Origin of the sequence: Nocardia sp. CS682 (assembly GCF_004634405.1) — a bacterium.
Classification (GTDB): domain Bacteria; phylum Actinomycetota; class Actinomycetes; order Mycobacteriales; family Mycobacteriaceae; genus Nocardia; species Nocardia ninae.
Genome location: NZ_CP029710.1, coordinates 5,206,474 through 5,436,411, shown reverse-complemented (window position 1 = coordinate 5,436,411; position 229,938 = coordinate 5,206,474). Strand labels below are relative to the sequence as shown.

At 67.9% G+C, this 229,938-nt stretch carries 216 protein-coding genes, 5 tRNA genes and 1 pseudogene (2 of these 222 cut by a window edge); 105 read left to right on the top strand and 117 right to left on the bottom strand.

Going from position 1 to position 229,938, the window contains the following annotated elements; all coding sequences use genetic code 11:
- Positions 1-175 carry the 5' portion of a sensor histidine kinase gene (locus tag DMB37_RS24600; RefSeq protein ID WP_167768925.1) on the bottom strand. 3,371 nt of this gene lie to the left of the window's left edge, so only the first 175 of its 3,546 coding nucleotides appear in the window; its start codon is at positions 173-175; the stop codon falls past the left edge of the window.
- A 316-nt stretch (positions 176-491) separates the two neighbouring features.
- Between DMB37_RS24600 and DMB37_RS24595 the strand changes: the two genes are divergently transcribed.
- The 5 genes from DMB37_RS24595 (at position 492) to DMB37_RS24575 (ending at position 6,581) form a co-directional block, all read left to right on the top strand.
- Complete coding sequence (locus DMB37_RS24595; protein ID WP_240771642.1) at positions 492-2,543, top strand: AMP-binding protein; 2,052 nt, start codon at positions 492-494, stop codon at positions 2,541-2,543.
- Between the two features lie 180 nt (positions 2,544-2,723).
- Entirely contained in the window at positions 2,724-3,110 is a 387-nt protein-coding gene (locus DMB37_RS24590; protein WP_107654059.1) for a hemophore-related protein, read from the top strand.
- Between the two features lie 161 nt (positions 3,111-3,271).
- The gene (locus DMB37_RS24585) at positions 3,272-3,982 is read left to right on the top strand and encodes a response regulator transcription factor (protein ID WP_107654058.1); all 711 of its coding nucleotides are present in this window, start codon (positions 3,272-3,274) and stop codon (positions 3,980-3,982) included.
- A complete protein-coding gene (locus tag DMB37_RS24580) occupies positions 3,979-5,355 on the top strand; it encodes a sensor histidine kinase KdpD (RefSeq protein WP_135234701.1) in 1,377 nt (458 codons plus the stop codon). The genes DMB37_RS24585 and DMB37_RS24580 overlap by 4 nt, the downstream gene beginning before the upstream one ends.
- A 56-nt stretch (positions 5,356-5,411) precedes the next feature.
- The gene (locus DMB37_RS24575) at positions 5,412-6,581 is read left to right on the top strand and encodes a hypothetical protein (RefSeq protein ID WP_135234700.1); all 1,170 of its coding nucleotides are present in this window, start codon (positions 5,412-5,414) and stop codon (positions 6,579-6,581) included.
- A gap of 57 nt (positions 6,582-6,638) precedes the next feature.
- Here DMB37_RS24575 and DMB37_RS24570 read toward each other — a convergent pair whose 3' ends face one another.
- The 4 genes from DMB37_RS24570 to pdxH form a co-directional block, all read right to left on the bottom strand.
- Positions 6,639-6,998, bottom strand: coding sequence for an FKBP-type peptidyl-prolyl cis-trans isomerase (locus DMB37_RS24570; protein WP_135234699.1), 360 nt, complete (start codon positions 6,996-6,998; stop codon positions 6,639-6,641).
- Positions 6,999-7,040: 42 nt separating this feature from the next.
- Positions 7,041-8,351 (bottom strand): citrate synthase, encoded by a 1,311-nt coding sequence (locus tag DMB37_RS24565; protein WP_135234698.1) that lies wholly within the window; start codon positions 8,349-8,351, stop codon positions 7,041-7,043.
- Positions 8,352-8,538: 187 nt separating this feature from the next.
- Positions 8,539-9,822 carry an MFS transporter gene (locus DMB37_RS24560; RefSeq protein ID WP_135234697.1) on the bottom strand — a complete coding sequence of 428 codons (1,284 nt, stop codon included), beginning with the start codon at positions 9,820-9,822 and terminating at the stop codon, positions 8,539-8,541.
- Between the two features lie 70 nt (positions 9,823-9,892).
- Positions 9,893-10,621 carry a pyridoxamine 5'-phosphate oxidase gene (pdxH, locus tag DMB37_RS24555; protein ID WP_135234696.1) on the bottom strand — a complete coding sequence of 243 codons (729 nt, stop codon included), beginning with the start codon at positions 10,619-10,621 and terminating at the stop codon, positions 9,893-9,895.
- 163 nt (positions 10,622-10,784) lie between these two features.
- On the opposite strand from pdxH, the gene DMB37_RS24550 reads away from it, so the two are divergent.
- Both DMB37_RS24550 and DMB37_RS24545 read left to right on the top strand, forming a co-directional pair.
- Positions 10,785-11,933, top strand: a complete 1,149-nt coding sequence (locus tag DMB37_RS24550; RefSeq protein ID WP_135234695.1) for a citrate synthase 2 — start codon at positions 10,785-10,787, stop codon at positions 11,931-11,933.
- A 98-nt stretch (positions 11,934-12,031) separates the two neighbouring features.
- The gene (locus DMB37_RS24545; RefSeq protein WP_240771641.1) at positions 12,032-12,904 is read left to right on the top strand and encodes a polysaccharide deacetylase family protein; all 873 of its coding nucleotides are present in this window, start codon (positions 12,032-12,034) and stop codon (positions 12,902-12,904) included.
- Positions 12,905-12,911: 7 nt separating this feature from the next.
- Here the strand turns inward: DMB37_RS24545 and DMB37_RS24540 are convergent, their stop codons facing one another.
- A complete protein-coding gene (locus DMB37_RS24540; protein WP_135234694.1) occupies positions 12,912-13,589 on the bottom strand; it encodes a hypothetical protein in 678 nt (225 codons plus the stop codon).
- Positions 13,590-13,757: 168 nt separating this feature from the next.
- On the opposite strand from DMB37_RS24540, the gene serC reads away from it, so the two are divergent.
- The 3 genes from serC to DMB37_RS24525 all read left to right on the top strand — a co-directional run bounded on the left by serC (position 13,758) and on the right by DMB37_RS24525 (position 17,181).
- The gene (serC, locus tag DMB37_RS24535; protein WP_135234693.1) at positions 13,758-14,882 is read left to right on the top strand and encodes a phosphoserine transaminase; all 1,125 of its coding nucleotides are present in this window, start codon (positions 13,758-13,760) and stop codon (positions 14,880-14,882) included.
- Between the two features lie 201 nt (positions 14,883-15,083).
- The gene (gene sepH / locus DMB37_RS24530; protein WP_135234692.1) at positions 15,084-16,154 is read left to right on the top strand and encodes a septation protein SepH; all 1,071 of its coding nucleotides are present in this window, start codon (positions 15,084-15,086) and stop codon (positions 16,152-16,154) included.
- A gap of 283 nt (positions 16,155-16,437) precedes the next feature.
- Positions 16,438-17,181 (top strand): hypothetical protein, encoded by a 744-nt coding sequence (locus DMB37_RS24525; RefSeq protein WP_135234691.1) that lies wholly within the window; start codon positions 16,438-16,440, stop codon positions 17,179-17,181.
- A 12-nt stretch (positions 17,182-17,193) separates the two neighbouring features.
- Here the strand turns inward: DMB37_RS24525 and DMB37_RS41420 are convergent, their stop codons facing one another.
- Positions 17,194-17,478: a DUF2537 domain-containing protein gene (locus tag DMB37_RS41420; protein ID WP_255508304.1), complete on the bottom strand. Its 285-nt coding sequence runs from the start codon at positions 17,476-17,478 to the stop codon at positions 17,194-17,196.
- A gap of 76 nt (positions 17,479-17,554) precedes the next feature.
- Positions 17,555-18,355 carry an RNA methyltransferase gene (locus DMB37_RS24515; protein ID WP_135234689.1) on the bottom strand — a complete coding sequence of 267 codons (801 nt, stop codon included), beginning with the start codon at positions 18,353-18,355 and terminating at the stop codon, positions 17,555-17,557.
- A 162-nt stretch (positions 18,356-18,517) separates the two neighbouring features.
- Between DMB37_RS24515 and DMB37_RS24510 the strand changes: the two genes are divergently transcribed.
- Both DMB37_RS24510 and DMB37_RS24505 read left to right on the top strand, forming a co-directional pair.
- A complete protein-coding gene (locus DMB37_RS24510) occupies positions 18,518-19,723 on the top strand; it encodes a GNAT family N-acetyltransferase (protein WP_135234688.1) in 1,206 nt (401 codons plus the stop codon).
- A gap of 73 nt (positions 19,724-19,796) precedes the next feature.
- A complete protein-coding gene (locus DMB37_RS24505) occupies positions 19,797-20,198 on the top strand; it encodes a YccF domain-containing protein (protein ID WP_135234687.1) in 402 nt (133 codons plus the stop codon).
- A 28-nt stretch (positions 20,199-20,226) separates the two neighbouring features.
- Here DMB37_RS24505 and DMB37_RS24500 read toward each other — a convergent pair whose 3' ends face one another.
- Positions 20,227-20,664 carry a MarR family winged helix-turn-helix transcriptional regulator gene (locus tag DMB37_RS24500; protein WP_107654044.1) on the bottom strand — a complete coding sequence of 146 codons (438 nt, stop codon included), beginning with the start codon at positions 20,662-20,664 and terminating at the stop codon, positions 20,227-20,229.
- A gap of 56 nt (positions 20,665-20,720) precedes the next feature.
- Here DMB37_RS24500 and DMB37_RS24495 point away from each other — a divergent pair, with 56 nt between their 5' ends.
- Complete coding sequence (locus DMB37_RS24495) at positions 20,721-20,966, top strand: DUF2530 domain-containing protein (RefSeq protein WP_107654043.1); 246 nt, start codon at positions 20,721-20,723, stop codon at positions 20,964-20,966.
- A gap of 6 nt (positions 20,967-20,972) precedes the next feature.
- Here the strand turns inward: DMB37_RS24495 and DMB37_RS24490 are convergent, their stop codons facing one another.
- Complete coding sequence (locus tag DMB37_RS24490; protein WP_135234686.1) at positions 20,973-23,030, bottom strand: neutral/alkaline ceramidase; 2,058 nt, start codon at positions 23,028-23,030, stop codon at positions 20,973-20,975.
- Between the two features lie 124 nt (positions 23,031-23,154).
- On the opposite strand from DMB37_RS24490, the gene DMB37_RS24485 reads away from it, so the two are divergent.
- Positions 23,155-23,769 carry a TetR/AcrR family transcriptional regulator gene (locus DMB37_RS24485; RefSeq protein WP_228540917.1) on the top strand — a complete coding sequence of 205 codons (615 nt, stop codon included), beginning with the start codon at positions 23,155-23,157 and terminating at the stop codon, positions 23,767-23,769.
- A gap of 37 nt (positions 23,770-23,806) precedes the next feature.
- Here the strand turns inward: DMB37_RS24485 and DMB37_RS24480 are convergent, their stop codons facing one another.
- Both DMB37_RS24480 and DMB37_RS41985 read right to left on the bottom strand, forming a co-directional pair.
- Positions 23,807-26,830, bottom strand: a complete 3,024-nt coding sequence (locus DMB37_RS24480; RefSeq protein WP_135234685.1) for a sacsin N-terminal ATP-binding-like domain-containing protein — start codon at positions 26,828-26,830, stop codon at positions 23,807-23,809.
- A gap of 44 nt (positions 26,831-26,874) precedes the next feature.
- Positions 26,875-28,452, bottom strand: coding sequence for a DUF3027 domain-containing protein (locus DMB37_RS41985; protein WP_135234684.1), 1,578 nt, complete (start codon positions 28,450-28,452; stop codon positions 26,875-26,877).
- Positions 28,453-28,469: 17 nt separating this feature from the next.
- Here DMB37_RS41985 and DMB37_RS24470 point away from each other — a divergent pair, with 17 nt between their 5' ends.
- The 3 genes from DMB37_RS24470 (at position 28,470) to DMB37_RS24460 (ending at position 31,842) form a co-directional block, all read left to right on the top strand.
- Positions 28,470-29,243, top strand: a complete 774-nt coding sequence (locus DMB37_RS24470; RefSeq protein ID WP_135234683.1) for a glutaminyl-peptide cyclotransferase — start codon at positions 28,470-28,472, stop codon at positions 29,241-29,243.
- A 150-nt stretch (positions 29,244-29,393) separates the two neighbouring features.
- Positions 29,394-31,271 carry an MFS transporter gene (locus DMB37_RS24465; RefSeq protein WP_206055012.1) on the top strand — a complete coding sequence of 626 codons (1,878 nt, stop codon included), beginning with the start codon at positions 29,394-29,396 and terminating at the stop codon, positions 31,269-31,271.
- Between the two features lie 64 nt (positions 31,272-31,335).
- Positions 31,336-31,842, top strand: a complete 507-nt coding sequence (locus tag DMB37_RS24460; RefSeq protein ID WP_135234682.1) for a DUF2771 domain-containing protein — start codon at positions 31,336-31,338, stop codon at positions 31,840-31,842.
- Between the two features lie 40 nt (positions 31,843-31,882).
- Here DMB37_RS24460 and DMB37_RS24455 read toward each other — a convergent pair whose 3' ends face one another.
- Positions 31,883-32,314, bottom strand: coding sequence for a cold-shock protein (locus DMB37_RS24455; protein ID WP_186818879.1), 432 nt, complete (start codon positions 32,312-32,314; stop codon positions 31,883-31,885).
- A gap of 202 nt (positions 32,315-32,516) precedes the next feature.
- On the opposite strand from DMB37_RS24455, the gene DMB37_RS24450 reads away from it, so the two are divergent.
- Both DMB37_RS24450 and DMB37_RS24445 read left to right on the top strand, forming a co-directional pair.
- Positions 32,517-32,783 carry a hypothetical protein gene (locus DMB37_RS24450; RefSeq protein ID WP_240771640.1) on the top strand — a complete coding sequence of 89 codons (267 nt, stop codon included), beginning with the start codon at positions 32,517-32,519 and terminating at the stop codon, positions 32,781-32,783.
- Between the two features lie 459 nt (positions 32,784-33,242).
- On the top strand, positions 33,243-33,881 hold the full coding sequence (locus tag DMB37_RS24445; RefSeq protein WP_135234681.1) for a resuscitation-promoting factor Rpf1 domain-containing protein: 639 nt from the start codon (positions 33,243-33,245) through the stop codon (positions 33,879-33,881).
- 72 nt (positions 33,882-33,953) lie between these two features.
- Here DMB37_RS24445 and DMB37_RS24440 read toward each other — a convergent pair whose 3' ends face one another.
- Entirely contained in the window at positions 33,954-34,142 is a 189-nt protein-coding gene (locus DMB37_RS24440; protein ID WP_040731009.1) for a hypothetical protein, read from the bottom strand.
- A 201-nt stretch (positions 34,143-34,343) separates the two neighbouring features.
- Between DMB37_RS24440 and DMB37_RS24435 the strand changes: the two genes are divergently transcribed.
- Positions 34,344-36,638, top strand: coding sequence for a helicase-associated domain-containing protein (locus tag DMB37_RS24435; RefSeq protein ID WP_135234680.1), 2,295 nt, complete (start codon positions 34,344-34,346; stop codon positions 36,636-36,638).
- On the opposite strand, the gene DMB37_RS24430 is transcribed toward DMB37_RS24435, so the two are convergent.
- A complete protein-coding gene (locus DMB37_RS24430) occupies positions 36,639-37,169 on the bottom strand; it encodes a hypothetical protein (protein WP_167768924.1) in 531 nt (176 codons plus the stop codon).
- Positions 37,170-37,470: 301 nt separating this feature from the next.
- Between DMB37_RS24430 and DMB37_RS24425 the strand changes: the two genes are divergently transcribed.
- A complete protein-coding gene (locus DMB37_RS24425; RefSeq protein ID WP_135234679.1) occupies positions 37,471-38,292 on the top strand; it encodes a hypothetical protein in 822 nt (273 codons plus the stop codon).
- A 41-nt stretch (positions 38,293-38,333) separates the two neighbouring features.
- On the opposite strand, the gene DMB37_RS24420 is transcribed toward DMB37_RS24425, so the two are convergent.
- The 5 genes from DMB37_RS24420 to DMB37_RS24400 form a co-directional block, all read right to left on the bottom strand.
- The gene (locus DMB37_RS24420) at positions 38,334-39,737 is read right to left on the bottom strand and encodes a M1 family metallopeptidase (protein WP_135234678.1); all 1,404 of its coding nucleotides are present in this window, start codon (positions 39,735-39,737) and stop codon (positions 38,334-38,336) included.
- Positions 39,738-39,807: 70 nt separating this feature from the next.
- Complete coding sequence (locus DMB37_RS24415; RefSeq protein ID WP_107654033.1) at positions 39,808-40,446, bottom strand: LysE family translocator; 639 nt, start codon at positions 40,444-40,446, stop codon at positions 39,808-39,810.
- Between the two features lie 53 nt (positions 40,447-40,499).
- Complete coding sequence (locus DMB37_RS24410; protein WP_135234677.1) at positions 40,500-41,168, bottom strand: DUF3239 domain-containing protein; 669 nt, start codon at positions 41,166-41,168, stop codon at positions 40,500-40,502.
- 41 nt (positions 41,169-41,209) lie between these two features.
- Complete coding sequence (locus DMB37_RS24405; protein WP_107654031.1) at positions 41,210-42,868, bottom strand: DNA repair helicase XPB; 1,659 nt, start codon at positions 42,866-42,868, stop codon at positions 41,210-41,212.
- 105 nt (positions 42,869-42,973) lie between these two features.
- Positions 42,974-43,576, bottom strand: a complete 603-nt coding sequence (locus DMB37_RS24400; RefSeq protein WP_135234676.1) for a GNAT family N-acetyltransferase — start codon at positions 43,574-43,576, stop codon at positions 42,974-42,976.
- Positions 43,577-43,683: 107 nt separating this feature from the next.
- On the opposite strand from DMB37_RS24400, the gene DMB37_RS24395 reads away from it, so the two are divergent.
- The 3 genes from DMB37_RS24395 (at position 43,684) to DMB37_RS24385 (ending at position 46,611) form a co-directional block, all read left to right on the top strand.
- Positions 43,684-44,589, top strand: a complete 906-nt coding sequence (locus DMB37_RS24395) for a sigma-70 family RNA polymerase sigma factor (protein WP_135234675.1) — start codon at positions 43,684-43,686, stop codon at positions 44,587-44,589.
- A gap of 235 nt (positions 44,590-44,824) precedes the next feature.
- The gene (locus DMB37_RS24390; RefSeq protein WP_135234674.1) at positions 44,825-45,994 is read left to right on the top strand and encodes a pyridoxal phosphate-dependent aminotransferase; all 1,170 of its coding nucleotides are present in this window, start codon (positions 44,825-44,827) and stop codon (positions 45,992-45,994) included.
- A 68-nt stretch (positions 45,995-46,062) separates the two neighbouring features.
- A complete protein-coding gene (locus DMB37_RS24385; protein WP_135234673.1) occupies positions 46,063-46,611 on the top strand; it encodes a dihydrofolate reductase family protein in 549 nt (182 codons plus the stop codon).
- A 30-nt stretch (positions 46,612-46,641) separates the two neighbouring features.
- Here the strand turns inward: DMB37_RS24385 and DMB37_RS24380 are convergent, their stop codons facing one another.
- The 4 genes from DMB37_RS24380 to DMB37_RS24365 all read right to left on the bottom strand — a co-directional run bounded on the left by DMB37_RS24380 (position 46,642) and on the right by DMB37_RS24365 (position 50,060).
- Complete coding sequence (locus DMB37_RS24380; protein ID WP_135234672.1) at positions 46,642-47,349, bottom strand: trimeric intracellular cation channel family protein; 708 nt, start codon at positions 47,347-47,349, stop codon at positions 46,642-46,644.
- Positions 47,350-47,416: 67 nt separating this feature from the next.
- Entirely contained in the window at positions 47,417-48,061 is a 645-nt protein-coding gene (locus DMB37_RS24375; protein WP_135234671.1) for a LysE family translocator, read from the bottom strand.
- Positions 48,062-48,197: 136 nt separating this feature from the next.
- Positions 48,198-49,289: a 3-deoxy-7-phosphoheptulonate synthase gene (locus DMB37_RS24370; RefSeq protein ID WP_135234670.1), complete on the bottom strand. Its 1,092-nt coding sequence runs from the start codon at positions 49,287-49,289 to the stop codon at positions 48,198-48,200.
- A 300-nt stretch (positions 49,290-49,589) separates the two neighbouring features.
- Positions 49,590-50,060 carry a carboxymuconolactone decarboxylase family protein gene (locus DMB37_RS24365; protein WP_135234669.1) on the bottom strand — a complete coding sequence of 157 codons (471 nt, stop codon included), beginning with the start codon at positions 50,058-50,060 and terminating at the stop codon, positions 49,590-49,592.
- Positions 50,061-50,234: 174 nt separating this feature from the next.
- On the opposite strand from DMB37_RS24365, the gene DMB37_RS40655 reads away from it, so the two are divergent.
- Positions 50,235-50,399: a DUF5993 family protein gene (locus tag DMB37_RS40655; RefSeq protein ID WP_167768923.1), complete on the top strand. Its 165-nt coding sequence runs from the start codon at positions 50,235-50,237 to the stop codon at positions 50,397-50,399.
- Positions 50,399-51,028: a disulfide bond formation protein B gene (locus DMB37_RS24360; RefSeq protein WP_135234668.1), complete on the top strand. Its 630-nt coding sequence runs from the start codon at positions 50,399-50,401 to the stop codon at positions 51,026-51,028. The genes DMB37_RS40655 and DMB37_RS24360 overlap by 1 nt, the downstream gene beginning before the upstream one ends.
- A gap of 12 nt (positions 51,029-51,040) precedes the next feature.
- Here DMB37_RS24360 and DMB37_RS24355 read toward each other — a convergent pair whose 3' ends face one another.
- Positions 51,041-51,919, bottom strand: coding sequence for an oxidoreductase (locus DMB37_RS24355; RefSeq protein ID WP_135234667.1), 879 nt, complete (start codon positions 51,917-51,919; stop codon positions 51,041-51,043).
- 27 nt (positions 51,920-51,946) lie between these two features.
- Entirely contained in the window at positions 51,947-55,597 is a 3,651-nt protein-coding gene (locus tag DMB37_RS24350; protein WP_240771639.1) for an amino acid adenylation domain-containing protein, read from the bottom strand.
- A gap of 194 nt (positions 55,598-55,791) precedes the next feature.
- Here DMB37_RS24350 and DMB37_RS24345 point away from each other — a divergent pair, with 194 nt between their 5' ends.
- Positions 55,792-57,405, top strand: coding sequence for a (2,3-dihydroxybenzoyl)adenylate synthase (locus DMB37_RS24345; RefSeq protein ID WP_135234665.1), 1,614 nt, complete (start codon positions 55,792-55,794; stop codon positions 57,403-57,405).
- Positions 57,406-57,515: 110 nt separating this feature from the next.
- Here DMB37_RS24345 and DMB37_RS24340 read toward each other — a convergent pair whose 3' ends face one another.
- Together DMB37_RS24340 and DMB37_RS24335 are read right to left on the bottom strand one after the other, a co-directional pair.
- Entirely contained in the window at positions 57,516-58,832 is a 1,317-nt protein-coding gene (locus DMB37_RS24340; RefSeq protein ID WP_135234664.1) for a salicylate synthase, read from the bottom strand.
- Positions 58,833-58,935: 103 nt separating this feature from the next.
- Positions 58,936-59,703 (bottom strand): DUF2127 domain-containing protein, encoded by a 768-nt coding sequence (locus tag DMB37_RS24335; protein WP_206055373.1) that lies wholly within the window; start codon positions 59,701-59,703, stop codon positions 58,936-58,938.
- 130 nt (positions 59,704-59,833) lie between these two features.
- On the opposite strand from DMB37_RS24335, the gene DMB37_RS24330 reads away from it, so the two are divergent.
- The 3 genes from DMB37_RS24330 to DMB37_RS24320 all read left to right on the top strand — a co-directional run bounded on the left by DMB37_RS24330 (position 59,834) and on the right by DMB37_RS24320 (position 64,304).
- A complete protein-coding gene (locus DMB37_RS24330; protein ID WP_135234662.1) occupies positions 59,834-62,296 on the top strand; it encodes a glycerol-3-phosphate 1-O-acyltransferase in 2,463 nt (820 codons plus the stop codon).
- Positions 62,293-63,708 carry an HAD-IB family hydrolase gene (locus tag DMB37_RS24325; RefSeq protein WP_206055011.1) on the top strand — a complete coding sequence of 472 codons (1,416 nt, stop codon included), beginning with the start codon at positions 62,293-62,295 and terminating at the stop codon, positions 63,706-63,708. The genes DMB37_RS24330 and DMB37_RS24325 overlap by 4 nt, the downstream gene beginning before the upstream one ends.
- Positions 63,709-63,869: 161 nt before the next feature.
- Complete coding sequence (locus DMB37_RS24320; protein ID WP_135234661.1) at positions 63,870-64,304, top strand: DUF6069 family protein; 435 nt, start codon at positions 63,870-63,872, stop codon at positions 64,302-64,304.
- Between the two features lie 73 nt (positions 64,305-64,377).
- Here DMB37_RS24320 and DMB37_RS24315 read toward each other — a convergent pair whose 3' ends face one another.
- The 4 genes from DMB37_RS24315 to DMB37_RS24305 all read right to left on the bottom strand — a co-directional run bounded on the left by DMB37_RS24315 (position 64,378) and on the right by DMB37_RS24305 (position 67,259).
- Positions 64,378-65,079: a polyprenol monophosphomannose synthase gene (locus tag DMB37_RS24315; protein WP_107654018.1), complete on the bottom strand. Its 702-nt coding sequence runs from the start codon at positions 65,077-65,079 to the stop codon at positions 64,378-64,380.
- Positions 65,080-65,356: 277 nt separating this feature from the next.
- The gene (locus DMB37_RS40650; protein WP_167768922.1) at positions 65,357-65,524 is read right to left on the bottom strand and encodes a hypothetical protein; all 168 of its coding nucleotides are present in this window, start codon (positions 65,522-65,524) and stop codon (positions 65,357-65,359) included.
- A gap of 113 nt (positions 65,525-65,637) precedes the next feature.
- Positions 65,638-66,318 carry a GAP family protein gene (locus tag DMB37_RS24310; RefSeq protein WP_135234660.1) on the bottom strand — a complete coding sequence of 227 codons (681 nt, stop codon included), beginning with the start codon at positions 66,316-66,318 and terminating at the stop codon, positions 65,638-65,640.
- 560 nt (positions 66,319-66,878) lie between these two features.
- A complete protein-coding gene (locus tag DMB37_RS24305; RefSeq protein WP_206055009.1) occupies positions 66,879-67,259 on the bottom strand; it encodes a site-specific integrase in 381 nt (126 codons plus the stop codon).
- Between the two features lie 297 nt (positions 67,260-67,556).
- Here DMB37_RS24305 and DMB37_RS24300 point away from each other — a divergent pair, with 297 nt between their 5' ends.
- Positions 67,557-67,886 (top strand): hypothetical protein, encoded by a 330-nt coding sequence (locus DMB37_RS24300; RefSeq protein WP_135234658.1) that lies wholly within the window; start codon positions 67,557-67,559, stop codon positions 67,884-67,886.
- Between the two features lie 379 nt (positions 67,887-68,265).
- On the opposite strand, the gene DMB37_RS24295 is transcribed toward DMB37_RS24300, so the two are convergent.
- From DMB37_RS24295 to DMB37_RS24280, 4 genes are all read right to left on the bottom strand, one after another.
- Positions 68,266-68,342 (bottom strand) — tRNA-Phe (locus DMB37_RS24295).
- A gap of 59 nt (positions 68,343-68,401) precedes the next feature.
- A tRNA-Asp gene (locus DMB37_RS24290) sits at positions 68,402-68,475 on the bottom strand.
- A gap of 28 nt (positions 68,476-68,503) precedes the next feature.
- Positions 68,504-68,576 (bottom strand) — tRNA-Glu (locus DMB37_RS24285).
- A gap of 95 nt (positions 68,577-68,671) precedes the next feature.
- Positions 68,672-69,337 carry a TetR/AcrR family transcriptional regulator gene (locus DMB37_RS24280; RefSeq protein ID WP_135234657.1) on the bottom strand — a complete coding sequence of 222 codons (666 nt, stop codon included), beginning with the start codon at positions 69,335-69,337 and terminating at the stop codon, positions 68,672-68,674.
- An 862-nt stretch (positions 69,338-70,199) separates the two neighbouring features.
- Here DMB37_RS24280 and DMB37_RS24275 point away from each other — a divergent pair.
- The 5 genes and pseudogenes from DMB37_RS24275 to DMB37_RS24255 all read left to right on the top strand — a co-directional run bounded on the left by DMB37_RS24275 (position 70,200) and on the right by DMB37_RS24255 (position 74,898).
- Positions 70,200-70,272 (top strand) — tRNA-Lys (locus DMB37_RS24275).
- Between the two features lie 162 nt (positions 70,273-70,434).
- Complete coding sequence (locus DMB37_RS24270; RefSeq protein ID WP_135234656.1) at positions 70,435-71,028, top strand: DUF937 domain-containing protein; 594 nt, start codon at positions 70,435-70,437, stop codon at positions 71,026-71,028.
- Between the two features lie 283 nt (positions 71,029-71,311).
- Positions 71,312-72,282 (top strand): annotated as a pseudogene (locus tag DMB37_RS24265) (acyl-ACP desaturase).
- 454 nt (positions 72,283-72,736) lie between these two features.
- Positions 72,737-73,882, top strand: a complete 1,146-nt coding sequence (locus DMB37_RS24260) for an acyl-CoA dehydrogenase family protein (protein WP_135234655.1) — start codon at positions 72,737-72,739, stop codon at positions 73,880-73,882.
- Positions 73,883-74,031: 149 nt separating this feature from the next.
- Positions 74,032-74,898, top strand: coding sequence for an SDR family oxidoreductase (locus DMB37_RS24255; RefSeq protein WP_135234654.1), 867 nt, complete (start codon positions 74,032-74,034; stop codon positions 74,896-74,898).
- Positions 74,899-75,015: 117 nt separating this feature from the next.
- Here the strand turns inward: DMB37_RS24255 and DMB37_RS24250 are convergent, their stop codons facing one another.
- The gene (locus DMB37_RS24250) at positions 75,016-76,059 is read right to left on the bottom strand and encodes an AraC family transcriptional regulator (protein WP_167768921.1); all 1,044 of its coding nucleotides are present in this window, start codon (positions 76,057-76,059) and stop codon (positions 75,016-75,018) included.
- A gap of 122 nt (positions 76,060-76,181) precedes the next feature.
- On the opposite strand from DMB37_RS24250, the gene DMB37_RS24245 reads away from it, so the two are divergent.
- The 10 genes from DMB37_RS24245 (at position 76,182) to DMB37_RS24200 (ending at position 86,797) form a co-directional block, all read left to right on the top strand.
- Positions 76,182-77,174 carry a MaoC/PaaZ C-terminal domain-containing protein gene (locus DMB37_RS24245; protein ID WP_240771638.1) on the top strand — a complete coding sequence of 331 codons (993 nt, stop codon included), beginning with the start codon at positions 76,182-76,184 and terminating at the stop codon, positions 77,172-77,174.
- Positions 77,171-78,370, top strand: a complete 1,200-nt coding sequence (locus tag DMB37_RS24240) for a lipid-transfer protein (RefSeq protein ID WP_135234652.1) — start codon at positions 77,171-77,173, stop codon at positions 78,368-78,370. The genes DMB37_RS24245 and DMB37_RS24240 overlap by 4 nt, the downstream gene beginning before the upstream one ends.
- A 45-nt stretch (positions 78,371-78,415) precedes the next feature.
- Positions 78,416-78,850 carry an SRPBCC family protein gene (locus DMB37_RS24235; RefSeq protein ID WP_135234651.1) on the top strand — a complete coding sequence of 145 codons (435 nt, stop codon included), beginning with the start codon at positions 78,416-78,418 and terminating at the stop codon, positions 78,848-78,850.
- 25 nt (positions 78,851-78,875) lie between these two features.
- On the top strand, positions 78,876-79,754 hold the full coding sequence (locus tag DMB37_RS24230) for an SDR family oxidoreductase (RefSeq protein WP_135234650.1): 879 nt from the start codon (positions 78,876-78,878) through the stop codon (positions 79,752-79,754).
- 101 nt (positions 79,755-79,855) lie between these two features.
- Positions 79,856-80,998 (top strand): tRNA dihydrouridine synthase DusB, encoded by a 1,143-nt coding sequence (gene dusB / locus DMB37_RS24225; protein ID WP_135237801.1) that lies wholly within the window; start codon positions 79,856-79,858, stop codon positions 80,996-80,998.
- 191 nt (positions 80,999-81,189) lie between these two features.
- Positions 81,190-83,523, top strand: a complete 2,334-nt coding sequence (locus DMB37_RS24220) for an LCP family protein (protein WP_135234649.1) — start codon at positions 81,190-81,192, stop codon at positions 83,521-83,523.
- A 101-nt stretch (positions 83,524-83,624) separates the two neighbouring features.
- On the top strand, positions 83,625-84,287 hold the full coding sequence (gene phoU, locus DMB37_RS24215; RefSeq protein ID WP_135234648.1) for a phosphate signaling complex protein PhoU: 663 nt from the start codon (positions 83,625-83,627) through the stop codon (positions 84,285-84,287).
- A 159-nt stretch (positions 84,288-84,446) separates the two neighbouring features.
- Complete coding sequence (locus DMB37_RS24210; protein ID WP_167768920.1) at positions 84,447-84,740, top strand: type VII secretion target; 294 nt, start codon at positions 84,447-84,449, stop codon at positions 84,738-84,740.
- On the top strand, positions 84,737-86,227 hold the full coding sequence (locus tag DMB37_RS40645; protein ID WP_167768919.1) for a hypothetical protein: 1,491 nt from the start codon (positions 84,737-84,739) through the stop codon (positions 86,225-86,227). Before DMB37_RS24210 ends, DMB37_RS40645 begins: the two co-directional genes overlap by 4 nt.
- Positions 86,228-86,371: 144 nt before the next feature.
- Positions 86,372-86,797 (top strand): hypothetical protein, encoded by a 426-nt coding sequence (locus DMB37_RS24200; RefSeq protein WP_135234646.1) that lies wholly within the window; start codon positions 86,372-86,374, stop codon positions 86,795-86,797.
- 72 nt (positions 86,798-86,869) lie between these two features.
- On the opposite strand, the gene pstB is transcribed toward DMB37_RS24200, so the two are convergent.
- The 6 genes from pstB to DMB37_RS24170 form a co-directional block, all read right to left on the bottom strand.
- Positions 86,870-87,646, bottom strand: a complete 777-nt coding sequence (gene pstB, locus DMB37_RS24195; RefSeq protein WP_107653999.1) for a phosphate ABC transporter ATP-binding protein PstB — start codon at positions 87,644-87,646, stop codon at positions 86,870-86,872.
- Between the two features lie 9 nt (positions 87,647-87,655).
- Positions 87,656-88,558, bottom strand: coding sequence for a phosphate ABC transporter permease PstA (pstA, locus tag DMB37_RS24190; RefSeq protein ID WP_135234645.1), 903 nt, complete (start codon positions 88,556-88,558; stop codon positions 87,656-87,658).
- Entirely contained in the window at positions 88,558-89,529 is a 972-nt protein-coding gene (gene pstC / locus DMB37_RS24185) for a phosphate ABC transporter permease subunit PstC (RefSeq protein ID WP_206055372.1), read from the bottom strand. The genes pstA and pstC overlap by 1 nt, the downstream gene beginning before the upstream one ends.
- 94 nt (positions 89,530-89,623) lie before the next feature.
- Positions 89,624-90,736 carry a phosphate ABC transporter substrate-binding protein PstS gene (gene pstS, locus DMB37_RS24180; RefSeq protein WP_135234644.1) on the bottom strand — a complete coding sequence of 371 codons (1,113 nt, stop codon included), beginning with the start codon at positions 90,734-90,736 and terminating at the stop codon, positions 89,624-89,626.
- A gap of 242 nt (positions 90,737-90,978) precedes the next feature.
- Positions 90,979-91,899, bottom strand: a complete 921-nt coding sequence (gene mshD / locus DMB37_RS24175) for a mycothiol synthase (RefSeq protein ID WP_135234643.1) — start codon at positions 91,897-91,899, stop codon at positions 90,979-90,981.
- Positions 91,900-92,095: 196 nt separating this feature from the next.
- Positions 92,096-92,860, bottom strand: coding sequence for a response regulator transcription factor (locus DMB37_RS24170; RefSeq protein WP_135234642.1), 765 nt, complete (start codon positions 92,858-92,860; stop codon positions 92,096-92,098).
- A 195-nt stretch (positions 92,861-93,055) separates the two neighbouring features.
- Here DMB37_RS24170 and DMB37_RS24165 point away from each other — a divergent pair, with 195 nt between their 5' ends.
- The 6 genes from DMB37_RS24165 to DMB37_RS24140 all read left to right on the top strand — a co-directional run bounded on the left by DMB37_RS24165 (position 93,056) and on the right by DMB37_RS24140 (position 97,149).
- The gene (locus DMB37_RS24165; protein WP_135234641.1) at positions 93,056-93,853 is read left to right on the top strand and encodes a DUF2993 domain-containing protein; all 798 of its coding nucleotides are present in this window, start codon (positions 93,056-93,058) and stop codon (positions 93,851-93,853) included.
- The gene (locus tag DMB37_RS24160) at positions 93,850-94,290 is read left to right on the top strand and encodes a thioredoxin family protein (protein ID WP_135234640.1); all 441 of its coding nucleotides are present in this window, start codon (positions 93,850-93,852) and stop codon (positions 94,288-94,290) included. The genes DMB37_RS24165 and DMB37_RS24160 overlap by 4 nt, the downstream gene beginning before the upstream one ends.
- Positions 94,291-94,578: 288 nt before the next feature.
- Positions 94,579-95,076 (top strand): DUF4395 domain-containing protein, encoded by a 498-nt coding sequence (locus tag DMB37_RS24155; protein ID WP_135234639.1) that lies wholly within the window; start codon positions 94,579-94,581, stop codon positions 95,074-95,076.
- A gap of 29 nt (positions 95,077-95,105) precedes the next feature.
- Entirely contained in the window at positions 95,106-95,939 is an 834-nt protein-coding gene (locus DMB37_RS24150) for a sulfurtransferase (RefSeq protein ID WP_107653991.1), read from the top strand.
- Positions 95,940-95,944: 5 nt separating this feature from the next.
- On the top strand, positions 95,945-96,250 hold the full coding sequence (locus tag DMB37_RS24145; RefSeq protein WP_040730884.1) for a DUF1416 domain-containing protein: 306 nt from the start codon (positions 95,945-95,947) through the stop codon (positions 96,248-96,250).
- 191 nt (positions 96,251-96,441) lie between these two features.
- On the top strand, positions 96,442-97,149 hold the full coding sequence (locus DMB37_RS24140) for an FABP family protein (RefSeq protein ID WP_135234638.1): 708 nt from the start codon (positions 96,442-96,444) through the stop codon (positions 97,147-97,149).
- A gap of 358 nt (positions 97,150-97,507) precedes the next feature.
- Here DMB37_RS24140 and DMB37_RS24135 read toward each other — a convergent pair whose 3' ends face one another.
- From DMB37_RS24135 to DMB37_RS24115, 5 genes are all read right to left on the bottom strand, one after another.
- Positions 97,508-99,160 (bottom strand): ATP-binding cassette domain-containing protein, encoded by a 1,653-nt coding sequence (locus tag DMB37_RS24135; RefSeq protein ID WP_135237799.1) that lies wholly within the window; start codon positions 99,158-99,160, stop codon positions 97,508-97,510.
- Between the two features lie 98 nt (positions 99,161-99,258).
- Positions 99,259-101,061, bottom strand: a complete 1,803-nt coding sequence (locus DMB37_RS24130; protein WP_135234637.1) for an ABC transporter ATP-binding protein/permease — start codon at positions 101,059-101,061, stop codon at positions 99,259-99,261.
- Positions 101,062-101,064: 3 nt separating this feature from the next.
- Positions 101,065-102,087 carry a cytochrome d ubiquinol oxidase subunit II gene (gene cydB, locus DMB37_RS24125; protein ID WP_135234636.1) on the bottom strand — a complete coding sequence of 341 codons (1,023 nt, stop codon included), beginning with the start codon at positions 102,085-102,087 and terminating at the stop codon, positions 101,065-101,067.
- Between the two features lie 9 nt (positions 102,088-102,096).
- Positions 102,097-103,593 (bottom strand): cytochrome ubiquinol oxidase subunit I, encoded by a 1,497-nt coding sequence (locus tag DMB37_RS24120; protein ID WP_135234635.1) that lies wholly within the window; start codon positions 103,591-103,593, stop codon positions 102,097-102,099.
- A gap of 291 nt (positions 103,594-103,884) precedes the next feature.
- Positions 103,885-104,805 carry an aminodeoxychorismate lyase gene (locus DMB37_RS24115; protein ID WP_135234634.1) on the bottom strand — a complete coding sequence of 307 codons (921 nt, stop codon included), beginning with the start codon at positions 104,803-104,805 and terminating at the stop codon, positions 103,885-103,887.
- 194 nt (positions 104,806-104,999) lie between these two features.
- On the opposite strand from DMB37_RS24115, the gene DMB37_RS24110 reads away from it, so the two are divergent.
- The 4 genes from DMB37_RS24110 (at position 105,000) to DMB37_RS24095 (ending at position 108,307) form a co-directional block, all read left to right on the top strand.
- Positions 105,000-106,112, top strand: a complete 1,113-nt coding sequence (locus DMB37_RS24110) for a folate-binding protein YgfZ (protein ID WP_240771636.1) — start codon at positions 105,000-105,002, stop codon at positions 106,110-106,112.
- A gap of 121 nt (positions 106,113-106,233) precedes the next feature.
- Positions 106,234-106,974 carry an MOSC domain-containing protein gene (locus tag DMB37_RS24105; protein ID WP_370465193.1) on the top strand — a complete coding sequence of 247 codons (741 nt, stop codon included), beginning with the start codon at positions 106,234-106,236 and terminating at the stop codon, positions 106,972-106,974.
- Positions 106,971-107,924, top strand: a complete 954-nt coding sequence (locus DMB37_RS24100) for an asparaginase (protein ID WP_135234632.1) — start codon at positions 106,971-106,973, stop codon at positions 107,922-107,924. Before DMB37_RS24105 ends, DMB37_RS24100 begins: the two co-directional genes overlap by 4 nt.
- A 176-nt stretch (positions 107,925-108,100) precedes the next feature.
- Positions 108,101-108,307 (top strand): DUF3073 domain-containing protein, encoded by a 207-nt coding sequence (locus tag DMB37_RS24095; protein WP_107653982.1) that lies wholly within the window; start codon positions 108,101-108,103, stop codon positions 108,305-108,307.
- Positions 108,308-108,455: 148 nt separating this feature from the next.
- On the opposite strand, the gene purM is transcribed toward DMB37_RS24095, so the two are convergent.
- The 6 genes from purM to purF form a co-directional block, all read right to left on the bottom strand.
- The gene (gene purM, locus DMB37_RS24090; protein WP_107653981.1) at positions 108,456-109,532 is read right to left on the bottom strand and encodes a phosphoribosylformylglycinamidine cyclo-ligase; all 1,077 of its coding nucleotides are present in this window, start codon (positions 109,530-109,532) and stop codon (positions 108,456-108,458) included.
- A gap of 222 nt (positions 109,533-109,754) precedes the next feature.
- On the bottom strand, positions 109,755-111,431 hold the full coding sequence (locus DMB37_RS24085) for an ABC transporter ATP-binding protein (protein ID WP_370465421.1): 1,677 nt from the start codon (positions 111,429-111,431) through the stop codon (positions 109,755-109,757).
- Between the two features lie 11 nt (positions 111,432-111,442).
- A complete protein-coding gene (locus DMB37_RS24080) occupies positions 111,443-112,453 on the bottom strand; it encodes an ABC transporter permease (protein ID WP_135237797.1) in 1,011 nt (336 codons plus the stop codon).
- Positions 112,454-112,545: 92 nt separating this feature from the next.
- Entirely contained in the window at positions 112,546-113,556 is a 1,011-nt protein-coding gene (locus tag DMB37_RS24075) for an ABC transporter permease (protein WP_255508400.1), read from the bottom strand.
- Positions 113,557-113,678: 122 nt separating this feature from the next.
- Positions 113,679-115,295 (bottom strand): ABC transporter substrate-binding protein, encoded by a 1,617-nt coding sequence (locus DMB37_RS24070; RefSeq protein WP_135234630.1) that lies wholly within the window; start codon positions 115,293-115,295, stop codon positions 113,679-113,681.
- Positions 115,296-115,975: 680 nt separating this feature from the next.
- Positions 115,976-117,556: an amidophosphoribosyltransferase gene (purF, locus tag DMB37_RS24065; protein WP_135234629.1), complete on the bottom strand. Its 1,581-nt coding sequence runs from the start codon at positions 117,554-117,556 to the stop codon at positions 115,976-115,978.
- A gap of 235 nt (positions 117,557-117,791) precedes the next feature.
- On the opposite strand from purF, the gene DMB37_RS24060 reads away from it, so the two are divergent.
- A complete protein-coding gene (locus DMB37_RS24060) occupies positions 117,792-119,060 on the top strand; it encodes a YhgE/Pip domain-containing protein (protein ID WP_135237795.1) in 1,269 nt (422 codons plus the stop codon).
- An 83-nt stretch (positions 119,061-119,143) separates the two neighbouring features.
- On the opposite strand, the gene DMB37_RS24055 is transcribed toward DMB37_RS24060, so the two are convergent.
- Together DMB37_RS24055 and DMB37_RS24050 are read right to left on the bottom strand one after the other, a co-directional pair.
- Positions 119,144-119,536, bottom strand: coding sequence for a sterol carrier family protein (locus tag DMB37_RS24055; RefSeq protein WP_135234628.1), 393 nt, complete (start codon positions 119,534-119,536; stop codon positions 119,144-119,146).
- Positions 119,537-119,546: 10 nt separating this feature from the next.
- Complete coding sequence (locus DMB37_RS24050; protein ID WP_135234627.1) at positions 119,547-120,317, bottom strand: phytanoyl-CoA dioxygenase family protein; 771 nt, start codon at positions 120,315-120,317, stop codon at positions 119,547-119,549.
- A gap of 194 nt (positions 120,318-120,511) precedes the next feature.
- On the opposite strand from DMB37_RS24050, the gene DMB37_RS24045 reads away from it, so the two are divergent.
- The 3 genes from DMB37_RS24045 to DMB37_RS24035 all read left to right on the top strand — a co-directional run bounded on the left by DMB37_RS24045 (position 120,512) and on the right by DMB37_RS24035 (position 122,984).
- Complete coding sequence (locus DMB37_RS24045; RefSeq protein WP_135234626.1) at positions 120,512-121,045, top strand: hypothetical protein; 534 nt, start codon at positions 120,512-120,514, stop codon at positions 121,043-121,045.
- A 131-nt stretch (positions 121,046-121,176) separates the two neighbouring features.
- Positions 121,177-121,827, top strand: coding sequence for a TetR/AcrR family transcriptional regulator (locus DMB37_RS24040; RefSeq protein WP_135234625.1), 651 nt, complete (start codon positions 121,177-121,179; stop codon positions 121,825-121,827).
- Positions 121,824-122,984 carry an FAD-dependent oxidoreductase gene (locus DMB37_RS24035; protein WP_135234624.1) on the top strand — a complete coding sequence of 387 codons (1,161 nt, stop codon included), beginning with the start codon at positions 121,824-121,826 and terminating at the stop codon, positions 122,982-122,984. Before DMB37_RS24040 ends, DMB37_RS24035 begins: the two co-directional genes overlap by 4 nt.
- Before the next feature lie 58 nt (positions 122,985-123,042).
- Here DMB37_RS24035 and DMB37_RS24030 read toward each other — a convergent pair whose 3' ends face one another.
- The 3 genes from DMB37_RS24030 to DMB37_RS24020 form a co-directional block, all read right to left on the bottom strand.
- The gene (locus tag DMB37_RS24030; RefSeq protein ID WP_135234623.1) at positions 123,043-124,503 is read right to left on the bottom strand and encodes a serine hydrolase; all 1,461 of its coding nucleotides are present in this window, start codon (positions 124,501-124,503) and stop codon (positions 123,043-123,045) included.
- A gap of 206 nt (positions 124,504-124,709) precedes the next feature.
- Positions 124,710-125,309, bottom strand: coding sequence for a CPBP family intramembrane glutamic endopeptidase (locus DMB37_RS24025; protein ID WP_240772569.1), 600 nt, complete (start codon positions 125,307-125,309; stop codon positions 124,710-124,712).
- A gap of 32 nt (positions 125,310-125,341) precedes the next feature.
- Entirely contained in the window at positions 125,342-127,057 is a 1,716-nt protein-coding gene (locus tag DMB37_RS24020; RefSeq protein ID WP_135237794.1) for an alpha/beta-hydrolase family protein, read from the bottom strand.
- 282 nt (positions 127,058-127,339) lie between these two features.
- Here DMB37_RS24020 and DMB37_RS24015 point away from each other — a divergent pair, with 282 nt between their 5' ends.
- Complete coding sequence (locus DMB37_RS24015) at positions 127,340-127,630, top strand: YiaA/YiaB family inner membrane protein (RefSeq protein WP_107653970.1); 291 nt, start codon at positions 127,340-127,342, stop codon at positions 127,628-127,630.
- A gap of 57 nt (positions 127,631-127,687) precedes the next feature.
- Here DMB37_RS24015 and DMB37_RS24010 read toward each other — a convergent pair whose 3' ends face one another.
- Both DMB37_RS24010 and purL read right to left on the bottom strand, forming a co-directional pair.
- Entirely contained in the window at positions 127,688-129,388 is a 1,701-nt protein-coding gene (locus DMB37_RS24010; RefSeq protein ID WP_135234621.1) for an alpha/beta-hydrolase family protein, read from the bottom strand.
- 110 nt (positions 129,389-129,498) lie between these two features.
- Entirely contained in the window at positions 129,499-131,793 is a 2,295-nt protein-coding gene (gene purL / locus DMB37_RS24005; RefSeq protein ID WP_135234620.1) for a phosphoribosylformylglycinamidine synthase subunit PurL, read from the bottom strand.
- A 274-nt stretch (positions 131,794-132,067) separates the two neighbouring features.
- Between purL and DMB37_RS24000 the strand changes: the two genes are divergently transcribed.
- Positions 132,068-133,393, top strand: coding sequence for a glycosyltransferase 87 family protein (locus tag DMB37_RS24000; RefSeq protein WP_135234619.1), 1,326 nt, complete (start codon positions 132,068-132,070; stop codon positions 133,391-133,393).
- On the opposite strand, the gene DMB37_RS23995 is transcribed toward DMB37_RS24000, so the two are convergent.
- The 5 genes from DMB37_RS23995 to DMB37_RS40640 all read right to left on the bottom strand — a co-directional run bounded on the left by DMB37_RS23995 (position 133,345) and on the right by DMB37_RS40640 (position 138,959).
- Complete coding sequence (locus DMB37_RS23995; protein WP_135234618.1) at positions 133,345-134,640, bottom strand: M18 family aminopeptidase; 1,296 nt, start codon at positions 134,638-134,640, stop codon at positions 133,345-133,347. The genes DMB37_RS24000 and DMB37_RS23995 overlap by 49 nt on opposite strands.
- A gap of 28 nt (positions 134,641-134,668) precedes the next feature.
- Positions 134,669-136,132 (bottom strand): S1 family peptidase, encoded by a 1,464-nt coding sequence (locus DMB37_RS23990; protein WP_135234617.1) that lies wholly within the window; start codon positions 136,130-136,132, stop codon positions 134,669-134,671.
- A gap of 105 nt (positions 136,133-136,237) precedes the next feature.
- A complete protein-coding gene (locus tag DMB37_RS23985; protein ID WP_135234616.1) occupies positions 136,238-137,458 on the bottom strand; it encodes an ABC transporter permease in 1,221 nt (406 codons plus the stop codon).
- Complete coding sequence (locus tag DMB37_RS23980; protein WP_206055371.1) at positions 137,455-138,306, bottom strand: ABC transporter ATP-binding protein; 852 nt, start codon at positions 138,304-138,306, stop codon at positions 137,455-137,457. Before DMB37_RS23980 ends, DMB37_RS23985 begins: the two co-directional genes overlap by 4 nt.
- A 476-nt stretch (positions 138,307-138,782) precedes the next feature.
- On the bottom strand, positions 138,783-138,959 hold the full coding sequence (locus DMB37_RS40640) for a hypothetical protein (RefSeq protein WP_167768916.1): 177 nt from the start codon (positions 138,957-138,959) through the stop codon (positions 138,783-138,785).
- Here DMB37_RS40640 and DMB37_RS40635 point away from each other — a divergent pair.
- Complete coding sequence (locus tag DMB37_RS40635; RefSeq protein WP_167768915.1) at positions 138,949-139,197, top strand: hypothetical protein; 249 nt, start codon at positions 138,949-138,951, stop codon at positions 139,195-139,197. The genes DMB37_RS40640 and DMB37_RS40635 overlap by 11 nt on opposite strands.
- Positions 139,198-140,234: 1,037 nt before the next feature.
- Here DMB37_RS40635 and DMB37_RS23970 read toward each other — a convergent pair.
- From DMB37_RS23970 to DMB37_RS23955, 4 genes are all read right to left on the bottom strand, one after another.
- A complete protein-coding gene (locus DMB37_RS23970; protein ID WP_135234613.1) occupies positions 140,235-141,083 on the bottom strand; it encodes an SAM-dependent methyltransferase in 849 nt (282 codons plus the stop codon).
- Positions 141,084-141,323: 240 nt separating this feature from the next.
- Positions 141,324-142,346: an alpha/beta hydrolase family protein gene (locus tag DMB37_RS23965; protein WP_135234612.1), complete on the bottom strand. Its 1,023-nt coding sequence runs from the start codon at positions 142,344-142,346 to the stop codon at positions 141,324-141,326.
- Positions 142,347-142,655: 309 nt separating this feature from the next.
- Positions 142,656-143,831 (bottom strand): alpha/beta fold hydrolase, encoded by a 1,176-nt coding sequence (locus DMB37_RS23960; protein WP_135234611.1) that lies wholly within the window; start codon positions 143,829-143,831, stop codon positions 142,656-142,658.
- A gap of 336 nt (positions 143,832-144,167) precedes the next feature.
- Positions 144,168-144,599 carry a MarR family winged helix-turn-helix transcriptional regulator gene (locus tag DMB37_RS23955; protein ID WP_107653959.1) on the bottom strand — a complete coding sequence of 144 codons (432 nt, stop codon included), beginning with the start codon at positions 144,597-144,599 and terminating at the stop codon, positions 144,168-144,170.
- A gap of 52 nt (positions 144,600-144,651) precedes the next feature.
- On the opposite strand from DMB37_RS23955, the gene DMB37_RS23950 reads away from it, so the two are divergent.
- Entirely contained in the window at positions 144,652-145,728 is a 1,077-nt protein-coding gene (locus DMB37_RS23950; RefSeq protein WP_107653958.1) for a substrate-binding domain-containing protein, read from the top strand.
- A gap of 69 nt (positions 145,729-145,797) precedes the next feature.
- On the opposite strand, the gene purQ is transcribed toward DMB37_RS23950, so the two are convergent.
- Both purQ and purS read right to left on the bottom strand, forming a co-directional pair.
- A complete protein-coding gene (purQ, locus tag DMB37_RS23945) occupies positions 145,798-146,475 on the bottom strand; it encodes a phosphoribosylformylglycinamidine synthase subunit PurQ (protein WP_135234610.1) in 678 nt (225 codons plus the stop codon).
- On the bottom strand, positions 146,472-146,708 hold the full coding sequence (purS, locus tag DMB37_RS23940) for a phosphoribosylformylglycinamidine synthase subunit PurS (protein ID WP_135234609.1): 237 nt from the start codon (positions 146,706-146,708) through the stop codon (positions 146,472-146,474). Before purS ends, purQ begins: the two co-directional genes overlap by 4 nt.
- 128 nt (positions 146,709-146,836) lie before the next feature.
- Here purS and DMB37_RS23935 point away from each other — a divergent pair, with 128 nt between their 5' ends.
- Complete coding sequence (locus DMB37_RS23935) at positions 146,837-147,481, top strand: MBL fold metallo-hydrolase (protein WP_135234608.1); 645 nt, start codon at positions 146,837-146,839, stop codon at positions 147,479-147,481.
- 60 nt (positions 147,482-147,541) lie between these two features.
- Here DMB37_RS23935 and DMB37_RS23930 read toward each other — a convergent pair whose 3' ends face one another.
- Complete coding sequence (locus tag DMB37_RS23930; protein ID WP_135234607.1) at positions 147,542-148,906, bottom strand: dipeptidase; 1,365 nt, start codon at positions 148,904-148,906, stop codon at positions 147,542-147,544.
- 247 nt (positions 148,907-149,153) lie between these two features.
- On the opposite strand from DMB37_RS23930, the gene DMB37_RS23925 reads away from it, so the two are divergent.
- Positions 149,154-150,551: a glutamate decarboxylase gene (locus DMB37_RS23925; RefSeq protein WP_135234606.1), complete on the top strand. Its 1,398-nt coding sequence runs from the start codon at positions 149,154-149,156 to the stop codon at positions 150,549-150,551.
- A 193-nt stretch (positions 150,552-150,744) separates the two neighbouring features.
- Here the strand turns inward: DMB37_RS23925 and DMB37_RS23920 are convergent, their stop codons facing one another.
- Both DMB37_RS23920 and DMB37_RS23915 read right to left on the bottom strand, forming a co-directional pair.
- A complete protein-coding gene (locus tag DMB37_RS23920; RefSeq protein ID WP_135234605.1) occupies positions 150,745-151,446 on the bottom strand; it encodes a DUF2334 domain-containing protein in 702 nt (233 codons plus the stop codon).
- A 90-nt stretch (positions 151,447-151,536) separates the two neighbouring features.
- The gene (locus tag DMB37_RS23915) at positions 151,537-153,711 is read right to left on the bottom strand and encodes a S9 family peptidase (RefSeq protein ID WP_135234604.1); all 2,175 of its coding nucleotides are present in this window, start codon (positions 153,709-153,711) and stop codon (positions 151,537-151,539) included.
- 147 nt (positions 153,712-153,858) lie between these two features.
- On the opposite strand from DMB37_RS23915, the gene DMB37_RS23910 reads away from it, so the two are divergent.
- A complete protein-coding gene (locus tag DMB37_RS23910; protein WP_167768914.1) occupies positions 153,859-154,728 on the top strand; it encodes an alpha/beta fold hydrolase in 870 nt (289 codons plus the stop codon).
- Between the two features lie 31 nt (positions 154,729-154,759).
- On the opposite strand, the gene DMB37_RS23905 is transcribed toward DMB37_RS23910, so the two are convergent.
- Positions 154,760-154,993 (bottom strand): hypothetical protein, encoded by a 234-nt coding sequence (locus tag DMB37_RS23905; RefSeq protein WP_135234603.1) that lies wholly within the window; start codon positions 154,991-154,993, stop codon positions 154,760-154,762.
- Between the two features lie 163 nt (positions 154,994-155,156).
- On the opposite strand from DMB37_RS23905, the gene DMB37_RS23900 reads away from it, so the two are divergent.
- Both DMB37_RS23900 and DMB37_RS23895 read left to right on the top strand, forming a co-directional pair.
- Positions 155,157-156,362 carry a sensor histidine kinase gene (locus DMB37_RS23900; protein ID WP_135234602.1) on the top strand — a complete coding sequence of 402 codons (1,206 nt, stop codon included), beginning with the start codon at positions 155,157-155,159 and terminating at the stop codon, positions 156,360-156,362.
- A complete protein-coding gene (locus DMB37_RS23895; RefSeq protein WP_135234601.1) occupies positions 156,359-157,027 on the top strand; it encodes a response regulator transcription factor in 669 nt (222 codons plus the stop codon). Before DMB37_RS23900 ends, DMB37_RS23895 begins: the two co-directional genes overlap by 4 nt.
- A 60-nt stretch (positions 157,028-157,087) precedes the next feature.
- Here DMB37_RS23895 and DMB37_RS23890 read toward each other — a convergent pair whose 3' ends face one another.
- The 6 genes from DMB37_RS23890 to DMB37_RS23865 all read right to left on the bottom strand — a co-directional run bounded on the left by DMB37_RS23890 (position 157,088) and on the right by DMB37_RS23865 (position 162,879).
- Positions 157,088-158,047, bottom strand: a complete 960-nt coding sequence (locus tag DMB37_RS23890) for an alpha/beta hydrolase family protein (RefSeq protein WP_135234600.1) — start codon at positions 158,045-158,047, stop codon at positions 157,088-157,090.
- A 139-nt stretch (positions 158,048-158,186) separates the two neighbouring features.
- Positions 158,187-158,609 carry an HIT family protein gene (locus DMB37_RS23885; RefSeq protein WP_135234599.1) on the bottom strand — a complete coding sequence of 141 codons (423 nt, stop codon included), beginning with the start codon at positions 158,607-158,609 and terminating at the stop codon, positions 158,187-158,189.
- A 272-nt stretch (positions 158,610-158,881) separates the two neighbouring features.
- Entirely contained in the window at positions 158,882-159,418 is a 537-nt protein-coding gene (locus DMB37_RS23880; protein WP_135234598.1) for a hypothetical protein, read from the bottom strand.
- A gap of 64 nt (positions 159,419-159,482) precedes the next feature.
- Positions 159,483-160,904 (bottom strand): adenylosuccinate lyase, encoded by a 1,422-nt coding sequence (gene purB / locus DMB37_RS23875; protein WP_135234597.1) that lies wholly within the window; start codon positions 160,902-160,904, stop codon positions 159,483-159,485.
- Between the two features lie 83 nt (positions 160,905-160,987).
- Positions 160,988-161,632: a TetR/AcrR family transcriptional regulator gene (locus DMB37_RS23870; protein WP_135234596.1), complete on the bottom strand. Its 645-nt coding sequence runs from the start codon at positions 161,630-161,632 to the stop codon at positions 160,988-160,990.
- A gap of 125 nt (positions 161,633-161,757) precedes the next feature.
- A complete protein-coding gene (locus tag DMB37_RS23865; protein WP_370465192.1) occupies positions 161,758-162,879 on the bottom strand; it encodes a pyridoxal phosphate-dependent aminotransferase in 1,122 nt (373 codons plus the stop codon).
- Positions 162,880-162,993: 114 nt separating this feature from the next.
- On the opposite strand from DMB37_RS23865, the gene DMB37_RS23860 reads away from it, so the two are divergent.
- Entirely contained in the window at positions 162,994-163,983 is a 990-nt protein-coding gene (locus DMB37_RS23860) for a M23 family metallopeptidase (RefSeq protein WP_135234594.1), read from the top strand.
- On the opposite strand, the gene purD is transcribed toward DMB37_RS23860, so the two are convergent.
- Positions 163,976-165,253: a phosphoribosylamine--glycine ligase gene (gene purD, locus DMB37_RS23855; RefSeq protein ID WP_135234593.1), complete on the bottom strand. Its 1,278-nt coding sequence runs from the start codon at positions 165,251-165,253 to the stop codon at positions 163,976-163,978. The two genes, DMB37_RS23860 and purD, sit on opposite strands and share 8 nt — an antisense overlap.
- Positions 165,254-165,413: 160 nt before the next feature.
- On the opposite strand from purD, the gene DMB37_RS23850 reads away from it, so the two are divergent.
- Entirely contained in the window at positions 165,414-165,791 is a 378-nt protein-coding gene (locus DMB37_RS23850) for a PH domain-containing protein (RefSeq protein ID WP_107659982.1), read from the top strand.
- Positions 165,792-165,836: 45 nt separating this feature from the next.
- Entirely contained in the window at positions 165,837-166,262 is a 426-nt protein-coding gene (locus DMB37_RS23845) for an HIT family protein (protein WP_135234592.1), read from the top strand.
- Positions 166,263-166,377: 115 nt separating this feature from the next.
- Here the strand turns inward: DMB37_RS23845 and DMB37_RS23840 are convergent.
- The 3 genes from DMB37_RS23840 to DMB37_RS23830 form a co-directional block, all read right to left on the bottom strand.
- Positions 166,378-166,449: transfer RNA gene (locus DMB37_RS23840), tRNA-Thr, on the bottom strand.
- A 112-nt stretch (positions 166,450-166,561) separates the two neighbouring features.
- On the bottom strand, positions 166,562-166,804 hold the full coding sequence (locus tag DMB37_RS23835; protein WP_011207082.1) for an MbtH family protein: 243 nt from the start codon (positions 166,802-166,804) through the stop codon (positions 166,562-166,564).
- Positions 166,805-166,975: 171 nt separating this feature from the next.
- Entirely contained in the window at positions 166,976-167,809 is an 834-nt protein-coding gene (locus DMB37_RS23830) for an alpha/beta fold hydrolase (protein ID WP_135234591.1), read from the bottom strand.
- Between the two features lie 165 nt (positions 167,810-167,974).
- Here DMB37_RS23830 and DMB37_RS40630 point away from each other — a divergent pair, with 165 nt between their 5' ends.
- The 4 genes from DMB37_RS40630 to DMB37_RS23815 all read left to right on the top strand — a co-directional run bounded on the left by DMB37_RS40630 (position 167,975) and on the right by DMB37_RS23815 (position 172,086).
- The gene (locus tag DMB37_RS40630) at positions 167,975-168,145 is read left to right on the top strand and encodes a hypothetical protein (protein WP_167768913.1); all 171 of its coding nucleotides are present in this window, start codon (positions 167,975-167,977) and stop codon (positions 168,143-168,145) included.
- A 91-nt stretch (positions 168,146-168,236) separates the two neighbouring features.
- Positions 168,237-169,793, top strand: coding sequence for a trehalose-6-phosphate synthase (locus tag DMB37_RS23825; RefSeq protein ID WP_135237792.1), 1,557 nt, complete (start codon positions 168,237-168,239; stop codon positions 169,791-169,793).
- Between the two features lie 66 nt (positions 169,794-169,859).
- Entirely contained in the window at positions 169,860-170,594 is a 735-nt protein-coding gene (locus tag DMB37_RS23820) for a response regulator transcription factor (protein WP_135234590.1), read from the top strand.
- A gap of 112 nt (positions 170,595-170,706) precedes the next feature.
- On the top strand, positions 170,707-172,086 hold the full coding sequence (locus DMB37_RS23815; protein WP_240772568.1) for a cell wall metabolism sensor histidine kinase WalK: 1,380 nt from the start codon (positions 170,707-170,709) through the stop codon (positions 172,084-172,086).
- Between the two features lie 13 nt (positions 172,087-172,099).
- On the opposite strand, the gene DMB37_RS23810 is transcribed toward DMB37_RS23815, so the two are convergent.
- The 12 genes from DMB37_RS23810 to DMB37_RS23755 form a co-directional block, all read right to left on the bottom strand.
- The gene (locus tag DMB37_RS23810; RefSeq protein ID WP_135234589.1) at positions 172,100-172,585 is read right to left on the bottom strand and encodes a h domain protein; all 486 of its coding nucleotides are present in this window, start codon (positions 172,583-172,585) and stop codon (positions 172,100-172,102) included.
- Positions 172,582-173,358 (bottom strand): hypothetical protein, encoded by a 777-nt coding sequence (locus DMB37_RS23805; protein ID WP_135234588.1) that lies wholly within the window; start codon positions 173,356-173,358, stop codon positions 172,582-172,584. Before DMB37_RS23805 ends, DMB37_RS23810 begins: the two co-directional genes overlap by 4 nt.
- Complete coding sequence (locus DMB37_RS23800; protein ID WP_135234587.1) at positions 173,355-174,782, bottom strand: MCE family protein; 1,428 nt, start codon at positions 174,780-174,782, stop codon at positions 173,355-173,357. Before DMB37_RS23800 ends, DMB37_RS23805 begins: the two co-directional genes overlap by 4 nt.
- Complete coding sequence (locus tag DMB37_RS23795; protein WP_240771635.1) at positions 174,779-176,059, bottom strand: MCE family protein; 1,281 nt, start codon at positions 176,057-176,059, stop codon at positions 174,779-174,781. The genes DMB37_RS23800 and DMB37_RS23795 overlap by 4 nt, the downstream gene beginning before the upstream one ends.
- Positions 176,056-177,312, bottom strand: a complete 1,257-nt coding sequence (locus tag DMB37_RS23790) for an MCE family protein (protein WP_135234586.1) — start codon at positions 177,310-177,312, stop codon at positions 176,056-176,058. The genes DMB37_RS23795 and DMB37_RS23790 overlap by 4 nt, the downstream gene beginning before the upstream one ends.
- On the bottom strand, positions 177,309-178,373 hold the full coding sequence (locus tag DMB37_RS23785; protein ID WP_135234585.1) for an MCE family protein: 1,065 nt from the start codon (positions 178,371-178,373) through the stop codon (positions 177,309-177,311). Before DMB37_RS23785 ends, DMB37_RS23790 begins: the two co-directional genes overlap by 4 nt.
- The gene (locus DMB37_RS23780) at positions 178,373-179,395 is read right to left on the bottom strand and encodes an MCE family protein (RefSeq protein ID WP_107653936.1); all 1,023 of its coding nucleotides are present in this window, start codon (positions 179,393-179,395) and stop codon (positions 178,373-178,375) included. Before DMB37_RS23780 ends, DMB37_RS23785 begins: the two co-directional genes overlap by 1 nt.
- Positions 179,392-180,588, bottom strand: coding sequence for an MCE family protein (locus DMB37_RS23775; protein ID WP_135234584.1), 1,197 nt, complete (start codon positions 180,586-180,588; stop codon positions 179,392-179,394). The genes DMB37_RS23780 and DMB37_RS23775 overlap by 4 nt, the downstream gene beginning before the upstream one ends.
- A 6-nt stretch (positions 180,589-180,594) precedes the next feature.
- On the bottom strand, positions 180,595-181,446 hold the full coding sequence (locus DMB37_RS23770; RefSeq protein ID WP_107653934.1) for an ABC transporter permease: 852 nt from the start codon (positions 181,444-181,446) through the stop codon (positions 180,595-180,597).
- 4 nt (positions 181,447-181,450) lie between these two features.
- A complete protein-coding gene (locus DMB37_RS23765) occupies positions 181,451-182,215 on the bottom strand; it encodes an ABC transporter permease (RefSeq protein WP_107653933.1) in 765 nt (254 codons plus the stop codon).
- A gap of 341 nt (positions 182,216-182,556) precedes the next feature.
- The gene (locus tag DMB37_RS23760; RefSeq protein WP_135234583.1) at positions 182,557-183,459 is read right to left on the bottom strand and encodes a 3-oxoacyl-ACP reductase; all 903 of its coding nucleotides are present in this window, start codon (positions 183,457-183,459) and stop codon (positions 182,557-182,559) included.
- A 45-nt stretch (positions 183,460-183,504) separates the two neighbouring features.
- A complete protein-coding gene (locus DMB37_RS23755) occupies positions 183,505-183,693 on the bottom strand; it encodes a ferredoxin (RefSeq protein ID WP_107659980.1) in 189 nt (62 codons plus the stop codon).
- A 156-nt stretch (positions 183,694-183,849) separates the two neighbouring features.
- On the opposite strand from DMB37_RS23755, the gene DMB37_RS23750 reads away from it, so the two are divergent.
- From DMB37_RS23750 to DMB37_RS23740, 3 genes are all read left to right on the top strand, one after another.
- Positions 183,850-185,043, top strand: a complete 1,194-nt coding sequence (locus DMB37_RS23750; protein ID WP_107653931.1) for an acyl-CoA dehydrogenase family protein — start codon at positions 183,850-183,852, stop codon at positions 185,041-185,043.
- A gap of 21 nt (positions 185,044-185,064) precedes the next feature.
- Positions 185,065-186,162 carry an acyl-CoA dehydrogenase family protein gene (locus DMB37_RS23745; protein ID WP_135234582.1) on the top strand — a complete coding sequence of 366 codons (1,098 nt, stop codon included), beginning with the start codon at positions 185,065-185,067 and terminating at the stop codon, positions 186,160-186,162.
- Positions 186,163-186,438: 276 nt separating this feature from the next.
- Complete coding sequence (locus DMB37_RS23740; protein WP_135234581.1) at positions 186,439-186,873, top strand: hypothetical protein; 435 nt, start codon at positions 186,439-186,441, stop codon at positions 186,871-186,873.
- An 84-nt stretch (positions 186,874-186,957) separates the two neighbouring features.
- On the opposite strand, the gene DMB37_RS23735 is transcribed toward DMB37_RS23740, so the two are convergent.
- Positions 186,958-187,545 (bottom strand): TetR/AcrR family transcriptional regulator, encoded by a 588-nt coding sequence (locus DMB37_RS23735; protein ID WP_135234580.1) that lies wholly within the window; start codon positions 187,543-187,545, stop codon positions 186,958-186,960.
- A gap of 100 nt (positions 187,546-187,645) precedes the next feature.
- Here DMB37_RS23735 and DMB37_RS23730 point away from each other — a divergent pair, with 100 nt between their 5' ends.
- From DMB37_RS23730 to DMB37_RS23720, 3 genes are all read left to right on the top strand, one after another.
- A complete protein-coding gene (locus DMB37_RS23730; protein ID WP_135234579.1) occupies positions 187,646-188,830 on the top strand; it encodes an FAD-dependent monooxygenase in 1,185 nt (394 codons plus the stop codon).
- Positions 188,831-188,892: 62 nt separating this feature from the next.
- Positions 188,893-189,357: a hypothetical protein gene (locus tag DMB37_RS23725; RefSeq protein WP_135234578.1), complete on the top strand. Its 465-nt coding sequence runs from the start codon at positions 188,893-188,895 to the stop codon at positions 189,355-189,357.
- Positions 189,354-189,707, top strand: a complete 354-nt coding sequence (locus tag DMB37_RS23720; protein ID WP_135234577.1) for a hypothetical protein — start codon at positions 189,354-189,356, stop codon at positions 189,705-189,707. The genes DMB37_RS23725 and DMB37_RS23720 overlap by 4 nt, the downstream gene beginning before the upstream one ends.
- A gap of 147 nt (positions 189,708-189,854) precedes the next feature.
- On the opposite strand, the gene DMB37_RS23715 is transcribed toward DMB37_RS23720, so the two are convergent.
- Both DMB37_RS23715 and DMB37_RS23710 read right to left on the bottom strand, forming a co-directional pair.
- On the bottom strand, positions 189,855-190,685 hold the full coding sequence (locus DMB37_RS23715) for a thioesterase family protein (RefSeq protein ID WP_370465191.1): 831 nt from the start codon (positions 190,683-190,685) through the stop codon (positions 189,855-189,857).
- Positions 190,686-190,710: 25 nt separating this feature from the next.
- A complete protein-coding gene (locus DMB37_RS23710; RefSeq protein ID WP_135234575.1) occupies positions 190,711-192,363 on the bottom strand; it encodes an acyl-CoA synthetase in 1,653 nt (550 codons plus the stop codon).
- Between the two features lie 60 nt (positions 192,364-192,423).
- Here DMB37_RS23710 and DMB37_RS23705 point away from each other — a divergent pair, with 60 nt between their 5' ends.
- Entirely contained in the window at positions 192,424-193,206 is a 783-nt protein-coding gene (locus DMB37_RS23705; RefSeq protein WP_107653924.1) for a crotonase/enoyl-CoA hydratase family protein, read from the top strand.
- A 50-nt stretch (positions 193,207-193,256) separates the two neighbouring features.
- On the opposite strand, the gene DMB37_RS23700 is transcribed toward DMB37_RS23705, so the two are convergent.
- Positions 193,257-193,673, bottom strand: a complete 417-nt coding sequence (locus DMB37_RS23700; protein ID WP_135234574.1) for a VOC family protein — start codon at positions 193,671-193,673, stop codon at positions 193,257-193,259.
- A gap of 190 nt (positions 193,674-193,863) precedes the next feature.
- Between DMB37_RS23700 and DMB37_RS23695 the strand changes: the two genes are divergently transcribed.
- Positions 193,864-194,862 (top strand): sigma-70 family RNA polymerase sigma factor, encoded by a 999-nt coding sequence (locus DMB37_RS23695; RefSeq protein ID WP_135234573.1) that lies wholly within the window; start codon positions 193,864-193,866, stop codon positions 194,860-194,862.
- Positions 194,863-194,921: 59 nt separating this feature from the next.
- Here DMB37_RS23695 and DMB37_RS23690 read toward each other — a convergent pair whose 3' ends face one another.
- Together DMB37_RS23690 and DMB37_RS23685 are read right to left on the bottom strand one after the other, a co-directional pair.
- The gene (locus tag DMB37_RS23690; RefSeq protein ID WP_135234572.1) at positions 194,922-196,478 is read right to left on the bottom strand and encodes an acyl-CoA synthetase; all 1,557 of its coding nucleotides are present in this window, start codon (positions 196,476-196,478) and stop codon (positions 194,922-194,924) included.
- A gap of 22 nt (positions 196,479-196,500) precedes the next feature.
- Positions 196,501-197,538 (bottom strand): LLM class F420-dependent oxidoreductase, encoded by a 1,038-nt coding sequence (locus DMB37_RS23685; RefSeq protein ID WP_135234571.1) that lies wholly within the window; start codon positions 197,536-197,538, stop codon positions 196,501-196,503.
- A gap of 145 nt (positions 197,539-197,683) precedes the next feature.
- Here DMB37_RS23685 and DMB37_RS23680 point away from each other — a divergent pair, with 145 nt between their 5' ends.
- From DMB37_RS23680 to DMB37_RS23660, 5 genes are read left to right on the top strand one after another with little or no spacing between them, the layout of a single operon-like run.
- On the top strand, positions 197,684-198,646 hold the full coding sequence (locus tag DMB37_RS23680; protein WP_167768911.1) for a Zn-ribbon domain-containing OB-fold protein: 963 nt from the start codon (positions 197,684-197,686) through the stop codon (positions 198,644-198,646).
- A gap of 12 nt (positions 198,647-198,658) precedes the next feature.
- Positions 198,659-199,714 (top strand): thiolase domain-containing protein, encoded by a 1,056-nt coding sequence (locus DMB37_RS23675; RefSeq protein WP_135234570.1) that lies wholly within the window; start codon positions 198,659-198,661, stop codon positions 199,712-199,714.
- The gene (locus DMB37_RS23670; RefSeq protein WP_135234569.1) at positions 199,711-200,877 is read left to right on the top strand and encodes a thiolase domain-containing protein; all 1,167 of its coding nucleotides are present in this window, start codon (positions 199,711-199,713) and stop codon (positions 200,875-200,877) included. The genes DMB37_RS23675 and DMB37_RS23670 overlap by 4 nt, the downstream gene beginning before the upstream one ends.
- 5 nt (positions 200,878-200,882) lie before the next feature.
- Positions 200,883-201,773 (top strand): TIGR03619 family F420-dependent LLM class oxidoreductase, encoded by an 891-nt coding sequence (locus tag DMB37_RS23665; protein ID WP_135237788.1) that lies wholly within the window; start codon positions 200,883-200,885, stop codon positions 201,771-201,773.
- A complete protein-coding gene (locus DMB37_RS23660; protein ID WP_135234568.1) occupies positions 201,770-202,210 on the top strand; it encodes a nuclear transport factor 2 family protein in 441 nt (146 codons plus the stop codon). The genes DMB37_RS23665 and DMB37_RS23660 overlap by 4 nt, the downstream gene beginning before the upstream one ends.
- 75 nt (positions 202,211-202,285) lie before the next feature.
- On the opposite strand, the gene DMB37_RS23655 is transcribed toward DMB37_RS23660, so the two are convergent.
- A complete protein-coding gene (locus tag DMB37_RS23655) occupies positions 202,286-203,587 on the bottom strand; it encodes a cytochrome P450 (protein WP_228541013.1) in 1,302 nt (433 codons plus the stop codon).
- 98 nt (positions 203,588-203,685) lie between these two features.
- On the opposite strand from DMB37_RS23655, the gene DMB37_RS23650 reads away from it, so the two are divergent.
- Positions 203,686-204,849 carry a steroid 3-ketoacyl-CoA thiolase gene (locus tag DMB37_RS23650; protein WP_135234566.1) on the top strand — a complete coding sequence of 388 codons (1,164 nt, stop codon included), beginning with the start codon at positions 203,686-203,688 and terminating at the stop codon, positions 204,847-204,849.
- A gap of 362 nt (positions 204,850-205,211) precedes the next feature.
- Positions 205,212-205,628, top strand: coding sequence for a helix-turn-helix domain-containing protein (locus DMB37_RS23645; protein WP_011207048.1), 417 nt, complete (start codon positions 205,212-205,214; stop codon positions 205,626-205,628).
- Between the two features lie 322 nt (positions 205,629-205,950).
- On the opposite strand, the gene DMB37_RS23640 is transcribed toward DMB37_RS23645, so the two are convergent.
- The 5 genes from DMB37_RS23640 to DMB37_RS23620 form a co-directional block, all read right to left on the bottom strand.
- Positions 205,951-206,961, bottom strand: coding sequence for a hypothetical protein (locus tag DMB37_RS23640; RefSeq protein WP_135234565.1), 1,011 nt, complete (start codon positions 206,959-206,961; stop codon positions 205,951-205,953).
- Positions 206,958-207,473, bottom strand: coding sequence for an ImmA/IrrE family metallo-endopeptidase (locus tag DMB37_RS23635; protein ID WP_107653913.1), 516 nt, complete (start codon positions 207,471-207,473; stop codon positions 206,958-206,960). Before DMB37_RS23635 ends, DMB37_RS23640 begins: the two co-directional genes overlap by 4 nt.
- Before the next feature lie 88 nt (positions 207,474-207,561).
- Positions 207,562-208,581: a hypothetical protein gene (locus tag DMB37_RS23630; protein ID WP_135234564.1), complete on the bottom strand. Its 1,020-nt coding sequence runs from the start codon at positions 208,579-208,581 to the stop codon at positions 207,562-207,564.
- A 176-nt stretch (positions 208,582-208,757) separates the two neighbouring features.
- Positions 208,758-209,669, bottom strand: a complete 912-nt coding sequence (locus tag DMB37_RS23625; protein WP_135234563.1) for an SDR family oxidoreductase — start codon at positions 209,667-209,669, stop codon at positions 208,758-208,760.
- 32 nt (positions 209,670-209,701) lie between these two features.
- Entirely contained in the window at positions 209,702-210,490 is a 789-nt protein-coding gene (locus tag DMB37_RS23620; RefSeq protein ID WP_135234562.1) for an SDR family oxidoreductase, read from the bottom strand.
- Between the two features lie 97 nt (positions 210,491-210,587).
- Between DMB37_RS23620 and DMB37_RS23615 the strand changes: the two genes are divergently transcribed.
- The 6 genes from DMB37_RS23615 (at position 210,588) to DMB37_RS23590 (ending at position 215,264) form a co-directional block, all read left to right on the top strand.
- Positions 210,588-211,352, top strand: coding sequence for an enoyl-CoA hydratase family protein (locus DMB37_RS23615; RefSeq protein ID WP_135234561.1), 765 nt, complete (start codon positions 210,588-210,590; stop codon positions 211,350-211,352).
- 14 nt (positions 211,353-211,366) lie between these two features.
- Positions 211,367-212,251 carry a CoA transferase subunit A gene (locus DMB37_RS23610; protein ID WP_206055007.1) on the top strand — a complete coding sequence of 295 codons (885 nt, stop codon included), beginning with the start codon at positions 211,367-211,369 and terminating at the stop codon, positions 212,249-212,251.
- A complete protein-coding gene (locus DMB37_RS23605) occupies positions 212,248-213,054 on the top strand; it encodes a CoA-transferase subunit beta (RefSeq protein WP_135234560.1) in 807 nt (268 codons plus the stop codon). The genes DMB37_RS23610 and DMB37_RS23605 overlap by 4 nt, the downstream gene beginning before the upstream one ends.
- Positions 213,051-214,112 (top strand): nitronate monooxygenase family protein, encoded by a 1,062-nt coding sequence (locus DMB37_RS23600; RefSeq protein WP_135234559.1) that lies wholly within the window; start codon positions 213,051-213,053, stop codon positions 214,110-214,112. The genes DMB37_RS23605 and DMB37_RS23600 overlap by 4 nt, the downstream gene beginning before the upstream one ends.
- 286 nt (positions 214,113-214,398) lie before the next feature.
- Positions 214,399-214,935 (top strand): LysR family transcriptional regulator, encoded by a 537-nt coding sequence (locus DMB37_RS23595; protein ID WP_167768910.1) that lies wholly within the window; start codon positions 214,399-214,401, stop codon positions 214,933-214,935.
- Positions 214,881-215,264, top strand: coding sequence for a hypothetical protein (locus tag DMB37_RS23590; RefSeq protein ID WP_135234557.1), 384 nt, complete (start codon positions 214,881-214,883; stop codon positions 215,262-215,264). The genes DMB37_RS23595 and DMB37_RS23590 overlap by 55 nt, the downstream gene beginning before the upstream one ends.
- 7 nt (positions 215,265-215,271) lie before the next feature.
- Here DMB37_RS23590 and DMB37_RS23585 read toward each other — a convergent pair whose 3' ends face one another.
- The 5 genes from DMB37_RS23585 to DMB37_RS23565 all read right to left on the bottom strand — a co-directional run bounded on the left by DMB37_RS23585 (position 215,272) and on the right by DMB37_RS23565 (position 220,271).
- Positions 215,272-216,465: an acetyl-CoA C-acetyltransferase gene (locus tag DMB37_RS23585; RefSeq protein ID WP_370465188.1), complete on the bottom strand. Its 1,194-nt coding sequence runs from the start codon at positions 216,463-216,465 to the stop codon at positions 215,272-215,274.
- 10 nt (positions 216,466-216,475) lie between these two features.
- Positions 216,476-217,096: a TetR/AcrR family transcriptional regulator gene (locus DMB37_RS23580; RefSeq protein WP_167768909.1), complete on the bottom strand. Its 621-nt coding sequence runs from the start codon at positions 217,094-217,096 to the stop codon at positions 216,476-216,478.
- Between the two features lie 80 nt (positions 217,097-217,176).
- Positions 217,177-217,905: a hypothetical protein gene (locus DMB37_RS23575; RefSeq protein WP_135234556.1), complete on the bottom strand. Its 729-nt coding sequence runs from the start codon at positions 217,903-217,905 to the stop codon at positions 217,177-217,179.
- Between the two features lie 328 nt (positions 217,906-218,233).
- Positions 218,234-219,028, bottom strand: a complete 795-nt coding sequence (locus tag DMB37_RS23570; RefSeq protein WP_135234555.1) for an SDR family oxidoreductase — start codon at positions 219,026-219,028, stop codon at positions 218,234-218,236.
- A 37-nt stretch (positions 219,029-219,065) separates the two neighbouring features.
- Positions 219,066-220,271 carry an acyl-CoA dehydrogenase family protein gene (locus tag DMB37_RS23565; RefSeq protein ID WP_370465420.1) on the bottom strand — a complete coding sequence of 402 codons (1,206 nt, stop codon included), beginning with the start codon at positions 220,269-220,271 and terminating at the stop codon, positions 219,066-219,068.
- Between the two features lie 85 nt (positions 220,272-220,356).
- Here DMB37_RS23565 and DMB37_RS23560 point away from each other — a divergent pair, with 85 nt between their 5' ends.
- The 8 genes from DMB37_RS23560 to DMB37_RS23525 all read left to right on the top strand — a co-directional run bounded on the left by DMB37_RS23560 (position 220,357) and on the right by DMB37_RS23525 (position 228,688).
- Positions 220,357-221,910 carry a FadD3 family acyl-CoA ligase gene (locus DMB37_RS23560; RefSeq protein WP_135234553.1) on the top strand — a complete coding sequence of 518 codons (1,554 nt, stop codon included), beginning with the start codon at positions 220,357-220,359 and terminating at the stop codon, positions 221,908-221,910.
- Positions 221,910-222,788: an enoyl-CoA hydratase gene (locus tag DMB37_RS23555; RefSeq protein WP_135234552.1), complete on the top strand. Its 879-nt coding sequence runs from the start codon at positions 221,910-221,912 to the stop codon at positions 222,786-222,788. The genes DMB37_RS23560 and DMB37_RS23555 overlap by 1 nt, the downstream gene beginning before the upstream one ends.
- Positions 222,788-223,930, top strand: a complete 1,143-nt coding sequence (locus tag DMB37_RS23550) for an acyl-CoA dehydrogenase family protein (protein WP_135234551.1) — start codon at positions 222,788-222,790, stop codon at positions 223,928-223,930. Before DMB37_RS23555 ends, DMB37_RS23550 begins: the two co-directional genes overlap by 1 nt.
- Entirely contained in the window at positions 223,927-224,949 is a 1,023-nt protein-coding gene (locus tag DMB37_RS23545) for an acyl-CoA dehydrogenase family protein (protein WP_135234550.1), read from the top strand. Before DMB37_RS23550 ends, DMB37_RS23545 begins: the two co-directional genes overlap by 4 nt.
- A complete protein-coding gene (locus DMB37_RS23540; protein WP_135234549.1) occupies positions 224,946-226,001 on the top strand; it encodes an acyl-CoA dehydrogenase family protein in 1,056 nt (351 codons plus the stop codon). The genes DMB37_RS23545 and DMB37_RS23540 overlap by 4 nt, the downstream gene beginning before the upstream one ends.
- 118 nt (positions 226,002-226,119) lie before the next feature.
- Positions 226,120-226,563: a MarR family winged helix-turn-helix transcriptional regulator gene (locus DMB37_RS23535; RefSeq protein WP_240771634.1), complete on the top strand. Its 444-nt coding sequence runs from the start codon at positions 226,120-226,122 to the stop codon at positions 226,561-226,563.
- Positions 226,564-226,574: 11 nt separating this feature from the next.
- Positions 226,575-227,822, top strand: coding sequence for an MFS transporter (locus DMB37_RS23530; RefSeq protein WP_135234547.1), 1,248 nt, complete (start codon positions 226,575-226,577; stop codon positions 227,820-227,822).
- A gap of 113 nt (positions 227,823-227,935) precedes the next feature.
- The gene (locus DMB37_RS23525; RefSeq protein ID WP_135234546.1) at positions 227,936-228,688 is read left to right on the top strand and encodes a DUF427 domain-containing protein; all 753 of its coding nucleotides are present in this window, start codon (positions 227,936-227,938) and stop codon (positions 228,686-228,688) included.
- Positions 228,689-228,693: 5 nt separating this feature from the next.
- On the opposite strand, the gene DMB37_RS23520 is transcribed toward DMB37_RS23525, so the two are convergent.
- Positions 228,694-229,590 carry a phosphotransferase family protein gene (locus DMB37_RS23520; RefSeq protein ID WP_135234545.1) on the bottom strand — a complete coding sequence of 299 codons (897 nt, stop codon included), beginning with the start codon at positions 229,588-229,590 and terminating at the stop codon, positions 228,694-228,696.
- A 134-nt stretch (positions 229,591-229,724) separates the two neighbouring features.
- On the bottom strand, positions 229,725-229,938 hold the 3' end of the coding sequence (locus DMB37_RS23515; protein WP_135234544.1) for an AraC family transcriptional regulator. 704 nt of this gene lie beyond the right edge of the window; the window shows 214 of its 918 coding nt (coding positions 705-918); its start codon lies beyond the right edge, outside the window — the gene reads right to left on this strand; its stop codon occupies positions 229,725-229,727.

The following is a 229,938-nucleotide window of genomic DNA, read 5'->3' as shown; positions in this document are numbered from 1 at the left end:
CGTTCTCGGCGACATCGGCGAGCCGACCCGAGTTGGTGAACTCCGATGAAATCCTGGACACGCCAAGGCCTACCGCGACCGCCAGCGGAACGGCCAGCACCGCCGTCACCTTCCAGCGCAGGTCCCAGTTGCCGAGCGCCCAGCGCCTTCTGCCGGACCTAGCGGCCTCACGCATCTCCCACTCACTTTCCAAACTGGCCCCAACCACGCGCCATCAGCGAACCTCCACACGCATACTGGCTCGACAGGCGGAGCTGGCCGAGAACTGCGGCTGGCCGAGAAATTGCGTCTACGACGGCCCAAATAAGTGACATCAGATTCTAACGGATCAATAACTTCTTGGGTGACTCCGAGTAAGCATGCGATCCTTGACCTGCCCGTTCCAGGCAAAACCAATGGTCACAACACCCACCCGGGCGTCGCGTGAAGTCTGCCACAATCAACCAGATCTATCGAGGCGGGCATCGAGGCGAGGCTAGGGAGTCACGGGTTTGAACGTGCGGCACGAGTACCGACCGGTCTATCAGACCAGCTTGGTCGACCCCGCCGAGTTCTGGGCCGGGGCGGCTGAAGCGATCGATTGGGAGGTACCGCCAACCCAGATCGTGGACCCGGCCGCTCGTCCGGTGGCCAGGTGGTTCACCGACGCTCGCCTCAACACCTCCTTCAACGCCCTCGACCGGCATGTGCACGGTGGCGCCGCGGCGGAGGGGGGCCTAGCGAATCAGCCCGCCTTAATATACGACTCCGCTATGACCGGCACCAGAGGCGTTTTCACCTACGCGGAGCTGCTGGAAAAGGTAGCCAGGTTCGCAGGCGCGATGAGCCGGCTCGGCGTCGTCGCGGGCGATCGCGTCGTCATCTACCTGCCGATGATCCCCGAAGCCGTCATCGCCATGCTGGCCTGCGCGCGGATCGGCGCGGTGCACTCGGTGGTGTTCGGCGGCTTCGCCGCGCCGGAGCTCGCCGCGCGCATCGACGACGCGAAGCCAGTGTTGATCATCACAGCATCCGGCGGCCTGGAACCGGGCAAACAGCTCGAATACCCCCCGATTGTGTTGCAGGCCTTGGATCTCGCCGAGACCACCGTGCCGCGCACCGTGATCGTCAAGCAGCGGCCGCAGTTCCCGACGATCCATTTCCCCGCGCCGCAGGCCGCGACCGAATCACTGCCGAGTTCGTCACAGACCATCGCGGCGCAATGGCTCGATTGGGACGACGCCGTCCGAGGAGCGCCACTGGCCGAGCCGGTCCCGGTCGCCGCAACCGATCCGCTCTACATCCTCTACACCTCGGGTACCACCGGGAAACCCAAAGGCGTGGTGCGGGACAACGGCGGACACGCGGTTGCCCTCGCCTGGTCCATGCGCAATATCTACGACGTAGGCCCCGGCCAGGTGATGTGGACGGCCTCCGACGTCGGCTGGGTCGTCGGGCACTCCTACATCGTCTACGCGCCGCTGCTGGTCGGCGCGACCACGCTGCTGTACGAAGGCAAACCGATCGGCACCCCTGATGCGGGCGCGTACTGGCGAGTGATCGCCGAACACAATGTTCGCGTGCTGTTCACGGCGCCGACCGCGCTGCGCGCCATCCGCAAGGCCGACCCGGACGCCGCGCTCGCGCACGGCCACGACCTCTCCTCGCTGCGCGCACTGTTCTGCGCGGGTGAGCGACTAGATCCGGCCACCTACGCCTGGGCCGACGAGATCCTGCTCGCCGATCGCACGGACTGCCCCGTCGTGGACCACTGGTGGCAGACCGAGACCGGCTGGCCGATCTGCGCGAATCCGCTCGGTCTGCAACAACTTCCGATCAAGGCGGGTTCGGCGTCGGTGCCGGTGCCCGGGTATCGCCTGCGAGTGCTCGACTCCGAGGGCAACCCGGTGCCGCCGAATACCGAGGGCAACATCGTGATCGGGCTGCCGCTGCCGCCCGGCACACTGACCGGGCTGTGGCACGACGACGAGCGCTACAAGCGTTCGTACCTGTCCGCCTACCCCGGCCACTACCTCACCGGCGACTCCGGGTACTTCGACGAGGACGGCTACCTCTACGTGCTCGGCCGCAGCGACGATGTGATCAATATGGCCGGGCACCGCTTGTCGGCGGGCAGCATCGAAGCGGCCATCGCCGGCCACGAGGCGGTCGCCGAGTGCGCGGTGATCGGGCTGCCCGACGAACTCAAGGGGCACCGGCCTCTGGCCTATGTGGTGCTCAAGTCGGGGGTCGAGGTCGACCCCGCGCAGTTGCGGGACGAGCTGATCGAGCGGGTGCGCAGCCAGATCGGCGCGATCGCCACACTGCACGACGCCGTCATCGTCACCGCGCTGCCGAAGACCAGGTCCGGCAAGATCCTGCGCAAGACGATCCGGCAGATCACCTCCGGCGATCCGTACGAGGTGCCGTCCACCATCGAGGATCCCGCGGTGCTCGAGGCGCTGGAGGAGCAGATCCATGCGGCACGCGATCTCCCGCCGCTGAGCGAATTCGGGCCGGATTCGGCGGCCACACCGGTGACCTCGGCGCCCGGCGGCGAGTAAGGCCAGCTCAGCCGGTACCCGTGTGCTGATGAGATCAGTTGTCCTGCTGGATATTCCGTGGTGGGTCCGGGCTCGGCAGCGTCGACTGCTCAGAGTTTCCTTAGGAAGCGTTCACACGCGTGCCAGTGCGGCGGCCTAGCGTCGAGGGCGCTAGTACCCCTCGATATTTGGAGTCACACCATGAAGCGTTCCGTTGGCCGTCCCGCTGTCGCCGCATTCGCCGCAGGCGGGCTGGCCACTGTCGCCATGTTCCTCAGCCCCGCCATCGCCTCCGCCGACCCGATGGAGCTCGCCGGTCCGCTGCTCACTTCCGACTGTTCGTTCGCCCAGGTCGACGCCGCCCTGCACGACAAGGCACCGCAGCTCGCCGCCATGCTCGACGCGAACCCGAAGCAGAAGGCCGAGCTGCAGCGCAAGTTCGATCAACCGGTCGAGCAGCGCCGCGCCGAACTCCAGCGGGCCATCGACCAGAACCCGGGCGCGGTCCAGGAAGCCCAGAACGACCCGCGCTACGCCCAACTGCGCGACACCATCCGCACGGTCGCCGATTCTTGCCACAACTACTGACGGGCGCCGTTTCCCGATGACGACAGGTCACCTGATCTCGTGAGGACATGGGTAACTCACCGGGTACCGGCTGACCTGCCCGCTATCTCACCGCCGGACGCCAACGCGACACTCGCGACACTCGCGACTGGCCTCGAGTCTCGGAGAGGCGGGGGAGCAGAATGAGTGATGTGACGCCCTCTACTCCGACCGTCCTCGTCGTCGATGACGACGAGGACGTGCTCGCCTCGGTCGAGCGGGGGCTGCGGCTGTCCGGGTTCCATGTGCTGGTCGCCAGGGACGGGGCGCAGGCGCTGCGCAGCGTGAACGAGCACGCGCCGGACGCGATCGTGCTCGATATGAACATGCCGGTGCTCGACGGTGCCGGGGTGGTCACTGCGTTGCGCGCAATGGGCAACGAGGTGCCGATCTGCGTGCTCAGTGCGCGCGCATCGGTGGACGACCGCATCTCCGGGCTGGAGTCCGGTGCCGACGATTACCTGGTCAAGCCGTTCGTGCTCGCCGAGTTGGTCGCCCGGATCCGGGCGCTGCTGCGCAGGCGGACCGACACCCAGTCCCCCGCGACGCCGGGCGCGATCACCGTCGGCCCGCTCGAAGTCGATGTCGCCGGGTATCGCGCGCTGCTGAACGGCGATGAAATCGAGCTCACCAAGCGGGAGTTCGAGCTGCTGTCCACGCTGGCGCGCAATGTCGGCGTGGTGCTCAGCCGGGAACGGTTGCTGGAACTGGTGTGGGGCTACGACTTCGCGGCCGACACCAATGTGGTGGACGTTTTCGTCGGCTACCTGCGGCGCAAGCTGGAGGTGGACGGCGCACCGCGGCTGCTGCACACGATCCGCGGCGTCGGGTTCGTGCTGCGGGCGCCCAAATGACGCAGGTCGCCGCGCCGAAATCCCGTCGGCGCCGGGCCTTTTCGCTGCGCACCAGGGTCGCGGGCGCGGCAGCGGCCGGTGCGATCGTGATCGTCTCGGTGATCAGCGTGATCAGTATTCACGCGATCGAGCGCAACAATGTGCAGCAATCCGATCAGCAGCTCGCGATCGCCGCGCGCATCGTGCTGATCGAACCGGTCATCGCGGTCCGGTTCGTCAGCTTGACGGGTCTGAACAACGACATGGCCGTCACGGTCCGCGACAACGGCACGGTTACCGCGAGCACGCCGACCCAATTGCCCGATCTGGCACCGGGTTCGCGCACCGTCCCGGTCGGTGGCACGCCCTATCGCATCCTGTCGACGACCGAGAACCAGCCTGCGGGACGGGTGGTTTCGATCGGCATCCCCGCCGCCTCGGCGGCCGCGGCCACCGCGGACCAGCAGCGCTGGGTACTCGGCGGCGCGTTGATCGCCATCGCCGCCGCAGCGGCGCTCGGCTGGCTGCTGGCCGGACGCGCGGTGCGCCCGATCGTGCGGCTCACCCGCCAGGTCGGCGCGCGCAGCGGCCTGCCCGATCCGCATAACCCGCAGACACCGGTCGACGGGTCGGGCGTACGGGAGGCGGAAAAGCTGGCGGACGCGGTGAATACGATGCTGCAACGGGTGGACCAGGCACAGTCCGCGACCGCGGCGGCCTTGGAGACCGCGCGCGATTTCGCCGCCGTCTCCGCGCACGAGTTGCGCACGCCGCTCACCGCCATGCGCACCGACCTCGAGGTATTGCGCACCCTGGACCTAGACGAGGCACAGCGCACCGAGATCCTCGCCGACCTGCAACGCAGTCAGGGCAGGGTGGAGACCACGCTGGCCGCGCTGGAGCGCCTCGCCACCGGCGATCTCACCAACGAACGCGACCACGTCGCCACCGATGTCGGCGACCTGTGTGATCAGGCCGCGCACGACGCCATGCGGCACTTCCCCGGTTTGAAGGTCCGCATCGACAGCGATACCGAGCTGGTCACCCGTGGGCTGCCCGCGGGTCTGCGGCTCGCGGTGGACAACGCGCTGGCCAACTCGGTCAAGCACGGGCGGGCCACCGAGGCGCTGGTGTCCGCGCACCGGGCGCCGAACGGGCACATCGTGATCAGTATCGATGACAACGGTCGCGGCATCCCGGTGCACGAGCGGCAGGCCGTGTTCGATCGGTTCTTCCGCGGTAGTCAGGCGAGTAAGGGCGGCTCCGGACTGGGCCTGGCCCTGGTCGCCCAGCAAGCCCAATTGCACGGTGGGCGCGCCTATTTCGATGACGGAACACTAGGCGGCATCCGCCTCGTGCTCGATCTGCCCGATCCGACCGCCGTGGGTCCTTAGCGAACTCTCATAGAAACGCCAGCGGTTGGGTCATGGGGCGGCTCTATCGTCTGGCTGTGATCGGAAAACGTGCCCGCTGGGCTCTTCTCGCCGTTGCTCTCGTCAGTGCTGGCGCGCTCGGTGCCGGCCTCACCGCGTGCAGCCGATCCGACGACCGCCCCACCGGTATCGCGCTGGTGAACGCCGATTCCGGGCCGACGGGCGCGCGGGTCGTCAAGGCGCTGACGGAAGCGGGTGGGTACGAATGGACCGCCGCAAAGCCAGGTGAGGCGAGCACCGACGACTACGCCGCGGTGATCACCCTGCCCGCCGACCTCACCGAATCCATGGGCACCCTGGCCGGTACCCAGCCGCGCCGGGCCAAGGTCACCGTCGCCACCCACCAGGGTGCCGACACCGACCTGGTGAACGGCGCGGTGTCCGAGGTGACGCACCGGGTCGGTGCGGCGGGAGTCGACGCCGCGCTCGCGGCCGTCGGGCAGGCCCGCAGTCAGATGTCGCAGGTGCAGTTCACTGCACAGTTGCTCAAAGCCGGGGTGAACACGGCTGCTTCGGGCACCGAGCAGTTCAGCGCAGGCGCCGACCAGCTGCTCGGCTTCCTGAGTTTCGCCAAAGCGGGCTCCGCACAGCTGACTTCGGCCATCGCACTGCTGAACTCGACCGTCGACGGCGCCGCCAAGCAGGCGAACGAGCTTGCCTCCGCGCTGGATTCGACCGGCATCACGATCGCTCAGGTCGAGCAGACAGCCGACACCGTGAACTCCGGCTTGGACCAAATCCTCCCGCTGCTGCGCGCCCTGCCCTTCGCCGATGATCCGGCGCTGGCCGACATCATCAAGAAACTCGAAGCGCTCCAGGGCATTTCGGGTCAAGCCGGCGCCCAGCTCACCGGCCTCGGCTCGCTGGTCGGCGGTGCGGTCGACCCGAACACCGACCTCGGCACGCTGCTTCGCACCGTGGTCGACCGATTGACCAGTGCCAGTGCGCAATTGAACGAGGGAGCGAAGCTGGCCGAGGGCCTGCCCAAGCTCGCCGACGAGGGCGGCGCCCAATTGGTCAGCGCCATCAGTCAACTCACCGGCGGCGTCACCCAACTGCAGACCATCGTCAACAACCTGAGCACCCAGACCGACAAAGCCGTAGACGCACTCCCCCAGCGCAGCTCGGCCCAGCAGTCCGCACTCGCCCTGGCCCTCACCGATCCGGTCGAGATCGTCCGCGAATAGCGCGACCGCGGCCCGTGCTCCACTCAGTGGAACACGGGCCGCGGTACGCGTCTCGGTTTAGTTGGCGTCCAGCAGGTCGATGACGAAGACCAGCGTCTTGCCTGCCAGCGGGTGTCCCGCACCGGCCGGGCCGTAGGCCAGCTCCGGCGGGATGGTGAGCTGGCGGCGGCCGCCGACCTTCATGCCGGGGATGCCGTCCTGCCAGCCCTGGATCAGGCCGCGCAGCGGGAAGTTGATGGATTCGCCGCGGTTCCAGGAGGAGTCGAATTCTTCGCCGGTGTCGAACTCAACGCCGACGTAGTGCACCTCGACGTTGCCGCCGGGCACGGCTTCTTTGCCTTCGCCCTCGATGATGTCCTTGATCACCAGCTCGGCGGGCGCGGGCCCACCCTGGAACTCGATCTCCGGCTTGGTCATTCGGCATATCCCCTTCGGTGGGTGATGGTGGTGATGGTGGAACTAACGGTTGGTGATCTCGCGGTAGTCGCGGGCGCCGTAGCCGGTGTAGATCTGCCGCGGGCGGCCGATCTTCAGTGGCTCGCTGTGCATTTCGCGCCAGTGCGCGATCCAGCCCGGCAGTCGGCCCATCGCGAACAGCACGGTGAACATGCGGGTGGGGAAGCCCATGGCCTTGTAGATGACGCCGGTGTAGAAGTCGACGTTCGGGTACAGGCGCCGCTCGACGAAGTAGTCGTCGGTGAGCGCGGCCTCTTCCAGCGCCTGGGCGATCTCGAACAGCTCGTCGTTGCCGAGCTTGTTGAGGATCGCGTCGGCGTGCTTCTTGGCGATGGCGGCGCGCGGGTCGTAATTGCGGTAGACGCGGTGCCCGAAGCCCATGAGCTTCACGCCGTCTTCCTTGTTCTTGACCTTACGGATGAATTCCTTGACGTCGCCGCCGTCGGACTTGATGCCGTCGAGCATCTCCAGCACCGCCTGGTTGGCGCCGCCGTGCAGCGGGCCCCAGAGGGCGTTGATGCCGCCGGACACCGAGGTGAACAGGTTGGCGTCGGAGGAGCCGACGAGCCGGACCGTCGAGGTGGAGCAGTTCTGCTCGTGGTCGGCGTGCAGGATGAGCAGCATGTCCAGCGCCGCGGCGACCTCGGGGTCGACCTCGTACGGCTCGGCCGGGAAGCCGAAGGTCATCCGCAGGAAGTTCTCCACCAGGCTCAGCGAGTTGTCCGGGTAGAGGAACGGCTGGCCGACCGACTTCTTGTAGGAGTAGGCCGCGATGGTGGGCAGCTTGGCCAGCAGCCGGATGGTGGACAGCTCGACCTGTTCGGGGTCGCGCGGGTCCAGCGAGTCCTGGTAGTAGGCCGACAGCGCGTTCACCGCGGAGGAGAGCACCGGCATGGGGTGCGCGTTGCGCGGGAAGCCGTCGAAGAAGCGCTTGAGATCCTCGTGCAGCAGCGTGTGCCTGCGGATCCGGTCGGTGAAGTCTTCCAGCTGGGCCTGCGAGGGGAGCTCGCCGTAGATCAGCAGGTAGCTGACCTCGATGAAGGTGGAAGAACCCGCGAGCTGGTCGATCGGGTACCCGCGGTAGCGCAGGATGCCTGCCTCACCGTCGATGTAGGTGATCGCCGACTTCGTCGGGGCGGTGTTCATGAAGCCCGGGTCGTAGGTGACGTAACCCGTGCTGGCCAGCAGCTTTCCCAGCTCGATTCCGTCGTTACCTTCGGCGGCCTTGGCGACCGTCATCGGGAACTCCCCGCCGGGGTAGGTAAGCACCGGCTTGGCGTCTTCGTCGACGTTGATGATGTTCTCAGCGGGCACGGAAGGATCCCTCTCAGGCTAGAACCGTAGGCATCGTCGCGGTCGGCGCACGATGCACTTGTCTCAACGCTAGACGTTCACCGACGCGGACAACCAGGAGGGTAGTCCTGTGCGACCTCACAAACATCTCGTGGCGGTGTGAGGTCCGAAGTACGCGCCGAACAGCGATTGCTGGATATTCGCAGGCTCATGGTGCCACTATTTCCGCATGTGCGCGCCCTACCCGGTATCGCACGAATGCCGGGAATGCGATAGCGGCGATCACCACGCCGATCACCACGAGAACACCGCCACCGGCCGCCGCGACGGCGGTACCCAGACTCGCCGCCGCAAAACCGTGGGCAACATCACCGATTCGCGGCCCACCTGCGACGACCACGATGAACACGCCCTGCAATCGTCCGCGCATCTCGTCGGTCGCGACCTGCTGCAGCATGGTGACCCGCAGCGCGGCCGAGACCATGTCCACCGCGCCGCCGAAGGCCGAGCAGAGCAGCGCGAGCGACAGCCCGAGGCCTACGCCGAGTCCGTGCCCGGTGAAGCCGACGGCCGCGCCGAAGCCGACCATGGCCAGGCCCCACAGCACGATGCAGACGAGTACGGCCAGGCCTTGGCGTTGAATGCGCGGTATCCAGCCGGAGAACACCCCGCCCAGCACCGCGCCCACCGACATGGACGCGAACAGCAGCCCGAGCGCGACCCCGCCGGTGGTCGGATCGCCGAAGGTCTCGTGCGCGATCTGCGGGAACAGCGCGCGCGGCATGCCGAACACCATGGCGATCACGTCCACCGCGAACGAGGCGAGCAAGATCCGCTGCGTGGCCAGGTAGCCGAAGCCGTCCAGCACCGTGCGGAATCCGGCCTTGCGCGCGGTTCCGGTCGGCGGCAGCGCGGGCAACTTCCACACCGCCCAGATCGTGGCGAGCAGGGCGATGGAGTCGATCAAGTACAGGGTGGACAGTCCGATCACCGGGATCAGCGCGCCCGCCAGCACTGGTCCGGCGATGGCGCCGAACTGCATCACCGTCATGCTGAGCGAATTCGCCGCGGCCAGTTGGTCTTCCGGCAGCAGGCGCGGGATGGCCGCGCTGCGCGTCGGCTGGTTCACCGCGTAGAACGCCTGCTGCACCGCGAACAGGCCGAGCACGACCCAGACGTTGTCGATGCCCGACGCGGCCTGCGCCCAGAACGCCACCGCGGTGAGCCCGGTGCCCGCGTTGGTGATGAGCATCAGCTTGCGCCGGTCCATCACATCCGCGAGCGCGCCGCCCCACAGCCCGAACACGATCAACGGCACCAGGCCGAACAGCCCGGCCAGGCCGACATACCCTGAGCTGCCGGTGATCTGGAAGATCTGCTGCGGCACCGCGACGATGGACAGCTGCGCGCCGATCATGGTGACGATGCCCGTGGTCCACAGACGCCGGAAGTCGGGATGTCGCAGCGGAGCGGTATCGGCCAGCAATCTCACCGGCGGGAGCGTAGCGAGTCGAACCCGACCGGCTCGATACGAGATTTCTCACCGGCCGGTCGGGAATAGTTCAGGGTTGTAGTCGCTCCACTTTCATGGCGCCGTTCTCGATGAGCACCCGAATCCGGTTGTGCAGCCTGCCCCGTCGGCCCTGCCAGAACTCCACCTCGTCCGGGCGCAGCAGAAAGCCGCCCCAGTGCGGCGGCACCGGAATCTCGTCGACATTCTCGAAGCGCGCGATCGTCTCGGCCATAGTGCGGTCCAACTCGGCCCGCGACCCGATCGGCTTCGACTGGCGCGAGGCCCACGCGCCCAGCTGCGAGTCGCGCGGCCGGGAGCGCCAGTAGACCTCGGTCGTCTCGGCGGGCACCCGCTCGATCGCGCCGCGCACATGCACCTGCCTGCCGAGTGCGGGCCAGACGAAGGTGGCGGCGGCGAACGGGACGGCCGCGAGCTGGCTGCCCTTGGCCGAGTCGTAGTTCGTGTAAAAAGTCACACCCTCGGGGGAGAGCCCTTTACACAGGACGGTTCTGGCGACCGGTCGCGGCGTGCCGTCGGCCAGCGAAACGGTGGCCAGCACCATGGCGTTCGGCTCCGCGACGCCGACCGCGGTCGCTTGCTCGATCCAGTGGCGCAGCAACGGCTCCCAGCCGCCGGCCAGCCATGTTTCGTCCAGATCGACGTCTTCGCCGCTGCCGAACGGGGGGCCACCGTACTCGGCGCGCATGCCCGCTAAATCGGTGCTCGGCAGGGTATCGGCCGTCTCCTGGCCGCCAGGTGAATTGTCCAGGTCACGCATGGGCCAGACGTTACTCCGGGGTAGCAAGGATCTAAGGTGTTGTTGATCGGCATGTGCTCGGCGAGCCTCGTTATATCCCGCATCGCCGAGGATCAGGCCTGTTCTAGCGAGCTGCGAGCAGTCGCTACGGAGCGCGTCCCGAAGTGCAAGGAGAAGTCCCGACATGACTACCAGCCCCGCGGTCCCCACCGGGCAGACCGCCGTACCCAGCGATTTCGTCAGCGGCCTCGAGGGTGTGGTGGCGTTCACCACCGACATCGCCGAGCCCGACAAGGACGGCGGCGCGCTGCGCTACCGCGGCGTCGACATCGAGAACCTGGTCGAGGGGCAGGTGACCTTCGGCGACGTGTGGGCCCTGCTGGTGGACGGCGAGTTCGGTCGCGGCCTGCCGCCCGCCGAACCCTTCCCGCTGCCGGTGCACACCGGTGACGTGCGCGTCGACGTGCAGGCCGGCCTGGCCATGCTCGCCCCGATCTGGGGCTACCAGCCGCTGCTGGACATCGATGACGAAACCGCGCGCGACAACCTGGCCCGCGCCTCGGTGATGGCGCTGTCCTACGTCGCGCAGTCCGCGCGCGGCATCTACCAGCCCGCGGTCCCGCAGAAGAAGATCGACGAGTGCAACACGGTCACCGAGCGGTTCATGACCCGCTGGAAGGGTGACCCGGACCCCAAGCACACCGAGGCGATCGACGCCTACTGGGTGTCGGCCGCCGAGCACGGCATGAACGCCTCCACCTTTACCGCACGCGTGATCGCCTCCACCGGCGCCGATGTCGCGGCCTCGCTGTCCGGCGCGATCGGCGCCATGTCGGGCCCACTGCACGGTGGCGCGCCCGCGCGCGTGCTGCCGATGATCGAAGAGGTCGAGAAGACCGGCGACGCACGGGCACTGGTCAAGGGCATCCTGGACCGCAAGGAAAAGCTGATGGGCTTCGGGCACCGGGTGTACCGGGCCGAGGACCCGCGCGCCCGCGTGCTGCGCGCCACCGCCAAGCGGCTCGCCGCGCCGCGCTACGAGGTGGCCGCCGCGCTGGAGCAGGCCGCGCTGGCCGAGCTGCGCGAGCGTCGCCCGGACCGGGCGATCGAGACCAACGTGGAGTTCTGGGCCGCGGTGATCCTCGACTTCGCCGAGGTGCCCGCGCACATGATGCCCGCCATGTTCACCTGTGGCCGGACCGCGGGCTGGTGTGCGCACATCCTCGAGCAGAAGCAGCTCGGCAAGCTGGTGCGCCCGGCGGCCATCTACACCGGACCGGCGCCGCGGCAGCCTGCCGACGTCGCGGGCTGGGCGAGCATCCAGCACGCCTAGCAATAGCCAGAGTGCATCACCGCGAGCCGAATGTCCTGCACCAACAGGACATTCGGCTCGCGTAGCATCCGGGTCCGGACGGATGGAGGAGGGCCGGGGTGCAGGAACGAGGAATGTCGCGGCGGATGTTCGGCGTCGCCGCCGCGCTGGCCGCCGGGTTCGCCGCCACTGGATGCGGGACCGCCCACAGCGATACCGCGGCCGCAGCACCGAGTTCGACCCGCGCCCGGACCTCGATCGGCGACGCCGCAGTGGCGTCCAAGACCGCGCCGCCACCGGACAACTCACCCGCCGCGGTGGCCGCCAGGCACGCCGCCGACCAGCCGCAACGGTGGGGCGTGCAAATGCAGGGCATCACAAGCACTTTCGCGGCCACCGGCAAGCAGCTGGCCCTGACCTTCGACGCGTGCGGCGGGCCTGGCAACAACGACATCGACGACTCGCTCATCAACTTCCTTGTCACCCAGCAGATTCCGGCCACGCTGTTCCTGAACAAACGCTGGATCGACGCGAACCCGGTGCGGGCCGGTCAGCTGGCGGTGAACCCGCTGTTCGAGCTGGCCAATCACGGTGTCGCGCACAAGCCGCTCTCGGTGAACGGCCGCGCCGCCTACGGCATCGCGGGCACCGGCTCGGCGCAGGAGGCGGCCGACGAGGTCTGGGCCAACCACGAGCGGCTGACCGGACTGGTCGGCAAGCCGCCCCGCTTCTTCCGCGCGGGCACCGCGCACTACGACGATGTCGCGGTCGCCATCGTGCACGAATTGGGCGAAACCCCGGTCGGTTTCAGCATCAACGCCGACTACGGCGCGACCGCGAGCGCCGCCAAGGTCCGCTCCGCGATGAATGCCGCTGCGCCGGGGGCGATTTCGCTCGCCCACATGCACCGACCGCAGTCCGGCACCGGCGCGGGCATGATCGCCGTCCTGCCCACCCTGCGCGAGCTGGGTTTCACCTTCGTCCACCTGTGAGGCCGGGTCAGTCCTCGCCGAGGGAGGCGGCCCAGTCGACGGCCACCGATTCGCCGTGGTCGACGGTGAAGAAGGCGACCTCCAGGTGCTGACCCAGATCGACCAGCCCGATCGCGGGCAGCGGAACCGGTTGGACGAGCCGGACCAGCCAGGGGGTCGGCTCGTCCCAGGCGCGCAGCTCCAGGTCGAGGCGCAGCACCGGATCATCGCGACCGACGTAGTCCGCGGCGACCGGGGCCGCGGCCAGCACCGTCGCGTCGGCGCGGCGGCCGTCGGCGAGAATCTTCGCGACGCTGACCCGGCCGGTCTCCGCGAACTCCGGCACGTACAGCACCAACCGTTCCCGGTCGCCCGGGTCGACCCGGCAGCACACGACATCGCCCGGCTGCATCCACTCCAGGTTCGCCGCGGACACCCGCTGCCGCACCCTGGCCTCGTACGGCGCCACCCCGTCGACCTCGACCCGCACCCAGAACACCTGGCACGGCGACGAGCCGTCCGCGTCGTGCTCGCCCGCGACCGCTTTGTTGCTCGGCCGCACGCCGAGAATTGTTGCCGAACCGAGGGTGCCGTGTAGCAGCAACTCACGGCGCGCGCTGTCGGACATCGCGCCGATGCGCAGCCCGAAGGTCCGTGGTCGTCGACCGAGCAATCGCCACCCCGAGTTAGCCGGCGCCATGTTCATGGGCGCAAAGGTTAGCTGGAGTGTGGTGCGCGACACAGTAATACCACCGCAACCGGAGTGGACCGTGACAATTCCGGCAGCGGGTGCCCGCGCGAGCGCCGGTGGCGGAGGGCACAGCTGCCGACCCGCACGAACCGAGCTGGTCCGACACGCTTTACCCTGTTCGGCATGACCACTGCGTTCCCGACGATTCCCGACGACCTCAAGCCCGCCGACGGACGGTTCGGCTGTGGCCCCTCCAAGGTGCGACCGGAGCAGTTGCAGTCTCTGGTGACGGTCGGCGCCTCGGTGTTCGGAACAAGTCACCGGCAGAAGCCGGTGAAAGATGTGGTCGCGCGGGTGCGCTCGGGCCTACGCGAACTGTTCGCCCTGCCCGACGGTTACGAGGTGGTGCTCGGTAACGGTGGCACGACGGCGTTCTGGGATGCCGCGGCCTTCGGCCTGATCCGCGAGCGTTCGCTGCACCTGACCAACGGTGAGTTCAGCTCCAAGTTCGCCGCCGTGGCCAAGGGCAACCCGTTCATCGGCGACCCGATCGTCATCTCGGCGGAGCCGGGCAGCGCGCCGGAGCCGGTGTCGGACCCCTCGGCCGACCTGATCGGCTGGGCACACAACGAAACCTCCACCGGTGTCGCCATTCCGGTGCAGCGCCCGGCGGGCTCGGAGAACGCGCTGATCGCCATCGACGCCACCTCGGGCGCGGGTGGTCTGCCGGTCAACATCGCCGACGCCGACGTCTACTACTTCGCGCCGCAGAAGTGCTTCGCCGCCGACGGTGGCCTGTGGGTCGCGCTGATGAGCCCGGCCGCGCTGGCCAGGGTCGACGAGATCAAGGCGAGCGGCCGGTGGACCCCGGAGTTCCTGTCGCTGCCGATCGCGATCGACAACAGCACCAAGGAGCAGACCTATAACACCCCGGCCCTGGCCACCCTGCTGCTGTTCGCCGACCAGATCGAGTGGCTCAACGGCAACGGCGGCCTGGACTGGGCGGTCAAGCGGACGCTGGATTCGTCGTCGCGCCTGTACAACTGGGCCGAGTCGAGCGAGTACGCCACGCCGTACGTCACCGATCCTGCGCACCGCTCGCAGGTGGTCGGCACCATCGACTTCGCCGACTCGGTCGACGCGGCCGCGGTGGCGAAGGTGCTGCGTGCCAATGGAATCGTGGACACCGAGCCGTACCGCAAGCTGGGCCGCAACCAGCTGCGCGTGGGCATGTTCCCGGCCATCGACCCGGAAGACATCAGCCAGTTGACCCGTAGCATCGACTGGGTCGTGCAGAATCTGGGCTGACAACAGCCGAATCCGAGCGCGACACGCCACAATCGACACGCCGCTTCCGGTGGTGCGCTAAGTCGAACAGAGCAGATTAGCGGGGTGCGGGAGTCTGCACAGAGATTTCCGCCCCGCGTGTCTCGCCCCACGGATCCCAGAAGTGCACTACTGTTTCGGAAAGTGGGCGGTGTCGCGAGTCGACGCGGTAAGGAGGTAACGGTGCGTGAACTTCGAGTGATCGGGGTGACGCCCGACTCCACGCACATCGTGTGTATCGACACCGAGTCCGGAGCGAAGTACCGGCTTCCCGCCGACGACAAGCTACGAGCCGCAGCACGCGGAGACCTTGCCCGATTCGGCCAGATAGAGATCGAAATGGAAGCAACTATGCGTCCTCGCGATATCCAGGCTCGAATCCGGGCCGGTGCCTCCGTCGACCAGGTCACCGAAGAATCCGGCATGCCGGCCAGCCGCGTCGAGCGGTTCGCCTACCCGGTGTTGCTGGAGCGTGCCCGCGCTGCCGAACTCGCGCAGAAGGCGCATCCCGTCCGCCCCGACGGCCCCGCCGTGGAAACCCTCATCGATGTCGTCACCGCCGCCTTCACCGAGCGCGGGCACAACATCGAAGGCGCCGAATGGGACGCCTGGAAAGACGAAAAAGGTTTCTGGGTCGCCCAATTGCAGTGGCAGAACGGGCGTTCCGAAATCGCCGCGCACTGGCGCTACCAGCCCGACGCGCACGGCGGCTCGGTCTCCCCGCTCGACGACCCCGCCTCGGACCTGATCGATCCCGACTTCGGCCGAGCGCTACGCGGTCTCGCGACGATCCTGCCCGCCGAGCCCGAGGTGGCCGCGCCCGCACCGCAGCCCGAGCCGGTGGTCGAGCCACGCCCCACCCCGGCGGCGCCGCCCGCGCGCCCCGCGGCCCGGCAGAGCCAGCCCACCCTGGACGAGTACTACGAGCAGCGTGCCGTCGCGGCCGGTGGCACCAGCACCCCCGCCATCACCGCGGGCGCGACCGCAACCCCCACTGCGGCAACTACGACGACGCCCGCTGCGGCGAGCCCGGCACCCGCGCCCACCGCGCCGGCACCGACTCCGCCTGCCGAGCCCCCCGCGGAAACCGCCCCGCCCGCGCCCGCCGCGTCGACGAAGCCCGCCGCCGAGGAACCGGCCAAGCCCGCCGCCAACGGCAAGACGGCAGCCAAGCCCGCACGCACCAAGCGCGGCAAGGCACCCATGCCGTCCTGGGAGGACGTCCTGCTCGGAGTGCGCAGCTCGGGCCACTGAGCGAGACCCCCAAAGCTGAACGACAAGAAGGCACGCCACCACGGTGGCGTGCCTTCGTCGGCTGCGCCACAGAATTGGGCGCGACCGGATAGCTGGGTTCCCCAGCGTGTTCAGAAGCTGAAGGTGCGCCTGGACGGGCTCGAGGCGAGTAGATTTTTTGGTGTGTTGTCGACTGCGCGCGACGGCGTCGGGTGGTTCACCGCAGCGGTGAATTGTTCGAAACCCCCGTGCGTTGCTCGAAGTTCGCGGAGCTGATTCGTGCAACCATCGGGAGGTGCCGGAAATGCTATCGAAAGCTTCGTCCCTCTGGTACGTCGACGCACCCGATCCGTTGACGGTACTGCGCGCCAACCATGATCCGGATCCCGATGCCGCACTGGCGCTTGCGAAACAGCTGCACAGCGACCGGGACGTGCTGCCGATCATGGTCGGTACTCTCGCGGGCTGCGCGGGTCCGGACCTCGACGAGGTGTACATCGGTTGCTACCCGGGCGTGACGGTGGTGTGTTCGGCGCAGGCCGCCCGCATCCACCCGACCGAGCTGCCGGAGTTGCTGGTTCGTCCTCTGGCCTCCGAGCACACCTATCTGGTGTCCTTCGACACCGCGCATGGCTGGGGTGCGTTCGCGCATTGGGAGCGAGGCGAATTCCGCAGGGCGTTCAGTTCCAGCCGGGTGAACATCCTGGAGGACGAGGGCCTGCCGCTGGTCTGGGAGCGCCCGTACTGGGCGGGCGAACATCCGGTGCGCTGGCAGGCGGGCGAGCTGCCCGACCCGCAGACGCTGCCGTTCGACCCACCCGACTTCGCCGACGCCGCCAACAACGAGTGGCTCGGCTTCCACTACCGCGCTCCGGCCGCCGAGGGCGCGCTGGTCCCCGGCGACGTCGCGGTGTGCGGGTTCACGCTGTACCCGAAAGGCCAAGCGCCCGACCCGGCCACCCTCGCCCCGCAACAGCACGAGCCGGCCACCGTGCGCCCCAGACGCGGTCTGTTCAGCTGGCTACGCGGGCACGATCGCGTGTCCTGACCGCGGTACGTCTCAGGCCGCCAGCCCGTTGATCAGCAACGCCACCCACCCCAGCAGCACGCCCGCCGCACCGCCGCCGACCACCCACCTCGTCACCGGCTCCCACCGCATCCGCCAGGCGGTCGGCGCGGCGCCGCCCGCCGCGACCAGGTTCACCGCCACCGCGAGCAGCGGATGCACCTCGGCGAGCGCGCGACCGAAGGAGAACACCGCGACCGCGGCCAGCAGCGCGACCATGATCGCGACGCCGACGCCGGCGCCCCACGGGGTCGGACCCTGATACGGCGGATAATTCACGACTCCGCCTCGCTGGCGCTCGGCTCCGTCGTGCGCTCCGGCACGCTGTATCTTCGGTTCGCTCGCTGACGCTCCCTCACGTTCGTACCCGCTCGTAGAAGGCCATCGCGGCCGCGGTGGCGACATTGAGCGAGTCGGTGCCGGGTGACATCGGGATGCGCGCGCGCACGTCGGTGGCTCGCATCGCGTCCTCGCTCAAACCCGGTCCTTCGGCACCGAGCAGCAGTGCCACCCGCTCCCCCGTCATCGCCGTGGCCAGATTCACCGCCGCCGGGTTCGGCGTGAGCGCGATGATCTGGAAGCCCTTGCGCCGCAGTATATCCAGACCGTGCGGCCAGTCGGGGACGGAAGCGAACGGAACGCGCAGCACGTGGCCCATGGACACCCGCACCGCGCGCCGGTACAGCGGGTCGGCGCACCGGTCGCCGAACAGGATGGCCGCCGCGCCGAGTCCGGCCGCGTTGCGGAACATCGAGCCGATGTTCTCGTGATCGTTGACGCCCTCCAGCACCGCGACCGTGCTCGCCTTGTCGAGCACCTCGTCCAGCTCCAGTTCCGCGGGCCTGCGCGCGACAGCGAGCACGCCGCGGTTGAGGTGGAAGCCGACCACCTCGGCCATCACCTCGGCCGAGGCGCGGTAGTACGGCACGTCGACGGCGACGAGATCGTCCGCGAGTTCTGCGCGACGCTTCTCCACGCCGAGCAGCGCAGTCGGCGCGAACCGGGAGTCCAGCATCCGCTGCACGACAACCACACCCTCCGCGATCACCAGGCCCTTCCGGCCGGGCAGATCGGGTCGGCGGTCGGCGGACTTCAGGTCGCGGAAGTCATCGACCCGCGGGTCGGCGGGGTCGTCGATATCGATCACTTCGGCCACGCGCTACATCCTGCCGGGTAATCCGGACAAACACCGGCACAGGTGTCATCTTCGCCGGTGGGGAGGCGCGTGGGGTCGCCTCCCCGGCGGTCGGCGACGATAGGTCGTAGGCCCGCCGAAATTGGAGTGCGGCGCGGTGTCGCGGCGTGGGAGGGTGCAACGATGACGCTGACGAACGGCATCACTATCCGATCCGCCACCCCTGATGACGCGACCGCGATCCGGACGCTGGTGGCCACCTCCTTCGGCGGTCGACCGGACGAGGCCGAGCTCGACCGCTACCGACAGCTGTTCCCACCGGAGGGCGCGATCGTGGCGGCGGACGGCGCGCGGATCGTCGGGCACGTGCAGTCCAGGACCATGACGGTGACCGTGCCGGGCGAACGGGCGGTCGACGCCTGCGGCATCGCGGCGGTCGGTGTGGCACCGACGCATCGGCGGCGCGGCATTCTGCGCGCGATGTACACCGAGCAGCATCGGCGCACCGAGGCGGCCGGGCTGCCGCTGACCATCTTCACCGCGAGCGAAGCCACCATCTACGGACGCTTCGGTTACGGACCGACGGTGCGCGAGAACGCGGTCACCATCGATCGCCGCTTCGCCGAATTCCGGCCGACCGCCCCGAATCCGGGCGGTGTCGACCTGGCGGCGCCGGACGAGGCCGCCGAGCACATCAAGGCCGTGTACGACCGGTGGCGCAGGCTCGTGCCCGGCGCGCAGGTGCGGCCGGACGCCTCCTGGGCCGGGCTGTTCGCCGACGCGGAACGTTCGCGGCGCGGCGGCACCAGCCTTTTCGTGTTCACCCACCCGGATGGCTATGCGCTGTACCGCTACCACTACCGCGAAACCGGCATGGACGTCGACGTGGTCGAGCTGCGCGCGGTGACCGCCGACGCCCATGCGGCGCTCTGGCGGGCGCTCCTGGGGCTCGATCTGGTCAAGCAGGTGTCGGTCACGCTCAGCGACAACGATCCGCTGCCCTATCTGCTGACCAACACCCGGCTGGTGCGGACCACCGGACGCTATGACGGACTGTGGTTGCGGCTCATGGACATTCCCGCGGCGCTCGCGGCACGCACCTATCAGCGGGACCTGGATCTCGTACTCGCGGTGACCGATCCGTTCCGCGACGCGGGCGGCACCTTCGCGCTCACCGTCCGCGACGGCCGCGCCGAGTGCGCGCCGACGACCCGGGCTGCCGATATCGAACTCGGCATCGACGTCCTTGGCAGCATGTACCTCGGTGCCTACCCCGCCCGGGTGTTCGCCGCCGCAAACCGCCTGCAGGCCAAGGACACCAACCACCTGCACGCCTTCGAAGAGGCCTTCGCCGCCGACCGGGACGCCGTACTTGGCTGGTTCTTCTGAGTCATGCCGTCGAGTGGCGACTGTGATCCAGGAGAAATGTCCGGATCCCCGCTCTGCTGGCATGCTGGTGGGCATGAAGCCGATTCAGCTCGTCCTCAACATCCTCTGGCTGGTGTTCGTCGGGTTGTGGATGGCACTGGGCTACATCCTGGCCGGGATCATCTGCTGCATTCTCATCATCACGATTCCGTGGGGCATCGCGTCGTTCCGGATCGCGGCGTACGCGCTGTGGCCGTTCGGCCGGACCACGGTGGAGAAGCCGGGCGCGGGCACGGGTTCGCTGATCGGCAACATCATCTGGGTCGTCGTCGCGGGCTGGTGGCTCGCGCTCGGCCACCTGCTCACCAGCATTCCGCTGTTCATCTCGATCATCGGAATCCCGTTCGGCTGGGCCAATTTGAAGCTGATCCCCCTGTCGCTGTTCCCGCTCGGACGCGACATCGTCGACAGCGATCAGCCGTTCGGCGCCCGGTAGCACCGGCGAAAGCACCGGCCGGGCAAGCTCACTCGGATTCGGCGACGATCTGCTTCATGATGGCGACGGCCTTGGTGAGCACGACGACCTGATCCTCGGTGAGGTTGGACAGCTGCTCGGTCATCCAGGCTTCGCGGGCGTGGGTCTCATCGGCGATGAGGGCACACCCCGCGTCGGACAGCGAGACGATGATCTGCCTGCCGTCGGTCGGATGCGGCTTGCGTTCGACCAAGCCGAGATCGGTGAGCGAGGCGATGACGCGCGTCATCGACGGCGGCTGGACGCGTTCTTTGGCGGCAAGCGCCCCGGGGGTCATCGCGCCGTCGCGAGACAGGGTCGCGAGAGCGGAGAGCTGCGTCAGCGAAATCTGCGAGTCGGCACGGCGGCCGCGCAGATGACGCGTCAGACGAACCACCGCCAGTGAGAGCTCACCAGCGAGGGCTCGAACATCGGATGGCGTTGTCACAGAGGTGAACGATACGGGACGGGTGCGCGTCCGACGTGTGTTCTCGCCGCTAGGCTATGACTGTGACGCAGAAAGTGCCCCAGATCCCGGCGCGGCTCACCGACCCGAGGCCGGTGCTCGCGGTCGGCAGCGCGCTGTGGTTGCTCGCCACCGTGGTGGTGTGGGCCACCGGCGACCGGTGGGCCTCGGTGCTGCCGGTCTGCCTGATGGGCATGGTGGTCGGCGTGCTCGCGCTGGGTATTTTCCTGATCCAGCGGCGCGGGGCACGCCGCGGCGACAAGGGTGCGCAGACGGGGCTGTGAGGCCGCTCAGCCGACCTGGAAGTCGTTGGTAGCTCCGGTGAACGGGTGCAGTGCGCCGTCGGGGCTCAGGCTGTCGGCGTAGTGCTGGAACCGATACCGCCCCGGCGCGGCGTCGGCGGGAATGTCCCAGGTGAACCGCGCCACGGATTCGGCCGTGCCGCGCTTGCTCCAGAAGAACTTCACCGCCCATTCGCCCTCGTTGGCCACCCGCACCCACTCCCCTGACGCCTGCTGGCGCTGCACTTCCAGGAAGGTGCCGTTGCGGCGGATGTTGTGTTTCGGGTGGGCGGAGACGAATTCGGCGGCGACCTGCGTGCCCGGGGGGTATGCCGGGGCGGGCTGGGTCAGCACGTCGCCGAAGGTGCGACCGGGCGGGACGGTGTCCGGTCCCGCGCCGGGCTGGAAGTTCGGCTGCAGGTTGGACACATCGCGCGGGGCCGGGCCGCGCGGCACCACCTGACGGGCGGCGAATGCCGTTGCCAGCCGGGCGAATTCCTGCTGGTACGCGCAGAGGGTGTAGCGGCCGAACAGGGTCGAGGCGCCCTCGTACTGCTGTGCGTCGTATTCCTCAGGGGTGGTGACGTATTCGTGGTAGGCGTTGGCGTAGCCCTGCAGGAGCACCTGCTCCAGCGGCACGCCGAGCGCGGCCGCGACGGCACGGCGCACGCGCAGGCCCGAGGCGATGGTGAACTCCCCGCCCGCGGCGGCCAGGTAGAGCTCGCCGACCCGAACGAGCTGGATCGGCAGCACATTCGGCACCCACGCGACCGGCGGCATCAGCCCGAACGGCACGGCAATCGCCTTGGGGGTTTGGGCATCCGCGAGCCACGCGGGCACGGGAGCATCCTGGCCACCGAGCGACTGGAGGAACGGATTGCGCACCCCCTCCGGGATGGGTGCGCCGGGGAGCCCCGGCCCGTCCTCGATGCTGCCCGCGATAAGCGAGACGCCTGCCGCCGCGGGGGCGGTGCGCCTGGGCTGTCCGTCCGGGGTGAACCGGCCGTCGACGGCGATGTCGGCCAGGTCGATGTAACAGAGCATCGAGTCGACCGGGCCGCTCATCGATCGCGCTTGGGCCAGTGCGGCTTTCGACGCGGCGTACTGGCGCTCGCCGATGATGCGAGTGTTCTCGAACTCGTCCTCGGTGGGGCCGGAGCCCGGGCGCAGATTCAGGTTCGGCGACATGTCGCCCGCGTTGGTCTGTGCGAAGGCGGCGACGAAATCCGGTGCGCCGTCGAGATAGCGCACGCCGTGCTCGATGTGCTCGTAGGCGAAGGACGCGTAACCCTTGTTGTCCGAGCTGATCAGGCGATTCTCGTTGGTCATCGAGGTGTTGTGGGTGGCGAACCAGGTGATGGCGCCGACCTGCCGACCGCCCTTGACAAGGGAGAGGGCGGTCACCGCCGGATCGATGGCTCCCGGGAAGTGTTCTTTGTCGGCAACCGGATTGAGCTCCCACGCCACCCGCGAACGGTTGACGCTCGCGTTGTGTAGCTCGCCGTGACCGAGGGCCAGCGAGCCGGGGCCGAGATCGGCGTCCGCGGCGGCGATGGCCGCCACGATGCCGTCGACCTCCGCGTCGTACACCTGCTGCTGAAAACCCAAGATGGACAGGTTGTATGCGTAATCGTTACTGGAGCCGCCGCAGGTCGCGTGCGAGTGCGTCGAGGTGAGCAGCACGTTCTGCTCGGTGTACCGATCGCCGAAGCGGCGGGCCAGCTCGGCGAGCACGCCGCGGTGCACGGACTGGAAGATCATGCCGTTCTCCGCGACGACGAACGCAATGCGCCGCCCGCCGTGGCCGATGATGAACGCCCGCGCCCGTGGGCGCAGGTGGATGCCCGCTGTCTGCTGCTCGAGCTGGGAATAACCCATCATTCCGCATTCCGCGGCCGGACCGGTGATGTCGGAAAGGCCGACACCGATCTCGTACCCGCCGGAGCCGGGAGCGGCCGCCGCCGTGGCGCCGAGCGGGCCGGACATGGCGGGCACCGCCGCCGCGGCGGCCAGCGTCGCCGAACCGACAACGCTTCGGGCAAGAACGGCTCTGCGCGACAGCGACATACGCGCCTCCTTCGATCTGATGGCACTGAACCACACAACTGGTCACTCGTCCAGTCGAGATTTTTCCACCGACGAATTGACTGCACGCTTCGCGAGCGCTTAACTCCCTGGGGTGTCCTCCCGATTGAGCGTCGAAGAAAGACGGGCCCACCTTATCGAGGCCGCGATCGGTCTTGCCGAAAAAAAGGGCGTTGCGGGCGTGACCACGCGCGATGTCGCCCAAGCGGCGGGCGTCTCGCTTGGTGTGGTCCATTACTGTTTCGAAAACAAGGACGCGCTGATGACCGAGCTGGTCAAGGCGCTGTCGATGGAATTACGCGATTCTGTCGACGCCAATGAAACGGTATGGCAGGACGTCGGAAGTGGAAAAGAAGCACTTCAAAAATTGATCCGCGCGGGACTGGAACTCATGTGGCTCAACATAGAAGCCACTCCGGAACGTCAACTGCTCACTTATGAAACGACGACTTACGCACTGCGCGAGGGTGAGCAAACTCCGGCGAAACTCGCGATTGCCCGCGAACAGTACAACTTCAACGACTCCACCGTCGCCGACATCCTGGAACACGCGCGCGACGCGACCGGGAATCAGTGGTCGGTCCCGCTCACCTCGCTCAGCCGATTCACCCTCAATGTGATCGACGGAGTGGTGCTGCGCTGGCTGGTGGACAACGACAGCGAGAGCGTGCGTGCGCAGCTCGATCTGCTCAGCCACATGATCTCCGAGTACGCGGCTTAGCCCGCTATCGCTGCGGCACAGCCGGATTCGCGGGGACTTACCGTGGCACCCGGAAGTGCACCGTGTCGCCCTCGCGCCACCAGGGCACCGAGGCGGTGACTTCGACCGCGCCGTGCAGACGTACAGTCAGGTCGTCGTGCAGCACCAGGTCGCCCGCCTGCGGCGGCAATGCGAAGAGTTGGCGCAGTACGACACCCAGCGGTTCGGCGGACCAGCTGGTACGGCGGCCCGCGCTCAGCACCTCGGCGGTGACGGACTCCGAAACCAGCGGCAGGTCGAGCAGCGTCGCCAGCGCGGGTGCGGTGTCGATGTCGCCGACTACCAGGCGATTCGGGGGCAGTGCGAGACCGAACCAGGGCTGGTCGAGGACGACGGCTTGCGCCGGATCGACGACAGCACCCGACAGTGCGCGCACCCGATCGGGCAGCTCGAGGTCGGCCAGATCGAGGTACTCCGCGGCGACAGCGGCGGCCAATCGCGCATGGGTTCGCGAAATGACCTCGGGGGTAGGCGTTTTCTCGGCATCCGCGAGAGCCTCTAGCAAGGCCGCGGCCAATTCCGGAGTGATCACCGAGGGGTCGGCGAGTACCGCGCGGACCGCGGCAGCGTCCTCCGTCAGGCCGGGCACGGCGAATGTCGGCAGTAGGCCGGCGAATTCGGTGTCCGTGGGGTGACGGAACAAACCCAGTGGGGTGCCATCGATGCGCGCGTTGGCGCGCAACCACCACGCCGTGTAGCCCTCGCGGTCGGTGAGCAGACGGCGGGTGCGCGGGGTGGAAGCCAACTGCCACAACGCTTCCGGCCACGCGGCCTCGTCCACCAGGTCCAGATCGCGGACGGCGGCCAGTTCCGGCGGATCCTCCGGCAGCGTCGACCACCAGGAATCCTCGTCATCGAGGTCGTGATCCGGGCCGGTGGGATCGGCCTCGACCACCACGCTGAAGTCCCAGCCGACGCCGATGGCCCGCAACGCTTGCGCGCCATAGCGTTCCACCATGGCTGGGTCGATCGAACTGAACGGTGAATCCTCGACCAGCAGCTCACGCAGTGGTGCGTCGGGCAGCAGCAGTTCGTCGGCGGGCCGCGATTCGCCCTCGGCATCGGGCAATTCCAGCAGCCCGAGCCAAGACGGGAGGGCGGCCGGATCGGCGTGCGCGGCCAGACGGAGCACGGCATCGGTGATGTCCGGGTCGTCCGGGTGATCTTCCAGCTCGGCGCGGAGATCCGGCTCGCTCAGCAGATCTTCGGCGGTCGCCGAACGCGCACCAAGCCGGGCCAGCAAAGGGTGCGCGGCCTCCGGGTGCACCAGCCTGGCCCAATGCACCGGGATCGCGACCTCGAGCTGGTCGTCGAGCACCGCCGTGCGCGGGCCGGTGACCAGGCGGCCGTCGGCCAGCGGAACAGCAAGCGCACCAAGCTCTTCGGCGGCCAGCGGATCCACCACGAACGGCTCCAGCGCCGCATACAGCGCGTACCACCAGTGCGGCGGGCGCTCCAGTCCGCTCGACAGCTCCGCCAAGCGCGCCAAACCGAGACGGTGCACATCCAGCACGCCGAGCGCCTCGGCCTGCCCGCGGCCGGACAACTCCGGGATCACCAGTGGGCCAACGACATCATCGAGCAGTCGCGCCAATTCCTCGGTCAAGCCGGTGAGCGCGCTTGCCCGGGTCGGCACGGCGACATCGATCTGCCTGTGCGGCGAATCGGTAAGCAGCCCACCGGTCGCATCGTTGAGCGGCCCGCCGAGCGAATCGTTCAGCGGCCCGCCGAGTGAATCGGTAAGCGGTGCGTCAACCGAATCAGCGGTCGGTACTTCGACGGATTCGGCGCTCGGTGCGTCGAACAAGGTGAAGCCGCCGGCTTCCGGGGTTCCGCCTGCGGGCGAACTCGATGCCGCCGTGCCGGCTGGGCTGAGTGTGCCGGGCGAACCGTGGTGCGGCGCGGGGTCGTACAGGCCGGTGGCTGCGTCGTCAGCGACTTCAGGGGCGGTGTGCCGGGTAGCGACGACCGGCAGCCAGGGATGGGTCTGGAGGTCGCGAACGAGAGCTTCGCGGAGCAAGCCGTCTGCCTCGCTGCGCGCGAAGGCGGGGGTGGGAACCAGCACGAGGCGATCGCGGGGCGGCAGGGCACGGGCGAAATCGGCGTAGCCGGTGGCCAATTCGGCGAGGCGAGCGCCGGGAAGCAGGCGGCGGCGGTCCGGCTGCATGGGGATGTCGGCGATCAGCAGGGCCGGGAGGGACAGTTCCTCGTCGGATCGGGTCGGGGCGCGCAGCACATCCGGGGCGGCGGGGATCGGCCTGCCGTTGCGGATGGGGAGCAGCCAGCGGGCGTGGGGCGCGCGATACTGCCACCAGACTCGATGGGTGTCACCAGGACCGGCGACGCGCACCTCCTGCAAGCCGTTCCCGAGATCCGCGGTCGTGCTGGTGAACTCCGCCGTATCGATCGTGATGCTCTGTAGCGCAGGCAGTTCCAGCAGCAGGTCGACCGCTTCGGCGTGCATACCCGCGAGCAGGGCGGCGGCGTCCACCGCCGGGCGCAGCCGCAACACGACCTCGGTATCGAAACCGGCCATCGGCGCGGCCTCGATCGGCCAGGTCATCCGCAGCACCGGTGGCGCGAAACCGTCGGCGTCCTCCGCTGAGCTCCCGGGGATGCGAATGCCGTGCTCTCGCAGGGCATCCCAGGTCAGCTCGCGCGAAAACCGCAGCGACCCGGTGGCAGAACGCAACTCGATCTCATCGCTGACCGACAGCACCGCGGTGAAACCGACACCGAACCGACCGACAGCGGCGACATCCGACTTGCCGGACGCCCGCAGCGCGGTCAGCGCGTGCACACCGGAGACATCCAGCGGCGCACCGGCATTGGCGACATGCAACGCGCCACCGTCCAGTCGCACCAGCAGCCGACCGGCGACACCCGCCTTGGCGGCCGCGTCCGCGGCGTTCTGCGCAAGCTCGGTCAGCAGCCGGTCCCGGTACCCGGCGCGCACCAGATCCGCCTCGGTCGCCGCGTCCTCGCGCAACCGGGTCGGCGAATCACGCCATGCGGCAAGCACACCCGCCCGCAACGCCGACGTGCCGAACGGATCGGCCGTCTCGGTCAGTTCTGCGGCGATGACTCGACCGCCCGGCCCTCAGCCACCTCGGCCGCACCATCGGCAGCCTGCTCGTCACCCGAAGACGCCTGCGCGACTTCGGCGTCGTCAGCCGGAGCCGCCGCGTCGGCAGCCGTCCCGCCCGAGTTATCCACGGCAGCCTCGGCATCCGCAGGGGCGACGCCACTTTCGTCGGCGGCCCGCGCAACCACAGCCTCGTCGGCAGCGCTACCGGCCGCACTCGGCTCCGCTGCGACGCTCGGCTCGCCTTCCGCCGCGGCATCGGCGGCCGCGGTGTCCGAGGCAGACTCGGTAACCACAGCGGCAGAGCCACCTTCGTCATCTGCTTGCACGCTGACACTGGGCGCGGAATCCGTAGCATCCGCGTCACCCGCAGCAGCACTGCCGGTCTCGGCGACCGCAGTCGGGGTCTCGGTGCCTGCGGCAACTGCCGCGTCGGCCTCCGCAACCGTGGTCTCAGCGTTCGGCACGGACTCGGCAGATCCGGACTCGGCACTGGGCGCTTCCCCAGTCGGTGTCGTCTCCGCGACAACAGCGACGTCCTCCGACACGGTCTCGACCTCCGACGCAACGGACGCGTCGGGCGTTTCCACCACCGGTGCGACCGCATCGGTGGCAGCCGCTTCGCCCTCGACCGCAGGCGTTTCCACCGCAGTGTCGGCGACCTGCGTCGCAGCCGCCGAATCCGCCTCGGCGGCAGGAGTTGCCGCCGGGTCGGTCACCGGCGTCGCAGCCGCATCGGCCGCGGCCGCAGCGGGGTCGGCCACCTCCGTGGCAGCCGCTTCGGCCGCAGGGGTTTCCTTGACCGGCGCGAGTTCCTCGGCGGGGATCAGCTCCACCGCGGCGTCGTCGAATGCCTCGTAGAGCGGCGAACCACCGCCGGTGGGGGCGACGGTGTCGGAGTGGGCGCCGCAGCCGTAGGCGGCGTGCACGACGTGGCCGTCGGCGCCCATGGCGTTGCCGCAGACACCGAAGGCGGCGCGCAGGGAACCGGCGAGCGGGAGGTAGAAGCCGCACAGGCCGCAGGTGGACGGTGCCGCCTTGGCCATCTCGGTGTCGGGGCCGAACTCGCCGTACCAGCGCTCGGCGGCCATTTCGCGGCCCTCGAGGCTCATCACCTGGGTGCGGCCGAGGCCGATCTCGGTGGCGACCTCGTCGACGGCCGGGTCGCCGTTGGCGACGTAACCGGGCACCAGGCGCGGGTCGTTCGGCGGCGGGGCGAGCAGGTCACCGGGCGCGAGATCGCCGGGCCTGATCCGCTGGTCCCACGGCACGAATTCGGGCGCGACCAGCGCGTCGGGGCCGGGCAGCAGCGCCGATTCGCTCACCGTCGCGTAGTCGGCCTCCGGTGGGGCCGCCACCACGACCGCCCACTGCCAGCCGCGATAGCCGGGCAGGGTGGCCTCGAAGCGGTGGGTCGCCGCGCTGTCGTCCTCGGCAGCCACGCCGAGATGCGCCCCGACTCCAGCTGGTTCCAACTCCAGGAGCGCACGGCGGGCCAGATCGACGGCGTCGGCCAAAATCGGCCTGACACCGGACTCAGAAACAGAAACTGCGCTCACGGCCTACATTTTGCCGTATGAAACGCAATCGGCGTTCGTTGGCCATAGGTGTGCTGGTCGGTCTGGTCATCTGGAGCGGGTGTGGCGCGGCCGAAGAACCGTCGCCCACGATGAATATCGAGGTCGTGGCCACCAGGTCGCACGATCCGCGCGCCTTCACGCAGGGCCTGGAGATCCACGGCGAGGTGCTCTACGAAGGCACCGGGCTGTCGGGCGCGTCGAGTGTGCGGGCGACGAACCTCGACACCGGAGTCGAGCTGGCCCGGGCCGACCTGCCCGCGCCCTTCTTCGGCGAGGGGATCACCATGGCCGGGACCATCCTGTGGCAGCTGACCTGGCAGAACCACATCGCTTTCGCCAGGGACCCGCACACCCTGGCCGAAGTCGGCCGCGCGTCCTACGAGGGCGAAGGCTGGGGACTGTGCACCAGGGCGGGGCGGCTGGTGATGAGCAACGGCACCGACACCCTCACCTTCCGCGATCCGGTCACCTTCGCGCCGACCGGCTCGATCCGGCTCACCAGCAACCACAACGCACGGCTCAACGAACTCGATTGCGCCGAGGACGGTTCGGTGTATGCCAACGACTGGCCCAGCGATCGCATCCTGCGCATCGATCCCGACTCCGGCCAGGTGCTCGCGGTCATCGACGCGGGCGCGCTGCTGCCGCATCGGACGCGGACGAGCGAGGACACGCTCAACGGAATCGCGCAGATCCCGGGCACCGACCGGTTCCTGCTCGCGGGCAAGAACTGGCCGACCACCTTCGAGGTCCGCTTCGTGCCCGCCTGAGCGCCGCGCCCGCGATTCGCTTGCGATTCGTGGCTGCGGGGAAGTCCTAGGGACATGCCCCGCCGTCCGCGACGCGACGAACGTCACCTTCCGCCGACACCTTCGAGAGCGAGTGAACGCCCAGTACCGAAGTACGACAGAATTGACGACGTGACTACTCCCCGCGAACCTTCCGGTCCCGACCGTGATCGGTGGGACGGCGAGGAGTACCCGCCGGTCGAGCGGCACCCCGGTTTCGACCGGTACCCGCCGCCCAACATGGCCACCGGCCGCAGGTCGCTGCCACCGCTGGACCCGGACCGACCGGACCCGCCGACCCGGCGCCACGATGTACCCGTCTCCCCGGATGCCGAGACCCGCAGGCACGCAGCACCCCGAGCAGATCCGCCGCCGTCGGCCCAGACGCCCCGGCGCGTCTTCCCCCATCGCCCGGAACCACCACGCCGCCCGGAGCACTCGGCCCCGCCGCCCACCGCACCGCTGCCCGAGCAACCGGACGCCGCAGCGGCCACCGAAGCCCCCACACCGCCCGGCGCGGCGCGCGTGCCACGCAAGCTCACGGTTACCCGCGTCGCCGCCATGCGCGGCCGCCAGTTGACCGAAAAAGGCATCGCCACTTTCCAGCGCGCGGCCAAGGCCGACGGCGCGGACAAGTCCGGCCTCACCGCGCTCACCTACGCGACGATGGCGAACTTCGCCCTCGACGCCGCGGTCGCCGTCTCGCTGGCCAACACGCTGTTCTTCGCCAGCGCCACCGCGGAGAGCAAGACGAAAGTCGCGCTGTACCTGCTGATCACGATCGCCCCCTTCGCGGTGATCGCCCCGCTGATCGGCCCCATGCTCGACCGGCTGCAGCACGGGCGCCGGGTGGCGCTGGCCACCTCGTTCGCGTTGCGCGCGGTGGTCGCGGTGGTGTTGATCCTCGAATTCGACAGCTGGGCACTGTATCCGCTCGCGCTGTGCATGCTGATCGGCAGTAAATCGTTCTCGGTGCTCAAGAGCGCGGTGACCCCACGCGTGCTGCCACCGGATATCGACTTGGTACGCACCAACTCTCGGCTCACCGTATTCGGTTTGGTCGGCGGCACCATCGGCGCGGGCGCGATCGCCGCACTCGCCGCGGCGATCGCCGACTCCAAGGGCGCGCTGATCTTCGCGATCGTGATCGCCTGCGCAGGCACCTATCTCAGCTTGCGGATCCCGTCCTGGGTCGAGGTCACCGAGGGTGAGGTGCCCGCGACACTGAGCTATCACGCGCCCACCGAGGTCCTCACCCCGGAGAAGGAGGCCACGACTCCGCCGCGCAAACGCAGGCAGCCACTGGGCCGTTCGGTGGTGACCGCGCTGTGGGGCAACAGCGCCATCCGGGTGCTGACCGGGTTCCTGACCTTCTACGTCGCGTTCGTCGCCAAGGCCACCGAGCACCGCCCGGCCCAGCAGGCCGCCATGCTCGGCGTGGTCGGCGCGGCGGCGGCGCTGGGCAACTTCACCGGCAATGCCACCGGCGCCCGGCTCAAGCTCGGCAAGCCGACGCTGATCGTGCTCGCCTGCACCGCCGCCTGTGCGCTGGTCGCGCTCTTCGCGACGTTCACCAACAATCTGCTGGGTGCGGCGATCGCCACCGTGGTCGCCTCGGGCACCAGCGCGCTGGCGAAGGTGTCGCTGGACGCCGCGATCCAGGACGATCTGCCGCCCGAGTCGATCGCCTCCGGTTTCGGCCGTTCGGAGACCGTGTTGCAGCTCAGCTGGGTGGTCGGCGGCTCGGCGGGCGTGCTGCTGCCGACCGACTACTGGAAGGGTTTCGCGGTGATCACCGCGGTCCTGGTGATCGGCCTCGTCCAGACCTTCGTCAGCTACCGCGGCCATTCGCTGCTGCCCGGCCTCGGCGGAAATCGTCCGCAACACGCGGAGCAGGAAGTACCCCCGACCCGGCCGATGCCACACACTGCGAACGCATACCGTAGGCCGGCGTCCAGTGGCGGCGAGACGACCCGTATCCAACCAGGAATAGGAGACCCCAGCCAGTGAGCGAGCGAATCTTCGACACAGCAGCTGTGCTCACGGCGCGGCCGTGGGTCAACGAGGTGGTGGCGTGAAGAACCCCCGCACCATCCTCGCGCTGGTCGTTGCCGCCCTACTCGTGTTCACGGTCGCCTTCGTCGGTGTCCTGGTCGTCCTGGTGCGCAACGCCGACGAGCACGACCCGGTGATCACCGCCTACGCCCACGGCAAAACCGTCGAGGTCGAGCCGTACGTCTACTGCTCGGTCAAAATGGAAGACTGCCGCTACGGCCGGACCGTCCAGCTCGACGTCCCCCCGGACTACCCCTTGCAGCTGTCGCTCCCGAAGCAGATCGCCGACGCCCCCTGGCTCGCCCAGCTCGTCTACGCCCTCCCCAACGGCGAGCGAATCGACCGGGTGATCAACCACACCAACTTCCCCGAGGGTGCCCTGGCCGTCACCATCGACTCCCACCCCGAACCCGACCTGCGCCTCGTCGGCCTGGAACTCCAGCTCCCGATCCTCGCCATGGACAAGGACACCGGCAAAGAGTTCTACCTCCCCCACGCAGCCTGGTCGATCAGCACCGCGTCGTAACACTCGCGCACAGCGCGAGTGTTACGACGGCACCAACAACTCAGTGGTCGAGTTCGCGCGCTACCGCGCGGACGACCTCTGAGATGCGTTGTGCGGTCTTACGATCGGGATAGCGGCCTTTGCGCAGGTCCGGCTGCACCGTCGCTTCGAGCAGGGTGATCATGTCTTCGACCATCCCGTGCAGTTCGTCCGGTGTGTGCCTGCGGGCGACGGGCTCCTTGCGGGCGCGCTCGCGTTCCTGGCGTTCTTGGCCCTGGCGGACCGACGGCGGCGCCTCGAGCAGTTTGAGGCTCAGCGCCTGCGGTCCGCGGCGGCCCGCGGCCATCCCGAATTCGACGCGCTGCCCCGGCTTGAGTCCTTCGACTCCGTCGGGCAGCGCGGACGAGCGGACATAGACGTCCTCACCCTCGTCTTGGGAAAGGAAGCCGAAGCCCTTTTCGACGTCGTACCACTTCACCCTGCCGGTCGGCACTGCGCTCACCCGTTCATCATCGAAAACTCGGACCCCACCGGCCCGAGCACATCTGTCCACGGAACCTGCTGCGGCACAACGCCACGAACAGGTCCTTCTTCTGTTTGCGAAAAGAACGCGCCCAGCAGTGATGCGGGACGCGCGTGCCTAAGAGTCTACCCCGGTGCCCATAACGCAAGCACATCAGTTTTACGGTCATGCGGTGACGAACCCTCCCGCTCCGCCACCGTCCAGCGACGCCGATCCCGCATCGAGCGGGGGCGGTGGGCGCAGGCCGGGTGATTGGTTGCTGCAAGTCGCGCTGGGGCTGTTCGCGCTGGGATTGCTGGCGATCATCGCCATCTTTCTGATCCCGGTGCTGTCGGACGGCACACCGGGGCTGTGGCTCTATTTCGCCGCGATGCTCGCCCCGCTCGGGTTTCTCGTCGCGATCGTGTTCACGCTGCGTTCGGGTCGGCGCTCGCGCTGATCGACCCGACTGTCGAGCGGTCGCGGCGACTCCGACCTGGGCGCCGTGCCGATCTGACAGAACGGCCACCAGCGGGCTGCGAACGGGTTACCCGGGTCTGTCGTTACCAAATCCCGACTGTGATCCTAGTCACATAACAGAGAGGTCACGGACCGGTGACGGCCCGGCACTGGTCTGAGCGCACCGCTTCTAGCTGCAAAGAAGGGTCTACGTCGGGGCCGAGACCGCACCGAGACCCGCTCGTACACGCCGGTTATCAAATGGTGATTTTTCTCGGCGATCGTCGTACCGTTCTTAGCGAGCCGGGACAACCGGCAACCACCGGCCCGCCGCACCGAACCTCGCCCCGCGGGACCCGGAAACCCGACGGAAACGTAGGGGCGAGGGCGGGCATGACGACCTCTCAGTCCAGCCCGACCGATGACCTCGCAGGTGCGTCGAGAGGAAGACGAACCCGATATGAGTGGACGCCATCGCAAGCCAAGCTCCACCGGGCGCACGGTTGCCAAGGTTGCCGTGACCGGCGCGATCATGGGCACCGCAGGTGTGGCCCTGGCAGGCAACGCCAGCGCGGCACCCGACTCCGACTGGGATCGCCTCGCACAGTGTGAGGCCGGCGGTAACTGGGGCATCAACACCGGCAACGGCTACCAGGGCGGGCTGCAGTTCTCGCCGAGCACCTGGAAGGCCCACGGCGGCGGCGAGTATGCCGCCACCGCCAACCAGGCCACCCGCGAACAGCAGATCGCCGTCGCCGAGAAGGTACTCGCCTCCCAGGGTTGGGGCGCCTGGCCGAGCTGCTCCTCCAACCTCGGTCTGAGCAGCGCACCCACCCCGCGTTCGGCTCCCGCCACCAACGAAACCCCCCGCTGGAACCCCGCGCCCGCGCCGCAGGCCCAAGCCCCGCAGGCCGCGCCGGACAGCACCCAGCAGGTCTTCTCGGCCGTCGACCGCGCTCTCGAGGTCGTGCAGAGCCAGGGCGTTCAGGTGCCCAAGGAAGCCTTCGACTTCTTCAACGCCGCCAAGGCGAGCAACACCAAGCTCGATCCCGCCATCGTGAACTTCTACGAGGCGAACAAGGGACTTCTCCCCTCCTGATCGACCACGAATAAGGCCCCGCATCCGAGGATGCGGGGCCTTATTCGTATCTACGGACTTTCCGTCCGGAAATCAGCGGTTGATCACCGTGTTCGGGTGCATGTAAGGCAGCTGATCCGCCGGGACCGGAAACTCGGTGTCCTCACCGTACGGCGAGAGCCCACCGGAACGGGTCGACGAGAGTTCGGTGACCGCGTGGTCACCTTCGGCGACCTTCGGCCAGCCGTTGTCGACATAAGGTTTCTTCGATTTGTTCACCACAAGCCTCATGCTAATGCCGCCGCCGCAAGTCTTCAGGCCGGACCCTGGTGTGGCGCTCGGCACGTCGACGACCAGCGGTAGGGACGCACTGGAGTCAGCCGAAATCCAATGAGTTACCCGCGTGCTACCGAAATCGGACGTGACGTGGGTATCCGATGTGCGCCCCGGCAGGCCACGGCCCGAGACCGTAGGCTGGATCGGATGACCGCGACCTCCCTTGCTGGGTGGCTCGGTGCGCGTACTGATGCTCAATTGGTAACGCTGCTCGAGCTCCGGCCCGATCTGGCTGTGCCGCTGCCCTCGTCGATGGCCGTGCTGGCCGCGCGGGCCGAGCAGCGCGCCTCGGTGCTGCGCGCCACCGATGACCTGGACACTCTCGATTTCGCGATCCTGGAAACCCTTGCCGTACACGGGGTGACGCGGACCGACAGCAATGGCGCTCCGCTGACGCGCGCCGAGTTGCACGTGCAGCTGAGCGATCGCGTGCCCGCCGCCGCGATCGACGCGGCCATCGAGCGATTGACCGCCCGCGCCCTGGTCTGGACCAGCGAGGACGAGCTGCATCTGATCACCGCGGCCGTCGAGGCGCTGCCCTGGCCGATCGGCAGCACCACCGAGATCCCCGATTCGCTGACCGAACCCGAAGTGCGCGAGGCGCTGCCGGAGCTCACCTCGGCGGCGCGGGCATTGCTGGACAAGCTGGCCAGCACCGGCCCGCGCGGGCGTACCAGGGACGCCGCGCCGGGCACGCCGGCCGACCGCCCGGTCCAGCAGCTACTGGCCCGCAGGCTGTTGAACCGGATCGATGACGAGACGGTGGAGTTGCCCGTCACGGTCGGGCAGGTGCTGCGCGACGAGCCGGTCACGCACCCGCACGCGCTGACGCCACCGGCCCCGAAACCGAAGAAACAGGCCGCCGCCGACGTGAACGCCGTCGCGGCAGGCGAAGTGGGCGAACTGCTGCGGCACTGCACCGCCGTCCTCGACATCCTCGGCCAAGCACCCGCCCCCGCGCTGCGCGCGGGCGGACTGGGCGTGCGGGAGCTACGTCGCATTGCCAAGCAAGCCGGCATCGACGAGCCGCGGGCGGGTTTGCTGGTCGAACTGCTGGCCGCCGCGCGACTGATCGAAAAGGGTTTGCCGGACCCGCCGCCGGAGGTCGATTCGGCCGACGATTTCTGGGCGCCGACACCCGCGGTCGACGCCTGGCTGGAGGCCCCGCTGGCCCGCCGCTGGGTCGCGCTGGCCATGGCCTGGCTCGAATTGGACCGGATGCCATGGATGATCGGCATGCGCGACGCCAACGACAAGCCCCTCGCGGCCCTCTCGCTGGAGCTGCGCAACCCGCACGCGCCGCGTGACCGGCACGCCATGCTCGGCCTGCTCGCCGAGTATCCGTCCGGCAGCGCCCTCACCCCCGCCGATATCGGCCGCGTGCTCGCCTGGCGGCAACCGCGCTGGCGCAGGCATTTTCGGCGGGAGTCGGTGGAGCAGACGCTCGCCGAGGCCGCCGCGCTCGGCTTCGTCGGCCGCGGCGCGCTCGGCTCGCCGGCCCGCGCGCTGCTGCACGGCGCGCCGACCAGCGCCGCCGATGCCGAGGCGGCGATGGAGGCGGCGCTGCCCGCGCCGGTCGATCATGTGCTGGTTCAGGCGGACCTGACGGTGATCGCGCCCGGCCCGCTCACCGCCGAACTACAGCATCGGGTCGAGCTGGTCGCCGACGTCGAATCCGCCGGGGCGGCAACGGTTTACCGCATCAGCGAAACGTCGGTCCGGCGCGCGCTCGATGCCGGGCTCACCGCGGCCGAACTGCATGCGCTGTTCACGAAGCATTCGCGGACCCCGATTCCGCAGGCGCTGACCTACCTGATCGACGACGTCGCCCGGCGGCACGGGCAGCTGCGCGCGGGCATGGCTCAGTCGTTCCTGCGCAGCGACGACCCGGCACTGCTGGCCCAGGTGCTGGCCGCGCCGGTGGCCGGGGCGCTGGCGCTGCGGGCCATCGCACCGACGGTGGCGATCGCCCAGGCGCCGCTCGGCGAGGTGCTCGAGCAGCTGCGCGCGGCCGGTTTCGCGCCGGCGGGCGAGGATTCCTCGGGCATCATCGTGGATCTGCGCCAGCGGGGCGCCCGGATCTCGGCGCGGCCCAATGCCAGGCCACCGTGGCGGCCGACGCCGCCGAGCACCGAACAGCTGGAACTGCTCGTCACCGAGCTGCGCGCGGCCGACCGCGCCACCAGCGCCCGCTCCGGACAGTCGGTGCGGATGGACGGCACCCGCACCAATACCGCGGCAACCCTGGCGCTGCTGCAATTGGCGGCGCGGGTGCGGCGGTCGGTGAACATCGGCTACGTCGACGCCTCCGGCGTGGCGACGCAGCGCGTGGTGGAACCGCTCAAGGTCGGCAACGGCCAGCTCGACGCGCTCGACCCGGTGACCGGCGCGGTCCGGCACTTCACGCTGCACCGGATCGCGTCGGTCGCCCTGCTCGAGTGATCAGGCCTTGGGCTTGGCCAGGCAGAAGGTGATCTTCGGGGTCTCCGAGATCAGGCGGAAGCTGTCCGCGTCGGCCCCGCACAGCAGCTCGTCGGCTTCGCCGTCGATCCGCTTCACCACCTTGAAGCTCGCCTCGGGGGTCGTGCAGTCCACGTGCTTGTAACCGGTGGCCGGGCTCTCGTTGTAGCAGCTGCCCTGCTTGAAGTTGGGCGCCAGGCACAGGAACGCGGTGGTGCCGCCCGCGAGGGTCTCCTCATACGAGGTGTAGTCCGTCGGGCACTCGGTCTTCTTGTCGAAGGTCTGCGCGATCTTGTAGACCGCCTTCTCCGACGAGCAGTCGACCGGCTCGGTCTTGGCGTCGGTCGACGAACTCTTGGTGACATTGATGCAGTCACCGACGTTGGCCTTGGCCGTGTCGGACTTGCTGGCATCCTTGGCCGCCGAACAACCGACCACCGTGACGACCACCGCCGCCACCGCTACGAGGGCAAGCACCACGCGTGCCAGCAGCCTCGCTCCTGGAAACTTCACCTGAAAACCTCTCTCACCGAACACATTCACGCCGCTCGCGAACGCGGTGAGGATACCCGGACGCCGAGTACGGCCGCATCAGCTCCTGGGGTGATATCGGCGGACGGGATGCGACGGGCCTAAAACATGTAGGACATGCCGAGCAACGCGTACCCGAGGATCCTCGGGAGCAGACTGCCGAGCACTTGCAATCCAAAGAAGTTCACTAGCAACGCCTTTCGCGTATCACCCATAACGTGGACGTTCGTCCAATACGTGGGTTCTTTCGCTTCGACGGACCGAGTCGTTACGCTTGGCCAGTATGACGCTGGACGACGTTGCCCGCGACTTGTACGGACTCGCTCCGAGTGAGTTCGTCGCTGCCCGCACGGCCCAGGTCAAACAGGCCAAGGAGGCCGGCGACAAGGAGCTCGCGACCGCCATCGGCAAACTACGCAAACCCACGGTCACCGCATGGACGGTGAACCTGCTGGCCCGCGAGGCGCCCACGGACGTGGAGGCACTGCTACAGCTGGGCGCGGCACTGCGCTCGGCGCAGCGGAAACTCTCCGGCGACGAGCTGCGCAGCCTCACCGGGCAGCGGCAGCAGGCGGTCAACGCGCTGGCGAAGAAGGCGGGAGCACTGGCCGAGCAACACGGGCACCCGGTGAACGAGGGCGTGCTGCGCGAGATCGGCCAGACCTTGACCGCGGCGCTGGCCGACCCGGACGTCGCCGAACAGGTGCACTCGGGAACATTGGCCACCGCGGCGACCTACGAGGGATTCGGCCCCGCCGGTCCCGGCTTGGTCGCGGTCGACGACGAAGCACCCGCGCCCGCCGCCGAGGAACCGGCCGAGGACAATCCCCGCCAGGAACTGGACGACGCGCTGGAGGCCCTCGAATCCGCCCAGGCGGCAAGGGATTCAGCGCACGAGGAGGTCGAGCAGGCAGCCGATCGACTGGGTGACATCGACGCCCGGATCACCGAGTTGAAGGAAGAGCTCGCCCGGGCGGAGCAGGAGCGGCAGTTCTGCCGCACGACCGAACGCACGGCCCAGGACCAGTTACGTTCGGCACAGCGACAGCTCGATCGAGTGGAGCGGTGGGTCGAGCGGGCGCGCGAGCGCGTCGACGGCGAGTAGCGAAATCCACTGGCCTACCGAGGATTCACGTTAAGGCCGGCTCAGCCGCGCAGGCCGCCCGGGAAGAGGTACTCCTCCGGTGGCGGCGCCGTCTGGTTCAGCCAGGCGTCGAAGAACCCGGTCAGGTCCGTAGGCGACTTCGACTGGACGAACGTGCGGAACTCCGGCATGGACGTGTTCCCGTATACGTGGCGCGCGTTGAACTCTCGCACCGCCGCGAAGAACACGTCGTCACCGAGCTGGTTGCGCAACGCGTGCAGGAACAGCGGACCGCGGTAGTAGACGGAGGTGAATTCCGTTCCGGCACCGGGGTTTCCCAGCGGTATCTGCCAGAACTCACTGTTGCCCAGGAACTTCTGAATGGTCTCGCGGTACTGCTGGTCGACGTTCTTGCCTTCCTTGTGCTCCGGCCACAGGTAGTCGGCGGTGTAACTGGCGAAGCATTCGTTCAGGCAGATATCGGACCACTGGCGCACCGATACCGAATCGCCCCACCACTGGTGCGCGACCTCGTGCACCACGGTCGGCAGGTCCGTCCACGGCGCGTAGATCGGGCGGGTCTGGGTCTCCAGCGAGAACATGATGTCGGCGTCGACGTAGATGCCGCCCGACGAGTCGAACGGGTAAGGGCCGTAGAGGCTTTCGATGAAGTCGAGGATCTCCGGCAGGCGCTGCTCGGTCTCCCGGTTGTGTTCGGCCCCCGGGGCGAAGGCGCTGATCAGCGGGGTGCCGTTGGCGCGCTGCTGATCCAGGAAACTGAACTTGTCGATCGCCACGGTGGTCAGGTAGCCGAGCACCGGCTGGCGCGCCTCCCAGCTGACGGTCCGCCGCTCGCCCTGCACCACGTCCTGGGTGCGCAGGCCATTGGAGACGACCTCCCATTCCGCGGGAACGGTCGCGTGCAGCGCGAAAGTGGCCTTGTCCAGCGGGGTGTCGTTGAGCGGGTACCAGGTGGCGGCCGAATGCGGCTCGCCCGCCGCGAAGGCGCCGCCGCTCGGCGCGAACGTCCAGCCCTCGCCCTCGGTGTTCACGGCGGGACCGGCGTAGTCCACGGTCACGGTGAAGGGCAGGCCGGGCAGCAGCGGCAGCATGGGCGTGACGGTGAGTTCGTGCGCGCCGTTGCGGTGGAACGCGGCGGGCAGGTTGTTCACCGACACCACCCGCACGTCCGGCCCGGCGAAGTCGAGGTTGAACGCGCGCAGCGCCTGGGTCGACACGGCGTCGATGCGGGTCGACCCGATGAGCTGGTGGCTCGGCGGGTCGTAGTCGATGGTGACGTCGTAGTGGCGGACGTCGTAGCCGCCGTTACCGTCCTCGGGGTAGTACGGGTCGCCGAGCCCGGACGACCCGGTGATCGGATCGGGCGGCGGTTCGGCGGCAGCGGGGACCGCGGCGGTGACCAGTGCGCCCACGACGGCGGCGCTTATCCAGCCGGACAACCTCATTCGACAACCACCCCTTTTCCGCCCCCCACTTTCGGTACGGCCGTACCGACCCCGATGGATGGTAGCCGGTTCAGTCCGTGCTGCCGCTGAGCGCCACCGACGCGCCGAGGCCGACGATCATCATCCCGCCTGCGCCGCCGACCGCTTCGAGCCTGCGCGGCGAGCGGGCGAACCAGGTCCGGGCCGACGCCGCGAGCAGGGCCCAGGCACTGTCGGAGACCACGGCCACCGCCAGGAAAACCGAGCCGAGGATCAGGAATTGCAGCGGCAGCGAGCCGGCGGCGGGCTCGGCGAAATGCGGCAGGATCGCCGCGAAGAAGACGATCGCCTTGGGGTTGGTCAACCCGACGATGATGCTCTGCCGCAGCACCTTCGCGTCCGGCACCGACTCGATCGTGGTGCCCAGCGCGGCACGCAGCGACTTGCGCTCACGAAACGCCTGGACGCCCAGGTACATCAGGTACAGCGCGCCCGCGAATTTGATTACGGTGAGCGCCAGCGACGATGCCATGAGCAAGGTGCCCAGCCCCACCGCGACCAGCAGCAGCACGAAGAAGACACCGATGCAGTGCCCGGCCACCGAGAGCAGCGCGGCGCGCCTGCCGAGCGTGAGTGCTCGCCCGATGGTGAACAGCACCCCGGGTCCGGGGACGATGATGAGAATGGTCGCCGCCGCGAGAAACGCCAGCAGGTTGGACATCGGAACCATTTACGGAGTCTAAGCGGGCGCGCAACCCGAAAAAGGGGAGATCGCCGGCGGGCTCAGGAGCCGAGATCGCCCGGCAACTGATCCGGATCGAGCAGCAGCCGCTTGGCAGGCGCGCGCCGCACCTTGTCGGTGAGCGCGAGATTGTCGGTGAGCAAACGCCATTCGATGTCACTGATCGCGGCGCGAGCGCGTTCGATGACCTCCGGGTCGGTGGTGCCCCAGGCGATCGGCATGGCGCTGACCGACTGCCAGCGCTCACCCACCTGCCGCGGCGCCCGGTCGGTGCGCACCGCGACCGCGGGCACCCGCTCCCCCGCCTCCGCCGCATGGCCGGGCAGCGCGCGGACCCGGCGGATCACCAGCGCGTAGCGAGACGCGGCGGCGCCCGGCTTGGCCACGTCGACCAGGGCGAGCAGCACCACGCTCGACGGGTAGGTCTCCGAGACCACCGCGGGCACGAGCTCACCGTCGGTGTACAGCTTGTCGATGCTGGCGTGCCGCGCGGTCCAGAAGGCCACCCACAGCGCCACCACCGCGCCGAGCACGAAGGCAACGGCCAGCAGATAGGCCCACGGGTGGTCCAGCCAGATCAGATACGCGGCGCACGCCGTCGCGACGACCGCGGCGGCCAGCGCCATGATCCGCAGGCGCCGCTGGTCGGCGAAGACTTCGTTGACCGCATGGGCATGCTTGCGGTCCACCGGAAATTCGAAGCGTCGCACGTCCCTATTCCTAGCACAGTTTGCGGAGGAAAAGCCTCCGCTTATCCGATGGCCGGACCGAGCAGGTCGTCGGCGTCCATGATGCGGTAGGCATACCCCTGTTCGGCCAGAAAACGCTGTCGGTGCGCGGCATATTCGGCATCGAGGGTGTCCCGGGCCACCACCGAGTAGAAATGGGCTTGGCCGCCATCGTGTTTCGGCCGCAGCAGCCTGCCGAGGCGCTGGGCCTCCTCCTGCCGGGAGCCGAAGGTGCCCGAAACCTGCACCGCGACCGACGCTTCCGGCAGATCGATGGAGAAGTTGGCCACCTTGCTCACCACCAGCACCGGGATCTCGCCCTGCCGGAACGCCTCGAAGAGCTCTTCGCGCTCTTTGGTTTTCGTCGAGCCCTGGATCACCGGCGCGTTGAGCGCCGCGCCGAGCTCGTCCAGCTGATCGAGGTAGGCGCCGATCACCAGGGTCGGCGCGTCCGTGTGCTTGGCCAGGATGGACTGCACCACGGGGATTTTCGTGCGCGCGGTGGAGCACAGCTTGTAGCGCTCCTCCGGCTCGGCGGTCGCGTAGGACATCCGCTCGGCGTCGGTGAGCGTCACCCGCACCTCGATGCACTCGGCGGGCGCGATCCAGCCCTGTGCCTCGATGTCCTTCCACGGCGCGTCGTAGCGCTTCGGGCCGATCAGCGAGAACACGTCGCCCTCGCGGCCGTCCTCGCGGACCAGCGTCGCGGTCAGACCGAGGCGGCGGCGCGACTGCAGGTCGGCGGTCATCCGGAAGACCGGCGCGGGCAGCAGATGCACCTCGTCGTAGATGACCAGGCCCCAGTCGCGGCTGTCGAACAGCTCGAGATGCTTGTACTCGCCCTTGGTGCGGCGGGTGATCACCTGGTAGGTCGCGATGGTGACCGGGCGGATCTCCTTGCGCTCGCCGGAGTATTCGCCGATCTCCTCCTCGGTCAGCGAGGTACGCGCCAGCAGCTCGCGGCGCCACTGCCTGCCCGCGACGGTGTTGGTGACCAGGATGAGCGTGGTCGCCTTCGCCTTGGCCATCGCCGCGGCGCCGACCATCGTCTTGCCCGCGCCACACGGCAGCACCACCACACCGGACCCGCCCGCCCAGAACGAGTCGGCGGCCATTTCCTGGTAGTCGCGCAGGTGCCACTTGTCGTCGGAGTAGTCCAGTTCGATCGGGTGCGCCTCGCCGTCGACGTACCCGGCCAGGTCCTCGGCGGGCCAGCCGATCTTCAGCAGCATCTGCTTGATCCGGCCGCGCTCGGAGCCGTGCACGATCACCGTGTCGTCGTCGAGGCGGGCTCCGAACATCGGCGCCAGCTTCTTGTGCCGCAGCACCTCCTCCAGCACCGCCCGGTCCAGGCTGACCAGCACCAGCCCGTGCGCCGGATGCTTGACCAGCTGCAATCGCCCGTAGCGCGCCATCGTGTCCACGATGTCCACGAGCAACGGCTGCGGCACCGCGTACCGGGAGAAACTGACCAGCGCGTCCACCACCTGCTCGGCGTCGTGCCCCGCCGCCCTGGCGTTCCACAGCGCCAACGGGGTCACCCGGTAGGTGTGCACATGCTCGGGCGCCCGCTCCAACTCGGCGAACGGCGCGATGGCCTGCCGCGCCGCGTCGGCCAACTCGTGATCGACCTCCAACAGCAGCGTCTTGTCGCTCTGCACAATCAGCGGACCGTCCGTCACAGCCCCTCCTCGCATCGATTCGCCGACCATTCTCCCTGAGACCTCCGACAGCCCGGCACAGCCGGTCCCCTGACCACGACAATCGCGGCGTCGGGACGGGGCGGCTCAGTGCGGTCGAGGGGCCTGTTCGAGGGTGCGGTGGAACTCCGCGGGCCAGTCGAGGGCGGGGCCCGGCGGGTCGGTGGGCAGGCGGGCGGCCAGCCAGTGGTCGCGGCGGCGGCCACGCTGCAGGCTGCCCTGGCGAGATAGGCCCTCGTAGTGGAAGCCGGCCCGCCGGGCGACCGCGGCGGAGGCGTAGTTGCCGACGAAGGCGCGCCAGCTGATGCGCTGCAAGGCCAGGCCTGCGGGGCGGAAGCCGTAGTCGCAGACCAGGTTCACGGCCTGGGTCATCAGGCCGCGCGACCGGGCGCCCGGGGCCAGCCAGTAGCCGATCTCGGCGGACGACTCGTCGCGTTCGCCGAGGCCGATCATGCCGACGACGGGTCCGCTCTCGTACAGGCGCAGCGCCCAGGTGGGGCTGTGGCCCGCCCAGCCGGGGCGGACGATGTCATCGATGAAGGTCTGGGCATTGTCGCGGGTATAGGGCACCGGGATGGTCACCCACTCGCCGATGGACGGGTCCTGACAGCACTCGGTGATGACGTCGATGTCCGCCTCGGTGGGGGTGGAGAGCCAGACGGTTCCGTTCGACAGCGCTTGTGCGTCCATCGAGTCATGTTGTCACGAATCGCCCGGTGGGATCATCGGGTTTACCGCGTGTTCGGTCGGCGGCGCCGCGGTAAATCGCACCGCTGGGAGCTCGTAGAATCCCCCTGATGGTTGCCGCTCTGCTTGCTGGACTGTTCGAATCACATCGAGCGCATCTGCTCTCGGTCGCGTATCGGCTGACGGGCAGCGTCGGCGACGCCGAAGACGCGGTGCAGGAAAGCTGGCTGCGCCTGGCCGGCGCCCGGCAATCCGAGATCGACGACCCGCGCGCCTGGCTCACAACGGTGGTGAGCCGCATCTGCCTGGACCGGCTGCGCAGCGCCGCGGTGCGCCGGGAAAGCTATGTGGGGCAATGGTTGCCGGAGCCGGTGGTGACCGGTCGCACGCCGTCGAGCACGCCGGACCCGTTGGAGACGGTGGTGCGCAAGCAGGAATACCGCCTCGCGGCCATGGTGGTGCTGGACAGCCTGACCCCGCCGCAGCGGGTGGCTTTCGTGCTGCACGACGGGCTTTCGGTGCCGTTCGACGAAATCGCCGAGATCCTCGAGGTATCCCCCGACGCGGCGAGGCAGCTCGCGGTGCGGGCGCGCAAGGCCGTGGCGCAGACACCGCCGCCGGTGCCCGATGCCGAGCACGAGGTCGCGGTGCAGCGGTTCCTGACGGCGCTGCGGTCCGGTGATGTCGGCGCGGTAACCGCTGCGCTGCACCCGGATTCGGTGGCGATCGGCGACGCCGACGGGACCACGTCGACCGCGGTGAACATCCTGCGCGGCGCGGATCGGATCGCGCGGTTCTACCTGGGGCTGGTGCGCAAGTACGGACTGGACGGCACCGACGTGGAGCCGGCGTACGACTACGAATTCGCTTCGGTCAATGGACAACTGGGATTGGTGGTCGCCGCGGGGAACGGGCATCCCGCTCGGGTCATGGGCTTCACGGTGTGCGACGGACTGGTTTGGGGCACTTACGATCTCGCGAACCCAGCCAAGCTCACCGGCATTCGACTGGGTTGAGCCCACCGGGCCGCAGCGCCTGGCCCGGCGGCACGCCATCACGGTGTCGGCCGGGTCGGGAGCAGTCTCCGAACCAGCACCAGAGCCGCCCAGGCCGGCAACCGGCGGCGATCCATGGCCTGAGATCGGCCGCGCGACCAGCTCGGGACCGACCTGCCGTAGCAGACCGGGTACGGATCCGTCGACCCCCGATGTGGCCGGATTCACACCACGAATGCTGAGCTAGTCTCCGAACATGCCTTCGCAACCCGCCACCGTTGCTCGACTGCGCCCGTTCGCCGCCACCATCTTCGCCGAGATGACAGAGCTCGCCGTCCGGTACGACGCGGTCAACCTGGGCCAGGGTTTTCCCGACACCGACGGGCCCGCCGGCATGCTCGAGGTCGCCAGGCAGGCCATTGCCGACGGTCTCAACCAGTACCCGCCGGGGCGCGGGATGCCGGTGCTGCGGCGGGCGATCGCCGACGACCGGGCCCGCCGCTACGGCACCCATTACGATCCCGACACCCAGGTGCTGGTGACCGTCGGGGCGACCGAGGCGATCAGCGCCGCCGTGCTGGGCCTGGTGGAACCCGGATCGGAGGTGGTGTTGATCGAGCCGTACTACGACTCCTACGCCGCCGCAGTCGCTTTGGCGGGCGCGCGACGACGCACCGCGCGGCTGGTCGCCGACGGCGATCGGTTCGTGCTCGACCTGGACAGCCTGCGCGCCGCGATTACCCCGGCGACCAGGATGCTGATCGTCAACTCCCCGCACAACCCGACCGGCACCGTGCTCGGCCGCGCCGATTTGCAAGCGATCGCCGAAATCGCCTGCGAGCACGACATCCTGGTGCTCACCGACGAGGTCTACGAACATCTCGTCTATGACGGCGTCGAGCACATCAGCCTGGCCACCTTGCCCGGCATGGCCGAGCGCACCATCGTGGTATCCAGTGCGGCAAAGACTTTCAACGTCACCGGCTGGAAGACCGGGTGGGCGTGTGGCCCGGCGGGGCTGATCGACGGTGTGCTCGCCGCCAAGCAGTTCATGACCTTCGTCGCGGGCGGGCCGTTCCAGCCCGCGGTCGCGCACGCGCTGAACCATGAGCTCGAGTGGGTCGCCGGACTGCGGGACACCCTGTCCGACCGGCGACTTCGCCTTTCCGCGGCGCTCGCCGACACCGGGTTCGGGGTGAAGTCCAGTGCGGGTGGTTATTTCGTGTGCGGCGACATCACGGCCCTCGGTGCGTCCGACGGTCTCGCCTTCTGCCGCGAGCTGCCCAAGCGGCTCGGCGTCGCCGCCGTCCCGGTCAGCGTCTTCGCCGACGATGCCGCGGCCTGGAGCCAGCTGGTGCGCTTCACCTTCTGCAAACGCGACGAGACGCTCGATGAGGGCGTGCGCCGCCTCCGTGCGGCCGGCTGAACCGCGCGCGGAGATCCGCCAGGAAAACCTGCCATACCCTGTCAAGGTTCGCTGACAGGGTATGGCGCATGGCAACTCAATACTTCACCGCGACCAGTCTCGACGGCTACATCGCCGACGAGCACAACTCGCTCGACTGGCTGTTCGAGATCGACGACGCCGACGGCTCCGCAGACCACAACATCACCGAGTTTTTCGGCCATGTCGGTGCGATGTGCATGGGCGCGACCACCTACGAGTGGATCGTGGCCAACGACCCGCCGGAGAACTGGGCGAAGACCTACGGCGACATCCCGTGCTGGGTCTTCACCCATCGCACACTGCCTGCCATCCCGGGCGCCAACCTGCGTTTCGTGTCCGGCACGGTCGAGTCGGTGCACAAGGAAATGGCGGAAGCCGCAGGCGAGCAGAATATCTGGGTCCTCGGCGGTGGCGACCTGGCCGGTCAGTTCGCCGACGCCGGGCTGCTCGACGAGATCATCGCGGGCATCGCACCGGTGACCTTGGGCGCGGGTGCGCCACTGCTGCCGCGTCGAATCCTGTCCGCGCGAATGAAACTCGTCGAGGTTACGCACATCGGGCAGTGGGCGGAACTGCGCTACCGCTTGGCGGGCTAACCGTGGTGCGGCACCCGTCCTGCATTCCGATCAGGACGGGTGCGGCAGCGTCGGATCGGCCGGTGGTCGGGTGCGCGGATACCGACGGGCTTGCGGCGCATGCCAGCCGAAGCGCAGCGCGAGCAAACGGAAGGCGATGGCGCCGAGCGCGGCCAGCGCCCCGGTCCACGCCTGATAGACGCCGAAGTGCAGCAGTGTCGCGGTGGTGGCGGCGCCGATCAGGGCGGGCACCGCGTAGATCTGGTCCGGCCGAAGCACATTCGGCGTCTGCCCGCCGAGCAGATCCCGGATCACGCCGCCGCCGATCGCGGTGACTAGGCCGAGCAGCGCCGCCGAGGGCGCACCGAGGCCGCGTGAGTAGGCGATGACCGTCCCGGTCACGCAGAACAAGCCGAGCCCGAAGGCGTCGGCGACCTCCAGCGGACCGCGGGTGAGCCGCCGCGACGGATGCCAGAAGAAGATCACCGCCGCGGCCAGTATCGCCGTGTACAGATAGCTGAGGTCGACGAACGCGGCTGGCGGTGTGCGGCCGATCAGCAGATCCCGGATGATGCCGCCGCCGAGCGCGGTCGCGCACGCGAGCACCAGGATGCCGAAGATGTCGAAATCGCGCCGGACGGCCAGCAGCGCACCCGAACTCGCGAACGCGAACACCCCGAACAACTCGCCGATGTGCTGCACCGCGTCGACCGACAGCCCGAAGTGAGCGGCCGACACCCCCGCACCGAAATCCACCATGCCGCTCACCGTGTCATATCCCGCCACACATACCGCACCGACAGGCGCGGATAAGACGGGTCGCGGCTCAGGCCGGAACGGGACGGGCGCGATCGGTGGCGACGAGGACCGCGATGGTGCCGAGCATGGTGCCCATGACGTACCGCTGGGTGCGGAGCCAGAGCGGTCGGCCGGTGAGGAAGGTCGAGATGCCGCCCGCGCCGAGCACGATCAGCGCGTTCACGGTCAACGCCACCGCGATCTGCACCAGTCCGAGGCACAGGCTCTGCAACCAGACCTGTCCCTGATCGGGCGACACGAACTGCGGGATCAGCGCCATGTACATGATCGCGATCTTCGGATTCAGCAGGTTCGTGACGAACCCCATCGTGAACAACCGCCGCGCCGGATCCGGAGCCAACGCCGAAGGCGCGAATACCGAAGTCCCGCCCGGCCGCAACGCCTGCCAGGCCAACCACAGCAGATAAGCCGCACCGGCCAGTTTCACCGCGAGATACAACCCGGGCACCACCGCGAACACGGCAGTGATCCCCACCGCGGCCGCGACCAGATACACCCCGAACCCCGCCGCGACACCGCCCAGCGACACCAACCCGGCGCGCCGCCCCTGCGACACCGTCCGAGAAACCAGATACATCATGTTCGGCCCCGGCGTCAGCACCAACCCCAACGCCACCACCGCTACCCCGAACACCGCCGCCATTTCGATCACACAGTCGATCGTCGCCCACCTGTGCCGACGCGTCTCGGTCCACTTCGAGGTTGCTGGCCCGGTGATCGACGGTGCGCTCCGGCTGTCAGCTTCCCGCCGGGGTGCCCGAGCGGGAAGCTGAAAACACCCGCGGCGGTCAGAGGTTACGGCGCTGCTGGATCGCGTCCGCGAGCCGGTCGAGCTGGCGGGCGGTGGTGTCCCAATCGAGGCAGGCGTCGGTGATCGACTGGCCGTAGGTGAGCTCGTCGGCGTGGCCGAGGGTCAGGTCCTGCCGACCTGCGACGAGGAAGCTCTCCAGCATCACGCCGACCACGCCGGGTTCGCCGGCGGCCAGTCGGGCCGCGATATCGGTGACCACGTCGACCTGCTTGTTGTGGTCCTTGTTGCTGTTGCCGTGGCTGGCGTCGACCACCAGTCGCTGCGGCAGCCCGGCCTTCTCCAGCAACATGCACGCCTCGGCGACGGACGCCGCGTCGTAGTTCGTGCCGGAGGTGCCGCCGCGCAGGATGACGTGGCAGTCGGGGTTGCCGGTGGTGCGGATGAGCGCGGCACGCCCGTCCAGGTCGGTGCCGGGGAACACGTGGCTGGCCGCGGCGGCGCGGACACCGTCGACCGCCACCTGCACATCGCCGTCGGTGCCGTTCTTGATGCCGACCGGCATGGACAGCGCGCTGCTCAGCTGGCGGTGCACCTGGCTGGCCGCGGTGCGGGCGCCGATCGCGCCGTAGGAGACCAGGTCCGCGATGTACTGCGGGGTGATCGGATCGAGGAACTCACAGGCCACCGGCAGGCCGAGCGCACTGATGTCGGCGAGCAGCTTGCGGCCGAAGCCGAGACCGGTGTTGACGTCGAAGGAGCCGTCCAGGTGCGGATCGTTGATCAGCCCCTTCCAGCCCAGGGTGGTGCGCGGCTTCTCGAAGTACACCCGCATCACCACATGCAGCCGGTCGTCCAGCTGGGCGGCCTTGGCGGCCAGGCGGCGCGCGTAGTCGAGGGCGGCGGCCGGGTCGTGCACCGAGCACGGTCCGACGATCACCATCAGGCGGTCGTCCACACCGTTGAGCACATCCACGGTGGCCGCGCGGCCGCGGCGGACCGTGTTCGCGAGTCCGTCGGTGATCGGGTGCACACTGCGTACCTCGGCGGGCGAGCGCAGCGGGCTCACGCTCAGGGTGCGTTGGTCGTCGAGATCAGAATGCCGCGCATCGATGTCGGCAGCGGTAGTCATGGTCGTGGGTTCCTTTTCTTCGGCCGACCCCACGGACGTGAAACCCCGTCGAGCCGGTCCATAATCCGGCTCGGGGTGGAATGTTGTCAGCGCAGCTGGTAGCCGCAGACCTGCCCACCCAGGGCCGGCTTGCTAAACCAGAAATACGCGCGCTGCACGTCAGGGACTGTACCAGGCAGGTACCGAGGGGAGCGGGGACCGTGCCGTATCGCACAGTGCGCGCCGGTCGCGCATATCGCGGTGCGCACCGAACGCCGGCCTGACGTTCGGTGCGCGGCGGCAGCGGAGCGCGGGACAAGCTCAGCCCCACTGACCGGGCACGTAGTCGCCGGCCGGGGTGCGGGCGATGACGTTCATCCGATTCCAGGCGTTGATCATAGCGATGGCGGCGATCAATGCGGCGATCTGGTCGTCGTCGTAGTGCTTGCGCACCTCCTGCCACACCGCGTCGCTGACCGCGCGGCCGTCGCCGATCCGGGTGGCTTCCTCGGTGAGCGCGAGCGCGGCCCGCTCGGCCTCGGTGAAAACGGTCGACTCGTGCCAGGCGGCAATTAGATTGAGCCGCAACGAGGTTTCACCGGCGTGCGCGGCGTCCTTGGTGTGCATGTCGGTGCAGTAGCCACAGCCGTTGATCTGGCTGGCGCGGATCTTCACCAGCTCGTAGGTGGCGGCGGGCAGGGTGGAGTCGTTGATGACCTTGGACGCCATGGTGAGTCGCTTGGTGAAGCTGGCGGCGACGGGGTTGGCGTAGAGGTTGATGCGGGGTTCCATGGGGTGCCTTCCTTCGTTGTTCTGCGTCTGCACAGAGAGGACGACGCGGGTCGGCGGAGTGTGACTCGGCGGCGCACGTGACTTGGGCCACTCCCGATTTCGATCGATCGTCGCAGCTCAGAGCGCGGCGTGTCCACGAGCGACCTCCCCAGACCCGAGTAATGTTCCATAGCTATGGATACGCTCATCTTCGGCGGCCTACTCGCGGTCCTGGTGATCCTGTGCGGGCAGCGCTCCCGGCGGATGGTGCTCGGCGCCTGGTGGGTGCTGCTGGTCGCCACGCTGCTGCTGATGGCGCATCACATCACCGGCGGACTCGGCCTCGGGTTGAACTACTGATGGCCACCGAGACCGTGCCCGCCCGGGCCACGGAAACCGTTGCAGGACAGCTCCAATACTGGCTGGCCGTGATCTTCGTGGTGGGCTGGACCGGTGTGATCTGCGGCGGGCTTGGCGTGCAGTTCGGCAGCTGGGACTATCCGTGCCCGCTGTGCATGGTGCAGCGCATGTTCATGGCGTTGGCCGCGCTTGGCGCCGCGGTCATCGTCCGCAAGGGCATGACCGGGGCAATTGCCGCCCGCGACTACGCGATGGGCTGGGGTCTGGCCATAGTCGGCTGTGTCGCAGGCGGATTCCCGTCCTGGCGGCAGACCATGCTGCACATCTTGCCCGGCGACCCCGGCTACGGTGCGCCGGTGCTGGGTCTGCACCTCTACGTCTGGGCCCTGATCCTTTTCGTCGCCGCGATCGCGACCGTCGGTGCGCTGCTGTCGTTTTCACACGGCACCGCGGCGCGGACCATCCCGGCGACCCCGCACCGTCTGATCGGACTGATCGCGCTGTGGTTCCTCGGCGTCGTGCTGGCGATCAACCTTGTTGTGGTCTTTGCTCTGGAAGGGTTCCACTGGTTCCTGCCCGACGATCCGAGTCGCTACCAGCTGTTCTACGACCTGCACATTCTCAGCTGACGCGGCGGGCGTTCACTTCGCGAAGTCGTAGGCGACGCCGGTCAGCTTCTCCGACAGTTCCCACAGTCCGCGGGCGACATCGGTGTCCCGCGACGCCTTCGACGAACCGGAGACACCGGGGTAGCCACGCAGACCGCGCAGGCCGGTCGGACCGTAGTAGCCGCCCGGTTCGACCTCCGCCGAGGCGGCGTACAGCGTTGGCAGCGCGCCCATTTCGGCACTCTGCGCGAGCACCAGGTTGCCGAGCCACATCACCGCGTCCAGGATCGACTCGGTGTGCGACTGCAACTCGGTCGAGGCGTACCCGGGATGGGCGGCGACGGAGATCTTCGACGAACCCGCCGCGGTCAGCTTGCGTTGCAGCTCATAGGCGAACATCAGGTTGGCCAGCTTCGCCTGCCCGTACGCGGCCCAGCGCTGGTATTTGCGGCGCTCCCAGTTGAGGTCGTCCAGATCGATCTTGCCGATGGTGTGCGCGCCGCTGGCGACGGTGACGATCCGCTCCGAGATCTTGTCCAACAGCAGCCCGGTCAACGCGAAGTGCCCGAGATGGTTGGTGCCGACCTGCATCTCGAAGCCGTCGGCGGTCCGCAGCTGGGGCAGCGCCATCACGCCGGCGTTGTTGATCAGCACATCGGCCGGCTCCGCCGCCGCGGCGAACTCCCGCACCGACGCCAGATCCGCGAGGTCCAGCTTGCGCACCACCGCGCGGTCGCCGAACGGCGCGGCCACCTGCTCCCCCTTGGCCACGTTCCGGCAGGCGAGCACCACCTGTGCACCGGCCCCGGCCAGCGCGCGCACCGTGGCCGCCCCCAGCCCGCTGTTCGCGCCGGTCACGATGAACCTGCGACCGGTCTGATCGGGCATCGACGAGGTATCCCACCTGCTCATACCGGCGAGTCTAAACCGGCTACCGGGTCAGGCCCGAGCAAGCACCTCGTCGTCGCTCATCGCCGCGACCTCCAGGTAAAGCGCGGCGACGCCGTGCAATCGGCCGGGGGTGCCGAGGGCGGTTTCCCTGGCGGTGAGCCGCTGGGCGAGGTCGGCGACGGTGCGGCCGATCAGCAGGTCGGCCACCAGCGCGTGGTCCACATCGAGCCATTCGCGCACGCGAGCGATGGCCGTGGTCGCCAGCACCGAATCGCCGCCCGCGGCGAAGAAGTCGTCGTGCACACCGATCCGGTCCAGGCCGAGTACTTCCGCGACGATCGCGGCCAGCGCCGCTTCCAGCGGACCGCTCGGCGCGGCGTCCCGCGCTTCGGCGCCTGCCGGTTCGAGAAGGGCGAGCACGGCGCGGCGATCCAGTTTTCCGTTGTCGGTCAACGGCATTCGGTCGAGGAGCTCGATCCTGGACGGGATCATGTAGCCGGGCAACAGGTCCGAGACCGCCGCGATGATCTCGGCGACGGTACCGGTCGCGCCTGCGACGGCGGCGACGAGTTTCGGTGCCGCGCCGCCCACCACGGCGGCCACCGCGTGCCGGACACCGGGTGCGCTGCGCAGTCCGCTCTCCACCTCACCGAGTTCCACGCGGTAGCCGCGGATCTGCACCTGATGGTCGGCGCGGCCGAGGAATTCGATGGTGCCGTCCGGCCAGTACCGCGCCAGGTCGCCGGTTCGGTACCAGCGGATGTCGTTGTGCAGGACGAAACGTTCGGCGGTCCGCTCCGGGTCGTTGCGGTAGCCCGCCGCGACATTCGCACCGCCGACCCAGAATTCGCCGGGCACCCAGTCGGGGCAGTCACGACCCGCCGCGTTGACGACCCGGCAGCGCACATTGCGCAGCGGCACCCCGAAGGGCACCGTCGCCCAGTGCTCGGGCGGGTCGGTCACCTCGCAAATGGTGTTGTGGATGGCGGTTTCGGTGGCACCGCCGAGGCCAGCGAAGCGGCAGCCGGGCACCTGGCGGGCGAGCCTGCGGGCCAGGTCGGCGCCGACCCAGTCGCCGCCGAGGGTTACCGCACGCAGCGAATCGCCGAGCTGGTCGCCGCCGACGTCCAGGATCATGTCCAGCATGCTTGGCACACAGTTGAGGATCGAAACCCGATGATGCCGAAGCAGTTCCACCCAGGTGGTGGCCTCCGCGCGCTGCTCGGCGTCCAGTGCGACCACGGCGCCGCCCACCGAGAACATGCCGAACATGTCGTAGACCGAGGCATCGAATTCCAGCGCGGAGAGTCCGAGTACCCGGTCGTGCGCGCCGACCTCGAACCAGCTGTTCACCGCGTCGATGGTGTTCATCGCGGCGCTGTGCGGCACGTCGACACCCTTCGGCACGCCGGTGGAGCCGGAGGTGAACAGCACGTAGGCGATCGCGTCCGTCTCGGGTATCACCGGTTCGGGCAGTGGGTTCGGATGATTGCGTGCCGTGGACAGTGGCAAACAGGTGATCTCGGTGCGGCCGACATCCGCGCCGTCGACAGTGAGTGCCGCGACCACGTCACCGGTGCGCAGGATCTCCGCGCGGCGCCCGACCGGCTGGTCGAACCCGATCGGGAGGTAGCAGGCGCCGGCGGCCAGCACGCCGAGCACGGCCAGAATTTGGTCGGGCCCCTTGGGCAGCTGTACCGCGACTGTCTGCCCCGGCCGAACTCCGTTGTCTCGCAACGCTCCTGCGACGGAGAGTGCCTGGGCGGCCAGTTCGCGATAGGTCCAGCCGCCGTCGACACCCCACAGCACCGCCGGAGAATCGGGGGCGGCAACGGCGTGCTGGAAGAAGCCCTCGTGCAGCGCGCGCCCGCTCACCGGTCCGTCCGTCGCGTTCACCGCGGCGCGCACCGAAGCCTGCGAGACCGGCAGTCGCACAGCGGCTTCGGCATCCCAGCCGGCGGCGCCAGCGAGCCTGCCGATGGCGTCGGTGTAGCTGGCGAACATCGCGTCGATCATTCCCCCGGGGAAGGCCGATTCCCGCACATCCCAGTTGAGCAGGAGTCCGCCACGCACCTCGGTGACCTGGGCGTCCAGCAAGACCTGCGGGCCCTGCGAGATGATCCAGACCGGTTCACCGAAGGTGTCGGTCACCGACTCGGCGAACAACTCGCCCAGGTTCAGCGCGCTGGTGTAGACGATGGGCGCGAGCACCGGCTCGCCGCGCTGACGCCCCAGATCGCGCAGCACCTCCAGGCCCGAATACGCGGTGTGCGCGCCACTTTCGTGCATGGCGCGCTGTAAAGCCTTGGCCCGCTCCGTGACCGTCACGTCCGCGCTGACGTCCACCTCGAGCATGATCGACGAGGTGAAATCGCCGATGACGCGATCCACGTCCGGATGCACCGGTTCCCGATGGAACAGCGGCACATTCAACAGGAACCGGCTCTGCGCCGACCAGCCGCCGATGGTCTCGGCGAACACCGCGGCCAACGCCATTGCCGGGGTGACGCCGCGGGCATGGGCGGCGGCGAGCAGGCGCTGCTTCGCCTCCGGTGCGAGCCAATGATCGTAGCGGACGGTGCGGTGCGGGTCGGTGCGTTCGCTGACCGGGATCGTCGGCAGCTCGGGTGCGCCGGGCAGCTCGGGTAGCCGCCGCTGCCACCACTGCCGATCCCGCTGCCACGCGGCGGTGTCGGTGGTGCGCTCGGTGCGGTAGCGCCGATAGCTGTAGCCCTGCGGCGGCAACGTCGCGCCGTGGTACAGCTCGGCGAGGTCGGCGATCAGCACCCGGTAGCTCATCGCGTCACCGGCCAGCATGTCGACATCGAGGTGCAGCCGGGTCCGGTCGTCGGCGAGCAGGCTCAGCGTCACATCCAGCACCTGGCCGTCCTCGATCGCCAGCCGCTGATGTGTTTTGGTGTCGCGCAGGCGAGCCAGTTCCGCCTCGGCCGCGCCGCCGGGGAGAGCGCGCAGATCGACCACGGAGAAGACCGGGCGCTCGGCCGCTGCCATCGTCTGCTGCGTGCCGTCCGGCAGAAACCTGGTGCGCAGCATCGGGTGTGCGGCAACGAGGTCACCGACCGCGCGCTCGAGCCGCACGGGATCAACTGCGGTGCCGTCGAATTCGACGTACAGATGGGCGGCGACACCCCCGAGATCCTGCTCGTCCGAGCGGCCGATCCAGTAGGCATGCTGCATCGTCGCCAGCGGGAAGGGGGCGAATTCATCCTCGGATGCCACCGAGAGAGTCGGCGCGGTGGCGCCGGCAGCGGTGGCCGCGGCGGCGGTGGCAGCGGCGACCTCGGCGGCGGCAGTGCTGGTGGCTGCAACTTCAGCGGCAGCAACGCCGACCACCTCCGCAGCGGCGGCGGCAGTGGCGGCGGCAACTTCAGCGGCAGCAACGCCAGCGACCTCAGCACCGGCAGCCTCGGATGGCGCAGCGGCGGCTTGGACCGCGATCTCGGTGGCGGCAATCTTGTCGCCGGCCCCGAGCAGGTGCGCCCATTGCGCGACCGTCGGCGCGGCGGCGAGCTGGGCGAAGTTGATCTCGGCGCCGCGCTTGCGCCAACCACCGGCCAGCTTCATGGTGCGGATGGAGTCCAGGCCGAGCTGGATGAGGTCGGCGTTGTCGTCGATCGCGTCGGCGGGCACGCCGAGGTGCTCGGCGAGGGCGGCGCGGATGTCGGCGCGTGCGATCACCGGTCCCCTGGCTGCGCTTTCCTTATGTTCCGCCCCGCCCCCCGGTCGCTGTGCTGGCTCCATCTGGCGCTGTCACTCCTTGGTCGCCGCCGTGTCCGGCGGATCGAGACTGCTCGATCGAGCGTATCGCATTGAGATAGGGTTGCCTTACCTACATTCGCCGGGAGCGGCGTGAGCTACCTGTGAGGCAGACCGTGACTTCGACATCCACCCCGCATCGCGATGGTTATGTGCCCTTCCCCACCGCGGCGGGCGAGGCGTATCGGGCGGCCGGGTACTGGCGCGGTCGCGCGCTGGGCGACCTGTTGCGGGAGACGGCACGGCGGCATCCGCACCGGCCCGCGCTGCTCGATGCCGAGGCCACGCGCAGTTATGCCTGGCTGGACGCCGAGGCCGACCGGATGGCGCACGGACTGCTGGCGCTGGGCATCGCGCCTGGGGACCGGGTGGTGGTGCAGCTGCCGAACATGCCGGAGTTCCTGACTGTGCTGTTCGGCTTACTGCGCGCCGGGATCATTCCCGTACTGACCCTGCCCGCGCACCGGCGGGCCGAAATCGAACATCTGGCAGCCCTTTCCGATGCCGTCGCGTACATCGTCATCGATCGGCTCGGCGACTTCGACTACCGCGAGCTGGCCGCCGCCGTGCGCGAGTCGGTGCCCTCGCTGCGGCACGTGCTGGTGCTCGGCGAGCCAGGGTTCGGCGTCGGTCTGAATGCGATACCGCGCGCGGGTGGTTCGCTGCCGGAGATCGACCCGGGCGATATCGCGTTGATGCTGGTTTCCGGCGGCACCACGGGTCTGCCGAAGCTGATCGCGCGCACGCACGACGACTACGCCTACAACGCCACGGCAAGCGCCGAGGTCTGCGCGCTCACCGAGAACGATGTCTATCTCGCGACTCTGCCCGCGGCGCACAACTTCCCGCTGGCCTGCCCGGGCATCCTCGGCACGGTGAGCGTCGGCGGCGCGGTCGCCTTCGTCACCGATCCCAGCCCGGAGAGCGCCTTCGCGACCATCGAACGGCACGGCGTCACGGTGACCGCCGTAGTGCCGCCGCTGGCTCAGCTGTGGTGTGCCGCAACCGAATGGGAGGCGGCCGACCTCAGCTCGCTGCGACTGCTCCAGGTCGGCGGTGCCAGGCTCGCCGAGGTCAATGCTCGTGCGGTCGGACCCGCGCTCGGTGCCACCCTGCAGCAGGTGTTCGGCATGGCCGAGGGACTACTCAACTTCACAAGGCTCGACGACCCCGACGAGCTGGTGCACACCACCCAGGGGCGGCCACTGTCCCCCGCCGACGAGATCCGGATCGTCGACGCGGCAGGCGACGATGTGGCACCTGGCGCGGAGGGTGAACTGCTCACCAAGGGTCCGTACACCATTCGCGGCTACTACCGCGCACCCGAGCACAACGCCCGCGCCTTCACCCCCGACGGTTACTACCGCAGCGGCGACCTGGTGCGCCGGTTGCCCAGCGGGCACCTGGTGGTCTCCGGCCGGATCAAGGACGTCATCAACCGCGGCGGCGAGAACATCTCGTGCGACGAGCTCGAGGAGCACCTGCTCACCCACCCGGCCGTCCGGCATGCCGCCGCCGTCGGGCTGCCCGATCCGGCCGTCGGTGAAAAGGTCTGCGCCGTACTGGTGGTCGACGGCGAGATGCCGACACTGGCCGAGATCAAGAACTTCCTCGCCGCGCGCGGCTTGGCGACGTACAAGCTGCCCGATGTGTTGCGCCGCTCGGCCCAGCTGCCGATCACGGCCGTCGGCAAGATCGACAAGAAAGCACTGCGCGGTGTCGAGAGCTGATGGGGCTGTCGAAACAGCGGCTCGCCGCTACGGGTGGCATTCCAGGGAACACAATGGGCAGCGCACCTTTCGATGCGCTGCCCGACGGCGGTACTACCCGGAGGAGTTCGCTACTGCGCCCGCACCACGTAGGGCGCGATGCTGCCGAGCTTCTCGCAGGTCTCCTCGAATTCCCGCTCCGGCTTGGACTGCGCGACGATGCCCGCCCCCGCGCGCAACCAGGCACCTTCGGTGGTCTGATAGATCGCCCGCAGCACCAGGGTCGCCTCCAGTGCGCCGTTCGGCGAAACCGTCACCACCGCACCGGAATACAACCCGCGCGGATCGTGATCGAGTCGGAACACCGAATCGATGCCCGCGTGCTTGGGGATCCCGGAGGCGGTGACCGAGGGGAACAGCACCTCGAGCGCTTCCCAACTGGACCGGTCGGCGGCCAGCCTGCCGCACACCGTGGAGGACAGGTGCTGCACGCTGCCGCGCTCGCGCACCGCCATGAAGTCGGAGACGGCGGTGCTACCCGGATCGGACACCGACGCCATCTCCGCGAACGAAGTCTGCACCGAAATCGCGTGCTCCACGATCTCTTTGGGATCAGTGAGCAGGTCGGCCCGCGCCGCCATATCGATCTCCGTGCCACGCCCGAAGGCACGGGTGCCCGCGACCGGTTCGGTGGTCACCAGACGATTCTCGTCGACGGATGCGACGAGCTCCGGGCTGAACCCGGCCGCTTCGAGCCCACCGAGCCGCAGCAGGAACGAACGCGCGGGCGTGTTGTGCGCGCGACCGAGCCGATAGGTCGCGGGGATGTCCACCACGAACGGCAGATCGACCTTCCGCGACAGGATGACCTTCTGATAGCGGTTCGCCTCGATCTCGCCGACCGCCTTGGCCACCCGGTCGGCATAAGCCGTCGGGTCCAGCCGGACATCCGTCGGATGCGGTTGCGGCAGTTCGGTTTCCTGTGATTCGGTGATCAGGTCGTGGATGTCGCCGGTCTCCGCCGGGGTGGCACCGGAGACCCGGATGCCGAACTCGCCGATCCGGACCTCGATGCGCGGAATCATCAACTGCACCAGCGTGGTCCGCGGGTCCAGATACTGCGTCGCGTCGAATGCCCATGCGCAGAACTCGAATCCGATCCAGCCGTAGGCATTGCGTCCGTCGAGCGGCAGCAAGCCGAGTGCCCGATCGACGACGCCGGCCGGGCGGCCCTCCCACGGGGTCACGGTGGTCTGCCCCGCCCAGGTGACCCGCAGTTCCTCGACATCCAGCTCGATACCGCCGATCGGATCGGCCGCGAACACCCACTCGCCCGGTCGCTCGTACATCACGTACTCGCCGAACCGATCCGCCCCCGCCAGCCGGGACATCGCTGCCGCCGGATCGGTCACATACTCAACCCGCAAGCGTTCGTCCGTGGTCGACAACGATCCTCCAAAGCTCTAGCTGGCCCATCTTTAGAGGTAAGGTTAGCATTACCTGATTACGCTCGTACTGTGCTAGCGAACACAACGACCGAGTGCGGCCCGGTCATTTCGGGGGCACAGCCAGCGCGGAGCGCTCGACGCTCAGCAAACTCTCCGCACTGTGTTCCGCGTGGTACGCGGCCGCGCCACCGCGCAGCCCGAACAGCCGCTTGGAGGACAGCAGCCACACCACCGCGGCGATATTGACCAGAAGCGCGCCGACCCGCAGCGCGGTGACCTTCTCGGTCAGTTCATAGATCTCCAGCGGCAGAAACAGACTCGTCGCGACGACGGCGAAGTACTCACCCCAGCGTTTCACCAGCCACAGCCCGAGCGCCTCGATGCCCTGCAACGTCGCGTAGACGAAGATGCCGACCGCCACCCACAACAGCGTCGTATTCGACAAGGAGAACGCCTCATCGATCAGATGCACGATCTTGGACCGATCGATATCCCAGCCGATCTGATCGGCGAACGGCCGCAGCAGCGGCAGATCCTGATCGAACGCGGCCCGCATGGTCTCCCGCGATGACCGGAACTTCAACACGCCCAGTGCGGCGACCACGAGCAGCAGCCCGCGCAGCAACCGCTCGATCGCCAAGGCCCGCATCAGCCAGCGATCCCGCAGCAGCCGCCCGCGCGGCACCTCGGGCGCGTGATCGGCAGGCCCCGACCCCACCGGCGCACCCGGCACGAAGGTCCCGCACCGCAGACAGCGCCACGCCACCCCGGCCACGGTGTCGACCCGTAGCCGTTCGGCCAGCTCCGCCTCGTCCGGCGCATAGGTGTAGTGACCGTGCCAACCGCACGCGCGTAAGGCCCAATCCATCAGCGCAGCGTAATTCGCCGCGCCGACGGAACGCGGGATCCTGGCCGCGCGTTCAACTTGCGCGCCCGAGTGCCTGCGCGAAACAGACCTCGGGGGATTCAATAGGGAGATCTTCAGTCGGAGGGAACCAGGCATGATCGAGCACCGTGGCGGAGCGCCCGCGGACATCGGGCGAGCGACGGCACCGGGGTCGGTGGTGGCGCTGGTGGACGCGGCATCCGGGGTGGAGCGCGAACTCATCGGCAGCTGGTTGGCCGAGGGCGGTATCGCCAAGGAATTCGGCACCGATGCCCCGATCACCCAGTTGGATCTGGACGCGGGGGCCATCGCTACCCGGCTGGTCGGCAGGCACGATGATCCGCTGGTGGTGCCGGTGCGCGTGCTCTGGCTGCCGCCGGAACGCGACGGCGTCCGCCGGATCACCTTCGCGGACATGGCGCTGCTGACCAACCCGCGCAAGCCGAACCGGCTGGCGCAGCGCAAGCTGGTCGGCCAACCGAACCGGCACGTGGTGCTGACCGGACAGCCCGCGCTGCTCAGCGAACTGCGCACGAACAACCCGGAAGCCGCCGCGCTGGTCACCAAGGGCACGGGCGAGCCGTTCGCCCGCGCCATCGTGCGCGCCGCGGTGGTGGCGCTGGAGCGCGCCGAACGCACCATCATCGGCGACCGGTACAAGGTGCCCCGGCTGGTGGCCGAGGAGATCATGGACTCCCCCGATTTCGTGCGCAGGCTCGAGCTCATCGCCGACCAGATCGGCGCGGCCCCGCACGAGGTGTATCGCCGCGCGGAGAAGGCGTTGAACGAACTCGTCGCCGCGCAAAGCAGATTGGTCTCCGACCTGTTCACCCAGGCGATGCGGCCGATCCACGCGTCGACCTGGAAGGTGGACTCCGACGATTCGGGGCTGGCCGCGCTGCGCGACCTCAACCGCCGCTACCCGCTGGTGTTCCTGCCCTCACATCGCTCCTACGTCGACGCGTTCGTGCTCGGTGATGTGCTGGCCCGCAACGACTTCCCGCCAAACCATGTGATCGGCGGAGCCAACCTCAGCTTCTGGCCGATGGGGCCGATCGCCCGGCGCACCGGAACCGTGTTCATCCGGCGCAGTTTCGGCGACGACGAGGTGTACAAGGCGGTCGTCGAGGAGTACTTCGCCTTCCTGCTGGCCAAGCGATTCAACCTGGAGTGGTACTTCGAAGGCGGCCGCACCCGCACCGGCAAGCTGCGCCCACCGCGCTACGGACTGCTGAATTACCTTGCGGCGGCGGTGCGTGCCGATCGGGTCGAGGACGTCATGCTGGTTCCGGTGTCGATCACCTACGAGCGGCTCAACGAACTCGGAGCCATCGCCACCGAACAGGTCGGCGGCCGGAAGAAGCCCGAGGGTCTCGCCTGGCTCGCGCGTTACATCCGGAGCCAACAGCATTCGGCTGGGCACGTGTATGTGCGGTTCGGCGAACCGCTTTCGGCCCGCGACCGACTCGCGGCACATGGTGACCCGCTCGTCACACCACCGTTGACCATCCCGCTGCACCGCACCGAGCCCGCGCCGGCCGGACTCACCGAGACCGGGCAGGGCGAGCCGGACACACCCGAGGTCGCCGAGCTGGAGCGTAAGGCCGTGCAGCGGTTGGCCTTCGAGATCGCCGTCGGGATCAACGCGGTCACGCCGGTGACGGTGAACGCGCTGGTTACGCTCGCGCTGCTCGGTGTGCACGAGCGCGCGCTCACCCTCGGCGAGGTGCGCACGGTGCTGGCTCCGGTGCTCGGCTACATCCGCAAGCGCGAGCTGCCGCACGGCGAGCTGGACACCTTGCAGGACGATCAGGGTCTGGCCGTTGTGCTGGAACAGCTTTCGCTGGCGAAGGTGGTGACGGTCTACCGCGGCGGGTTGGAGCCGGTGTACTCGATCGAGGCGGGCGCGCACCTCGAGGCCGCGTTCTACCGCAACAGCGCGGTGCACTGGTTCGTGCACCGCGCCATTCTCGAACTGTCCATCCTGGCCGCGCTCGACAGCGACGGCGCCGACCAGCTGAGCACCGGCTGGGACGAGGCGTTCCGGCTGCGCGACCTGTTGAAGTTCGAGTTCTTCTTCCCCGAGCGGGCCGAGTTCGCCGAGCAGATCACGGCGGAGATGCTGCTGCTGGATCCGCAGTGGCGCAGCCACACCCGCGACAACACCCTCGGCTCCGAGGTGATGGCCAAGCTCACCGACTCCGGCTTCATGATGGCGCACCGCGTGCTCCGCTCGTTCTTCGACGCGCAGCTGGTGGTGGCCGAACGACTGGCCGACCGCGACCCCGAGATCGAGCTCGATCGCAAGCAGTTCATCGCCGAATGCGTCGCGGTCGGCAAGCAGATGATGCTGCAACAGCGGCTGCACAGCCCAGAATCGGTCTCTACCGAATTGTTCACCAGCGCACTGAAACTCGCCGACAACTACGGCCTGCTCGAACCGGTGGCGAACGACTCGGCCAAGCGCAGAGCGGAATTGACCGAGCGCCGAGTGGAATTCGCGGATCGGCTGCGCACCATCGGCGCGCGCATCTCGCAGGCGGCCGCGCTCGATCCGTCCAACCGGGAGACTCGGTGAACAGTGAGCTGCACGCCGCGACCGAGGCGATCCGGTCCGGTCCGCAAGGCCCCGAGGTGGCCGCGATCTTCGACTTCGGCGGGACCGTCGTCAGCGGGTTCGCCCGCCCCAGGCTGTTTCACCGGCGTAGCGTCGAGGCCGTCCTGCTCAGCGGGATCCGCACCGGCACCACCGACGGTGAATACGGGCGTTACCTGCACCAGCTCACCGAGGCGCTGGCGGGCAAGCCGGAGGACGAACTGGCCGCGCTGGGCGAGCGGCTGTTCCGGCGCACCGTTTACGGCCACCTGTATCACGAAGCATGGCAACTGATTCGGACCCATCAGGCGGCCGGGCACACCGTGGTGCTGGCCAGCTCGCTGACCCGCTTCCAGGTCGCACCCACGGCGGCCGCGCTGGGCATCGAGCAGGTGCTGTACACCCCGATGGCGACCCAGGACGGCATACTCACCGGTTACGTCGACGGCAAGACGTTGTGGCGCAACGGCAAGGCCGAAGCCGTCCGCGAGTTCGCCGCCGACAACATAGATCTCGCGCGCAGCTACGCCTACACCGCCAACGCCGCCGATCTGCCGCTGCTGTCGCTGGTCGGCCATCCGACGGCGGTGAACCCCGACGAGCAGCTGACTGCTCTTGCCGCGAAGCACGATTGGCCGGCGCTGCACTTCCGGCCTCGGCGAGGCCCCCGCCCCACCGACTACGTGCGCACCACAGCGGGCTTCGCCGGACTGCTCGGCGGCGCGTTCTACGGTGTCGCGGCCAAGTCGCCCACCAGGGACCGTCGGCAGATGGCCGACGCGCTGCTCGAGCACGCTGCGGGAAACACCCTGAGCATCGCGGGCGTGCACCTGCGGGTGACCGGCGCCGCCAACGCCCGCGCGCGCCGGCCCGCAGTGTTCCTGTTCAACCACCAGAGCCAGTTCGACATCATCATCGTTCCCGAGGTGCTGTGCGGCGGCGTCACCGGAATCGGCAAGAAGGAGCTGACCCGCAACCCGGTCTTCGGCCCGCTGATGCGCTTCGTCGGCGTCACCTTCATCGATCGCTCCAGCACCGACAAGGCCAAGGCCGCCCTCGCGCCCGTCGTCGATACCTTGCGTAGCGGACTGTCGATCGCCGTCGCTCCCGAGGGAACCCGTTCGTACACACCGGATGTCGGGCCGTTCAAGAAAGGCGCGTTCCACATCGCCATCCAGGCCGGGGTGCCGATCATCCCGATCGTCATCCGCAATGCGGGCGAAATCTGCTGGCGCAACTCGATGGTCGCGCGCCCCGGCACGGTGGACGTCGCGATCCTCGACCCCATCGACGTCAGCGGCTGGGATCCGAACGACATGGACGACAAGGTCGCGGCGGTCCGGCAGCTGTACCTGGACACATTGCTGAACTGGCCGGAGCCCGACGCGGGCTGACCGGCGCTCGCGCGAACCCCGTTGCGCCACCCCGCATTCCACTGCCGCGGCGCCGCCCAGTGTGATTCACGCCACTCGACGTCCGGCTTGACCTAAATAATTGTTCAGGTTTCACCATTGTTCTCAGTACCAAGCACACAGCTTCGGATGAGGAGAACATCATGACCACCACGCAAACCATCGCCCCCACCCTGCGTATCCCGGCGGTCAACCGTCCGGTCGCCGTCCTCGGCAGCGTCGTCGTCGCGGTCGCCGTCAACCTGATCGTCTGGCTGATCGGCGAGGCGGCGGGCGGCTCGTTCGAGGTGGTCGACAAGGGCGTCACCACCTACGTCGGCGGCAGCGGGGTGGTCGTGTCGTCCGGGGTGCCGCTGCTCATCGGCATGACCCTGGCCGCGCTGCTGTCCTACCGCTGGGTCGGCGTGCTGCGGGTGGCTCAGATCGTCGGCAGCGTGCTCGCCGTGGCGACCATCGGCCTGACCGTCGCCGCCACGTTCGACACCGTCAGCACCATCGCGCTGTCGGTCATGCACCTGGTGCTGGCACCGGTCATCATCGTCGGACTGGAGGCGCTGCGTCGCGGACTCACCGCTTGATCCGCCACGAACCACTAAGGGCCCCATCTCCATAGCGGAGATGGGGCCCTGCTGGTTGTTTCGGTGGGTGCGCTCAGACCGACTTGCCGAAGAGCAGCTTCCACGGCATCAGCGCCGACTCCAGCTGCACCTTCAGGCTCATCTTGGAGGCGCCCAGGGTGCGCTCCTCGAAGCGGATCGGCACCTCGGCGATCTCGATGCCCCGCTTGACCGTCCGGTAGTTCATCTCGACCTGGAACGAATACCCGTTGCTGCGGATCGACGCGACGTCGATGGCGCGCAACGTGTCCGCCTTCCACGCCTTGAACCCGGCGGTGGCGTCCTTCACATGCAGCCGCAGGATCAGGTTCACGTAGAAGTTGGCCCACGCCGACAGCGCCTTGCGATGCCACTTCCATTCTTCGGCGGTGGAGCCGCCCGGCACGTAGCGCGAGCCGAGCACCACGCCGGCATCGGTGGTCGTCAGCCGCTCCAGCATGGCCGGAATCACCTCGGCCGGGTGCGACAGGTCGGCGTCCATCTGGATCACCACGTCGGCGCCTTCGTCCAGCGCCCGGGTGATCCCGGCGATGTAGGCCCGGCCCAGACCGTCCTTCTCGGTGCGGTGCAGCACGCCGACCACGTTCGGCAGCTCCGCGGCCAGCTTGTCGGCGACCTCACCGGTGCCGTCCGGTGAACTGTCGTCGACCACGAGTACGTGCAGGTCGGGCACCGGCAGCGCGGTGAGCCGCGCCACCGCAACCGGCAGATTTTCCCGCTCGTTGTAGGTCGGCACAACAACGGTAACCCTCAAGGGTCGCCCTCCCTGCTGATCCTGGTCCAGCCCGCAGCCCACGTCAGGACCACCGAGCATTCGTCTGAGTTCTGAGAAACCGTACTTGATAGACCTGAACAGGGCTCCCTCGCCTCTCCGGGCCTCAGGCCCGGCTCAGCATGCGACGGAGCGGCATCGGCGACGCGCGATAGTCAGCCGGTACCCGCCGAGTTACTCCTGTTCGGACGAAATCGGTTGCCACTCAGCACATGCGAGAAAGCGCCCGGTCACCGTCGCGTCAATCGGAGTCCGCGGCATCAGCCTGCGCATTGCGCGCCTTGACGATCTCCAATGCCCGCTCCGCGGTCGCCTGGTCCGGATACGGCCCCATCCGATCCTGGAACCAGCACTGCCGACCTTTCTCGGCGCGCTTGTGCTTCAAGCAGTAATACCAGCGCTCAGCCATGCCTCCAGCATTCCACCGTCAGCCGCCCCCACACTGCTTTTCCAAGATCACGATTGTCGTGCGTGGCACACCATCGAGTGAACTACTCGCGTTTTGCCGCAGCCATGTGCCACTCACGCGAGCTGACGGAAGTTGACGAGCGCGTCGATGAGCAGAATTGCGCCGAACGTCACGAACAGGACCCGTAATGCGGACGGGGCGTACCGAGTGAGCACACGCACGATCGTGCGGTACACCCGCCTGGCTCTAGTTGTTCGCCGGAGCGAAAGCAACAACACCAGCAACGGCGGCAACAAAGCAAGCGCACAGTAGGCGACCACGATCAACGGCCAGAACGCAGGCAACGGATCCTGCGCCGAGATCATCGCCAGCCCCGCCAGATACGGCACCGCCGTCGGCGCCTGCACCAGACCAATTGCCATCCCGACGAATCCGAACAACCACGGCCGCCGCCGCAACACCCCCGCCCACCCCGGCGTCCCCCGCTGCCGAACCACCGGCACCGCACTGACCGCGATCAACACCACCCCCAACACCAACTCCCCCCAATACCGCACCCCAGGCGTCAACTCGAACGCCACCAACTCGCTCAAAAAGTTCAGCCCCAGCACCGTACAGAGCCCAAACCCCGTGGTAACCGCGAAAACCCCCGCAATAAAACTCACCCCACCCGGCAACGGCGACCGCCGCCCCAGCCGACTGTCCGCCACCACCGCCGTAGTAACCCCCACCAACAACACATCCAAGGAATCCAGCACCGCAAACCCCGCGAGCGCCAGTAAGAGAGCCACCATGTCCCGCCCAGCCTACGGACGACTCCCCGCCGGGACATCACGCAGGCGCTACGCGCACTTCGCCGCCCGCAAGTCCCACTCGCGAACACCGACTGGCGCCGCCGGGCCATGATGGCGGACATCATCAGCCGCAGCACAAGCGCCAGGATGCAGAGCGACACCCAGGCGACCCGCGGGCCTGGGCCCGGCCGGATAGCTCGCCGCGGCGGCGGTCGGACCCGATCTGGCTCATGGTCGAGGCGGCGAAGGCCTTCCTCCGACAATGATGCCGACGACGAACCCACCCGGCACGTTCCAGTCAATTCCGCACCTGCCCACCAACGCAACCACGGTCCGGGGGTTCGGGGGGCGAAGCCCCGCCGAGCGGGGCGTGGGGGTTGCACCCCCACAAGACACGAACGAAACGAGCCCCGCACGCGCTGTCCGCGTGCAGGGCTCGCCTACGAGTGAAGTGGCCAGGGCCGGGATCGAACCGGCGACCTTCCGCTTTTCAGTCAGGCACAAAACCGCTGATCAGAGACCATTTGCGTACTGATGACTCCCCCGTGCCCTACCTGCTGTTAGTGCTGCACGAGGATGGTTCGGGGCAGTCCGGCCGCGTCACCTCGGGCTGCGAGCTTGCTCAGCTCGGCCGCGACCTCTTTGTCCCGCCCGTCGACGGCGTGCATGTAGCGCATCGCGGCCGCGCTGGAAGAATGGCCCAGTCTCTTTTTCAGGTCGGCAAGGGTCGCACCCGTGCTTGCGGCGAGGGTCTGGCCTGTATGCCGGAGGTCGTGAAAGGTCACCGCGACGCCGACACGATCCCGTGCCCGTACGAATGCTTGGTAGATCGCGTTTCCGCGCATCCGCTCGCCGTCGCGACCGACGAACAGCCAGGTCTTGCCCGACCACTTCTCCTGGTGTTCGACCAGGTACGGCCGGAGGTGCGGCGGGATCGACACGGGTCGTTTGCCTGCATCGGTCTTGGGGTCTGGTCCTTGTCGAACGCGTCGTGCTGAGCACGACATGAGCCGTACCCGACCTACCTCCGCAGCAGATCACGAATCCTCCGGCGCCGTACGAGGCGACTGGCTGTGGTCACGACAAGTCGACCACATCTCAGAGTGTCCGATCCGCACTGCAAGTCGCATCGAATACCAGGCGATACCGTGACCTGTTCAGCAGGTTTACCTCCACCGAAGGGAACTACTGTGCGCATCCACCGTCCACGAGCCGCGGTGCTATTGACAGCGTGCGTGATGTCAGCCAGCAGCTGGCTGATCGCCGCCCCCGCAGCCCACGCTGAAACAGAAACCACCTATGAATGCACCTTGCTGTTCAGAGCCCTCAACGACCCCAACGAGAGGGCGCAGGGCGGCCCTACATACGGCCACAACTGCAAATCTGTCAGCGGACCGGCGCACGACATGCTCAAGGGTGTCGTGAACCTGACCGGCAGTATCGACGGGCACAAGTTCAAGTGCTACACCGGCGCTGTCGATCTGCCGGACCTCTGGGCCTACCAATGCAAAGACGTGAGCGGAAGTTCTGAAAGCGTCGACGAAGGCGGCGAGTCGGGCGGCGAGTAGGGCGGCGAGTAGGGCGGCGAGTAGGGCGGCGAAGGCTAGAACTTGACCACAGGGGAGCGGGCCTGAACTGGTCTGATCCCCTGTGAGCATGACTGAGGGTCTACGGATCGCGGAAGCCCATTGAAGCCTGCTCCTCATGGCCCCAATTGTCTGACCTCACTCGGCCGAGTCAAGGGAAAGAGCGCCCTTGACACGACCTCCCTCCGCTCAGGGATGGCCAGTATGAGGAAGCAGGGGAAGGGAAGTCACCGGGAAGCCCGTGCACTCCGCGTGCATCAAGCCCCGGTTTTCTACGGTCAACCAGGGTAACGAATGTCACAGTGCCCCAACGGGGTATCGACGCGAAAATCCCCCGACCAGGTGATATGTCGAGGGGATTTGGTGGCCAGGGCCGGGATCGAACCGGCGACCTTCCGCTTTTCAGGCGGACGCTCGTACCAACTGAGCTACCTGGCCGCAGGCACCCGAGTTGAATGCCATACGCGAAACGCCGGATTGCTCCGGCGCCTCTTCTGCGACCCTGACGGGACTCGAACCCGCGACCTCCGCCGTGACAGGGCGGCGCGCTAACCAACTGCGCCACAGGGCCTTGCGTACTACCAACGGTCCGAAGACCGTACCCCCTACGGGATTCGAACCCGCGCTACCGCCTTGAAAGGGCGGCGTCCTAGGCCGCTAGACGAAGGGGGCTCGTCTCCGGATTTCTCCGGAACCGGCTTCAACGGCTGTCCGTTGGGAGCCCGGTTAGCTTATGACAGACCGGACTCGTTTCCCAAACCGGCTGGTCAAAGGCCCAAACTGAGCTCTTCGAGCCGTGCACGGGTGCGCCAGCCGTCGTTGCGGAACTTCTCGGTCCATTCCGGGGTGGCCATGGACTCGACGACGACCTCGAGTGCTTCCTCGAAGCGAGCGCGCAGGTCGATGCCGGAGCCTTGCGCGTCGACCAGGTAGCGCTGGCCGGCCAGGGCGGCGGTCAGCGTGCGGGTGAACCGGTCGGCGTCCGCGTCGGCGCGCAGCTGTCCCTGATCGATGGCGCGGACGGTGAGCGCACGGGTGGCGCGCCCGAGGATCCGTCCGCCACCGCTTTGCACGTCTCGATAGAAGTCCGGTTCGATGATCAACCGGTATTCGGCTTGCACGATGATGTCGTGTTCGAGCCGTAGTGCCATCTCGTCGACCATGCCGTGCATGATGTCCAGTGGTCCGAGATCCGTTCGGCCGAGCCAACGCTCGGCCGATGCGCGATAGCGTTCGACCGCCGTCTCCAGTACGGCGCGCGCGAGATCTTCCTTGGAATCGAAATGGAAGTACATGGCGCCCTTGGTGGCACGCGACCCTTCCAATATGCGGTTGAGCGATGCAGCGGCATAGCCGCTCTTCCCGAACTCAACGGCGGCGGACCTGATAATCGCCGCACGTGTCCGGCGGGCCCGCTCTTGCTGCCGTGCCATGCTCGAAACGCCTCCGAAGCCTACTCGCCGCCAAACAGCCACCCCCAAAGGAACGGGCCCTTGGCGCGAAGTTATGAGTTTTATCAATACTTCAAACCGGGTTTTCGCCCAGTTTCAAACTTTCGGTACGAAAACTTGCGAAAAACCTGAAACACACCAGCTGGTATAGTTTTCCTGCCCGGGTGCACCGCAGGGGGTGCGCACCCGGGTATTCCTTTGTCTCGGATCTGCCTCCCGCGGCGTTGTGTTCAGGGAAGCCGCGATCGGCCGGACCGGTCGCGACAAGTTCGGGCACATCAACGATAAGCCGAATTCCGAATCACCGGACCAGTCGGCGATTCTTTCGGAATTCATCAAGTCGTCACCGTACCCGGAAACCCCATCCGACACGCGGCAAACCGACGAGTCAGGTAACTGACCGGCTCGGTTTACTGTTACAGCAAACATCTCGCAACCAAACTTCGGCGCATACCAGTTCCCCCAATTCGACAGCGTCGCAGCAACGTTCACCCGAGCAGACCGGACCACCGGCCCGCCGATCCTCGGTCGGGCGCCTGCCCGCTCACCCCACCGGTGCACGCACCCGAGCTCAGACCCCTCGCCCCCCGCAAATCCAAAGACATTGCTAGCCAACATGATTGGATGGTAGCCAATTCTCGGCGCGATGAACAAAGTTGGGTACCAAATGTTTACCGACAAGATCGCGCGCCAGACGTCCCGCGTTACCAGGCGCCACAACAAGTCTCGGCGCCGGATTGCCGTCACTCGCCGGCGCCCGCGCACAGCGGCAGCGGCGAACCCGCGACGCGCCCGCTCCCCCATTTGGGCCATCGCGGCAGCGCCTACTACACTGGCCCACCGCGCCCCTATAGCTCAGTTGGTAGAGCTACGGACTTTTAATCCGCAGGTCGTAGGTTCGAGCCCTACTGGGGGCACTCGTCGGGCGCCCGGTTCCACCGGGCGCCCGCTCTCGTTTCCCAGCGGCCGTCATCGCGCCCCCGGCGCGCGGGATCGGAAAGCCCGCACTCGCTCCGAGCATTCCCCTACTGTGAGCGCGACAGGGGCAATCCTGGTCTTCCCTCGACAAGGCGGAGCTGATGACTTCCTTCGATGATTTGCTCGCTCAGGTACCCATCGCCCAGATCGCCGCGAAGCTCGGCGTAGACGAGAACACCGCGACCACCGCGGTCCAGGCGGCGCTGCCCACGCTGCTCGGCGGACTGCAGGCGAACGCGACCCAGCCCGAAGGCGCGGCCTCGCTGGTCGGCGCGCTGGACAACCACGGTGGCCTGGTCGAGGGCGCAGGCCAGGTGGACATCGACCAGGTCGACGTCGCCGACGGCTCGAAGATCGTCGAGAACGTTTTCGGCGACGAGAAGAACACGGTGATCAGCGCGCTCGGCGCGACCGAGGGCACCGGCGGCAACGACCTGATCGCCAAGCTGATGCCCATCCTCGCGCCGATCGTGCTCGCCTACCTGGCCAAGCAGCTGACCGGCGGCGGCGGAGACGCCGCGCCGCAGACCCAGCCGCAGGCAGGCAACGGCGGGATCGGCGACGTGCTCGGCGGTTTGCTCGGCGGCAGTAGCAAAAGCGGGGGCATCGGCGGCGCGATCGGCGAGGCGCTGGCCAAGAACGCCGGTGGCGCACTCGGAAACGTACTCGGCGGTCTGTTCGGCGGGAAACGCTGACCGGGGCGGACTATACGATTCACCCGCGCGTGTGGAGTACAGCACGCCGCGCTAACACTCCTCGGCCCGTGGCGATAATCCCCTCGCTGCGGGCCGAAGCCATACACTCGACAGTGGTCGCCGAACGCCAACGAGGGCGTATGACGTGTATCACGGGGCATCAACAGGCATTCGGATGCGTTTCGCATCACACCTACGGTGCCGTAAGGTATGGCCGCACGGCATCGGTCTACCTTGGGGGGATGACCTGCACGACCGGACGCACAGACTGAAGGGTTCATACATGGCAAGGGATCTGACTCAACTCGAGCTTCTTACGGAGTTGGAGCCGGTTGCCGCAGAAAACGTCAACCGGCACTTCTCCTTGGCAAAGGAATGGCATCCGCACGACTACGTCCCGTGGGATGAAGGCCGCAATTTCGCCGCACTCGGGGCATCGACTGGGATCCCGAGCAGTCCCGACTGGGCGAGGTCGCGAAAGCCGCCATGATCACCAACCTGCTCACCGAGGACAACCTCCCCTCCTACCACCGCGAGATCGCCGAGAACTTCTCACAGGACGGCGCGTGGGGTACCTGGGTCGGCCGTTGGACCGCCGAGGAAAACCGGCACGGCATCGTGATGCGGGACTACCTGGTGGTCACCCGCGGCGTCGACCCGGTCGCCCTCGAAGAGGCGCGGATGATCCACATGACCAACGGTTTCGCGTCGCCGACCGAGGCCGACGCGGGCTTCCTGCACTCCGTCGCATACGTGACGTTCCAGGAGCTGGCCACCCGAGTGAGCCACCGCAACACCGGCAAGGTCTGTGACGACCCGATCGCCGACCGCATGCTCCAGCGCGTCGCCGCGGACGAGAACCTGCACATGATCTTCTACCGCAACATGTGCGGCGCCGCGCTCGACCTGGCCCCGGACCAGACGATCGAGGCCATCACGCTGATCCTGGAGAACTTCCAGATGCCCGGCGCCGGTATGCCCAACTTCCGCCGCAACGGCGTACTGATGGCCAAGCACGGCATCTACGACCTGCGCCAGCACATGGAAGAGGTGGTGCAGCCGGTGCTCAAGAAGTGGAACATCTTCGACCGCACCGACTTCACCGGTCGCGGCGAGGCCTGCCGCGAGCGGCTCGCCGCGTACCTCGACAAGCTCGGCAAGGACGTGGTGAAGTTCGAGGAGCAGCGCGACCGCATGCTCGCCCGCGAGGCCGCCAAAGCCGAACGCCAGATGGCGAGCAGCACCGCGAGCTGAGCTCGCTTCCGATATACCTCGAGCCGCCGCCCGGACTTTCCGGGCGGCGGCTCGCGTATGTTCGGCTACCTCATCCTCAGCAATTACCAAGTTTTGAGGTTTATTGCGTCGAAGATCCCTTCGACGCAATAAACCTTCAAACATCGCGGCCGTCGCTGTTTACCGCGCAGGGCACGTCGTCGATTCCACCGGCATCGGCCATCTTCCAGGTGGAACCAGAAAATTTCGAACTCGGTCGCGTCGTTCGTCGACCGCCGGTTGTATTCGATTCGAACCCATTCGTCACACCATTGATGGGCCGCTAGTCGGAGCGCCGAATCGGTGATTATCCCGGCGCCCGTACGAGAGCGCTGCGGTCATGGGATTCGGGCGGCTCGGTCCTACCCGTACGCTCCGGCGGTTTCTACCGTGAGGACACGACGACGGCGTCGGATGCGCGAAGGGACGGGCGAACATGGCAAGGCACCGCTCACGGTGGATGGATGCGGAGATGGACGCGCTGGCCGAACTGTCGCGCGATTTCTTCGGCAAGGAGTGCGCGCCGCACGAGGAGCGGTGGGCCCAGCAGCAACATATCGATCGCGAGGTGTGGTTGCGCGCGGGCGAGCTCGGCCTGCTGTGCCCCAGCATCCCGGAGGAGTACGGCGGCGGGGGCGGCGACTTCCGCCACGACGCGGTGATCGCCATCGAGCAGGTGCGTGCGCTGGCACCCAGCTTCGGCGGGCCGGTACACAGCACGATCATCGCGCACTACATCGCCGGCTACGGCACCGACGAGCAGAAGAAGACCTGGCTGCCGAAGCTGGCCTCCGGGGAGATCGTCGCGGCCATCGCGATGACCGAGCCCGGCACCGGATCGGACCTGCAGGCGATCCGCACCACCGCGACCGTGCAGGGCGAGGAGTACGTCGTCAATGGCGCGAAGACGTTCATCTCCAACGGTTTCCTGGCCGACCTGGTACTGGTGGTCGCCAAGACCAACGAGGCGGGCGGCGCGGGCGGTCTGTCCTTGATCGCGGTCGAGACGAACCGGGCGGGTTTCCGGCGCGGGCGCAATCTGCACAAGATCGGCCAGCACGGGCAGGACACCTGCGAGCTGTTCTTCGACGAGGTACGGGTGCCGCGCACCAACCTCATCGGCGCGGCCGAGAACATGGGCTTCATCCAGCTGATGCAGCAGCTCGCGCAAGAACGGCTGATCATCGCCGTCACCGCGATGGCGACGATGGAGAAGACGGTCGAGCTGACCCTGGAGTACACCAAGGAACGCAGCGCCTTCGGCAAGCCGATCTTCGCGTTCCAGAACACCAAATTCACGCTGGCCGAATGCGATACGGCGGTCACCGTCGGCTGGAGCTTCCTCGACGAGTGCATCGAGAAGCACGTCACCGGCGATTTGGACATCCCGACCGCGGCCAAGGCCAAGCTGTGGCTGTCCGAGCAGCAGAACATCCTGGCCGACCGCTGCCTGCAGCTGTTCGGCGGCTACGGCTATATGGCCGAGTATCCGATCGCGCGGATCTTCACCGATTCGCGGATCCAGAAGATCTACGGCGGCACCAACGAGATCATGAAGGAGATCATCGCGCGCGGGCTCTGAGCGCCAATTTTTCTCCGCCGCATCGTGATTGCCGAATCCCGCAATCAATTCTTCGCCGAGCGTCGACACTGGATACAGCGCCGAGGTGGCTGGGATCGACGGGCCAGGCCGCCCCCGCCGAACCCCACGGGCCACAGGAGGCCGAGACCATGACCAGTGCACCGAATGGCAACGCCCCGCTCAGCGGGAAGGTCGTCGCGATCACCGGCGGAGCGCGCGGGATCGGCCGAGCCACCGCCGAGGCGTTTCTCGGGGCGGGCGCCGCGGTCGCGATCGGCGACATCGATGTGGAGCTGGTCGACAAGACCGCGGTGGAGCTCGGCGCCGACCCGGCGGCCAGGATCATCGGCCTGCCGCTGAACGTGACCGACCGCGCATCGTTCGCCGCGTTTCTCGACACCCTCGAAAAGGAGCTCGGCCCGCTGGACGTGCTGGTCAACAACGCGGGCATCATGCCGACCGGACTGTTCGCGGACGAGGACGAGGCGATGACAGATCGGATCGTCGACATCAACCTGCGCGCCGTGATCCACGGATCGCGGCTGGCCACCCAGCGCTTCCTGGCGCGCGGCAGCGGGCACCTCATCAACATCGCGTCACTGGCTGGGACGCAAGGCTTTCCGGGGCTGGCCACCTACTGTGCGACCAAGCACGCGGTGGTCGGCTTCACCTCCGCGCTGCATCTGGAACTGAAGGAGCACGGCGTGCAGGTCTCGGCGGTACTGCCGGGCATCGTGCGCACCGAGCTGTCCGCCGGTGCGAACATGCCGGGGTGGATCGAGCCGATGACGACCGTGGATCCCGAGGATGTCGCGCAGGCGATCGTGCGGACGGTGGTCAAGGGCAAGCCGTTGGTGACGGTGCCGCGCAGGCTGGCCGCGATCATCAAGTCCGCGCAGTTGCTGCCGTACCGGGCGCAGCTCGTCGTCGCGCGAATCACCGGGGCGACAACGGCTTACGCGCAGCCCGATCCGGAGATCCGGGAGAAGTATCACCGTCGTTTGCGCGGAGAGTGAGCAGCGCCTGCCCCGAGCCGAATTCGGCCTCCGGCAGACGGAGTTCGCTCACCGTGACCCGCCGACCTCCACTTCGCTCGCCGATCGCTCGCACGGCACTGCCTCCCGCGGCTGGTTTCAGCTCTCCGCCGGCGGTGCACCGCGGTAGGAACCGGGCGGACTCCCGGTCCAGCGCCGGAACGCGCGCCGGAACGCGCTGGGTTCGGAGAAGCCGAGCCGGGCCGACAACGCCTCCACCGTCTCGTCGCCGCGCACCAGGCTGGCCACCGCGGCGTCCCGCAGGATGTCCTCGCGGATCTGGGTGATCGAGGTGCTCTCCTCGCCGAGCTTGCGGCGCACCGTCTGTGGGCTCATGGCGAGCCGCTTGGCCACCTCGTCCGCGGTAGGCCAGTGGTCACCCGCCCGGCCGGCTGCCGTTGCCCGACCCCCGTGCAGGCCCCGCGCGAGGATCTTGCGCACCTGCTCGGCGAGCGAGGTCCCGTAGTCGCGCCGGGACAGCACGTCTATCGGGGCGTTGCGGGCCCAGTCGATGAGGTCTTCCTCGGTCTTGGTCAGCGGGGCGGCGAGTAGCTCGCTGTCGAAGGTGATCGCCGCCGTGGCGGCCTCGAAGACGAGCGGGGCGCCGAAGACGAGGTCGTAGTCGGCGACATTGCGTGGCCGCGGATAAGGAAACTCGACCTGGCGCAAGGGAACTCGGCGGCCGATGCCCCAGGAGATCATCCGGTGGATCGCCGCGAGCAGGAACACGGTGAGCAGCTCTTCGGCCGCGGCGAGCACGCTGGTGTCGAGCGTGCACCGGGTGCGCCCGCCTGCCGTGGTCACCACCATCGGCGGCAATCCGGGCAGGAGTCGCTGGTATTCGCCGAACCGCGCGATCGCCGCACCGAGATCGGGGCAGCCGACCAGGCCGAAGCCGACCAGCCGGGTCGACCCGCGCGGCACCGGCGCCGGACCGAGGCCGAACAGTTCGTCGTCGGTGATCCGCCACAGTTGACGCATGGTCGCGGCCATCTGCTCGACCGTCACCCGCGCGCGATCCTGAGCGAGCAGCTCGGGCGCGACCCCGACGCTGCTGAGCAGCCTGCCGATGTCGACGCCCTGTCGCTCGGCGGTGGCGACGGCGGAGCGCACGAAGTCGATCGGCACCGTCCTCGCCGTCACCAATACCTCCTGCGTCCCTGGTCGAGGCGAACCTACCAGGCCGGATGCGGTGAGCGCGGCGGTCACCGAACGTGCGCCGCGCGGTCATCCCGAGCGCGGCTGCCGATTCCTAGCGTTGGGTTATGGGCAACGACGCGACGGCTGAGCGGCCGGACGAGACACCGGGTGCGGCGCTCGTCTGCATGCCGGAGCGCGGGAACTCCCGCAGCGCAACGGGGGCGGCAGCGGCGCCGGACGGGACGACCTTCAACCTGGACCGGTTGGGCAGGTGGGGCGCGCGGGACCGGTTCGAGGTGGATCGGGCGCGCACGATCGCCTACGCCGCGGCGACCAACGATCCGATCCGGCAGCATCTCGACGGGGTATACGCGCCACCGGTTTTCGCGGTCGTGCCGATCACGGTGATGATGGCCGACGCCGCGATGTCGGTGGTGCCCGACGATTTGATGCTGCGGATCCTGCACGGCGAGCACGACTTCCGGTTCCATCGGCCGATCGAGCCCGGCGAGCTGCTGGAGGTGCGGGCGCGGCCGGTCGGGATCGAGGGTAAATCCTCGGGCGTGGTCGTCACCTCGCACATCGAGACCTACAGCGTGCGCGGCGGCGACCTCGTCAACGAGCAGTACTTCGTCGGCTTCTTCCGCGGTGGCCGATTCGACGGCGCCCGCGGCGAGCCGAGCCCGGCGCACTCCTTCGAGGAGAGCCTGCGGGACCGCGAGCCGGATTTCAGCACCGCCCAGACCTTCGACGCGGATCAGACCTTCCGATACGCCCGGGCCGCAGGCGATCCGATGCCGATTCACCTCGTCGACGAGTTCGCCAAGGCGATGGGGCTGCCCGGGATCATCATCCACGGCCTGTGCACGATCGCGTTCGTCTCGCACGCGCTGATCACCCGGATCAGCCCGGACGACCCGACCCGGCTGAAAAGGCTTGCCGTGCGGCTGAGTTCGCCCGCATTCCCGGGACAGACCATCACCACCGCGACGTGGGCGGCTGGCCACCGGGACGGGCGGGACCGCTACGCCTTCGAAACCTACTCGGACAGCGACCGATTCGTCATCCAGGACGGGCTCGCGGAGTTCGAGCCCGCAATCGACAAGGACTCAGCATGACCAACAGAGTTTTCGTGATCGGTGTCGGCATGACGAAGTTCGAGAAGCCGGGCCGCCGCGAAGGCTGGGACTACCCGGCCATGGCGAAGGAATCCGGCGGCAAGGCACTCGCAGATGCAGGCATTCGCTACGACCAGGTGCAGGAGGCGTATGTCGGTTACGTCTACGGCGATTCGACCAGCGGCCAGCGGGCCATCTACGAGCTCGGACTGACCGGGCTGCCGGTGGTCAATGTGAACAACAACTGCTCCACCGGGTCGTCGGCGCTGTACCTGGCCGCCAGGGCGATTCGCGGCGGCCTCGCCGACTGCGCCTTGGCGCTCGGGTTCGAGAAGATGCAATCGGGTTCACTGGAGGCCGGGTACACCGATCGGGAGCAGCCGCTGCTGCGCCACATCGAGGCGCTGGCCCAGCTCCGAGACTTCGCGATGCCCGTGGCGCCCTGGATGTTCGGCGCGGCAGGTGTCGAGCACATGGAGCAGTACGGCTCCACCCCAGCGCATTTCGCCAAGATCGCCGAGAAGAACCACCGGCATTCGGCCGACAATCCGTACGCGCAGTTCCAGGACGTGTACTCACTCGACGAGATCACCAGTGCCAAAATGGTTTACGAGCCGCTCGGCCTGACCCGGCTGCAATGCTCGCCGACCTCCGACGGTTCCGGCGCGGCGGTGCTGGCCAGCGAACGCTTCGTCGACGAGCACGGCCTCGGCGACCGAGCCGTGGAGATCGTCGGCCAGGCCATGGTGACCGACCTCGAATCCACCTTCGCCACCAAGACGGCGCGCTCGCTCGTCGGTGTCGACATGAGCGCCGCGGCCGCGCGAAAGGTGTACGAGCAGGCCGGCATCGGCCCCGCCGACCTCGATGTAATCGAACTGCACGACTGCTTCTCCCCCAACGAACTGCTCACCTACGAGGCGCTCGGCCTGTGCGGTACCGGCGAGGGACACAAACTGATCGACGCCGGGGACACCACCTACGGCGGGCGGTGGGTGGTCAACCCGTCCGGCGGCCTGATCTCCAAGGGGCATCCGCTCGGCGCCACCGGCCTCGCTCAGTGCGCCGAGCTGACCTGGCAGTTGCGCGGCGAGGCCGCGGCCCGCCAGGTCGGTGCCGCGAAAGTCGCGCTGGCCCACAACATCGGGCTGGGCGGTGCGGCGATCGTCACCGCGTACCGGCCGGCCGATCGCTGAATTCGGTCCTACGCCAATCGCTTTACCGAAGTGAGGAGAACACCCATGGCGCAAGCCAAGGTTTCCAAGGAGTTTCCGGCCGCCCAGGAGAAGGTGTGGGCGGTGCTGTCCGACCCGAACCGCTTCGCGGAATGGCTGACAGTGCACACCAAGTGGAAGGAGCCGCCGCCTGCCCAGCTGTCCACCGGGGCCACCATGACCGAGGTGCTCACCATCATGGGGATGGCGAACACCATCACCTTCACTGTGGACGACTACGACGCGCCGAACTCGACGAAGTTCTCCGGTACCGGCCTCGCGGGCGCGCGAATCACCTTCACGCTCACCGTTGCGGCCAAGGGCGACCACGCTTCCGAGGTCGGCATCGACGCGGAGTTCGTCAGTCAGATGATGGTCGGCGCCATCGGCGGCGCGATCGAACGCGCCAGCACCAAGGAACTCGACGCCTCCCTCACCAACCTCGCCGGTCTGCTCGCCTGACCGCGCTCACCTCGAAAGGAACGACATGGGTTCGCTGGACGGACGCGTCGCGATTGTCACCGGCGCAGGCCGCGGCATCGGCCGCGCACACGCGCTGCTGCTGGCCGCCGAAGGAGCCGCCGTCGTGGTCAACGACCTCGGCGGGAACAACGAAGGCGCCGGCGCCGACGCCGGACCGGCCCAGCAGGTGGTCGACGAGATCACCGCGGCGGGCGGGCGCGCGATCGCCGACACCGCGAACATCGCCGACTGGGCGGGTGCGAAAGCCCTTGTCGAGCAGGCGATCACCGCCTTCGGTGGACTGGACATCCTGGTGAACAACGCGGGCATCCTGCGCGACGCGTTCATCGCCGCGATGGACGAGACGCAGTGGGACGCGGTGATCGCGGTGCACCTCAAAGGCCACTTCGCGGTACTGCACCATGCCGCCGCCTACTGGAAAGCGCAGTCGAAGGCGGGACAGCCGGTCGCCGCTTCGGTGATCAACACCGCCTCCGCGTCGGGCACCTTCCTGCCGAACCCCGGTCAAGCAAACTACGGTGCCGCCAAGGCGGGCATCGCCGCACTCACCCAGGTCGCCGCGCTGGAACTGGAGCGATACGGCGTGCGAGCCAACGCCATCGCCCCCATCGCCCGCACCCGCCTCACCCTCGCCACCCCCGGCATGGGCGCTATGTTCGCCGCAGAGGTCCCCGCCGGCGAATTCGACGCCTTCGCCCCCGACAACATCGCCCCCATCGTCGCCTACCTCGCCCAGGAGAAATGCCCCATCACCGGCCAGGTCTTCGCCGTCCAGGGCGGCGCCATCTCCACCCTCACCGGCTGGACCGCCACCGCAACCATCGAAACCGACGGACCGTGGCAGCTGACCGACTTGGCCGACAGGCTCCCCGCCAACGTCTGAATCTGTGTAGCTAGGCCGCTCCCGTCGTGAAGCACGCCACACTCGCGTGACACCCCCACAGCCTCCTTACGTGCGGAAATGAGAGACTGGACGGCGTGACGATGACTACCGGAGTGTCGAGTGCGCTGCGGATCGGGCCGTATCCGGTCGATCCGGCGGTGGTGCTCGCGCCGATGGCGGGCATCACGAATCTGGCGTTTCGCAAGCTGTGCCGCGAATTCGGTAGCCCGACCTCGATCTATGTCTGCGAGATGATCACGGCGCGGGCGGTGGTCGAGCGCAATGAGAAGACGCTGGAGATGATGTCGTTCGACGCCGACGAGTCGCCGCGGTCGATGCAGCTCTACGGCGTCGACCCGGCCACGCTCGCCGAGGCGGTGCGGATCATCGTCGGTGAGGGCTGGGCCGATCACATCGATATGAACTTCGGCTGCCCGGTGCCCAAGGTCACCCGGCTCGGCGGCGGTGCCGCGCTGCCGTACAAGCGGGCGCTGTTCAGCCGGATCGTGCGCGCCATGGTGGCGGCCGCCGAACCGGCGGGCGTCCCGGTGACGGTGAAGTTCCGGATCGGCATCGACGACGAGCACCTGACCTACCTCGACGCGGGGCGCATCGCGGAAGCCGAAGGCGCGCAAGCGGTTGCGCTGCACGCCAGGACCGCCGCCCAGCGTTACTCCGGGCAGGCCGACTGGACCGCCATCGCCCGGCTCAAGGAGGCCGTCGCCACCATTCCGGTGCTCGGCAACGGCGATATCTTCTCCGCCGCCGACGCGGTCCGGATGATGGCCGAAACCGGCTGCGACGGGGTCGTGGTCGGTCGTGGCTGCCTCGGCCGACCGTGGCTGTTCGCCGAGCTCCAGGCCGCGCTGCGCGGCGAAGAGCTGCCCGAGCCACCGAACCTCGGCCGGGTCGGCGAGGTGCTGTACCGGCACGGCGCCCTGCTGTCCGAGCACGTCGGCGAGGACAAGGCCATGCGCGACCTGCGCAAGCACATGGCCTGGTATCTGATGGGCTTCCCGGTCGGCGCCGGGCTGCGCCGCTCGTTCGCGACGGTATCCAGCCTCGTAGAGCTGGAAGATCTTGTCGGGCAGCTCGATCCGACGGCTCCGTTCCCCAGGGACGCCGAGGGTCCGCGTGGAAGACAAGGCTCCCCAGGCAAAGTCGCGCTTCCCCATGGTTGGCTCGACGACCCACAGGACCCGGCGGTCCCGCACGGCGCCGACGTAATGCACAGCGGCGGCTGAGAACCGAGCGACATCGACCGGGTTGATGCCCAGGCGAAGCGACGGCGAATCGGGTATCCAAACGACACTGTGGCCAATTCGATTTCGTACTCGAGTGGCCCGCCGTGGCGGAATCGTTATCATTGCGGAATCGGTCATGCCGGTCGAGTACGGCCCGAGGTGGCGACGTAGACGAAAAGCGAGGTTCGTTGGTGGGTGACGATCGGCACGGGCGTTCGCCACGGCCCGGAGATCGCGCCCCGTGGGAGCGCTATCCCACGGAGGACAACACCGAGCGAGACGGTGGCCGGACATCCCGGCGATCCCGTCATACCGATGCCACGGCAGACCCGGGCGCCGCCCCGCTGACCGTGCAGGATCTGGTGCAGAAGGTGGACAACGAGCGGTCCGGCCGCCGCGGCCGCCGCGCCGCGGCCACGCCCGAGGCCGCCGCACCCGCGCCGCACCGCGGTCCGCGCCGCGGTGAGCCCGAGGCCGCCGCTCCGAGCCGGGGCGCCCGACGCGGCGAACCGGAGACCCCCGCCCCGAACCGAGGCGTCCGGCGCGGTGAACCGCCTGCCGGATCCGACCCGGCTTATCAACGACCTGCCGAACCCGCCCAGCGTCGTCCTGCGGAGCCGACGCGACGCCAAGGCGAGCCACCCCGTCAGCCGGACCAGGCGGCCCGCCGCCAAGGCGACCCGGCCGCCCGGCGCCCGGCAGCCCCGGGACGCCCGACCGAGCAGACCCCGCGCCGCTCCGCCGAGGGCCCACCCCCGCGCACCGCAGGTTCCCCGGTCGTGCAGGACATCACCGGCACCCCCGCCGCACGAACCCCGAATCGTCGCGGCCCGAGCGCCGACGACGGCAGGAACGCCCCGGCACCGACCCGAGGGAAGCCGGAGACGGCCGAAGAGGTCACCGACATCCTGCCGCCGCTCGCCGAGACCACCCGCGCCAAGCGCAAGAAGACCGACGACGAATCCGGTGCCGCACAACCCAAGTCCGTCGGCGCCGCACCGCTGTCCCGGCTGGCCGCCAGCAAGCAGCGGCGCAACAAGCGGCTCCGCCTCGCAGGTCGCAGCGCCCTCGCCATGTTCGCGGTGCTCTGCTTGCTCACCACCGGCGGCGGCTGGAGCTATCTACGCTCCACCGGCAACAACTTCACCCAGATCTCCGCGATCGACAACAACACCGACGACGTCGTCGACTCCAATGCCCAGCTCGGCGACGAGAACTATCTGCTCGTCGGCACCGATACCCGGGCAGGCGTGAACAGTCAGGTCGGCGCGGGCACCCTCGACGATGCCGAAGGTTCCCGCGCGGACACCGTCATGCTGGTGAACATCCCGAAGAACCGTTCGCGGGTGGTGGTCGTCTCCTTCCCGCGCGACCTCGACGTCACCAGGCCGCAGTGCAACGGCTGGGACAACGAGAAGGTCCAGTACACCGCCGAGACCTTCCCCTCGGCCATCGGCGACAAGCTCAACGCCGTCTACGCGCTCGGCGGGCCCAAGTGCCTGTTCACCACCATCCAGCGCATGACCGGTAGCGCGATCAACCACTTCATCGCGGTCGACTTCGCCGGCTTCGAGGCCATGGTCGACCAGATCGGCGGCGTCGAGGTGTGCGCGCCGAAGCCGATCACCGACGAGGTGCTCGGCACCGTGCTCGAGCACCCGGGCAAGCAGAAGGTGGACGGCTCGACCGCGCTGAACTACGTGCGGGCCCGGCACGTCTACGGCGAGGAGCGCAGCGACTACGACCGGATCAACCGGCAGCAACGCTTCATGGCCTCGCTGCTGCGCGGCGCGCTCTCCAGCAAGGTGCTCTTCGATCCCGGCAAGCTGAACGGCTTCATCGGCGAGTTCACCAAGCACACCTGGGTCGACAAGGTGCAGCCGTCGGACCTGCTGACGCTGGGGCGTTCGCTGCAGAAGCTGGACGCGGGCACGGTTACCTTCCTGACCATCCCGACCGCGGGCACCACCTCCTACGGCAACGAGATCCCGCGCGAGCAGGACATCAAGGCGATCTTCAAGGCGATCCGCGACGATCAGCCGCTGCCCGGCGAGAAGAAGGTGACCCCGGCCCCCGGCTCCATCCCGTCGGCGCCGCCTGCCCCGCCCAAGTTGAATGCGGTCGATCCGAGCACGGTGTCGCTGCTGGTCTCCAACGCCTCGGGCACCTCAGGTCTGGCGCAGCGGGCGGCGACCAAGCTCGGCAACCAGGGTTTCCAGATCTTCAACATCGGCAACTATTCGGGCGGCAGCGAGGTCACCTCCAAGGTGCGCTACGGCCCGGGGCAGGAGGCCGCCGCGGCGACGGTGGCCAGCTCGATACCCGGTGCGCTGATGGAATCGGCGAGTGATCTCGGCGGCATCGTCGAGGTCGTCATCGGCGGCGATTTCACCGGTACGGTGCGCGCGCCGACCCCGGTCGGCGACGTCATCTCGAACGTGCCCGCGACGACCGCGCCTGCGACGCCGGTCACGTTGCCGTCCGATCTGGAGCACGTCAACGCCGCGGACGAGACCTGCAAGTGAGCGGAGCCGCGACCTGCGGCAACTCCAGCGCTAACGTTCGGCACCGGTCATTCACCCTCCGTTCGTGACTTGGTCAGCGCCGCCAACTAATGTCTGGTTTCATGCGTGTCATCTACAACGAGCAAATGGCGGATCTCGCCCACCTGTTGGGCGAGATGGCCGGGCTGGCCGGATCGGCCATGGACCGGGCGACCCAGTCATTGCTCCAGGCCGACCTCGCTCTGGCAGAGCAGGTGATCACCGAGTCGGACCGGATCGCCGAGCTGATCCAGGACGCCGAGGAGCGTGCGTTCGCGCTGCTCGCCCTGCAGGCGCCGGTCGCGGGCGATCTGCGGCAGGTGGTGAGCGCGATCCAGATCGTGGCCGACGTGAACCGGATGGGCGCGCTCGCGCTGCACGTGGCCAAGGTGGCCCGGCGGCGCCACCCCAACCATGCGCTGCCCGAGGCGGTCAACGGCTACTTCGCCGAGATGGGCCGCATCGCGGTCAACATGGGCGCGGGCGCCAAAGAGGTGCTGGAGACCCGCGACCCGGAGCGCGCCGCGCAGCTCAACGAGGACGATGAAGCGATGGACGACCTGCACCGTCACCTCTTCACGCTGCTGATGGATCGCGACTGGAAGTACGGCGTCGCCGCCGCCGTGGACGTCACCCTGCTCGGCCGCTACTACGAGCGCTTCGCCGACCACGCCGTCGAAATCGGCCGCCGCGTCATCTTCCTCGTCACCGGCGTGTTGCCGCCGGACACCGACGTCGAGTCGTGAGCCGCGACTGCCTGCCAGCCGACGCAGGATGGCAGGCAGTTTTGCGCCGGGGGGCTTGACGTCTCATAGTCGAGAGATGAAAGATTGACCGCGCAGTAGAGCGATGCATGACTCGCTGCGCGGATGCCGTTATGGGAGTTACGGCACGAAGGGGCGGAAATGAAGGTCGATCCAACAGAGTTGCGCGCGTTGGCCACATCGATGGACACCATCAGTGGCGAAATCGCCGCGCTGAAAGCGCGTGCCAAGACGGATGCGCTGAGTGCGGCGCTGCCCGGCTCCACGATCACCGCGGCGTGCACCACCGCCGGTGACCAGATCGAAGCAGGCTGGCTGCGAATGGCGGAGCGCTGCAAGGCGATAGCCAATATCGCCAAAGGTGGTGCGTCCAATTATGAAGTGACGGACCAGGATTTCCGCGACAGCCTCAAAGCACTCGGCGGCGGACAATGAGGAGCGGCGACCAGACCGCCGCCGCGATTCCGACGCTCAGCCAGGTGCAGACACAGTGGCAGCCTTGGAAACTCAATGAGGCCGGCGAGGAAATCAAGGCACGCAACACCGATTTCGTCACGATGATCGACAAGACCGTCACCCAGATCAGGGAGGCGGGCTCGCACTGGAGCGGCGACGCCTACTACGCCGCCTACGACCGCATCGCCGGCGACCGGGACACCGCCAACAAGATGGCGCAGGAGACGACCGAACTCGCCAACGCGCTGATCAACGGCGGCAACACGCTCACCGGTTACCGGCAAGCATTGCTGGACAAGGTCACCGAGGCCACCGCCGCCGGATACCAGGTCTCCGAGGACTGGCAGGTCACCGCGTCGGGCGAAGGCTCGGGCGACGACCTGCACACCTATCAGACGGCGATCACCACCGCCCTCAACGAAATGGTGGGCACCCAATCCGGCATCGCCACCGCCATCGAGCAGGCGAACACCGCGGTGCAGACGCAGAGCACCGCGCTGGGCACCGGCGATCCGCTCGATACCCTGACCGGACAACCGAAGTCGACGCTCACCGCGGAGCAGATCAGCGCCGAACAGCCGGCCGCCACGGTCCCCGCCGGGACCGAGGAGAAGTCCAAGGAGAACCCGCAGACGCCGGCGGCGGGGACTCCGAAAAACATTGCGGAAGAGGGCAAGCCCACCACGGAACAGCCCAAGGTCACCGAGCAATCCAAAGACAACCCGGTGGCCAAGCCCGTCACCGAACCGACCACCCCGGTCACTCCAGCCACTGCGGCCCCTGCGACGTCCGGCCCTGCCAGTAACCCGGACTCCTGGAAGCCGGAGAACGTCATCAATCTGATCAGCACGATCGGCACCATTACCGGCAACGTGCCCACCTTGATCGAGTCGGTCGCCAAATTCGACGACGATTGGGATGACCTCATCAAGGCGGGAGGCGAGGCGGGCAAGGGTCTCCTCGACTCCGCGGGCACCGCGGCCGAAAAGGTGATCGACAGCGTCGACAAGGCGGTCGACAGCGTGCCTGGCGAGGCACCGAAGAAGGACGAGCCAGCTGCCGCGCCGCAGCCCGGCACACCGGACTCCGGCACACCCGCAACGCCCCAGTCCGGCACACCCGCGACACCGCCGTCCGGCACACCCGCGACACCGCCGTCCGGCACACCCGCGACACCGCCGTCCGGCACACCCGCGACACCGCCATCCGGCACACCCGCAACGCCGCCGTCCGGCACACCCGCGACACCCCCCGCGGCTACCTACACCCAACCGAGCTCACTCGTGGAGCAGACCCCTGCTGCCACCGGCGTTCCCGCATCCACGGCGAGTCCCGCTGCCACAGCACCCGCGAGCAGCAGCCTTTTCGGACTGCCATCACCCACCCGTGGCTCCGAATCCGACAGCGAGCATCGCCCGAACAATTACGTGGCGCAGACCGCCGACGCAGTGACACCCGAAGAATAAGGCGCGCGAAGCAAAGCCTTCCTCCGCCACGCACCTACAAGATCATCCCAAGGCAATATTAAGCGTGGCACAGCACAATTATCAGCACGGGGGAAGACAGCAATATCCCACCGCGGGAAGCGTTTTGAACAATGGAGGGGAACCATGTCACGCACCAAGAAGAGCCTGCTCACCGGAGCCACCGTGGGGGCGGCCGCATTCGCCATGATGGTGGGCGGCACCGGATTTGCGAGCGCGAGTCCGGTCGTCAGCCAATCGCACGGCAGCTGCGTATGGTCGGCCGACGTTGTCCATATCGGCGGACTTCCGCGTGATGGTTACGGAACTTCCTGGTATATCAAGACCGGCCGGAACGACAACACCAATGCCAAATGCAGTTTCGAGGTACAGGCCAAATTCAAACTGCAGTCGGGCCAAATCGAAACCGTGCAGTACGGCAGCAGCCGACCGGCCCACGACCAAGCATTCGCGAAGGGTGCGGCACGGGTCTGGAGTGTCGGCCTGAAGGTGTGCGCCGAGGGCCAGGGGTGCAGCGCCTGGAACATCCAGAACAGCACCTGGAATAGGTAGACATCGCCGAAGCCCCCGTGCCCGACCGCTCGGTCCGGCACAGGGGCTTTTTCGACGAGACTGTCGCGACTATTACCCGAAGCGGCCGGAGATGTAGTCTTCCGTCGCCTTCTTGCCGGGGTTGGAGAAGATCTTCTCGGTGTCGTCGATCTCGACCAGGCGGCCCGGCTTGCCCTGGGCTTCCAGGTTGAAGAACCCGGTCTGGTCACTCACGCGGGCAGCCTGCTGCATGTTGTGGGTGACGATGACGATGGTGAATTCCTTCTTCAGCTCGGTGATCAGGTCCTCGATCGCGAGCGTGGAGATCGGGTCGAGCGCCGAACAGGGCTCATCCATCAGCAGTACGTCCGGGGAGACCGCGATCGCGCGGGCGATGCACAGGCGCTGCTGCTGACCACCGGACAGGCCGCCGCCCGGCTTGTCGAGGCGGTCCTTGACCTCGTTCCAGAGGTTCGCGCCGCGCAGCGAGCGCTCGGCGACCTCGTCGAGTTCCTTCTTGCTCCGCACGCCCTGCAGCTTCAGCCCGGCCACCACGTTGTCGCGAATCGACATGGTGGGGAACGGGTTCGGGCGCTGGAACACCATGCCGATGGTGCGGCGCACGCCCACCGGGTCGATCTGCGAGCCGTAGATGTCCTCGCCGTCCAGCAGCACCGCACCCTCGACCCGGGCGTTCGGCGTCACCTCGTGCATGCGGTTGAGCGAGCGCAGCACGGTGGACTTACCGCAACCGGACGGGCCGATGAAGGCGGTGACACTGCGGGGCAGCACGGTCAGGTCCACGTCGGCGACCGCGTGGAACTTCCCGTAGAAGATGTTCAGGTCTTTGACGTCGATCCGCTTGGCCATCTGAGTTTCCTATCGATTCCGCGTGAGCAGCTTGTTGACGACCGCGGCCGCCGCGTACAGCAGCGCGATGAGCAGGATCAGCGTCAGCGCCGCGCCCCAGACCCTGGCCCGGCCCTCGGGCTCCGGGTTCGCCAGCTCCTGGTAGATCATCAGCGGCAGCGAGGCCATGTTGCCGTCGAAGACGTTGCTGTTGATCGACTTGCTGTAGCCGACGAGCACCAGCACCGGCGCGGTCTCGCCCATCACTCGGGCGAGGGCGAGCAGGATGCCGCTGATCATGCCGGGCAGCGCGGTCGGTATCACGATCCGCGCGATGGTCTTCCATTTCGGAACGCCGAGCGCGTACGCGGCCTCGCGCAGTTCGTCCGGTACCAGCTTCAGCATTTCCTCGGTGCTGCGCACCACCACCGGCAGCATCAGTAGCACCATCGCCAGTGCGACCGCGAAGGCGCTCTGCGGTGCGCCGAAGGTGGCGATCCACAGCGCGAAGATGAACAGCGCCGCGACGATGGACGGCACGCCCGCGAGGATGTCCACCATGAACGTGGTGGTCTTGGCCAGCCAGCCGCGACCGTATTCGACCAGGTAGACGGCGGCCATGATGCCGATCGGCACCGCGATCACCGCGGCGATCGCGGACTGCACGATGGTGCCGTAGATGGCGTGGTACACGCCGCCACCGGACTGGTCGGGCAGGATGCCCTTCTGCGACTTCTGCCACCAGTCGATGGAGATGACCGATTCGAAGCCCTTGCTCACCACCATGATGAGCACCCAGGCCAGCGGGATCAGCGCGATGGCGAAGCACAGCCAGACCAGGCCGGTCGCAATGTGATTGCGAATCCGACGGCTCGTGCTGACGTCACGGAAGGTCGGCGCCTTGATCGGCTTGTCGAGCGTTGTCGTGGTCATTACCCGTTCACCCTTCCGCCCGCAGCGAGCCGGGCCAGCGCGTTGACGACGAAGGTCAGCGCGAACAACACGAAGCCGGCCGCGATGTAGGCGCCGGTCGGCAACGGCGAACTGAATTCCGAGGCCGAGGCCGCGATCCTGGAGGCGAAGGTGTACCCACCGTCGAACAGCGACCAGCCGCCGGCCTGCGCGGAGGTCTTCAACACGACCAGTACCGCGATGGTTTCGCCGAGCGCGCGCCCGAGTCCGAGCATGGAGCCCGCGATGACACCGCTACGGCCGTAGGGCAGCACGGTCATCCGCACCATCTCCCACTTCGTCGCGCCGAGGGCGTGCGCCGCCTCGACGTGAGCGGGCGGCGTCAGCGCGAAGACCTCGCGCGACACGGAGGTGATGATCGGCAGAATCATGACCGCGAGCACCACACCCGCGGTGAAGATCGTGCCGCCACCGGAGATCGTCACGTTGCCGTCGGAGAAGAGGAACAACCAGCCGAGATTGTCGTTCAGGAACTCCTGCACCGGCTTCAGGTGTGGCGCGAGGACCAGAAAACCCCACAGGCCGAACACGATCGACGGCACCGCGGCAAGCAGATCGACGAGCATCGCGAAGGGCCGCGCCAATGGCTTCGGCGAGTAGTGCGTCAGGAACAGGGCGATGCCAACCCCGATCGGCACCGCGATCACCAGCGCGAAGATCGAGCTCAGCACCGTCACCATGAACAGATCACGGATACCGAACCGGAGATTGTCCGCGTTCGAGGTGTTGAACTCGCTGCTGGTGAAGAAGTTCGCGTCGTTCGCCATGACCGAGGGCACCGCGCGGATCAGCAGGAACAGCGCGATCAGCGCGATAACGGCGACGATGGTCGCGCCCGATGCCGTGGCCAGAGACCGGAAAATGATCTCGGCCCGGTGGTTATGGGCGGGGCGAGCCTTTTTGGCCGGCTCGGTGCTCGGTTCACTGGACATGGGGTCGATGTCTCCGGCCGCCCGCCGGCCCGTCGAATCCGACGAGCCGGCGGCGGTCACCTCAGGGTGCACGGTCATGGCTTTCGGCGTGCGATCAGGAGATGGCGTTGATCGCGGTGGTCAGGCGGGTCTTGAACTTCTCCGGGATCGGGACGTACCCGGCCTCGTCGAGACCCTTCTGGCCGTTGCTGATCGCCGAGTTCAGGAACGCCTTGACGGCCGTGGCGGTGTCGGCGTCCTTGTACTTCGAGCAGACGATCTCGTAGGTGGGCAGGATGATCGGGTAGGCGCCCGCTTCGGTCGGCTTGTAGAACGAGCTGGTGTCGAGCACCAGGTCGTTGCCCTCGCCCTTGATCTTCGCGCTGTCGATGGCCTTGCCCGCGGAGGCGGTGTCCAGCTTCACCGGGGTCTTGGAGGCCGAGGTGATGATCTGCGCGATGGACAGGTTCTGCGCCTTGGCGAACGACCACTCGTTGTAGGTGATCGCGTTCTTGGTGCTCTTGACCGCGGCCGAGGAGCCTTCGTTGCCCTTCGCGCCCTCACCGACACCGCCGGTGAACGCCTTGCCCGCGCCCTTGCCCCAGGCGCCTTCGGAGGCGGCGTCGAGGTAGAGCTGGAAGTTGTCGGTGGTGCCCGACTCGTCGCTGCGGAAGATCACCGCGATCTTGTCGGAGGGGAGCTTGGCGTTCGGGTTGAGCGCCTTGATCTCCGGGGCGTCCCAGGTGGTGACGGTGCCGTTGAACACCTTGGCGGCGGTCGGGCCGTCGAGCACCAGGTCGGTGACGCCGTCGATGTTGTAGGTGATGGCGATCGGGCCGAACACGGTCGGCAGGTTCCAGGCGGGGGAACCGCAACGCTCCTGAGCCTTGGCCGGCTCTTCCTTCTTGGAGCTGAGCGGCGAGTCGGAGCCGGCGAAATCGGTCTGGCCGCCGAGGAACTCGTTGACGCCTGCGCCCGAGCCGCTCGAGGTGTAGTTCAGCGTGTTGCCGTCGCAGTTGGTTTCGTAGGCGGCGACGAAGCGGTCCATCGCGTTCTTCTGCGCCGACGAACCGCTGGACTTCAGCGCCTTCTTGCCACCACAGGCAATCTCCGAATTGGCGTTGTTGCCTGCGGTGCCGGCCGTGTTGTCGTCACTGCCACACCCGACGAGGGTCATGGCACCAACGGCCAGCACACCAACGAGGGCGCTGCTGCGCTTGAAATTCACTGATTCCTCCGGAAAGGCGTCCTACTCGTCCGGTCCCTCACCGGCCCGGACGGGTGATGTGGTGCTGTTCGCGGGGAACTTGCGCACCAGGCAGCCGTGGGCTGCCCACCACTCAACGTAAAGTCACGTGGTTTACAGTTGGACCGAACTGAGTGAACGGCGAGTGAACAGGCAAGCGCGATTAGGGCGTTATGTGTGACATTAGCCGCAGTTTTACTCGGCAGCCCCCGGCACGGCCCCTGCTATTCAGTCGAGCCCGCCGAATAGGCGACATCGATGTGCGCCGGCGTGAACCCCAGCCGGGTGTAGGTATGCACCGCCGAAGCGTTGTCGGCCTCGGTGTAAAGCAACACCTCGGCGAGGCCGCGATCGCGCAGATAGTGCAGGCCGACCAGGGTCAACAGGCGGCCGAGTCCGCGCCCCTGCGCGGCCGGATCGATGCCGACGACGTAGACCTCGCCGACGGCCGGCGTCTCGTCGTAATGCACCTTGGTCCAATGGAATCCGAGCACTCGGTCGGGGTGGGCGGTGTCGGTCGCGAGGAACAGGCCCTTCGGGTCGAACCACGGCTCGGCGCGGCGGGCCTCGATGTCGCGTTCGGTCCAGCCACCCTGCTCCGGATGCCAGGCGAAGGCGGCGTTGTTCACCCGCAGCAATTCGGCATCGTCGGCGGCACCCGCGTAGGTCCGGATCGTCACTCCGCCGCGCGCGGCAACCTGCGGTAGCTCTGGTGTTGCCAGCGGTCGGCGCATCTGCCACAGCTCGCGTGCGGTGACCAGGCCGAGCCGGGCCGAGACAGCCTTCGCCGCGGGCAGATCTCCGTGCGCCCAGACCCGGGTGCCCGGACCGCCCTCGGCCAGCGCGGCCGCGACCAGATCGGTGCCGATACCGTGGCCACGCGCCGGCGGATCGACCGCGACCTCGGCCATCGCCGGATGTTCGCCGTGTGCCGGTACGAGATTCGCGTATCCGGCGACGACGTCGTCGCGTACCGCCAGCAGGTGCCGCACCGAGGGATCATCGCCCGCGCTCAGCGACAGCACCGCCTGCTCGGAAACGGGGGCGACACCGTCGGTGGCGGTGGCGCGTTCGAGTAGTTGCCGGACGGCGGCTGCGGCGGCCGAATCCAGCCGCTCGGTCCACTGTGCTGCCACGCCGTTCATCGGGCTCCATTCCTCGTTTTCCGCGGCAGCCCGACCGGGCTGCCCACTCGGACAACGTCATTGCGCGGCGCGGCATTTCGCATCCGTCCGGGCCGGTGCGCGGCTGCGGTGTGACGCGGCGAATACCGGGCTGAACACAGCGCGAACACATAATGACGCGACGATGTTTCGGATTGGGCGGCCGCGCCCGCCGAGCTCACTGCACAGAGCCGTTGACCGGAGCGAGCGGCGCGTCGTCCGTGCCCTCCGCCTCGTCCTCCGCAGCGGGGGGCTGGTCGTTCTTGCTCGCCGTCCTGGACGGCCGCACCGCCTTGTAGCCGACATTGCGCACGGTACCGATGAGCGACTCGTACTCGCTGCCGAGCTTCGCGCGCAGCCGCCGGACGTGCACGTCGACCGTGCGGGTGCCGCCGAAGAAGTCGTAGCCCCACACCTCTTGCAGCAGCTGGGCCCTGGTGAACACCCGGCCCGCGTGCTGGGCGAGGTATTTGAGCAGCTCGAATTCCTTGTAGGTGAGATCGAGCGGGCGCCCGCGCAGGCGGGCGGTGTAGGTGCCCTCGTCGATCACCAGCTCGCCGAGGGTGATCTTGCCGGAGTTCTCCGGGCTCGCCACCCCGCCGTTGCGGCCGACCAGCAGCCGCAGCCTGGCGTCCAGCTCGGCCGGGCCGGTGCCGGGCAGCAGGATGTCGTCGAGTCCCCAGTCGGCGTTGACCGCGACCAGGCCACCCTCGGTGAGCACGGCGACCACCGGCACCGACGACCCGGTGCTGCCGAGCAGGCGGCACAGACCGCGCGCGGCGGCCAGGTCGGTCCGTGCGTCGACCAGCGCGACATCCGCGCTCCCCGCCTCCAGCAGCGAGGAGACCTCGGTGGGCGCCGGACGCACGTGATGCGCCAGCAACGCCAGTGAGGGCAGCACCGCTTCGGGGTTGGGGTCGGAGGTCAGCAGGAGTAGCTCCACAAGCTCTCCTCCCATCTCGTAGCTCCGAGGACAACAGCCGCACTGCCGGGGGCCACGTCGCTGATCACAGGTAATTCGATGCAAGATTAGCGTGTCGACCCCGATGACCTCGTCATCCGGGTGGCCGAGTCATCGCGAGTGATATGTCTGATACCAGAAATGCACCGTCGCGCCGGGGATGGCTAAGGTGCACCAATGCGCAAGCTCATCATCGGGCTGCTGATTCTCGCGGGACTCGCAGTAGTCACTGATTTCAGCGTCGCGGCCTATTCGGAATACCGCGTCTCGCGCGCGCTCCGTAAGGGCGCCGATCTGCCCGCCGATCCGGCGGTGGCCATCCGCGGCGTTTCCTTCCTCGTGCAGGCGTTCGACGGCCGCTACGACAATGTCTGGATCAGGGCGGGTGGAAACCAGCCGCACACACCGGGCGAATACGAGTTCGAAGCGACGCTGACCGGCGTGCGGCTGCCGCTGCGCGAGCTGGTCGACGGCAGCCTGCGCAACGTGCCGGTGGAGCGGGTCGAGAGTTCCTTGCGCATCGGGCCGACCGAGCTCGGCAGGCTGTTCAACATTCCCGACCTGCAGGTGAAGGGCCCGCCCGCGGACAAATCCGACGGCACCGGCGGATCGGGCGGCTCCGGGATGACCGCGACCGACGGCGTGCTGTGCCTTACCGGCAGCCTGCCGGAGGGGACGGACAAGCAGTTCGCCGGAAAGAAGGTCGCCGTGCGGGCCGAGCTGGTGGTCGACGGTGGCGAGGTGAAGATCACCGCGACCGGTTCCTGCCCGGCCGAGACCGACACCATCCCGCTGGCGCTGCTCCCGCAGTCCGATCAGCCCGCGGTGCTCGCGCGGTTCACCCGTACTATCGACATCAAAGAATTGCCGTTCGGTGTCCAGCCCGCCAAGGTGCGTGCAGACGGTGGGTGGATCGTGGCGGAGGGCAAGGGTGTGAATGTGACGATCGACCTCGACCGATTGCAGCAATCATGATTGAAATCACAATTCTGGCAGCGGTGTTGCTCGCCGCGTTGGCGGTGGGCATTTTCCTGCGCAGGCGCGAAGGCAAGGTCCGTGCCGCCGATGTCCTCGAAATCGGGTCGGCGCGTGCCGATCTGCTCGCCGCCGTCGGCGTGACCGGCACCGGCCCCGCCGTGCTGCACTTCTCCGCCGACTGGTGTGGCCCCTGCGTCGCGGTGCGCCGCGTCGTCGCCGACGTCACCGGCCAGCTGGCCGAGTCGGCGCAGCCGCCGCTGGACATCGAGATCGATATCGACGCCGACCCCGTGCTCGCCAAGGAGCTGAATGTGCTGTCCTTGCCGACCACGTTCGTCTTCGATAGTGAAGGCCGCGAACGCTTTCGGATCTCCGGCGTGCCGAAGGTGACCGATCTGCGCTCCGCGCTGGAGCCGCTGACTGTTGCCGCCTAGCGGCCTTGACGAGGTCCCCGGACGGCTGTGATCAACCCGGGGTCCAATTCTCCCGCCTGATTAGGTAAACTGCATTCGTGCTTTACAACCACGAGCTGATGCTCACCCGACGCCGCACAGTTGACCTGTGCCGCCTCGGTGGTTGTTGCTGCCTGTGCCGCTGAGCGGTCGGCTCTCCTCAGAATTCCTGACGCCGACCTTTGTCCGCCGTGCGAGTGATCTCGTTGATCCCCCGGCGAACTGGCAATTTTCCAGCCATCAGTCGCATCCAGCGCAGGAGTACGCACAATGTCCACCGAAATCGGTAACACTTCGCAGAATCAGCCAATTCCCCAGGGACAGGTAGACGTTCGCGGACCTCGGTTCGCCGCGTGGGTCACCACCGCCGTCCTGGCCCTGGTGCTGATCGCCGCCATCTTCTCCCCCGTCGCCGCCGCGGTGCTCATCGCCGCGCAAGCCGTCGTCTTCGCGATCGGCGCCGCCTACGGTCCGCGCAAGCATCCGTACGGCCGCGTCTACGCGAAGGTCGTCGCGCCGCGGGTGGCCCCGACCACCGAGACCGAGCCCGTGCCGCCGCTGAAGTTCGCGCAGCTGCTCGGCCTGGTCTTCGCGGTGGTCAGCCTGCTGGGCTTCGCGCTCGGCTCCACAGTTGTCGGCGCGGTCTTCGCCGGCTTTGCCCTGTTCGCCGCGTTCTTGAACGCGGCGTTCGGGATTTGCCTGGGTTGCCAGATCTATCCCCTGGTCGCCCGCTTCCGCCGGATTACCCCGTCCCCGGCACCGAACTGATCCGCTGTTTCATCTCTGAAAGGAACAACATGGCTCGCTCCGATGTCCTGGTCTCCGTGGACTGGGCCGAAGAGAACCTCAACGCCCCCGGCGTCGTCTTCGTCGAGGTCGACGAGGACACCTCCGCCTACGACAACGGCCACATCGAGGGCGCCGTCCGGCTCGACTGGAAGAAGGACCTGCAGGATCAGGTTCGTCGTGACTTCGTGAACCAGGAGCAGTTCTCCGACCTGCTCTCGGCGCGCGGCATCTCGAACGACGACGAGGTAATCCTGTACGGCGGCAACAACAACTGGTTCGCCGCGTACGCCTACTGGTACTTCAAGCTGTACGGCCACACCAACGTCAAGCTGCTCGACGGTGGCCGCAAGAAGTGGGAGCTCGACGGCCGCCCGCTGTCCACCGACGGCGTCAACCGCCCGGCCACCCAGTACAAGGCCGCCGCCCCCGACGTGACCATCCGCGCGTTCCGCGACGAGGTCATCGCCGCCATCGGCACCAAGAACCTGGTCGATGTCCGCTCGCCCGACGAGTTCTCCGGCAAGATCCTGGCCCCGGCGCACCTGCCGCAGGAGCAGAGCCAGCGTCCCGGCCACATCCCCGGCGCCATCAACGTGCCGTGGAGCAAGGCCGCGAACGAGGACGGCACCTTCAAGTCCGACGCCGAGCTCGCCGAGATCTACAAGGAAGCGGGCCTGGACGGCGAGAAGGAGACCATCGCCTACTGCCGGATCGGCGAGCGTTCCTCGCACACCTGGTTCGTGCTGCAGGAGCTGCTCGGCCACAGCAATGTCAAGAACTACGACGGGAGCTGGACCGAGTACGGCTCCCTCGTCGGTGCACCGATCGAGTTGGGAGCGTAATCAACATGTGTGCAGCACCTACCCAGGGTCAGGCCATCCCGGCAGGCGTCGACGTGGAGAAGGAAACGGTCATCACCGGCCGCGTCCTGAGCACCGACGGCCAGCCGGTCGGCGGCGCGTTCGTGCGCCTGCTCGACGGCAACGGTGATTTCACGGCCGAGGTCGTCGCCTCCGGCACCGGCGACTTCCGCTTCTTCGCGGCGCCGGGCGCGTGGACCTTGCGCGCGCTCTCCTCGGCCGGTAACGGTTCCGCCGAGGTTCGTCCGGAAGGCGCGGGAATCCATCCCGTGGACGTCGCGGTCGCCAAGTAAGAGACCGTACGCAGCTAACGACCCCGGACTTCCCGCACCGTGACGGGAAGCACCGGGGTCGTCTGCATATGCGGCGGTGGTTGTCGATAGACTCCAGACGTGGTCCTCTTCTTCGAGATTCTGCTGGTGGCCGTCGCCATCCTCATCGGCTGGTTCGGCCTGTACGTCTTCTACCGGCTGTTCACCGAGTCATGAGCGATCTCGCGAGCGAAGGTTCCAATCCGGCCGAGCAAGCGAGTGAACAACTGAACGGCAACGGCTCCCCCGAGTCGGCTGGTCGCCGCAGCGGCGATCAAGCCGTGTCGGAGGCCGTCGAGCGGGCCAAGATGACCGGCGCCCGCAACATACCGGTGCTGCCCGATCTGCCGCTGCCCGAGGACACCGCGAACCTGCGGCTCGGGCCGGACCTGAGCTCCTCCATGCTTGCGCTGCTGCCGATGGTCGGCGTGTGGCGCGGCGAGGGTGAGGGCAACAACCCGGAGCGTGGCGATTACCGCTTCGGTCAGCAGATCATCGTCGCGCACGACGGCGGCGACTACCTGTCCTGGGAGTCGCGGTCCTGGGCGCTGGACACCGAGGGCAACTACTCGGGTCCCGATCTGCGCGAGAGCGGTTTCTGGCGGGTCGGCATCGACGGTAACGACGAGGTCATCGAGCTGCTGCTGACGCACAGCACCGGCATCGTCGAACTCTTCTACGGCCAGGCGCTCACCCAGTCCTCCTGGGAGCTCGCCACCGACGTGGTCATCCGCAGCCAGTCCGGCATCGTGGTCGGCGGCGCGAAGCGCCTCTACGGCATCGTCGAAGGCGGCGACCTGGCCTACGTCGAGGAACGCGTCGTAGCCGACGGCCCCCTCGAGCCTCGTCTCTCGGCCCGGCTCCAGCGCTACATCGGCTGACGCCCACGGCGACTACTGATTTCGCGGGTACATGGGTAACTCACCGAGTACCGGCTCACTCACCCAAGCACCTCACCGCCGGTCGCCAACGCTACCGAGCGCGCGCCTGATTCTGGCCTGAATCACGGGGAGGCGGAACAGAACGACCCCCGAGCCCTACCCAAGCGGGGTTAGTCGCTCAGGTCCTGGTCGGACTCAACCAGGGGCTCGGGGGCCGGGTGACTGCGTGGTATTCGCTAGCGCTCGCGCGGCGAAAACACTGCAGCGGTGGCGCTAGCGCGCAGCCACCTCACGCGTCCTTTGAATAACCATTCTTCGAACCACCTCCTTCCTGTGTACTGACGAATTTAGCCACGGATCAGCGGGTCGGCAACGGAATTTCTCCGAGGGCGGAAGCAGGCGTCGCACGATCGAGAAAATCCGCTTTCACCTGGGCTGATGCTTCGACTCGGACGACAACATCGGCACTGTGGTGCGGCGGCAACTGATGTGTGACGACCACCACAATTCGATCGGGTTCCACCAAACCACTGTCAGCGTCCAACAGTTCGCGCAGCAGCTCGGCACCGGCCGCCGCCTCGAGGTGTTCGGTCGGTTCGTCGAGCAGCAATACCCGGGCCGGCGACACGAGCGCTCGCGCGAGCAGAATACGGCGGCGCTGCCCACCCGAGACTGCGGCCGCGCCACCGACCAGATCGGTGTGCACGCCCTTCGGCAGAGAGTCGAGCCAGTCGCCGAGACCCACGCCGGCCAAGGCTTTCTCGGCTTCGGCCGCGGTGAGATCGCCGCGGGCAACGCGCAGGTTCTCCAGTACGGACGTGCCGAAGAGATGCGCGTCTTCGGCGAAGAAGGTGACGCCGGGTCGAGGAGTGTCGAAGAGCCCCGCCCACGCCATCAACAGCGTGGTCTTTCCGGCCCCGCTCGGCCCGACGACGGCGATCCGGCGGCCTTCGGGCAGCTCCGGAAGTTGTTGCGACAAAACGTCTTCGAGGACGCGGTCGGTAGCCGCGGGTTCGGCCGCATCGAGCTCGGTCAGCCGACGCAGGGCCGCGCGTGCCGTCGTCAACGCCTGCGCGGCGGCGGGCAGCGGCCCTACCGCCTCGAAGGCCGACAGCGGAAGCAGGACGAGCACGGTGAGCGCCATCGGCGTCATCGCACCCGGCGCACCGCCCGACGGACCGTAGATACTGATGCCGATCAGCAAGGCCCCCAGCACACTCACGCCGATCGAGAGCGGTGTCGCCGCCGCCGACCATGCGCTGCGGGCAGCCGCCGCATCCTCTGCCGCGACCGCCCGGTGCGAGGCCGCGGTGGCGGCGCCGAGGGCCGCGTCCAGCCGACCCGCGACGCGCAGTTCGGCCGCGTGGTCCAGCACCGTCAGTGCCTGCGCGGTGAACTCGGCCCGGTCCGCGCGCACGGCCCGTTCGGCTTCCCGCGCGGCCCTTGCCGACAGCCACGGGGCGACGACCCCCGAAAGAGCCAGTGCCCCGGCCAGAATCGCGGCCGCGGCCAGCGAAATCGTGGCGAGCAGGCCGATCGCGACCGCGGAAAGCACGACGGCGACCGCGACGGGGACGAACACCCGCACGACGACAGCGCCGAGATCGTCTATGTCGCTACCGATTCGGACGAGCAGGTCGCCGCGGCGCAGCTGCCCGCCCGACCGGCCTGCACCGACGGCGGCCGATCGCTGACCGCTCGACGGCCTGCGCAGCCAGAAGTCGGATCCGGCCAGTGTGCGATAGACCGTGGTGCGGGCGGTCGCCATCGCACGGAGCGCGACGTCGTGGGTGGCCAGCCTTTCCAGGTATCGGCACAGCCCTCGTGAAATACCGAGCGCCCGCACGGTCACCACGGCGATGCTCAGATCGAGCACCGGCGGCATCTGCCACGCGCGGGCGATCAGCCACGCGGCCAGCGCCGCCAGCCCGAGCCCACTGCCGAGCGCGAGCACACCCCAGGCAACGGCTACCACGACCCGCCACCGGGACAGTTCGAGCAATGCCCACATGCGCCGCAGGTCACCCAGCAGCGTCACGCTCTCGGTTGCCGGGCTGCCCGGCAGCACGCTGGGCGCTTTCCTTGCGACGCCGTCCGCTACCGCACTCATCAGACACCCACCTCTGCCTGCTCATCGATCGAGGCGCGTACTCGAACCACCTGATCGGCCGCTGCGAGAACCGTTGGGCGATGGCCGATCACGATGACCGTCGCGCCGTCCCGGGCGCGCTGCCTCAGCGCCGCGAGGACGGCGGTCTCGCTCTCGGCGTCGAGGTGGGCCGTCGGCTCGTCCAGCAGCAGGATCGGCCGGTCCGCGGCGAGCACCCTGGTCAACGCCAGTCGCTGGCGCTGGCCGAGCGACAGCCCGACACCACCCGGACCGACCACGGTGTCCCACCGATCGGGTAGTTCATCCAGCACCGTGTCGAATCCGGTAGCCACACAAGCGGCTTCGAGGTCGTTGACGACGCGGGCCGGGCCGTGCGCAGGCGACGGCTCGGCCCGCGCGCCGAACAGTTCGAGGTTTTCGCGCAGCGTGCCCGGCACCAGGACGGGACGCTGCGGCAGCCACGCGACGCGGGCCCACCATGCGTCCTGATCCAGCTCGCGCACATCGACGCCGTCGACGGTCACCGCGCCGTGGTCCGGCTCGATCAATCCCAGAATCGCATGCACCGCTGTCGATTTCCCGCTGCCGTTGGGCCCGGCGAGGACCGTGACGGCGCCTGGGCGCAGCAGCGCAGACAGCCCGGCGGGCGCGAACCCCCCACGCGCCCGAACGGACAGCTCGTGCAGTTCGACTACCCCACCTACCCGTACCGGCGCTACGCCGCCTGCACCCGCCGCGCTACCCCTGTCCGGCCCGTCGGATTCCGGCGCACCGGGTACCGACTCGAACACCGCGAAGGCCTTGTCCGCAGCCGCCATTCCGTCCTGTGCGGCATGAAACCGCTCCCCCACCATCCGCAGTGGCAGATAAACCTCCGGGGCCAGCACCAGGGCAACCAGGCCCGCGTACAAGCTCATCTCACCGAACACCAGCCGCAGTCCGATGGACACCGCGATCAGCGCGACGCTCAACGTCGCGAGCAGCTCGAGCACCACCGAGGACAGGAAGGCGATCCGCAGCGCGCGCATCGTCCGCTGCCGCAACGCATCGCCGAGCGCACGCACACGATCGGCCATCGTGCCCGGGCGAACCGCCGACGAATCGGCCGCGCCGTAGTCCTGTTCCGCGGCAACCACTCCACCGCGCTCCCGCCCGAGCGCACGCAATGTCGGCATCCCCGCGAACAGGTCGAGCAGTTGATCCGACAGCCGGGTGGTCGCGGCAAGGGTTGCCTCGGCCCGCCCCTGCGTCAGCAGCCCGATCAGGATCATGAAGACCGGAATCAGCGGCAGCGTGATCACCACGATGAGACCGGAGAGCGGATCGTGGATCGCGATGACCGCCAACACGATCGGCGGCACCAGCACCGCGAGCAGCAGGGCCGGAACGTAACCGATGAGATAGCCGCGCAACCCGGACAGTCCGGTGCCGACCACGACCGCGAGTTCGGTTCTGCGGGTTTCGAGTTCCCGCGGTGGCAACCGGGCCCCGGCGGTGAGCACCGCGGTTTCCAGCTCGGCCACCACACCCGCGCCTGCCCGGTGCGCCAGCCGCGATTGCAGCCAGGTGGCCAGCGCCCGGCAGGCAATCGTGAGTGTGAGCACCAGCAGCTCGGTCGTCCACGCGCCGAGGCTGCGCTGCCCGGGATCGGTGACGACCCCGGACAGCACCCGGGCCAGCATGACCGCGGCGACCACGATCGATCCGGTGATCACCACGGACAGTGCGACACTCAGCACCAGGTAGCGGCGAGCCGAGCGGGCATACCGCCACAGGCGCGGGTCGACGGGCGGGCGGGCCATGGCTCAGTCCTTCAGCGGGAGCCCGACCGGGGCCGGGATCTGCTCGACCGTGATCCGCTTGCGGAACACCCAGTACGTCCAGCCCTGGTAGAGCAGCACGACCGGAGTGACGATCACCGCCGCCCAGCTCATCACCTTCAGCGTGTACGGGGTGGACGACGCGTTGTGGATGGTCAGGTCGAACGCCGCATCGATGGTGGAGGGCAACACATTCGGGAACAGCGACCCGAACAGCAGCGTGGTTGCCGCCGCAACGGTGACGGTGGTGCCGGTGAACGCCCACCCGTCGCGATCGGCGAGCACCGCGACGCAGGCGGCGACGAGCCCGAGTACCGCGAGCCCCAACGGAATCCACGTCCACCCGGTGCCGTAGGCGAGCTGGGTCCAGAGTCCGAACACGCCCACGACCACGGCGGTCGGCGCCAGCAGCAACCTGGCCGTGCGCTGGGCGTCGTCGCGCACCTCGCCACCGGTCTTCAGTCCGAGGAACACCGCGCCGTGCAGCGCGAACAACAGCGCGGTGGTCAATCCGCCGAGTAAAGCGTAGGGGCCCAGCAGATCCCACACCGAGCCGGCGAACTGCTTCTTCTCGTTCAGCGGTACCCCGCGCACGATATTGGCGAAGACCCAGCCCCAGGCGAGCGCCGGGATCCAGGAACCGATGCCGATCCCGAGATCGCAGCGGGCCCGCCAGCGCGGATCGTTGATCTTGCCGCGATATTCGATCGCGCAGATGCGCAGGATCAGCGCGACGAGCAGCAACAGCAGCGCCAGGTAGAAACCGGAGAACATGCTGGCGTACCACTCCGGGAAGGCGGCGAACATGGCGCCGCCCGCGGTGATCACCCAGACCTCGTTGCCGTCCCACACCGGCCCGATCGTGTTGAGCACCACCCGCCTTCGCGTGTCGGAGCCGCGGCCGAGGATCGGCATCAGCATGCCGACCCCGAAGTCGAAGCCCTCCAGCACGAAGTAACCGGTGAACAGCACTCCGATCAGCACGAACCAGAACTCTTGCAAACTCATCGTCGGCTCCTAGTAGGCGAACGAAAGTTGTTCGACGGCAGGCTCTTCGGTCTGCGGCCTGCCCGGCCCGCCGGTATCGCCCCGCTTGTCGTCGCCGGCGACCACCGGCGCCGGATCGGGACCGTGCACCACGTAGCGCCGCATCAGGTAGAACCAGACCACCGCCAGCGCGCCGTACAGCAGCGTGAAGACGATCAGCGAGAACAGCACCACCCCGGCCGAATGGTTCGAGACACCCTGCTGCACCATCAGCCGCACGTTCGGGTCACCGGTCGGGTTCGGCACGACAACCCAAGGCTGGCGGCCCATTTCGGTGAACACCCAGCCCGCACTGTTGGCCAGGAACGGTGTCGGAATCATCAGCAGGCTGAGCCAGGAGAACCAGCGCTGGTTCGGCACCCGGCCGCGGCGGGTGAGCCACAGCCCGGCCAGCGCCAGCAACGCCGAGCCCGCCGCGAGGCCGATCATCGCGCGGAAGGACCAGTAGGTGACGAACAGGTTCGGCCGGTAGTCGCCGACGCCGTACTTCTCGTTGTATTCCTTCTGCAGGTCCACCACGCCGGGCAGGGTGACGCCGCTGAACTCGCCCTTGGCCAGGAACGGCAGCACGAACGGCACCTCGAGAACATGGACGACGCTGTCGCAGTTGTTGTGTGTGCCGACCGTGAGGATGGAGAAGTCAGGATCGGTTTCGGTGTGGCACAACGACTCCGCCGAGGCCATCTTCATCGGCTGCTGCTCGAACATCAGCTTGCCCTGGGTGTCGCCGGTGAAGAACAACGCCACCAGCGACACCAGCATCACCCAGGTGCCGACCAGCGCCGCGGGCCGCCACATGGTGCGCGCCTCCGCCAACTGGGCGCTGTCCCCGCTGCGCGCCTTGCGCACCATCCACCAGCCAGCGATACCCGCCACGAAAGTGCCTGCCGTGACGAAGGATCCGGCGACCACGTGCGGAAAGGCCGCCAGCAGTGTGTTGTTCGTGAGCACCGCGACGATGCTCTCCAACTCCGCCCGGCCCGTCTCCGGATTGAACCGCGCGCCGACGGGGTGCTGCATGAACGAGTTCGCAGCGACGATGAAGTACGCCGACGCGTTCACCCCGATGGCCACCATCCAAATCGCGGCCAAGTGCGCGAGTTTCGGCAATCGGGACCAGCCGAAGATCCACAGCCCCAGGAAGGTCGACTCCATGAAGAAGGCGACCAGTCCCTCCAGCGCGAGCGGCGCGCCGAACACGTCACCGACGAAGCGGGAGTACTCGCTCCAGTTCATCCCGAACTGGAACTCCTGCACGATGCCGGTGGCGACACCGAGCGCGAAGTTGATCAGGAACAGCTTGCCGAAGAACTTGGTCAGCCGAAGCCAGTGATCCTTACCGGTGATCACCCACGCGGTCTGCATGGCGGCGACCAGAGGTGCGAGTCCAATGGTCAGCGGCACCAACAGAAAGTGGTAGACCGTGGTGATCCCGAACTGCCACCGCGAGATATCCAGCGCGTTCATGACTGCGCCTCGCTGACGCTGGGCTCCGTCATGACCGCCGGGGCGGCTCCGTCATCGGTTCGCTCGCTCACGGTGCCACGACCTCCTCGTCGTCTACGACATGACGTAGTAATACTACGTCGGAGGAGGGTCGAAAGGAGTGAGTCCTACGCCACGACACACAGGGACTTTCGGCCTTCAACAGCGCTTTTGCGAGCTCCTACCGCCCCGCGGCCGGGCGAGTAGGACGCACATCACGTCGATGGCAACCATCGGCGGCCGGTGCGGGCAGTCACCGGTCGCCGCGGACAGTTACCAGTCGCCGATCGCGCCTGCTCGTTCCACGCCACGGTCGACCAAGTCGATGATTTCCTGCGCGTTATCGGGTGCCGACATCCGCAAGCCGTCCAGCGAGTTCACCCGCGCGGCCAGCGAGATGCTCGACATCATCCACACGCTGTCGCACGTGAGCAGATCAGCGGTGAACAGCGACTTGTAGATACATTCCCACCCCGCCTTCTCCGCCTCGGCGAACAGCGCGCGCTGGGTGACCCCTGGCAGCACACCGTTCTTGGCGGGCGGGGTGATCAGCTGCTTGTCCCGCGCGATCACCACGGACGAGCGCGGACCCTCCAGCACCCGGTTCTCGGTGCTGGTGAAGATCACGTCGTCGGCACCCATCCGCGCCGCGAACCGCAGCGCCGCCATATTGGACGCGTAGGACAGCGTCTTGGCGCCGAGCAGCTGCCACGGCGCGGCCTGCGCCAGGTCGATCGAGATACCGCGGGACAGCGTCACCACCGCGACACCGTCGGTCCGTGCCTTCTGCACGCGATCCGGCACGGGTAGCACGAGCACGTACGCGGTGGGCACCGGAACGGCGGCCGCGAGATCACCGGTCGTCACCTTCTCGGTCACGCCCGATAGCTCCGAGTCACGCCCCCGCGTGAGCACCAGCCGCATCACCCCTTCGCGGTCTGCACCCCACTCCTTCGCGGCCCGCTCGACCGCTTCCCGCCACCGCCCCAGTTCGGGCTCGGGCAGATCCAGCGCCTGCGCCGACCGGCGCAGCCTGCCTAGATGAAACTCGATCGCACACGCGTTGCCCGCGCGCACCAGAACTGTTTCGAAAATACCGTCGCCCCGCAATACGCCGATATCGTCCGCATACAACAACGGCGCGTCCGGATCCCGGACAGCGCCGTCGAGTGAGACAAGAACCCGATCTACCATGCGTCGAGAGTAGGCGGTGTTGCTATGTCTCGCCTATGTCACGGCAGACTTCGCGGCATCTTTTACAAGCTGCCGCCCGAGGTTCACCCGGACGCCGCGCACGCGCCGTCATGAACGTCTCCGAACGGCCGCACGAGGACGCCCCCGCAGCCCCGGTTCGGGCACCCGACTCCGGCCCCGCCTACAGTGGAAACGTGTCCGTGGTCGTTGCGCCCAGCCCCATCCTCGCTGTTTCGGGAGCCGTCGCGGGAGCGCCGGGTTCACCCGATGCCGCCGTCGCGTGGCACTACGGTGACCCGCTCGGCGAACAACGCGCCGCGGTCCAACGCGCGGCAGTCGTCGATCGTTCGCACCGTTTCGTCCTGACCATCACCGGCGCCGAGCGGCTGACCTGGCTGCATACCATCAGCAGCCAGCACATCGCCGCCCTGAGCGACGGGCAGTCGGCGGAGAACCTGGACCTCGATCTCAACGGCCGGGTGCTCAACCATTTCGTGCTCACCGAGCTGGACAACACGGTCTGGATCGATACCGAGGGCGACCGCGGCCCCGCGCTGCTGGAGTTCCTGCGGAAGATGGTCTTCTGGGCCGACGCCAAGCCGGCCGAGTCCGAGTACACGGTGCTGAGCCTGCTCGGACCGAAGGCCGCCGAGGTGATCGCGGCCGTCGGCGTCGCGACCCTGCCCGGCACCTACGAGGCCGTGTCACTGCCCGACGGCGGTTTCCTGCGGCGCATGCCGTGGCCGACCGCCGACTCCTTCGATCTGCTGATCCCGCGCGACCGGCTCGCCGAGTGGTGGACCCGCCTGACCGAGGCCGGCGCCGAACCGGCGGGCATGTGGGCGTTCGAGGCGCTGCGAGTCGCCGCCGTGCGGCCGCGGATCGGCCTGGACACCGACGAGCGGACCATCCCGCACGAGGCCCGCTGGATCGGCGGGGTCACCGAGTACGGGGCCGTGCACCTGGACAAGGGCTGCTATCGCGGCCAGGAGACCGTGGCGCGGGTACACAATCTCGGCAAGCCGCCGCGGCACCTGGTGCTGCTGCACCTGGACGGTTCGGCCGACGAGCGCCCCGCGATCGGCGACGACATCACCGCGGGCGGCCGCACCATCGGTCGCCTCGGCACCGTCGTCGACCACTACGAGCTCGGACCGATCGCGCTCGCGCTGATCAAACGCACCGTCCCGGCCGATACCGCGCTGACGGCCGGAACGACCGCCGCGGCCATCGACCCGGACTCCGTCCCCACGGACGACGAACCGCAGGCGGGCAGGCTCGCCGTCGATCGGCTCCGCGGCCGCTGACCGCCATGGCCATCGAATACCGCAGGGGCACCAGCCCCGCGTCGCCCGCTGGGCACCAGCCGAGCGGGCGCATCCCGCCATTGCGGCGCATCGCAGGCACCCGACCACGTGACGAGAGGAAGTGACTGTGCGACCAGGTGATACCGGCCAGGTGCTGGCCGTCTGCGTGGTGCACGCCGACCTCGACGTGCCGGGTCGCGTCGGCAAATCCGCGATCGACAAGCGGCCGAGGACTGGCCGGGTGCCGGTGCGCGCGCTCGGGCTCGACGGAGATCACGTCTGCAACGTCGAGCATCACGGCGGTGTGCACCAGGCCGTCTATGCCTATGCCGAGGAAGACGCCCGACGCTGGAGCAGCGAGTTGGATCGGGACTTGCCCGCAGGCTGGTTCGGCGAGAACCTGCGCATCGCCGGGCTCGCGGTCAGCGACGCGGTGGTCGGCGCCCGCTGGACGATCGGCGACACGCTGCTCGAGGTGAGCGCGCCGCGGGTGCCGTGCGCCACCTTCCAGCACTGGGCCGGGGAAGCCAAGTGGGTCAAGCGATTCGCGCTGCGCAGCGACACCGGCGCCTATCTGCGGGTGCTGACCGAGGGCACGATCGGCGCGGGCGACACCGTGTCGGTGGTGCACGTGCCGGACCACGGCATCACCGTCCGCGACGTCTTCACCGGCGCCGACCCGGACCGTCTCGCATTCCTCGCGGCCGCGGAGCCGACCCTCTCCGACGACATCCGCATGCAGATCGAGCGCCATGCCCGCAGGCAGGCCAACGCCGACCGCGCGGCCCGGCAGCGCGCCGACCAACCAGCAGATCCGGCCACCCGACGTGGCGCCGAACTCGACACGGGAGCACAACTGTGAGTGTGGAACTGGTCGAAGTAGTCCGCTCCGGATTCCGCGAGTGCGTACACCGCGGCTCGGCGGTGATCCTCGATCCCGACGGCGAGCCGACGCTCACCCTCGGCGAGGTGCATCTGCCGATCTTCCCGCGCTCCACCAACAAGCCCATGCAGGCGATCACCTTGCTGCGCCACGGGTTCGAGCCCGTCGACGATGCCGAGCTCGCCATCGCGACCGCCTCGCACTACGGCGAACCCGATCACGTCGCGCTGGTGCGCAGGCTGCTCGACCGCTTCGGCTTCGACGAGAAGTCGCTGGAGTGCCCGCCGGATCTGCCGGTCGACGACAAGGCGCGCGCGGCCGTACTTTCGGGTTCGCAGGGATCTCGGCGCATCTACATGAACTGTTCGGGCAAGCACGCCGCGATGCTGGCGACCTGTGCGATCAACGGCTGGCCGACCGAGGGCTATCTCGACGAGGGCCATCCGCTGCAGCAGGCGGTGATCGCCACCGTCGCCGATCTCACCGGCGAACCCGAGACCGATCTCGGCATCGATGGCTGTGGCCTGCCGATCATTCCGGTGTCGCTGGTGAACCTGGCCCGGGTGTTCGCGACCATGGCGACCGCCGCGCCCGACGCGCCGGAGCGCCGCGTCGCCGACGCCATCCGCGCCCATCCGCGAGTGATTTCCGGCACCAACGCACCCGATTTGTTGACCATGCAGGCCACCCCGGGACTGGTCTGCAAGATCGGCGCGGACGGTGTGCACGCGGGTGCGCTGCCCGACGGCACCGCGTTCGCATACAAGATCGACGACGGTAGCGACCGCGCTCGAATGCCCCTGACGCTGGCCATTTTGCACCGGATCGGGATCGACTGGACCGACGCGCACGCCGAGCTCGCGGCACCCCCGGTGCTCGGCGGCGGGGCCAGGGTCGGCGTGATCCGGGCGATCCCCGGGGTGCTCTAGCCGGACGGACCGAGGGCGACAACCGGGCAAACGGAACCACTTCGGAGGTTCTTCACCCACTCCTGGAAGCGGGACGGCCGGACACACGCTAAAGTGTCTGTCAGGAAGAGTATTAATTCGAACGGGGCCGCCAACCAAACCCCAGGCCGCCCCGCAGTGACGCGAGGGGGTCAGCCATGGGCCGTGGCCGGGCTAAGGCAAAGCAGACCAAGGTCGCACGCGAGCTGAAGTACAGCAGCCCGCCGAGCGACTTCGCGAGCCTTCAGCGCGAGCTTTCGGGAAGCCCCAACTCCCAACGGAGTGGTGTGCTGTCCGATGAGCACGACGCGGACAAGTCCTCATCCAAGTGGGAAGAGGACGACTACGACGACTGGCGCCGCTGACTCGGAGCAACGTCTGAAGGGGGAGGACAGCGTTCCTCCCCCTTCAGGCGTTGCCGCGCGTTGACGGGTTACCGCCGAAAAGGCTTACAACACACCAGCGTCCCGCATCTGAGCGATGCGGGACGCTGGTTTGTTGTGTTTGGGAAGCTCAGAAGCGCGGGTGTTCGCCGACCAGGACGGCGCGCAGGGCGTCGGAGTCCTTGGCCTTCTTGACGGTGCCCAGGGTCCAGCACTCGATGTGCCGGGCGGTCAGCACGGCCAGGGCGCGGTCGACGTCCTCGGGGGCGACGATGGCGACCATGCCGACGCCCATGTTGAAGGTCTTCTCCATCTCGACCCGCTCGACCCGGCCGCGCTGCGCGATCATCTTGAACACCGGCGCCGGGTTCCAGGTGCCGCGATCGAGCTCGGCCACCATGCCCGCGGGCAGCACCCGGCCCAGGTTGGCGGCCAGGCCGCCGCCGGTGACGTGGGCGAAGGTGCGCACGTCGGTCTCGGCGATCAGCGCGAGGCAGTCCTTGGCGTAGATCCGGGTCGGCTCGAGCAGTTCCTCGCCGAGCGTGCGGCCGAACTCCTCGACGTGCCCGGTGAGCGACATCCGGTCGATGTCGAGCAGCACCTTGCGGGCCAGGCTGTAGCCGTTGGAGTGCAGGCCGGAGGAGCCCATCGCGATCACCACGTCACCGGGGCGCACCCGGTCCGGGCCGAGCACCGCGTCGGCCTCGACCACGCCGACGCCGGTCGCGGACAGGTCGTAGTCGTCGGGGTCCATCAGACCCGGATGCTCGGCGGTCTCGCCGCCCAGCAGCGCACAGCCGGCCCGTACACAGCCCTCGGCGATACCGGAGACCAGTTCGGCTACCTTCTCCGGCACGACCTTGCCGATGGCGATGTAGTCCTGCAGGAACAGCGGCTCGGCACCGCACACGACGAGGTCGTCGACGACCATCGCGACCAGGTCGAGGCCGACGGTGTCGTGCTTGTCCATCGCCTGCGCTACCGCGATCTTGGTGCCGACCCCGTCGGTGGACGCGGCGAGCAGCGGTTCACGGTAGCCGCCCTTGAGCGCGAACAGCCCGGCGAACCCGCCGAGGCCACCCTGCACCTCGGGTCGGCTCGCCTTCTTCGCCAATGGCCCGAACAACTCGACTGCGCGGTCACCTGCCTCGATATCCACGCCTGCCGCGGCGTAAGAGGCACCACCACTGGGGGTCTGTTCAGTCATTTTCGGGGAAAGCTCCAAACCGAATCGGCGGATAGATGCCTGCTCACGCTACCGGAACCGGATAACGACCTCGCAGCTGTCCCGCCGCTGATCCGCCTCTGGCGCGTATTTTGCCGGTCGACAGCGTCGCGGGACTTGACAACCGCACCGGCGGGAGGTCGCTCGTCGGGTCCTGGACGTACCCGACGAGCTACCCCGGTACCTACGAGACCACTTGTCGCGTCACGTAATTTCGGTCGCGAACAATGCCGCGCTCTCCGCCCGGCGTCTGCGCTGCTCCACCGGATCGGGTACCGGCACCGCGGCGACCAGGCGCTGGGTGTACTCCTCGGTCGGTGCGCGCAGGATGCGATCGCGATCGCCCTGCTCCACCACCGCGCCGTTGCGCAGCACCACGATTCGGTCGGCCAGCTGATCGACCACCGCGAGATCGTGGCTGATGAACAGGCAGGCCCACCCGCATTCGCGCTGCAGCTGACCGAACAGCTCCAGCACCGCGGCCTGCACCGAGACGTCGAGCGCACTGGTCGGCTCGTCGGCGACCAGCAGATCCGGATCCAGGACCAGCGCCCTGGCCAGGCTGGCGCGCTGGCGCTGACCGCCGGACAGCTCGTGCGGGTACCGGCGCTCGGTGCCCGCGGGCAGCTGCACATCGTCGAGCAGTTTGCGCACTCGCGCCTTGATCTCCGCGGCGCTGCCCATCTTGTGCACGAGCAGCGGCTCGGCGACGCACTCGCCGACGGTGAGCCGCGGATTCAGCGAGCTGGCCGGATCCTGGAAGACGAAGCCGAAGCGCCGCCGGATCGGCCGCAGCTTGCGCCCGGACAGGCCCGCGATGTCCTGCCCGCGCACCTTCACCATGCCCGAGGTCGGGCGCTGCAACGCGGCGACACAGCGGCCGATGGTCGACTTGCCCGAGCCGGATTCGCCAACCAGGCCCAAGGTTTCGCCGGGGCCGATGCACAGATTCACCTCGTCGACCGCGCGGAACGGCGGCCGCCCGAACGAGCCGGGGAACTCGACGACCAGATCGCACACCTCGAGCACCGGCTCGGCGGTCGCGGCCACCTCTTCGGCCGGACCGTGCGCCAGCTGCTCGGTGCCCAGGTGCGGGACGGCCGCGAGCAGCGCCCGGGTGTAATCCTCTTTCGGGCTCGCGAACAGCTCGTCCACCGGAGCCTGCTCGACCACCCGGCCGTTGCGCATCACCACGACGCGGTCGGCCAGGTCGGCCACCACACCCATGTTGTGGGTGATCAGCACGATGGCGCTGCCGATCCGGTCGCGCAGGTCGCGCAGCAGCTCGAGGATCTCCGCCTGCACCGTCACGTCGAGTGCCGTGGTCGGCTCGTCGGCGATGATCACCTTCGGCTCGCAGGCGATCGCGATGGCGATCACCACGCGCTGCTTCTGCCCGCCGGAGAGCTGGTGCGGGTAGAAGTTGACCCGGTGCTCCGGGTCGGGCAGCCCGACCAGCCGGAGCAGCTCGATGGCGCGGGCCTTCGCGTCCTTCTTGCTCATCTGCGAGTGCGCGCGCAGCGCCTCGCCGATCTGGAAGCCGACGGTGAACAGCGGGTCGAGCGCGAGGCCCGGCTCCTGGAACACCATCGAGATCGCACCACCGCGCAGCGCGGTGAGCTGCCGCTCGTTCATCGAGGTGATGGTCTGGGTGCCGAGGGTGACCAGGCCGCGCACCCGCGCGGTCTGCGGCAGCAGACCCATCGCGGTGCGCGAACTGACCGACTTGCCCGAACCGGACTCCCCGACGATGGCGAGCACCTCGCCGGGGAACACCTCGTAGGAGACGTCGGAGACCGCGTAGACGGGTCCGGCGTCGGTGGCGAAGGTGACCGAGAGCGATTCGATGGACAGCGCAGGCTGCCCGCGATCGACGGCCACCGCTGGGGTGGTCATGATGTCTCCTTCCCGGCAGTGCCGTCCTTGACCAAATCGACGTTCTCACCGTCGATTTCGGTGTCGGCGGCACGGTCGAGTTCGGCCGGGTCGGCGACTTCGATGCCCGCGACGGTGATGGCGTCGCCCGGCGCCGAGGCGACCGAGCGCCGGGTACGCAGGATCGGGTTGAGCACTTCGTTGAGGCTCTCGCCGACCAGGGTCATCCCGAGCACCACGAGCACGATGGCGAAACCGGGGAAGATACCGGTCCACCAGATGCCGTTGGAGACGTCGGACAGCGCCTTGTTCAGGTCGTAACCCCACTCGGCGGCCTGGGTCGGCTCGATGCCGAAACCCAGGAAGCCGAGTCCGGCCAGCGTGAGGATGGCCTCGGACCCGTTGAGGGTGACGATCACCGGCAGCGACTGCGTGACGTTGGCGAAGATGTGCCGGAACAGAATTCGCGTGGTGGACGCGCCGGTGACCCGGGCCGCATCCACGTACGGTTCGTTCTTCACCGCGATGGTCGCGTTGCGCACAACCCGAAAGTATTGCGGCACAAAGACGGCCGTGATGGCCACCGCCGCGGACAGCACGCCGCCCAAACTGGTGGACCGGCCGCCCGCGACCACGATGGACACCACGATCGCCAGCAGCAGCGTCGGGAAGGCGTACATCGCGTCCATGAACAGCACCAGCACGCGGTCCAGCCAGCGCCCGACATAGCCGGACAGCAGGCCGAGCGGCACCCCGACGAACAGCGAGAGCACCAGCGAGATCGCGATGACGAACAGTGCGGTGCGGGCACCGAAGATCACCCGGGAGAACACGTCCTCGCCGCGGACCGAGGTACCGAACCAGTGCTCGGCCGACGGCGCCTGCTGCCGCGCGAAATCGACACCGTCCGCGGCGCTTTGGGCGAAGCCGTAGGGCGCGATGAGCGGAGCGAAGATGGCCGCGAGCACGAAGAACCCGACCAGGCTCAGCCCGAAGATCAGCGTCACCCGCTGCAAGCCCGCGGTCATCGAGAACAAGCGCAGACCGGGTATCCCCCGGCGCGCCTTCACGGGCACCGGCGGCGCGATCACCGGTTCGTTCAGCAATTCCGGTGCGGTCATCAGAACCTCACCCTCGGATCAATCAGTGCCACAAGGGCATCCACCAGGAAGCTCATCACCGCGACAACCAGCGCGATGAACGCGACGATGCCCTGCACGGCGATGAAGTCACGCGCCGACAGATACGTCGCGAGCTGATAACCAAGGCCCTTCCATTCGAAGGTGGTCTCGGTCAGCACGGCACCGCCGAGCATCATGGCGATCTGCATGCCCATCACCGTGACGATCGGAATCATCGCGTTGCGGAAGGCATGTCGTCCGGTGACCACCCGCTGCGACAGACCACGCGCCCGCGCGGCGTCCACGTAGTCGGCTCGCAGAGTCTGGATCAGGTTGATCCGCACCAGCCGCAGGAAGATGCCCGCGGTGAGCAGCCCGAGCGCGATCGCGGGCAGCACAGCGTGTTTCAGCACGTCGAGCAGGTAACCCGTGTCGCCGTAGAGGATTCCGTCGATCAACATGATGTTGGTCTTCGGCGAGACATGCTGCAGCTGCAGCTCGACATTGGTGCTGGCCCGGCCCGCCACCGGCAGCCAGCCCAGCTGCACCGCGAAGACCAGCTTCAGCAGCAGGCCGACGAAGAACACCGGCGCCGCGTAGGCCAGGATCGCGAACAGCCGCAGGCCGGTGTCGGTCGGCGAATCACGCCGGGTCGCCGCGTATCTACCGAGCGGAATGCCGACCGCGAAGGCCACGATCAGCGCCCAGAACATCAGCTCCAGCGAGGCGGCGCCGTAGGTCATCACCACTTCGCTGATCTGCCGATTGTCCTGCGACTTACCGAAATCCCCGCTCAGCAGACCGGTGATGTACTCCCAGTACTGCGACAGGATGGGCCGGTTCAGCCCGGCCGCCTCCTTGCGAACCTCGATCTGCTCCTGGGTCATCCGCCCACCCATGGCCGCACTGATCGGGTCACCGGCCACGCGCATCAGGAAGAACACGACAGTGACCAGGATCCACGCGGTCACCGGGATCAGCATCAATCGCACACCCAAGTAGCGCAGCAGGGCGAGCTGGCGCGAATCGCCGCCGCCCTTCCGTGCTCGTGGCACGCCGAAGCGCCGGGCCCGGGCCGGCGCTGGCTTCGTTTCTGGAGCAGCTGTCGTCCCGGGCCCGGCTTCGCCGGATGTCACTTGCTCAGCACCGTGTAACGGAACTTGAACGACGCGTCGAGAGTCTGCTCCACTCCCTGCACGTTCTTACCCGAGACGGCGATCTGCTTGCCGGACAACAGCGGAACGATCGGCAGGTGGTTCTGTGCCAGATCCTGCTGCACGTTCTTGAGGATCTCCATCCGCTTGGTCTTGTCGCGTTCGGTGATCTGGGCGATCAGCTGCGCGGTGACGCCGGGATTCTCGAAGTGCGACTGCAGGAAGTTGTTCGGACCGAAGAACGGGGTCAGGTAGTTGTCCGGGTCCGGAAAGTCCGGGAACCAGCCGAAGTGGTAGAGCGGGTACGAATCGCGCGCCCGTTCCCGCTGGTAGCTCACCCATTCGGTGGACTGCAGGTTCACCCGGAACAGCCCGCTGGCTTCCAGCTGCGACTTGATCGAGGCGTACTCCTCGGAGCTGCTCGAACCGTAGTGGTCCGGGTTGTACTGCAGGTTCAGCTCGACCGGCGTCGCGACGCCCGCGTCGGCGAGGAACTTGGCGGCCTTCTCCTTGCTCGGATCGGCGCCGTAGATCTCCTTGAACGGCTCCGTCGCGCCCGGAACACCCTGCGGCACCGACGAATACGCCGGGGTGTAGGTGTTCTTGTAGATGTTCTTGGCCAGCGCGGCCCGGTCCACCGTGGCGGCGAGCGCCTTGCGCACCGCCAGCTTCTGCTCCGGAGTGCCGCCCGGCATGGTGTTCATGTTGAACACGATGTAGCGCAGCTCGCCACCCGGGCCCTCGTGCACGGTGACCTTGCTGTCGCCGCGCAGGGACTCGATGTCGGTCGGCGTCAGCGACCGGTAGGCAACGTCGAGCGACCCGTTCTGCAGGTCGAGCTTCATGTTGTCGGTGGTGGCGTAGTACTTCGTCGAGACGGTCTTGGTCTTCGGGGTGCCGAGGATCCCGTTGTAATCCGGGTTCGCCTTGTACTCGACCAGCTTGTTCTTGTCGTAGCTCGCGATGGTGTACGGGCCGGAGTAGCCCTTGTTCTTCACCACGTCCTCGTCGGCCATCACCTTGTCCGGCGAGTACACCTTCTCGTCGACGATCGGACCGGCCTGGGTCGGCAGGATCGCCGGGAAGGTCTGATCGTTGGCGACCTTCAGCGTGAAGTTCACGGTGCGGTCGTCCGGGGCCTCGGTCTTCTCGAGGTTGCCGAGCAGCGAGGCGGGCCCGTTCGGGTCATTGATCTTGACCATGCGGTCGAAGGAGAACTTGACGCTCTTGGCGGTCAACGGGTTTCCGTTGGCGAACTTCAGGCCCGGCTTCATGGTGCAGCTGTACACCGTCGGGGTGGTGAACTCGCACTTCTCCGCGGCGTCCGGCTTCGGCGTCGCGTCGCCGGGCGCGAAGTTCAGCACGTACTGGTAGAACTGCGTCTCCGCGACCAGCGAGCCGTTGTCGTAGGCGGCTACCGGGTCGAGCGAGAAGATTTTGTCTGTGGTGCCGGCCAGCAAGCCGCCACCGTCACCACCATCACCGGTCCGGCCGGAACCGCAGCCTGCCAACGACGACGCCACCAGCGTCGCCAGGCCGACGGCCGCGATAGTTCGCGTCCGGGTCCGGCCCCCAGGTGTTCTAGAAACCAACATCAGGGCCCCACTTCTCGAGCGCCGCACCGCGCTGTCCTGGATCGCAGGACAGGTGCGGACGCAATGAACTTCCGATCTGACGGGCACCGTACCCACGAACCATTTCCGGCACGTTGCGTTTTCACAGAAAAAATCACCGGGTCGTTAGCAGGCGTTGCAAATAGTGCACCGAGGGGGCCAGATCACCGGACGAATGTCCAGGAACGCACTGGATCGCCGGTGTGGGCGTCTCGAAGACGCCACGGCACGCAGCCGGACAAGTGCGGTCGTTTACCGCGACGCGCGAAATCGACTCGCCGTGTGCGCTGGGCGAAATCGGCGCGTTTCGATGCACCGGATGGTGGTTCGTACCAAGGGGGAAGAGACCGGGCCGAGATAGGCGGCTGGGTGTCGCAGATACCGACAACGGGGCAGTGCGAGGGCTACAGGAAGAGTCATCCGGGGTCGTACGGACCGACGACGGACGCCTGATGACGGGCGACGCATACGGGGGGGCGGGCCCACGCTGCAATGTCCGTCGGCAATGGTGTGCCATGAGGAGGACGGCCGTCCCGCCCGGCGATGGACACGGTTCCGGACGACCCAAGGACCGACTACGACGGCACAGCCTGAATCACCAGCATGAAAGTAAAGCTTCATCCGCAAGGCGCAGGCCCGGACTTTTCCGGGCCGCCCAAGACCTACGGACGACTCAGCGCACTCGCATTCGCGTTCTCGCCCAGCAGCAGCGCCTCCGGTTGCCCGGTGAGCATGCCTTCGAGCACGTTCTTACCGATGGCCGCCTCGGTGGGCAGGGCGATCGGATAGTTGCCGTCGAAGCAGGCGCAGCACAGCCGCGAGCGGGGCTGCTCGGTGGCGGCGATCATGCCCTCGGTGGAGATGTAGCCGAGGGTGTCGGCGCCGATGGAACGGCGCACGCCCTCCACCATCTCGTCGAAGCTGCCTTCGGCACCCGACCCGTTGGCGATCAGTTCGGCGGGCGAGGCGAAGTCGATGCCGTAGAAGCACGGCCACTTGACCGGCGGCGAGGCGATCCGGACATGGATCTCCAGCGCGCCTGCTTCGCGCAGCATGCGGATGAGCGCGCGCTGGGTGTTGCCGCGGACGATCGAGTCGTCCACCACGATGAGCCGCTTGCCGCGGATGACCTCGCGCAGCGGGTTGAGCTTTAGTCGGATGCCGAGCTGACGGATGGTCTGGCTCGGCTGGATGAAGGTGCGCCCGACGTAAGCGTTCTTCATCAGGCCTTGGCCATAGGGCACGCCGGAACCTTGGGCGTAGCCGACCGCGGCCGGGGTGCCGGATTCGGGCACCGGGATCACCAGATCCGCGTCGACCGGATGCTCTTTGGCGAGCAGACGCCCGATCTCGACGCGGGTGGCGTGCACCGAGCGGCCCGAGATGGTGCTGTCCGGCCTGGCCAGGTAGACGAACTCGAAGACGCAGCCCTTGGGTTCGGGATTGGCGAAGCGCATCGAGCGCACGCCGTCGGCGTCGATCGCCAGCAGTTCGCCGGGCTCGATCTCCCGGACGAACGCTGCCCCGACGATGTCGAGTGCTGCGGTTTCGCTGGCAACAACCCAGCCACGGTCCAGCCTGCCCAGGCACAGCGGGCGGACGCCGTGCGGGTCCCGCGCGGCGTAGAGCGTGTGCTCGTCCATGAAGGTCAGGCAGAACGCGCCCTTCAAGGTCGGCAGCAGCTCCATCGCCGCCTGCTCGATGCTGGAGTCGGCGGAGGCGTGCGCCAGCAGCGCGGTGATCACATCGGAGTCCGACGTCGCGGCGATCGGCTGCGGGCGGCCGTTGGCCACCGTCGCACCGATGAGCCCCAGTTCCCTTGCGCGGCCTGCCAATTCGGCGGTGTTGACGAGATTGCCGTTGTGGCCCAAGGCAAGTCCGGAACCCACCGAGGTGGTCCGGAAGATCGGCTGGGCATTTTCCCAGGTCACGCCGCCGGTGGTGGAGTAGCGGCAGTGCCCGACGGCGATGTGGCCCGGCATGGCGGCCAGCGTCTGCTCGTCGAACACCTGGCTGACCAAGCCGAGATCCTTGAAGACCAAGATCTGCGAACCGTCGGATACCGCGATGCCCGCCGCCTCCTGCCCGCGGTGTTGCAGCGCGTACAAGCCGTAGTACGTGAGCTTCGCCACGTCCTCGCTCGGCGCCCAGACTCCGAACACGCCACACTCTTCGCGTGGCTCGTTCTCGTCCTGATCGGGGGTGGCGGAAGTAGCGTCAACCGGCAGTTCGGCGTTGGTCACCGTTTGCTCCCTGTTCGGGCGGGCTGGGGGCACGTTTCATTCTACGGGTGAAACTTCGATCGCGATCACCGCCACCGCATACCAGTAGCAATCCGGCGTGGCGCAGCGGCCGGGGAATCCGGCGACGGTAGCTGTTACGGTGCGATCCGTGACGACTACCGACAGCGCGGATTCAGGCAGCGGGGCGGGATCGAACACCGGGGGCACCGCGCCGCAGCGCAGGCCATGGGCGCGGCTGGTGCTGTTTCCCATCGGCGTGCTGACGCTGCTGACGGCGTTGCTCGGCATCATGTATCTGGATTACGTCGTCGATCCGGAGAAGAATCTGCACGATTTCCCCATCGCCCTGGTGAATCAAGATGTGGGCGATGTCATCAAAAAAGCCGACAGTCAGCAGCAGGTGAATTTCGGGAACCAGATCACCGAGGCGCTGGAGAAGGGCGTGCCCGCCGACAAGGTCGACCTGCGGGTGATCAGCATCAGCGAGGCCGAGCGGCAGATGCAGTCCGGCGAGGTCTACGGCGCGCTGGTCATCCCGAGCGATTTCAGCAAGCGCCTCGGCATCCTCGGTGTCGGCAGCGTGATTCCCGGTGACATGGAACGCCCGATCATCACCCTGCAGACCAACCCGCGCACCGGCGCGTTCGGCACCCAGATCGTGCTGCGGGTGGGCAACCAGGCGCTGACCGAGGTGAACAAGCAGGTCGGCAAGCAGCTCACCGATCAGGTGACCGAGCAGCTGAAGCCGCAGGCCGATGCACCGCCCGGGCCCGAGCTGTCCGGCGCGGCGCGGGTCGCGCTCGCCGATCCGGTGAAAGTGGTTGTCCAGCAGTACCATCCGCTGCCCGACGGCACCGGCCAAGGATTGAGCGCGTTCTTCTACGCATTGCTGTTGCTGCTCGCCGGGGTGGTCGGCGCGATGGTCATCCACACCATGATCGACGCCCAGCTCGGCTTCATCCCGACCGAGTACGGGCCGTGGTACGTGCACTATCCGCCGACGCCCATCTCCCGTTTCCGCACCTTGTTGATCAAGTGGGGCGTGATGGTCGTGACCGCGAACATCGTCTCGGCGGTCTTCCTGATCGTCGGCAAGATCCTGGACATGCCGATCGATCATCCGCTGGCGCTGTTCCTCTACAGCGCGCTCGCCATGATCGCCGTCGGCGTCACCGGCCTGTCCACGCTGGCCGCGATCGGTTCGGCGGGCCTGCTGGTGAACCTGATCCTGTTCATCATCCTGGGCCTGCCCTCCTCCGGCGGCACCGTGCCGATCGAGGCGACGCCGCAGTACTTCGGCTGGCTGGCCTCCTTCGAACCGATGCACCAGGTGTTCCTCGGCATCCGCGCCATCCTCTACTTCGACGCCAACTTCGAATCGGGCCTGGCCCGTGGCGTCTGGATGGCCGTGGCGGGCCTCGCGATCGGCTTGGCCTTCGGTGCCGTCATCACCCGCTTCTACGACCGCAAGGGCCTGCACCGCAGCAACCGCGTCGCGGCCTGATCAGGGGGATCCGCACTCGCTCGCCAGGTCCGCACTCGCTGCGGGCTTTAGAGCGGGTGCGGATCCCGCGAAAGCGTGCTGGGTCAGTCTTCGGCTGGGCGGGCGATGGGGAGCCAACGGGCAACTTCGGTCGCGCGGCTGCCCGAGGCGGTGAGGGTTCCGGAGTCGAGGGCGGTGGTGAAGTCCAGCAGACCGGTCGCCAGCAGCAGCCAGGTGCGCGGGTCGGTTTCGACGACATTCGGCGGCGTGCCCCTGGTGTGCCGAGGACCTTCGATGCACTGCACCGCGACGAACGGCGGGACCCGCACCTCCACTGAATGCCCGGGAGCCGCAGCCGCCAAAGTGCGCGCGGTCGTGCGGACCGCCGCCGCGAGTTCGGTGCGCGCGGGCGCGTCCACCGAGTCGTCGCGCAGCCACGCACGCACCGCATCCACCGCCGACCGCAGCTCGGCCGGACTCACCGATTGTCGAGCCACGTAGCCGAGATTACCGGTCGAGTCCGCGGCGGATGGCCCGCTCCACCGGCGAGTACGCCCCGTCCGGCCGATCCAGTACGCAGGGGCCGCGCGACAGCAGCGGCGGCTGCGCCAGGAAACGCGCCGACGTGCCCCGATGTCGTTGCGCGGCGTGCACCAGGAAGGGGTGGCAGAGGTAGACGTCGCCGGCCCGGCCGGTGGCCACCGCCTCGGGCAGGTCGGCGGTCGCCTGCACGTACGGGATCTGCCCCAGTTCCGCGCCCGCCGCTCCGAACGGTGCCAGCAGGGCGGGCACCCGACGGTGCGACCCGACCCGGATGCGGGTCGGCGCGTCGTCGACGCCGATGTCGGAGAACAGGAACAGCATCAGCAGTGCGCGGCCTTGCGACCACAGATTCACCCGCCAGGTGAAGTAGTCGGTGGGGTCGTCACCGGGGAAACTGACGTCGATATGCCAGCCGTCGTCGCCGGGCGGGCCGCCGACCGGAAAGCGAACCGGGAAGGTGCCGAGGCTGTTTCGCGGCAGCCAGCGGCCTCGGCCGACGAGCTGATCGAACGCCTCCGTCAAGGCCGGTGCGGTGGCAGCGCGCGCGAAAGGTTCGTCGGCGAAGTCGCCGAGCCGGATCACCGGTTGCGTCCAGGTCGAGCGATCGCCGGGGTCGCAGCCGGTCGCGCGCCACAAAATCGCCCGGCCCGCAGCCGCCACTTCACTCGGAAACGCCTGCTCCACTTTGACGAAGCCATCGGCGATGAAGGATTCGATCTGGGTGTCGTCGAGCATGAGGTCCTTTCGTCGCCCCAACGATGGCCGAGCGCGGGCACGTATCGCCACCGAATTTCGCCCCGCCGCAGCGGCACCCAACCGGACCGAACCACACGCGGAGACCAGGCGAAACGTGGAAAGTCTTGCGCGGCTGCACTGCTCCCTATCGTCGATGTCTCGGCAATGCCGCATGTGGCGAATACGCTGCGACGGTGACTGTGCAGGAAGTCCAGTTCGCCGCAGCCTTGGCTCGGGCTATCGCCGAAGACCTCAGAGCGCATCCGCCCGCGGGTGCGCTCGTGCGCGTCGTGATCCGCTGGTTCGAGGAGGACGACCCGCTGAACTTCGGCGTCCATGCGCTCGGCTCCGCGCAACGAGCCGACGTTGCGCCGGAAGACGCGTGGTATCCCCTGGAGTGGGCGAACCTCGAAGACGAAGATGCGCGATTCGAGCGCCTATCCGAACATCCCGACGTGCAGCGGACCGGAGCAGCATTCGCCGCCGCGTATCAGGCGGGCACCTTGGAGCCGGTCGGAGACGACGCATGGCTGCCTGCACCGGCCATCCTCGACGCCATCCGCCGTCTCCCCGCGGAACTACAGGCGGTGGGACTACCGCTCGACGACGACTTCGCGGCGGCGGCAGCACATTTCGAGGGCATGGGACCACTCGCTGTACTCCAGCAGCTCGCCGCCCCGCACGTTCTTGCCGCTTTGGCGGCACGCGGCGAGATGCCGACCGAGTAGCACTCTGGGTGCCCGAGCCGCTATCCACCGGTTTCGAGACGACCCGCCGCAGTGCGCGAATCGCGCAAAAGGCTTGCGCGGCCGCGCTGCTCGCTCCTACCGTAAGTAAGTAATTACTTACAGGAGTGCGGATGGCTGACTCGACGCGGGAACGGGTCATGGCGGCGGCGTTGCGGCTGTTCGGGGAGCAGGGGTTCGCCCGGACCACCGTGACGCAGATCGAGCGGGCCGCGGGACTCTCGGGTGGGTCCGGGGCGATGTACCGGCATTTCCGGTCCAAGGACGAGTTGCTGGTCGAGGCGGTGCGGTCGCGGCTGACCGAGCGGGGCGAATGGGCGTCGTTCCTCGACCCGGATTTCTCCGTGCTGGCCTGGCTGGAGACGCTCGAGCCGCAGGGGTCGACGGTCGACAAGCTGACCATGCTGTTCCGGATCGGCCTGGCCAGGCTCGAGCACGACCGCGATGTGAACCGAATCCTGATGCGCGACAATTCGATCGGGACCGACGTGCTCGAGGTGTTCCGCCGCGAGGAGTACCTGGTGTTCGTCTCGGCGGTACTGCGCGGACTGGTCGAACTCACGGGTCCGCAACGGCAGGAACAGGATTGGGAGGCCGCAGCGGCGGTGCTCGTCGGCGCGGTCGCGCACTACTGGCTCATCAGCGACACCTTCGGCGGCGACCATCCCACCGCGGTCGACCCGGACCGCTATCTGCGCTCCATCGCCGAGATGGTCGTCGCCCGGCTGGGGTGGGCAGGCACACAGGGAGAGGGAACAGCATGAAAACACACGTCACGGTGATCGGCGGCGGACTGGCCGGCCTGACCGCGGCCATCGCACTGGCCGAGGCGGGCGCGGCTGTGCGCCTGTACGAGGCACACCACACCCTCGGCGGCCGCGGCCGGGCCACCGCGCCACCGTATGTCGCACACGACGGCGCGCATGTCTTCTACGCCGACGGCCCGCACTACACCTGGCTGAAGGACCATGGATTCGTCAGCGATCTGGGTTGGCCCCGCGTCGGGGACTGGGCGCGGGCGGGCTTCCGGGTCGACGGCCGGGTGCGCGCGCTACCGCCGATCGGGATGCTGCGTGCCCAGGCACGTGGCAGGCTGCGGGCCCCGGTCGATCAGGACTTCCGCGGCTGGGCCTCGGCCCGCTGGGGCGAGGTCACCGCCGAGCAACTGGCCAACGCGATCAGCGTGGTGACCTATGACGCCGACACCGGCCGTCTGTCCGCGGCCTTCGTATGGGAGCTGTGCCAGCGCGTCTTCGGGCCGAATGTTCCCGCGGTGCGCTGGGTACGCGGCGGCTGGCAACGCGTCATCGGCCGAATGGCCGAGCGCGCAACGGAACTCGGTGTCACCATCGAGACCGGCGCGCGGGTCGACCAGCTGCCGACCGACGGGCCGGTGCTGGTCGCCACCGAATTGAGCTCCGCCAGAATGCTGCTCGGCGACGACAGCCTCCAGTGGACCAGCGGTCAGTGCGCACTGCTCGACATCGCCGTCACCGCGTCGCGCGGCGACCGGACCCTGGTGTTCGATCTGGACGAGGGCGGGTTCCACGAGAGCTACACCATGCAGGACGACACCATCGCGCCGCCGGGTGAATCGCTGTTCCAACTCCAAATGCCCACCCGTACCGGCGAATCCCCCGGCGACACGCAACTGCGGCTCGGCAAGTTCGCCGACACCGTCCTGCCCGGTTGGCGTGACCGCACCACATTCCACCGCACCGGGGCCGCGAAGGGCCGCACCGGCGCACTCGACCTCCCCGGTCAGACCTGGCGCGATCGGCCCGCCATCGACCGCGGCAACGACGTCTACCTGATCGGCGACCAAGTCGCCGCCCCGGGGATGCGTGGCGAAATCGCGATCAACAGCGCGCTGCAAGCGGCCCACCGAGCGGCGATATCGGCCACGAAGACCGGAGCTTGACCACTCGGGGCATGCCGAAAAGGCCGGGTTATGGCCCGGCCCTTCGGTTTCGGATCGATCAGACGGATTGCTTCGGGGTGGCACGCATACCGACGTAGCAGACCTCGGTGCCGTCGGCGAGGGTGGCGAAGACGACGGGCATGTAGTCCTCGCTGAACGACGGGCCCGCACCGGAGGCGGCGAACACCGTCTCGGCGACCGGGGTGAGCTCCATGCTCAGCGGCGGGGACATGTCCTTCATCTCGTCCACGAATTCGTACAGCATGTGCGCCGAGCCGTCGTCGCGCTTGCTGACCGTGACGACGACGCCCGCGCGGCGATAGGTGCCGACGAACGGTGCGATATCCACCTGGACCGGCGGATCCGCGGGCGCGAAGGCCGCCGGCATCCGCACCCCGGCCAGCTCGGCGAGCAGTTCCCGGAACAGCGCGGCGTAGAGCTGGCGTGCGCCACCACCATTGGTGAGCAGCGCGACGGCGACACCCGCCTCGGGGATGGCTCGCAGGTAGGCGTACTGGCCGATCGCGGCGCCGTCGTGACCGAAGCCCTTGATGCCGTCCCAGTCGTACAGGGTCCAGCCCAGGCCCCAGCCGTCCGCGCTGACGGTCCACTTGTCCGGCACGTCGACCTCCCGCTGCTGCATCGCCGCAACGATTTCCGGCGACATCACCACGGTGCCGTCGGCGGCGCGGCCACCCTCGAGGTGCATCCTGGCGAACCGCACCATGTCGCCCGCGGAGCTGATGATCCGGGCCGCGGGAGCGACCGAGCGCGGCATGATGTCCCACTGCGGCGCGGGATCCGGGTATTGCCCCGGCTCGCCCAGGTGGCTCATCGCGACACGGAACCGCAGTGCCTGCTCCGGCAGCGTCATCAGATGGTCGAGACCCAGTGGGGTGGCGAGCAGGTCCTGCACGGCCTCGTCGAAAGTCTTGCCGGTCAGTACCTCGATGACCCGGCCGAGCACCACGAAACCGAGTCCGCCGTAGGACGTCCCGGAACCCGGCTTGCAGTCGAGCGCCACTTCCCTTGCGGCCCGGACGTATTCGGCGAGGCAGTTGTCACCGCGGCCGCCGTCGTAGTTGAAGTCGTTGGTCACGCCGCCGGTGTGGCTGAGCAACTGCCGGACGGTGATGGTCTCGGTGGCTTCCGCGTCCGGCGTGGCGAACTCGGGCAGCACGTCGACGACGGGTGCGTCGAGATCGAGTTTGCCCTGGTCGACCAGTCGCATGATCATCGTGGCGGTGTAGACCTTGGCGACCGAGCCGCAGAGGAACACCGAGTCGGGGGTGACCTGCACCCCCGTACCGCGATGCAGGACGCCACTGGCGAGTTCGTAGACCTTGCCGTCGACCAGGATCGCCAGCGCCGCACCCGGCACGTGGTGGGTGGCCCGGAGTTCGTCGAGCCGCCGCTGCCAGCGTGCAACGGAGAAATCCCGCCCTGTCGAATCGGTGCTGCCCCAGTCCCCCTGCGCCTTCCAGTCACCCTCGGCGCCCCAGCTCACGGTGTTCGACATTGTGCTCTCCTGCTCTGAATCCAGTCGGCGTGTACGCCGTTCTCCTGTTGCGAACACTGTACGCATGAAGGAACGTTGTGCGCAACTGCGCATAATGTTCGCCCGTTCCAGCAGCAAGAGGGGCCATGCAGAAGTCGCATCATGGTGTGGAAGGAGCCGGCCTGCCGAACGACTTCCCGCAGCCACCCGAATGGCGTTGAGCCGGTCTACTTTTCGGCAGTTCCGAGCAGCCGGGCCAGGCGAGGCGCGACAGCGCCACCCGCATTGGTGGCCAGGTGCAGCATGGCCGGTGCCGTGATACTTCCGGTACGGCGGCGCAACCAGCCGAGCGCGAAACCACCCGCAGCCGTGGCAGCCACGGCGACCGGGACACTGTCACCCGCGGCACGGGCCGGGTGCACATGCCAGAGTCCGAAGATCAACGCACCGAATACCGATCCGACACGAGAACCGAAGACGTTGTCCAGCAACGGTTCCAAGGTGGCTCGAAAGATCATCTCTTCGCCGTAGACGGTGCCGATCGGGATATGCACGACGATCCATTCGGCGGCGTCGACCTCCGGCCCGCGATCGATGAACTCGCGCAACCCTTTCCGCAGCGATGGAATCGCCAGTGCCACCCCGTAACCGGCGGCGACCAGCGCGGCGGACACCGCTCCGTACCGAAAGCCCTTCGCAGACCACCACTTCGGCTCACCGCGAAAGGCGACGGCATAGGCGGTAGCGAACCCGGCATTGGCGGCGGTCCGGCCGCGCACACCGAGCCCGAGCCCGGGCAGCACCCAGTTGCTCCACGCCAGGGGCATTGCCACGGCGACAACGGTTTCCGGAACTCTACTCACTTGATCTTCCGCTCGAAGTCCTCGGTGGCCTCGATCTCGGCCCTGATCCGGTCGGACAGGCCCGCGTTCCAATCCGGCGGCGCGGCGATGGCCGCCCACCCGTCGAGCACCAGGCTGCCGTAGCGATGCCCATGCCCGTCGGTGACGCCCTGCGCATTGGTGAGGTCGGCGGCGACCTGCCAGAAGGTGACGAACGGCCACCAGCGCATCTGCGAGGATACGTCCGCGCCGCGCGGCTCGGACAGCCAATCCGGTTGGGAGAAGATCAGATCCGTGGACCACCAGACGATCGGATCCGACGCGTGCTGCAGATAGGCGATCCGCGGTGGCCGCCACTCGGTGGACGGTCGCGCGAGATCGGCACTGTCGGAGGCGAATCGCACCACCAACCCGTCTGCGTACACCGGCTGGACCTCCCGCGAGCCTGGATCGCGCCGCGAAACGAACTGCTGCCATAGTCGATTCGAGTTCGGCGGGCCCACCCACAGCGCGCCGTCCACCTTCGTCCGCAGATCGGCCAGCCCGTCGAAGGCCGCCTCGGAGCCCTGCGAGCCCAGGCTCTCCCCGTACACCAGCAGCTTGGGGCGCTGCTCCCGTGGCCGCGCGCTCCAGTGCCGGTAGATCGCGTCGAACATGGCCCGGCCCGCGGTCATCGCTTTGCCTCGGTCCGCCAGGAACGACAGCACGCTGGGCAGGTACGAATACTGCGAGGCGACGATCGCACTGTCCCCGCCGTACATGTACTCGATCGCGCCCGCCGCCATGGCGTTCACCCAGCCGGTGCCGGTGGTCGTCATCACCACGAGCACCTTCCGATCGAACGCGCCGGTGCGCTCGAGCTCCGCGGCGGCCAGTTCCGCCGGATCCTCGTCTCCCTTGGCCGATTCCAGCCCCACGTAGGCGCGGATCGGTTCGCGGGCCGGCTTGCCGGTCACCTCGCCGATCTTGCTCGCGGTCGGCCCGTGCGAGACGAACCACCGCCCCTCGTACCCGAGGGTCTCCCATTTCGCCAGCGAGGCGGGGCTGCCCGAGCGTTCGGGCTGCACCGGCTGGATCGCGTTCGCCGAGGTGTGATCGTTGCGCACGCTGAACGCGGAGTTGGCCACGGCGAAGAACGCGCGCGAGGCCACACCGTTGAAGATGGTCACGGCCAGCAGGACGAGCACGAGGAATCCGGCGGCGGGCGCGAGCTCGCGCGGCACCCGCACCCACTGGTTGAGCAGCCGGGCGAAGAACCGGATGATCTCGCGCACCGTCCGATACACCGAGACCACCGCCACACCGACCGCCAGACTCAGCAGACCCGTGCGCAGGTAGGCGGGCGTCGTGGTGCCTTCCATGCCCATCAACGCGGTGATCTCGCGCTGCCAGCGCGCCGACTGCACCAGCATCAGCGCCGCACTCAGCGCGGCGGTGAACAGGATCGCGGACTTCACCGCGTAGCGGACCCAGGTCGGCGGCGGCGGAATCCTGGTCAGCCGCGGCCGCACCCAGAGGCGGAACAGCCACTCCAGCACACAGCCGACGCCGTACCCGAGCGCTGCGTTGATCCCGCTGATCAGCCCCTGGAACAGCCAGTCACGCGGCAGCAGCGACGGCGTCACCGACAGGGCGAAGAACACCGTCGCGACGACCAGCCCGACATAGTTCAGATCGATGATGTCTTCCGCGCGCCGCACGATGACGACGCCGCGCGCACGCAGCTTCGTCATGGTGGAGGCGGGCACGAGCACGAGACTCAGCGCGCGCCGAGTTCGGGCGCGGGCGGGTCCGTTGCGATCATCACCGCAACAGTATGGCGGGCGACCCACGGATATTTCTGACACGGTAGGCCGACGCGGCGTCGACCAGGGCGGCCTGGTCGTCCGACTCCGAAGATCGGGCGCGCAACGCGACGCCGGCACGGCGTCACCCACCGCGATCGGCAACTACCCAGACCGCTCGAGTAGTTGTACGCGGTTGCGCGCGTGCGCGTGTCGGCAGACTTCGTAGCTATGAGCACTCCCAACGCACAGTCGAAGACCACCTCGGCCTTCATCGCGCAAGCGGCGATCGCGTTCGGTGTCAGCTTTCTCGGGGCGGGCATCGGAATCTGTTATCTCCCACTGGACATGTGGCAGCGCGGCTTCCTCGCGATGTCGCTGCTGTTCCTGGTGACCAGCACCTTCACCTTGGCGAAGGTGGTGCGTGACCAGCACGAGGCCGCGACCGTTCACGGTCGCATCGATCAGGCACGGTTGGAAAAGCTGCTCGCAGAGCACGATCCGTTCAACACCGTGACCTGACGACGCACCTGGGCGGGCCTTGTGCACGAGGGGTCCCGGCCCGCCCAGGTCCGCGTCCTATTTCAGCGAGCGTTCGCGAACCGCCGACGCTTCCAAGTAGTTTCGGATCCGATCCGAGAGCTCCGCCGACCAGTCCGGCGGCTCGGCGAGCGCGGCCCAGGCATCGAGCACCAGCGTGCCGTAGCGATGCCCGTGCCCATCGTTGACGCCCTGCGCGTTCGGCAGATCCGCGGCCACCTGCCAGAAGGTGACGATCGGATACCACGCCATGGTCGGCGACACGTCCGCGCCGCGCGGTTCGCGCAGCCAATCCGGTTCGGTGAACAGCAGATCCGGCGACCACCAGACCACCGGGTCCGAGGCGTGTTGCAGGTAGGCGATGCGCGGGGTGAGCCAGGTGCTCGACGGCCGCCACAGGTCGCCGCGGCCGTCGGCGAACCGCACCACCAGACCGTCGGCGTAGGTCGGCAACACCTCGGGTGAGCCGGGGTCGCGGCGGGCCACGAACTCGCCCCACAGCCGGTTCGAGTTGGGCGGCCCGACCCACAGCACCCCGTCGGATTTGGTCCGCAGGTCGGACAGGCCGGTGAACGCGCCCTCCGAACCCTGCGAGCCGAGGCTCTCGCCGTAGACGAGCAGTTTCGGACGCGCCTGCGCCGGACGGGCCGACCAGTGCTCATACACCTTGTCGAACACCAGCTTTCCCATCCGGGTCGCCTTCTCCTTGTCCGAGAGGAACGACAGCACGCTGGGCAGGTACGAGTACTGGGTGGCGACGATCGCGGTGTCGCCGCCGTACATCAGCTCGACGGATTCGGCGCTGGTCGAGTCGACCCAGCCGGTGCCCGTCGTGGTCACTACAACCAGCGCCTTGCGGTCGAAGGCGCCGGTGCGCTCCAGCTCGGCGGCGGCCAGCTCGGCCTGCGCCTCCGGCCCGTCCGCCGATTCCAGGCCGGTGTACACCCGGATGGGTTCGCGCGCGGGTTTGCCGGTGACCCTGGCGATGTCGTCGGCGCTCGGCACGTAGGAGACGAACCAGCGGCCCTCCGAGCCGAGGGTCTCCCACTTGGCCAGCGAACTCGGACTGCCGGACCGTTCCGGCAGCTGCGGCTGGGTGGCATTGGGCGAGGTGTGGCTGTTGCGCACGCTGAACGCCGAATTGGCCGCCGCGAAAAAGGCTTTGGCCAGCACGCCGTTGAACAGCGTGACGGCGAGGATGGTGACGATCAGGGCACCGATCGGCAGCGCGAACTGGCGCGGAATGTGCACCCGCGCGGTCAATTCGCCCGCGACCCACCTGATCAGCCACCGGACTGCGCGGAACACCCCGATCACGAGCGCGATTACGGCAGCACTCAGCGCGCCGGTGCGCAGAAAGCCTGTGGTCGTGATGTCGTCCATGCCCATCAGCGCGGTGATCTCGCGCTGCCACCGGGCCGACTGCACCAGCATCACGATCGCGACGACCACGCAGCCGAGCAGCACGGCCACCTTGATCGCACTGGGCAACCAGGTGGGCAGGTCGGCCACTACCTTTGTCACGGAAGCGGGTAGCTGCACCCGCGGCCGAATCCACCTGCGGTAAGCCCACTCCAGCAGACACCCGACGCCGTAGCCGATGGCCGCGTTGACCCCGCCGATGAGCCCTTCGAACAGCCAATCCCGCGGCAGCAGCGACGGCGTCAGCGACAGCGAGAAGAACAGCGTGGCAACGACCACCCCGAACAGCGAAAACGACAACTGATTTCGCACGAACATGGGTAACTCGCCGGGTACCAGCTGACCCGGCCGGATCCCGACCGCCGGACGCCGACGCTCCGGGCCCCGCACCTAGGCCTGGCCTGAATACGCGGAGAGGCGGGGGAGCATCAGATGGCGCTTGCCCCGAACAACTTCGGCAGCGTGCCTTCGTGCGCGGCCCGCAGCTCGTCCATGGGGACGGTGAACTGTCCTTGCACCTCAACCGAGTCCGTACCCTGATCGACCACGCCGATGCGCACCCACGGCAATTCGCGGGCGGTGCACATCTTGGTGAACCGGGTCTCCTCCGAGCGCGGCACCGCGACGAGCACGCGGCCCGCCGACTCGGAGAACAGCGTCACGAACGGATCGGCGTTTTCGGGAAGCAGGATGCGGCAACCGGTTTCGCCGGCCAGCGCGGCCTCGACGACGGTCTGGATGAGCCCGCCCTCCGAAAGGTCGTGTGCGGCACTGATCATGCCATCGCGCGATCCCGCGGTGAGCACCTCGGCCAGCAACTGCTCGCGGGCGAAGTCGACCGTGGGCGGCACGCCGCCGAGGTGGTCGTGCACGACCTGAGACCAGATGGAGCCGCCGAATTCGTCGCGGGTGTCGCCGAGCAGGATCAGCGTCTCTCCCGGCTCCAGGCCCAGCCCGGTCGGGATGCGCCGGTGCACGTCGTCGATGACGCCGAGCACGCCGACCACCGGGGTCGGCAGGATGGCGGTCTGCCCGGTCTGGTTGTAGAAGCTCACGTTGCCGCCGGTGACCGGAATGCCCAGCGCCACACAACCGTCCGCGAGACCGCGGACCGCCTGCTGGAACTGCCACATCACGCCGGGATCCTCGGGCGAACCGAAGTTGAGGCAGTTGGTGACGGCCTTCGGGGTGGCGCCGGTGGTGGCGACATTGCGGTAGGCCTCGGCCAGCGCGAGCTGCGCGCCGGTGTACGGGTCCAGCTTGGTGTAGCGGCCGGACGCGTCGGTGGCCAGCGCGATGCCGCGGCCGGTCTGCTCATCGATCCGGATGACACCGGCGTCGGCGTGCTCGGCGAGCACGGTGTTGCCGCGCACGTACCGGTCGTACTGCTCGGTGATCCACTTGCGGCTGCACAGCTGCGGGCTGGCCAGCATCTGCAGCAGCGTCGCGCGCAGTTCGTCGCCGGTCTTCGGGCGGGTCAGCTTGTCGGTGCTGTCGGCGATCAGCGCGTCCTGCTCGTCCGGGCGCCGCACCGGGCGCTCGTAGACCGGGCCCTCGTGCGCGACGGTGCGCGGCGGCACGTCGACCACGGTCTCGCCGTGCCAGGTGACGATCAGCCGGTCACCGTCGGTGACCTCGCCGATCACCGTGGCCAGGGTGTCCCACTTGCGGCACACCGCCATGAACGCGTCCACGTTCTCGGGGGTGACCACCGCGCACATGCGCTCCTGCGATTCGCTGGAGAGCACCTCGGCGGGGGTCATCCCGGTGGCCCGCATCGGCACCCGGTCCAGCTCGATGCGCATGCCGCCGTCGCCCGCGGCGGCCAGTTCGGAAGTGGCACAGGACAGTCCGGCACCGCCGAGGTCCTGGATGCCGACCACCAGCTTGGCCGCGTACAGCTCGAGACAGCACTCGATGAGCACCTTCTCGGTGAACGGATCGCCGACCTGCACGCTGGGCAACTTCTTGCGGCCGGTGCCCGACTCGTCGCCGGAGAAGGTGTCCGAGGCGAGCACGGAGACACCGCCGATGCCGTCGAGGCCGGTGCGCGCGCCGAACAGAATGATCTTGTTACCGGTGCCGGAGGCGAAGGCCAGGTGCAGGTCCTCGACCCGCATCACGCCCGCGCACAGCGCGTTCACCAGCGGATTGCCTTGGTAGGACGGGTCGAACACGGTCTCGCCGCCGACGTTGGGCAGGCCGAGCGAGTTGCCGTAACCACCGACGCCGCGCACCACGCCGTCGACCACGCGCCTGGTATCGGCAGCGTCCGCCGCGCCGAAGCGCAGCTGATCCATCACCGCGATCGGGCGGGCGCCCATCGCCATGATGTCGCGCACGATGCCGCCGACGCCGGTCGCGGCGCCCTGATACGGCTCGACATAGGACGGGTGGTTGTGGCTCTCGACCTTGAAGGTGACCGCCCAGCCGTCGCCGACGTCGACGACGCCGGCGTTCTCCCCGATGCCCGCGAGCATCGACGCGCGCATCTGCTCGGTGGTGGTCTCGCCGAAGTAGCGCAGATGCACCTTCGACGACTTGTAGGAGCAGTGCTCGCTCCACATCACCGAGTACATCGCCAGTTCGGCGTCGGTCGGCCGACGGCCGAGGATTTCCTTGATGCGCGCGTACTCGTCGTCCTTCAAACCCAGCTCTTTATAGGGTTGCGGCACATCAGGAGTTGCTGCGGCTGCGCTGACGGTGTCGACCTGCGAAGTCACGGGGTGCAGCGTCCTTTCGACATGATCGGGCGCGCTGCGCGGTTACGCTGCGCTACCTCCTCCGCGCCTGACCCGACCATGTCAGGGGTCCTTTCGGGCCGGGAGCGCGAAGCTGGGGATTCGCCTGGAAGTTTAGCCGTGACCGTTGACGGGCACCGGGCCGCATGGGCCCCACGCCCGGTTCGCCGGAATCTTGTGCGCCGGGTCACAGGCCGCAGGGGCCACCGTGCGCGCCGACGAGGGTCACACACCGGCCACGGATACGCTGGGCCCCGTGAACGAACGATCGGGGGTTGCGGATTCCGCTGAGCCGGTTGCCTCGAAGAACCCGAACGCCACCTCGACGGCGCGCGTCCCGTTGTCGCGTGCGCAGCTGCGCTGGCTGCTGATCGCGGTCGGCCTGTTCGCCGCGTCCGCGGCGCTGTCGCTACTGGCGCACTGGTGGTCCGGCTACATCGATCTACAGGTGTACCGCAACGGTGCCCGGGTCTGGCTCGACGACGGCGAACTGTACGGGCCGATGCCGCCGGTCGCCGGTATCGGCTTGCCGTTCACCTATCCCCCGCTGGCCGCGCTGTTCTTCGCACCGCTGGCGCTGATTCCGCTGCCGGTGGCCGAGGTGCTCGTCCTGGTGACCTCGCTGGCGAGCCTGGCCGTCACGCTGCGGGTGGTGCTCGCGCGGATCCGGCCCGAGCTGTCCCGGGTCACCGCATGGACGATCGTCATCGGCGCGGTCGCCCTGCTGCAGACGTTCGAACCGCTGCGCCAGACCTTCGGCTTCGGCCAGATCAACCTGGTGCTGATGGCCGCGATCACGCTGGACTGCCTGGTGCGCAAGCCGTTCTGGCCGCGCGGCATGCTGATCGGCATCGCGGTGTCGGTGAAGCTGATTCCCGGCGGATACCTGCTGTACTTCCTGCTGCGCAAGGACTGGAAGGCGGCGGGCACGCTGGTCGTCTCCGCGATCGGCGCGGTGGGGCTGGGTTTCCTGCTGTTCCCGAGTGATTCGGCCGAGTACTGGTTCCACACGCTCGCCGACACCGGCCGGATCGGCCCGCCGTATTTCGCGGGCAACCAGTCGATCAAGGGCATGGTGTTCCGGCTCGGCGTCGCCGACTCGGTGGCCACCATGCTGTGGATCACGCTGTCACTGGTGGCGGTCGCGCTGGCCGCCGTCTGGATGCGCAGGCTGATCGACACGGGTGCGACAGTGGCCGCGCTGATGGTGAATGCCGCGGTGGTGCTGCTGGTTTCGCCGGTCTCCTGGTCGCACCACTGGGTGTGGATCGCGCCCGCGCTGGTAGTGACGGCGGACGCGATCGCGCGCGGCAGGCGCGACGGATCCGCGCGCGAGCGCGGCGCCTGGAACACGCGCAGCCCACTGTTCCTCGGCTCCGTCGGCGCCATGAGCATCATGTTCCTCATCGGACCGCAGTGGCTGCTGCCGCACTCCGCGGACAAGGAACTCGGCTGGGCCTGGTGGCAGCAGCTCATCGGCAGCAGCTATGTGCTCGCCACCCTCGCGGTGTTCGTGGTCGCGGTGGCGACCTATCACCCCGTGACGGCGGGTGTCAGGAAGGCGGCCAGCGCCGCGGCGTAGGCCGGAACATCGGCGGCGCCCATTATTTCGCGCGCCGAATGCATGGCCAGCTGAGCCGCGCCGACGTCGACCGTCGTCATGCCGGTGCCCGCGGCCGTCATCGGGCCGATGGTCGATCCGCACGGCAGATCGGCGCGATGTACGTAGCGCTGCAACGGAACTCCCGCCTGTTCGCAGGCCAGCGCGAACGCGCCCGCACCCGCCGCGTCGGTGGCGTAGCGCAGGTTCTGGTTGACCTTGAGCACCGGCCCACCGTTCACCTGGATGCGGTGCGCGGGCTCGTGCCGCTCCGGGTAGTTGGGGTGCGTCGCGTGCGCCATGTCGCCGGAGGCGCAGATCGACCCGGCCAGGGCGGCGAAGAATTCGCCTCGATCGCCGCCGCGGGACAGCACGATCCGCTCCAGCACCGTCGGCAGCAGGTCAGACTGCGCGCCGCGATCGGACTGGCTGCCGACCTCCTCGTGGTCGAAGGTGGCGAACACGGGAATGGCCGCGCCGGGCTCGGCGACCGCGGCGAGGAAGGCCTGCAGGCCCGCGTAACAGGTGCCCTGGTTGTCCAGCCGCGGCGCGCTGACCAGGTCCTGGTCGCGGCCGACGAGCCGGCTCGGTGTCAGGTCGTGGGTCATCAGTTCCCAGCCGAGCACCGCGTCCGGGTCGAGCTCGGCCTGCTCCGCGACGAACGCCAGGAAGGAGCGTGGTTCGCGGCCGACACCCCACACCGCGTTCACGTGCCGCTGCGGGTCCAGCGTGACGCCCTTGCGGTCGTCGGAGAGATGGATGGCCAGCTGGGGCACCCGCAGGATCGGTTCGTCGATGCGAACCAGCTGCTCGCGCACGGTGTTTCCGTCGCGCACGCTGAGCCGCCCGGACAGGCCGAGCTCGCGATCCAGCCAGGAATTGAGCCAGGCGCCGCCGTAGGGTTCCAGGCCGACCAGCTGCCAGCCCGCCGACGTCAGATCGGGGTGCTGCTTTACCCGCAGGTTCGGGCTGTCGGTGTGCGCGCCGACCACCCGGAACGGTGTCACCCCCGCGGCGTCGGCCGTCGCCCAAGCGATCAACGAGCCGCCGCGCACCACGTAATGCTTGCTCGAGCCGTCTGCGGGCCACGGCGCCGACTCGTCCAGCCGGGTGAAGCCGTTGGCGTCCAGCTCGTCGGCCACCGTGACGCAGACGTGGAAGGGCGAGGGCGACGCGTCGATGAACGCGCACAATCCGGTGGCCGAAGCGGCGGTCGTGGAAACGGGCATGCTCGCGATCTTAGGGGGCGCCGCCGGATCAGCTGGTGCGGACTTTCAAGCCGGGATGGTCGCGCAGCACCGTGCTCAGCGGCTGACCGAGCAGCACCGGGAGATGACCGCAGGTGCCGTCGAACAGGGTGGCGGTGGTGACGATGGAGCTGGTGATGCCGACCGCCTTGGTACCCGCCATGATCGGTCCGCCGCTGTCACCCTGATGACCACACAGGGTCGTGATGAACATGTCCTCGAACTGGACCGGGTCACTGTGGCCCGGCACGCCTTTCAGCCGGGCGACCTGACCGGACGCGAGCACCACACCGCAGGAGTAGCCGGACCGGAATCCGGCCTTGCACACCACGGCGCCGTCGATCGGATCCGCCGTGCCGTCGATGGGCACGACCCCGCTCTCGCGCATCGACGAGTCCGGCACCTGGCTGGTGTTGCTGCCGGTATCCAGCGTGGGCGGCACCACCGACTGGGTCGGCGGCGAGAGCTCGCCCGCCGAGACCAGGTTGTTCCGGAACCGAGGCGCGGCCGCCTCGTTGATCCGCAGGATCCCGTAGTCGTACGGGCTGAAGCTGGACACGTCGAAGTAGCCGAGTTCGGTACCCAGCTTCGGCTTCTCGCCGGGCACATACTCCTTGTCCGACGTGCCACGCACGGTGAAGACGCGCTGGGGTTCGCGCTTGCGCTTCGCCTGCACGACAAGGTTGTTGGGATCGCAGTGGCCCGCGGTGATGTTGACCGCGCGACCTTTCGCGTCGGTGGCGTGGAAGCCGAACGAGCACCGATGGACCTCGCCGTCGACCTCGAAGGCGTAGGACTGGCCGCCGACGATGGTGCCGTCTGGTCCCTCGGCCGCGATGGGCCGCACCTCGTCCACGGTGTTGTTCGGCCAGGCCTCCGGCATCGTCGCGGCGATCGTTCGCACCGGGCCCGCCTCGACGGGTAGCTGCGTGTCCTTGGCGACCCGCACCGCGAAACTGTTGTCCGCCATGTCGATTCCGTACCCGAAGATCGACTCGGCGACCGCGCCGGTCTGCGCGGCCAGCCAGCGTTCGAACGCGGCGCGCCGCTCCCGCAGGGTCGCCTCGCTGGCGGACACCGTTTCCACGGTGAATCCCGCCGCCTCGGCGGCCGCCCGTGCGTGCCGGGAACTCACCCCGTCGGTGAGCGAGACGATCGGGCGACCGCCGTCCATCCGGACGCCGGCGAAGGCGGCCGGATGGGCGATCCGGGCCGACCTGGCGTACTCGGACAATCGATTCGTCAGCGCGACCCGGCGTGCGTATTCCGCGGCGTCGATGCCGAGGTCGCGTCCCAACGCGTCGATCAGGCTCGGCGGCAAGGAGATTGCCCCGGACGGCGGGGCGGCCGAGACAGGGACGGCCGCCGATCCCGCGGCCAGGGCGACACAGCACATCAGCGCCGCCTGTCGGCAACGACGTAGTGCTGTGCCGCGACCTAGCGCCTTGTCGCGTAGACGGGGACCGAACGACATCGATGAGCCTCCTACCAGAACTGACAGTGGGTGTCGCCCGATGCTATTAGTCACACCAGTCACAAAACGGACTATCCGGTCCAGTCGCGTGTCATTGCCGTTTCACTATGCGTGCGCGCGGAGCGCGGTGCGCAGCGACACCCGGCTGCCGGTGAGCAGGACGGCGTTGCCGTAGATCCGGCCTGCCAACCGAGCCACCAGCGCGATGGTCAGCACCATAGCCACCAGCGCGCCGGTCATCTGCCAGCCGGGGACGTCGTAGGCCGCCCGCATGGGCATCACCACCGGCGACAGCAGCGGGATCATCGACAGCACGGTCGCGGAGGTCCCGTGCGGATCCGCGGGCACGATGGACTGCCCGATCAGATACGCCGCGATCAACACCACCGACACCGGAACCGCCACCGAGGCGAGATCCTCCTGCCGCGACACCAGCGACGCGGCCGCCGCGACGACGAGGGCATAGAGGAAGTAGCCGAGCAGGTACCACACCACCGCCCAGCCGACCACGCTGCCGACCATCGCCGTCGAAAGCTCCAGTACCCCGGTGGCGAAGGCGGTGGCCATCCCGACCGCGGCGATCAACGCCACCTGGATGATCGTCACGATGCCGATGCCGATCACCTTGCCCGCCAACAGCTCCCACGGGCGGATCGTCGCAAGGAGCAGTTCGACAATGCGATTGGCCTTCTCCTCGACGACTCCCTGCCCGGTCAGCTGAATACTGATCAGCAGCATCACGTAGGTGAGCACACCGATCACCGCCGCCATGCCGATGCGCGCGCCACGATGATCGTCGGCCGGTTGCAGCGGCTGCACGGCGATCTTCGCCGCGGCGATCGCGCTCTCGACGGTGGCCGGATCCCCGCCGAGCCAACTGATTTCCTGATGCAGCGCGGCCTGCCTGGCCACCAGACCGAACGCCGTGCGCAGCCCGTCCGGCAGCGTCGATTTCACCACTACCTGCAGTTGCCCGTCCCCGGCGCCGACCAGCAAGGCCGCGAGATCGTCCGCACGGATCTGCTCTTCACCGGCGGTCCGGTCGACCACGGTGGTCTCGATCGACTGCCCGGCCGCCGCGCCCGCGGCGACCAGCAACGGCTGGAACTGCGCCGTATCCGCCGTCAGGCCAACCTTTTCCACGGCGGCGGTGGTGCCCCGATCGATGAAGTGGAACAGCAGCACCGTGCCCGCGACGGCGAGCACGAGGATGGCGGTGATCGCGACGAAGGCTTTCGAGCGCACCCGCACGTTGATCTCGCGGCCCGCGACGATGCGAATCGCCTGTGTCGGAGAAAGCTTCGGGTCATTCATCTGCTCACTCATGCCGCCACCTCAGCCGAGTCGACCGTCGCATCCCGGAACAAATCGGTCAAAGTGGGCTGCACCCGGCCGAATTCGCGCACCGGCCCGGCGGCCAGCGCGGTGGTCAGCACCAGATGGTCGTCCACGTGGTCCTCCAGGCGCAGGATCCATCGGGACGCTTCGCGCCCGCTCACCGACACCCCAGGCATTCGGGTGATCCAGTCGTCGTCCAGACCCGGCGCATCGATCGCGACCAACGCCGGTGCGCGACCGCGCAATTCATCAACCGTCCCACAGGCCACCATGGTCCCGTTCCGGACGATTCCGACACGGTCACACAGTCGCTCGACCAGATCGAGCTGGTGCGAGGAGAACAGCACCGGGCTGCCCTTCTCCGCGCTGCGTTCGCGCAAGACGGAGCTCATCACCTCGACCGCAACGGGATCCAGCCCGGAGAACGGCTCGTCCAGCACCAGAACATCGGGATTGTGCACCAGCGCGGTCGCCAACTGCACCCGCTGCTGATTGCCGAGACTGAGCTTCAACACGTCGTCCTCGGCGCGCTGCTCGATCCCGAGGCGCAACATCCACAGCTGCGCGGCGGTGGACGCCTCGAAATCCGAAAGCCCGTGCAGCCGAGCAAAGTACTGCAACTGCGCGCCCACCTTCATCCGCGGATACAGCCCGCGCTCCTCCGGCATGTAGCCGATGCGCCGCCGCGTCGCCAGATCCACCGGCCTGCCGTTCCATCGGACTTCACCGGCGTCGGCGGCCATCACGCCCATGATGATCCGCATCGTGGTCGTCTTGCCCGCACCATTGGATCCGACGAACCCGAACAACTCACCGGGCCGCACGTCGAACGTCATGTCGGACAACGCGACAACGTCTCCGTAGCGCTTGACCAAGCTCGAAATTTCCAACACGTAGAATTCGCACCTTCCACTCGTCGCACGATCGACTTCGCGTCCACGAGGCGGCTCGATTCGCCGCACCGTTCCGCAGGCGGACGCCGCTAGCGGCACGGCGCCACCATGCCAGGAAACAACCTGCCCCGCCGCATAACACACCGAATAGGCCGGTTTTCTCGTGACGGCACAGCACATCCGCTTATACCGCACGCTCTTCCGATTAATTATGACCACGCCCGGTCGGTCCATGGATACGACAATCGGCCGTTTCCCCGATCTACCATTCTTTCGTCACGGTGACGCCTTCGGTTCGCGCATGGCGCAAGAACTTTCGGGCGCGATGCGCGCGTTGCCCGCTCGTACCACCGACTTTGTTGAGTACCATCACCGCCGGGTCACCGACCCGACAGTCAGATGAACTCTACGAAGGGTGACTACATGACGATGCGCAAAGCCCGATACACGATCGCCGCACTTGCCTTCAGCGGATTCTCCGCCGCCACTGCATTGTTCGGATCAGGAGCGGCGTCCGCCGATCTGGCCACCGACTTGGCGCCCCTGATGACGACGAAATGCTCGTTCAGCCAGTTCGATGCGGCTATGCGCGACATGGAACCCGCTGTCGCGGCCAAGTTCGATGCGGACCCGATCCAGAAGGCCGTTCTGCAAACCACACTCTCGCAGCCGGTTTCCCAGCGCCAAGCGGCATTCGAGATGTTCAACAAGAGCTTCGGCCAGATGACGGCAATGCACGCGAACAACACCACGACAACCGATGCGAGCGCCGATGCCAACGCCGACGCGCGTGCGGCAATCCGCAAAGTCACGGCCTCCTGCGACCGGTACTGAGGCATAGCGCCGACAGCTGACCCCGGGTCGGATCGACGACCACTTCCGCAGACCGAACGCCGCTCGAGCGCGAATATTTCAGACCTTTTGTTCGGATTATTCATTCGGACACACAGCGCGAAAAAAGCTGCTATAGGCCATTGGTCCAGGTAGATAGGTCGGCGCGAACTTTCCGACACGCCGGGGCAGTTCAGCATTAACAACGCCACACTTGGCATGATCTCTTCTGCTACACCCCAATAAACCGTCCAACGAAGGAGTAACTCGTGCTGTTGTCTGTTACCGTCCCGCTCGGTCTCGGTGTCGCTGCTGCTCTCGGCCTGGTTGTGGCCGCTCTCGGGCTGCTCTGAGCAAAAGCAGCTAATTGAGAAGGCGGGGCCGGGTGCTTCCAGAGGGAAGCCTCGGTCCTGCTCCCAATTTTCGAGATCTGTTCGAGTCGGAACCAGAATCTCGCGCGTCAGACCCACACTCATCTGCCAATGAAGGAGTTACTCATGCTGTTGTCTGTTACCGTCCCGCTGGGCCTCGGTGTCGCTGCTGCTGTCGGCCTGGTGGTCGCCGCTCTGGGCTTGATCTGAGAATCTCGGCCTATCGAGCACAGTGGATCCAGAAAAGCTAGATCCACTTTAATTCCCGAGTCTTAAGGAGTTACTCATGCTGTTGTCTGTTACCGTCCCGCTCGGCCTCGGTGTCGCTGCTGCCGTCGGCCTGGTGGTCGCCGCTCTGGGCTTGATCTGAGAATCTCGGCCTATCGAGCACAGTGGATCCAGAAAAGCTAGATCCACTCTAATTCCCGAGCCTTGTCGAACCGCATCGAGAATCACTGGGTCGACCGCTCACCTGAACCGAGAAGGAGCACACTCATGCTGCTGTCCGTGACCGTTCCCCTGGGCCTGGGCCTCGCCGGCGTCGTCGCGATCGCCGTGTCTGCGCTGGGCCTGCTCTAAACCATCTCTGAGCTAAACCTAAATGCGGGGCCGAGCGACTGCAGACGCTCGGCCCCGCATTTTGTTGTTTCCAGGTGCCCCGCTGCTACCTCATGCGGGAGACATGCGCAGTACACCGGCCCACGGCCGCCCGCCGGTATTGCGCGGGTCCGATTCCAGCAGTGAAGAAAGCAGACGCATCTTCAGCGGAAGACGACCGGCCCGACGCGCGTGGGTGTACACCGATTCCAGATCCGTTGCGTTCCAGCCGCGTTCTTCCAGGTAGGCGATCGGATCGTCGGAGGCGAATCGGAACGGCGCGTTCTCGAACATGGTTCCGTACGACTTCTCCATGCCGTTCTGCATCGTCGTATTCATGACGTCCACGATCCACCACTGGATGTTCGCGGCGCGCAGCGCGCTCGCCAGCTCGCTCACCTGCTCGTCCTCCAGGTACTGGATGAGACCCTCGGTGATGACCAGGGTCTTGGCCGGGTCCACCACCGCGGACTGCAGGAACGAACGCAGGGTCGCCGCATCCGAAAGGTCCACCTGATGCCGTTCCAACCGGCACTTGGGGGTTTCGTCGGCCAGCAATTGCGTCTTCTCGGTGACCAGTCGGGGCAGATCGGCTTCGATCCAGGTCAGTTCGGCGGGCAGGTCGAGGCGGTACGGGCGCGTGTCGAGGCCCGCCGCGAGATTCAGCACCCTGGTGCAGCCATGTGCCAGCGAATCCTGAATCAGGTCATCGATAATTTTGGTCCGCACGACGACGCCCAGCCCGCTGCGCACTTTCTTCGGCGCCGCCTGGATGATCTCGTAGCCACTGGTTCCTGCCATGCGATCGGCGAATGGATCACAGATTAGTGCGTCTTTTCGGGAAGATTCAATGGCCCGATATGCAGCTGCCCATCGCGCCGTGTCCGAAACATCGTTGATCAGGGTCTCTGTAGATACCATGCAGGCAGGATATACGGCCGATACCGCCGGTCCACGAGCTGCGCGGCGTGTCCTACCGGGCGAATAGCGGCGAGTTGTAGCTCCCCTTCGAAGTACGACGAGCCGCACATTTCGGGCAGGCCGATCGACAAATAGCAGCGGTACTGCCGGTTGAATACCGAACGGGGCCGCGGGCTATCGGATGACAGCCCTCGGCCCCGCTGTGAACTTCCTCGAATTCAACTCACTCTAGCGTCGGTACTACGACAGACCCATCCCGCGGGACAGGAACGGCCAGGAGTGCTTGAACTCGTCCTGCCAGTAACCCCACGAATGCGTACCCGAGGCGTAGCGGAAGGTCGCCGGAATTCCGAGCGACTCCAGCCGCTGCTGCATATTGCGCGTACAGAAGTTGGTGACGGCCTCGATCGCGCCGCCGACCGCGATCTGATTGATCAGCGTCTCGACGCCGAGCTGATTGTCGTCCCCATCGATTTGGGTCCGGCCGCCACCGAGCTGTTCGGCCCGCCCGTCGACCGTGTCATATTTGCCCGGGCTGCCGTCGCCCGACGACAGGTACAGATCGAGTCCGCGCAACTTCTCGGCGTTGATGTAAGCATCGTTTTCCAGCCATTCGGGCGAGCCGGGCGGGCCCCACATGTTCTCCACATCGCCGCCGCCCATGCCGACCACGGATTTGACAAAAGCCGTGCCGAGTTTGTCGCTGGTCTGCGCGCAGCCACTGTAGGCGGCGACCGCTTTGTAGAGACCGGGCTTCGCCATGGGCATCGTGAGCACGGTGGTGCCCGCGGTGGAGATTCCCGCGATGGCATTGACACCATTGGTGCCCAGCGCCGCGTCGATCAGCGGCGGCAGCTCTTCGGTCAAATAGGTCTTCCACTTGTTGCGGCCGAGTGCCGGATCATCCTTGATCCAGTCCGCGTAATAGCTGAACGGTCCGCCCACCGGGATCACCAGGTTGGCATTCTTGTCCGCCATGAACTTCGGAATGTCGGTCTGCGCCTGCCACGAGGCCAGGCCTTCGCCGCCGTCGGCGCCGTTCAGCAGATAGAGCACCGGCCGCGGCCGCGACGTATCCGCCGGCCGGACGACATCGACCGGAAACGTCTTGTCCATCGCCGCGGAGTGCACCTGCAGCCGGATGCTGTGGTCATCGATTTTTTCGACACCGGTAATACGCGAGCCATCCGGGGATACCGCGCCGGTGGGAATCCCGGCGACACTCGGATCTGCTGAAGCCGACACCGCGCCGAATCCGGTCATAACACCGACAAGCAGTCCTGCTACTGCGGTACCGGCCACGAAGGCGCACCGGGACCGACGCCTTTCTACGCCTGGGAAAGTCGATTTCATGGGCACCAGCATCGACCATAGCGGTTGCTTATCGGAGCAACGACACACCTTCTTGTCGCACTGACCATGCATAACCGGAACCCTTCTGTTTCTACAGGTTTCGCCGATTCAGCGCGCACCCGGCTCCGCGCGTTCGGCCGACATCTCGTTTGCACACACAGGGTTGTCGCAAAGAAACTCGGCGGTGCGCAGCACATCTCGCACCACCGTGTGGAAACGCTAGTTCTGACCCGCCGTAACGGGTTGGATCCGAGCAAGAAAGGCATCGATGGCCGCGTGCATCTCCCGATTGATCTGGAGGTGTCGGCCCGTACCGACCACCATCTTATAGTCCACTCGATTCACGGAGAATCGGGCTGCCAATGCCGCGTGCAGCGGTGAGGGGACCGAGATGTCGGTCGCGTTGATCAACAACAGGATCGGCGCATCGTAACCACTGGTCGGCACACCGAGGTAATCGGCGAGCACGCCCTGAAAGTGCTTGTTGGTCAACGGCTTCGACAGCAGCTGACTGATTCCGATATCGCCGATCCCCTCGACCATCCGGTCCTGGCACAGCCGGCCGACAGTGTCGAGCACCTCCCGGCCGCGCGGGGTCAGGTAGCTGTCCAGGTTCGCATCCGGCCGCGCGGTGCGCAGTCCGGCGAGCACGCTGGAGACGAACACGGTGAGGGCTTGACCGACCTCACTGGGCAGGTCGGGGCCCCACGGCCCGGCCATCGGCAGCAGGCTCTCCGCGTCGGAGGCGGGGTCGATCGCGATCGCGCCGCGGAAGTCGAGCTCCGGGGCGTAGGTCCGGTGCAGATGCGCGGTCCCCAGCGCGGCATGCCCGCCCTGCGAACCACCGAGAACCACCCAGGTACGTGACAGCTCGGCGAAGTGCGACCTGGCCGCCTTGATCAGGCCGATGGTCGCGGTGGCCTCGGTCTTCAGCTCGAGGTACGGGTGCGGGCCGGTGTCGAACCGGCCTAGCCCGAGGTAGTCCGGCGCCACCACGGCGAATCCTTTGGCCAGGAAGCTCGCCACGAATTTGTCCTCGGCGACGCGCAACTCGGGCCAGGGACCGCGGGCCGGCTCGGACTGGGCGCCACAGCCCGGACCGAGGCCGAAGCTGCCGTGCGTGAAGGCGAGGATCGGCCAGCCGCCTGCCGGTGCCGGACCGGGCGGAACGAGTACCGCACCGCTGGCGGGTTTCGGGGTGCCGTCCGAACCGGTCATCCAGTATTCGACGATCGAGCCATTGCTGACGTTGCGCCAACCCTCGGGCTGGGGCAGCACGGAGATGACCGTTCCCGCGGTCGCCGCGTGTGCGGGTACCGAGACCACCCCGGCGGCGAAACAGACCGACACAGCGGCAGCCAGGGCCCCGCGTTGCCATGAACCGAACAACCGCATCGGACACCACTTTCCGTTTCGGCGGAGAGAACGTACGCGATGGTGCAGATCGAGATCTTGGTCCGAGTGAAACGGTAGTACGCGGCAGAAGTCGCCGGCGCTCGCCGCGCGGCGTGTCGAGCAAGGGGATCGCAACCTCGGCAGGCGAGCAGTTACCCGGCTGCCGGTAGGTGTCCGCGGCAGGCAAACTTCAGGATTGCCGCTACTTCAAATTTTGCTATGACGAGCGGCCACATTAATTCCATTCGGCACGGCCCAAAGATGGCCGCGCGCGGATGACCGCGCGTGCGCCCGAGGACGGATCAGACCGCGCGGAAATCGTCGGACGAATTCGCCCTACTCGGGGTTCGCGGAAACAAGTTCCAATAAACGCATGAGTTCGGCATAGCGCCGCGCACCCATTCGCGTCCGCAGTTCTTGCTCGGCCCGCGACTCCTCGGCCCGCACCGACGCGACCAGCTCCGCACCGAGTCGGCTCAGCCCGATCAGGATCCGCCTGCGGTCGTCCTGGGCCGCCAGCCGGAAGATCAGACCGCGCTCGGCCAGGTAGTCCGCGTGCCGGGTCGCCGAGGACGGCGCCAGCTGTGACCTGGCCGCAAGCTCGCTCATAGTGATGCCGGTCTCACTGGAGAGATTCGACAACATCGACCACTGATCGGCCGTGAGCTGCCTAGCACACAGTGCGGCGTCCAAGTGACGCAGCCAACCGCGTTCTGCGGCACGCAGCGCACCATGCAGCGTCGAATATCCGCTTACAATGGTCGTCATTGTTATTTCCTGCCTGCCATGAATTTCGCTCGAACGAGAAGAAGAGTACCGAATGTCAGCGTTCGGCGAGAGCCCAGAGGGCACTATCGAGATCCTGAACATAGTCCCCATGCAGGGACCGGGCGGGATCGTGGCACCCTCCTGCGATGCGGCGATTTCCCTTGCCGTCGACGAAATCAACCGGGGCACAGGAATTCTCGGCCGAGAAATTCGTACTACGAATATCGATGGCGGGCGGGCGCCGCACGAGGTGGCCAGCGAAGTTTCCGCACTGCTGGCGACCGGCATGGTGGACGCGATCACCGGCTGGCACACCTCCGCGGTGCGCCGGGTGGTGGCCCGTGCGACCGCCAGCCGGGTGCCCTATTTATTCGCCACCGGGCACGAGGGGCTGCCGGACGAGCTGCCCGGGGTGTTGATGCTCGGCGAGCACCCGGCGGGGCAGACGCTGCCCGCTCTGCAGTGGCTCGAGCGCGAGCACGGCGTGCGCCGCTGGGCCATCATCGGCAACGACTACATCTGGCCGCGTGAGTCCGCGAAGGCGATCCGTAACAGCCTGACCGACCCCGGCGCCATCGTGCTGGAGCGTTTCGTGCCGCTCGGTGCGCCCGACTTCGGCGACTTCCTCGGCCATCCGGCGCTGGACCGGGCCGACGGCGTGGTGATTCTGATGGTGGGCGCGGACGTGTCCCGATTCAACCGGCAGTTCGCTTCGACCGGACGCGCGGCGACCCAGTTGCGGATCAGCCCCGCCGCGGACGAGAACGTGTTGCTGGCGGGCGGTCCGGGCGCCAACCAGAACTTCTATGCCGCGTCCAGTTTCTTCATCGATGAGCGCACCGCGGACGGGCGGGAGCGGGTCGGCCGCTACCGCAAATTGCACGGTGAGTTCGCGCCGGCGCTCACCAGTTTCAGCAATATGACCTACGAGGCCATCCACACCCTGGCCGGACTCGCGCACGCGGTGGGTTCGCTGCGGGTGCCCGACGTGCTCGGCGCGATCGATCACGGTGTGCTGCTGGAAACCCCCGGCGGGCTGCGCGCTTTCCAGGGCAACCAGGCCATCCAGCACGGTTATATCGCCCGTGCGAACGGTGTCGAGTTCGATATCGTCGCCAGAATCACCTGAGCCGCATACCTTTCGAGCCCCACACACTCGCGGAGTGCGTGGGGCTCGAAAGGTATGCGGCTCTGGGTGTTACGCGGAGACCAGGGTGTCCAGCACCGAGAGGAACAGGCCGAGGCCGTCGTCGCTCGGGCCGGTCAGAGCCTCGGTCGCGTGTTCCGGGTGCGGCATCAGGCCGACGATGCGACCGTCGGCCGAGGCGATGCCCGCGATGCCGCGCTGCGAACCGTTCGGGTTGTCGCCCGCGTAGCGGAAGACCACCCGGCCCTCGCCCTCCAGCTCGTCGAGCACGGCGGGAGCGGCCTGGAAACGCCCCTCACCGGACTTCAGCGGGATCAGGATCTGCGCGCCGACCTCGTAGCGCGAAGTCCACACCGTGGCCGCCGACTCCACCCGCAACCACTCGTCTCGGCAGATGAAGTGCAGCCCCTCGTTGCGGGTCAGCGCGCCGGGCAGCAGGCCCGCTTCGCACAGCACCTGGAAGCCGTTGCAGATGCCGAGCACCGGCAGGCCGGCCTTGGCGGCGCGCACGACCTCGCCCATCACCGGCGCGAACCGGGCGATGGCGCCCGCGCGCAGGTAGTCACCGTAGGAGAAACCGCCGGGCACGACCACCGCGTCGACCTGCTTCAGGTCGGCGTCGGCGTGCCACAGGCTGACCGCCTCGGCGCCGGCCAGGCGCACCGCCCGAGCCGCGTCGACATCATCGAGCGTGCCCGGAAAAGTGATGACTCCGATGCGCGCGGTCATGACAGGCGAGTGACCTTCCACTCCTCGATCACGGTGTTGCACAGCAGCGACTCCGCGATCTGCTCGAGCTCGGCGTCACCGACATTGTCGTCGACGTCGAGTTCGAATCGCTTGCCCTGCCGTACATCCGAGATGCCCTCGAATCCCAGGCGCGGGAGCGCACCGACGATGGCCTGTCCCTGGGGGTCCAGGATCTCGGCCTTCGGCATCACCTCGACCACGACTCGTGCCACGCGTTGCTCCTCATGTGGTGGTGGGGGGTTACCTGAGCAGCGTAGTTGTGCTGGTCGACCGCGGCATCCTCGGGGTCGGTGAAAATTCGCCGGGTGCCGCGGTTGCGGTCCGGCAATAGCATGGCGGGATGCGCATAGCTCACTTCGGCCACTCCTGCCTGCTCGTCGAGCTACACGGCAAGAAGGTGCTGTTCGATCCCGGCACCTTCTCGCACGGTTTCGAGGGGCTCACCGGTCTGGACGCCATCGCGATCACCCATCAGCACCCCGACCACATCGATCCGAACCGGATCGAGGCCCTGGTCGACGCCAATCCCGGCGCCCGGTTGCTGGCCGATCCGCAGACCGCTCAGCAGCGCGGCGAGCGGTGGGAGGCGGTGCACGCGGGCAACGTGCTCACCCTCGGCGACCTGCGGATCACCGGCGGTGGCGGCAGGCACGCGGTGATCCACCCGGAGATCCCGGTCGTCGACAACACCGTGTTCCAGCTGGGCACCCCGGAGGATCCGGCACAGCTGGTGCACCCCGGCGACTCGCTGTGGGTGCCGCCGGTACCGGTCGGCGTGCTCGCGGTCCCTGCGGCCGCGCCGTGGATGAAACTCAGTGAGGCGGTGGACTATCTGCGGGCCGTCGCACCGCGCACCGCGCTGCCCATCCACTACGGCATCATCGCACCGGAGGCACAGGGTATCTACTTCGGCAGGTTGTCCGAGATGGGTCCTGCCGGTACGGAATTCACGGTGGTGGAGCCGGAAGACCAGCGCGAGTTCTAGCACTTCCGGTGCGCCACCTGCCATCTCGGCCGCCGCCGGGACGACAGGTGGCCGCCGCTGCTAGCCGGATCGATCGGCGTAGTTCAGCAGGAACAGCGCCTCGGCCAGCGCCATGTGCTCGATCTCGGACGGGTCAACGCTCTCGTTGGGCGCGTGGATCAGGCACTTCGGTTCCTCGACCCCGAGCAGCATGATCTCGGCCTCGGGGTAGGTGTCGGCGAAGACGTTGCACAGCGGAATCGAGCCACCCTGCCCCTGCGTGGTGGCGGCGCGGCCGTACGAGGCGGCCAACGCCGCCTCCATCGCCTCGCGAGCCGGACCGCCGTTCCCGGAACGGAACGGGGCGCCGATGCCGTCCAGCTCGATGGTGAGTTCGGCGTTCCACGGCGTGTTCGCCTCGAGGTGCGCGAACAGTGCCTTGCGCGCCTCTTCCGGGTCGGTGCCCGGTGGGATGCGCAGACTGAGCCGAGCACGCGCCGAGGGCTGAATGGCCGCGGTCGAACCGACCACCGGCGGGACGTCGATCCCGAGCACCGTCAAAGCCGGTCGCGCCCACAGCATGTCGGAGACGGAGCCGTCACCGATCAGCTCCACGCCGCGCAGCACACCGGCATCGGTGCGGAACTGGTCCTCTCCGTACTGCACGCCGGACCAGCGTTGATCGTTCTGCAGCCCGGCGACCGTGGTGTTGCCGTGCGCGTCGCGCAGCGAGGCGAGCAGGTGGATCAGCGCGGCGAGCGCGTCCGGGGCGGCGCCGCCGAACATGCCGGAATGCAAAGGGCCCGCCATGGTTCGGACGGTGACGACCACACTCACGCCGCCGCGCAACGTTTCGGTCAGCGTCGGCACGCCTGCGGCGAAGTTGCCGCAGTCGCCGATCAGAATCGTGTCGGCCCGCAACAGGTCCGGGTTGGCCTCGACGAACCGCTCCAGCCCGCCCGTGCCCTGCTCCTCGGAGCCCTCGGCGACCATCATGACGCCGAGCGGCAGGTCGGGCCCCAGTGCGCGCAGCGCGGTGAGGTGCATGACGATGTTGCCCTTGCAGTCGGCGGCGCCGCGGCCGTACCAGCGGCCGTTCTTCTCGGTCAGCTCCCACACCGGCGTGCGCCATGCGGCGGTGTCCAGCGGCGGTTGGACGTCGTAATGGCAGTACAGCAGTACCGTCGGCGCGCCGGGCGGCCCGGGGCGGGCGGCGATGACGGCCTTGCTGCCGTCCGGTGTCTCGTGCAACCCCACTCTGGTCAGCCCCGCGGCGGCGAACGCGTCGGCCACCCACTGCGCGGCGCGCTCACACTCCTCCGGCGGGAACTGGCGCGGATCCGCCACCGACTTGAACGAAACAAGTTGCGTCAGATCGGTTTTCGCCTGCGGCATGAGCGCGGCCACCTTGCTGCGCAGCTCGGCGGTGCGGGAATCGTCGGTCATGGCCAGCGCCTCACTTCTTCGTGTCGTCGCGTTCTTGTCGCGCACCCGGATACGGAACCGGTCCGGCAGCAGCGCCGCTTGCGCACTGTGACACGAACCGCTCAGCTCGAAGATTGAAGGTAGTCGACCGAGCAGTCCGTGTCGTCCGACTTACCGGCGCCGACAGCGGCCGCCGGGCCGACCATGTGTGAGGGTGGTGAGCGACTGCAGTTCGGTACCAGCCCGCCGACCCTCCGGAGGCCATCCGATGCCCTACAGCGCAGACTCCGACGACCTGTTCGCCCTGCCCGGCATGAGCCGCGTCGCCCCCAAGGCCGGCTTCCCGCAGCACGAACTATTCGCCGAGGTCGCCTACGAAATCGTGCACGACGAACTCATGCTCGACGGCGTCTCCCGGATGAATCTGGCGACCTTCTGCAGCACCTGGGTGGACGACCAGGCGCGCAGGCTGATGGCCGAGTCGCTGGACAAGAACATCGTCGACAAGGACGAATACCCGCAGACCGCCGAGCTCGAGCGCCGCTGCGTCCGGATGATCGCCGACCTCTGGCACTGCCCCGACCCGGCCGGCACGCACGGCACCTCCACCACCGGCTCCAGCGAGGCCGCGATGCTCGGCGGGCTCGCGGCCAAGTTCCGCTGGCGGCAGCGCGGCGGCACCGGCACACCCAATTTCGTGTGCGGACCGGTGCAGGTCTGCTGGGAGAAGTTCGCGCGCTATTTCGACGTCGAGATCCGCCGCATTCCGCTACGCGGGGATCGCCTGACCATGCATCCGGACGACGTGGCCGCCTACTGCGACGAGCGAACCATCATGGTGGTACCGACCTTCGGGCAGACCTTCACCGGGCTGTTCGAGGACGTCGCCGGGATCAGCCGCGCACTGGACCGGCTCCAAGAGGTGAGCGGACTGGACATCCCGATCCACGTGGACGCGGCCAGCGGCGGCTTCCTCGCCCCGTTCACCGCACCGGACCTGGTGTGGGACTTCCGATTGCCGCGGGTGAAATCGATCAACGCCTCCGGCCACAAGACCGGGCTCGCGCCGCTCGGTGTCGGCTGGGCGATCTGGCGTGCGGCCGCCGATCTGCCCGCCGAACTGATCTTCGACGTGGACTATCTCGGCGGCAGTGTCGGCACGTTCAATCTCAATTTCTCCCGGCCCGGTGGGCAGGAGATCGCGCAGTACTACGAGTTCATCCGGCTCGGCCGGGCCGGTTACGCCCGCGTGCAGTCCGCCATTTACCGCGCGGCCCGGCACCTGGCCGCGGGTCTGCGCGGCCTCGGGGTGTTCGAGCTGATCCACGACGGCGATCCACACCGGGGCATCACCGCCGTGGCGTGGCGGGCCAGCGATGATCCCGGGTTCAACCTGTACGACCTGTCGGATCGGTTACGCAGCAGGGGCTGGCTGATCGCCGCCTATCCGCTGCCCGCGGACCGGGAGCACGAGACGATCATGCGCGCGGTGATCCGGCACGGCTTCACCGTCGACATGGCCGATCTGCTGGTGGCCGACTTCGACCGATGCCTGAAACAGCTGGCGCGCCATCCGTTCTCGACCTCACTCACCCGGCAGGAAGCGGGTGGCTTCACCCACACCGCTACGCCCGCAGTGCCGGATGAGCAGATCGAACCCGCCTGATCGTGCCGACGCGCGACGTTGTCGGTGCGCAATCTCGCATGCCCGCGACGTCCCTGCCCGCAACATCGCTGCCTGCGATGCCGGAGCGCCGCCGCCCGCTTTACGCCATGCACGAGCGGCGGCGCCGATCGGCCCCTCGCGCGGTGCCGATCACTACGCCGCGGTGCCCGACCACACCACGCCGCACCATCTTTCAGGCCGCACGCGCGATGGCGGGCGGCTCCCAGCGGTAGACCGCGCCGGCTGCGCCATGGAACAAGGCGAGGTCGACGGCGTCGAGCATGGCCTGGCGCGGCCCGGAGCGTTGCAGCTGGGCGGCCGAAACCGCAAGGCGCAGTAGGCCGCCGCGGCGCGCGATCCGCGCGGCACCCATCACCATGGCCCGACACCACCACGGTTCGGCGCGGAAACCCTCGCCGATGCCGTACACCCGAACCTTCTGCGCCACATTGTGTTCCAGGTCCAAGATCGAGGTGAGCCCGAGCGCGACCCGGAAGCCGACCTCGGGCAGTGCCTCGATGGCGCCCGCGGAGGCGTCCCAGCGCGGCGCGGCGAACAGGCGGGTGCGCAGTTCCACCCGCTCCATCACCCGGTCCGCAGCGGTGAGCCGCAGCCGCGCCTCGTGCCGTGGCAGCGTGGCGAACTCGGCCCGGCGGCGCTTGGTCGCCGCCTGGTCGTAGCCGTGCAGCACGATCGCGTCGCCGCGCGCCCGGCGCCCGCGCAGCCACGCCTGCGTCGCGGGGTCCTCGACCAGCTTGTATTTGCCCTTCAACCGGGGCGCCACCAGCAGCGACAGTGGCACCCCTCGCTGATCCATCTCGGCGGCGAACTCGATCGCCGCGTCCCGAGTGGTGTCCCTGATTCCGGAGATCGAGACGATCAGCTCAGCGTTCATGAACCTACGGTGCCAGGGGCAGATGTACTGAACGTGCAGGCCGGATGACCGTGCGACGAACTCCCTGACACACGTTCTCTTCGATCAGGCCTACGCGTCGGCCAAACCGACCCGGTCCAGCACCCAGGCGTACTCGAAGGCGACTTCCTTCCACTTCTCGTAGCGCCCGCTCACACCGCCGTGCCCCGCACTCATCTCGGTCTTGAGCAGCAGCGGTGCGTCGCCGGTCTTGGTGGCGCGCAGCTTCGCGACCCACTTGGCCGGTTCGACGTAGAGCACCCGGGTGTCGTTGAGACTGGTGATCGCCAGGATGGCGGGGTAGTCCTTGGCCTCGACGTTCTCGTACGGGGCGTAGGACTTCATGTAGTCGTAGACATCCTTGTCCGCCAACGGGTTACCCCACTCGTCCCATTCGATGACGGTCAGCGGCAGCGACGGGTCGAGGATGGAGGTGAGCGGGTCGACGAACGGAACATTGGCCAGGATGCCGGTGAACAGCTCCGGCGCCAGGTTCGCCACCGCGCCCATCAGCAGCCCGCCCGCACTACCACCGTCGGCGATCATCCGGTCCGCCGCGGTGACGCCGGTGTCGATCAAATGCCGTGCGCACGCGACGAAGTCGGTGAAGGTGTTCTTCTTGGTGAGGGTCTTGCCATGCTCGTACCAGAGCCGGCCCATCTCGCCGCCGCCGCGCACGTGCGCGACCGCGAACACCATGCCACGATCCAGCAGCGACAAGCGCGAGACGGAGAACGACGGATCCATGCTCGCCTCGTAGGAGCCGTATCCGTAGAGCAGCAAGGGCTTCGGTGCATCCACCGGCAGGCCCTTCTTCCACACCAGCGAGATCGGGACCCGAGTGCCGTCCTCGGCGACCGCCCAATCCCGGTGCTGCTCATAGTCGTTCGCGTCGTAACCGCCCAGCACTGGCTGCTCCTTGCGCAGCAGCAGATCGCCGGTGGCCGGAACGTAGTCGAACACCTGCACCGGCGTGATGAACGAGGTCAGCCCGATGCGCAAGGTCGGCTGCGCCCACTCCGGGTTCGCGCCGGCACCTACCGCGAACAGTTCCAGGTCGAATTCGAGCTCACGCCGCTCGCCGTACCCGCTCTCGGTCAACGGCCAGACCGCGACCCGGGTCAGCGCCTCGCGCCGATAGCTGAGCACCAGGTGATCGGCGTAGGCGTCGATATCCTCGAGCCGCACGTCGTCGCGGTGCTCGATCAGCAGCCGCAGGTTCGCCGGGTCGGCGACCGGGGCGTCGGCGAGCACGAAGTTCTCCGCCTTCACCCCGTCGACCACGTCGTTGTGCAGGATCAGGAAGCGGTCCTCACCGCCGACCACCGCATGCTCGGCGGAGTACTCGACACCCTCGCGGCGCGGCAGGATGACCCGAAATTCGCCCTCGGGGTCATCGGATTCGAGCACCCAGCCCTCGGTGGTGATCTTGGAGCCGACCCAGATCATCAGGTACTTCTCCGAGCGGGTCGAGGTGATGCTCACCCAGTAGCGCTCGTCGGGCTCGTGGAACACCTTCACGTCGGCGGCGGTCGGGCTGCCGAGGCGGTGCCGCCACACGGTGTCGGGGCGCCAGGACTCGTCGACGGTTTGGTAGAAGACGTGCGTGCCGTCCAGCGACCAGGTCGCGCCGGGCGCCGTCTCGGCGATCGCGTCGGGCAACATCTCGCCGGTGCGCAGGTCCTTGAAGCGCAGCACGTAGCGCTCGTCGCCGACGGTGTCCACCGAGTAGGCCAGCAGATTGCCGTCGTGGCTGAGCGAGAACGCGCCGAGTGCGAAGAAGTCGTGGCCCTCGGCGACCACATTGCTGTCCAGCAGCACCTCTTCGCCGGGCACCTCGGTGCCCGCCTCCAGTTGCGGCGGCGTCCAGGCGTCGATGCCCTCGGCGTCGGCCGCGATCGGGCACCGGCAGTGCACGCCGTACTGCTTGCCCTCGAAGCTGCGCGAGTAGTACCAGTAGTCGCCCATCCTGGTCGGCACGGACAGGTCCGTCTCCTGGGTGCGCCCCTTGATCTCGTCGAAGATCGAGTCACGCAACTGGGCCAGGTGCGCGGTCTGCGCCTCGGTGTAGGCGTTCTCCGCCTCGAGGTGCGCGATGACCTCCGGGTTCTCCTTGTCTCGCAGCCACTCGTACTCGTCGATGAACACATCGCCGTGATGCACGCGTTCGGTGGGCACCGTCTTGGCGATCGGCGGCGCCGCCCCGTCGAGGTCTGAGATCGTTCCGGTACCGCTGTCGAGAGCCATGCGCTCCACCGTAGCGGCGCGTCCACCGCCCGTCCCGCCAGGACCCGGCAACACCGCTGCTCGAGCCGGTCGCGGCGGTGTCCTACCGGTCGATGCCCCCCGAAAAATCCGGTGCGCCCCGGTCCTCGAAATGATCATGATGGGCCCATGAACGTGTCCGTCGATGCCCCGACTCGGCTCGGTACGACCAGGCTGCCCGATGGGCGGTCGCTCGGATGGTCGGAGTGGGGACCGCCCGACGGTGTGCCGGTGCTGTTGTGCCCGGGTGCGGCGACGAGCCGCTGGCTCGGGTTCGGCACCGATCTGCTCGCACCGCTCGGGGTTCGTCTCATCTCGGTCGACCGTCCGGGGCTCGGGGTCTCGACGCCGGCGCCGGGGCGGACGTTGCACGATTTCGCCGAGGACGTGCGCGACTTCACCGCGGCGCGGCAGCTGGGTCGCCCGGCGGTGGTGGGGAATTCGCAGGGGGCACCGTTCGCGCTGGCGTGCGCGGAGGCGGGCGTTGCGACCGCGTTGGCCGTGGTGTCCGGTGCGGACGACATCGCCGCACCGGAGTTCGCGACCGCCCTACCGGAAACGCTGCGCGACCTCGTCGACCTGGCTGCCCGCGACGCAGCCGAGGCCGAGCGGTTCTTCACCGGGTTCACCGCAGAAGCCATGTGGGACATGGTGATCGAAACCAGCGCGCCGTCCGACGTTGCCGTGTACCGGCATCCGACGTTCGCGGCGGCCTATCGCCGTGCCCTGGCCGAGGCGTTCGCGCCGGGTGCCGACGGGTATGCCCGCGACACCGTGCTCGCCATGCGCAGGTGGCCGTTGCGGCTCGACCGCATCGCGGTACCGGTCGACATTTGGTACGGCGCGCTGGACACCGGCCACTCCCCTGACCAGGGTGCCTTCCTGACCACTCGAATCACCGGCGCACACCGTCACCTGGTGCCCGACGCGGGCGGCGCGCTGCTGTGGACGCATGCCGAAGCGGTTGTGACCACCCTGCTGGCGCGGATGCGCGACTGACCTCGTCGGAAGCCCGTTCGATCCTGCGAGGTCAGGCTTCGAGCAGCTTCACCTTGCGGTTCGCGCGGTCGGCGAGCAGCGCGCCTGCGGCGGCAAGGACGACGAGTACGGCGAGTTGACCGCCCCAGCCGCCGGGGACCCAGTCGAGCAGGCCCCACACCTGGGATTTGCTGTGGTCGATCAGGAGGCGGATCACGGCCTGGGCGGACGCGACCATCACCACGATGCCGACGATCTGCAGTCCGACCCATGCGTTCTTGCCCATCATGTTCTCCGTTTCTCGGTTGGCTGGCAGTGCGTCTCATGGTGGTGGCGGGGTCGGTCAGCGCACATCGGTCGGCGGTCGACGGGTGATTCATCCTTTGGTCGATCCGAATTCGCCCTGCAGGGCGATGCGCGGGCGTTCGGCCGCCGCCTACAGTCACGGCATGTCCACCGCACCCCCGTCGTCGGCGCCGCCGCTGCGGTTCTGGTCGCACGTCTGGCGGACGACGGCGGTCGTGGCCATCGGCCTGGTGGCGTGGTCCGGGACCAGGACGGAGACGGCGCCACTCGAAGGGGCGCTGCTCACCTGGTTCCAGATCGGCGATCCGCTGCTCGGCGTGGTTTGTCTGCTGCTCACTTTTTTGCGGCGCAGATATCCGGTGGCGATCGCGGCGATCGTGCTGGTGCTGTCCACCGCCTCGGTGAGTTCCAATGGCGCGGCGGCACTGGTGCTGTGTTCACTGGCCACCCGGCGGCGCTACCCCGAGACGATCGCGCTGTCCATCGTCTGCATCGGCACCGGCTTGCTCACCGACAGCCTGATCTACCCGAAAAATCCTGACGTGCAGCCGGATTGGTATGGCCCGTCAGTGCTCACGGCCGGTGTCGCGGCCATTGTCGCGGTCGGCTTCGCGGTCGGTGCGCGGCGAGATCTGGTGTGGTCGTTGCGTTCTCGCGCCGAGACCGCCGAGCGGGAACAGCACGCACGGGCCGCCGAGGCACGCCTGCTCGAGCGCCACCGCATCGCCCGCGAGATGCATGATGTGCTGGCACACCGGATTTCGGTGGTGGCGATGCACGCCGGTGCGCTCGGCTTCCGCACCGATCTGACCAAAGAGCAGACGACCGCTACCGCGAAAACCATTGCCGAGAACGCGCATCTCGCGTTGCAGGAGTTGCGTGAAGTGCTCGGCGTGCTGCGCACCAGCGACGACGCGCTCACCGGCACCCCCGAACCGCCACAGCCGACGCTCGCCGATCTCACCCGCCTGGTCGACGAGGCGCGCTCCGCGGGCATGGACGTGTCGATCATCGATACCACCACGGCCGATCTCCCGGCGACCAGTGCGCGCACCGCGTATCGCATCGCCCAGGAGGGACTGACCAACGCGCGCAAACACTCCCCCGGTGCGTCGGTTCGAGTGCGCATCGACGGCGGACCCGGCCAGGACTTGACCGTCGATGTCGGCAACTCCGCGCCGCTGCATCCCGGCTTCGCGCTGCCCTCGTCCGGCTACGGTCTGCTCGGGCTGGCCGAACGGGCCGAATTGGTCGGGGGCACCTTGGATTACGGTCATGACGCGACCGGCGGCTTTCATCTGCGGGCGGTACTGCCGTGGCCTGCGGCTGTCGCGACGAGCGACCGGTGAGTGCGCGCATCCGAGTGGTCGTCGTCGATGACGAGCCGCTGGCGCGCTCGGCGCTGACGCTGATCCTCGGCGGCGATCCGGAGCTGGAACTGGTCGGCGAGGCCGCTGACGGTGCACAGGCGGTCGCGCTGGTCCGCGCGCAGTCACCCGACCTCGTGCTGATGGATATCCGGATGCCGGTGCGGGACGGGCTCGACGCCACCCGCGAACTGCTGCGCCTGGCCGACCCGCCGCGGGTGGTCGTGCTGACCACCTTCGACGCCGACGACATGGTGTTGCGGGCGTTGCGGATCGGGGCGCACGGGTTCCTGCTCAAGGACACGCCGCCCGCTGAGATCGTCGCTGCGGTCAAACAGGTGGCGGCGGGCCGGCCGATGCTGTCGCCGAGCGTCACCGCGCAACTGATCTCGGTCGCCACCGCCGGGCCGAGCGCCGAGGAGACGGCGCGCCGACAGGCCCGCGACACGCTCAGCTCGCTGACCGAGCGGGAACGCGACGTCGCCGAGGCGATCGGTCGCGGCCTGTCGAACTCCGATATCGCCAAGGAGTTGCGGCTGAGCGTGGCGACCGTGAAGTCGTACACCAGCAGGCTGCTCGCCAAGCTCGGTGCCGAGAACCGGGTGCAGATCGCGATTGTCGTGCTCAATGCGGGCGGGCGCGGCTAGGGCCGGTAGCGAACTCCGGCCGGATGCCTCCGGGGGCTGCATCGCCGCGTGGCTAGGGCGTCAAGCTCCGATCGCCGGCGCGATGGTGGGCCAGGACGCGTGCAGCGTGTCCTGCCAGTAGGACCAGGAGTGAGTTCCGGTGGCGCTGTAGTCGATTCGGGCGGGGATGCCGAGACCGCGCAGCCGTTGCTCGAACGCCACCACGCAGGTGTTGATGCCGACCTCGACGGGGCCGCCGAGGAAAATGTTCTCGGCCAGTTGGGGTTTGATCTCCAGCTCGTGTTGACCGGGAATACCGGTGCCGCTGGACAGGTAGATCGTCTTGCCGCGCAAGCGTTCTGCCAGCAGCGCCGGATCGTGTTCGGCCCAGGCCGGACTGCCGGGGGCGCCCCACATATTGAGCGGGTTGCCGCCGCGGTTCGCGATCGAGAACATCACGCCGCCCGTGGCCAGGCCGGTGTCGGGGCAGGCGCTGTAACCCGCGACGGCGCGATACAGCCAGGGCTTGCGGGCGGCCAGGATGAAAGCCGCGTTGCCGCCCATCGACAGTCCACCGATCGCGTTCACGCCGTTGCCGTTGAACCAGCCATCGATCAGCGGTGGCAGTTCCTCGGTCAGGAACGTCTCCCACTGGTAGCGACCGAATCGGGGATCGTCGGCGGCCCAGTCGGTGTAGTAACTGGCCTGGCCGCCGACCGGCAGGACCACGTTGACGTTCGAGCCTGCGAAGAATCGCTCCGCGTCGGTGGCGTTGGTCCAGGTGCTCTGGGTGAGGCCCGGATCGAGGCCGTCGAGCAGGTAGTACGCGGGGCGTGGGCCACCGCCCGCCGGGTGCAGCACCTGCACCTGCACCGTGCGCCCCATCGCGGGCGAGTTGATGAACACCGCGGCGCGCGTCGGGCTCAGGTTGTCGACCCGTTCGATCTGTGCGGCCGAGGCCGTCGCAGGCCCGATGGCGGCGGGGCCGAGTAACGCTAGAGCCAAGATCAGCACTGCCACAGCAACCGGTGTTCGACGCATGCTCACACCTCCATCACCGCATACCAACGGCTTTTAACGGTAACTCACCGCAGGTTGTCGGGGAAGAGAAGGCGCGTGCTGGCGTTCATACAGCAATCATCGGATCGAGTGCCGGCTCGTGGCAGTCCGGGTGCACCGCTCAGCGGCTCAGCGCACCGCGAATCGACCCGGCCAGATAATCCAGATCGGCCCGCCGCGGACTGGTCGGCCGCCCCCGCAACCCGAACCCGTCCCCCGGCGTCCGCGGGATGACATGCAGATGCACATGAAACACCTCCTGCCCCGCCGTCACCCCGTCCGCCAGAAAGAAATTCACCCCATCACACCCCACCTCACTGGCCCGCAACGCCGCCGCCACCCGCTGCCCCACCTGAAACAACTTCCCCCCGACCACCGGATCCAACTCCGCCAGACTCCGCGCCACCACCTTCGGCACCACCAGCACATGCCCCGGCGTCATCGGCCGAATATCCATGAACGCCAACACATCATCGTCCTCATACACCCGGCTGGCCTCGGCCCGCCCAGCAATGATGTCCCCAAAAACTGTGTACGGATTCACCCCGAAACCCTAACGCCCCACCCCACCCCAGCCCTCGACAAATTCGCTACCCCGCCCGCCCAGCGAGGCCCCTTCTGGCAGCCAGCTCCTGGCACTAGCTGGGAGAAGTGGACCCGGCTCGTCACCGGACGATGGGAAGTCGGATTGCGCGGGCGGCTACACAATTGCGTAGCCGCCAAGCACCGGATGCAGTAGCATTGAGCCAGCTCCTGGCACTAGCTGGGAGAAGTGGACCCGGCTCCTCTCCGGACGGTGAGCAGTCGGGTTTCGCGCTATTTGCGGGCAGTCGCCTCATCGAAGACGGCCCGCACCAGCGGCGCAACCATCGTCTCCCACTTCCCACCCGCGCCGAAGGCCCAGGCCACGGCATCCGGCCACCACAGCCCCGGCTCGGTATGCGGCGGGAGATGGGCGTACGGCAAATCGACCGATGCTTTGCGGAGCACTGCGGCGATGCAGTGCCGATCACGGTGGTCCAAGCCTTCCCGCGACTCGATCACCAGCCGAGCAGCCGGCAAATCCACCAGGTATGTCACCAGCCGACCCATGCAGTCCGCGCGAGCGTGCATCTCGATCCCCCGCCCGACGAAGACCGCGACCTGCACCCCCTCCCATCGCGCCATCGCGGTAAGAATGTGCCGACGTCGGGAGTCCGGCTCCTTGGCGAAGTGCCACCGCCGCTGACCGGGCAGGCAGAGGCCGCGGACAAGGGCGCGTGCGGCAACCAGCCGGTCGGCGGGGATCAGGACAGCACAAAGGATGTACCTGTCCCGGCGAATCGATTCGTCCACGAACGCGTGAATGGCCACCGAGGGACGATACCGGTCGGCTATGACACCTGCTGGCGAATTCGCGGCGAAAACACCGCTCCCGCTAGAGGATTGGAGAAGGGGTGTAGTTGGCGGCTGCGGGGTGCTGGTCGACCAGTTTCTGCACGGCGGCGATGACGTCGGAGACCTGGGCTTCGGCGGCGCCGATGAAGGCGGACTTGTCGGCCAGGGCGGCATCGAGGGCGGGGCGGTCGAGGGGGAGGCGGGGGTCAGCGGCGAGGCGGTCGAGGAGGTCGGGTTCGCGGCCCTGTTCGCGCATGGCGAGGGCCACGGCCACCGCGTGTTCCTTGATGACCTCGTGGGCGGTTTCGCGGCCGACGCCGGCGCGCACGGCGGCCATCAGGATGCGGGTGGTGGCCAGGAAGGGCAGGTAGCGGTCCAGTTCGCGGGCGATGACAGCAGGGTAGGCGCCGAATTCGGCGAGCACGGTGAGGAAGGTTTCCATCATGCCGTCGATGGCGAAGAAGGCGTCCGGCAGCGCGACGCGGCGCACCACCGAGCAGAAGACGTCACCCTCGTTCCACTGCGCACCGGCCAGCTCGGCGGCCATCGACGCGTAACCGCGCAGCACCACCTGGAGCCCGTTGACGCGCTCACACGAGCGGGTGTTCATCTTGTGCGGCATCGCCGAGCTGCCCACCTGGCCGGGCTGGAAACCCTCGGTGACCAGCTCGTGCCCGGCCATCAGCCGGATGGTGTGCGCGAACGACGAGGGACCCGCACCGACCTGGACCAGCGCGGACAGCACGTCGTGGTCGAGCGAGCGCGGGTACACCTGGCCGACGCTGGTGAGCACGGTCGCGAACCCGAGATGCCGGGCGACCTGCTGCTCCAGCTTCGACAGCTTGGCCGGATCGCCACCGAGCAGATCGAGCATGTCCTGCGCGGTGCCCATCGGACCCTTGATGCCGCGCAGCGGATACCGGTCGATCAGCTCACGCACCCGGCTGAGCGCGATCAGCAACTCATCGGCGGCCGAGGCGAACCGCTTGCCGAGCGTGGTGGCCTGCGCGGCGACATTGTGCGAGCGACCCGCCATCACCAGCGTCTGATACTCCGCGGCCCGCTCGGTGAGCCGGGCCGCGATCGCGATGCCGTGCGCGTGCACGTGCTCGAGCGAGAGCCGGATCTGCAACTGCTCCACGTTCTCGGTGAGGTCGCGGCTGGTCATGCCCTTGTGCACATGCTCGTGCCCGGCCAGCGCGTTGAACTCCTCGATGCGTGCCTTCACGTCGTGCCGGGTGACCCGCTCGCGCTCGGCGATCGAAGCCAGATCGACCTGGTCGATCACCCGCTCGTAATCGGCGAGCACCCCCGGGGGCAGATCGATGCCGAGTTCCGACTGAGCCCGCAGCACCTCCAGCCAGAGTCGCCGCTCGAGCACGATTTTGTGCTCGGGCGACCACAGCTGAACCAGTTCAGGACTGGCGTATCGGGTGGCAAGAACGTTCGGGACAAGGCTCACGACTGCGCCTCGCTGACGCTCGGCTCCGTCGCGCCCCTGGGCACTGTGTCTATGGTTCTCTCGCTGCGCTCGCTCACGTTCAATCAGTCTAATGCGCGGAAACGGTCCGCTTGCTGGGGCGTCGGCGGTGCGACGATGTCGATCACCTCGAGCAGCGCCCCACGGGCCATTCGCCGCGGTTCGGGCTCCTGTTCGGTGAGTGCCGCGACCACCGCGCCGTCGACCACCGCGACCAGTCTGCGCAGTTGCTCGGGCCGCACCAACCGGTCGGAGCGGCGCAGCACATCGGCGAGCAACTCGTCGAGCTGCGCACGGAGCCGTAACTGCACCTCCCGTAACTCGGGATGCCGCGCGGACGCCACCGACCGCTCGTACCGTGCGATCAACTGCCCGCGCGCGCCCTCGTCGTGCCACTGCCCGTCGACCCCGACCAGCAGGTCGAGGACCAGATCGACGGTCGCCTCGGCGCCGCGGCGGCGGTGACTCACCTCGCCGACCCGGCGGCGCATCGCGTCGAGTTCCACATTGCCGCTGAACTCGACCGCCCGCGCGATCAAATCTTCCAGTGATTCGAAGTAGTAGGTGGTCGACGCGAGCGGAAGGTCGGCGCGGGTTGCGACCGAACGGTGTCGCACCGCCTCGAACCCACCTTCGAGCAACAACTCGGCGGCAGCAGCTACCAGAGCCTGGCGACGCCGTTCGCCTTTCGGGGTCGTCGCGGTGATCACCGTGCCATCGTGCCAGTCGTCATCAGTTCTTCCAGGGGAAATCAGCGAGGAAAAGCAACCATCGATGTTCTACCGTATCCGCGCCGCTACGGTGCCGAACTGCGGAAAGTTGTTGCGGTACACGACTATCTGTTACCGAGATAGTGCCCTAGACGAACCACCGCTTCCTCGATGTCGGCGGTGGCCCCGGCGAAGGAGAAGCGAACTGTCCGATTTCCGTGCACGGTGTCGAAGTCGATACCGGGCGCGAGCGCGACACCGGTGTGGTCGAGCACGTCGGCACACCACGTGCGCGCGTCGGTGGTGAGATGGCTGATATCGGCGTAAGCGTAGAACGCGCCGTCCGCCGGAGCCAGGTCGGTGATGCCGATTTTCGGCAGGCCCTCCAGCAGTATCCGCCGGTTGATCGCGTAGCGGCGCACGTGGCCGTCGAGCTCGGCCTTGGCCTCGGCGCCGAACGCGTGCAGCGCCGCGTACTGCGAGATCGCGGGCGGGCACACGGTGAGGTTGGAGGCCAGCCGCTGCAAGGCGGGGCGTAGGCCGCTCGGCGCGAGCATCCAGCCGAGCCGCCAGCCGGTCATCGAGAAGTACTTGGACACCGAGCCGATGACGACCGATTCCCGCGAGGTTTCCCAAGCCGACGAGGTGCCGGTGTCGCCGCTGTCGTAGGTGATGCCGTGGTAGATCTCGTCGGAGATGAGCAGGGTGCCGTGCGCCTCGCACCAGCGCGCCAGCGCGGCCAGTTCGGCGGGCGCGATCATCGTGCCGGTCGGATTGGCCGGGCTCGCGACCACCAGCCCCGCCGGGGGTTCGGGCAGCGCCTCCAGCATTGCGACGGTCGGCTGGAACCTGGTTTCCGCACCGCAATCCAGTTCCACCACGCGGCAGCCGAGCGCCGTGAGCGTGTTGCGGTAGGCGGGATAGCCGGGGCGGGCCACCACCACGGTGTCCCCTGGGTCGAAAGCGGCCAGGAAGATCAGCGAGAACGCGCCGGACGAACCAGTCGTGATCACCACGTCGTCCGGGTCGACGGCGTAGCCGTAGGTGACGGTGTGATGCGCGGCGATCACCTCACGCAACGGCAGGATGCCGAAAGTCTCGGTGTAGCCGAGCAATTCGGCCTCGATCGCGGATTTCGTCGCGCGCAGCACCGGGGCGGGCGCGGGAGTCGACGGCTGCCCGGCGGCCAGCACGAGCACATCTCCGTGGGTTCGGGCCCGTTGCGCAGCAGCTTTCCAGACATCCATCACGTAGAAAGGTGGAATGGTCGACCGGCGAGATTCTCTGCACACCCGTCAGACGGTAGCCGGTGCGCAGCGCCGGTCGTGCGCTCCCCTGCTACCGGGGTTATGGTCGGCGTGATGCTCGAGAATGCTCGACGAGCTGGGCTCGACCGGGTGCGCGGAGTGGGTGGCATCGGGGTCATTCCGCCGGACTGGCGCGCCCGGCTCCGGGAACGACCGGCGCGCGGCGCGCGGGCCCTGCTCGATCGGCGCAATGTCCAGGAAATCCTGCGACGGCGCCCCGATCCGCGGGAACTGTGGCGGCGGCGATCCGAGCTGCGTACCAAGTGGGACGACAAACGCCCCGACCGCGACGAACTCCTCGCGCTGCTGCGCAAGCATCGAGTACTGCTGGCCGGTCTCGCCGCGACCGCCGTATTCGCCGCAGGCGACACCTACTACACCGGCGTGATCAGCGATCGCATCCCGGACCAGGCCCACGCGCAGCGCGTCGCCGTGGCCTACCCGCTCCAGGTGCAATCCACCCCGCCCTCGGTGCGCCGATACCTGAACGCCATCGCCAACGGCGAACGCCTGCGCGAACAGGCCGTGGTCGCGGCCGCCGCACGCGCCACCTTGGAACGCGCCAAAGCGGAGGCCGCCGCGGCGGCGGCAGGCGAATGGCAGCCGTGGATGGGTGGCGGCTCGACGACGATGCCGGGTGCGGTGCTGCCGGGCATCGGCGGTTTCGTCATGCCCGCCCGCGGCGCTTTCACCTCCGGATTCGGTTCCCGCTGGGGCACTTTCCACAACGGCATCGACATCGCGGGCCCGATCGGCACCCCGATCTACGCCGTAGCCAACGGCACCGTCATCGACGCGGGCCCGGCCGAGGGCTTCGGACTGTGGGTGCGCATCCGCCACGACGACGGCAGCATCACCGTGTACGGCCACATGTACGACTTCTTCGTCTCGCGCGGCGAACGCGTCCCGGCCGGCATGCAGATCGCCCGCATGGGCAACCGCGGCGACTCCACCGGCCCGCACCTGCACTTCGAGGTGATCGTCGGCGGCCAGCACGTAGATCCGCGCCAGTGGCTGGCCCTGCACGGGCTCAACTTCAGCTAGGGACAGCGATCCGATCTTCTACGGCGGCGAGGCCGATGTCGGTGCGGTAATGACTGCCCGGCAGTTTGATGGAGGCGATCCGCTCGTAAGCGTGCGTGCGGGCCTCGGCGAGATCGGCGCCGACGCCGACCACATTGAGCACGCGCCCGCCCGCGGAGACCAGCGTGCCGTCCTCACGCAGTGCGGTTCCGGCATGCAGCACCGCGGCGGACTCGTCGAGGGCACCCTCGCCCGCCCCGGAGATGACGTCGCCGATGCGCGGTCGGCCCGGGTAGTTCTCGGCCGCGACCACGACAGTGATCGCGGCGCCGTCGCGCCAGCGCGGCGGCTCGACCTGGGCGAGCGTGCCCGTGGCGGTGGCGTTCAGTAGCTCGGCCAGCGGGCTTTCCAGCAGGGCGAGCACGGCCTGGGTTTCGGGATCGCCGAAGCGGCAATTGAATTCGACCACCGCTGGTCCGGCGACACCCATCGCAAGACCGGCGTAGAGCAGCCCGGAGAATCCGCAGCCACGGCGAACCATCTCCGCCGCAACAGGTTTCACCACATCGTCGACGATCGCGGTGACCGCCTCCTCGGGCAGCCAGGGCAGCGGCGTGTACGCGCCCATGCCGCCGGTGTTCGGGCCGGTGTCGCCGTCACCGACCCGCTTGTGATCCTGGGCGGGCAACAGCGGAACCACCGTCTCCCCGTCGACCAGGCAGAACAGCGAAACCTCCGGTCCGTCCAGGAACGATTCCAGCAGCACCGGGTGCCCCTGTTCGAGCAGCTCGGCGCCGTGATCGCGGGCCGCGGACCGATCCGCGGTGACCACCACACCCTTGCCCGCGGCGAGACCGTCGTCCTTCACCACCCAGGTGGGGCCGAAGCGGCTCAGCGCGGCGTCCAGGTCGGCCGGGGTGTCCACGATCTCGCTGTGCGCGGTCCGCACCCCCGCCGCCGCCATCACATCCTTGGCGAAGGCCTTCGAGCCCTCGATCCGCGCGGCCGCGGCCGACGGCCCGAAACAGGCGATCCCGGCCGCGCGTACGGCATCGGCGACACCGAGCACGAGCGGTACCTCGGGCCCGATCACCACGAGATCGGCCGCCGACTCGGTGGCCAGCGCCACCACCGCCTCCGCCGAGCACGGATCGACCGGCCTGGTTTGCGCGTGCTGGGCGATACCCGCGTTGCCCGGAGCAGCGACGATCCCGCTCACCGCCGGGTCGCGGCGCAGCGCCAGGACGAGGGCATGTTCACGGGCTCCGGAACCGATGACGAGTACGCGCACGGCAGACAGCTTAGGTGAAGGCCCCCGGCGAGCTGCGCTCACTCATGAACAGCAGTCGACCATCGAATATCGGTCTCGCGACATGGATGATGGAAAGGGATGGTTCGGGCATACCGCGACCGGACCACATCACCCACACCGCGCGAAGGATGTGCACACGATGGGTCTGATCGACGGACTGATGGGCAATGCCGGGCGGATCGATCCCGCCAGGGCGCAACAGGAATACGCGAAACTGATGGGCGAAGGTGAACAGATCTACGCCGCATATCTCTTGGTGCGCGACGCGATCCTGTTCACGAACCGACGCCTGATCCTGGTCGACAAGCAGGGCATGACCGGCCGCAAGGTGAGCTACCACAGCGTCCCCTATCGCGCGATCACCCACTTCTCAGTGGAAACCGCGGGCACCTTCGACCTGGATGCCGAACTCTGCATCTGGATCTCCGGCAGCAGCGAGCCGCTACAGAAGAGGTTCAATCGCCAGGTCGACATCTACGAGGTGCAGGGCATCCTGTCGCATTTCGCGGCGGTGTAGTCGCGCCGAGCGCCGCCCGGATCCGCGGCGCGTAGCCTGCGAATCATGGCTTCTGTCTTCAGCGCGATCATCGCCGGTCAGCTTCCAGGTCGATTCGTCTGGGAGGACGACGAATTCGTCGGTTTCCTCACCATCGCACCGGTCACCCCCGGCCACACCCTGGTGGTGCCCCGCAAGGAAATCGACCAGTGGCAGGACGTCGACGCCGACACCTTCGCCCGCCTGAACCTCGTCGCCCAGAAGATCGGCCAAGCCGTGCGCGCCGCCTGGGACGCCCCCCGAGCCGGCCTGCTCATCGCCGGCCTCGAGGTCCCCCACCTGCACGTCCACGTCTTCCCCGCCTTCACCATGGGCAACTTCGACATCTCCGGCGCCGACCCCAACCCCACCCCCGAATCCCTGGACGAGGCCCAAACCAAGATCAAGCAAGCACTGCGCGATCTCGGCCACGGAGCCAACGTCCCCGACTGAACCCTGTTCTGGCACAACGCAAAGGGTGGCCGGACCGAAACCTCGGTCCGACCACCCTTTTTGGATGAGCCCTACAACGTGAACGAGCGCGCCCGATGTGGGCGCGCTCGACCGGAGCCCCCTGTCAGGATTGAACTGACGACCTTTCGCTTACAAGGCGAGTGCTCTACCACTGAGCTAAGGAGGCGGGTGCCTTCTGGAAAGCGGTTGCCATCATAGCCGGGCAGGCCGACTGCGTGACACCGGCTTACGGTGTCACGCAGTCGGGTTGTCCCGGCGCGGTATTCAGCTACCGAGGGTCAGGACTGGGCGCCCTGACGGGCCGCGTCGTCGGCGGCCATCGCGTCGCGCAGGCTCTTCGGACGCATGTCGGTCCAGTTCTTCTCGACGTATTCGACGCAGGCAGCGCGGCTGTCCTCGCCGAACACGACGCGCCATCCGGCCGGGACCTCTGCGAAAGCAGGCCACAGGGAGTGCTGCTCTTCGTCGTTGACCAGGACGAAGAAGCGGCCGTCCTCGTCATCGAAGGGGTTGGTGCTCAATTTCACCTCACTGGATACTCGCGCTATGTACGGGATCGCTCTTGGATCGCCCGGCGCCGGGTCCGACGAACCGAGGGGTCCACGGACTTGCGCGCCGTTGGAGTCCCGAGCGTTGTTTCGACCCTAGCAAGGGAGACGTTACGCCCAGGCGGTTACCTCGGGCCGGGAAATTCAGCTCGCGAAAAAATCGAGCAGGATCTTGTTCACCGTCTCCGGGCGTTCCAGGTAACCGAAGTGGCCGGCGTCGGGCACTTCCTGGTAGCGCGCACCGGGGATGACCTCGGCGATCTCCCTGGTCAGGTAGGGCGGGATCATGCGGTCGTCGGCGAATCCGACGGCCAGGCATGGCACGGCGATCGCGCGGTAGGCCTGCACTCGCTCGAAATCGTGATCCATCCGACGCTGCGCGCGGATGCCCGGCGTCACCGGCCCGCCGGTGAACTCGAACAGGTCGAGCCAGTCGCGGGCCGCGTTGGCATCGGCCATCGTCGCGGGCGAGAGGTTCATCACCGCGGTGATCGCGGCCTCGTACTTTTCCGGCAGTCGCACCCCGCTCGCGTCGAGCTGGTGTTCGCCGAGCGAGAGCGTCTTCTGGAACTGGTCGAGGCGTCCGTGCCCGGCCATGAAGACGGCTTTGCGCACCAGTTCGGGCCGGGCGAGCGCCAATTCCTGCGCGACCCGCGCGCCCATCGAGGTGCCGACCACCAGCGCGGGCCCCTCGTCGAGCAGCTCGATCAGCCCGGCGGTGTCGGCGACCAACTGGTCGATGGTCATGCCCGAGGCGGCCTCGAAGGATGGCGCGATCCCGCGGTTGTCGAAGGTGCACACCCGGTAGCCCGCGGCGACCAGCGCGGGGACCTGGTGCAACTCCCACACCCGGCCCGGACTACCGGTGCCCATGATCATGACCACAAGCGGCCCCGACCCCTTGACATCGGTACCCCGCGCGCGGTCACCTTTGACCTGGTAGTTGAGGGAAATTCCGTTCACCGTGGCCAGCGGCATATCGACCCTTTCGTGGAGTTGATGCTCAGTCCCACGGTATAGGGGCGGACGGGGTCGGCACACCGGCCGGGGGCTGGTGTGACGCGGGTGCCACCCGCGCCTGGCGGCGCCAGATACCATTGACTATTCGCACGTACGAGCGTAGTGAACCGGGAGGACTTGAAGATGGCCGCGAAGGGCAGCGCGAACGACATCGCGGACGACGATCTGGAACCACTTGCCGATGAAACCGCACGTCAGGCCCAGCGCGTCGTCGCAGCTTACGCGGAAGACGCCGACGAGTGCCGGATGCTGTTGTCGATGCTCGGCATCGGCCCGAGCACCCGAGTCGACTAGAGCCCAACCCCTTTCGACGCCAACGGCGACGTCGACCTACCCGATTCCCCGGGGGACCCAGCGACGCGCAAAGGATGCGTGAGTGGACCAGATGACTTCGTCCGACGACTCCGAGCCCGCCCTAGAACCAGCACCTGACGAGACAACGACCGCACGTACCGGTCCGGCCGAGTCCGGCTCCGGTTTCGTCGTGGTGGCCAACCGGCTGCCGGTCGACCTGGAACGCCTGCCCGACGGCACGACCCGATGGAAACGCAGCCCGGGCGGCCTGGTCACCGCGCTGGAACCGGTGTTGCGCAACAACAAAGGCGCCTGGGTCGGCTGGGCGGGGGTGCCCGACGCGGACGTCGATCCGATCATCGAGGACGGCCTGGAGCTGCATCCGGTGCCGCTGACGGCCCAGGAAGTGGCCGACTACTACGAGGGCTTCTCCAACGGCACATTGTGGCCGCTCTACCACGACGTGATCGTGCGCCCGGTGTACGACCGCAAGTGGTGGGCCGCCTACGTCACGGTGAACCGGCGCTTCGCCGAGGCGACCGCGAAGGTGGCCGCCGAGGGCGCCACCGTGTGGGTGCAGGACTACCAGCTGCAGCTGGTGCCGAAGATGCTGCGGATGCTGCGGCCCGACCTGACCATCGGCTTCTTCCTGCACATCCCGTTTCCCCCGGTCGAGCTGTTCATGCAGATGCCGTGGCGCACCGAGATCGTGGAGGGTCTGCTCGGCGCCGATCTGATCGGCTTCCACCTGCCCGGCGGCGCGCAGAACTTCCTGTACCTGGCGCGCAGGCTGGCCGGTCAGCCGACCTCACGCGGCACCGTCGGTGTGCGCTCCAAGCTCGGCGTCGTCCAGGTCGGCTTCCGAACGGTTCGGGTCGGCGCGTTCCCGATCTCGATCTCCTCGGCCGAGCTCGACGAGCATTCCCGGCGCCGCTCCATCCGCGAGCGGGCCACGAAAATCCGTGCGGAACTGGGCAATCCGAAGAATATCCTGCTCGGCGTCGACCGCTTGGACTACACCAAAGGCATCGACATCCGGCTCAACGCGCTCGAAGAGCTGCTGCTCGAGGAGCGAATAGATCCGGCCGAGACCGTGATGATCCAGCTGGCCACGCCGAGTCGCGAGCGGGTGGAGAGCTACATCCAGATGCGCGGCGACATCGAGCGTCAGGTCGGCCGGATCAACGGTGAGTTCGCCCAGGTCGGGCACCCGGTGGTGCACTATCTGCACCGGCCGATCCCGCGCGACGAGCTGATCGCCTTCTTCGTCGCCGCCGACGTGATGCTGGTGACGCCGCTGCGCGACGGCATGAACCTGGTCGCCAAGGAGTACGTCGCCTGCCACAGCGGCCTCAACGGCGCCTTGGTGCTGAGCGAGTTCACCGGCGCCGCAGCCGAATTGCGTCAGTCCTACCTGTGCAACCCGCACGACCTGGACAGCGTCAAGGACGCGATCGTCTCCGCGCTGGAGGACGATCGCGACACCAAGCGGCGCCGCATGCGCTCGCTGCGCCGCCAGGTGCTCGCCCACGACGTGGACCGCTGGGCGCGCGCCTTCCTCGAGGCGCTTGCGCAGGACCAGGTCGCGGGCAGCGCCCTGCTCACCGACGACGACGTTTATCCGGAGGAACGGCAACCATCCAGGTAGATCGTTCACAGGAATCACCCAGATAAGGTCCAGCAAGTTCGCAGGTGGATAGCGGACCATGAAGCCATGAGTGGTGCGCCTGCGGAGCAGGCACCCGAGGCGCGGGTGCTGGTGGTCGACGACGAGCCGATGATCGTGGAGTTGCTCGCGGTCAGCCTGCGGTACCAGGGCTTCGCCGTCGACACGGCCGCGGACGGGGCGCAGGCGCTGGACAAGGCGCGCAGCTTCCGGCCGCAGGCGCTGATCGTCGATGTGATGATGCCGGGCATGGACGGCTTCGGCCTGCTGCGCAGGCTGCGCGCCGACGGCATCGACGCGCCGGTGCTGTTCCTGACCGCGCGGGACGAGGTGCAGGACAAGATCACCGGGCTCACCCTCGGCGCGGACGACTACGTCACCAAGCCGTTCAGCCTGGAGGAGGTGGTGGCCCGGCTGCGGGTGATCCTGCGCCGCGCGGGGCACGCCGCACCGCAGCGGGAGAGTTCCCGGCTCCGGTTCGAGGACATCGAGCTCGACGACGACACCCACGAGGTGTGGAAGGCGGGCGAGCCGGTCGCGCTGTCGCCCACCGAGTTCACCCTGCTGCGCTATTTCATGGTCAACGCGGGCACCGTGCTGAGCAAGCCGCGCATCCTGGATCACGTGTGGCGCTACGACTTCGGCGGCGAGGTGGGGGTGGTCGAGACCTACGTGTCGTATCTGCGAAAGAAGGTCGACACCGGCGAGGAGCGCCTCATCCACACCCTGCGCGGGGTCGGCTATGTCATGCGCGCGCCGAGCCGAACCCGGTCGGCCAAATGATCGACACACTGCCACGCGGCTGGGAGGTGGGGTCATAAGCGAGGGCAGGATCGCGGCGATCCGCGCCAAGGCTGCCGGCGCGCTCTCGGCGATCCCGCTGCGCGTGACGCTGATGCTGATTCTCGTCGCCACCGCGGGACTCGGCCTGCTGATCTCCGGCATGGTGGTCACCTCGGGCCTGGAACGCTCGCTGACCGACCGCACCGACCAGCAGCTGCGCAACGGCGCTATCGAGTGGTCCCGCCGCCGGGTGCCCCCGCCGCCAAGCTTGCCCGGCGATCCGCGCCACACCAGCCAGTTCTACGTCCGCTCGGTGCAGGACGACGGCCGGATCTACTTCATCAAGGCCTTCGGTGTCGATGCCGAACCCGCGCTGCCCGAGTCTCCGCCGATCGGTCCGATGACGGTGGGTTCGTTCGGCGGCGGGCCGACCGAGTGGCGGATCTTGACGGTCCGCGTGCCGGACGGCACCACCACGGTGGCGCTGCCGCTCAACCAGAACTACGACATCGTGCAACGCCTCGTCATGCTGGAGCTGGTCGTCGGGTTGATCGTGCTGAGCGCGCTGGCCGTCGCCGCGTATTTCGTGATCCGGCGCAGCCTGCGGCCGCTGCTTCGGGTGGAGAACACCGCCGCCGCCATCGCCCGCGGCGACCTGTATCGCCGAGTTCCGGTGCGCGGCAACAATACCGAGGTAGACCGGCTGTCCAGGTCGCTCAACGGCATGCTCGCCCAGATCCAGCAGGCGTTTGCGAAGACCGAGGCGTCGGAGGCCGCAGCCAAGCATTCGGAGGCGAAGATGCGCCAGTTCATCGCCGACGCCAGCCACGAACTGCGCACCCCGCTCACCACCATCCGCGGCTTCGCCGAGCTCTACCGGCAGGGTGCGACCACCGATCCCGACCTCTTCATGGACCGTATCGAACGCGAATCCCAGCGCATGGGCATCCTCGTCGAGGACCTGCTGATGCTGGCCCGGCTCGACGCGCAGCGCCCACTGGAGCGGGGCCAGGTCGACCTGCTCGCCGTGGCCAGCGATGCCGTGCACAGTGCGCGCGCCATGGCCGCCGCCGCGGATCCGGACGCGCCCCGGCGCGCGATCGAACTCGAAATCCATTCCGGCGAGGGCACTTTGGAAGTGATCGGCGACGAGACCCGACTCCGGCAGGTGCTGAGCAACCTGCTCAACAACGCGCTCACGCACACCCCGCCGGACGCCGCGGTGGCCGTCCGCCTCACGCCTACCGCCGACGAGGTCTTGCTCGAGGTCGCCGACACCGGCCCCGGCTTACCCGTCGACGAGGCCGATCGCATCTTCGAACGCTTCTACCGCACCGACAGTTCGCGCACCCGCACCAGCGGCGGCACGGGCCTCGGGCTGTCCATCGTGCAGGCGCTGGTCACCGCGCACGGCGGCACCGTCGACGTGCGCAGCGTCGAGGGCGAAGGCAGCACCTTCACCGTGCGGTTGCCGCGCGAACCCACTGCGTGACAACCGATTTCGCTCAGACCGGCGTGACCTGATCGACCAGCCAGCGGTCGCCGTCCTTGTTCACCGTGGCCCGGACCCGGCTGCCGCTGGTGGTGCCCTGCGGCGAATCCTTGCTTGTGGTCACCTGATTCAGGAACAGCAGGACCTCGACGCGGGACTTGTCGGCCGAAACCACGCCTGCCGCCTGAGTCGTCGCCTTCACCGAGAGCTGCTTGTCCTTGGCGCCGGGGGCGATGGCCTGCGTGATCAGCTTCAAATAGTCTTCGCGGAACTTCGGCGAGAGGTTGTCGGCCGCCTTGGGCAGTTCCCGGTCCACCGTCTGATAGTCGTAGGTGAACATGGCGGTGACCGTCCGGTCGGCGGCGGTCACCGCGTCCTTGCGCGCCTGCTCGGCCTGCTGGTCGTTCCAGATCCGTAATCCGTTGACGCTCAGCACGATCAGCGCCGCGACCGCGACAACGCTCGCGGCCGCCAGGAAGATCTTGTTACGTGTTGTCATGCCACGAACTCCACCTTGGAGACGGTCAGACCGGAGTCGCCGTCGCTCACGGTGACCCGGAAGCGGTAGAACCGCGTCTGCGGCCCCTCCTGCCCCGCGTTGGTCAGCGTCTGTTTGGCCGCGACCAGGATCTTCGCGGAGTCCTCCTCGTCGCTCTCGATCGCCGCCTCCACGATCTCGCCGTTGGAGACGACCTTGGCCTGCTGCACGATGTTCATGAACGGATCGACCCGGCCGTCGAATTCGTTCTTGAACTGGCCGGAGGCCAGCGACAGGATCCGGTCGATGTCTTCCTTCGCGGAATCGGCGCGGATGGTGGTGAGGTTCAAGACGGCCTGCCGGGCGGTCTGCACATACTCGGCGCGGCGCGCGTCGCGAGCGTCGAGCGAGTGGGCCTGCACCACTGTGGACAGGGCTGCTGCGATCAGCAGTGCGAGCACCAAGGCGGCGGCCGCGGCCAGGGTGGTCAGGCGGCGGGAGCGTTTCTTCGGCTTCTCGTCGTTCTGGGCGTCGGCGGGTGCCTTGTCGAGATCGACGGGCTGACTACCCGCAGAAGCGGCTGCTCCGTCAGCGGTGGACACACCAGTGACCGAGTCAGCCGCAGCATCGACCGCATCGGTGCGATTGTCGGCCACGGCGGTCACCGCCGCGCTCCTCGCCCGCTCGACCGGAACCGACGTCACGCCGGCGCTCGCCGTCTCCTCGGCGGGTGGGCCCACCGAGCGCACCGCGCGTCGCCGCGTACGGTGCCGATCTCCGTTGTTCTCAGTCATCGTTGCTGCTCCTCGAGCATCGCCTGCCAGCTCGACGGTACCGTGCCCGAACCGCCCGGTCCGATATCGCCCTGTCGGTAGGTGCGGCCGTCCGGGCCGATGTACTGGCCGGTGGACGGGTCATAGGATCTCGCGGCAGCCGGCGTTCCGGTGCCGTACGCGGCGGGTGCCACCGGTGCCGTGCCCGGGTCGACCGGCGCGGACGCCGACGGTACCGGTTGCGACGGGCCGAACGGGGGGTTGTTGCCCTGTGGGACAAAGCCGGTCCGGCAGAGCTCGGGTGTCGGCGCTCGCACGCCGGGGAACTCCGCGCACGGCGTGTTGCGGATGCCGCGTACCGCGATCGGTGAATCCTGCGGCACCTTGCAGTACAGGCCGGGCGGCGACGGGATCGAGTCCAGCTCGCTGGGTGAGCGCCGCTCGTTGGCAGGCAGGAAGCCGGTCGTGCAGGCGGGCGGGTCGTTGACCACCACCATGAAGTCGACCATCGCGCCGTACTCCGCGGGACCGCGGATGATCGTCTTCAGCGCCGCGATCAGCGGCGGGAAGACCACCAGAAGTTGTTCCAGCCCAGCGTGATAGGTGACGCCGACCTGCCCGACGCTGACCAGGTTGGTCAGCAGCAGCGGCAGCGTCGGTCGCAGCGATTCGAACTGCGTGGTGACTCGCTGCATCGCGGCGGGCCCGTCGCGCAGCACGTTGCGCAGCGACGGGTCGTGTTCGCGCAGTTGGTCGGTCACCGTGGCCAGATCGCTGGTCCACGAGCGGATCGCCGCGTCGGACTCGAGCTGCGTGTCGAGCAACGGCCCGATCTGGTCGATCAACTTCTTCGTCGGTTCCGCGCTGTTCTGCGCCTCCTGCACCAGCAGTGAGGCCGAGTCGATGAACCGCTGCAGATCCGGTCCGGCACCGTTGAAGGCCTGGAACGCCTCGTCGATCACCTGGCGCAGCCGGGTGTCGGCGACGCTGGACAGCAGCCGGTCGGACTGATCGAGCAGCGAGCCGACGTCCTGCGGAAGTTTGGTGCGCCCCACCGGAATCACCGCGCCGTCGGCCAGATTTCCGCCGGCGGGGCGCTCGGGCGGGATCAGGTCGACGTACTGCTCACCCACCGCGGAGACGCTGCGCACCCACGCGGTGACATCGGCGGGGATCTTGTAGTCGCTGTCGATCGACAGTTCCGCCTCGACACCACCGGAGGTGAGCCGGACATCCTGCACCACACCGATATTCGTGCCGCGGTAGGCGACGTTGGCGGTCGGGTAGAGCCCGCCGGTCGCCTCGAGTTGCACCGTGACGTCGTAGCGGCCGATGCCGAGCATCGCGGGCACCTTCACATACACCCCGCCCATCACCACCAGGCCGATCACCGTAAGCACGGCGAAGATCGACAGCTGGACGCGGACGAATCGGGTGAGCGTCATCGGCCCGGACCCCCTTGTGGCGCAGTGGCTCCGGGCAACGGCACGGTCAGGCCGGGGATGGCGGGCAGACCGGGAATCGGCGGCAGGCCGGGAATGGTCGGCGCCGGCTGGGCACCGGCGTCCGGTCCCGGCTGTAGCGGTCCGGTGGCCGGGTTGCCGCTCTGCGTCGCGGTATCGGGCGCGAAACTGCCGATCACGCCCTCCACGCCACCGAATCGTCCGCCGAGCGGCGTGCCGGTCAACCAGTTGCTGTCCAACCGCTTGCCGGTCAGGTCGACCGTGATGAACAAGTTCAAGTAGTCGCCCATGATCGCTTTGTCGAGGTTCTTCATCGGGAACGGGAAGGTCGGAATGATCTTCATCGCCTCGATGAGGTTCACCCCGGTGTCGGCCAGCGTCTCCAGCACCGGCGCGAGGCTGCGCAGGTTGGCCTTCAGGTTGTCGCCGCTGCTGGCGATGAGCCGGTCGGTGACATCGCTGAGGTCGCCGAGGGCGCTGATCGTCGCGGTGATGTTCGCGGTCCGGTCGGCGAGCACGGTGAGCGCGGGATGAATCCGCTCGATCGCGGCCGCGACCACATCGCGCTGCTGGGCCAGTTGGCCGCCGAGCCGGTCCAGTCCGCTCATCGCCGCGATGATGTCGTTGCGCTGCTTGTCCAGATTGGTGGTGAGCTCGTTGAGCTGCGGCAGCAGGTCGCGGATGTCGTTCTCCCGCCCGCTCAACGCCGAATTCAGTTCGCGGGTAATGGTTTCCAGCTGCGAGATGCCGCCGCCGTTGAGCACCACCGACAGCGACGACAGCACCTGCTCCGTCGTCGGGAAGGCACCGGCCCGCTCCAGCGGGATGACGTCGCCGCCCTTCAACTGTCCTTGCGGCGCAGTGTCGTTCGGCGCGGCGAGTTCGACGTGGTTGCTGCCGAGCAGACTGGTCTGCCCGATCTTGGCGACGGCGTTGGCGGGCAGCCGCACGCTCGGATTCAGGGTGACGGTGACCAGCGCGTGCCAGCCCTCCACCTCGATGTTCGACACCGTCCCGACGGTCACGTCGTCGACCCGGACCGGTGAATTCCTGGTCAGCGTGGTCACATTCGGCATCTGGATGCGCACCTGGTACGCGCCGTCCATGGTGCCCTCGGTGCCCGGCATCGGCAGCGAGTTCAAACCGTCCCACTCACAGCCGGATACGCCGAGCGCCAGTGCGAGACCCACCACGACCGTTGCCATCCGGCGCGGTCGCACAGCGGTCTCCCGAGCCATGAATGCGCGAGGCCGCTTCATCGCCCTCCTCCTGGGATAGCAAGTCCGGCAATGCCGTCCGGCACGGTGACCGGCGGCGGCCCCGGCGGCGCCACCTGCCCGGCCAGGCTCGGCGGGCTGTACTTCAGCTGATCCGGGAAGGCGTGCACCCCGGTGGCCGGATTGAGCATGATCGGCGCGTAGTTCATGGCGAGCGAGCTGATCACCGGCGCGAGATACTGCGCGCACAGATCGGCGGAGCGGTCGGAATCATTGGCCTCCAGCGCCCGCACCGAACCGCACAGGAAGCTGAGCGGGTCGGCGGTGTTGTTGAGCGCTACCGCACCGGCCAGCGTTCCCTGGGCGGGCTTGTAGATCTGATAGAAGTTCACCAGTGCCGTCGGCCCCGAGTGCAGCACCCGCTCCAGTTCGGGGCGCTTGTCCACCAGCTGCTGGGTGACGTCGGCCAGTCGCTGCACGCCCTCGGTGAGTTCGGCGCCGCTGCCCTCCAGGAAACGCTGCACATCACCGAGCGCGGTATCCAGATTGTCCAGTCCCGCACCGAGTTCCGCGGAGGTGCCGGCCAGCACCGAGGATACCGACGCGAGCCTGCCGCCGAACTGCACGATCTGCTCGTTGCTCGCCGACAGCACGTCGACGAACTTCTGCAGATTGCGGATGGTGCCGAACAGATCGGTGCGCCCGTCCGACAGCGTGTTCAGCGTGGCGGACAGTTCGCGCAGCGTATCGCGCAGTTTCTGGCCGTTGCCGTCCATGTTGTCGGCGGCGGTATTGACGAAGCGGCCGAAGGAGCCCTGGGTGTCGTCGCCGACCGGCCCGAGAGTCGTTGCCAGCTTGGACAGTTCGGCCTTGATGTCGTCCCATTCCACCGGCACGGCCGTGTGCTCGAGCGGAATCTCCGCGCCGTCAGCCATTTTCGGGCCGCCGACGTAGGCGGGCGCCACCTGGATGAACCGCGCCGAGACCAGCGACGGCGAAATGATCACCGCGCGGGCATCGACCGGGATGTCGATCCCGCGATCCACGGTCATCCGCACCGTGACGCGGTCCTTGCCCGGCTCGATCGAGTCGATGCGGCCGACATCGACGCCGAGCACCCGGACCTCGTCGCCCTCGTACAGGCCGGAGGTCGACGGGAAATACGCGGTGATCGTGGTCTTTCCGATCCGGGTGACGCCGGTGTACGCACCGGCCAGCACCAGCGCGGCGACCAGCACACCTGCGGCGACCAGCACCCATCGCGGCAGCTTGCGGGCTCTGTCCAGCATGTTCATCGCGGTGGCTCCTGGAGGGCGGGCCCGATCGACGGCGGTGCCGGGTTGGTGAAGATATTGCGGAGGTCTTCGGGCAGATGCTCCGGCCACACCAGCGCATCGACCAGCGGCTGCAGTTCCGCGCTGGAGGCGTTGACGACGTAGGCGTTGAACCACGGGCCGTTGCCGACCTGTTCGCCCAACGCCGCGGCGTACGGGCCGAGGCCGTCGAGCGCGTCGTTCAGGTTCTGCCGGTTGCGCTGCAGCAGGCCGAGCACCGAATTCAGTTTGTCCAGCGCGGGTTTCAGCAGCGGCTCGTTGTCGGAGACCAGGCCGGACAGCTGCTTGGCCACCTCGTTCACATAGACGATCAGCTGCCCGATCGCGGCACGGCGCCGGTCCAGCTCGCCGAGCAGGTCGTTGCCGTCCAGCAGCAGCGCGTTGATCTGGTTGCTCCGGTCGGCCAGGATCTTGGTGACGTTCTGCGCCCTGCCCAGCAGCTCGGTCAGGGCTTGATCCCGGGCATTGATGCTGCGCGACAACGCGGTAACGCCGTCCAGCGCCGCCCGCAGCGGTGCCGGGGTGTCGGCGAAGGTCGCCGAGAGGGTGTCCAGCGTCTTGTCCACCTGCGCCAGGTCCAGGTCCTGCACCGTGCGGCCGAGGTCGCCGAGCGCGTCGTTGAGCGAGTACGGCGACGTGGTGCGGTCCAGCGGGATCGTGTCGCTGCGCCGCAGCGCGCCCGAACCGATCGGGGTCACCTCGAGCGACTTACGGCCGAGCACGGTATTGGTCTTGATCGCGGCGGACGACTTCTGGCCCAGCACGATCGTCTCGTCGAGGGTGAACCGGACCAGCACCTTGGCGCCGTCCAACTGCACGTCGTCCACCCGGCCCGTGCGCACGCCGGCCACCTGGACCGGGTCACCGGGCACCAGCCCGCCCGCGTCGGCGAAGTACGCGGTGTAGGTCGCGCCGCCGCGAACGAACGGCAGCCGGTCGAACTGCAAGGCCGACAAGGCAACACACGCCGCGACAACCAGGCCGACGATGCCGATGGTGACGACACGTGATCGCTCGTTCATCAGGGCGTGCACCTTCCGGTCGTCTGCTTACCCGGCAGGTTCACTTGCATCGGCTGCCCATCCGGACCGTCCACGACCAGGTTGGTCCCGCAGATGTAGAGCTGCAGGAACGAACCGTAGGCGCCGATGCGGATCAGCTTCTTGTAGGTCTCGGGCAGCTTGTCGAACACCCACTGCAGCGTGTCCGAGCCCTCGTCGAGGTTGGTGGCCAGCCGCCCGGTGTGCTCGATGGTGGAGCGCAGGTCCGGCCGCGCCTGCTGGAGCAGACCGGTCAGGTCGCGGGTGGCGCCCGCGATGCGCGGCAGCGCGTCGCCGATCGGATCGCGCTCGGCGGCCAGACCGCTGATCAGGCGCTGCAATTCGTCGAGCGTGGTGGCGAACTGGTCGCCACGCTGATCGATGGTCTGCAGCACCGTGTTCAGGTTGTTGATCACGTTGCCGATCAGCTCGTCACGGTCGGCCAGCGTCTTGGCGAACGAGCCGCCGCTGTTGAGCAGCGAGACCAGCGTGCCGCCCTGGCCCTGGAAGATCTGCAACAGCGCGCTGGTCAGATCGTTCACCTGCGCCGGATCCAGCCCGCGCAGCAGCGGCCGGAACCCGCCGAGCAGCATGTCCAGGTCGAGCGCGGGCGCCGTCTTGTCCGGGCCGATGGTGCCGCCGTCGCGCAGCACCTCGGTCGAGCCGGGACCCTCCAGCAGCTCCAGATACCGGTCACCGACCAGGTTTTCGTACCTGATCGTGGCGCGGGTGCTGGTGAGCAGCCGGTACTTACGGTCGACATCGAACTCGACGTGCGCGAGGTGGTCCTTGCCCACCTTCACCGAGGAGACCGAACCGACCGGCACACCGGCGATGCGCACCTTCGAGCCGGGCAGCATGCCCGACGAACTGGTGAACACGGCGTGGTAGCCGTACTCCCTGGCGAAGCGCATCTGGCTGAAAACAACCACCAGTCCGGCGAAGACGAGTGCCATCACCAACGTGAAGATGAGCAGTTTGACGGTCGTCGCGGTGTTCTTCACAGCCTGCCCACCCCCGGCAGCCCGGCGAACAGCAACTGGAACACCTTCGGCGCCTCGTTGGGCTTCGTGAAACCCGTGTTCGGCACGTACGGAGCTCCCTGGTTCGTATCGGTGACGACGTAGTCGGCATGGCTGCCCGGCACCCGATCCAGCACGCCCGCGCACTGCGGGCCGCCGGTCGCGTTCACCTTCGGCAGGTCGTCCGGGTACTTGTAGGGCTGCGCGCCGAACATGAAGTTGGTGTTCATCCCGATACCGGGCAGCTTGCCGCCGAACACGTCTTCGGCGAGCGGCATCATCGGGCCGAGGCCGTTGATGATGCAGCCGAGGGCCGGGGCGTACTCGAACAGCAGGCTGGTGGTGGGGCGCAGCAGATCCAGCGCGGTGCTGAAATTGCCTTCGTTCTCCCGCAAGACCGATCCGGTGGTGTCGGCGAGGCCGGTCAGGTTGGCGAGCATGTTGTCCAGGCTCTGCTGCTCGTCGACCAGCGTCTGGCTGGTGCCGGTGGCGTTGTCGACGGTGCGCAGCAGGTCGGGGACGGTATCGGCGTACAGGTCGGTGACCGCGCCGGTGCGCACCAGATCCTCTTGCAGCGTAGGCAGATACGGGTTGATGTCGCGCAGATAGGCGTCGCTGCGGGCCAGCAGGTCGCCCAGCTTCTCGCCGCGCCCCTGCAGCGCGGTACCGAGCGCGGACAGGGTCGCGTTCAGCTTCTCCGGCTCCACCTTGGCCAGCACGTCGGACAGATGCTGGAACAGCGTGTTGAACTCGACGGTCACGTGCTGCACCGCCACCCGCGCTCCGGGTTGCAGCGAGGCCGACGAAGGCTGTTCCGGCACAGTGAAGTTCACATACTTCGCGCCGAACACGGTGGTGGAACGGATATCCACGCCCGCGTTGGCCGGAACCAGCTTCAGCTGATCAGGATTGAGCGCGAGCTTCAGGCTGGCGCCGTCGGCGGTCTGATCGATCGCGACCACCCGGCCGATCTCCACCCCGCGCACCTTCACCTTGGCGTCGGGATCGAGCACCAGCCCGCTGCGCGGTGCGTCGACCGTGACGGTGGCCGTGGGGGTGAACCCGCCTACGAACATCACCAGTGCGACGGCCACGATCGCGACGAGCACGAGCACCATCGCGGCACCGGCCACCTTGTAACCCGCTGCAGCGCGCAATTGCTTCGAATCCGCCATATCGCTTTACCCGGAGAGATGAAAGTTGCCGGAGGTGCCGTAGATGGCCAGCGAGATCAGCAGGGTCACCGTGACCACCGCGACCAGCGAGGCCCGCACCGCATTGCCGACCGCGACGCCGACGCCGACCGGTCCGCCCGCGGCATTGAAGCCGTAATAGGTGTGGATCAGCATGACCGCCAACGCCATGAAGATCGCCTGGGCGAACGACCAGAGAATGTCGCTCGGGATCAGGAAGGTGGAGAAGTAGTGGTCGTACACGCCGGCCGACTGCCCGTAGATGACCACCGTCGCGAACCGGCTGGCCAGAAACGACGCGATCACCGCCAGCGCGTACAGCGGCACGATCGCGATCATCCCGGCGAGCACCCTGGTGCCGACCAGATACGGCACCGGCCGGATCGCCATCGACTCCAGCGCGTCGATCTCCTCGGCCACCCGCATCGCGCCCAGCTGCGCGGTCGAGCCGGCGCCGATGGTGGCGGCCAGGCCGATGCCGGAGATCACCGGCGCCGCGATGCGGACATTGATGAAGGCCGCGAAGAAGCCGGTGAGTGCCTCGACGCCGATATTGCCGAGCGAGCTGTAACCCTGCACGGCGATGGTGCCGCCGGCGAACAGCGTGAGGAAGCCGACGATCACCACGGTGCCGCCGATCACCGCCAAAGCGCCGCTGCCCATACTGATTTCGGCGATGAGCCGAATGGTTTCGGTCCGATAGTGCGTCATGGCACGCGGAATTGCCCCCAGGGCCTGTGCGAAGAACACGGCCTGTTTACCGACTGAATCGAGCGAGTCCGACATCCGACGCACTCGTCGCACGGTACGCGGGAAGCGGGATTCGATCACGAAGGCCATGCGGTCACCGCGCCGTGAACTTGATACCAACGGCGGTGACCACCACGTTCACTACGAACAAGGCCATAAAGGCGAAGACGACGGTCTGATTCACCGCATCACCGACACTCTTGGGACCACCTTTGACATTCAGACCCAGATAACAGGCCACCAGCCCGGCGATCAGCCCGAACAATCCGGCCTTCACCTCGGAGATGACCAATTCGGGCAAATGGGTCAGCAGCGTGATGCCGTTGACGAACGCGCCCGGGTTCACGTCCTGCAGAAAGACCGAGAACAGAAATCCGCCGACGATACCGATGGTGCACACCAAACTGTTGAGCATCAGCGCGACGAACATCGACGCGAGCACCCTGGGCACCACCAGTCGTTGCACCGGATTGATACCGAGCACCCGCATCGCGTCGATTTCCTCGCGAATAGTGCGGGCGCCCAGGTCAGCACAGATGGCGGTGGCGCCCGCACCCGCGACGATCAGTACGGTGACGATCGGCCCGACCTGAGTGACCGCGCCGAAGGCCGCGCCGGCGCCGCTGAGATCGGCCGCGCCGATCTCACGCAACAAGATGTTCAGCGTGAAGCTGACCAATACGGTGAATGGAATCGCGACCAACAGCGTGGGCACGATCGAGACGCGGGCAATGAACCAGGACTGGTCGATGAACTCGCGCCATTGAAATGGCCTGCGCACACTGGCTCGCGCTACTTCGGCCGTCAGTTCGAAGAACCCGCCGACTGCCCGCAATGGCACAGCAAGGACCTCGTTCATCTATGAACCTCCTTGCTCAGAACCTGCGTACGCCCTCACGGCACGATTCTTCACCGAGGCCGCACCGCCTCCACGATTAGAACACGTTCACTACGCTGCCGGTAGATGTTTGCCACTTTTGAACTGCACTTTTTCTTTGCATCGGCATATGAATTTGGAACGAGTGTCAGAGATTGATCCCACCTTTGTGCGGTGGCACACGTCTCGACCCCCAATATCTACCAACTGCCCGACCGCCGATCAACAGTTGGACGGCTGATCAGCAGTTTATTGTCAGCGGGGCTTGCAGATGCCGATCCTCGCTGCGCTTGTTTCACCGTGTCGGATCCACCGCACGGAACTCAGTCGAGATCCAACAGGGTCGAGGCCGAGAAAGTCTGCCCCACAGGGCGTTCGGCGAAATAACCGCCGAGTGCCCCGGCCAGGTCGCCGACCGACCACGCGCCACCGGCCGCGTCGAACCGCTGCTCGACCACGGGGGCCGCCATGAGCGCCACCATGGCGCCGTAGACCACGAACAGTTGCCCGTTCACCGGGTCGGCGGCGGGCGAGGCGAGGTAGGCGACCAGCCTGGCCACATGATCGGGCGAGAGCGGGTCCACTTCGCCTTCCGGTGCCGCACTGAACACGGCCTCGGTCATCGCGGTCCGCGCACGGGGCGCGATCGCGTTGGCGCGCACGCCATATCGGGACAGCGCCCGCGCGGCCGAGAGGGTCAGCGCGGTGATGCCCGCCTTGGCGGCGCCGTAGTTGGCCTGCCCCTCGGGGCCGAGCAGGCCCGCCTCGGAGGAGGTGTTGATCAGCCGGCCGTAGACCGGCGCGCCCGCCGCCTTGGACTTGCCGCGCCAGTACGTTGCGGCGTTGCGGGACAACAGGAAATGACCGCGCAGGTGGACCGCGACGACGGCGTCGAAGTCCTCGTCGGTCATGTTGAACAGCATCCGGTCCCTGGTGATGCCCGCGTTGTTCACCACGATGTCGACGCTGCCGAATGCCTCGTCAGCGGTACGCATCAAGGCGTCGGCGGTCGCGCGTTCGGCGATGCTGCCTGCGACGAACTCGGCCTTGGCGCCGAGCGCGCGGATCTCGGCGAGGGTGTCGGACACCGCGTCCGATTCCGACAGATCGTTGACCACTACCGAGGCACCTGCCCCGGCCAGCGCGAGCGCTTCAGCCCGCCCCAACCCCGCACCCGCACCGGTGACAATCGCCACCCGGCCCGCAAGACTCACATCATCAACCACGAGCCCGACCCTAGAACGTGTTCCATTCTATGGCAAGGGTCGGCCTCACTGGAGCCGCAAGGCCGCTTTCGGGCATTGCGCCACCGCATCCTCGACGTCGGCCAGCCGGTCCGCCGGAACGTCGGCTTGCAGGATGTGCAACTGGTCCTCGTCATCGAGTTCGAACACGTCGGGGGCGATTCCGACACAGATTCCGTTCGCCTCACACTGATCCAGATCGACGCTGACCTTCATGGGAACTCCTTTACCGCGATCCTTGCCGAAGCCTAACAAGCCGACGCCGCCGCAGGTGGCGCCATCGACCGGATTCACCCCCAATACTGGAACATGTTTCAGTGCATATGCAATGATCGGTGCAACCCACATCGACGAAGGCCTGAGGTATTTGCCATGCGCATTGCGTACACGCCGCAGCAGGAGGAGCTACGCGCGGAGCTGCGCGACTACTTCGCGCGACTCATCACCCCCGAGCGCCGGGCAGCGCTCAGCGCGCAGACCGGCGAGTACGGCCAGGGCAACGTGTACCGCGAGGTCGTGCAGGAGATGGGCCGCGACGGCTGGCTCACCCTGGCCTGGCCGAAGGAGTTCGGCGGCCAGGACCGGCCGACGATGGACCAGCTGATCTTCACCGACGAGGCGGCCATCGCGGGCGCGCCGGTGCCGTTCCTGACCATCAACTCGGTCGCGCCGACGATCATGCACTACGGCAGCGAGGAGCAGAAGCGCTTCTTCCTGCCCAAGATCGCGGCGGGCGAGTTGCACTTCGCCATCGGCTACTCCGAACCGGGCGCGGGCACCGACCTGGCCAGCCTGCGCACCAGCGCGGTGCGCGACGGCGACGACTACGTGATCAACGGCCAGAAGATGTGGACCAGTCTGATCGCGTACGCCGACTACGTCTGGCTCGCGGTGCGCACCGATCCGAATGTCAAGAAGCACAAGGGCATCAGCATGCTCATCGTGCCGACCAGCGCCGAGGGCTTCTCCTGGACCCCCGTGCACACCATGGCCGGGCCGGACACCAGCGCGACCTACTACCAGGACGTGCGAGTGCCCGCGAGCGCCCTGGTCGGTCAGGAGAACGGCGGCTGGGCGCTGATCACCAACCAGCTCAACCACGAGCGCGTCGCGCTCACCTCGGCGGGCCCGCTGGGGCTCGCGGTGAGCCAGACCGTCGAGTGGGCCCGCAACACCAAGGCCGCCAACGGTTCCCGCATCATCGACCAGGAATGGGTGCAGCTCAACCTCGCGCGCGTGCACGCCAAGGTCGAGTATCTGAAGCTGCTGAACTGGGAGATCGCCAGCCGGGCCGACGCGGGCGGTGACGCCGCGCCACGGCCGTGGGACGCCTCCACCTGCAAGGTGTACGGCACCGAACTGGCCACCGAGGCGTACCGGTTGCTGATGGAAGTCCTCGGGCCGCAGGCTTATCTGCGCCAGGACTCCCCCGGCGCCGAGCTGCGCGGTCGCCTGGAGCGGATGCACCGGGCCGCGCTGATCCTCACCTTCGGCGGCGGCACCAACGAGGTGCAGCGCGACATCATCGCGATGACCGCCCTCAAGCAGCCCGCCGCGGCGCGCTGAGTCGGAAAGCAGGTAGCAGACATGGATTTCACTCCCACCGAAGCCCAGCTCGACCTGGCCCGGTTGACCGGCGAGGTGTGCGGCAAACTCGTCACCGCCGACCGGCTGCGCGAACTCGACACCGCGGCGGAACGATTCGACGAGGCGCTGTGGGGCTCGCTGGCCGAGACCGGCGTGCTCGCCGCGGCACTGCCCGAGGCCGTCGGCGGCAACGACTTCGGCGTGCTCGAGCAGACCGCCGTGCTGCGTGAGCTCGGCAAGCACGTCGCGGCGGTGCCGTATCTGTGGTCGATCGTGGTCGGCGCGGGTGCGCTGGCCCGATTCGGCGACGCGGCGCAGCAAGATCGGGCGACCCAGGCGGGTGCCGGTCGGGTCATCCTGACGGCCGCGCTCGCGGAGGAACACAACTGGGAGCCCGCCAAGCCCACCACCACCGCCGTCGAGGCGGACGGCGGCTGGCGACTCACCGGCGCCAAGACCACTGTGCCCTTCGCCGACCGGGCCGATCGAATCCTGGTTCCCGCCACGGTGTCCGGTGCGCCCGCGGTGTTCCTGGTCGATCCGTCGGCGGCGACGGTCACCGCACAGCAGGTGGTCGACCGATCCCCCGAGTACTCGGTCGAATTGACCGACACCCCAGCCGAATTGGTCGGCACCGCCGAGAACGGCGCGGAGATCCTGGACTGGATGCTCATTCGCGCCTGGCTCGGCCTCAGTGCCCTGCAACTCGGCACCCTGGAACGCGCACTCGACCTGGTCGCCGAATACGCCCGCGAGCGGGAACAATTCGGCAAGGCCGTCGGTAGCTTCCAAGCCGTGGCCCAGCGCCTCGCCGACGCCTACATCGACGTCCAGGGGCTGCGCCTCGCCGTGACCCAGGCCGCCTGGCAGCTCTCCGAGGATCTGCCAAGCGCCGAAGCCGTGCACACCGCCAAGTTCTGGGCCGCCGACGCGGGACACCGGGTGGCGCACACCGTCGTGCACGTGCACGGTGGCGTCGGTATCGACCGCGACCACATCGTGCACAACTACTTCACGGCCGCCAAGCACAATGAGTTCGCATTGGGCGGGGGCACCGATCACCTGCGCGCCCTCGGTGCGCACCTGGCTGCCTCCTGATCGAACGCACCACTCATTCGGCCCGCCGGTGTCATCGGCGGGCCGAATTCTGTACCCATCCAGATCAGGTATTGCGCCGAATGCCGGTGAGGTGTCGGCGTGGCGGATCTCCGCCGCGAGCGCCGGCACCGCTCATCCACATCGGCACCCGAAGTCCTGGAGGGCTACTTGGCGGCACGACGATCGACACTCGCGGTTTTGGCCGCGGCGTTATTCCTTAGCTGCGTGGGCGGGATAGGTGAGGCCCACGGGGATGCGAAGCCGAACGGCCAACCGGTGGGTAGAACGGCCGCACTCATCGCCCAGGCCGAGGCACGCACCGCCAGCGCCAACGCGCGCGGCGCCTCCGCTTTCGAAGCGGTAGCGATCACCACCGCCAACGAGCCGGTGACGTACACGCAGGAGGTTCGGCCGGTAGCCGTCGAAGAAATCCAGTTCCGGCCCTCGTTGCCGGGCGCGGTGAAGGCCGCCGCGATTGCCGCACAGGCCGCCGCAGCCGCCCTCGCGACCATCGACGAGCTCCCGAACCCGCCGAAGGACGTCCGGCTCACCGCGGCAGCGGCCAAGCAAGCCGCGGTGAAAGCCGCGGCGGCACCAGCAGATGTCAGGCTGGCGAACCTCGCCGCGTCGGCTGAGAACGCGGCTCTCGAAGCGAGTTCTGCCGCCTTCGGCACGACCGCGACCAAGGTCGAGTGGATCGCTACCGACTAGGCCCTGTGCCGGCCGGAATCGAAAGCCGCCCAACCGAATCGGCCTGTCGGGCGCTCCGACGGGTCGATTCGCTCGTTCGGCCGCCTATCGGTCGCTCGTCGACGTGAGGTAGCGCTGGAGCGTGGGGGCGATTTCGGCGATCAGTTCGTCTCGGGTGAAGGCGACGACCGGCGGGATGCGCAGGACATAGCGGCACAGGGCCAGGCCGAGGAGCTGAGTGACGACGAGGCCGCCGCGGCGGGGGGCGTCGGCGGGGTCGCCGAAGCGCAGGACGGCGGGGAGTACCTGCTTGGCGAAGACATCACGGAAGCGTTCGGTCACTACGTCGTCGGTGACGGCCGAGCGCAACAGAGTCAGCAGAACTTCGTTGCCGGGCGGCTCTTCCCAAAGAGCGAGGAAGCGGCGCACCAGTAGTTCGCCGAGCGAGTCCGGGTCTGCGGCGGCCAGGTCCGGCAGGGCCAGATCGATGTCGACGGCGGCGGCGAACAGGCCGTCCTTGCTGCCGAAGTAGCGCATGACCATGGACGGGTCGATGGCGGCGTCCGCGGCGATGGCACGGATGGTCGCCTTGCCGTAGCCCTCGGCGGCGAATCGGGCGCGGGCGGCATCGAGGATGGCCGCGCGGGTCGCGTCGGAGCGGCGTGCAGGCGGTTGATCAGGCACGGTCGTCATGCCAACAAGTGTAGGCCAACAACTGTTGACTTACGAAACGCTGCGGCTTACGGTTATGCCAACAAGCGTTGGCCCACAGATGTTGACTTCAGGAGTTCCCATGATCACTACCCCGCTACCGGACACCACCTCCGTCCTGATCGTCGGTGCGGGGCCCGCCGGGCTCACCGCCGCGATAACGCTGGCCGACGCGGGCGTCGATTTCGTCCTGCTCGATCGGCTCGCCGAGGGCGCCAACACTTCTCGCGCCGCCGTCGTGCACGCCAGGACACTCGAGGTGCTGCACGAGCTCGGCATCGCCGAGGAGCTCATCGCGAAAGGCATTGTGGTGCCGCGGTTCACCGTGCACGACGGCGCCCGCACGCTGGCGACCATCCAGTTCGGCGGGCTCCCCACGCCGTACCCCTACACCCTGATGACGCCGCAGGACACCACCGAGGCGGTGCTGCTCGCCCGGCTGCGCAAGGCGGGCGGCGACGTGCGGCGGCCGTACCAGGTCACCGGTCTGGTCGACGAGAAGGGCGGCGTGACTGTCGAATACACCGGTGGCGAGGGGGCCGCCGGCACCCTGCGCGCCGACTACGTCATCGGCGCCGACGGCATGCACAGTGTCGTCCGCGAGCAGGCGGGCATCGAATTCGCCGGCGACACCTATCCGGCCTCCTTCGTGCTGGCCGACGTCCGGATGGACTGGCCGATCGCCCGAGACGAAGTAGCGCTTCATCTTTCGCCCGAGGGCGTCACGGTCGTCGCACCGTTGCCCGACTCAGCCGAACAAAACCGCTACCGCGTGGTCGCCACCGTCGATGATGCACCCGAGCACCCGACCCGCGACGACATCCAGACCGTGCTCGACACCCGAGGCCCCGGCGGCGACATCGCAGTCAGCGAGGTGCTGTGGAGCTCACGCTTCCGTGTGCACCACCGCGTCGCCGCCCACTACCGCGCCGGCCGAATCCTGCTCGCAGGCGACGCCGCCCACGTACACAGCCCCGCAGGCGGCCAGGGCATGAACACCGGCATCCAAGACGCCGCCACCCTCGGCCCCCTACTGGCCCGAGTCCTCGCCGGCGAACCCGACACCCTCCTCCTCGACACCTACGAAACCACCCGCCGCCCAATAGCCCTCGGCGTCGTAGCCTTCACCGACCGGATGACCCGCATGGCCACCCTCCGTCCCCGCCCCGCCCGCACCCTCCGCAACCTCGCCATCGCCACCCTCACCCGCATCCCCACCTTCCGCACCGCCCTGGCCCACCGCCTCGCCGAACTCCCCCACCGCTGAACTCCAGCCGCCCCGCCAGGCAGTTAACTGAACTACTTCAGATCTTCCCGTAGGGTGGATGTATGAGCTCCAAGACGTTCCCGTTCAGCGACCTGATTCGTAAACAGACCTCGGTCTTTCCCGCGCTCGACGACGCCGACGTGATCCTGGAGCGCCGCGACGCCGAGAATCTGGTGCTGTCGCGGTCCGAGCGGTTCGAGGCGAAAGAAACCGCCATCCGGCTGCTCGCCAGGACCATCGCGATCATCGCGAAGACGAACCGCAGCCTGGCCGAGGAAGTGTTCTCCGAAGAGCTGCCCTGGTTGAAGTGGCTACCCGACACCGGGCGCACCGAGGCCATCAGGGAACTCCTCGATCACCTGATCGCCGGGGCCGACACCGGCCTGTTCACGCCGTTCGCCCGCGATCTGGTCGCATGGCAGCACACCGCCGAGATCTACGCCCAGCCAGAATTGGCGCGCCGCCTCGCCGGCCCCTTCGAACCCAACGAGTTCACCGAGGTGGCCCGCCCCGGCGGTGCCGAATGAAGCTGCGCAAGGGAGACGAGGTTCCCCGTCCGCGACCATGGCGGGTAGTAGTGCACAACCTCAATGCCGCAAAGGGCTGGGCCGAACTGCTGGCGCAGGCTCCCGGCAATCTCGATCGCGCCTGGGTCGAAATCACCAGCGACCCACGCAGCGTCGCTAACCCGTCCAGGCAGCATCGGCTCAAATTCGAGTTGAAGTCGATCAAAATGGGCGGCGCCGAACTGGAGCAATGGCAGTACGAGATCACCGGCGGTGGCCGGATCTGGTACGCGATCGCCGACGAGGAACGAACCCTGTACCTGACACTCGCAGGTACCGGACACCCCCGCCAGACCGACCGTCGACGCTAGCTTCAGCGAAGGAGCACTCGACTACCGAAGGGCCGCTGCATGATTCACAGCGGCCAGTCAGTCCTACTTGCTGCTCGCCTCGGCGTGCTCGTCGGCTGGGCGGGGTTCGACTCTCGTCGCTCGATACCTCGAGTGGATCGAAGGTCGTTACCGGATACCGGCTCTCGCCTGGATGATGTCGCCGTTGGTGAAGTCGACCTGGCGTTGGGCGTTGGACAGGGCGGTCACTACACAGGTGCCGAAGGGGCCGGTTCTGTCGAACAAGGTTGCGCTGCCGACTGCTACACCGGCGGTGCTGAGGTGGCTGTCGGCCTCTACGCCGACCTCGGAACCCCCGGGCAGACGGGCCAGCGCCAGCGTCATGTCGGTGTTGATGAAGCCGACGCCGGCGCTGCCCCAGTTGGTCATCAGGCTGGTGGCCTCGCCGATGACCACGGCACCGACGAAGGGGGAGGGTGGTTCGCCCTCGATCACCCGCATCGGCGCCTGCCACATGCGCTTTCGGCTGTCGTTCTGGTGCTCGCCGATCTCGGCCGACCAACCCTGGGCATGAGCGTCACTGCCCCACAGCGGACGCGTGGGTTCGGTGGCCACCGGCACCGACGGCGGCCGGGGCACCTCCGCCCGCGTCCACAACTGCCCCGGCGGCTGGGCGGACCGCTCGAGGAAGACGACCGTCGCCCGTGCGACGTCCACACCGTCCTGCATCAACGCGGCATCGGCGACGCGGATCCGCCGCCCGTCCCGAACCAGCTCCGTGACCACGGTCAGCGGTTTGGCGAGCGTGGGCCGGAACAGATCCACGGTCAATCTGGCGGGCAGGAAGCCCGCCGAACCATGCTGCTGCTCCAGCGTTCTGGCCAGCAGCCCACAGACGGCGGGTCCATTGACCATCGTCGGTGACCAGGCGCTCGCGGCGAACGGCAACGGCTCGAAGCCGCGCGCGGTCTCCTCGAAGAACCCGTAACGGACAGCCACGTCGATCCCCCTGCTCCCGGCGGTCCTACTTGCTGCTTGCCTCGGCGTGCTCGTCGGCGGGGCGGGACTCGGTTTGGGACTTGGCCCAGCGGTAGTCGGGTTTGCCTGCGGGGGAACGCTTGATTTCGTCTACGAACCAGAGGCTGCGCGGGAGTTTGTAGGGAGCTATTTCTTTGGTCAGGAAGGGGCGGAGTTCTTCGATGGTCGGGTGGTTTTCGCCGCGGCATTGCACGACGGCGACTACCCGTTGGCCCCAGCGCTGGTCTTCTACGCCGACGACGAGGGCGTCGAAGATTTCCGGGTGGGTTTTGAGGGCACCTTCGACTTCTTCGGGGTAGATCTTCTCGCCGCCGCTGTTGATGCTGACCGAGCCGCGGCCGAGCATGGTGACCGTGCCGTCTTCCTCGACCCTGGCGTAGTCGCCGGGGATGGCGTACCGAATCCCGTTGAACACCTTGAAGGTTGCCGCGCTCTTGGCTTCGTCCTTGTAGTAGCCGAGCGGGATGTGCCCACTGCGGGCGAGGAGTCCGACCTGGCCGGAGCCGGGCTCCACCGGGTTGCCCTGCTCGTCGAGCACCTGGGTGGAGGCATCGATCTTCACTCGTGGTCCGCCGGTGTGGTTCACACCCTTGGCGACGATCGACAGACCGCCGAAACCCGTCTCGGAGGAACCGATGGAGTCCGAGATCAACCGGTTCGGCAGCAGCTCGACGAACTGGTCCTTGAGCGCGGGCGAGAACAGCGCGGCGCTGCTCGCCATCACGTAGAGGCTCGAAAGGTCGTAGGGCTGACCGGTTTCCGGGTTGCCCTCGATCAGCGCGTCCAGCATCGGCCGCGCCATGGCGTCGCCGGTGATGAAGATGAGGTTGATCTTGTGGCGGTCGATCGCCTGCCACACACCGTGCCCGCTGAACTCGGGCAGCATCACGGCTTTACCGCCGTCGAACAGGCTGTGGAAGGTGGCGGTCTGCGAGCCACCGTGGATCATCGGCGGAATCGGGAACCGCACCATCTGCGGGTTGTTGGCGGCACCGGTCTTGGACTGCTGCCATTCGTCCTCGATAGGTTCGCCGGTGATGAAGTTGATGCCGCCGCCGAGCACCCGCCACCAGTCCTCGTGCCGCCACATCACGCCTTTGGGCAGCCCGGTGGTGCCACCGGTGTAGAGCATGAAGATGTCGTCGGGCGAGCGCGGACCGAAGTCCCGCGCACCGGACGAGGCGGCCAGCGCGGTCTCGTATTCGACTGAATCCGCTGCGGTCGCAATGGTGCCGGTCGTATCGTCGTCGACGACGAGAACCGTCTTCAGCTGCGGGGTGTTCGGCCGGACCCCGGCCACCCGATCGCTGTAGCGGCGCTCGTGGATCAGCGCGACCATGTCCGAATTGTCGAAGATGTATTGCAACTCGTTCTCGACGTACCGGAAGTTCACATTGATCATCACCGCCCGCGCCTTGAACACCGCGACCATCGCCTCGACGGCCTCGATCGTGTTGCGCGAGTAGATGCCGACCTTGTCCCCCGGCTGCACACCGTGTTCGAGCAGGTAGTGAGCCAACTTGTTGGCGCGCTCCTCCAGCTGTGCGTAGGTCACCTCGCGGCCGTCGTCAGCGAGCGCGACGCGGTCGGGCATCAGGTCGATGGCGTGTTCGACAAGGTCCGCTATGTTGTAGCTCACAGGCTAAAAATAGAACGTGTTACTGTTCCTGGCAAGGCTTGAAAGTCAGGAGATTCGCCAATGCCGCACTGTCTTGTCGAGAAACGCGACCATGTCCTCATCGTCACGATGAATCGCCCCGAAGCGCGCAACGCGCTCTCGGCGGAGATGATGGCGATCATGCGCGACGCCTGGGATCAGGTGGACAGCGATCCGGACATCAGGGTGGCCATTCTGACCGGCGCGGGCGGCGCGTTCTGCGCGGGCGCGGACCTCAAGGCGATGACCGCGCAGCACCCCGGCGATTCGTTCGCGGGCGGCGGCTGGGACCTGTCGAAGATCGAGGCGCTGCTCAAGGGCCGCAGGCTCACCAAGCCGCTGATCGCCGCGGTCGAGGGCCCGGCCATCGCGGGCGGCACCGAGATCCTGCAGGGCACCGATATCCGAGTGGCCGGTGAGAGCGCGAAATTCGGTGTGTCCGAGGCACGCTGGGGCCTGTTCCCGCTCGGCGGCTCCGCAGTGCGCCTGGTGCGCCAGATTCCGTACACCGTCGCCGCGGACATCCTGCTGACCGGCAGGCACGTCACCGCCGCCGAGGCCAAGGAGATCGGGCTGATCGGACACGTGGTGCCCGACGGCAGCGCGCTGGACAAGGCCCTCGAACTCGCCGCGCAGATCGCCGCCAACGGCCCGCTGGCCGTGCAGGCCATCCTGCGGACCATCCGGGAGACCGAGGGCATGCACGAGGAAGAGGCGTTCCAGATCGACGCGAAGCTCGGCATGGCCGTGTTCCGCTCGACCGATGCCAAGGAGGGCCCGAAGGCCTTCGCGGAGAAGCGCAAACCGACCTTCACCGGCAGCTGAGACCACGCCGCCCCCGGCACCTTCGGGTACCGGGGGCGGCTCATGCCGGCTCAATTGCTTGGGTAGTCCATCCAGAACGGCTCCCACTGGTGGCCGTCCGGATCGAGGAAGGTGCGGCTGTACATGCCGACCTGCGCCTCCTGCGCGCGCTTGTCCTCGCTGATCTCCTCGGTGCCACCCGCGGTGAGCGCCGCGGCCGCGAGCGCGTCCACCTCGGCGCTGCTGGTCAGCGCCAATCCGTAAGTGGCGCCGATCTTCTCGGTGGTGTCCGCGACCTGGCGCTTGCTGAAGTTGGTGAAGAACTGTCTGGTCAGCAGCATGAGGCAGATATTGTCGTCGATCACGACGCAGGCCGCGTTGTCGTCGCTGAACTCTTGATTGACCTTCCAGCCGAGCGCCTCATAGAAGTTCTTCGACCGGTTCAGCTCGGCGACGGGTAGGTTGAGAAAAATCATCCGGCTGGTCATGTCACGACACCTTTTCGTAGTCCGCCTGTTTAGTTGCGCAGAAATAAGGACGAGGCGCGGCCGCCGAACTCATCGCTCGCCCCCACAGCTGTGACCACCGCACCCGGCACCGCGCGCGTTGATCTTGCTTGCGCTGGTAGCAAGCTTTCGGGTCTGGGATGTGTCGGTGGGCTGTGGCATGGTGACATCCATGAACGACCCGTCCGGCCACTCCGCCGGCCTTGCTCCCGACGTGCTCGAGTCTTTCGAGAAACACCGGCGGGAATTGTGCGCCTACGCCTACCGCATGCTCGGTTCGTCTTTCGAAGCCGAGGACGCCGTCCAGGAAACCTTCACCCGCGCGTGGAAGTCCTACGACTCGTTCGAGGGACGCGCGAGCCTGCGCTCCTGGCTGTACCGAATCGCCACCAATGTCTGCCTGGACATGCTCGACGGCCCGCAGCGGCGAGCCAGGCCGATGGACCTGTCCGGTCCGTCGCGGCCGGATTCACCACTACCCGCGCCGCAGCCGGACTACGTCTGGATCGAGCCGATCCCGAACGCCCTGGCCTTCGGCGCCGACCCGGCCGACCACGCCTCGGCCAAGGACACGCTGCGCCTGGCGTTCGTCGCGGCCTGCCAGCACCTACCCGCCACCCAGCGCGCGATCCTGATCATGCGCGAGGTGCTGCGGTTCTCCGCCAACGAGACCGCCGAAGCCCTGACCATGTCCCCCGCATCGGTGAACAGCGCGCTGCAACGCGCCAGGGCCACCATGTCGAAGGTGCAGCCGACCACCGCGGACAACTACGACGAGTCCAACGAAGACCAGCGCAAGCTGGTCGACAACTTCGTCAAGGCGTTCGAGGCCTACGACATGGACACCCTCACCACGCTGCTCAAAACCGATGTGGCGCTGTCCATGCCGCCGATCGAGTTCTGGGTGTCCGGTCCGGCGAACGTGGCCGCGTTCATGCTCGGCCACGGCGCAGGCTGCCGCGACTCCCGCCTGGTCCGCCTGGACGGCGCCAACGGCAACCCCGCCTTCGGTCACTACAAGCCCAGCGGCGAGCCGGGCGTGTGGCTCCCGTGGTCGATCACCGTGCTGGAGCTCGACGGCAACGAGGTTGCGGGCATGAGCTTCTTCCTCGACACGGAGAAGCTGTTCCCGCTGTTCGGGCTGGCACCGGAGTTGCGCGAGGCGGTCTGATCGAAACGCAGGCGACCTCCAAGTCCGTAGCACGGACTTGGAGGTCGCCTGTGTTCGTACTAGGACGCGGGGACGTACCGCTCGCGCAGTTTGCGCTTGTACAACTTCCCGTTGGGGTCGCGGGGCAGCTCAGGGAGATAGTCGACCGACTTGGGCATCTTGTACTTCGCCAATTGGGTTGCGGCGAAGGCGAGTAGCTCGCTCGTGAGCTCGTCGGTGCCCTCGATGCCCTCGGCGGGCTGGACGACGGCCTTGACCTCGGCGCCCCAATCCGGGTGCGGGATACCGAAGACCGCGACGTCGGCGACCTTGGGGTGGGTGATCAGGACGTTCTCGATCTCGGCGGGGTAGATGTTCACCCCGCCGGACAGGATCAGGTCGGAGCGGCGGTCGTGCAGGTAGAGGTAGCCGTCCTCGTCGAGGTGGCCGATGTCGCCGACGGTGAACAGGTCGCCGACGCGCGAATCCTCGGTCTTGGCCTTGTCGTGGTGGTATTCGAAACTCGAAGCGCCCATCCGCATGTAGACCAGGCCGGGCTCACCGGCGGGTACCTCCGAGCCGTCCTCCTCGCTGAGCACCTTGATCACCGACCACGGCCACGCCTTGCCGACCGAGCCCGGCTTCTGCAGCCACTCGGTCCCGTTGATCACCGTGCCGCCGCCCTCGGTGGCCGCGTAGTACTCGGTGACCGTCGGGCCCCACCACTCGAGCATCTTCCGCTTGGTCTCCTGCGGGCAGGGTGCGGCACCGTGCACCATGCTGCGCAGCGAGGACACGTCGTACTTGGCGCGCACCTCCGCGGGCAGCGCCAGCAGCCGATGGAACTGGGTGGGCACCATGTGGCTGTGCGTCACCCGGTACTTGTCGATCAGCCGCAGCATTTCCTCGGCGTCCCAGCGATCCATCAGAACGAGCTTGTGCCCCAGCTGAATCGAGATGGTCGCGAAGTTCAGCACCGCGGTGTGATAGAGCGGCGACCCGCAGATGTGCACGTGATCGTCGTACGGCGCGAGCCCGAACAGGCCGAAGAACGCATTGGTGTGCGGCGGAACGACATCCGGGTCGGCGCCGGTGAGCGGGCGGCGAACGCCCTTGGGGCGCCCGGTGGTTCCGGAGGTGTAGAGCATCGGCGCCCCGGTGCTGCGGTCGGCAGGCCGCCCGGTGTCCGCGGCGCCCAGCCAGGCCACCGATTTGAAGCCGTCGATCTCGCCTACCGAAAAGCGCGCCGTAGCAGGCAATCCCGCCTCATCGGCGGCGGCTTTGGCGGTGGCGGCGAAACGATCGCTGGCCAGGAACGCCTTGGCCTCGCTGTCCTGCAGGATGTAGGCGACCTCCGGGCCGGTGAGGTGCCAGTTCACCGCGACGATGTACAGCCCGGCCTGGTACGCCGCGAAGTAGGCGGCGATCGCCTCGACGCAGTTGTGCACCATGCTCACCAGCACATCGCCGGTTTCCAGGCCGAGGCCGCGCAGGCCGGTGGCGTAGCGGTTGGCGAGGGTGGCCAATTCGCGATACGTCACCTCCCGGCCGGCCGGATCGACCATGGCGATCCGATCGGGTTCGGCTTCGGCGATGTTCCACAGACCGAGAATTTTCACTGACTCCTGCGTCGTCATCTTACTGAATCTAGAACGTGTTCTACATATCGACAAGGGGTGCGAGGCGACGTAATTGCGCGACATCGGAGACCGACACCAACATCATGGTGACCCCGGCCGCCGACCAGACCCCGAGTTGCTTACGGACATGCTCCTCGTCGCCGATGATCGCGGTGTCCAGAATCAGCTCGTCCGGCACCGCGGCCGCCGCCTCGGCCTTCTTGCCCGCCTGGAACAGGCTGCCGATCTCGTCGACCTCCCGCTCGTAGCCCATCCGCCGATAGACCTGGGCGTGAAAATTCTGCTCCGGCGCGCCCATGCCGCCGATGTAGAGCGCCATGATCCAGCGCATCCGCTCGAGCTCGCTCGCCGCGTCGTCGGTGATCACCACCTGACAGCTCGCGGCGATCTCGAAGTCCGCGCGCGACCGGCGCGCACCCGCCCTGGCGAAACCCTCGTCGAGCCAGTCGTTGTACATGTTCGCCAGCCGCGGCGCGTAGTAGATGGCGAGCCAGCCGTCCGCGATCTCGGCGGTCAGCGCCACATTCTTGGGGCCCTCCGCGCCGAGCCAGATCGGCAAATCCGCACGTAGCGGGTGCACGATCGGCTTGAGCGGCTTGCCGAGCCCGGTCGATCCCGGCCCGCCGTAGGGCAGCGGGTAGTGCGGCCCGTCGTTGGTGACCGGCGCCTGTCGCGCCAGAATCCGCCGGATGATCCCGACGTACTCCCGAGTGCGCTGCAACGGCTTGGCGAACGGCTGCCCGTACCAGCCCTCCACCACCTGCGGCCCGGAAACCCCCAGCCCGAGAATCGCGCGGCCGCCGCTCAGATGATCGAGCGTGAGCGCGTGCATCGCGGTCGCGGCGGGCGTGCGGGCCGACATCTGCACGACCGACGTGCCGAGCCGCACCCGCTCCGTGGACGAACCCCACCAGGTCAGGGGCCCGAAGGCGTCAGATCCCCACGATTCGGCGGCGAATACCGCATCGAACCCGGCATCCTCGGCCGCCACCACCAACTCCCCCGCATTCTCCGGCGGCTGCGCCATCCAGTACCCGAGTTGCAATCCGAATTTCATGCTCCAACCTTCCTACCTCGGAGCCGCTCGCACAGCCCGTCACCGACACCGCATCTTGCCAGCAGAATAAGAACCTGTTCTACTCGACATTGTGACTCAGGGGAATACCGCATCCGGCGTAATCGCGGATGAGAGAGGGTCGGAATTGAACGCCGCACCTGATGTGCTCAGCGCGCCACTACGGGTGCGATTCGACTACACGCGGTCCGTGGGACCGACAATCGGCACCTTCTTGACCAAACTGCGCGACCGCAAGATCGTGGGCGTGCGCGGGTCGGACGGCCGGGTGCTGGTGCCGCCGCCGGAATACGATCCGATCACCGCGGCTCCACTCAGCGAGTTCGTCGACGTCGCCGCGGTCGGCACCGTCGAATCCTGGACCTGGGTGCGCGAACCGCTGCCCGGGCAGCCGTTCGACCGGCCGTTCGCCTGGGCACTGATCCGGCTGGACGGCGCGGACACCGCGCTGCTGCACGCGGTCGACGTCGCCGCGCCCGAGGACATGCGGACCGGCATGCGGGTGGCCGCCCGCTGGGCCGCCGAGACCACCGGAACCATCCACGACATCGCCTGCTTCGAGCCCGGCGAAAAGTCCGACGCCACGGCGGCGGCCACCGCCGACGGCGAGCCGATCACGATGCTCACCACCCCGGTCGACCTGGCCTACAAGCACACCGCCTCCCCGCAGGAGACCGTCTACCTGCGCGGACTGGCCGAGGGCAAGCTGCTCGGCGGGCGCACCGACGCCGCGGGCAAGGTGTACTTCCCGCCGCGCGGCGCGAACCCGACCGACGGCAGGCCCACCGACGAGGTCGTCGAGCTGCCCGACCGCGGCACGGTCACCACGTTCTGCATCGTGAACGTGCCGTTCCTCGGCCAGCGGATCAAGCCGCCGTACGTCGCGGCCTACGTGCTGCTCGACGGCGCCGATATCCCGGTGCTGCATCTCGTACTCGGTTGCGAGGCAAGCGAAGTGCGGATGGGCATGCGCGTGGAGGCGGTATGGAAGCCGCGCGAGGAGTGGGGCTACGGGCTGGAGAACGTGGACCATTTCCGCCCCACCGGCGAGCCGGATGCCGACTACGAGACCTACAAGCACCACCTCTGAGAGAGGCGCACGTTGACTGACAACGGAACCGACATCGCGGTCGTGGGTTTCGCCCACGCGCCGCACGTGCCGGAGACCTTCGGCACCACCAATGGCGTGGAGATGCTGGTGCCCTGCTTCCAGCAGCTCTACCGCCAGCTCGGCATCACCAAGTCCGACATCGACTTCTGGTGCTCGGGCTCCTCGGATTACCTTGCCGGGCGCGCTTTTTCGTTTATCTCCGCGATCGACGCGATCGGTGCGGTACCGCCGATCAACGAATCGCACGTGGAGATGGACGCGGCGTGGGCGCTGTACGAGGCGTGGGTGAAACTGCGCTCGGGACAGGCGGAGACGGCGCTGGTGTACGGCTTCGGTAAATCATCGGCGGGCACGCTACGCCAGGTGCTCACCATGCAGCTCGATCCGTACCTGGTGACACCGCTGTGGCCGGATGCCTGGTCCATCGCCGGCTTGCAGGCCAGGGCCGGACTGGACGCGGGCCGCTGGACCGAACGCGACATGGCCGCAGTGGCCGCGGACGCATTGGCGGCTGGCGGCCGGGCGACACCGGCCGAAAGCCTGCTCGACGCGCCGTATATCGCCGACCCACTGCGCGCCCACGACGTCGCCCCGATCACCGACGGCGCCGCCGCGATCGTGCTCGCCATCGGCGACCGGGCCCGCGAACTCTGCGAGCGCCCCGCGTGGATCACCGGCATGGCGCACCGGGTGGATACGCCGATGCTCGGCGCGCGCGACCTCACCGTCTCCCCCTCCACTTCCGCTGCCGCACAGGCGGTTACCGGTGGCGACACTCGATTCGACGTGGCCGAGTTGCACGCGCCGTTCAGTCATCAGCAGCTGATCCTCGCCGAGGCCATCGGCCTGAAGAATGGCACCAAGGTGAACCCGTCGGGTGGTGCGCTCGCCGCGAACCCGATGTTCGCCGCCGGGCTGGAGCGGATCGGCTTCGCGGCCAACGCGATCATGGACGGCTCGGCGAATCGTGCACTCGCGCACGCCACCAGTGGGCCCGCGTTGCAGCAAAACCTTGTGACAGTTCTGGATTCGGAGGCGAGCCGATGAGCTTTCCCGCTGCGGTGCTCGGCACCGGTCAAACCCATCACGTGACGAAAAGAACCGATGTATCGATGGCGGGCATGTGCCGTGAAGCCATTGATCGTGCGCTCGTCGATGCCGGTCTCACCATCGCCGACATCGACGCGGTGGTGGTCGGCAAAGCACCGGACCTGTTCGAGGGCGTCATGATGCCCGAGCTGTATCTCGCGGATGCGTTGGGCGCCAACGGAAAACCGCTGCTGCGCGTGCACACCGCAGGTTCGGTCGGCGGCTCCACCGGCGTGGTCGCCGCCAATCTGGTGCAGGCGGGCGTGCACAAGCGCGTCCTCGCGATCGCCTGGGAGAAGCAGTCGGAGTCGAATGCCATGTGGGCGTTGTCGATTCCGGTGCCGTTCACCATGCCGGTCGGCGCGGGCGCGGGTGGCTACTTCGCCCCGCACGTGCGTTCCTACATCCGGCGCTCCAACGCGCCGAGCCACATCGGCGCGATGGTCGCGGTCAAGGATCGGCGCAACGGCGCCAAGAACCCGCTGGCGCACCTGAAACAGCCGGACATCACGCTGGAATCGGTGCTGTCCTCGCAAATGCTGTGGGACCCTATCCGTTTCGACGAGACCTGCCCGTCCTCGGACGGCGCGTGCGCGATCGTGCTCGGCGACGAAGAGGCGGCGACCGCCGTCGAGGCCACCGGCAAGAAGGTCGCGTGGGTGCACGGCACCGCGATGCGCACCGAGCCGACCACCTTCGCCGGACGCGATCAGGTGAACCCGCAGGCCGGCCAGGATGCCGCGGCCGCGCTGTGGAAGGCCGCCGGGATCACCGACCCGCTCAGCGAGATCGACGTGGCGGAGATCTACGTGCCGTTCTCCTGGTTCGAGCCGATGTGGCTGGAAAACCTCGGCTTCGTGCCGCAGGGCGACGGGTGGAAACTCACCGACAAGGGCGAGACCGAGATCGGCGGCATTCTGCCGGTCAACCCGTCCGGCGGGGTGCTCTCCTCCAATCCGATCGGCGCGTCGGGGCTCATCCGATTCGCCGAGGCGGCCAAGCAGGTGATGGGCCGGGCCGGCGCCTACCAGGTCGAGGGTGCGCGTAAAGCCTTCGGCCACGCCTACGGTGGCGGGTCCCAATACTTCTCGATGTGGGTGGTCGGGGCTGATAAGCGATGACCCCGCTGAAGTTCACCCTCGGCATCGCGCTGAGTCCGCTGGACCAGCTGCCCGAGCTGGCGAAAACCGCTGAGGAGTGCGGGTTCTCGTCGATCGCGCTGCCGGACTCGCTGTTCTACATGAAGTCCGCGGCGGCGAAGTACCCGTATACCGCCGACGGCAGCCGGTTCTGGGGTCCGGAGACCCCCTGGGCCGACCCGCTCATCGGGGCGACCGCGATGGCGATGGTGACCAGTCGGATCCGGTTCTACACCAACGTGCTCAAGCTCGGGTCGCGTAACCCGCTGCTGCTGGCTCGTCAGGTCGGATCGGTGGCCAATCTGTCCGGCAACCGCTTCGGCTTCGGCGTGGGAATCGGCTGGGCGCCGGAGGAATTCGAGTGGTGCGGGGTGCCCTACGCCCGCCGCGGCGCCCGGGTCGACGAGATGATCGAGGTCATCAAGCTGGTGCTGGGCGGTGGCATGGTCGAATTCCACGGCGAGTTCTTCGATTTCGATCAGCTGCAGGTCAGCCCGGCCCCGACCGAGCCGGTGCCGTTCTACGTCGGCGGCCACACCGAGGCGGCGCTGCGGCGGGCGGCCCGGGTGGGTGACGGCTGGACCTCGGCGATGATGACCTACGACGAGCTGTGCCGCACCATCGGCAAGCTCGACGCGCTGCGCGCCGAATTCGGGCGCGAGGACCAGCCGTTCGAGCTCCAGGCGGTGTGCGTCGACCGGTTCGGCCGGTCCGGCTATCAGGATCTCGCGAACGCGGGCGTGACCGACGCGATCGTGGTGCCCTGGCTCTTCGACGGCATCGGCTTCGACGGCGAACTCGCCGCCAAACAGGACTCGCTGCGCCGATTCGCCGCGGCGAACATCGAAGCACCGATCGTCGCGGAGGTATCGGCATGAGCGAGCGAAGCGAAACATCCAACGCAGCGACCGACCATCCGGCCCGGATCGCCGGGCTCGCATCCCAGGCCGCGGTGCGGGCCAGGGACAAGGCGGCGTGGGTCGCACTGTTCGCCGAGGACGGCATTGTCGAAGATCCCATCGGCCCTTCGGGTTTCGATCCGGAGGGCAAGGGGCACCGAGGCAAGGCGGCGATCGAGGCGTTCTGGGACAAGGCGATCGCGCAGACGGAGTCCATCGAGTTCCTGTTCGGCGACTCGTTCGCGTGCGGGAACGAGATCGCGTTCACCGGGACCATCCGCAGCACCCTCGGCGGTCATCAGATCGACGCCGACGGTGTCTTCACCTACCGGGTCGACGACTCCGGCAAAATTGCTGCGCTGCGGGCATTTTGGGAGGTCGACCGCGCGATGGCCACCGCGAAGAAGGTCGGCTGAGCGCACCGCAACGGGCGAAGGACCCTCGCACCGGATGGAATCTCCGGTGCGAGGGCCCTTTTCGAGGTACCGGCCTCAGTGCGTGACCGGACAGCCCTTGAAGTCGACCGGGAATTCCTTGATCCCGTTGAGCCAGCCCGAGCGCAGCCGCTTCGGCTCACCCAGCTTGCTGATATCGGGCAGGTGATCGGCGATGGCGTTGAAGATCAGGTCGACCTCCAGCCTGGCCAGGTTCGCGCCGACGCAGAAGTGTGCGCCGGTGCCGCCGAAGGACAAGTGCTGGTTGTCCTTTCGCAGGATGTCGAACCGCTCCGGGTTCTCGAAGACGTCCTCATCGAAGTTGGCCGAGCGGTACAGCATGACCAGCCGCTGGCCCTTCTTGATCTGCACGCCGCCGAGCTCGGTGTCTTCCAGCGCGGTCCGCTGGAACGAGGTGACCGGCGTGGCCCACCGGATGATCTCGTCGGCGGCGGTGGCCGGGCGTTCCTTCTTGAACAGTTCCCACTGGTCCGGGTTCTCCATGAAGGCGTTCATGCCGTGGGTGATGGCGTTGCGCGTGGTCTCGTTGCCCGCCACGGCCAGCATGATCACGAAGAAGCCGAACTCCTCCTCGCTGAGCTTGTCGCCGTCGACATCCGCCTCGATCAGCGTGGTGACCAGATCGTTGGCCGGGCATTCCTTGCGGGCCGCGGCCATTTGGTATGCGTAGCCCAGGATTTCGGCGGAGGCCATGACCGGATCGGCGTCGTTGTCCGGGTCGTCGTAGCCGGTCATGTCGTTCGACCAGGTGAACACCTTCATCCGGTCTTCCTGCGGGACGCCGATCAGTTCGGCGATCGCCTGCAGCGGCAGTTCGCAGGCGATCTGGGTGACGAAGTCGCCGGTCCCCGAGGCGGCGGCCGCCTTGACGATCGATTCCGCGCGCGCCGAGAGTTCGGCGCGCAGGCCGTTGATGGCGCGCGGGGTGAAGCCGCGCGAGATGATCTTGCGCAGCTTGGTGTGCTCCGGGGCGTCCTTGTTGATCAGGACGAACCGCTGCAGTTCGATCTGCTCGCGGGTGATGTCGTCGTTGAAGCGCGGGATGGCGGTGTTCTCGAAAGTCGAGAACACGTCGCTGCGCCGTGATACCTCTTTGACATCGGCGTGCTTGCTGACCACCCAGAAGCCCTCGTCCCGGAAGCCACTGACCTCCACCGGCTGCGGATTCCACCAGACCGGTGCGGTGCGACGCAGCTCGGCGAACTCCTCGACGGGAACCCGCTCGGCGTAGATGTCGGGGTCTGTGACGTCGAATCCGTCCGGCAGATTCGGCCGGACATTCCGAGGGTCTACCACCAGATGTCTCCTTCGACAAACTGAAACACGTTCTATAATCATTGAAGCATAGGTGGCTGTATCAGGAAAGAAACCGGACAGAACCACCTCAAATCTTTGGAGAACTTGTTTCAGTTTTCCGCCCCATAGAAAGGTTGGACATGGGCACACCCGTCATCGTCGAGGCCGCTCGCACCCCCATCGGCAAGCGCGGCGGCTGGCTGTCCGGCCTGCACGCCGCCGAACTACTCGGTCTCGCGCAGCGCGGACTGCTCGAGCGCGCCCACCTGGATCCGGCGCAGGTCGAGCAGGTGATCGGCGGCTGCGTCACCCAGGCGGGTGAGCAGTCCAACAATGTGACGCGCGTCGCGTGGCTGCACGCCGGGCTGCCCTGGCAGGTCGGCGCGACCACCATCGACGCGCAGTGCGGCTCGGCCCAGCAGGCCAACCACCTCGTCGCCGGCCTCATCGCGACCGGTGCGATCGACATCGGCGTCGCCTGCGGCATCGAGGCGATGAGCCGAGTTCCGTTGGGCGCCAATGTCGGCGAGCACGCCGGACCGCGCAGGCCGGCGTCCTGGAACATCGACCTGCCCAACCAGTTCGAGGCGGCCGAGCGGATTGCCAAGCGGCGCGGCATCACTCGCGCCGACGTCGACGCGTTCGGCGCCCGCTCGCAGCGGCTGGCCGGACAGGCCTGGGCCGAGGGGCGTTTCGACCGCGAGGTGCTCACCGTCACCGCGCCCGCCGTGGACAAGGCGGGAAACCCGACCGGCGAGAAGCTGGACGTGTCCCGCGATCAAGGCCTGCGCGAGACGACCGTCGACGGCCTGGCCAAGCTGAAGCCGGTGCTGGAGGGCGGCATCCATACCGCGGGCAGCTCGTCGCAGATCTCCGACGGCGCCGCCGCGGTGCTGCTGATGGACGAAAAGGCCGCGCAGCGAGCCGGATTGCGCCCCAGGGCACGGATCGTCAGCCAGGCGCTGGTCGGCGCCGAGCCGGAGTTCCATCTCGACGGACCGGTACAGGCCTGCTCGCGCCTGCTGGAACGGTCCGGGATGAGCATCGGGGACATCGATCTGTTCGAAATCAACGAGGCCTTCGCCTCGGTGGCGCTGTCCTGGGCGTCGGTGCATCAGCCGGACATGGACCGGGTCAACGTGAACGGTGGCGCCATCGCGCTCGGCCATCCAGTGGGCTCGACCGGATCCCGGCTCATCACAACGGCTTTGCACGAGCTGGAGCGAACCGGCCGCAGCACCGCCATGGTGCTGATGTGTGCCGGTGGCGCATTGGCGACAGGGACGATCATCGAGCGGTTTTAGGGCCGTCGACCCGTCCAAACCGGTTTGTTGAACGTTCATCTCCCAGGCCCGGAAACGTGTCGTACGCCACACATCTGGCTCGACTTGCAACTAGATGAGACGTCAGCTATCTTTCCGCTATCAGGATCGCGTCGGGGAAGACCTCCACGACGGGCCAGAACCGGTCCGTACCTCGGCTTCTCGAGAGCCGTTGGGGTGACCCGCAAACGCAACGGTCGCAGTACCTTCGCCGGACCGGCACCTAGAAGCTTCAAGGAAATCCGGAATCAGGCGTAGGTTTTCAGTTACTGAGCCGCTAATATCAATGATACGTATCCGAGATAACGACTGTTAGTACAGCGAAGGGAATTGGGCGGCTCACAATGGCTGATTTCGCGGCGCGGCTGAACAAGCTGTTCGAAACCGTGCATCCCCCGGGGCGTAAGCCGCACACCAACGCGGAGGTTGCGGCTGCGCTGACGGCCTCCGGACATCCGATCTCGAAACCGTACCTGTCGCAGTTGCGGTCGGGACAACGGACGAACCCGTCCGATGAGACGGTGGCCGCCCTGGCGAAGTTCTTCAAGGTCAAGCCGGACTACTTCTTCAACGACATCTATGCCGCCAAGATCGATCACGATCTTGAGTTGCTGTCCCAGCTGCAGGGCTACGGACTGCGACGGCTGTCGAGTAGAGCGTTCGACCTGTCCGAAGAATCTCAGAACCTCCTCACGTCCATGGCGGAGAAGTTGCGGGCAAGCGAAGGCTTGCCCGAAATTCCTCCGGATGGCACCGAATAGGTTCTCTTGCACGGAAGCACAGTGCGACCCTCCGGGTCGCACTGTGCTGTGTTATGTGTGCGTCCAATACGGGAAGCAAGTGGGCATGCCCGAGAAAATAGGGGCATGCCCTGTCAAGGCCTCTGGCGATGCTCGATCATCAGTAGATGCACGCACATTCGACAATTCTCGAACTTGTGCGCCCGCAAGTTTTCCTCGGACAACTGATTTCGTGTGAACGCGGGTAACTCATCGAGTCCAGCGCAGAACTCAGCACGGTGCACGACACCGGCGGGCAACCACACTCAGCGGTACGCGGAATACGCGCCAGCGGCGCGTGTGCTCAATTTCGAACGGGTTCCAGGGTTGTCGCGTCATAGGCCCGAGCGATGGCCTGGACCCAGCCGCGGGGACTAATCCCCTCGGGCGGAGCAATCCACCGTGCGTCCAGCGCCACATCGCCCAACGGGTTTCGCGCCCACTGCGCCACCGTCTCCGCGCGCTCGGCGACCGACCGCGGCGGCGGTGCCACCGCGGCGAGCACCACCCCACCGCCGGACTGGAGGTAGAGGGCGTCCATGATCTGCGCCACCTGGTCGGACGCGCGCAGCTGAGTGGACGTACCGGTCTGATCGTGCGCGACCACCTCGGGGAACCGGCCGACCATGATGCGGTGCAGCAGTTTGATCTGGCGCAACAGCATCCGCGCGCGCACCCACAGCTCAACCACGATCCACACCGCGCCGAACGCGATGAGCAGACTCGCCACTTCCCACGCCTGCCACGCCCAATTGGGCTCGCCCGGCGGCACCGGCGGCGCATCGGTGAATGCGCGCTGAATCTCCAGCACCGCAAGGCCCGCGACGACCGCGGTTCCGGTGGTGTAGATCGCAATACCCCGGCCGAGCGTGGTCCAGTCGAGGTTGCGCAGGCCGGTGATGACGATGAACAGCGCGCCGAGGGTGACGACCTCCCAGCCGAAGGTGAACGACCAGACGATGGTGATGATCACCGAGACGATGCCGATGCTGTAGATCGCCATGGCGACCTGACGCAGGTTCTGCCGGGAACAGATCGGCCAGGCGGCGAAGGCGACCACCGAGGTGGCGGCGATGAAGACGATCCAGGCCGACACCACGACACCGTCGGAGAGCCAGCCCGCACGCACGCCCTGCGGCCGCAGATTGTCGATGGCCACGGCGATCTCGGGGACCGCAACGGTGGCGGCCAGCGCGACGGCGGCGACCGCGACCACGATGGCCACCCGGGCCGTCGTCGCCGGCTTGACCAGCACCCGTCCTACCCGGGCTCCCGCCGCCATCCACACCAGCAGTGCCGTCAACCAGAGGGTCATCCCAGCGCCTCATCGAATCGAAGGACCGAGACGCCTGCGCCACGGCTGTTGAACACGCGGAGTCTGGTCATCAACATGGCGGCGAAAGTCTCTGCCTCCCACTCGGCGAGCTCGTCCGCGCCGTCGTCGACGATCTGCTGGTGCGCCCGCTGGCTCAGCATGTACGCGATCAGATCATCGCTGGCCTCGAGCGTCACCTCGGGCGCTGGTGCGCCCTCGTGGTTGAACACGATGTGCCCCAACTCATGTGCGAGAGTGTGCTCCCGGCTCGGCAGCGACTGGGCGAGCACGATCACGTCGCGATCGGGGTAGAGCCTGCGCTGACCGCACACGCCGGGGCCCAATTGCGCACTGGCGATTTCGATTTCGCGGCGTCGCTCGCTCGCGATGGCGAGCACCACCTCGTCGAGGGTGGTGGCGTCGGAGTCCGCCGCCACGGCGCAGACGGCATCCACGGCGGCGGCCACCCGCCGGTAAGACCGCGAAGTGTTTTGAGTCTTGCTCTCACTCATGCCTGCACCTCGCTGACGCTCGGCTCCGGCATGCGCGAGGCACGCTGTGACACGATTCGTTCGCTCCGCTCACTCATGCCAGCACCCCTCACGGCCTCGGGAAGAACATGGCACGGGCGGCGTCGACTCGGGCCTGCGCGGCCGAGGCACCCTGGAAACTGACTGCGCCGGAACCGGCTCCGGCCAACCCGAGTGCGAGCAGGCCGCCGATCACCGACAGCAGTTTGGGTTTGGGGAGCCCGTCGTCGGCGCTCGTCGGGCGCACGTCGGGGTTCGGCTTGGCGGGGGCCGCCTGCGCCGCCGGTGGGGCGGGCGGGGGCGGTGGGGGCGCGGCCGGTGCGGGCGCGGCCGCCGGGGCAGGCACGAGTGCGGGCAGTGCCGGGATGCCCGGCAGCGCAGGCGCGGGCACCGGCGGGATGGCGACGGGCGGCAGCGCGGGCGGGACGGGCGGGGTGGGGATCGGGATCAAGAGCAGCAGCAGCGGAGCGGCCGAACCGACGGCCGCAGAGCCGACGGCGGCGGAACCGACTGCGGCCGAACCGGTTGCCGCAGAGCCGACGCCCGCGGAACCTACTCCGGCGGAGCCAACCCCCGCGGAGCCAACCGCCGCCGAACCAACTCCTGCCGAGCCGACCGCGGCCGAACCTGTTCCGCCGACACCGATTCCGGCGGAGCCCACCGCGGCGGAGCCTGTCGCCAAGGCACCTACCCCCGCGGAGCCGGTGACACCGAGCGCGGCCGAGCCGGTGCCGAGGACGACGCCGAGACCGGCCGAGCCCGAACCGAGCGTCAGGGCGAGTCCGGCGGAGCCGGTACCGAGCAGCGCGCCGAGACCGGCCGAGCCTGCGGCGCCCGCCGAACCTGCCGCGGCCGAGCCACCGGCCGCAGCGGAGCCCGCCGCGGCCGAACCGGCGGCTGCCGAGCCCGACCCGATGGCGGGATTGGTGGGCACCGCACTGACGTCTGTCGGCTGACCGGGCACCGACAGCGGCAACCAGGTCTCCCCGGTGTCATACGGCGGCGGAGCGGGGTCGGCAGCGCACTGCGGGCACTGACCGGAGGGCTGGGCTACCGCCGCAACCGGGCCGAGTAGCGCAAAGCCGGCCACAGCTCCAGCTACTGCAACCACACGGAACGTGCGACCAACGGCCATGCGCCGAGCCTTCCCCTCATTCGTAAAGCGCAGATCTCACCCGGTCGCGACTCTCACACGGGACTTTTAACGGATGGGGGCCATAGTAAACCCCTATCGTTACGTGCGCAGGAAGAAGGTCGGAAGCCCGCTCAGGCCCCGTACACCGGTTCGGGCGGCATCCCCTTGGCAATCAGGTCAGCTACCACCGGGCCGAGCTCGGCAGGCGACCACCTGGCGCCGCGATCCACCGCCACACCGTGGCGCCACCCGTCCGCAAGTGCGATTTTCCCGCCCTCGACCTCGAACATGCGCCCGGTGACCGATGCGGATTCTGGGCTGCCGAGCCAGACGACCAGCGGCGAAATGTTCTCCGGAGCCATCGCGTCGAAGCCGTCTTCCGGCCGCGCCATGGTCTCGGCAAACACCGTTTCGGTCATCCTGGTTCGGGCCGCAGGTGCGATGGAATTCACAGTGACGCCGTAGCGAGCGAACTCCGCAGCGGCCGTCAGCGTAAGTCCCGCAATGCCGGCTTTGGCCGCGCCGTAGTTGCCCTGGCCGACGCTGCCCTGCAGGCCCGCGCCGGAGCTGGTGTTGATGATGCGGCCATCGACCGGGCGACCGGCTTTGGACTCGCCGCGCCAGTACTCGATCGCGTGCCGCATGGTGACGAAATGGCCTTTGAGGTGCACGCGGATCACCGCGTCCCACTCGTCCTCGCCGAGGTTGACCAACATCCGGTCACGAACGAATCCGGCGTTGTTGACGAGCACGTCGAGGCCGCCGAACGTGTCCACCGCCTGGCGGATAAGCCGTTGGCCGCCTTGCCAATCCGCGACGTCGTCGCCGTTGGCCACCGCGGTGCCGCCGCGCGCGGTGATCTCCGCCACCACCTGCTCGGCCGGGGTCTCGGCGGTCACGGCGCCGTCGAGGGCCGAGCCGAGATCGTTGACCACCACCTTCGCCCCGGCCGCGGCGAAGGCGAGCGCGTGCGCGCGGCCGATGCCGCGGCCCGCGCCGGTGACGATGACGGTGCGGCCTGCGCAGATCTGCTCGGTGTCCATACCTGTGTCCTCTTCGTGGGGGTCCGTTGTCTTCAGGACTGCTGACCGGAGGCCGCGGTGGACGCGGCCAGGAAGGCGGGGCGCTCGCCACCGCCGTGCACCAGCAGGGCGGCGCCGCTGACGTAGCAGGCCAGCGGGGAGGCGAGGAAGACGGCGCAGCGGCCGACATCCTCCGGCGCGGCCATCCGGCCGAGCGGGATGGTCTGGCCCACCGCGTCGATGCCGTCCTGGTCGCCGTAGTGCAGCCGGCTGAGCTCGGTGTCGACCGGGCCGACGACGAGGGAGTTCACCCGCACCTTGGGCGCCCACTCCACGGCCAGCGAGGCGGTCAGGCTGTCCATGCCCGCCTTCGCTGCGCCGTAGGCGGCGGTGCCCGGTGACGGGCGGTGCCCGCTGACGCTGGAGATGTTGACGATCGTGCCGCCGTCCGGCTGCTGCTGCATCACCGCGTTCGCCGCCTGCGAAACCAGCAGCGGCGCAAGCAGGTTCAGCTCGACGATCTTGGCGTGGAAGTTCTTGCTAGCGGTGGCGGCGAGTGCGAACGGGGCGCCGCCCGCGTTGTTGACCAGGTGATCGAGGCGGCCGTGTCGCGCGACGACGGTGTCGACCAGCTCACGCACCGCGTCGGCGTCGCGAATGTCACAGGCCAGGAACTCGATCGCGCGGCCGTCGGACTCGACCGGTGCGTCGGCGGGACGGCGGGCACAGGCGATCACCGTCGCACCCGCCGCGAGGAAGGCCCTGCTCACACCGGCACCCACGCCGCGGACGCCGCCGGTCACCAGAACGACGCGGTCGGCCAGATCGATTTCGAGTGCCACCGTGCTAACCTACCAAGCAACTGCTTGCTTTGCCAACGCTGGGCCGCGGCCGAGCCGGGTCTCACGATGGGCTGGGGCCTTCACGAAGGGATAGGCGATGGGGATCAACCGTCACTCCGAATCAACCGGCATCACCGTGGTCACGGTGGACTATCCACCGGTCAACGCCATACCGACGGCAGGCTGGTTCGACATCGCCGATGCGATCAGGGAGGCGGGGCGGGACAAGGAGACGCGAGTCGTGGTGCTGCGCGCCGAGAATCGCGGTTTCAACGCCGGTGTCGACATCAAGGAGATCCAGAGCAAGCCCGGTCATCAGGCGCTGATCGACGCGAATCACGGTTGCTTCGAGGCGTTCGCGGCGGTCTACGACTGCCCGGTGCCGGTGATCGCGGTGGTGCAGGGCTTCTGCCTCGGCGGCGGGATCGGGCTGGTCGGCAATGCGGACGTCGTGATCGCCTCGGAAGACGCCACTTTCGGCCTGCCCGAGGTGGACCGTGGTGCGCTCGGCGCGGCCACCCACCTGTCCAGGCTGGTGCCGCAGCATCTGATGCGAGCGCTGTTCTACACCGCGAGCACCATCACCGCGCAGCAGCTGCACCACTTCGGGTCGGTGTACCAGGTGGTGCCGCGCGCCGAACTCGACGCCGCGGCAATGGAAGTCGCCAAGAACATCGCAGCCAAGGACGGGCGGGTGATCCGCGCGGCGAAGCGGGCGCTCAACGGCATCGATACCCAGGACGTGCACCGCAGTTACCGGTACGAGCAGGGATTCACCTTCGAACTCAACCTCGCCGGCGTCGCCGACGAGATCCGCGCCCGGTTCGACGACGATCTGGCCGCGCGCAAGGCCGAGCAGTAGGAGATCGGAAAGTCATGCGAGACAAGCGAATGTCGCTCGACGAGGTCGTCGGCGAGTTGCGCAGCGGAATGACCATCGGCCTCGGCGGCTGGGGGTCGCGGCGCAAACCGATGGCGCTGGTGCGGGCCATCCTGCGGTCGGATCTGACCGACCTGACGGTGGTCAGCTATGGCGGGCCGGACCTCGGTCTGCTGTGTTCGGCGGGCAAGGTGCGCAAGGCGTACTACGGCTTCGTGTCACTTGATTCGGCGCCGTTCTACGACCCATGGTTCGCGCACGCCCGGACCTCGGGCGCGCTGGTGGCGCGCGAGATGGACGAGGGCATGCTCAAATGCGGACTGGAGGCGGCCGCGGCCCGGTTGCCGTTCCTGCCGATCCGGGCCGGGCTCGGCTCGGATGTGCCGAACTTCTGGGACGGCGAAATGCGCACGGTCGCATCCCCCTACCCCGACGCTGACGGCCGGACCGAGATCCTGATGGCGATGCCCGCCCTGAATCTCGATGCGGCGCTGGTGCATCTGAACATCGGTGACCGGCACGGCAATGCCGCCTACACCGGAGTCGATCCGTACTTCGACGACCTGTACTGCCTGGCGGCTGAGCGCCGGTATGTGTCGGTCGAGCGGATCGTGGAGACCGACGAGCTGGTGAAAACCGTGCCGCTGCAATCATTGCTGCTCAACCGGATGATGGTGGACGGCGTGGTCGAGGCGCCCAACGGCGCGCACTTCACCCTGGCCGGTGACAGCTACGGCCGCGACGAGAAGTTCCAGAAGCATTACGTGCAGTCGGCCAAGACGCCCGAGGCGTGGCAGCAGTTCGTCGACAGGTATCTGGCCGTCTCCGAGGACGAGTACCAGGCCGCCGTCCGCGAGTTCGCACAGGAGGCGAAGAAATGACAGCATCGCGAAGCGATTCAGTGAGGGGTGGTGGCCGGGTGACGGGCGGGCCTACCGAGACGATCACCCGCGCCGAGGTCTGCGCGGTCGCTTGCGCGGAGATCTTCAGCGGCGCAGGGGAAATCATGGCGAGCCCGATGTCGCCGATGTCGATCATCGGTGCACGGCTGGCCAAGCTGACCTCCGAGCCCGATCTGCTGCTCTCCGACGGCGAGGCGCTGCTGTTCGCCGACACTCCCCCGCTGGGCGGCAAGGCGCCGATCGAGGGTTGGATCCCGTTTCGCCGGGTGTTCGACGTGGTGGCCTCCGGGCGGCGGCACGTGGTGATGGGCGCCAACCAGATCGACCGTTTCGGCAATCAGAACCTGTCCGCGTTCGGTCCGCTGCAGCGGCCGACCCGGCAGATGTTCGGCGTTCGTGGCGCACCGGGCAACACGATCAATCACGCCACCAGCTACTGGGTTTCGCGGCACACGAGCCGAGTCTTCACCGATCAGGTCGATATCGTGGCCGGCGTCGGCTACGACAAGGTGGACCAGGACAACCCGGCCTTCCGGTTCCATCACCTGCACCGGGTGGTCAGCAACCTGGGCGTCTTCGATTTCGCCGGCCCCGGCCACACCATGCGGGCGCGCAGCCTGCACCCCGGCGTCACCGCCGCCGAGGTCGCCGAGAACACCTCGTTCGAGATCCACGGACTGGCCGAGGCCGAGGAGACTCGGCTGCCCACCGCCGAGGAACTGCGCCTGATCCGGGATGTGCTCGATCCCAAGAACATTCGAGACACCGAGGTGCCGTCGTGACCGGCCGGTTGCGCACCGCGCTGACCGACCTGGTCGGCGTCGAACATCCCATCGTGCAGACCGGCATGGGCTGGGTCGCGGGCCCGAGCCTGGTCGCGGCCACCGCCGAGGCGGGCGGCCTCGGCATCCTCGCCTCGGCCACCATGACCTACCCGGAGCTCGAAGCGGCGGTCGCGAAGACCAAGGCGCACACCGGGAAACCGTTCGGCGTGAACATCCGCGCCGATGCCACGGACGCACCCGAGCGGATCGATCTGCTGATCCGCGAAAAGGTGGCCGTCGCCTCGTTCGCGCTCGCACCCAAGCAGGATCTCATCGCCAAGCTGAAAGACGCGGGCGTGGTGGTGATTCCGTCGATCGGCGCGGCCAAGCACGCGGTGAAGGTCGCGTCCTGGGGCGCCGACGCGGTGATCGTGCAGGGCGGCGAGGGCGGCGGGCACACCGGCCCGGTGGCCACCACACTGCTGCTGCCGTCGGTGCTGGACGCGGTCGACATCCCGGTGGTCGCCGCGGGCGGGTTCTTCGACGGCCGCGGCTTGGCCGCCGCGCTGGCCTACGGCGCGGCGGGCGTCGCGATGGGCACCCGCTTCCTGCTGACGCAGGAGAGCACCGTGCCCGAGGCGGTCAAGCAGGAGTACCTGCGCAGGCAGCTGCCGGACACCGTGGTCTCCACCAAGGTCGACGGCATGCCGCACCGGGTCCTGAACACCGAACTGGTGCAGCGCCTGGAGCATTCGGGCCGCACCCGCGGCCTGGCCGCCGCGGTGGCCAATGCCGCCAAGTTCAAGAGCATGACCGGCATGAAATGGTCCACCCTGGTGCGGGACGGGCTCGCCATGCGAAAGACCAAAGACCTCACCTGGTCTCAGGTTGTCATGGCGGCCAATACGCCGATGTTGTTGCGCGCCGGTCTGGTCGAGGGCAATACCCAGGCGGGGGTGCTCGCCGCCGGGCAGGTCACCGGCATCATCGAGGACCTGCCGACCTGTCAGGAGCTGATCGACCGCATCGTCGCCGACGCGATCGCCCGGATCGAAGGGTTGCAGAAGAACCTCTGAGTTGACGACGCGCATGCCCCGCCCTGCGCAGGGGCGGGGCATTTCGCGGTTTCGCGGCAGCCGACCTACCGCAAGGGCGGACAACGCGACGCCACTTCGGGGCTTGCCGTCCACTCGAGCCGGTCGACGCGTTAGCTGGTCAATCGACCAGCTAACTCAGCTCTTCTCGCTTAGTCGCGATCAAAAATACCATCTACCTGCGAGATCAACGCACAATTCGCTTTGCTGTAAATGTCCGACACAGTCAAGTGGAGCACCACCTAGTCACATAGCTACCATGTCGCAAATGGAGATCTTTCACCTACGCTGCTTCCTGGCAGTCGCCGGCGAGCTCGACTTCACCAAGGCCGCGCAGGCGTTGCAGATGTCCGTCCCTGCGCTGAGTGAGCGCATCGAAGTACTCGAAACCGAAGTCGGGGCATCGCTTTTCGACCGCTCCATTCATCACGTCCGGCTGACCCCGGCCGGCGAACGGCTTGTGCCGCAGGCGTTCTCGATCGTCAACGACGTGGACGCACTGCGTGCGCAACTCGCCGACGATCAGCCGATCGCCGTCCGCGTCGCCATCCCGGAGCTGCTCGGTTCCGACATCGATGACCGGCTCACCGCCGCGCTGGCCGATCTCGCGTCCGACTACACCTGCACTCTCGAGCACCTGCGTTCGGCCGACATGGCGGCGAGCCTGCGCGGCAACCACATCGACCTGGCGCTCTCGCACATCCGTCCGCCGGTACGGGAATCGACTCCGTCGTCGTCGCCACCGAACCGATGGGCGTACTCGTCGACGCCACCCTGTTCACCGGACGTACTTCGATCCGACTAGCGGACCTCGATGGCTTTACCCACATTCGAGGCCCCGAACACTGGGAACTGACCCACGACACCCGAACCGCCTTGTCCAGCAAGGGCATCAATGAAAGCACCGACCGCTTCAAAACCATCGACGGCCTGCTCATGATGCTGCGCCGAACCCGCGCCTTCCTGCTCGCCCCCGTCGACTCCGAGGGCCTGTCCGCCGTCGACCGCGCCGAATTCCGTTTCCTGCCGGTCGAAGACCTGAATCTCGAGGTCAGCACCGCATTACTCTGGCGCGCCGACGACGCGCGGTTCGACCGGCTCGCCGCCGACCTCGCCGCACGCCTGGCTGTCTAGCCGCGACTCAGCCGCCGAGCCGCTCGATGATGGTGACGTTGGCGGTGCCGCCGCCCTCGCAGATGGTGAGCAGGCCGTAGCGGCCGCCGACGCGCTCGAGTTCGTTGAGCAGCGAGGCGAAAAGCTTTGCGCCGGTGGCGCCGAGCGGGTGGCCGAGCGCGATGGCGCCACCGTTGACGTTGACCCGCTCCGGGTCGGCGCCGGTCTCCTTCAACCAAGCGAGTACCACCGGGGCGAAGGCTTCGTTGATCTCCACCACGTCGATGTCATCGATGGTCAAGCCGGTCTTCTCCAGCGCCCACTTGGTCGCCGGGATCGGCGCGGTGAGCATGAAGATCGGGTCGGCACCGCGCGCGCTGACGTGGTGGATGCGCGCCCGCGGCGTCAATCCATAGGCCTCGACGGCCCATTCGGAGGCGAGCAGGGTGGCGCTCGCGCCGTCGGAGATCTGGCTGGCGACGGCCGCCGTCAGCGGGCTGCCCTCGGCCAGCGGCGGCAGCGAGGCCATCTTCTCCAGGCTGGTCTCGCGCGGCCCCTGATCGATCCAGAAGTCGCCGACCGGCACGATCTCCCGATCGAAGCGGCCGTTCTTGATGGCGTCGCGGGCCCGCTCGTGGCTGCGCAAAGCCCAGCGCTCCATGTCTTCTCGGCTGATGTTCCACTTCTCGGCGATCAGCTGCGCGGCCCGGAACTGGGTGACCTCGGCGGTGCCGTAGCGGTGGTCCCAGCCTGCCGAGCCGACGAACGGCGAGTCGAAGCCGTACTCCTTGCCCGCGTACATCGCCGCCGAGATCGGGATGGCACTCATGTTCTGCAGCCCGCCCGCGACGATCACCTCAGCGGTGCCGCTCATGATGGCCTGCGCACCGAAATTGATGGCCTGCTGGCTGGACCCGCACTGCCGGTCGACGGTGACGCCGGGCACCTCCTCCGGATAGCCCGCGGCCAACCATGCGGTGCGGCCGACGTTTCCGGCCTGCGGGCCGACGTTGTCGACACAGCCGACGATCACGTCGTCGACGTTGCCCGGGTCGATCGGGCTGCGGTCCAGCAGCCCGCGCAGCGCGGCCGCGCCGAGGTCGGCGGGGTGCACGGCGGCCAGCGCGCCGCCGCGCTTGCCGACCGGGGTGCGCACCGCATCGATCACGTAGGCGTCCCGCAGCGGGGTATAGGGGCGGCGGGGTGCGGATGGTGCTGACATCAGAGAACTCCTACGTGGTGTGCTGATCGGAGACGGTGAGCCCGTCGAGCACGATGGTCAGGTACTGCTTGGCGAGGTTGTCGACGGTGATGGCGCCGCCCGGCTGATACCAGCGCACCGCGACCCACACGGTGTCGCGCAGGAATCGGTAGGCCAGTTCGACGTCGATCTCGGGCCGGAAGCTGCCGTCGGTCACGCCGTTGGTGAGTACGCGATGCCAGAGCTCGCGGAACTCGCGGTTGTAGTCGGCGATGTAGGTGAACCGCTCGGCGGTGCGCAGGCGCTTGGCCTCGGCCTGGTAGATCGCGACCGCGGCATGGTGCCGGTCGAAGGACTGGTAGGACGCGATCACCAAGGCTTCCAAGGTGTCTCGCGAGCTGAGCCCGGCGCCGACGATCTCGCGGTAGTGCCCGAACAGATCGTCGAGGAAGCCGCGCAGGATCTCGTCCACCATGGACTCTTTGGAGTCGAAGTGGTGGTAAAGGCTCCCCGATAGAATTCCGGCCGCGTCGGCGATGTCGCGCACGGTGGTGGCGCGCAGTCCGCGCTCGGCGAACAGTTCGGCCGCCAGCGCGAGCAGTTCATTGCGCCGTGCTGATTTCGAAGCGTCGGGTGCGGTCACATCGGCCATAATACAACCAAGCATTTGCTTGGTACAGGGCGGCGCGCGATTGATCTATCCAGCGGTGGGGAGATGTGTCGCAGCCCTGCTCAACGCACCGAATAGCGCAGCGGCGAGGACACCGATAGGTCCGCGAGCAGCCGATCGCAGATGACCACGGGCGCGATGCCCGCCCTGGCCAGCCTGGCGACCAGCGCGAGTCTGCGTTCGCAACTGTCCCACTCCACGGTGAGCTGCCCGCGCCCCGGCCCGGCGTCCACCGTCGCCATCACCCGCGGCGGGCCGTAGGCCATCGGCTCTTCGATCAGCTTGAGCACCATGCCGCGCTGCCAGGCCTGATAGGTATCCATGTCGGCGCCGATCACCAGCTTGTCGGTGGCGTTGCAGAGACCCTGCGCGATCTCCTCGTCGAAGGCGACCCGGTCGAACCGGAACTTCCGGCACTTCGCCACCACGTCGAGCAGGTCCGCCCGCACCTCGCACAGCAGCGCGGACTGCCGATGTCTGCGCCGGTCCTGCTCGGTCTCCGCGTGATCGGTGCCGAGCCCGATCTGCTTGGCCCGCTCCCTATCTCGGGCCATATCGGCGCGTAGCGCGCCGCGCGGGTCGCGGGTGACCGCCCGCTCGTCGACGGCGTACTGCTCGAGAATCTGGGCGGCGCGCATGGCGGTCGCGTACTCGGACGTGTGCTCGATCAGCTCGGCGCCGAGAGTTAGCGCGGCGAGTACCATGCTGTCCAGTCTGCGCCTGGCTAGCACCACCTCGCGCACCAATTCGAGTTCCAGTTGTTCGCGGGCAGCTGGGCTATCCAGGCCCATAGCCATCGCCCCTTTGGAGAGTGCGGGATCCGATGTAATCCAGCATCGCACACCCCGGCCGCATCTGGCTTGGGCTTTTCTACCTGATCAGCCGCCCATTTGCTCGATGTACGCGGAGCGCTGGAAGGCGAACGCACTCTGGCGCGTCCGTGCACATACGGATTACCCGGCCCACCCGCCCGTCCAGTCCGTGCGGCTCGCCGCCACGAACCACCGGTTACCGGACAGCGATTGGATAGCTCGATAGCGAAAGATGTTGGGAAACTACGGTGGATCGCCGAATTCCCGGGGTGCCGTTGTCCCGATGCACGAAAATATTGCCTGCCGCTCAGGCGCGCTGACTGCTGACCGAAACGACCTCACCGGTCAGATACGAGGTGTAGTCACTGGCCAGCATGGCGATGGTGGCCGCGACCTCCCACGGCTCGGCGGCCCGGCCGAAAGCTTCTCGCTCGGAGAGCCGGTCGAGCAGTTCGGTCGAACTGACTTTGTCCAGAAAAGCGTGTCTGGCGATGCTCGGCGCGACCGCGTTGATCCGCACGCCGAGCTCGGCAGCCTCGACGGCACTGCACCGAGTCAGCGCCATCACACCGGCTTTGGCCGCGGCGTAATGGGCCTGACCGTGTTGCGCGCGCCAGCCGAGCACGCTGGCGTTGTTGACGATCACGCCGCCGTGGCCCGCGGCACGGAAGTAGCCCAGCGCCGCACGGGTGCAGCGGAAGGTGCCGTTGAGAGTGATGTCGAGGACGCGATCCCACTGCTCGTCGGTCATGTCGACCACCGGGGTCTCGCCGCCGAGCCCGGCGTTGTTCACCATGATGTCGATCCGGCCGATCGCCTCGGCCGCACCCTGAACCAGCGCGTTGACCTGCTCGGTGCTCTGCACGTCGCAGGCGATCGAGGCGACTTTGCGGTCCGGGAACTCGGCCGCGAGTTCGGTGGCCGTCTCGGCCAAACGCCGCTCGTGCCAATCGGAGACAACCACATCCGCGCCCTCGGCGAGCAGCCTGCGCGCGGTGGCCGAGCCGATGCCGGTGCCCGCCGCGGCGGTGATGACGGCGGCGCGGCCGGCCAGCAGACCGTGCCCGGGGATGGGAGCAGGCGCTACCGATAGGCCGCTCATGACTGCACCTCGCCGACGCTCGCCCTTGTCACAGACCTCATGGACGCGCCTCTCGCGGCAGGCCGAGCACGCGCTCGGCAATGATGTTGCGCTGCACTTCGTTCGAACCTCCGTAGATGGTGTCGGCGCGGGTGAACAGATACAGCCGCTGCCATTCGTTCAAGTCGTTCTCCTCGGCCACCAGGCCTGCGGGGCCGAGCACGGCCATGGCGAGTTCGCCGAGGCCGCGATGCCAGTTGGCCCACAACAGTTTCGCGACCGAGGCCTGTCCCCCGTCGTCCACGCCCGCGCCCTCCATCGTGCGGATGGCGTGCGCGCGCAGCACCCGCAGGCCGACCCAGGCCCGGTCGATCCGATCGGCGATGAGCGGATCGTCGGCGGCCCCGGTGCGGCGGGCCAGCGCCTCGACGTCGGCCAGCTCCCTGGCGAACCTGATCTGCTGGCCGAGGGTGGAGATGCCGCGCTCGAAGGTCAGGGTGCCCATGGCGATGCGCCAGCCCTCGCCCGGCGCGCCGACCACCAGGTCCGCGGCGGTGCGCGCGTCGTCGAAGAAGACCTCGTTGAACTCCGAGGTGCCGGTCAGCTGGATGATCGGGCGCACGTCGATGCCGGGCTGGCGCATCGGAACCAGCAGGTAGGACAGGCCCTGGTGGCGGACCGAACCGCGCTCGGTGCGGGCGATCACGAAGCACCAGTCGGCGACGTGGGCCAGCGAGGTCCAGATCTTCTGGCCGTTGATCGACCATTCGTCGCCGTCCAGCCGCGCCGTGGTGGTGATCGCGGCCAGGTCCGAGCCCGCGCCCGGTTCCGAATAGCCCTGGCACCACAGCTCGCTGACGGTGCGGATGCCGGGCAGGAAGCGGTCCTTCTGCGCCTGGGTGCCGAAGGCGAGCACGGTCGGTCCGAGCAGTTCCTCGCCGACGTGCGAAACCCGGGCGGGCGCGTTCGCTTTCGCGTACTCCTCGTGGAAGATCACCTGCTGGCGCACGGTCGCCTCGCGGCCGCCGTACTCCTTCGGCCAGCCCAGGCAGGTCCAGCCCGCGGCGGCCAGGTGCCGGTCCCAGGCCAGGCGCTCATCGAAGGCTTCGTGTTCCCGGCCGGGCCCGCCGAGCCCGCGCAACTCGCGGAATTCGCCGTTCAGGTTCTCCGCCAGCCACTCGCGCACCTCGGCGGCGAATCGCGCGTCTTGCGTCGCGGAAAACCGCCCGCCCGACGCGGCGGTGTCGGATTCTGAGGTCTGGATCGCACCCACGCCGGTAGGATAACCTACCAAGCACTTGCTTTGTAGGGCGCTCGCATAAGTGCCCGACACGGACGTAAGGACCACCGTGACAACCCCTGCTCTGACGACTCCGCTGGCGCTGCGGCATGCCGCGGCCACGTTCGGCACCGCCCCCGCCCTCGCCGACGGCGCGGTCCGGCTGGACTGGACGCAGCTGCTCGCGGCGGTCCAGGAGGTGGCGCGGGCGCTCATCGCGCGCGGCGTACAGGACGGTGATCGGGTGGCCATGTGGGCGCCCAACACCCACCACTGGGTCGTCGCGGCGCTGGCCGCCCACTACGTCGGCGCGTCGCTGGTGCCGTTGAACACCCGCTACGTCGCCGACGAGGCCGCCGACGTGCTGCGCCGGGTCGACGCCAGGGCGTTGTTCATCGCGGGCACCTTCCTCGGCCGCGATCGGCTCGCCGAATTGCGCGCGAGCGCACCGGAACTCGATATCGAAACCGTCATCGTCATCCCGGTCGAACCGGGCACCCGGACCAGCGACGAGACTGCGTTCGACTGGTCCGAGCTCGCCGGGGTCGCCGAGAAGGCCACGCCTGCCGAGGCAGAAGAGCGGGCATCGGCGGTCAGCCCCGAGGACACCTCCGACATCCTGTTCACCTCGGGCACCACCGGCCGCAGCAAGGGCACCGTGGTCGCCCATCGGCAGGCACTGTCGGTGGTGCGGGCCTGGGCGGAGTGCGCGACATTGCGCCGCGACGACCGGTATCTGGTGGTGAGCCCGTTCTTCCACAACTTCGGTTACAAGGCGGGCATCCTCGCCTGCCTGGTCACCGGGGCCGCGATCATCCCGCAGGCGGTGTTCGACGTGCCGGCCACCATGCGATTGGTGAGCGAGGAGGAGGTGACGGTGCTACCCGGGCCGCCGACCATCTATCAGACGATTCTCGACTACCCCGACCGCGACAAGTTCGACCTCAGCACGCTGCGGGTGGCCGTCACCGGGGCGGCGACCGTCCCGGTGGTGCTGATCGAGCGAATGCGCGCGGAGCTCGACTTCGATGTCGTCATCACGGCTTACGGCCTGTCCGAGGCGGCGGGATTCGGCACCATGTGCCGCGCGGACGACGACGCGGCGACCATCGCGGGCACCTGCGGCCGTCCGATCGCCGACTTCGAACTGCGCCTCGCGCCCAACGGCGAGGTGCTGCTGCGCGGGCCGAACGTGATGCTCGGCTACCTCGACGATCCCGCAGCCACCGCGGAAACCATCGATGCCGAGGGCTGGCTGCACACCGGCGACATCGGCACGCTGGACGAACGCGGATACCTGAAGATCACCGACCGGCTCAAGGACATGTACATCTCCGGCGGGTTCAACGTGTACCCGGCCGAGATCGAGCAGGCGCTCGCACGGTTGGACGGCATCGCCGAATCCGCCGTGATCGGGGTGCCGGACACCCGAATGGGTGAGGTGGGCAAGGCTTTCGTGGTCCGCAAGCCGGGCGCGACGCTCACCGAGGACCAGGTGCTCGCCCACGCCACCACCGTGCTGGCCAACTTCAAGGTGCCGCGGTTCATCGAGTTCCGCGACCAGCTGCCCTACAGCGCCGCCGGGAAAGTGCTCAAGCGTCAACTACGTGAGGAGATTTCGTAATGTCGGAACCGATCCCGGACGAGGGTGACGTCGTCACCTACGAGGTGCGCGGTCGCACGGCGATCGTCACGCTGAACCGGCCGGATTACCGCAACGCGCAGAACTCGGTGATGACCTACGCCCTCGACGCCGCGTTCGAGCGCGCGGTGGAAGACCCCGAGGTCGGCGTGATCGTATTGGCGGGCAACGGCAAACACTTCAGCGCCGGGCACGACATCGGCACCCCGGGACGCGATCACCACATCCGCTATCCGAACAAAGCGGCGCTGTGGTGGGACCACGTCGACAAGGTCGGCGGCGATCAGCGTTTCGCGCGTGAACTCGAGGTGTACCTCGGCATGTGCAGGCGCTGGCGGGAGATCCCCAAGCCGACCATCGCCATGGTGCAGGGCGCCTGCATCGCCGGCGGGCTCATGCTGGCCTGGGTGTGCGATCTGATCATCGCCTCCGACGACGCGTTCTTCTCCGATCCCGTTGTCCGGATGGGCATTCCGGGCGTCGAGTACTTCGCGCACCCGTGGGTGATGGGGCCGCGCGCGGCGAAGGAGTTCCTGTTCACCGGTGACCGGTTCGGTGCCGCGCAGGCCAAGGAATGGGGCATGGTCAACCGGGTCGTGCCGCGCGCCGAGCTCGAGGGCGAGACGCTCGCGCTGGCCGAAAAGATCGCCACCATGCCGCAATTCGGGCTCGCGCTGACCAAGAAGGCGGTGAACCAGGCGGAGGATCTGATGGGCATGCGCACCGGGATGGACTCGGTGTTCGGGCTGCACCACTTCGCGCACGCGCACAACGCGGAGGTCGGCGCCGACTCGCTGGGCGGTATGAACGCCAAAACGATGAAGGCGCAGGCGACCTCGACCGAGAACGGGGCGACGTAGTGGATCTCGATATTGATCAGGCGACCCAAGAATTCCAGGCCGAGGTCCGCGAGTTCCTCGCCGCCAACAAGCCTGCCCAGCCGCTGCCCTCGATGGACACCCAGGCCGGATTCGAGGCGCACCGGGCCTGGGAGCACACCCTCGCCGACGCCCGCCTCTCGGTGGTCGCCTGGCCCGAGGCGTACGGCGGCCGCGATGCCTCCCTGCTGCAATGGGTGCTGTTCGAGCAGGAGTATTACGCCGCGGGCGCGCCAGGTCGGGTGAGCCAGAACGGCATCTTTCTTTTGGCGCCAACGCTGTTCGAGCACGGCACCCCCGAGCAGCTCGACCGGATCATGCCGAGAATGGCCCGCGCCGACGACATCTGGGCGCAGGCCTGGTCCGAGCCGGAGGCGGGCAGCGACCTCGCGGGCATTCGTTCCACCGCCCGCCGCACCAACGGCGGCTGGCTGCTGAGTGGTCAGAAGACCTGGAGTTCCCGAGCGGCCTACGCGGACTGGGCCTTCGGCCTGTTCCGCAGCGACCCCGCCGCCGAGCGGCACAAGGGACTGACCTACGTCATGTTCCCGCTGTCCGCCGATGGTGTTACGGTGCGCCCGATTCCGCAGCTGGACGGTGAGCCCGGCTTCGCCGAGATCTTCCTCGACGAGGTGTTCGTGCCCGACCGAGATGTGATCGGCGAGCCCGGCGAGGGCTGGCGGGTGGCGATGAGCACGTCGAGCAACGAGCGCGGCCTGTCACTGCGCAGCCCCGGCCGGTTCAGCGCGACGGCCCAGCGGTTGATCGACCTGTGGCTCGACACCGGCGACCCGGCCAACACCGCGCAGCGCGACGCGGTGGTGGACGCCTGGATCGGCAGCGAGGCCTACCGGCTGCACACCTTCGGCACGGTGACCCGGCTCAACGAGGGCGGCAAGCTCGGCGCCGAATCATCGATCACCAAGGTGTTCTGGTCGGAGCTCGATATCGCCATGCACGAGACCGCGCTGGAGGTGCTCGGCGCGACCGCCGAGCGGTCCGGGCCGTGGACCGACGGCTATCTGTTCGCGCTGTCCGGCCCGATCTACGCGGGCACCAACGAGATTCAGCGCAACATCATCGCCGAGCGGCTGCTCGGACTACCGAGAGGGAGCAGCCGATGAGGTTCGCGCTCAGCCCCGAACAACTCGACTTCGGCACCAGCGTGCGCAAGCTGCTCGACGCGGGCCGCACGCCCGCCGCGGTCCGCAACTGGGCGTCCGGCGATCCGCGCCCCGGTCGCGCGCTGATCGGCCAGTTGGCCGGTGCGGGTGTGCTCGGGCTGGCCATCGCCGACGAGCACGGCGGTGTCGGTGCGGAGCCGATCGATCTGGTGGTGGCGTTCGTGGAACTCGGCCGCGCCGCCGCGCCGGGCCCGCTGCTGGAGACCGCCGCCGCGATACCCGCACTGCTGCAAGCACTTCCGGACAAGAGTCCGGCGCAACGCTGGCTGCCCGGCTTCGCCGAAGGTACCGCGCTGGGCACCGTCGCCTTCGCGTCGCCGGAGCAGGGCAGGGTGGCGTTGGACGCCGACAGCGCCGAGGTGGTGCTGATCGCCGACGGTGCTCAGGTGCACACCGCGCATCGGACGGGGCTGGTGCGGTCGATCGATCCGGCGCGCCGCCTGTTCAGTGTCGCGGCCGACGAGTCGATCGCCGAGGGTGACGCGGTGCGCGACGCCGTTGCCGTTGCCTTCGACACCGGTGCACTGGCCTGCGCGGCACAGTTGCTCGGCGCGGGTCGCGCGCTGCTGGACGCCGCCACCGGGTATGCCAAGCAGCGCAAGCAGTTCGGCAAGCCGATCGGTGAGTTCCAGGCCGTCAAGCAGAAGCTCGCGGATGTGCTGATCGGGTTGGATCTGGCCGAACCGCTGCTGTACCGCGCCGCGCTCACCATGGGCGAGGAAACGCGCGGCCGCGACGTCTCGGCCGCCGTGCTCGCCTGTGGCGACGCGGCGCACCAGGCCGCCAGGGCTGCCTTGCAGGTACACGGCGCGATCGGCTACACCGCCGAATACGACCTGTCGTTGTGGTTGACCAAGGTCACCGCGCTCCGTTCCGCCTGGGGCACACCGGATCTGCACCGGGCACGGATCGCCGATGCGCTGCGCGAGGCAGCCGTGCCGCAGCGAGGGACCGCATGACCAATACCGAACTGCAGGAGTTCACCGCCTCGGTGCGGGCGTTGCTCACCAAGCACGCCGGATCCGCCGCGGTGCGCGCGGCAATGGACACCGACCTCGGTTACGACCCGACGCTGTGGCGGCTGCTGTGTGAACAGATCGGGGTCGCGGCGCTGGCCATCCCCGAGGAACACGGCGGTATCGGTGCGAGCCTGGTCGAATCCCTGGTGGTGGTAGGCGAACTGGGCCGTGTCCTGGCCGGGGTGCCGATGCTCGGCTCCGCCGTCCTCGGCGTCCAGGCCGTGCTGCTGTCCGGCGACACGGCGGCGTGCGATCGGCTGCTGCCCGAGGTGGCGGAGGGTACCCGCACGCTCGCGGTGTGCTGGGCAGGCGAAAGCGGTTGGGACGAAACAGGAGTAAAGGAGTCCGGTGGAACCCTCACCGGCACCGCTCGCTATGTGCTCGACGGCCATACCGCCGACACCTTGATCGTGCTCACCTCGACGGGCTTCTTCGAAGTCGCCGCGACCGCGGCCGGGGTCGCACGGCGCGTCGTGCCCACCATGGACCCGACCCGCAAGCTGTCCGAAATCACCTTCACCGCAGCCGAAGCCCACCGCCTCGGTTCCGGTGATCCCGCGCCCGCCATTGCGCGGCTGCGCGAAATCGCTTGGGCCGCAGTGGCCGCCGAACAGGTCGGTGCCGCGGCACGCTGCCTGGAGATGACGGTCGAGTACACCAAGTCCCGGGTTCAGTTCGGTCGCCCGATCGGCAGCTTCCAGGCCCTCAAGCACCGCATGGCCGACATGTACGTGCTGCTGGAATCGGCCGAGTCCGCCTCGGCCGCGGCCGCCCTGGCCGTCTCGGAGAATGCCGCCACCGCCGCCGAAGACGTCTGGGTCGCTCGGCTGCACTGTTCGGCGGCGCTCAGCACGATCGTCGCCGAAACCGTGCAACTGCACGGCGGCATCGCCATCACCTGGGAACACGACGCGCAACTTTTCTTCAAGCGCGCGCACGGCACCGCCCAGTTGTTCGGCACACCCCGCCGCCCGGTCGCCCTCACCTCCTGAACACCCAGGTCACAGCCCCGGTACGTGCCGCGCACCGGGGCTGTGCCATGTCCGTGATCGAGTTCACGGGACATATATAGTTAGCTTATGTAATAATATTCTGGTGCAGCAGGCTCAGGTGAACACAGCGGATGACATCGTCGTCGATCTACTCGTTACCGCGGGCAGGCTCACTCGGCTGGCCGGGGTGATCAGCGGCGACGACCTGCCGCGGGCGGTGTTGCGGGCACTGGCGGTGCTCGACGAACACGGCGCCGTGCGGGTCAGCGAATTCGCCAGGATCGACCGCTGTTCGCAGCCGGCGGCAACGACGCTGATCGGCAGGCTGGTCGCGGATGGCTTCGCGACCCGGCGCAAGGACTCGGCGGATTCCCGGGCCGTCGTCGTCGAACTCACCCCGGCCGGGCGCAACCGGCTCACCCAGGCGCGACAGGCGTTCGCCGCCGCGCTCACCACGCGATTGGCCGGCTTCGACACCGAACGCCTCGCCCGCATGGACACCGATCTGAACGAACTGCTGGAGGCCCTGAAAAAGGCTACGTCACAGCACAATCCGATATAGAGGGAACATAGATGAGCACCTTGGCTCCCGCCCGCGCCGACGGCACGGACACCAGTGCGGCCACCCGCCAACCGAAAGCCGTGTGGGCCGTTGCGTTCGCGAGCGTGATCGCGTTCATGGGGATCGGGCTGGTAGACCCCATCCTGAAACCGATCGGCGAACAACTGCACGCCTCGCCGTCGCAGGTCTCGCTGCTGTTCACCAGCTACATGCTGGTCACGGGCGTGGCCATGCTGATCACGGGCGTGGTGTCCAGCCGGTTCGGTGCGAAGAAGACCCTGGTGGCCGGTCTGGCCATCATCATCGTGTTCGCGGCGCTGGCGGGCTTGTCGGACACCGTCACTCAGATCGTCGGCTTCCGCGCAGGCTGGGGTCTGGGCAACGCCCTGTTCATCGCCACCGCGCTGGCCACCATCGTCGGCGCGGCCAGCGGCGGCGTCGCCCGCGCGATCATCCTCTACGAGGCCGCGCTCGGCATCGGCATCGCGACCGGTCCGCTGCTCGGCGGCGTGCTCGGCGGAATCAGCTGGCGTGGACCGTTTTTCGGCGTCTCGGTCTTGATGGCCGTCGCGTTGGTCAGCATCGTCGTGCTGCTGCCCGAAGGCCCGAAACCGGCGCACCGCACCTCGATCGCCGCACCCTTCCTCGCGCTGCGGCATCGCGGCCTGCTGACCGTCAGCCTCACCGCGCTGCTCTACAACTTCGGCTTCTTCACCCTGCTCGCCTACACACCGTTCCCCCTGGACATGGGCACCTATGCGATCGGCTTCATCTTCTGCGGCTGGGGCGTGCTGCTCGCGCTGGCGTCGGTGTTCCTGGCGCCGCGGTTGCAGCGGCGGTTCGGTTCGCTGCCGATGATGGGGCTCGCGCTGGCGCTGTTCGCCGCGGACCTCGCGGTGATGGCCGCGTTCGCCGAGCACAAGCCGGTGCTGATCATCGGAACCGTGCTGGCCGGACTGTTCCTCGGGGTGAACAACACCCTGATCACCGAGGCCGTGATGATCTCCGCGCCGGTCGAGCGGTCGACCGCCTCGGCGGCCTACAGCTTCGTCCGCTTCGCCGGTGGCGCGGCCGCGCCGTATCTCGCGGGCAAGCTCGGCGAGCACAGCATCGCGCTGCCGTTCTGGGTCGGCGCCGCCTGCACCGCGGGCGCGGTGCTCGTCCTGCTGGCCGGTCGCGCGGCTCTCGCGCACATCGACGACCACGATCCGGCGCCGCACAGCGTCGCCGAGGCGCAGGCGATCACCGTCGGCGACTGAGTTTTCACCACACGGCTGCCTGAACCCGCGCACCGGGTTCAGGCAGCTGCTGTCTGTGCAGGCGGTCGCTCGCACCCTTGCTCGAGCCCGCTGCGGGAGTACCGTCGAATACTATGGGCGATGCGCAGCGAGGCCGGGTCAAGATCGAAACCAGCCAGAAGCGAGTGCGAGTATTTCTCGGCGGCCACCTGGTGGCCGACACTGCTCGGCCGGTACTGGTGTGGGAGGGCCCGCACTATCCGACCTACTACCTCCCGGTCGCGGATCTGCACGCGAAGCTCGAGCCGACCGGTAAGTCCCACCACTCCCCCAGCCGCGGCGACGCGACCGAGTACGACGTGGTCGTGGACGGCACCACCGCCACCGCAGCCGCGCTGCGCTACCACGATTCACCGCTGACCGAACTGAACGAGCTGGTGCGGCTCGAGTGGAGCAAGATGGACGACTGGTTCGAGGAAGACGAGCCGGTCTACGTCCACCCCCGCGACCCCTACTCTCGGGTCGACATCCTCGCCAGCTCCCGGCACGTACGCGTGGAGATCGACGGCGTCACCGTCGCCGACTCGCACTCCCCGCGCATCCTCTTCGAAACCGGTCTTCCCGCAAGGTATTACCTGCCGATGACCGATGTCCGGATGGATCTACTCCATCCGTCGGACACGCACACCAGCTGCCCGTACAAGGGCACCGCCGACTACTGGACCGTACGGGTCGGCGACAACGAATACCAGGACTATGTGTGGGGATACCGCACGCCGCTACCGGAGAGCCAGAAGGTCGCGGGTTTGGTCTGCTTCTACAACGAGAAGGTCGACACCTACGTCGACGGGGAACTCCAGGAACGCCCGCACTCGCCATTCAGCTGAGCCGGTCAACGGTAGCCGGTCAGGCCGTCCGCCAGTTCTTCGTCGTCGCCGTCGCGGTAGGCGTCGAGGGCCTGCTGTAGGGCGAAAGTTCCTTGGATGGTGGCTATTCGGGCGCCGAGATCGCTGTCCGACGAGTCGGTCAGTGCCAGCACGCCGCGCAGGACGTCCGCGCCGTAACCGCCGATCGCTGCGAAGTCCTCGGCCGGGTCACCGAGGCACACACCGTCCCAGTCGACGACGCCGCGCAGGACGGGCAAGCCGTCGACGTTGTCCCACAACAGGTTGTCGCCGCCGAGATCGCCGTGGACCACCGCGCTGGTCAGGTGTGGCAGCGAGCCGAGTGCGGACAACTCCCGCTCGGCACGCTCGCGACCCGAGCCGTGCATGAGTGGGTACAGCTCAGTGCGCACACCATCGGCGAACGCACGCCACCGGTCGAGGGATGCGGCCGGAAGCGACGCCCGGATCCGCGGATCGGTTCCCGCAGCGGCCAGTTTGCCGAGCAGGTCATGGCAGTGTCGTGCGACGGATTCCGCGACCGCCGAGTCGCGCAACGACTCCACGTCCAGAGGCGCACCCGCCACCTTCGTCATCACCAGGTAGGTGGCCGTGGCCAGGCCTGCCGCCGCCGGTGTCGCCGGTGTCGCCGCATCCCGCGGCGTGCCGACCGTCAGGCACTCCGGCACGGCCCCTCCGAGGTCGATGTGCGCCAGCGCCCGCAGCGCCGCGGCACACGCCGGAAGTCGGTGCGCGGCAGCGTCGGTCCGTGCGAATCGGACTACCCGCTCGGATCCGACGACCACGTAGTGGAACTGCCCCTCGCGAATCGTCACCTCGGACAGCCGATCTCCGGGCAACAATCGCTCCAACAGTTCCCCGTGCGCCTCGATAAGCCCCGTCATCGCCACCCGTCGACCTAACCATCTCGCGCCGGTCGGCGGCCATTGGTTATCGCTCGGCCTCGCATACCGGCACGCCGCTCATCGCACGGCTTTCGACGTCGCGCATACCGACTCGCAAGAGGTGTGCGGCGGCATCAGACCGCGACGAGTGGCGGCTTGTCCTCGGCGCGCCGGTATTGGCCCGGGGCGAGGCCGTATTCGCGCTTGAATGCCTTGGCGAAGGCGAATTCGGAGGTGTAGCCGACCTTTCGGGCCACCGTGCCCAGGGGGGCGTCGGTGTCGCGGAGCAGGCGGGCGGCGGTGAGCATGCGCCAGCGGGTGACGTAGGCCAGCGGCGGTTCGCCGACG

Coding starts and splice junctions, on each gene's coding strand:
- DMB37_RS24590 (WP_107654059.1), top strand. CDS start 2,724: ATGAAGCGTTCCGTTGGCCGTCCCGCTGTCGCCGCATTCGCCGCAGGC.
- DMB37_RS24585 (WP_107654058.1), top strand. CDS start 3,272: ATGAGTGATGTGACGCCCTCTACTCCGACCGTCCTCGTCGTCGATGAC.
- DMB37_RS24580 (WP_135234701.1), top strand. CDS start 3,979: ATGACGCAGGTCGCCGCGCCGAAATCCCGTCGGCGCCGGGCCTTTTCG.
- DMB37_RS24570 (WP_135234699.1), bottom strand. CDS start 6,998: ATGACCAAGCCGGAGATCGAGTTCCAGGGTGGGCCCGCGCCCGCCGAG.
- pdxH (WP_135234696.1), bottom strand. CDS start 10,621: ATGCGTGACCTGGACAATTCACCTGGCGGCCAGGAGACGGCCGATACC.
- DMB37_RS24550 (WP_135234695.1), top strand. CDS start 10,785: ATGACTACCAGCCCCGCGGTCCCCACCGGGCAGACCGCCGTACCCAGC.
- DMB37_RS24540 (WP_135234694.1), bottom strand. CDS start 13,589: ATGAACATGGCGCCGGCTAACTCGGGGTGGCGATTGCTCGGTCGACGA.
- serC (WP_135234693.1), top strand. CDS start 13,758: ATGACCACTGCGTTCCCGACGATTCCCGACGACCTCAAGCCCGCCGAC.
- DMB37_RS24525 (WP_135234691.1), top strand. CDS start 16,438: ATGCTATCGAAAGCTTCGTCCCTCTGGTACGTCGACGCACCCGATCCG.
- DMB37_RS24510 (WP_135234688.1), top strand. CDS start 18,518: ATGACGCTGACGAACGGCATCACTATCCGATCCGCCACCCCTGATGAC.
- DMB37_RS24505 (WP_135234687.1), top strand. CDS start 19,797: ATGAAGCCGATTCAGCTCGTCCTCAACATCCTCTGGCTGGTGTTCGTC.
- DMB37_RS24495 (WP_107654043.1), top strand. CDS start 20,721: ATGACTGTGACGCAGAAAGTGCCCCAGATCCCGGCGCGGCTCACCGAC.
- DMB37_RS24490 (WP_135234686.1), bottom strand. CDS start 23,030: ATGTCGCTGTCGCGCAGAGCCGTTCTTGCCCGAAGCGTTGTCGGTTCG.
- DMB37_RS24470 (WP_135234683.1), top strand. CDS start 28,470: ATGAAACGCAATCGGCGTTCGTTGGCCATAGGTGTGCTGGTCGGTCTG.
- DMB37_RS24445 (WP_135234681.1), top strand. CDS start 33,243: ATGAGTGGACGCCATCGCAAGCCAAGCTCCACCGGGCGCACGGTTGCC.
- DMB37_RS24435 (WP_135234680.1), top strand. CDS start 34,344: ATGACCGCGACCTCCCTTGCTGGGTGGCTCGGTGCGCGTACTGATGCT.
- DMB37_RS24425 (WP_135234679.1), top strand. CDS start 37,471: ATGACGCTGGACGACGTTGCCCGCGACTTGTACGGACTCGCTCCGAGT.
- DMB37_RS24420 (WP_135234678.1), bottom strand. CDS start 39,737: ATGAGGTTGTCCGGCTGGATAAGCGCCGCCGTCGTGGGCGCACTGGTC.
- DMB37_RS24415 (WP_107654033.1), bottom strand. CDS start 40,446: ATGGTTCCGATGTCCAACCTGCTGGCGTTTCTCGCGGCGGCGACCATT.
- DMB37_RS24400 (WP_135234676.1), bottom strand. CDS start 43,576: ATGGACGCACAAGCGCTGTCGAACGGAACCGTCTGGCTCTCCACCCCC.
- DMB37_RS24395 (WP_135234675.1), top strand. CDS start 43,684: ATGGTTGCCGCTCTGCTTGCTGGACTGTTCGAATCACATCGAGCGCAT.
- DMB37_RS24390 (WP_135234674.1), top strand. CDS start 44,825: ATGCCTTCGCAACCCGCCACCGTTGCTCGACTGCGCCCGTTCGCCGCC.
- DMB37_RS24385 (WP_135234673.1), top strand. CDS start 46,063: ATGGCAACTCAATACTTCACCGCGACCAGTCTCGACGGCTACATCGCC.
- DMB37_RS24380 (WP_135234672.1), bottom strand. CDS start 47,349: ATGGTGGATTTCGGTGCGGGGGTGTCGGCCGCTCACTTCGGGCTGTCG.
- DMB37_RS24370 (WP_135234670.1), bottom strand. CDS start 49,289: ATGACTACCGCTGCCGACATCGATGCGCGGCATTCTGATCTCGACGAC.
- DMB37_RS24365 (WP_135234669.1), bottom strand. CDS start 50,060: ATGGAACCCCGCATCAACCTCTACGCCAACCCCGTCGCCGCCAGCTTC.
- DMB37_RS40655 (WP_167768923.1), top strand. CDS start 50,235: ATGGATACGCTCATCTTCGGCGGCCTACTCGCGGTCCTGGTGATCCTG.
- DMB37_RS24360 (WP_135234668.1), top strand. CDS start 50,399: ATGGCCACCGAGACCGTGCCCGCCCGGGCCACGGAAACCGTTGCAGGA.
- DMB37_RS24355 (WP_135234667.1), bottom strand. CDS start 51,919: ATGAGCAGGTGGGATACCTCGTCGATGCCCGATCAGACCGGTCGCAGG.
- DMB37_RS24330 (WP_135234662.1), top strand. CDS start 59,834: ATGATCGAGCACCGTGGCGGAGCGCCCGCGGACATCGGGCGAGCGACG.
- DMB37_RS24320 (WP_135234661.1), top strand. CDS start 63,870: ATGACCACCACGCAAACCATCGCCCCCACCCTGCGTATCCCGGCGGTC.
- DMB37_RS40650 (WP_167768922.1), bottom strand. CDS start 65,524: ATGGCTGAGCGCTGGTATTACTGCTTGAAGCACAAGCGCGCCGAGAAA.
- DMB37_RS24310 (WP_135234660.1), bottom strand. CDS start 66,318: ATGGTGGCTCTCTTACTGGCGCTCGCGGGGTTTGCGGTGCTGGATTCC.
- DMB37_RS24300 (WP_135234658.1), top strand. CDS start 67,557: ATGTCAGCCAGCAGCTGGCTGATCGCCGCCCCCGCAGCCCACGCTGAA.
- DMB37_RS24280 (WP_135234657.1), bottom strand. CDS start 69,337: ATGGCACGGCAGCAAGAGCGGGCCCGCCGGACACGTGCGGCGATTATC.
- DMB37_RS24270 (WP_135234656.1), top strand. CDS start 70,435: ATGACTTCCTTCGATGATTTGCTCGCTCAGGTACCCATCGCCCAGATC.
- DMB37_RS24260 (WP_135234655.1), top strand. CDS start 72,737: ATGGCAAGGCACCGCTCACGGTGGATGGATGCGGAGATGGACGCGCTG.
- DMB37_RS24255 (WP_135234654.1), top strand. CDS start 74,032: ATGACCAGTGCACCGAATGGCAACGCCCCGCTCAGCGGGAAGGTCGTC.
- DMB37_RS24245 (WP_240771638.1), top strand. CDS start 76,182: ATGGGCAACGACGCGACGGCTGAGCGGCCGGACGAGACACCGGGTGCG.
- DMB37_RS24240 (WP_135234652.1), top strand. CDS start 77,171: ATGACCAACAGAGTTTTCGTGATCGGTGTCGGCATGACGAAGTTCGAG.
- DMB37_RS24235 (WP_135234651.1), top strand. CDS start 78,416: ATGGCGCAAGCCAAGGTTTCCAAGGAGTTTCCGGCCGCCCAGGAGAAG.
- DMB37_RS24230 (WP_135234650.1), top strand. CDS start 78,876: ATGGGTTCGCTGGACGGACGCGTCGCGATTGTCACCGGCGCAGGCCGC.
- dusB (WP_135237801.1), top strand. CDS start 79,856: ATGACTACCGGAGTGTCGAGTGCGCTGCGGATCGGGCCGTATCCGGTC.
- phoU (WP_135234648.1), top strand. CDS start 83,625: ATGCGTGTCATCTACAACGAGCAAATGGCGGATCTCGCCCACCTGTTG.
- DMB37_RS24210 (WP_167768920.1), top strand. CDS start 84,447: ATGAAGGTCGATCCAACAGAGTTGCGCGCGTTGGCCACATCGATGGAC.
- DMB37_RS40645 (WP_167768919.1), top strand. CDS start 84,737: ATGAGGAGCGGCGACCAGACCGCCGCCGCGATTCCGACGCTCAGCCAG.
- DMB37_RS24200 (WP_135234646.1), top strand. CDS start 86,372: ATGTCACGCACCAAGAAGAGCCTGCTCACCGGAGCCACCGTGGGGGCG.
- pstB (WP_107653999.1), bottom strand. CDS start 87,646: ATGGCCAAGCGGATCGACGTCAAAGACCTGAACATCTTCTACGGGAAG.
- pstA (WP_135234645.1), bottom strand. CDS start 88,558: ATGACCACGACAACGCTCGACAAGCCGATCAAGGCGCCGACCTTCCGT.
- pstC (WP_206055372.1), bottom strand. CDS start 89,529: ATGTCCAGTGAACCGAGCACCGAGCCGGCCAAAAAGGCTCGCCCCGCC.
- mshD (WP_135234643.1), bottom strand. CDS start 91,899: ATGAACGGCGTGGCAGCACAGTGGACCGAGCGGCTGGATTCGGCCGCC.
- DMB37_RS24165 (WP_135234641.1), top strand. CDS start 93,056: ATGCGCAAGCTCATCATCGGGCTGCTGATTCTCGCGGGACTCGCAGTA.
- DMB37_RS24160 (WP_135234640.1), top strand. CDS start 93,850: ATGATTGAAATCACAATTCTGGCAGCGGTGTTGCTCGCCGCGTTGGCG.
- DMB37_RS24155 (WP_135234639.1), top strand. CDS start 94,579: ATGTCCACCGAAATCGGTAACACTTCGCAGAATCAGCCAATTCCCCAG.
- DMB37_RS24150 (WP_107653991.1), top strand. CDS start 95,106: ATGGCTCGCTCCGATGTCCTGGTCTCCGTGGACTGGGCCGAAGAGAAC.
- DMB37_RS24145 (WP_040730884.1), top strand. CDS start 95,945: ATGTGTGCAGCACCTACCCAGGGTCAGGCCATCCCGGCAGGCGTCGAC.
- DMB37_RS24140 (WP_135234638.1), top strand. CDS start 96,442: ATGAGCGATCTCGCGAGCGAAGGTTCCAATCCGGCCGAGCAAGCGAGT.
- DMB37_RS24135 (WP_135237799.1), bottom strand. CDS start 99,160: ATGTGGGCATTGCTCGAACTGTCCCGGTGGCGGGTCGTGGTAGCCGTT.
- DMB37_RS24130 (WP_135234637.1), bottom strand. CDS start 101,061: ATGGCCCGCCCGCCCGTCGACCCGCGCCTGTGGCGGTATGCCCGCTCG.
- cydB (WP_135234636.1), bottom strand. CDS start 102,087: ATGAGTTTGCAAGAGTTCTGGTTCGTGCTGATCGGAGTGCTGTTCACC.
- DMB37_RS24120 (WP_135234635.1), bottom strand. CDS start 103,593: ATGAACGCGCTGGATATCTCGCGGTGGCAGTTCGGGATCACCACGGTC.
- DMB37_RS24115 (WP_135234634.1), bottom strand. CDS start 104,805: ATGGTAGATCGGGTTCTTGTCTCACTCGACGGCGCTGTCCGGGATCCG.
- DMB37_RS24095 (WP_107653982.1), top strand. CDS start 108,101: ATGGGCCGTGGCCGGGCTAAGGCAAAGCAGACCAAGGTCGCACGCGAG.
- purM (WP_107653981.1), bottom strand. CDS start 109,532: ATGACTGAACAGACCCCCAGTGGTGGTGCCTCTTACGCCGCGGCAGGC.
- DMB37_RS24080 (WP_135237797.1), bottom strand. CDS start 112,453: ATGACCGCGGGCTTGCAGCGGGTGACGCTGATCTTCGGGCTGAGCCTG.
- DMB37_RS24070 (WP_135234630.1), bottom strand. CDS start 115,295: ATGTTGGTTTCTAGAACACCTGGGGGCCGGACCCGGACGCGAACTATC.
- DMB37_RS24050 (WP_135234627.1), bottom strand. CDS start 120,317: ATGCTCGACGACACCCAGATCGAATCCTTCATCGCCGATGGCTTCGTC.
- DMB37_RS24040 (WP_135234625.1), top strand. CDS start 121,177: ATGGCTGACTCGACGCGGGAACGGGTCATGGCGGCGGCGTTGCGGCTG.
- DMB37_RS24035 (WP_135234624.1), top strand. CDS start 121,824: ATGAAAACACACGTCACGGTGATCGGCGGCGGACTGGCCGGCCTGACC.
- DMB37_RS24030 (WP_135234623.1), bottom strand. CDS start 124,503: ATGTCGAACACCGTGAGCTGGGGCGCCGAGGGTGACTGGAAGGCGCAG.
- DMB37_RS24025 (WP_240772569.1), bottom strand. CDS start 125,309: ATGCCCCTGGCGTGGAGCAACTGGGTGCTGCCCGGGCTCGGGCTCGGT.
- DMB37_RS24020 (WP_135237794.1), bottom strand. CDS start 127,057: ATGACGAAGCTGCGTGCGCGCGGCGTCGTCATCGTGCGGCGCGCGGAA.
- DMB37_RS24015 (WP_107653970.1), top strand. CDS start 127,340: ATGAGCACTCCCAACGCACAGTCGAAGACCACCTCGGCCTTCATCGCG.
- DMB37_RS24010 (WP_135234621.1), bottom strand. CDS start 129,388: ATGTTCGTGCGAAATCAGTTGTCGTTTTCGCTGTTCGGGGTGGTCGTT.
- DMB37_RS23995 (WP_135234618.1), bottom strand. CDS start 134,640: ATGCCCGTTTCCACGACCGCCGCTTCGGCCACCGGATTGTGCGCGTTC.
- DMB37_RS23990 (WP_135234617.1), bottom strand. CDS start 136,132: ATGTCGTTCGGTCCCCGTCTACGCGACAAGGCGCTAGGTCGCGGCACA.
- DMB37_RS23985 (WP_135234616.1), bottom strand. CDS start 137,458: ATGAGTGAGCAGATGAATGACCCGAAGCTTTCTCCGACACAGGCGATT.
- DMB37_RS23980 (WP_206055371.1), bottom strand. CDS start 138,306: ATGACGTTCGACGTGCGGCCCGGTGAGTTGTTCGGGTTCGTCGGATCC.
- DMB37_RS40635 (WP_167768915.1), top strand. CDS start 138,949: ATGCGCGACATGGAACCCGCTGTCGCGGCCAAGTTCGATGCGGACCCG.
- DMB37_RS40640 (WP_167768916.1), bottom strand. CDS start 138,959: ATGTCGCGCATAGCCGCATCGAACTGGCTGAACGAGCATTTCGTCGTC.
- DMB37_RS23970 (WP_135234613.1), bottom strand. CDS start 141,083: ATGGTATCTACAGAGACCCTGATCAACGATGTTTCGGACACGGCGCGA.
- DMB37_RS23965 (WP_135234612.1), bottom strand. CDS start 142,346: ATGACCGGATTCGGCGCGGTGTCGGCTTCAGCAGATCCGAGTGTCGCC.
- DMB37_RS23960 (WP_135234611.1), bottom strand. CDS start 143,831: ATGCGGTTGTTCGGTTCATGGCAACGCGGGGCCCTGGCTGCCGCTGTG.
- DMB37_RS23955 (WP_107653959.1), bottom strand. CDS start 144,599: ATGACGACCATTGTAAGCGGATATTCGACGCTGCATGGTGCGCTGCGT.
- DMB37_RS23950 (WP_107653958.1), top strand. CDS start 144,652: ATGTCAGCGTTCGGCGAGAGCCCAGAGGGCACTATCGAGATCCTGAAC.
- purQ (WP_135234610.1), bottom strand. CDS start 146,475: ATGACCGCGCGCATCGGAGTCATCACTTTTCCGGGCACGCTCGATGAT.
- DMB37_RS23935 (WP_135234608.1), top strand. CDS start 146,837: ATGCGCATAGCTCACTTCGGCCACTCCTGCCTGCTCGTCGAGCTACAC.
- DMB37_RS23930 (WP_135234607.1), bottom strand. CDS start 148,906: ATGACCGACGATTCCCGCACCGCCGAGCTGCGCAGCAAGGTGGCCGCG.
- DMB37_RS23925 (WP_135234606.1), top strand. CDS start 149,154: ATGCCCTACAGCGCAGACTCCGACGACCTGTTCGCCCTGCCCGGCATG.
- DMB37_RS23920 (WP_135234605.1), bottom strand. CDS start 151,446: ATGAACGCTGAGCTGATCGTCTCGATCTCCGGAATCAGGGACACCACT.
- DMB37_RS23915 (WP_135234604.1), bottom strand. CDS start 153,711: ATGGCTCTCGACAGCGGTACCGGAACGATCTCAGACCTCGACGGGGCG.
- DMB37_RS23910 (WP_167768914.1), top strand. CDS start 153,859: ATGAACGTGTCCGTCGATGCCCCGACTCGGCTCGGTACGACCAGGCTG.
- DMB37_RS23905 (WP_135234603.1), bottom strand. CDS start 154,993: ATGGGCAAGAACGCATGGGTCGGACTGCAGATCGTCGGCATCGTGGTG.
- DMB37_RS23900 (WP_135234602.1), top strand. CDS start 155,157: ATGTCCACCGCACCCCCGTCGTCGGCGCCGCCGCTGCGGTTCTGGTCG.
- DMB37_RS23890 (WP_135234600.1), bottom strand. CDS start 158,047: ATGCGTCGAACACCGGTTGCTGTGGCAGTGCTGATCTTGGCTCTAGCG.
- DMB37_RS23865 (WP_370465192.1), bottom strand. CDS start 162,879: ATGGATGTCTGGAAAGCTGCTGCGCAACGGGCCCGAACCCACGGAGAT.
- DMB37_RS23860 (WP_135234594.1), top strand. CDS start 162,994: ATGCTCGAGAATGCTCGACGAGCTGGGCTCGACCGGGTGCGCGGAGTG.
- DMB37_RS23850 (WP_107659982.1), top strand. CDS start 165,414: ATGGGTCTGATCGACGGACTGATGGGCAATGCCGGGCGGATCGATCCC.
- DMB37_RS23845 (WP_135234592.1), top strand. CDS start 165,837: ATGGCTTCTGTCTTCAGCGCGATCATCGCCGGTCAGCTTCCAGGTCGA.
- DMB37_RS23830 (WP_135234591.1), bottom strand. CDS start 167,809: ATGCCGCTGGCCACGGTGAACGGAATTTCCCTCAACTACCAGGTCAAA.
- DMB37_RS40630 (WP_167768913.1), top strand. CDS start 167,975: ATGGCCGCGAAGGGCAGCGCGAACGACATCGCGGACGACGATCTGGAA.
- DMB37_RS23825 (WP_135237792.1), top strand. CDS start 168,237: ATGACTTCGTCCGACGACTCCGAGCCCGCCCTAGAACCAGCACCTGAC.
- DMB37_RS23820 (WP_135234590.1), top strand. CDS start 169,860: ATGAGTGGTGCGCCTGCGGAGCAGGCACCCGAGGCGCGGGTGCTGGTG.
- DMB37_RS23815 (WP_240772568.1), top strand. CDS start 170,707: ATGCTGATTCTCGTCGCCACCGCGGGACTCGGCCTGCTGATCTCCGGC.
- DMB37_RS23810 (WP_135234589.1), bottom strand. CDS start 172,585: ATGACAACACGTAACAAGATCTTCCTGGCGGCCGCGAGCGTTGTCGCG.
- DMB37_RS23805 (WP_135234588.1), bottom strand. CDS start 173,358: ATGACTGAGAACAACGGAGATCGGCACCGTACGCGGCGACGCGCGGTG.
- DMB37_RS23800 (WP_135234587.1), bottom strand. CDS start 174,782: ATGACGCTCACCCGATTCGTCCGCGTCCAGCTGTCGATCTTCGCCGTG.
- DMB37_RS23795 (WP_240771635.1), bottom strand. CDS start 176,059: ATGAAGCGGCCTCGCGCATTCATGGCTCGGGAGACCGCTGTGCGACCG.
- DMB37_RS23790 (WP_135234586.1), bottom strand. CDS start 177,312: ATGAACATGCTGGACAGAGCCCGCAAGCTGCCGCGATGGGTGCTGGTC.
- DMB37_RS23785 (WP_135234585.1), bottom strand. CDS start 178,373: ATGAACGAGCGATCACGTGTCGTCACCATCGGCATCGTCGGCCTGGTT.
- DMB37_RS23775 (WP_135234584.1), bottom strand. CDS start 180,588: ATGGCGGATTCGAAGCAATTGCGCGCTGCAGCGGGTTACAAGGTGGCC.
- DMB37_RS23770 (WP_107653934.1), bottom strand. CDS start 181,446: ATGGCCTTCGTGATCGAATCCCGCTTCCCGCGTACCGTGCGACGAGTG.
- DMB37_RS23765 (WP_107653933.1), bottom strand. CDS start 182,215: ATGAACGAGGTCCTTGCTGTGCCATTGCGGGCAGTCGGCGGGTTCTTC.
- DMB37_RS23755 (WP_107659980.1), bottom strand. CDS start 183,693: ATGAAGGTCAGCGTCGATCTGGATCAGTGTGAGGCGAACGGAATCTGT.
- DMB37_RS23750 (WP_107653931.1), top strand. CDS start 183,850: ATGCGCATTGCGTACACGCCGCAGCAGGAGGAGCTACGCGCGGAGCTG.
- DMB37_RS23745 (WP_135234582.1), top strand. CDS start 185,065: ATGGATTTCACTCCCACCGAAGCCCAGCTCGACCTGGCCCGGTTGACC.
- DMB37_RS23735 (WP_135234580.1), bottom strand. CDS start 187,545: ATGACGACCGTGCCTGATCAACCGCCTGCACGCCGCTCCGACGCGACC.
- DMB37_RS23730 (WP_135234579.1), top strand. CDS start 187,646: ATGATCACTACCCCGCTACCGGACACCACCTCCGTCCTGATCGTCGGT.
- DMB37_RS23725 (WP_135234578.1), top strand. CDS start 188,893: ATGAGCTCCAAGACGTTCCCGTTCAGCGACCTGATTCGTAAACAGACC.
- DMB37_RS23720 (WP_135234577.1), top strand. CDS start 189,354: ATGAAGCTGCGCAAGGGAGACGAGGTTCCCCGTCCGCGACCATGGCGG.
- DMB37_RS23705 (WP_107653924.1), top strand. CDS start 192,424: ATGCCGCACTGTCTTGTCGAGAAACGCGACCATGTCCTCATCGTCACG.
- DMB37_RS23700 (WP_135234574.1), bottom strand. CDS start 193,673: ATGACCAGCCGGATGATTTTTCTCAACCTACCCGTCGCCGAGCTGAAC.
- DMB37_RS23695 (WP_135234573.1), top strand. CDS start 193,864: ATGAACGACCCGTCCGGCCACTCCGCCGGCCTTGCTCCCGACGTGCTC.
- DMB37_RS23690 (WP_135234572.1), bottom strand. CDS start 196,478: ATGACGACGCAGGAGTCAGTGAAAATTCTCGGTCTGTGGAACATCGCC.
- DMB37_RS23685 (WP_135234571.1), bottom strand. CDS start 197,538: ATGAAATTCGGATTGCAACTCGGGTACTGGATGGCGCAGCCGCCGGAG.
- DMB37_RS23670 (WP_135234569.1), top strand. CDS start 199,711: ATGAGCTTTCCCGCTGCGGTGCTCGGCACCGGTCAAACCCATCACGTG.
- DMB37_RS23660 (WP_135234568.1), top strand. CDS start 201,770: ATGAGCGAGCGAAGCGAAACATCCAACGCAGCGACCGACCATCCGGCC.
- DMB37_RS23655 (WP_228541013.1), bottom strand. CDS start 203,587: ATGATTATAGAACGTGTTTCAGTTTGTCGAAGGAGACATCTGGTGGTA.
- DMB37_RS23650 (WP_135234566.1), top strand. CDS start 203,686: ATGGGCACACCCGTCATCGTCGAGGCCGCTCGCACCCCCATCGGCAAG.
- DMB37_RS23645 (WP_011207048.1), top strand. CDS start 205,212: ATGGCTGATTTCGCGGCGCGGCTGAACAAGCTGTTCGAAACCGTGCAT.
- DMB37_RS23640 (WP_135234565.1), bottom strand. CDS start 206,961: ATGACCCTCTGGTTGACGGCACTGCTGGTGTGGATGGCGGCGGGAGCC.
- DMB37_RS23635 (WP_107653913.1), bottom strand. CDS start 207,473: ATGAGTGAGAGCAAGACTCAAAACACTTCGCGGTCTTACCGGCGGGTG.
- DMB37_RS23625 (WP_135234563.1), bottom strand. CDS start 209,669: ATGGACACCGAGCAGATCTGCGCAGGCCGCACCGTCATCGTCACCGGC.
- DMB37_RS23615 (WP_135234561.1), top strand. CDS start 210,588: ATGGGGATCAACCGTCACTCCGAATCAACCGGCATCACCGTGGTCACG.
- DMB37_RS23610 (WP_206055007.1), top strand. CDS start 211,367: ATGCGAGACAAGCGAATGTCGCTCGACGAGGTCGTCGGCGAGTTGCGC.
- DMB37_RS23605 (WP_135234560.1), top strand. CDS start 212,248: ATGACAGCATCGCGAAGCGATTCAGTGAGGGGTGGTGGCCGGGTGACG.
- DMB37_RS23595 (WP_167768910.1), top strand. CDS start 214,399: ATGGAGATCTTTCACCTACGCTGCTTCCTGGCAGTCGCCGGCGAGCTC.
- DMB37_RS23590 (WP_135234557.1), top strand. CDS start 214,881: ATGGGCGTACTCGTCGACGCCACCCTGTTCACCGGACGTACTTCGATC.
- DMB37_RS23585 (WP_370465188.1), bottom strand. CDS start 216,465: ATGTCAGCACCATCCGCACCCCGCCGCCCCTATACCCCGCTGCGGGAC.
- DMB37_RS23580 (WP_167768909.1), bottom strand. CDS start 217,096: ATGGCCGATGTGACCGCACCCGACGCTTCGAAATCAGCACGGCGCAAT.
- DMB37_RS23575 (WP_135234556.1), bottom strand. CDS start 217,905: ATGGGCCTGGATAGCCCAGCTGCCCGCGAACAACTGGAACTCGAATTG.
- DMB37_RS23570 (WP_135234555.1), bottom strand. CDS start 219,028: ATGAGCGGCCTATCGGTAGCGCCTGCTCCCATCCCCGGGCACGGTCTG.
- DMB37_RS23555 (WP_135234552.1), top strand. CDS start 221,910: ATGTCGGAACCGATCCCGGACGAGGGTGACGTCGTCACCTACGAGGTG.
- DMB37_RS23545 (WP_135234550.1), top strand. CDS start 223,927: ATGAGGTTCGCGCTCAGCCCCGAACAACTCGACTTCGGCACCAGCGTG.
- DMB37_RS23540 (WP_135234549.1), top strand. CDS start 224,946: ATGACCAATACCGAACTGCAGGAGTTCACCGCCTCGGTGCGGGCGTTG.
- DMB37_RS23530 (WP_135234547.1), top strand. CDS start 226,575: ATGAGCACCTTGGCTCCCGCCCGCGCCGACGGCACGGACACCAGTGCG.
- DMB37_RS23525 (WP_135234546.1), top strand. CDS start 227,936: ATGGGCGATGCGCAGCGAGGCCGGGTCAAGATCGAAACCAGCCAGAAG.
- DMB37_RS23520 (WP_135234545.1), bottom strand. CDS start 229,590: ATGACGGGGCTTATCGAGGCGCACGGGGAACTGTTGGAGCGATTGTTG.